This is a genomic window from Georgenia subflava (assembly GCF_009193155.1).
Taxonomy (GTDB): domain Bacteria; phylum Actinomycetota; class Actinomycetes; order Actinomycetales; family Actinomycetaceae; genus Georgenia; species Georgenia subflava.
This window is the reverse complement of record NZ_VUKD01000001.1, coordinates 858,752-1,089,437: the sequence shown is the minus strand read 5'-3', so window position 1 is coordinate 1,089,437 and position 230,686 is coordinate 858,752. Positions and strand designations below refer to the sequence as shown.

The 230,686-nt window shown below is 72.9% G+C and carries 193 protein-coding genes and 3 tRNA genes (2 of these 196 cut by a window edge); 110 read left to right on the top strand and 86 right to left on the bottom strand.

The features are described from left to right. Positions 1-39 carry the start of a CCA tRNA nucleotidyltransferase gene (locus GD748_RS04925; RefSeq protein ID WP_152194016.1) on the bottom strand. 1,479 nt of this gene lie to the left of the window's left edge, so only the first 39 of its 1,518 coding nucleotides appear in the window; its start codon is at positions 37-39; its stop codon lies off the left edge, out of view. A 12-nt stretch (positions 40-51) separates the two neighbouring features. On the opposite strand from GD748_RS04925, the gene GD748_RS04920 reads away from it, so the two are divergent. From GD748_RS04920 to GD748_RS04890, 7 genes are all read left to right on the top strand, one after another. After that, complete coding sequence (locus GD748_RS04920; RefSeq protein WP_152194015.1) at positions 52-576, top strand: NUDIX hydrolase; 525 nt, start codon at positions 52-54, stop codon at positions 574-576. Then, a complete protein-coding gene (locus tag GD748_RS04915) occupies positions 573-2,927 on the top strand; it encodes a DUF6049 family protein (protein ID WP_152194014.1) in 2,355 nt (784 codons plus the stop codon). The genes GD748_RS04920 and GD748_RS04915 overlap by 4 nt, the downstream gene beginning before the upstream one ends. Further along, positions 2,924-7,408, top strand: a complete 4,485-nt coding sequence (gene murJ, locus GD748_RS19810) for a murein biosynthesis integral membrane protein MurJ (protein ID WP_226920773.1) — start codon at positions 2,924-2,926, stop codon at positions 7,406-7,408. Before GD748_RS04915 ends, murJ begins: the two co-directional genes overlap by 4 nt. A gap of 89 nt (positions 7,409-7,497) precedes the next feature. Further along, positions 7,498-8,508 (top strand): thioredoxin-disulfide reductase, encoded by a 1,011-nt coding sequence (gene trxB / locus GD748_RS04905; RefSeq protein WP_152194013.1) that lies wholly within the window; start codon positions 7,498-7,500, stop codon positions 8,506-8,508. A gap of 23 nt (positions 8,509-8,531) precedes the next feature. Further along, complete coding sequence (gene trxA / locus GD748_RS04900; protein ID WP_152194012.1) at positions 8,532-8,858, top strand: thioredoxin; 327 nt, start codon at positions 8,532-8,534, stop codon at positions 8,856-8,858. Between the two features lie 389 nt (positions 8,859-9,247). After that, positions 9,248-10,606 (top strand): aminotransferase-like domain-containing protein, encoded by a 1,359-nt coding sequence (locus GD748_RS04895; RefSeq protein ID WP_319593297.1) that lies wholly within the window; start codon positions 9,248-9,250, stop codon positions 10,604-10,606. Positions 10,607-10,619: 13 nt separating this feature from the next. After that, complete coding sequence (locus GD748_RS04890) at positions 10,620-11,576, top strand: D-alanine--D-alanine ligase family protein (RefSeq protein WP_152194011.1); 957 nt, start codon at positions 10,620-10,622, stop codon at positions 11,574-11,576. 118 nt (positions 11,577-11,694) lie between these two features. Here the strand turns inward: GD748_RS04890 and GD748_RS04885 are convergent, their stop codons facing one another. The 8 genes from GD748_RS04885 to rpmH all read right to left on the bottom strand — a co-directional run bounded on the left by GD748_RS04885 (position 11,695) and on the right by rpmH (position 20,806). Continuing rightward, positions 11,695-13,167 carry a ParB/RepB/Spo0J family partition protein gene (locus GD748_RS04885; protein ID WP_152194010.1) on the bottom strand — a complete coding sequence of 491 codons (1,473 nt, stop codon included), beginning with the start codon at positions 13,165-13,167 and terminating at the stop codon, positions 11,695-11,697. After that, positions 13,167-14,204, bottom strand: a complete 1,038-nt coding sequence (locus tag GD748_RS04880) for a ParA family protein (RefSeq protein ID WP_319593296.1) — start codon at positions 14,202-14,204, stop codon at positions 13,167-13,169. Before GD748_RS04880 ends, GD748_RS04885 begins: the two co-directional genes overlap by 1 nt. A 3,174-nt stretch (positions 14,205-17,378) precedes the next feature. After that, positions 17,379-18,029, bottom strand: a complete 651-nt coding sequence (gene rsmG, locus GD748_RS04875; RefSeq protein WP_152194009.1) for a 16S rRNA (guanine(527)-N(7))-methyltransferase RsmG — start codon at positions 18,027-18,029, stop codon at positions 17,379-17,381. A gap of 21 nt (positions 18,030-18,050) precedes the next feature. Then, positions 18,051-18,590, bottom strand: a complete 540-nt coding sequence (locus GD748_RS04870) for a Jag family protein (RefSeq protein WP_193312814.1) — start codon at positions 18,588-18,590, stop codon at positions 18,051-18,053. A 66-nt stretch (positions 18,591-18,656) separates the two neighbouring features. After that, positions 18,657-19,829, bottom strand: a complete 1,173-nt coding sequence (gene yidC, locus GD748_RS04865) for a membrane protein insertase YidC (RefSeq protein WP_152194007.1) — start codon at positions 19,827-19,829, stop codon at positions 18,657-18,659. A gap of 12 nt (positions 19,830-19,841) precedes the next feature. After that, on the bottom strand, positions 19,842-20,192 hold the full coding sequence (gene yidD / locus GD748_RS04860) for a membrane protein insertion efficiency factor YidD (RefSeq protein WP_152194392.1): 351 nt from the start codon (positions 20,190-20,192) through the stop codon (positions 19,842-19,844). Positions 20,193-20,257: 65 nt separating this feature from the next. Next, the gene (rnpA, locus tag GD748_RS04855; protein ID WP_152194006.1) at positions 20,258-20,662 is read right to left on the bottom strand and encodes a ribonuclease P protein component; all 405 of its coding nucleotides are present in this window, start codon (positions 20,660-20,662) and stop codon (positions 20,258-20,260) included. A 6-nt stretch (positions 20,663-20,668) separates the two neighbouring features. Next, positions 20,669-20,806, bottom strand: coding sequence for a 50S ribosomal protein L34 (gene rpmH, locus GD748_RS04850; protein WP_098483823.1), 138 nt, complete (start codon positions 20,804-20,806; stop codon positions 20,669-20,671). A 372-nt stretch (positions 20,807-21,178) separates the two neighbouring features. Between rpmH and dnaA the strand changes: the two genes are divergently transcribed. The 11 genes from dnaA to GD748_RS04800 all read left to right on the top strand — a co-directional run bounded on the left by dnaA (position 21,179) and on the right by GD748_RS04800 (position 33,654). Continuing rightward, complete coding sequence (dnaA, locus tag GD748_RS04845; RefSeq protein ID WP_152194005.1) at positions 21,179-22,654, top strand: chromosomal replication initiator protein DnaA; 1,476 nt, start codon at positions 21,179-21,181, stop codon at positions 22,652-22,654. Positions 22,655-23,324: 670 nt separating this feature from the next. Beyond that, positions 23,325-24,455, top strand: coding sequence for a DNA polymerase III subunit beta (gene dnaN, locus GD748_RS04840; RefSeq protein WP_152194004.1), 1,131 nt, complete (start codon positions 23,325-23,327; stop codon positions 24,453-24,455). Between the two features lie 109 nt (positions 24,456-24,564). Further along, positions 24,565-25,476, top strand: coding sequence for a phosphogluconate dehydrogenase (NAD(+)-dependent, decarboxylating) (gene gnd / locus GD748_RS04835; RefSeq protein ID WP_152194003.1), 912 nt, complete (start codon positions 24,565-24,567; stop codon positions 25,474-25,476). A gap of 98 nt (positions 25,477-25,574) precedes the next feature. Next, positions 25,575-26,804 (top strand): DNA replication/repair protein RecF, encoded by a 1,230-nt coding sequence (gene recF / locus GD748_RS04830; protein WP_152194002.1) that lies wholly within the window; start codon positions 25,575-25,577, stop codon positions 26,802-26,804. Further along, positions 26,797-27,456 (top strand): DUF721 domain-containing protein, encoded by a 660-nt coding sequence (locus GD748_RS04825; protein ID WP_193312813.1) that lies wholly within the window; start codon positions 26,797-26,799, stop codon positions 27,454-27,456. Before recF ends, GD748_RS04825 begins: the two co-directional genes overlap by 8 nt. A gap of 369 nt (positions 27,457-27,825) precedes the next feature. After that, complete coding sequence (gene gyrB, locus GD748_RS04820) at positions 27,826-29,790, top strand: DNA topoisomerase (ATP-hydrolyzing) subunit B (protein WP_405002665.1); 1,965 nt, start codon at positions 27,826-27,828, stop codon at positions 29,788-29,790. 132 nt (positions 29,791-29,922) lie between these two features. Beyond that, positions 29,923-32,562 (top strand): DNA gyrase subunit A, encoded by a 2,640-nt coding sequence (gene gyrA / locus GD748_RS04815; protein WP_226920873.1) that lies wholly within the window; start codon positions 29,923-29,925, stop codon positions 32,560-32,562. Continuing rightward, on the top strand, positions 32,559-33,170 hold the full coding sequence (locus GD748_RS04810; protein WP_152194000.1) for a DUF3566 domain-containing protein: 612 nt from the start codon (positions 32,559-32,561) through the stop codon (positions 33,168-33,170). The genes gyrA and GD748_RS04810 overlap by 4 nt, the downstream gene beginning before the upstream one ends. A gap of 117 nt (positions 33,171-33,287) precedes the next feature. Then, a tRNA-Ile gene (locus GD748_RS04805) sits at positions 33,288-33,361 on the top strand. 50 nt (positions 33,362-33,411) lie between these two features. Then, positions 33,412-33,546, top strand: a complete 135-nt coding sequence (locus tag GD748_RS19805; protein ID WP_226920766.1) for a DLW-39 family protein — start codon at positions 33,412-33,414, stop codon at positions 33,544-33,546. Between the two features lie 32 nt (positions 33,547-33,578). Continuing rightward, a tRNA-Ala gene (locus tag GD748_RS04800) sits at positions 33,579-33,654 on the top strand. Between the two features lie 117 nt (positions 33,655-33,771). Here the strand turns inward: GD748_RS04800 and GD748_RS04795 are convergent. Next, on the bottom strand, positions 33,772-34,089 hold the full coding sequence (locus GD748_RS04795) for a nucleotidyltransferase family protein (RefSeq protein WP_152193999.1): 318 nt from the start codon (positions 34,087-34,089) through the stop codon (positions 33,772-33,774). Positions 34,090-34,296: 207 nt separating this feature from the next. Between GD748_RS04795 and GD748_RS04790 the strand changes: the two genes are divergently transcribed. Together GD748_RS04790 and GD748_RS19415 are read left to right on the top strand one after the other, a co-directional pair. Continuing rightward, on the top strand, positions 34,297-35,478 hold the full coding sequence (locus GD748_RS04790) for an epoxide hydrolase family protein (protein WP_152193998.1): 1,182 nt from the start codon (positions 34,297-34,299) through the stop codon (positions 35,476-35,478). Positions 35,479-35,503: 25 nt separating this feature from the next. After that, entirely contained in the window at positions 35,504-35,665 is a 162-nt protein-coding gene (locus GD748_RS19415) for a hypothetical protein (RefSeq protein ID WP_193312812.1), read from the top strand. A gap of 116 nt (positions 35,666-35,781) precedes the next feature. On the opposite strand, the gene GD748_RS04785 is transcribed toward GD748_RS19415, so the two are convergent. Next, a complete protein-coding gene (locus GD748_RS04785; RefSeq protein ID WP_152193997.1) occupies positions 35,782-36,594 on the bottom strand; it encodes a hypothetical protein in 813 nt (270 codons plus the stop codon). 244 nt (positions 36,595-36,838) lie between these two features. Here GD748_RS04785 and GD748_RS04780 point away from each other — a divergent pair, with 244 nt between their 5' ends. Both GD748_RS04780 and GD748_RS04775 read left to right on the top strand, forming a co-directional pair. Beyond that, complete coding sequence (locus GD748_RS04780; protein WP_152193996.1) at positions 36,839-37,360, top strand: peptidylprolyl isomerase; 522 nt, start codon at positions 36,839-36,841, stop codon at positions 37,358-37,360. Between the two features lie 4 nt (positions 37,361-37,364). Continuing rightward, the gene (locus tag GD748_RS04775; protein ID WP_152193995.1) at positions 37,365-38,216 is read left to right on the top strand and encodes a rhomboid family intramembrane serine protease; all 852 of its coding nucleotides are present in this window, start codon (positions 37,365-37,367) and stop codon (positions 38,214-38,216) included. A gap of 321 nt (positions 38,217-38,537) precedes the next feature. Here the strand turns inward: GD748_RS04775 and GD748_RS19410 are convergent, their stop codons facing one another. Beyond that, positions 38,538-38,696 (bottom strand): hypothetical protein, encoded by a 159-nt coding sequence (locus GD748_RS19410; RefSeq protein ID WP_193312811.1) that lies wholly within the window; start codon positions 38,694-38,696, stop codon positions 38,538-38,540. 44 nt (positions 38,697-38,740) lie between these two features. Beyond that, positions 38,741-38,995: a cell division protein CrgA gene (locus GD748_RS04770; RefSeq protein ID WP_152193994.1), complete on the bottom strand. Its 255-nt coding sequence runs from the start codon at positions 38,993-38,995 to the stop codon at positions 38,741-38,743. A 161-nt stretch (positions 38,996-39,156) separates the two neighbouring features. On the opposite strand from GD748_RS04770, the gene GD748_RS04765 reads away from it, so the two are divergent. Both GD748_RS04765 and GD748_RS04760 read left to right on the top strand, forming a co-directional pair. Continuing rightward, positions 39,157-39,999 carry a DUF881 domain-containing protein gene (locus GD748_RS04765; protein ID WP_152193993.1) on the top strand — a complete coding sequence of 281 codons (843 nt, stop codon included), beginning with the start codon at positions 39,157-39,159 and terminating at the stop codon, positions 39,997-39,999. A 67-nt stretch (positions 40,000-40,066) separates the two neighbouring features. Beyond that, positions 40,067-40,687 carry an aminodeoxychorismate/anthranilate synthase component II gene (locus tag GD748_RS04760; RefSeq protein ID WP_152193992.1) on the top strand — a complete coding sequence of 207 codons (621 nt, stop codon included), beginning with the start codon at positions 40,067-40,069 and terminating at the stop codon, positions 40,685-40,687. 181 nt (positions 40,688-40,868) lie between these two features. Here the strand turns inward: GD748_RS04760 and pknB are convergent, their stop codons facing one another. The 7 genes from pknB to GD748_RS04725 are packed head-to-tail and all read right to left on the bottom strand — an operon-like array spanning position 40,869 to position 49,536. After that, positions 40,869-42,692: a Stk1 family PASTA domain-containing Ser/Thr kinase gene (gene pknB, locus GD748_RS04755; protein WP_152193991.1), complete on the bottom strand. Its 1,824-nt coding sequence runs from the start codon at positions 42,690-42,692 to the stop codon at positions 40,869-40,871. Positions 42,693-42,694: 2 nt separating this feature from the next. Continuing rightward, positions 42,695-44,125 (bottom strand): serine/threonine-protein kinase, encoded by a 1,431-nt coding sequence (locus GD748_RS04750; protein WP_226920765.1) that lies wholly within the window; start codon positions 44,123-44,125, stop codon positions 42,695-42,697. Further along, on the bottom strand, positions 44,122-45,561 hold the full coding sequence (locus tag GD748_RS04745; protein ID WP_152193990.1) for a peptidoglycan D,D-transpeptidase FtsI family protein: 1,440 nt from the start codon (positions 45,559-45,561) through the stop codon (positions 44,122-44,124). The genes GD748_RS04750 and GD748_RS04745 overlap by 4 nt, the downstream gene beginning before the upstream one ends. Then, positions 45,558-47,018, bottom strand: coding sequence for an FtsW/RodA/SpoVE family cell cycle protein (locus tag GD748_RS04740; protein ID WP_152193989.1), 1,461 nt, complete (start codon positions 47,016-47,018; stop codon positions 45,558-45,560). The genes GD748_RS04745 and GD748_RS04740 overlap by 4 nt, the downstream gene beginning before the upstream one ends. Then, positions 47,018-48,316, bottom strand: a complete 1,299-nt coding sequence (locus tag GD748_RS04735; protein WP_152193988.1) for a PP2C family protein-serine/threonine phosphatase — start codon at positions 48,314-48,316, stop codon at positions 47,018-47,020. The genes GD748_RS04740 and GD748_RS04735 overlap by 1 nt, the downstream gene beginning before the upstream one ends. 13 nt (positions 48,317-48,329) lie before the next feature. After that, the gene (locus GD748_RS04730; protein ID WP_152193987.1) at positions 48,330-48,809 is read right to left on the bottom strand and encodes an FHA domain-containing protein FhaB/FipA; all 480 of its coding nucleotides are present in this window, start codon (positions 48,807-48,809) and stop codon (positions 48,330-48,332) included. A gap of 7 nt (positions 48,810-48,816) precedes the next feature. After that, a complete protein-coding gene (locus GD748_RS04725) occupies positions 48,817-49,536 on the bottom strand; it encodes an FhaA domain-containing protein (RefSeq protein WP_152193986.1) in 720 nt (239 codons plus the stop codon). A gap of 503 nt (positions 49,537-50,039) precedes the next feature. On the opposite strand from GD748_RS04725, the gene GD748_RS04720 reads away from it, so the two are divergent. After that, positions 50,040-50,123 (top strand) — tRNA-Leu (locus GD748_RS04720). A 157-nt stretch (positions 50,124-50,280) separates the two neighbouring features. Here GD748_RS04720 and GD748_RS04715 read toward each other — a convergent pair. Further along, a complete protein-coding gene (locus GD748_RS04715) occupies positions 50,281-51,432 on the bottom strand; it encodes a 3'-5' exonuclease (RefSeq protein ID WP_193312810.1) in 1,152 nt (383 codons plus the stop codon). A gap of 553 nt (positions 51,433-51,985) precedes the next feature. On the opposite strand from GD748_RS04715, the gene GD748_RS04710 reads away from it, so the two are divergent. After that, the gene (locus GD748_RS04710; protein WP_152193984.1) at positions 51,986-52,327 is read left to right on the top strand and encodes a WhiB family transcriptional regulator; all 342 of its coding nucleotides are present in this window, start codon (positions 51,986-51,988) and stop codon (positions 52,325-52,327) included. Between the two features lie 115 nt (positions 52,328-52,442). On the opposite strand, the gene GD748_RS04705 is transcribed toward GD748_RS04710, so the two are convergent. Further along, positions 52,443-53,615, bottom strand: coding sequence for an RtcB family protein (locus GD748_RS04705; protein WP_152193983.1), 1,173 nt, complete (start codon positions 53,613-53,615; stop codon positions 52,443-52,445). An 87-nt stretch (positions 53,616-53,702) separates the two neighbouring features. Further along, a complete protein-coding gene (locus GD748_RS04700) occupies positions 53,703-54,029 on the bottom strand; it encodes a hypothetical protein (RefSeq protein ID WP_152193982.1) in 327 nt (108 codons plus the stop codon). Between the two features lie 205 nt (positions 54,030-54,234). On the opposite strand from GD748_RS04700, the gene GD748_RS04695 reads away from it, so the two are divergent. After that, complete coding sequence (locus GD748_RS04695; protein WP_152193981.1) at positions 54,235-55,704, top strand: SPFH domain-containing protein; 1,470 nt, start codon at positions 54,235-54,237, stop codon at positions 55,702-55,704. An 89-nt stretch (positions 55,705-55,793) separates the two neighbouring features. Here GD748_RS04695 and GD748_RS04690 read toward each other — a convergent pair whose 3' ends face one another. Together GD748_RS04690 and GD748_RS04685 are read right to left on the bottom strand one after the other, a co-directional pair. Continuing rightward, positions 55,794-56,057 (bottom strand): hypothetical protein, encoded by a 264-nt coding sequence (locus tag GD748_RS04690; protein WP_152193980.1) that lies wholly within the window; start codon positions 56,055-56,057, stop codon positions 55,794-55,796. Positions 56,058-56,367: 310 nt separating this feature from the next. Then, on the bottom strand, positions 56,368-56,556 hold the full coding sequence (locus tag GD748_RS04685; RefSeq protein WP_226920763.1) for a hypothetical protein: 189 nt from the start codon (positions 56,554-56,556) through the stop codon (positions 56,368-56,370). Between the two features lie 270 nt (positions 56,557-56,826). On the opposite strand from GD748_RS04685, the gene GD748_RS04680 reads away from it, so the two are divergent. After that, complete coding sequence (locus GD748_RS04680) at positions 56,827-57,924, top strand: tellurite resistance/C4-dicarboxylate transporter family protein (protein WP_226920761.1); 1,098 nt, start codon at positions 56,827-56,829, stop codon at positions 57,922-57,924. A gap of 9 nt (positions 57,925-57,933) precedes the next feature. Here GD748_RS04680 and GD748_RS04675 read toward each other — a convergent pair whose 3' ends face one another. From GD748_RS04675 to GD748_RS04645, 7 genes are all read right to left on the bottom strand, one after another. Beyond that, a complete protein-coding gene (locus GD748_RS04675; RefSeq protein WP_152193978.1) occupies positions 57,934-58,422 on the bottom strand; it encodes a hypothetical protein in 489 nt (162 codons plus the stop codon). Between the two features lie 132 nt (positions 58,423-58,554). After that, entirely contained in the window at positions 58,555-60,003 is a 1,449-nt protein-coding gene (locus GD748_RS04670) for a SulP family inorganic anion transporter (protein WP_226920871.1), read from the bottom strand. A 221-nt stretch (positions 60,004-60,224) separates the two neighbouring features. Beyond that, entirely contained in the window at positions 60,225-60,971 is a 747-nt protein-coding gene (locus tag GD748_RS04665) for a Mut7-C RNAse domain-containing protein (RefSeq protein ID WP_452176681.1), read from the bottom strand. 106 nt (positions 60,972-61,077) lie between these two features. Then, entirely contained in the window at positions 61,078-61,830 is a 753-nt protein-coding gene (locus GD748_RS04660) for a 5'-methylthioadenosine/adenosylhomocysteine nucleosidase (RefSeq protein WP_226920759.1), read from the bottom strand. Continuing rightward, positions 61,827-62,279 carry an S-ribosylhomocysteine lyase gene (locus GD748_RS04655; protein ID WP_152194385.1) on the bottom strand — a complete coding sequence of 151 codons (453 nt, stop codon included), beginning with the start codon at positions 62,277-62,279 and terminating at the stop codon, positions 61,827-61,829. Before GD748_RS04655 ends, GD748_RS04660 begins: the two co-directional genes overlap by 4 nt. 154 nt (positions 62,280-62,433) lie before the next feature. Further along, positions 62,434-63,456, bottom strand: coding sequence for an enoyl-CoA hydratase/isomerase family protein (locus GD748_RS04650; protein ID WP_152193977.1), 1,023 nt, complete (start codon positions 63,454-63,456; stop codon positions 62,434-62,436). 69 nt (positions 63,457-63,525) lie between these two features. Further along, a complete protein-coding gene (locus tag GD748_RS04645; RefSeq protein ID WP_193312809.1) occupies positions 63,526-65,433 on the bottom strand; it encodes a patatin-like phospholipase family protein in 1,908 nt (635 codons plus the stop codon). 610 nt (positions 65,434-66,043) lie between these two features. Between GD748_RS04645 and nrdH the strand changes: the two genes are divergently transcribed. The 7 genes from nrdH (at position 66,044) to GD748_RS04605 (ending at position 72,717) form a co-directional block, all read left to right on the top strand. Next, the gene (gene nrdH / locus GD748_RS04640) at positions 66,044-66,292 is read left to right on the top strand and encodes a glutaredoxin-like protein NrdH (protein ID WP_152193975.1); all 249 of its coding nucleotides are present in this window, start codon (positions 66,044-66,046) and stop codon (positions 66,290-66,292) included. Between the two features lie 110 nt (positions 66,293-66,402). Then, positions 66,403-66,819 (top strand): class Ib ribonucleoside-diphosphate reductase assembly flavoprotein NrdI, encoded by a 417-nt coding sequence (gene nrdI, locus GD748_RS04635; RefSeq protein WP_152193974.1) that lies wholly within the window; start codon positions 66,403-66,405, stop codon positions 66,817-66,819. 44 nt (positions 66,820-66,863) lie between these two features. Then, positions 66,864-68,945: a class 1b ribonucleoside-diphosphate reductase subunit alpha gene (nrdE, locus tag GD748_RS04630; RefSeq protein WP_452176680.1), complete on the top strand. Its 2,082-nt coding sequence runs from the start codon at positions 66,864-66,866 to the stop codon at positions 68,943-68,945. A gap of 447 nt (positions 68,946-69,392) precedes the next feature. Continuing rightward, a complete protein-coding gene (gene nrdF, locus GD748_RS04620) occupies positions 69,393-70,367 on the top strand; it encodes a class 1b ribonucleoside-diphosphate reductase subunit beta (RefSeq protein ID WP_152193971.1) in 975 nt (324 codons plus the stop codon). 399 nt (positions 70,368-70,766) lie between these two features. Then, the gene (locus GD748_RS04615; RefSeq protein WP_152193970.1) at positions 70,767-71,285 is read left to right on the top strand and encodes a hypothetical protein; all 519 of its coding nucleotides are present in this window, start codon (positions 70,767-70,769) and stop codon (positions 71,283-71,285) included. Positions 71,286-71,462: 177 nt separating this feature from the next. Continuing rightward, positions 71,463-72,044, top strand: coding sequence for a dihydrofolate reductase family protein (locus GD748_RS04610; RefSeq protein ID WP_152193969.1), 582 nt, complete (start codon positions 71,463-71,465; stop codon positions 72,042-72,044). Between the two features lie 142 nt (positions 72,045-72,186). Next, positions 72,187-72,717, top strand: coding sequence for a hypothetical protein (locus tag GD748_RS04605; protein ID WP_152193968.1), 531 nt, complete (start codon positions 72,187-72,189; stop codon positions 72,715-72,717). A 4-nt stretch (positions 72,718-72,721) separates the two neighbouring features. On the opposite strand, the gene GD748_RS04600 is transcribed toward GD748_RS04605, so the two are convergent. Both GD748_RS04600 and GD748_RS04595 read right to left on the bottom strand, forming a co-directional pair. Beyond that, positions 72,722-73,924 carry an acyl-CoA dehydrogenase family protein gene (locus GD748_RS04600; protein ID WP_152194384.1) on the bottom strand — a complete coding sequence of 401 codons (1,203 nt, stop codon included), beginning with the start codon at positions 73,922-73,924 and terminating at the stop codon, positions 72,722-72,724. Positions 73,925-74,023: 99 nt separating this feature from the next. Continuing rightward, complete coding sequence (locus tag GD748_RS04595; protein WP_152193967.1) at positions 74,024-74,782, bottom strand: SDR family NAD(P)-dependent oxidoreductase; 759 nt, start codon at positions 74,780-74,782, stop codon at positions 74,024-74,026. 232 nt (positions 74,783-75,014) lie between these two features. On the opposite strand from GD748_RS04595, the gene GD748_RS04590 reads away from it, so the two are divergent. The 6 genes from GD748_RS04590 (at position 75,015) to GD748_RS04565 (ending at position 79,519) form a co-directional block, all read left to right on the top strand. Beyond that, the gene (locus tag GD748_RS04590; protein ID WP_152193966.1) at positions 75,015-75,914 is read left to right on the top strand and encodes a macrolide 2'-phosphotransferase; all 900 of its coding nucleotides are present in this window, start codon (positions 75,015-75,017) and stop codon (positions 75,912-75,914) included. A gap of 108 nt (positions 75,915-76,022) precedes the next feature. Then, positions 76,023-76,502, top strand: coding sequence for a transporter substrate-binding domain-containing protein (locus tag GD748_RS04585; protein WP_152193965.1), 480 nt, complete (start codon positions 76,023-76,025; stop codon positions 76,500-76,502). Further along, positions 76,499-77,506 (top strand): cation transporter, encoded by a 1,008-nt coding sequence (locus tag GD748_RS04580; protein WP_152193964.1) that lies wholly within the window; start codon positions 76,499-76,501, stop codon positions 77,504-77,506. Before GD748_RS04585 ends, GD748_RS04580 begins: the two co-directional genes overlap by 4 nt. Before the next feature lie 107 nt (positions 77,507-77,613). Continuing rightward, complete coding sequence (locus GD748_RS04575; protein ID WP_152193963.1) at positions 77,614-77,979, top strand: VOC family protein; 366 nt, start codon at positions 77,614-77,616, stop codon at positions 77,977-77,979. A 188-nt stretch (positions 77,980-78,167) separates the two neighbouring features. Then, a complete protein-coding gene (locus GD748_RS04570; RefSeq protein WP_152193962.1) occupies positions 78,168-78,854 on the top strand; it encodes a phosphoribosyltransferase in 687 nt (228 codons plus the stop codon). Beyond that, on the top strand, positions 78,851-79,519 hold the full coding sequence (locus GD748_RS04565; protein ID WP_152193961.1) for a dienelactone hydrolase family protein: 669 nt from the start codon (positions 78,851-78,853) through the stop codon (positions 79,517-79,519). Before GD748_RS04570 ends, GD748_RS04565 begins: the two co-directional genes overlap by 4 nt. Before the next feature lie 154 nt (positions 79,520-79,673). Here GD748_RS04565 and GD748_RS04560 read toward each other — a convergent pair whose 3' ends face one another. Beyond that, positions 79,674-80,150 (bottom strand): GyrI-like domain-containing protein, encoded by a 477-nt coding sequence (locus tag GD748_RS04560; protein ID WP_152193960.1) that lies wholly within the window; start codon positions 80,148-80,150, stop codon positions 79,674-79,676. 195 nt (positions 80,151-80,345) lie between these two features. Between GD748_RS04560 and GD748_RS04555 the strand changes: the two genes are divergently transcribed. Next, positions 80,346-80,849, top strand: coding sequence for an AAA family ATPase (locus GD748_RS04555; protein ID WP_152193959.1), 504 nt, complete (start codon positions 80,346-80,348; stop codon positions 80,847-80,849). Here the strand turns inward: GD748_RS04555 and GD748_RS04550 are convergent. Beyond that, positions 80,830-81,861 carry an LLM class F420-dependent oxidoreductase gene (locus tag GD748_RS04550; protein ID WP_152194383.1) on the bottom strand — a complete coding sequence of 344 codons (1,032 nt, stop codon included), beginning with the start codon at positions 81,859-81,861 and terminating at the stop codon, positions 80,830-80,832. The two genes, GD748_RS04555 and GD748_RS04550, sit on opposite strands and share 20 nt — an antisense overlap. A gap of 287 nt (positions 81,862-82,148) precedes the next feature. Then, a complete protein-coding gene (locus GD748_RS04545) occupies positions 82,149-83,072 on the bottom strand; it encodes an LLM class F420-dependent oxidoreductase (RefSeq protein ID WP_152193958.1) in 924 nt (307 codons plus the stop codon). A gap of 105 nt (positions 83,073-83,177) precedes the next feature. Here GD748_RS04545 and GD748_RS04540 point away from each other — a divergent pair, with 105 nt between their 5' ends. The 4 genes from GD748_RS04540 to GD748_RS04525 all read left to right on the top strand — a co-directional run bounded on the left by GD748_RS04540 (position 83,178) and on the right by GD748_RS04525 (position 88,682). Next, complete coding sequence (locus GD748_RS04540; protein WP_152193957.1) at positions 83,178-84,020, top strand: phosphotransferase; 843 nt, start codon at positions 83,178-83,180, stop codon at positions 84,018-84,020. Further along, the gene (locus tag GD748_RS04535) at positions 84,017-85,267 is read left to right on the top strand and encodes a winged helix DNA-binding domain-containing protein (RefSeq protein WP_226920755.1); all 1,251 of its coding nucleotides are present in this window, start codon (positions 84,017-84,019) and stop codon (positions 85,265-85,267) included. The genes GD748_RS04540 and GD748_RS04535 overlap by 4 nt, the downstream gene beginning before the upstream one ends. 80 nt (positions 85,268-85,347) lie before the next feature. Continuing rightward, complete coding sequence (locus GD748_RS04530) at positions 85,348-87,207, top strand: HNH endonuclease signature motif containing protein (RefSeq protein WP_152193956.1); 1,860 nt, start codon at positions 85,348-85,350, stop codon at positions 87,205-87,207. 230 nt (positions 87,208-87,437) lie between these two features. Beyond that, positions 87,438-88,682: a glycoside hydrolase family 3 protein gene (locus tag GD748_RS04525; RefSeq protein WP_319593295.1), complete on the top strand. Its 1,245-nt coding sequence runs from the start codon at positions 87,438-87,440 to the stop codon at positions 88,680-88,682. Between the two features lie 87 nt (positions 88,683-88,769). On the opposite strand, the gene GD748_RS04520 is transcribed toward GD748_RS04525, so the two are convergent. Beyond that, positions 88,770-89,609, bottom strand: coding sequence for an ABC transporter permease (locus GD748_RS04520; protein ID WP_152193955.1), 840 nt, complete (start codon positions 89,607-89,609; stop codon positions 88,770-88,772). Beyond that, the gene (locus tag GD748_RS04515; RefSeq protein ID WP_152816474.1) at positions 89,606-90,502 is read right to left on the bottom strand and encodes an ABC transporter ATP-binding protein; all 897 of its coding nucleotides are present in this window, start codon (positions 90,500-90,502) and stop codon (positions 89,606-89,608) included. Before GD748_RS04515 ends, GD748_RS04520 begins: the two co-directional genes overlap by 4 nt. A 130-nt stretch (positions 90,503-90,632) precedes the next feature. On the opposite strand from GD748_RS04515, the gene GD748_RS04510 reads away from it, so the two are divergent. The 3 genes from GD748_RS04510 to GD748_RS04500 all read left to right on the top strand — a co-directional run bounded on the left by GD748_RS04510 (position 90,633) and on the right by GD748_RS04500 (position 93,561). Then, entirely contained in the window at positions 90,633-91,985 is a 1,353-nt protein-coding gene (locus GD748_RS04510) for a sensor histidine kinase (RefSeq protein ID WP_152193953.1), read from the top strand. Then, the gene (locus GD748_RS04505) at positions 91,967-92,644 is read left to right on the top strand and encodes a response regulator (RefSeq protein WP_226920752.1); all 678 of its coding nucleotides are present in this window, start codon (positions 91,967-91,969) and stop codon (positions 92,642-92,644) included. The genes GD748_RS04510 and GD748_RS04505 overlap by 19 nt, the downstream gene beginning before the upstream one ends. 335 nt (positions 92,645-92,979) lie before the next feature. After that, entirely contained in the window at positions 92,980-93,561 is a 582-nt protein-coding gene (locus tag GD748_RS04500; protein WP_152193952.1) for a low molecular weight protein-tyrosine-phosphatase, read from the top strand. On the opposite strand, the gene GD748_RS04495 is transcribed toward GD748_RS04500, so the two are convergent. Then, positions 93,534-94,106, bottom strand: a complete 573-nt coding sequence (locus GD748_RS04495) for a phosphoribosyltransferase (protein WP_152193951.1) — start codon at positions 94,104-94,106, stop codon at positions 93,534-93,536. The two genes, GD748_RS04500 and GD748_RS04495, sit on opposite strands and share 28 nt — an antisense overlap. Positions 94,107-94,506: 400 nt before the next feature. Next, on the bottom strand, positions 94,507-95,073 hold the full coding sequence (locus GD748_RS04485; protein ID WP_193312808.1) for a hypothetical protein: 567 nt from the start codon (positions 95,071-95,073) through the stop codon (positions 94,507-94,509). Between the two features lie 385 nt (positions 95,074-95,458). Between GD748_RS04485 and GD748_RS04480 the strand changes: the two genes are divergently transcribed. The 6 genes from GD748_RS04480 (at position 95,459) to GD748_RS04455 (ending at position 101,015) form a co-directional block, all read left to right on the top strand. Then, positions 95,459-96,565 carry a YeiH family protein gene (locus tag GD748_RS04480; RefSeq protein ID WP_226920751.1) on the top strand — a complete coding sequence of 369 codons (1,107 nt, stop codon included), beginning with the start codon at positions 95,459-95,461 and terminating at the stop codon, positions 96,563-96,565. 167 nt (positions 96,566-96,732) lie between these two features. Next, positions 96,733-97,398 carry a nucleoside/nucleotide kinase family protein gene (locus GD748_RS04475; RefSeq protein ID WP_152193948.1) on the top strand — a complete coding sequence of 222 codons (666 nt, stop codon included), beginning with the start codon at positions 96,733-96,735 and terminating at the stop codon, positions 97,396-97,398. 82 nt (positions 97,399-97,480) lie between these two features. Next, positions 97,481-98,689 carry an NAD(P) transhydrogenase subunit alpha gene (locus tag GD748_RS04470; RefSeq protein ID WP_152193947.1) on the top strand — a complete coding sequence of 403 codons (1,209 nt, stop codon included), beginning with the start codon at positions 97,481-97,483 and terminating at the stop codon, positions 98,687-98,689. Further along, on the top strand, positions 98,686-99,006 hold the full coding sequence (locus tag GD748_RS04465; RefSeq protein WP_152193946.1) for an NAD(P) transhydrogenase subunit alpha: 321 nt from the start codon (positions 98,686-98,688) through the stop codon (positions 99,004-99,006). Before GD748_RS04470 ends, GD748_RS04465 begins: the two co-directional genes overlap by 4 nt. After that, positions 99,003-100,391, top strand: a complete 1,389-nt coding sequence (locus tag GD748_RS04460) for an NAD(P)(+) transhydrogenase (Re/Si-specific) subunit beta (RefSeq protein ID WP_152193945.1) — start codon at positions 99,003-99,005, stop codon at positions 100,389-100,391. Before GD748_RS04465 ends, GD748_RS04460 begins: the two co-directional genes overlap by 4 nt. Positions 100,392-100,454: 63 nt before the next feature. Beyond that, positions 100,455-101,015 carry a P-loop NTPase family protein gene (locus GD748_RS04455; RefSeq protein ID WP_152193944.1) on the top strand — a complete coding sequence of 187 codons (561 nt, stop codon included), beginning with the start codon at positions 100,455-100,457 and terminating at the stop codon, positions 101,013-101,015. 51 nt (positions 101,016-101,066) lie between these two features. Here GD748_RS04455 and GD748_RS04450 read toward each other — a convergent pair whose 3' ends face one another. Beyond that, positions 101,067-102,437, bottom strand: a complete 1,371-nt coding sequence (locus GD748_RS04450) for an ABC transporter substrate-binding protein (protein ID WP_152193943.1) — start codon at positions 102,435-102,437, stop codon at positions 101,067-101,069. A 249-nt stretch (positions 102,438-102,686) separates the two neighbouring features. Here GD748_RS04450 and GD748_RS04445 point away from each other — a divergent pair, with 249 nt between their 5' ends. From GD748_RS04445 to GD748_RS04410, 8 genes are all read left to right on the top strand, one after another. Continuing rightward, entirely contained in the window at positions 102,687-105,578 is a 2,892-nt protein-coding gene (locus tag GD748_RS04445; protein WP_152193942.1) for an FAD-binding and (Fe-S)-binding domain-containing protein, read from the top strand. 177 nt (positions 105,579-105,755) lie between these two features. Further along, positions 105,756-107,111 carry an adenylosuccinate lyase gene (gene purB, locus GD748_RS04440; protein ID WP_152193941.1) on the top strand — a complete coding sequence of 452 codons (1,356 nt, stop codon included), beginning with the start codon at positions 105,756-105,758 and terminating at the stop codon, positions 107,109-107,111. Position 107,112: 1 nt separating this feature from the next. After that, positions 107,113-107,634, top strand: a complete 522-nt coding sequence (locus GD748_RS04435) for a GNAT family N-acetyltransferase (RefSeq protein ID WP_152193940.1) — start codon at positions 107,113-107,115, stop codon at positions 107,632-107,634. Positions 107,635-107,650: 16 nt separating this feature from the next. Next, entirely contained in the window at positions 107,651-108,484 is an 834-nt protein-coding gene (locus GD748_RS04430) for a transporter substrate-binding domain-containing protein (RefSeq protein WP_152193939.1), read from the top strand. A 247-nt stretch (positions 108,485-108,731) separates the two neighbouring features. Next, positions 108,732-109,403: an amino acid ABC transporter permease gene (locus GD748_RS04425; protein ID WP_152193938.1), complete on the top strand. Its 672-nt coding sequence runs from the start codon at positions 108,732-108,734 to the stop codon at positions 109,401-109,403. A gap of 8 nt (positions 109,404-109,411) precedes the next feature. Further along, complete coding sequence (locus tag GD748_RS04420) at positions 109,412-110,224, top strand: amino acid ABC transporter ATP-binding protein (RefSeq protein ID WP_152193937.1); 813 nt, start codon at positions 109,412-109,414, stop codon at positions 110,222-110,224. Beyond that, positions 110,205-111,635: an MmgE/PrpD family protein gene (locus GD748_RS04415; RefSeq protein WP_152193936.1), complete on the top strand. Its 1,431-nt coding sequence runs from the start codon at positions 110,205-110,207 to the stop codon at positions 111,633-111,635. The genes GD748_RS04420 and GD748_RS04415 overlap by 20 nt, the downstream gene beginning before the upstream one ends. Continuing rightward, the gene (locus tag GD748_RS04410) at positions 111,632-112,972 is read left to right on the top strand and encodes a M20/M25/M40 family metallo-hydrolase (protein ID WP_152193935.1); all 1,341 of its coding nucleotides are present in this window, start codon (positions 111,632-111,634) and stop codon (positions 112,970-112,972) included. The genes GD748_RS04415 and GD748_RS04410 overlap by 4 nt, the downstream gene beginning before the upstream one ends. A 204-nt stretch (positions 112,973-113,176) precedes the next feature. Here the strand turns inward: GD748_RS04410 and GD748_RS19800 are convergent, their stop codons facing one another. Then, positions 113,177-114,124 (bottom strand): SprT-like domain-containing protein, encoded by a 948-nt coding sequence (locus tag GD748_RS19800; RefSeq protein WP_226920749.1) that lies wholly within the window; start codon positions 114,122-114,124, stop codon positions 113,177-113,179. 200 nt (positions 114,125-114,324) lie between these two features. On the opposite strand from GD748_RS19800, the gene GD748_RS04400 reads away from it, so the two are divergent. Next, positions 114,325-115,548: an NAD(P)-binding domain-containing protein gene (locus GD748_RS04400; RefSeq protein WP_152194379.1), complete on the top strand. Its 1,224-nt coding sequence runs from the start codon at positions 114,325-114,327 to the stop codon at positions 115,546-115,548. A 106-nt stretch (positions 115,549-115,654) separates the two neighbouring features. Here GD748_RS04400 and GD748_RS04395 read toward each other — a convergent pair whose 3' ends face one another. Together GD748_RS04395 and GD748_RS04390 are read right to left on the bottom strand one after the other, a co-directional pair. Further along, positions 115,655-116,389, bottom strand: coding sequence for a class I SAM-dependent methyltransferase (locus GD748_RS04395; RefSeq protein WP_152193934.1), 735 nt, complete (start codon positions 116,387-116,389; stop codon positions 115,655-115,657). Positions 116,390-116,570: 181 nt separating this feature from the next. After that, entirely contained in the window at positions 116,571-116,756 is a 186-nt protein-coding gene (locus tag GD748_RS04390; RefSeq protein WP_152193933.1) for a hypothetical protein, read from the bottom strand. A gap of 151 nt (positions 116,757-116,907) precedes the next feature. Between GD748_RS04390 and GD748_RS04385 the strand changes: the two genes are divergently transcribed. Continuing rightward, positions 116,908-117,879, top strand: coding sequence for a helix-turn-helix transcriptional regulator (locus GD748_RS04385; RefSeq protein ID WP_152193932.1), 972 nt, complete (start codon positions 116,908-116,910; stop codon positions 117,877-117,879). A gap of 25 nt (positions 117,880-117,904) precedes the next feature. Continuing rightward, positions 117,905-118,690 (top strand): enoyl-CoA hydratase-related protein, encoded by a 786-nt coding sequence (locus GD748_RS04380; protein WP_152193931.1) that lies wholly within the window; start codon positions 117,905-117,907, stop codon positions 118,688-118,690. 42 nt (positions 118,691-118,732) lie between these two features. Here GD748_RS04380 and GD748_RS04375 read toward each other — a convergent pair whose 3' ends face one another. Genes GD748_RS04375 through GD748_RS04360 form a run of 4 tightly spaced genes read right to left on the bottom strand, consistent with a single transcriptional unit; the run spans position 118,733 to position 126,445 of the window. Beyond that, entirely contained in the window at positions 118,733-119,410 is a 678-nt protein-coding gene (locus GD748_RS04375; RefSeq protein ID WP_152193930.1) for an ABC transporter ATP-binding protein, read from the bottom strand. Further along, on the bottom strand, positions 119,407-120,363 hold the full coding sequence (locus GD748_RS04370; protein WP_152193929.1) for an ABC transporter ATP-binding protein: 957 nt from the start codon (positions 120,361-120,363) through the stop codon (positions 119,407-119,409). The genes GD748_RS04375 and GD748_RS04370 overlap by 4 nt, the downstream gene beginning before the upstream one ends. After that, positions 120,363-123,218, bottom strand: a complete 2,856-nt coding sequence (locus GD748_RS04365) for an FtsX-like permease family protein (RefSeq protein WP_152193928.1) — start codon at positions 123,216-123,218, stop codon at positions 120,363-120,365. The genes GD748_RS04370 and GD748_RS04365 overlap by 1 nt, the downstream gene beginning before the upstream one ends. After that, the gene (locus GD748_RS04360; RefSeq protein ID WP_193312853.1) at positions 123,215-126,445 is read right to left on the bottom strand and encodes an FtsX-like permease family protein; all 3,231 of its coding nucleotides are present in this window, start codon (positions 126,443-126,445) and stop codon (positions 123,215-123,217) included. Before GD748_RS04360 ends, GD748_RS04365 begins: the two co-directional genes overlap by 4 nt. A gap of 205 nt (positions 126,446-126,650) precedes the next feature. On the opposite strand from GD748_RS04360, the gene GD748_RS04355 reads away from it, so the two are divergent. Together GD748_RS04355 and GD748_RS04350 are read left to right on the top strand one after the other, a co-directional pair. Beyond that, on the top strand, positions 126,651-127,400 hold the full coding sequence (locus tag GD748_RS04355; RefSeq protein ID WP_226920747.1) for a MerR family transcriptional regulator: 750 nt from the start codon (positions 126,651-126,653) through the stop codon (positions 127,398-127,400). 81 nt (positions 127,401-127,481) lie between these two features. Continuing rightward, on the top strand, positions 127,482-128,753 hold the full coding sequence (locus tag GD748_RS04350; RefSeq protein ID WP_226920745.1) for an MFS transporter: 1,272 nt from the start codon (positions 127,482-127,484) through the stop codon (positions 128,751-128,753). 26 nt (positions 128,754-128,779) lie between these two features. Here the strand turns inward: GD748_RS04350 and hrpA are convergent, their stop codons facing one another. After that, positions 128,780-133,342 (bottom strand): ATP-dependent RNA helicase HrpA, encoded by a 4,563-nt coding sequence (hrpA, locus tag GD748_RS04345; protein ID WP_152193925.1) that lies wholly within the window; start codon positions 133,340-133,342, stop codon positions 128,780-128,782. Positions 133,343-133,401: 59 nt separating this feature from the next. Beyond that, entirely contained in the window at positions 133,402-134,382 is a 981-nt protein-coding gene (locus tag GD748_RS04340) for a helix-turn-helix domain-containing protein (protein ID WP_152193924.1), read from the bottom strand. A 385-nt stretch (positions 134,383-134,767) separates the two neighbouring features. Here GD748_RS04340 and GD748_RS19405 point away from each other — a divergent pair, with 385 nt between their 5' ends. After that, positions 134,768-134,944, top strand: coding sequence for a hypothetical protein (locus GD748_RS19405; protein ID WP_193312807.1), 177 nt, complete (start codon positions 134,768-134,770; stop codon positions 134,942-134,944). A 3-nt stretch (positions 134,945-134,947) separates the two neighbouring features. Here GD748_RS19405 and GD748_RS04335 read toward each other — a convergent pair whose 3' ends face one another. Together GD748_RS04335 and GD748_RS04330 are read right to left on the bottom strand one after the other, a co-directional pair. Next, on the bottom strand, positions 134,948-136,105 hold the full coding sequence (locus GD748_RS04335) for a cation diffusion facilitator family transporter (RefSeq protein ID WP_152193923.1): 1,158 nt from the start codon (positions 136,103-136,105) through the stop codon (positions 134,948-134,950). Further along, complete coding sequence (locus GD748_RS04330) at positions 136,102-136,491, bottom strand: ArsR/SmtB family transcription factor (RefSeq protein WP_152193922.1); 390 nt, start codon at positions 136,489-136,491, stop codon at positions 136,102-136,104. Before GD748_RS04330 ends, GD748_RS04335 begins: the two co-directional genes overlap by 4 nt. 72 nt (positions 136,492-136,563) lie before the next feature. On the opposite strand from GD748_RS04330, the gene GD748_RS04325 reads away from it, so the two are divergent. The 5 genes from GD748_RS04325 (at position 136,564) to GD748_RS04305 (ending at position 141,800) form a co-directional block, all read left to right on the top strand. Further along, positions 136,564-137,784, top strand: a complete 1,221-nt coding sequence (locus GD748_RS04325; RefSeq protein ID WP_193312806.1) for a Bcr/CflA family efflux MFS transporter — start codon at positions 136,564-136,566, stop codon at positions 137,782-137,784. Between the two features lie 104 nt (positions 137,785-137,888). Beyond that, positions 137,889-138,557 carry an alpha/beta hydrolase gene (locus tag GD748_RS04320; protein ID WP_152193920.1) on the top strand — a complete coding sequence of 223 codons (669 nt, stop codon included), beginning with the start codon at positions 137,889-137,891 and terminating at the stop codon, positions 138,555-138,557. A gap of 20 nt (positions 138,558-138,577) precedes the next feature. Then, entirely contained in the window at positions 138,578-139,108 is a 531-nt protein-coding gene (locus GD748_RS04315; RefSeq protein ID WP_152193919.1) for an ASCH domain-containing protein, read from the top strand. Positions 139,109-139,234: 126 nt separating this feature from the next. Then, positions 139,235-140,287: an endonuclease/exonuclease/phosphatase family protein gene (locus GD748_RS04310; RefSeq protein ID WP_193312805.1), complete on the top strand. Its 1,053-nt coding sequence runs from the start codon at positions 139,235-139,237 to the stop codon at positions 140,285-140,287. Between the two features lie 205 nt (positions 140,288-140,492). After that, a complete protein-coding gene (locus tag GD748_RS04305; RefSeq protein ID WP_152193917.1) occupies positions 140,493-141,800 on the top strand; it encodes a GNAT family N-acetyltransferase in 1,308 nt (435 codons plus the stop codon). 5 nt (positions 141,801-141,805) lie between these two features. Here the strand turns inward: GD748_RS04305 and GD748_RS04300 are convergent, their stop codons facing one another. The 7 genes from GD748_RS04300 to GD748_RS04270 all read right to left on the bottom strand — a co-directional run bounded on the left by GD748_RS04300 (position 141,806) and on the right by GD748_RS04270 (position 146,830). Then, positions 141,806-142,576 carry an alpha/beta hydrolase family protein gene (locus tag GD748_RS04300; protein WP_152193916.1) on the bottom strand — a complete coding sequence of 257 codons (771 nt, stop codon included), beginning with the start codon at positions 142,574-142,576 and terminating at the stop codon, positions 141,806-141,808. Positions 142,577-142,722: 146 nt separating this feature from the next. Further along, a complete protein-coding gene (locus GD748_RS04295) occupies positions 142,723-143,289 on the bottom strand; it encodes a hypothetical protein (protein WP_152193915.1) in 567 nt (188 codons plus the stop codon). Between the two features lie 126 nt (positions 143,290-143,415). Next, positions 143,416-144,018 carry a PepSY domain-containing protein gene (locus GD748_RS04290; protein ID WP_152193914.1) on the bottom strand — a complete coding sequence of 201 codons (603 nt, stop codon included), beginning with the start codon at positions 144,016-144,018 and terminating at the stop codon, positions 143,416-143,418. Between the two features lie 156 nt (positions 144,019-144,174). Then, the gene (locus GD748_RS04285) at positions 144,175-144,888 is read right to left on the bottom strand and encodes an ABC transporter permease (protein ID WP_152193913.1); all 714 of its coding nucleotides are present in this window, start codon (positions 144,886-144,888) and stop codon (positions 144,175-144,177) included. Continuing rightward, positions 144,885-145,637, bottom strand: coding sequence for an ABC transporter ATP-binding protein (locus GD748_RS04280; protein WP_152193912.1), 753 nt, complete (start codon positions 145,635-145,637; stop codon positions 144,885-144,887). The genes GD748_RS04285 and GD748_RS04280 overlap by 4 nt, the downstream gene beginning before the upstream one ends. Before the next feature lie 198 nt (positions 145,638-145,835). Then, positions 145,836-146,432 carry a TetR/AcrR family transcriptional regulator gene (locus GD748_RS04275; protein ID WP_152193911.1) on the bottom strand — a complete coding sequence of 199 codons (597 nt, stop codon included), beginning with the start codon at positions 146,430-146,432 and terminating at the stop codon, positions 145,836-145,838. Between the two features lie 155 nt (positions 146,433-146,587). Beyond that, positions 146,588-146,830: a hypothetical protein gene (locus GD748_RS04270; RefSeq protein WP_152193910.1), complete on the bottom strand. Its 243-nt coding sequence runs from the start codon at positions 146,828-146,830 to the stop codon at positions 146,588-146,590. Positions 146,831-146,939: 109 nt separating this feature from the next. Between GD748_RS04270 and map the strand changes: the two genes are divergently transcribed. From map to metE, 3 genes are all read left to right on the top strand, one after another. Further along, positions 146,940-147,707, top strand: a complete 768-nt coding sequence (gene map / locus GD748_RS04265; RefSeq protein ID WP_152193909.1) for a type I methionyl aminopeptidase — start codon at positions 146,940-146,942, stop codon at positions 147,705-147,707. A 253-nt stretch (positions 147,708-147,960) separates the two neighbouring features. Further along, entirely contained in the window at positions 147,961-148,998 is a 1,038-nt protein-coding gene (locus tag GD748_RS04260) for a methylenetetrahydrofolate reductase (protein WP_193312804.1), read from the top strand. A gap of 10 nt (positions 148,999-149,008) precedes the next feature. Continuing rightward, entirely contained in the window at positions 149,009-151,369 is a 2,361-nt protein-coding gene (gene metE, locus GD748_RS04255) for a 5-methyltetrahydropteroyltriglutamate--homocysteine S-methyltransferase (RefSeq protein WP_152193907.1), read from the top strand. Between the two features lie 197 nt (positions 151,370-151,566). On the opposite strand, the gene GD748_RS04250 is transcribed toward metE, so the two are convergent. Further along, positions 151,567-152,022, bottom strand: a complete 456-nt coding sequence (locus GD748_RS04250; RefSeq protein ID WP_152194377.1) for an ASCH domain-containing protein — start codon at positions 152,020-152,022, stop codon at positions 151,567-151,569. Positions 152,023-152,269: 247 nt separating this feature from the next. Between GD748_RS04250 and GD748_RS04245 the strand changes: the two genes are divergently transcribed. Both GD748_RS04245 and GD748_RS04240 read left to right on the top strand, forming a co-directional pair. Continuing rightward, positions 152,270-152,653 carry a four-helix bundle copper-binding protein gene (locus GD748_RS04245; protein WP_152194376.1) on the top strand — a complete coding sequence of 128 codons (384 nt, stop codon included), beginning with the start codon at positions 152,270-152,272 and terminating at the stop codon, positions 152,651-152,653. A 189-nt stretch (positions 152,654-152,842) separates the two neighbouring features. Then, entirely contained in the window at positions 152,843-155,146 is a 2,304-nt protein-coding gene (locus GD748_RS04240; protein ID WP_226920743.1) for a heavy metal translocating P-type ATPase, read from the top strand. 24 nt (positions 155,147-155,170) lie between these two features. Here GD748_RS04240 and GD748_RS04235 read toward each other — a convergent pair whose 3' ends face one another. Both GD748_RS04235 and GD748_RS04230 read right to left on the bottom strand, forming a co-directional pair. Then, positions 155,171-156,073 carry a cation diffusion facilitator family transporter gene (locus tag GD748_RS04235; RefSeq protein ID WP_152193906.1) on the bottom strand — a complete coding sequence of 301 codons (903 nt, stop codon included), beginning with the start codon at positions 156,071-156,073 and terminating at the stop codon, positions 155,171-155,173. A gap of 55 nt (positions 156,074-156,128) precedes the next feature. Beyond that, positions 156,129-156,536 (bottom strand): ArsR/SmtB family transcription factor, encoded by a 408-nt coding sequence (locus GD748_RS04230; protein ID WP_152193905.1) that lies wholly within the window; start codon positions 156,534-156,536, stop codon positions 156,129-156,131. A gap of 88 nt (positions 156,537-156,624) precedes the next feature. Here GD748_RS04230 and GD748_RS04225 point away from each other — a divergent pair, with 88 nt between their 5' ends. Then, complete coding sequence (locus tag GD748_RS04225) at positions 156,625-157,959, top strand: APC family permease (protein ID WP_152193904.1); 1,335 nt, start codon at positions 156,625-156,627, stop codon at positions 157,957-157,959. A 236-nt stretch (positions 157,960-158,195) separates the two neighbouring features. Here the strand turns inward: GD748_RS04225 and GD748_RS04220 are convergent, their stop codons facing one another. Next, on the bottom strand, positions 158,196-159,485 hold the full coding sequence (locus tag GD748_RS04220) for an MFS transporter (RefSeq protein WP_152193903.1): 1,290 nt from the start codon (positions 159,483-159,485) through the stop codon (positions 158,196-158,198). Positions 159,486-159,703: 218 nt separating this feature from the next. On the opposite strand from GD748_RS04220, the gene GD748_RS04215 reads away from it, so the two are divergent. The 5 genes from GD748_RS04215 to GD748_RS04195 all read left to right on the top strand — a co-directional run bounded on the left by GD748_RS04215 (position 159,704) and on the right by GD748_RS04195 (position 164,727). Continuing rightward, positions 159,704-160,030, top strand: a complete 327-nt coding sequence (locus tag GD748_RS04215) for a YtxH domain-containing protein (RefSeq protein WP_193312803.1) — start codon at positions 159,704-159,706, stop codon at positions 160,028-160,030. 273 nt (positions 160,031-160,303) lie between these two features. Further along, positions 160,304-160,921 carry a GNAT family N-acetyltransferase gene (locus tag GD748_RS04210; RefSeq protein ID WP_152193902.1) on the top strand — a complete coding sequence of 206 codons (618 nt, stop codon included), beginning with the start codon at positions 160,304-160,306 and terminating at the stop codon, positions 160,919-160,921. A 331-nt stretch (positions 160,922-161,252) separates the two neighbouring features. Then, positions 161,253-162,338 (top strand): VIT1/CCC1 transporter family protein, encoded by a 1,086-nt coding sequence (locus tag GD748_RS04205; RefSeq protein ID WP_152193901.1) that lies wholly within the window; start codon positions 161,253-161,255, stop codon positions 162,336-162,338. Positions 162,339-162,347: 9 nt separating this feature from the next. Continuing rightward, positions 162,348-163,121 carry a trimeric intracellular cation channel family protein gene (locus tag GD748_RS04200; protein WP_152193900.1) on the top strand — a complete coding sequence of 258 codons (774 nt, stop codon included), beginning with the start codon at positions 162,348-162,350 and terminating at the stop codon, positions 163,119-163,121. 370 nt (positions 163,122-163,491) lie between these two features. Continuing rightward, complete coding sequence (locus GD748_RS04195) at positions 163,492-164,727, top strand: amidohydrolase (RefSeq protein WP_193312847.1); 1,236 nt, start codon at positions 163,492-163,494, stop codon at positions 164,725-164,727. A 15-nt stretch (positions 164,728-164,742) separates the two neighbouring features. Here GD748_RS04195 and GD748_RS04190 read toward each other — a convergent pair whose 3' ends face one another. Then, a complete protein-coding gene (locus tag GD748_RS04190; RefSeq protein WP_226920741.1) occupies positions 164,743-165,528 on the bottom strand; it encodes an IclR family transcriptional regulator in 786 nt (261 codons plus the stop codon). A gap of 52 nt (positions 165,529-165,580) precedes the next feature. Beyond that, positions 165,581-166,639, bottom strand: a complete 1,059-nt coding sequence (locus GD748_RS04185; RefSeq protein WP_226920739.1) for a D-2-hydroxyacid dehydrogenase — start codon at positions 166,637-166,639, stop codon at positions 165,581-165,583. A 159-nt stretch (positions 166,640-166,798) separates the two neighbouring features. Between GD748_RS04185 and GD748_RS04180 the strand changes: the two genes are divergently transcribed. Continuing rightward, positions 166,799-167,710, top strand: coding sequence for an NAD(P)-dependent oxidoreductase (locus tag GD748_RS04180; protein ID WP_152193899.1), 912 nt, complete (start codon positions 166,799-166,801; stop codon positions 167,708-167,710). Positions 167,711-167,849: 139 nt separating this feature from the next. On the opposite strand, the gene GD748_RS20190 is transcribed toward GD748_RS04180, so the two are convergent. Together GD748_RS20190 and GD748_RS04170 are read right to left on the bottom strand one after the other, a co-directional pair. Continuing rightward, complete coding sequence (locus GD748_RS20190) at positions 167,850-170,684, bottom strand: S8 family serine peptidase (protein WP_152193898.1); 2,835 nt, start codon at positions 170,682-170,684, stop codon at positions 167,850-167,852. A gap of 212 nt (positions 170,685-170,896) precedes the next feature. Then, on the bottom strand, positions 170,897-172,780 hold the full coding sequence (locus tag GD748_RS04170; protein WP_152193897.1) for a glycoside hydrolase family 15 protein: 1,884 nt from the start codon (positions 172,778-172,780) through the stop codon (positions 170,897-170,899). Between the two features lie 249 nt (positions 172,781-173,029). On the opposite strand from GD748_RS04170, the gene GD748_RS04165 reads away from it, so the two are divergent. Continuing rightward, positions 173,030-173,899 (top strand): hypothetical protein, encoded by an 870-nt coding sequence (locus tag GD748_RS04165; RefSeq protein WP_152193896.1) that lies wholly within the window; start codon positions 173,030-173,032, stop codon positions 173,897-173,899. On the opposite strand, the gene GD748_RS04160 is transcribed toward GD748_RS04165, so the two are convergent. Beyond that, positions 173,874-174,338 carry an SRPBCC family protein gene (locus GD748_RS04160; protein ID WP_152193895.1) on the bottom strand — a complete coding sequence of 155 codons (465 nt, stop codon included), beginning with the start codon at positions 174,336-174,338 and terminating at the stop codon, positions 173,874-173,876. The two genes, GD748_RS04165 and GD748_RS04160, sit on opposite strands and share 26 nt — an antisense overlap. Before the next feature lie 117 nt (positions 174,339-174,455). Between GD748_RS04160 and GD748_RS04155 the strand changes: the two genes are divergently transcribed. The 4 genes from GD748_RS04155 (at position 174,456) to GD748_RS04140 (ending at position 181,035) form a co-directional block, all read left to right on the top strand. After that, positions 174,456-176,180 carry an FAD-dependent oxidoreductase gene (locus GD748_RS04155; RefSeq protein WP_152193894.1) on the top strand — a complete coding sequence of 575 codons (1,725 nt, stop codon included), beginning with the start codon at positions 174,456-174,458 and terminating at the stop codon, positions 176,178-176,180. A 106-nt stretch (positions 176,181-176,286) separates the two neighbouring features. Continuing rightward, positions 176,287-176,892: a hypothetical protein gene (locus GD748_RS04150; RefSeq protein ID WP_152193893.1), complete on the top strand. Its 606-nt coding sequence runs from the start codon at positions 176,287-176,289 to the stop codon at positions 176,890-176,892. A 12-nt stretch (positions 176,893-176,904) separates the two neighbouring features. Then, positions 176,905-177,597 carry a PspA/IM30 family protein gene (locus GD748_RS04145; protein ID WP_152193892.1) on the top strand — a complete coding sequence of 231 codons (693 nt, stop codon included), beginning with the start codon at positions 176,905-176,907 and terminating at the stop codon, positions 177,595-177,597. Positions 177,598-177,639: 42 nt separating this feature from the next. After that, entirely contained in the window at positions 177,640-181,035 is a 3,396-nt protein-coding gene (locus tag GD748_RS04140; protein ID WP_152193891.1) for a DEAD/DEAH box helicase, read from the top strand. Between the two features lie 66 nt (positions 181,036-181,101). Here the strand turns inward: GD748_RS04140 and GD748_RS04135 are convergent, their stop codons facing one another. From GD748_RS04135 to GD748_RS04100, 8 genes are all read right to left on the bottom strand, one after another. Further along, entirely contained in the window at positions 181,102-181,899 is a 798-nt protein-coding gene (locus GD748_RS04135) for an anti-sigma factor (protein ID WP_152193890.1), read from the bottom strand. After that, the gene (gene sigK / locus GD748_RS04130) at positions 181,896-182,495 is read right to left on the bottom strand and encodes an ECF RNA polymerase sigma factor SigK (RefSeq protein WP_152193889.1); all 600 of its coding nucleotides are present in this window, start codon (positions 182,493-182,495) and stop codon (positions 181,896-181,898) included. Before sigK ends, GD748_RS04135 begins: the two co-directional genes overlap by 4 nt. Before the next feature lie 129 nt (positions 182,496-182,624). Further along, on the bottom strand, positions 182,625-183,941 hold the full coding sequence (locus GD748_RS04125; RefSeq protein ID WP_152193888.1) for a copper amine oxidase: 1,317 nt from the start codon (positions 183,939-183,941) through the stop codon (positions 182,625-182,627). Positions 183,942-183,971: 30 nt separating this feature from the next. Beyond that, a complete protein-coding gene (locus GD748_RS04120) occupies positions 183,972-184,844 on the bottom strand; it encodes a hypothetical protein (protein ID WP_152193887.1) in 873 nt (290 codons plus the stop codon). After that, positions 184,841-185,635: a ferritin-like domain-containing protein gene (locus GD748_RS04115; protein WP_152193886.1), complete on the bottom strand. Its 795-nt coding sequence runs from the start codon at positions 185,633-185,635 to the stop codon at positions 184,841-184,843. Before GD748_RS04115 ends, GD748_RS04120 begins: the two co-directional genes overlap by 4 nt. Before the next feature lie 106 nt (positions 185,636-185,741). After that, positions 185,742-186,650, bottom strand: a complete 909-nt coding sequence (locus GD748_RS04110; RefSeq protein ID WP_152193885.1) for a carbohydrate ABC transporter permease — start codon at positions 186,648-186,650, stop codon at positions 185,742-185,744. Continuing rightward, positions 186,650-187,600, bottom strand: a complete 951-nt coding sequence (locus GD748_RS04105) for a carbohydrate ABC transporter permease (RefSeq protein ID WP_226920737.1) — start codon at positions 187,598-187,600, stop codon at positions 186,650-186,652. Before GD748_RS04105 ends, GD748_RS04110 begins: the two co-directional genes overlap by 1 nt. Continuing rightward, entirely contained in the window at positions 187,597-188,913 is a 1,317-nt protein-coding gene (locus GD748_RS04100) for an ABC transporter substrate-binding protein (RefSeq protein ID WP_152193884.1), read from the bottom strand. The genes GD748_RS04105 and GD748_RS04100 overlap by 4 nt, the downstream gene beginning before the upstream one ends. Positions 188,914-189,209: 296 nt before the next feature. Between GD748_RS04100 and GD748_RS04095 the strand changes: the two genes are divergently transcribed. The 4 genes from GD748_RS04095 (at position 189,210) to GD748_RS04080 (ending at position 195,684) form a co-directional block, all read left to right on the top strand. After that, positions 189,210-190,160, top strand: a complete 951-nt coding sequence (locus tag GD748_RS04095) for a MurR/RpiR family transcriptional regulator (RefSeq protein ID WP_152193883.1) — start codon at positions 189,210-189,212, stop codon at positions 190,158-190,160. 294 nt (positions 190,161-190,454) lie between these two features. Continuing rightward, positions 190,455-193,946, top strand: coding sequence for a proline dehydrogenase family protein (locus tag GD748_RS04090; RefSeq protein ID WP_152193882.1), 3,492 nt, complete (start codon positions 190,455-190,457; stop codon positions 193,944-193,946). 34 nt (positions 193,947-193,980) lie between these two features. Further along, the gene (locus tag GD748_RS04085; RefSeq protein ID WP_152193881.1) at positions 193,981-194,634 is read left to right on the top strand and encodes a GntR family transcriptional regulator; all 654 of its coding nucleotides are present in this window, start codon (positions 193,981-193,983) and stop codon (positions 194,632-194,634) included. 57 nt (positions 194,635-194,691) lie between these two features. After that, on the top strand, positions 194,692-195,684 hold the full coding sequence (locus tag GD748_RS04080) for an ornithine cyclodeaminase family protein (protein WP_226920735.1): 993 nt from the start codon (positions 194,692-194,694) through the stop codon (positions 195,682-195,684). A 123-nt stretch (positions 195,685-195,807) separates the two neighbouring features. Here GD748_RS04080 and GD748_RS04075 read toward each other — a convergent pair whose 3' ends face one another. Together GD748_RS04075 and metH are read right to left on the bottom strand one after the other, a co-directional pair. Further along, positions 195,808-196,593, bottom strand: coding sequence for a DUF4870 domain-containing protein (locus GD748_RS04075; protein ID WP_152193880.1), 786 nt, complete (start codon positions 196,591-196,593; stop codon positions 195,808-195,810). Positions 196,594-196,682: 89 nt separating this feature from the next. Then, positions 196,683-200,315 (bottom strand): methionine synthase, encoded by a 3,633-nt coding sequence (metH, locus tag GD748_RS04070; RefSeq protein WP_152193879.1) that lies wholly within the window; start codon positions 200,313-200,315, stop codon positions 196,683-196,685. A 235-nt stretch (positions 200,316-200,550) separates the two neighbouring features. Between metH and GD748_RS04065 the strand changes: the two genes are divergently transcribed. Further along, a complete protein-coding gene (locus GD748_RS04065) occupies positions 200,551-201,471 on the top strand; it encodes a cytochrome b/b6 domain-containing protein (protein ID WP_152193878.1) in 921 nt (306 codons plus the stop codon). Positions 201,472-201,672: 201 nt separating this feature from the next. Here GD748_RS04065 and GD748_RS04060 read toward each other — a convergent pair whose 3' ends face one another. The 4 genes from GD748_RS04060 to GD748_RS04045 form a co-directional block, all read right to left on the bottom strand. Beyond that, positions 201,673-202,356, bottom strand: coding sequence for a hypothetical protein (locus GD748_RS04060; RefSeq protein ID WP_152193877.1), 684 nt, complete (start codon positions 202,354-202,356; stop codon positions 201,673-201,675). A 113-nt stretch (positions 202,357-202,469) separates the two neighbouring features. After that, the gene (locus GD748_RS04055) at positions 202,470-203,015 is read right to left on the bottom strand and encodes a TetR/AcrR family transcriptional regulator (protein ID WP_152193876.1); all 546 of its coding nucleotides are present in this window, start codon (positions 203,013-203,015) and stop codon (positions 202,470-202,472) included. A gap of 58 nt (positions 203,016-203,073) precedes the next feature. After that, entirely contained in the window at positions 203,074-204,099 is a 1,026-nt protein-coding gene (locus tag GD748_RS04050) for a formylglycine-generating enzyme family protein (protein WP_152193875.1), read from the bottom strand. 221 nt (positions 204,100-204,320) lie between these two features. Beyond that, complete coding sequence (locus tag GD748_RS04045; RefSeq protein ID WP_152193874.1) at positions 204,321-205,106, bottom strand: DeoR/GlpR family DNA-binding transcription regulator; 786 nt, start codon at positions 205,104-205,106, stop codon at positions 204,321-204,323. Between the two features lie 109 nt (positions 205,107-205,215). On the opposite strand from GD748_RS04045, the gene GD748_RS04040 reads away from it, so the two are divergent. The 4 genes from GD748_RS04040 to GD748_RS04025 are packed head-to-tail and all read left to right on the top strand — an operon-like array spanning position 205,216 to position 208,769. Further along, on the top strand, positions 205,216-206,094 hold the full coding sequence (locus GD748_RS04040; protein WP_152193873.1) for an SIS domain-containing protein: 879 nt from the start codon (positions 205,216-205,218) through the stop codon (positions 206,092-206,094). After that, positions 206,091-206,978 (top strand): ROK family protein, encoded by an 888-nt coding sequence (locus GD748_RS04035; protein ID WP_152193872.1) that lies wholly within the window; start codon positions 206,091-206,093, stop codon positions 206,976-206,978. Before GD748_RS04040 ends, GD748_RS04035 begins: the two co-directional genes overlap by 4 nt. After that, positions 206,975-207,931, top strand: coding sequence for a 1-phosphofructokinase family hexose kinase (locus tag GD748_RS04030; RefSeq protein WP_152193871.1), 957 nt, complete (start codon positions 206,975-206,977; stop codon positions 207,929-207,931). Before GD748_RS04035 ends, GD748_RS04030 begins: the two co-directional genes overlap by 4 nt. Further along, a complete protein-coding gene (locus tag GD748_RS04025) occupies positions 207,918-208,769 on the top strand; it encodes a class II fructose-bisphosphate aldolase (RefSeq protein ID WP_152193870.1) in 852 nt (283 codons plus the stop codon). The genes GD748_RS04030 and GD748_RS04025 overlap by 14 nt, the downstream gene beginning before the upstream one ends. Before the next feature lie 24 nt (positions 208,770-208,793). Here the strand turns inward: GD748_RS04025 and GD748_RS04020 are convergent, their stop codons facing one another. From GD748_RS04020 to GD748_RS04010, 3 genes are all read right to left on the bottom strand, one after another. Beyond that, positions 208,794-210,221, bottom strand: a complete 1,428-nt coding sequence (locus GD748_RS04020) for a sulfatase family protein (protein WP_152193869.1) — start codon at positions 210,219-210,221, stop codon at positions 208,794-208,796. 102 nt (positions 210,222-210,323) lie between these two features. Continuing rightward, positions 210,324-211,331, bottom strand: coding sequence for a Gfo/Idh/MocA family protein (locus tag GD748_RS04015; protein ID WP_152193868.1), 1,008 nt, complete (start codon positions 211,329-211,331; stop codon positions 210,324-210,326). Continuing rightward, complete coding sequence (locus GD748_RS04010; RefSeq protein ID WP_152193867.1) at positions 211,328-212,449, bottom strand: GntR family transcriptional regulator; 1,122 nt, start codon at positions 212,447-212,449, stop codon at positions 211,328-211,330. Before GD748_RS04010 ends, GD748_RS04015 begins: the two co-directional genes overlap by 4 nt. A 198-nt stretch (positions 212,450-212,647) precedes the next feature. Between GD748_RS04010 and GD748_RS04005 the strand changes: the two genes are divergently transcribed. The 10 genes from GD748_RS04005 to recD all read left to right on the top strand — a co-directional run. Beyond that, positions 212,648-213,958 carry an ABC transporter substrate-binding protein gene (locus GD748_RS04005; RefSeq protein ID WP_226920733.1) on the top strand — a complete coding sequence of 437 codons (1,311 nt, stop codon included), beginning with the start codon at positions 212,648-212,650 and terminating at the stop codon, positions 213,956-213,958. Next, the gene (locus GD748_RS04000; protein WP_152193866.1) at positions 213,958-214,899 is read left to right on the top strand and encodes a carbohydrate ABC transporter permease; all 942 of its coding nucleotides are present in this window, start codon (positions 213,958-213,960) and stop codon (positions 214,897-214,899) included. The genes GD748_RS04005 and GD748_RS04000 overlap by 1 nt, the downstream gene beginning before the upstream one ends. Positions 214,900-214,911: 12 nt before the next feature. Then, on the top strand, positions 214,912-215,841 hold the full coding sequence (locus GD748_RS03995) for a carbohydrate ABC transporter permease (protein WP_226920729.1): 930 nt from the start codon (positions 214,912-214,914) through the stop codon (positions 215,839-215,841). A 4-nt stretch (positions 215,842-215,845) separates the two neighbouring features. Continuing rightward, entirely contained in the window at positions 215,846-217,222 is a 1,377-nt protein-coding gene (locus GD748_RS03990; RefSeq protein ID WP_152193865.1) for a sulfatase family protein, read from the top strand. Next, the gene (locus tag GD748_RS03985; RefSeq protein WP_152193864.1) at positions 217,219-218,562 is read left to right on the top strand and encodes a sulfatase family protein; all 1,344 of its coding nucleotides are present in this window, start codon (positions 217,219-217,221) and stop codon (positions 218,560-218,562) included. The genes GD748_RS03990 and GD748_RS03985 overlap by 4 nt, the downstream gene beginning before the upstream one ends. Continuing rightward, complete coding sequence (locus GD748_RS03980) at positions 218,546-220,027, top strand: sulfatase-like hydrolase/transferase (RefSeq protein ID WP_152193863.1); 1,482 nt, start codon at positions 218,546-218,548, stop codon at positions 220,025-220,027. Before GD748_RS03985 ends, GD748_RS03980 begins: the two co-directional genes overlap by 17 nt. 114 nt (positions 220,028-220,141) lie before the next feature. Continuing rightward, entirely contained in the window at positions 220,142-222,484 is a 2,343-nt protein-coding gene (locus GD748_RS03975; RefSeq protein ID WP_152193862.1) for a polysaccharide lyase 8 family protein, read from the top strand. 164 nt (positions 222,485-222,648) lie between these two features. After that, complete coding sequence (gene recC, locus GD748_RS03970) at positions 222,649-226,032, top strand: exodeoxyribonuclease V subunit gamma (protein WP_152193861.1); 3,384 nt, start codon at positions 222,649-222,651, stop codon at positions 226,030-226,032. Next, positions 226,029-229,493, top strand: coding sequence for a UvrD-helicase domain-containing protein (locus GD748_RS03965; protein WP_226920727.1), 3,465 nt, complete (start codon positions 226,029-226,031; stop codon positions 229,491-229,493). Before recC ends, GD748_RS03965 begins: the two co-directional genes overlap by 4 nt. After that, positions 229,490-230,686, top strand: the 5' portion of a protein-coding gene (gene recD / locus GD748_RS03960; RefSeq protein WP_152193860.1) for an exodeoxyribonuclease V subunit alpha. It continues 786 nt past the right edge of the window; 1,197 of the gene's 1,983 nt are visible here — the first part of the coding sequence; its start codon is at positions 229,490-229,492; its stop codon lies beyond the right edge, outside the window. Before GD748_RS03965 ends, recD begins: the two co-directional genes overlap by 4 nt.

The following is a 230,686-nucleotide window of genomic DNA, read 5'->3' as shown; positions in this document are numbered from 1 at the left end:
CGAGCGCGGTACCCACACGCCGCCCTGCGCACGGATCATTACAGTGGCCACATGCCTACCGCCTTCCCCGTGCCGCGCCCCCGGGTGCCGCGGCCACCTCGGAGCCGGTTGGTGAACGCCCGTGCGAGCGCGCTCCCGGTGGTCGACGAGACCTCGGCCGGCGGCCTGGTCGTCAACGTGGTGGACGGACGCGCGTTCACCGCCGTCATCGCCCGCCGCAACCGGGCCGGGCGCCTGGAGTGGTGCCTGCCCAAGGGCCACCTGGAGGGCACCGAGACACCCGAGCAGGCGGCCGTGCGCGAGATCGCCGAGGAGACCGGGATCGACGGGCGCATCCTGCGCCACCTCGCGACCATCGACTACTGGTTCGCCGGCACCGACCGGCGGGTGCACAAGGTGGTCCACCACTACCTGCTCGAGGCCACCGGCGGCGAGCTCACGATCGAGAACGATCCCGACCACGAGGCCGAGGACGTCGCCTGGGTGGCACTCTCCGAGGTCGCCTCCCGGCTCGCCTACCCGAACGAGCGCCGGGTGGTCTCCACCGCGCGGGACGTGCTGGCCGGGCGCGCATGACTCCCCGACGGGCGTCCCTGCGCCCGGTCGCGGTCCTGACGGCCGCCCTGGCCGCCGTCGCCGGTGCCGTCGTGCCCGCAGGGCTCGCCGCGCCGGCCGCCGCCACGACCGACGACCCGACGGCGGAGGAGACCGGGCTCGAGGTGGAGATCACCGACGTCGGCTCGCCGGTGCTCGGGCCGGACCGGCCGCTCACGATCCGCGGCACGGTGACCAACCCCACCGACGAGGCCGTCGAGACGGCGGACCTGCGGCTGCGCATGCAGCGCTACACCCCGATCTCCCGCTCCGCCCTGCAGCGCTGGCTCGAGCCCGACAGCTACTCCACCACGGTGCTCCTCGCTCGCGAGGACCTGCCCGCTGCGCTGCCCGCCGGGGAGAGCACGACCTTCTCCGTCACGGTCGAGGACGTCCCGCTGGCGTCCGCGCACTACGCGTGGGGGCCCCACGGCGTCGAGGTCGAGATACGCGACGCCGCGGACGCCGAGGTCGAGGGCGCCGACCGCAGCATCCTCCTGTGGTACCCCGACCTGGAGGTCGAGCGCACGCCCGTCAGCCTCCTCGTGCCGCTCGCCCCGAACCTGGCCGAGCGCGCGACGTCGGTCGCCGACGGGCGGCCGGTCGCCGAGGTCGCCGCACCCCGCCTGCTCGAGCTGCTCTCGGCGACCGACCAGCCGGGCGTCACGACGGTCGTCGACGGCATGCTGCTCGCGCCGCCCGCCGGCAGGCCCGGCGCCGAGCTCGGCGCAGACGCGGCCACCGGGAGCGAGGCCGTCGAGGACCCGACCGATCCCACCGCGCCGACGGACGACACGAGCGACGGCGCCACCGACACGTCCACCGACGGCGCGGTGGACGAGGCGACGGCGGAGCCCGGGGCGACCGGGACGGCGGGGGCCGACGCGACCGCGACGGAGGACGGCACCGAGGCCGGCAGCGACCCGGCCGGCGGCGAGCCGACCGACGCCCCGGCGCCGGAACCGACCGACGAACCCCCGCCGTCGGGCGGCGCGGCGGACCTGGTCGCCAGTGTCACGGACCGGGCCGACGCCACCGACCGCGAGATCAGGCTCCTGCCCTGGGCCGACGCCGACGTCGCGGCGCTCGCGCACACCGGCGCCGACGTCCTGCTCGCGGAGCAGCGCGACCGCTCCACCGCTGCCGGCCACGCGCTCGGCCTGGCGAGCGGCACCGCACTGACCTGGCCCGACACCGACCGTCCCGACCAGGTCACGATGGAGGCGGTCGCCCGCGCCGGGGCCGACGCCGTGGTGCTGCCGGCGGGCGCGGCCACCCCGCTGCAGGAGCTCACCTACACGGCCGCCGGCCGGGCCGACCTCCAGCTCGCCGACGGGACCACGCTGCCCGCCGTGCTCGCCGACGAGCAGGCGTCGGCGGTCCTCTCGGGCAGGCTGCTGCCGCGCGCGGGCACCGACGGGGACGTCCTCGACCTCGACCCGCTCGACGCCCGTCAGCTCCTCCTCGCCGAGACCGCCGTGATCTCCCGCGAGCGCCCTGCCGACCCGCGGGCGGTGGTGCTGGCGCTGCCGCGCGACTTCGCCGGCGACCCCACGGCGCTCGCGGACATGCTCGCCGCACTCATGGCGGCGCCGTGGGTCACGCCCACCACGGTCTCCGACGTCCTCGCCACGGAGGCCCCCGCGCTCGAGCGGGGCACGCTGCCGGACATCGAGGTCGCGGCCGGCGAGCTGGACAACGCGGTGCTGCGGGCGATGGACGCCGTCGTTGCGGAGGCGGCCTCCTTCGCCTCCATCACCACGGTGCCGGACGAGATCGTCGAACCGGTCGAGCGGGCCGTGGAGCAGGTGCTCTCGTCCGCCTGGCGGGAGGACCCGGGCGCGCGCGAGGACCTCATCGCCGCGGTGCGCGCCGACGTCGAGGCCCTCGACACCCAGGTCACCGCGCTGCCGTCGTCCACCCTGAACCTCATCAACTCCTCCGCCGACCTGCCGGTGCACGTGCGCAACGACCTCGACACCGACGTCACCGTCCAGGTCCGGCTGGACCCCACCGACCAGCGCCTGCAGGCACCGGACGCCGTGACCCTGACGGTCCCGGCGGGCTCCCAGGCCACCGCGCAGGTGCCGGTGCGGGCCGTCGGCAGCGGCGACGTCCCCGTCGAGGTGGAGCTCCTCACCGCGGACGGGCGTGAGGTCGGCACCTCCACCGACCTCCAGGTCCGGGTGCGCGCGGACTGGGAGACGGTCGGCACCGCCGTCGCGGCGGGGCTGCTCGGCGTCCTGCTCGTCGTCGGCCTGGTCCGCACCGTGCGCCGGGGCCCGCGGATGGACCCGGACGAGGTCGTGCCCGACCCGGAAGAGGCGCCGTGAGCGCGCGCGCCCGCGGGGTCGCCGGCTCGTCGGCCCTGATGTTCTCCGGCACGCTCGTCTCGCGGCTGCTGGGGATGGTCCGCGACCCGCTGCTCGTCGGCGCCGCCATCGGCATCAACTACGGCGCTGCGAACGCCTTCGCGGTGGCCAACCGGCTGCCGAACATGATCTACATGCTCGTGGCGGGCGGCGTCCTCAACGCCGTCCTGGTCCCGCAGATCGTCCGGGCGATCAAGCAGCACGACGACGGCGGCCAGGCCTACGTCAACCGGCTGGTCACCGTGGCGATCCTCGGGCTCGGGGCGCTGACCGCGCTGCTGGCCGCGGGCTCGGCCGTGCTGGTCACGATCTTCGCCCGCGACCTGCCCCCGCAGTGGTACGACCTGGCGGTCACCTTCGGGTACTGGTGCATCCCGCAGGTCTTCTTCTACGGCATGTACACGGTGCTCGGCCAGATCCTCAACGCCCGCGGGATCTTCGGGCCGTACATGTGGGCCCCCGCCCTGAACAACGTCGTCGCCATCGCCGGGCTCGGGGTCTACCTCGGCGTCTTCGGCGGCGTGAACGCCGTCGACCCGGGCGACGCGAGCATCTGGACGACGCACCGCACGATGCTGCTCGCCGGCACCGCGACCCTCGGCGTCGCCGCCCAGGCCCTCGTCCTGGTGGTCCCGCTCGTGCGCTCGGGGTTCCGCTACCGGCCCCGGCTCGACCTGCGCGGCTCCGGGCTGGGCCGGGCGTCGAAGGTCGCCACCTGGGTGTTCGCCGCGCTCGCCGTCGGGATGATCTCGACCGTCGTCATCTCCAACGTCGCGGCCCGGGCCTCCCGCCTGGGCCAGGGCGACCTGTCGGTGGCCGGCAACTCGGCCTACAACGCGGCCTACCTCGTCTACTCGCTGCCGACCTCGCTGGTGGTCGTCTCCCTCGTCACCGCGCTGTTCACGCGGATGGCCGGCAGCGCCGCCACGGACGACCTGCGCGCCGTCCGCGCCGACCTTTCCCTGGGCCTGCGCACCGTCGGCGTCTTCACCGTGCTGGCCTCGGCGGTCCTCATGGTGCTCGCCCTGCCGGTGGTCCGGGTGGTCGCGGCGACCGTCTCCTACGTCGAGGCGCAGTCCATCGCCCGCGTGGCTGTCGCGATGCTCGCCGGGCTGGTCGGCGTGGGCGTGTTCACGGTGGTCCAGCGGGTGTACTACGCCTTCGAGGACGCCCGGGCCCTGTTCTTCCTGCAGCTGCCGATCACGGCGACGCTCGTCGTCGGGGCGCTGGTGTCCCAGCTCCTGCCGCCACGGTGGACGGTGGTGGGTGTCGGGGTGGCGATGGCCGTGTCGAACATCGGCGGTGCGGGCCTGACCTACCTGGGGCTGCGCCGGCACCTGCGCTCGGTCGACGGCGCTCGCGTGCTGCGCACGCACCTGCGGCTGGGGATGGCTGTCGTGCCGGCGACGGCGCTCGGCTGGGGGCTGCTGCGCCTCCTCGGGACCGGCTCGGCGGACCTGTCGGTGATCGGGGCGCTGTGGCGCATCCTCGTCGTCGGGGCACTGATGGTCGCGGTCTACGTCGCACTGCTGCGTGCCCTGCACGTCGACGAGCTGGGCGTGCTCGCCCGCCCCGTGGGGCGGATGGTCGCCATGCTCGGCCGGCGCGTGCCCGGCCCGGTCGGCACGCTCCTGGTGCGGGCCGGGGCGGCGACGGCGGGGCTCGTCGGTGCGGACAACCGCCCGGACAATCGCCCGGACGGCGACGGGCCGGCGGGTCCCGACGACGGGCCCGGTGGTCCGCCGGGGGCTGGCGACGGGCGCGGCAATCCTCCGGGGGCCGGGGGCGGGAGCGGTCCGACGGGGCGCGGGGACGACGACGGGGCGCCGGCTGCCGGCACGACCGACCGGCCGGTCGTGGGCACGGCGGGGGAGCCCGCCGGAGCCGCGCCGACCGGCGCGCGGGCCCCGCGCTGGACGAATGTCCGGGGCCGACCCGAACGGTTGCGTACACTCGGCGACGACGTCCGCCCTGCTGCGGACCACCTGGCAGGCGAGGGGGGCACGGCACTGGACGGGGGCAAGGAGCACGCCGGGAGCACCACCCGGAAGATGCTCGACGACCGCTACGAGCTCGGCCCGTCGCTCTCCGCGACGGTCGGTGGCGTCGAGCGTCGCCGTGCCCACGACACGATCCTCGCCCGGGACGTCGAGGCCCTCGTGCTGCCGGCGGTCGGCTCCGGCGTCGCCGACGTCCTCGACGCCGCCCGCCGTGCCGCCCTGGTCGAGGACCACCGGCTGCTCGCTGTCCACGACGTCGGCACCGACGCCGGCAGCGCCTTCGTGGTCACGGACGTCGTGACCGGCCGCGACCTGACCGAGCTCACCGTCGACGGCGCGCTGCCCCCCGAGCAGGCGCGGGCGATCGTCGGCGAGGCCACCAGCGCGATGGAGTCCGCGCGCCGGCACGGGGTGCACCATCTCGCGCTGCGGCCCGAGTGCGTCCACGTCACCGCGGACGGGCAGGTGGTGGTGACCGGCCTGGGTACCGACGCCGTGCTCCTCGGCGCGGGCGACCCCGACGGCTCGCCGCTGACAGCGACCCGCCGTGACGCCACCGACCTGGTTCGACTGCTCTATCTCGCCCTCACCGGCCTGTGGCCCGACCTCGACGACGAGAACGCGCCACCGCCGCGCGCGCTCGTCCCGGAGGTGCCGGGCGACCTCGACGCCCTGTGCACCCGTACCTTCGCCGGCGACGGCCCGCGCAGCACCGGTGAGCTCATCCGGCTGCTGGCGCCGTGGCCCGACGTCGACCCTGCCGCCCTGACCGGCCCCGGCACGGGCCGACCCACAGCGACCGAGGAGCACCTGGTGGCGGACGAGCCCACGCCGGCGACGGACGAGCCGACCCGCTCGGAGACCGGTGGTGCGGCGGGGCCCGCCGCGGCCGCGGGGGCGGCTGCCGGCGCGGCCGTCGGGGCCGGGGCCGCTGGTTCAGCGGGTGCTGCAGGGGCAGCCTGGGCCGGGACCGCTGGGTCCGCGGGTGCCGCCGTGGCAGCCGGGGCCGGTGCAGCGGCTGCCACGACCGGTGCCGTTGCTGCGGGTGCCCCCGCGGCCGCCGGCGCCACACCCCCGCCCGCGCATACGGTCCCCGCCTGGGTGCGGGTTCGCACCACCGACGAGTCCCCGGCGGTGGTGTACCCGGGAACCACCGGACCGGCCTCGGCCGACCAGCCGCACGTCGACGATCCCGCACTGGCGATCGGCCCCGCGCCGGCACCGCCGGACCCGGCCGACGTCGTCGGACCTGCGCCCGCCCCGCCGGCCCAGCCGGTCGCGGCGGCCGAGGGCGCCGCCGACGCGACAGCCGTCGACGAAGTCGGCGCTCCCGCCGACGCCACGCTCGCGCAGGACGGCGCCACCGGCGGGATCGTCACCGCCCCCCCGCCGGCCTGGTCGCCGCGGCTCCTCGAGCATCCCGTCGACGCGCCCCGGTTCAACGACATCCTGGACTCCGACGGTCCCCAGACGGCGGCGCGGCACACCCGGCGCCCCGGAGCCCTGGCCGCCCTGGGTGCGCTGGCCGGCTCCGCCGCCTCATCGCTCGGCGCCGGCGCACACCGAGCCGCGGAGGGCACCCGCACGGCCGCGGCGGCCGCCCAGAAGGGCCTTGGATCCGCCGTCGTCACCGGACGGGAGAAGGCCGCAGCCGGGCGCGAGAAGGCCGCCGAGGTCGCCGAGGCGCGCCGTGCCAGGGCGACCGAGCGGGCCGCCGCCGCGGCGGACCGACCAGCACCGGGCGGACCCGCGGACGCGGACGAGGACCTGCTCTCCGCCGTCGACGGCCCGGAGGTGCCGTTCGCCGAGCGGCGGATCAACCCCACGCCGGTGGTCCTGGTCGCCGTCGCCGTGCTGGTGCTCGTGCTGTTCCTGGTCGCGACCCGCACGCTCTTCGCGCCGCCGGAGCCGGTGACGCTGCCCGAGACCGGCCAGAGCACCTCCGTCGCGACCGAGGAGGCGACCCCCGGGCCGGCGGAGACGACGCCGCCCGAGGAGCCGGCCGAGCCCCCGGCACCGCCGGTGATCGCGTCCCTGGCGCCGCTGGACCCGCAGGGCGACGGCGGAGAGAACCCGGACCTGACCCCCCGGGCCCTGGACGGCGACCCCTCGACGTTCTGGCGCTCGCGCTCGTACGTCAACCCCGAGTACGGCATGAAGGAAGGCATCGGCCTGGCCATCACGCTGGAGCAGGCCACGACCGTCAGCCGGGTCGAGATCGACCTGATGGGCAGCGGCGGCCACGTGCAGGTGCGTGCCACCTCCCCGGGCACCCCGACCGAGGGGGAGATCCTTGCCGAGGGCGAGATGGGCCCGGGCTCGGTCCTCACCTTCGCGGAGCCGGTGGAGACCGACACGCTCGTCCTGTGGTTCCCCCGGCTGCCGGTGGCGGCGTCGGACGGGAAGAACCGTATCGAGATGGCGGAGCTGCGGGTCGGCTGAGACGAGCGCCGCAACTCGCGGCGGAACATCGGCCAACTACCATCTGTTACAGCGGTAGTACCTCAGCAGCCCCTCACGAAGGAAGACGGATGACGCAGGAGAGCACCAGCACGCCCGAGGTCCGCGACGTGATCATCATCGGGTCAGGTCCGGCCGGTTACACGGCGGCGGTGTACGCCGCACGGGCGAACCTGCGCCCGGTCGTCTTCGCCGGCTCCGTCACCGCCGGCGGGGCGCTGATGAACACCACCGAGGTCGAGAACTTCCCCGGGTTCAAGGACGGCATCCTCGGCCCGGAGCTCATGGAGAACATGCAGGCCCAGGCCGAGCGGTTCGGCGCCGAGGTGCGCTACGAGGACGTCGTGTCCGTCGACCTCGACGGCGACGTCAAGACCGTGACCACGGACGACGACGAGACCTTCGCGGCCCGCTCGATCGTCCTGGCCAACGGCTCCGCCTACAAGGAGCTCGGCATCGCTGACGAGAAGCGCCTCTCCGGGCGCGGGGTGTCCTGGTGCGCCACCTGTGACGGGTTCTTCTTCCGCAACCAGCACGTCCTGGTCGTCGGCGGCGGCGACTCGGCCATGGAGGAGGCGACCTTCCTCACCCGCTTCGTCGACAAGGTCACGGTCGTGCACCGCCGCGACGAGCTGCGCGCGTCGAAGATCATGGCCGAGCGGGCAATGAAGAACGAGAAGATCTCCTTCGCCTGGAACTCCGAGGTCGTGGCCATCCACGGCGACGAGAAGGTCTCGGGCGCCACCCTGCGCGACACCGTCACCGGCGAGGAGCGCGAGATCGACGCCACCGGCATCTTCGTGGCGATCGGGCACAACCCGCGCACCGAGATCCTGGCCGGACAGGTCGACCTCGACGCGGAGGGCTACATCACCGTCGCCCACCCCACCACGGCCACCAACATCCCCGGCGTCTTCGCCTGCGGCGACGCGGTGGACCACATCTACCGCCAGGCCATCACCGCGGCCGGCACCGGCTGCGCGGCGGCCCTGGACGCCGAGCGGTACCTGGCCGAGCTGGACGAGGCCGGCGAGCCCGCCTCCGACGCCTCCCAGACCCCCGAGGGCGCCGTCCTCGTCTGAGGCGGCCGTTGAGCAGGAGAAGAATGAGCACCGTCACCGACGTCACCGACGCCACCTTCGAGGACGAGGTCCTCGGCTCCGACAAGCCCGTGCTGGTGGACTTCTGGGCCACCTGGTGCGCCCCGTGCCGACAGATGTCCCCGATCGTCGAGGAGATCGCGGCCCAGCACGGCGAGAAGATGAAGTTCGTCAAGATCGACACGGACGCGAACCCGGCCATCGCGCAGAAGTACGGGATCGTCTCCATCCCGACCTTCAACGTGTACGTCGGCGGTGAGCTGGTGAAGTCGGTCGTCGGTGGACGCCCCAAGCGTGCCTTCGTCGGCGAGCTCGACGAGTTCCTGGCCTGACACCGCACCTCCGCCGATGCCTCCGAGGTCTCGCCATTGGCTTTGGCCTGAGCTTCAGGCCCTGAAGCCCTCGAACTGCCCCCGACGCCGCCCTGCAGCGAGCGCCGGGGGCGTCGTCGTGCCCGGGCCGATCCCGATGCGCGAAGGCGATCTGATCCCAGGGCGCACCCACGGGATCCCGCGCGCCACCTCGATCAGTCCGAACGTCTTGTACCGGTATGCGGTACGAAGTCTTCGGTTCAGCCGCGAGGTTGTCGCCGCTGCCCCGGATCGGGGGCCCGGCGCGCCCGCGTGGTGAGGCCCGACACGTCGGACGGCCGGGCAGTGGCAGACTGCACGGGACGGTCGCGGCAGTCGCGGCCGTCGTCACCGACCGAGGAGAACGAACGATGAACGAGGGTGCGCAGACAGGTCAGGGCGAGCACGGCAGGCACGACGCCGCCGCTGCTGCCGCCCGGGCCGGCACCCGGCTCGACCCCTGGTTCTCCAGCTACGCCGAGCGTGCCCACGGCATGCGCGCGTCGGAGGTGCGCTCGCTCTTCGCCGTCGCGAACCGGCCCGAGGTCGTCTCGCTCGCCGGCGGGATGCCCAACATCGACGGCCTGCCCCTGGACTTCCTCGCCGAGATGACGGCCAAGCTGCTGCGTGACCGCGGGGCACGAGCCCTGCAGTACGGCGGCGGCCAGGGCGAGTCCGAGCTCCGCGAGCAGATCGTGGAGGTCATGCGCTACGACCACGTGCACGCGCACCCGGACGACGTCGTCGTCACCACCGGGTCGCAGCAGGCCCTCGACCTCGTCACCGAGATCTTCATCGACCCGGGCGACGTCGTCGTGGCCGAGGCGCCGAGCTACGTCGGGGCGCTGGGGGTGTTCCGCGCGTACCAGGCCGACGTGGTGCACGTGCCCATGGACGACGACGGCCTCGTGCCGGAGGAGCTCGACCGTACGCTGACCGAGCTCAGGGCAGCCGGCCGGACCGTGAAGTTCCTCTACACGGTCCCGAACTTCCACAACCCGGCCGGCGTCAGCCTCTCGGCGGAACGCCGGCCACGGATCGTGGAGATCTGCCGCCGCCACCACGTCCTCATCTTGGAGGACAACCCCTACGGTCTGCTCGGGTTCGACGGCGACCCGCTGCCGGCGCTGAAGAGCTACGACTCCGACAGCGTCGTCTACCTCGGCTCCTTCTCCAAGACGTTCGCCCCCGGCTACCGGGTGGGCTGGGCGCTGGCACCGCACGCGGTGCGCGAGAAGCTCGTGCTCGCCAGCGAGTCCGCCATCCTGTCGCCAACGATGATGGGGCAGCTCTCGATCGCGACCTACCTCTCCACGTACGACTGGTACGGCCAGGTCAAGGAGTACCGCTCCATGTACCGCGAGCGGCGCGACGCCATGATGGCCGCGCTCGGCGAGTTCCTGCCGGACACCTCGTGGACGGTGCCGACGGGCGGCTTCTACACGTGGGTGACGCTGCCCGCCGGCCTGGACGCGCAGGCGATGCTCCCGCGCGCGGTCACGAACCTCGTCGCCTACGTCTCGGGCACGGCGTTCTACGCCGACGGCCAGGGCCGCGACCACATGCGGCTGTCGTTCTGCTACCCGACGCCGGAACGCATCCGGGAGGGAGTGCGTCGCCTGGCCACCGTGGTCCGGGCCGAGACCGATCTCGTCACGATGTTCGGCACCAGCCCGCACCGCGACCGCACCGGTCACACCGTCGAGATGCCGTCCCCCGACCAGGTCTGAGGAAGAGGAACCGATGCCCCAGCAGCCCAGCACCGACCTGACCGTCGCCATCCTGGCCGGCGGGCTCTCGCACGAGCGCGAGGTCTCGCTCCGGTCCGGCCGGCGCGTGGCCGGCGTCCTGCGCGACAAGGGCCTGAACGTGGAGGTCCTGGACGTCGACGCCGAGCTGCTGCCGCGCCTGCGTGAGGTCGCCCCCGACGTCGTGTGGCCGCTCCTGCACGGCTCGACCGGCGAGGACGGGTCCTTACAGAACCTGCTGGACCTGCTCGGTCTGCCCTACGTCGGCACCGGGGCGGCGAGCTGCCGGCTGGCGTCGCACAAGCCTGTCGCGAAGTCGTTGCTCCGGGCTGCGGGCCTGGCCACCCCGGACTACGCCGCGCTGCCGCAGTCGCTCTTCCGGGAGGTCGGTGCTCGGGCCGTTCTGGGTGCCATCGAGCACCGCCTCGGCATGCCGCTGGTGATCAAGCCGGCAAGCGGCGGGTCGGCGCTGGGCGTCACCGTGGTGCAGACCGCGGAGGAGCTGCCGGAGGCGATGGTGGCGTGCTTCGCCTACGGCGACCAGGCGCTCATCGAGAGCGCCGTGACAGGCACCGAGGTGGCCGTCTCCGTCGTCGACCTGGGGGACGGACCCAGGGCCCTGCCGCCGGTCGAGATCGTCACCGACGGACCGTACGACTACGACGCCCGGTACAACGCCGGACGGAGCGAGTACTTCGTCCCAGCCCGGCTGGACGAGGTGCAGATGCGAACGGTGAGCGACCTCGCCGTCGCCGTGCACACCACGCTGGGGCTCCGTCACCTCTCGCGCACGGACATCATCCTCGACGACGCTGGGACGGCCTGGTTCCTCGACGTCAACGTGGCGCCGGGGATGACCGAGACGTCGCTGTTCCCCCAGGCCGCCCAGGCGGACCAGACCGACGTCGACGAGCTCTACGTCGCCATCGTGCGGGCCGCCCTGGGCGACTGAGGAACCCGGAGGTCCTTCGGCAACCGATCATCGACCGGGCGGGGAGCTCGCGCCGGACGGTGGCTGCGCCGGCAGAGCAGAGCTGGCGCTCGCACCGCCCGGTGGCTGCGCCGGCCGGTCAGACCTGACGCTCGCTCGCGCCGACCGGCTCCCTCTCCCCGATGTGGTTCTCGCCCGGGGCCAAGACGTCGAGGATCCGGTTGAGGTCGTCCACGCTCGCGAAATCGATGGCGATCCGGCCCTTCCGCTGACCAAGGTTCACCTTGACGCGGGTGTCCAGCCGGTCGGCGAGGCGCGTTGCCAGGCGGTTCAGGTCCTCCGCGTGCTCCCCGGTGCGCGGCCGGCGGCGCATCTCGGGCGCCACGGGCTCGTCGCCGAGCGCGACGATCTCCTCGGTCGCGCGCACGCTGAGGCCCTCGGCCACGATCTTCTGCGCCAGACGCTCCATCGCTGCGCCGTCGGAGAGGCCGAGGAGGGCGCGTGCGTGCCCGGCGGAGAGTACGCCCGCGGCCACCCGGCGCTGCACGAGCGGGGGCAGCTTCATCAGGCGCAGGGTGTTGGAGATCTGCGGCCGGGACCGGGCGATGCGGGTGGCGAGCTCGTCGTGCGTGCAGCCGAAATCCTCGAGCAGCTGCTGGTACGCGGCCGCCTCCTCCAGGGGGTTGAGGTTGGCGCGGTGCAGGTTCTCGAGCAGCGCGTCGCGCAGCAGGTCACCATCACCGGTGTCGCGGATGATCGCGGGGACCGTCTCGTTCCCGGCCTGCTGGGAGGCGCGCCACCGGCGCTCGCCCATGATGAGCTCGTACCCGGGTTCACCGTCGCCGCCGCCGGTGATCCGGCGCACGACGATGGGCTGCAGGACACCGACCTCTCGGATCGATGCCGCCAGCTCGTCCAGGTCCTCCTCGTCGAACACCTGGCGGGGCTGGCGCCTGTTCGGCACGATCTCGTCGACCGGCAGCTCTGCGAAACTCGCGCCGGGAACGGGCACAAGTCCGTCGTCGCCGGCCGCGGCGTCGGCGTCGGGGCCCTCGGCGGAGCCCGTCGGAGCCGCGGCGCTCGATCCGGGCCTGGTGCGGGTTTCGTCGACTGCGCTGGTGGCGCCGGTGTCGTCTGCTTCACGGGCGACGCCGGCGCTGACGACGGCGTCGGACTGGTCCGCCGTGTGCTCAGCCTCGGTCGGGGCGGGCAGGTCGTCGGGTACCGCGACCGTGTCGGCGACCGGGCTGGCGGGCGTCACGACCGACTTGGCGTTCTTGTCCGACCGATCCGTCGTGGCGCGCGATGCCGCGGGCTTCGTCCTCGTGCTCGCACCCTTGGTGGTGCGGCTGCGTGGCTTGCCAGGCTCCATGAGCGATCGCGCGCTACCCCGTGCGGATGCCGACCGGTTCGTCTGCTTGCTGTCTCCGCCGCCCTGATCCGCTGATCCGTTGGTCGAAGCCTCGTCTCCGGAAGTGGCCGATGTGGAGGTGGACGGGAAGAACACGTCCATGGGCCTGGCCGACGTCTGGGTCTGCCCCGACTGGCCGGTCGGTGCCGAGGGGATCAGCGCGCCGATACCCCGGCCCAGCCCGCGACGCTTCTCGCTCATCAGTTCTCCTCCTCGGCCGCAGCCGCTGTCGTCTGGTCGTTGCTTGTCTGGGTGCCTCGAAGGGCGATCTCCTGCGCCGCCTCGCGGTAGGCAAGCGCCCCCGTCGATCCCGCGTCGTAGGTCAGGACGGTCTGCCCGTAGCTCGGCGCTTCAGAGATGCGCACCGAGCGCGGAATCGAGGCTTCGAGGGTCTGGTCGGGGAAGTGCTCGCGAACCTCGGCAGCGACCTCGTGCGCGAGGTTCGTCCGCTTGTCGAACATGGTGAGCATGATCGTCGACACGTGTAGATCAAAGTTCAGGTGCCCGCGGATGAGTTCGATGTTCTTCAGGAGCTGGCTCAGTCCCTCGAGGGCGTAGTACTCGCACTGGATCGGGATGAGCACCTCACGCGCCGCGACGAAGGCGTTGATCGTGAGGAGCCCCAAGCTCGGGGGGCAGTCGATCAGGATGTAGTCCATCGGCTCGAGCCCCTGCTCGGCACGCCAGTCGAGATAAGCCCGGATCGCGTTGTGGAGCCGGTTCTCACGCGCGACAAGCGACACGAGCTCGATCTCCGCACCGGACAGGTCGATGGTTGCCGGAGCGACGTTCAGGCCTTCGACGTCCTTGCACGGCTGGATGACGTCCTGGAGCGGGACGTCGTCGATGATGACGTCGTAGATGGACGGAACGCCTGCCTGATGGTCGATCCCGAGCGCGGTGGAGGCGTTCCCCTGCGGGTCGTTGTCGATCACTAGGACGTTGAGTCCGCCGGTCGCCAGCGCGGCGGCCACGTTGACCGTGGTGGTGGTCTTTCCCACTCCGCCCTTCTGGTTCGCGATGGTGAAGATCCGGGTCGTCGTGGGCTTGGGGAAGCGGACGCCGTGGAGCTTGATTCGACGCCGTGCGTCCTCCGCCAGCTGGGCCGCGAGCGGAGTGGTGTCGTCAGCTTCCGGGACACTCCGAATGAGTGCTGCTCGCCGGCGTTCATCAGGCGCAGCAGCCCTCTGACCTGCAGTGATACCCTGCGTCAAGCCGTTCTGGTCCTGCGGAGGCACGGCGTCCCCTTCACTCGGTGCGGTGGCCTTCCCACATCGTAATCTGCGCGCACGACAACGTTGGTATTCGTCCCAGTGAGTCGTGTTTCACGTGAAACCGGGCTCGAGGCACACCCGCCGAAGAGGCCGCGCCCCTGTCAACGACTCAGGGGCCCGCCGAGGTGTCTCGCGGAGAGCGCGAGGAGCTGTCGTTGATTGCCTGCTACGCCGACACTCGGCGGGACAGCCCCGCTCGAACCAAGACGCTAAGGCCGCCCCTGACCGATTCGCCTCCACAGATCCCTGCCGCACGAGTCTGGAGACTGAAGGGAAGCCGGGCATCGCCATCCGCTAGAGCGGGACCACCATGGTGCGTTCGCTGAAGGCGCATGTCCGCCGAACTGCACCGAGACAACCCGCGTCAGGGCGCCACAGCTTTCGGTCCAAACCGCCGCGGCCGCTCCCACGCCGGCGTCTGATGATTCATGTCGCGCCGCCATCGGCGCGCGCCCCATCTCCCCGGGGGATGCGGTGTCGCACGGGTCGAGCGTCGTTCCACGTGAAACGTTGGTCGGCGGGACCGCGCCGCGGAATCCAGCCCCGAACAGCCAGGGCACAACGTTGTCTCGTTGGGGCCCGCCTGCGACCGCGATTGGACGGCGGCGCGATCGTCGGATTTCGGGCGCCGCTCCTCGACACCTCTGCAACTTTGTCGCTCGGACGAACAGCCTCGGTTCTGACCGACAGCGTGAGCTCCGCGCGTCGATGCCTTCATCCGAGGACCGTGCGCTGAGGAGAACGTCCTAACCCGGGTGGTGCGGTGGCTGCGGTGACGTCAGCCGTGGGTGGTCCGCACTGGAACTCGCGCATAGACAGTCAAACGAGAGGCAGTTTGCCTGCGGCGCTTGAGTGCGCCTGCGGTCTCGAGCGGCTCCGCCGAGCGCCTGGTCGTGGAATCCGCCGGGGTGCAGCTCGCGGACGCCGAGCCACCGGCATCTCGTCTTCCCGAGTGTGGGCCATTCCCGGTATGCCGCGCGTAGCCGAGGAGGGAGGCGGTCTCCCGTTCGCCTCTTCAAACTGCTCAACCGGATCACTCAGAGGCACGTTTCACGTGGAACACGCGGCCACGGCTGGATCCTGGCACTTTCAGTCACACGCCACAGGTCGGCAGATACGGCTCGCCGGCGGTTAGTACCTGCCCGTTCCGGTCTGGCGTGCCGGACTTTGGCCGCAGCGATTGCCTACGCGCGCGGATTGAAACCGTGGTCGTCCGTGCTGAATCGCGGTACACCAGAGCCCCGAACTATGCGTGGGAAGGCTGGGCGTAGGCGTCCGCCCGACAGTCGAGCCTCCCGTACCGCTTTGTTCCACGTGAAACCGACGATCGCCGATGTCTGCGCAGTGAGCGAACGCCGCTTTTGACGGGGCCCAGCCCACGACGCAGGCGATGGGCCGGCCCAGTTCTATTGCGACCCGCTCGCAACGCTGCACGCGATTCGGCTCAGACGCAGAGCGTCGCCGACATGAGTGGACAGGAGTTCGGCGCCGCTCTGCTCGCCCACGGCGACCGTTCGAACGCACCTGTGACTGCGTCGGCCCCAGCGGTCCTGACAGGAGTGCGGAGTCGTCGTCGGCGCCGTTCCAGCCGCCCTTTCGGTACGTCCGTACCCTGGTGCGAACCGCGGCAGGTTCCACGTGAAACAACCCCAGACATGGCGGGTACTGGTCGGGCGCGGCGTTCGCGTACAGACGGCAGAGCTCCCAGAATCAAGCGAGGCGACACCGTGGGTGTTTCGCACTGCCCCGACCGCCGGCGAATCCTGGGGCCTGATGCCAGTCGGTTACCGCATTCTTTACGCCTGCAGGCCGCGCCGGAGGCTGGCCAATCCCAATTTCGGCAGAGTGACGAGGCAGCCCCCGTACTACTCACAGATCACAAGCTGGTTGATGGCGAGGTACCCGCCTCTTGTCGGCGGGCAGAGTTCCACGTGAAACGGCGCGCATCTCGTAACCAGCACTTGTGCGGCAGAGGCTCCACGAGGCGGCACGGGTAGTGATCTAGGGACTCGCCAGTGAGGAATCGACGTAGATGCCAGGGCCAAGGGGAGACACAGTCGCTCAAGCCATTCCGTATAGCACCTGGGCCGCGACCAAAGCCCTTTCCTCGACCGTACCTGCGCCCTGAGCGTAGCCTGCGCTCTAGGCCCAGACTGCCAGGATCCGAGGGCACCATTCACGCGCACCGTCGGCCAGGATCCGGCGTTGCAGTCAGCCGGCCCAGGGTTCGGCGTTGCAGTCAGAACCTTTGAACGCAGATGAAGGGCGGAGAGAGCGTGTCGACTGCGGCGGCGGAACCGGTCGGCCACACATATATTGATGCCTTCGGATTCGTTCCTCCCGACGTTTCACGTGGAACGCGAGCCAGCCATATCTGGAAACTCACCCCGCGTTCGACGTAGAGGAAGGGCCGGTTTCACGTGAAACGGTGAACGGCCCCTGCTCGAAGTGCGAGTCACCGATCCGGAACGTTCTGAGCGCCAATGGCGAACTGCCTGTGGCCAGCTCGAACGAGGCGCTACTGACATTCTTCAACGGCAACCAGGAGCTCAGAGGGCAACTGTCCGTGGTCACCGCTCCGGGTCGGGGGTCGCGCAGGTTCCGCCCAGATCACCGCACCGGTTGATCGATCTCATCCGCAAAGGCACCGGTTTGTCGACATCAACCGCAAAGCGGGATCGTTTCACGTGGAACCGCGATGCACCCTGCTATCGAGCACAGCTACTCAGACAACGGTCAACATTCGGAAGCGGTCCGTAGGCGACTTCACGTGGGACCCGGTGGATGGAGGGCCGCACACCGCCGGCATGGCGTCCACTCCACCCGCGGGAGCTTGGCGAGTGCCAGCGAGTATCGCCCCGTGCGGCACCCGGCGCCATCGAAGGAAGCTCCGAGTGCCCCATGACGCGTCCATGCCGGCCAGGAAGGTGTTGCGGTGCTGAGTGCAGCGAGCATCACGATCCCCGCGCCGGCGGGTCGCAGAACGCGCGGTCGCCACCCGACCTCGGTTCGGGACCGTCACAGAGGCGACAGCACGCAGTTGCGCGCTTGGCCGCCGACGTGGGGCCCTCCCGACCGCGTAATGATAACGGTTCTTAGTAGCGTCGGGGCCGCCCGTGCCGCGGCCCCCGTGTGCACCTACCTCTTGGTCACGACGACCACGACCGTCGACTCACCCTCACGCACCGGACGGACCTCCTCCACGGAGACGTCGCCCGCCCCCAGCTTCCGAAGGACGTACTTCGCCGCCTCGAGCTCCTCCTCCGCACGCCTGCCCTTCAGCGCGACCAGGCGCCCGCCCGGACGGACCAACGGGAGCGTCCACCGAGCGAGCTTGTCCATCGCGGCCACCGCGCGGGCCGTGACGACGTCGAAGCGCACCTTCTTGTGCAGCTCTTCGGCCCGTGCGTGGACAACCTCGACGTTGTCGAGCTCAAGCTCTCGCGCGACGTCGTCGAGCCACACGACTCGCCGCTCCATCGGCTCGATCAGGTGCACCGTCACGTCGGGCCGCATGATCGCCAGCACCATCCCGGGGAAGCCGGCGCCCGACCCGACGTCCGCGACCGCGGCCTCGTCGGGCACGAAAGGTGAGACCGCCGCCGAGTTCACAAGGTGCCGGCTCCACAGACGAGGCAGCTCACGCGGGCCGATCAGCCCCCGGAGCTCGCCCTCCTCGACCAGCATCTGCGCAAAGTGCTCCATCGCAGACCACGAAAGGCCGAACAGCTCCTGGACCTCCGCAGTGGGTCGCTCGACCTCGGTGAGCGCCTCCTCGTCCTTCTCCATCCCCGCCAACCCAGAACGGGATCAGGCGGGGCGGATCACGACGTGGCGGTTCGGCTCCACACCTTCGGAGTCGCTGACCAGACCAGCCGCCGCCACGACGTCGTGGACGACCTTGCGCTCGAACGGGTTCATCGGCTCGAGCGCGACGCGGCCGCCCGACGTCCGGGCCTTCGTGATGGCAGCCTCGGCGATCTTGGTGAGCTCGGCCTTCCGGTCCTTGCGGTAGCCGGCGATGTCGAGCATCAGACGGCTGCGCTCACCCGTCTTGGCCTGCACGGCCAGCCGGGTCAGCTCCTGGACGGCGTCCAGGACCTCGCCGTCCTCGCCGACGAGGCGCCGCAGCCACCGCGACCCGTCGTCCTCGGACACGATCTCCACAGCCGCGCGTCCGTGGTCGACGTCGATGTCGATGTCGCCGTCAAGGTCGGCGATGTCGAGCAGCTCCTCGAGGTAGTCGGCCGCGATCTCGCCCTCCTCCTCGAGCCGCTTGACTGTCTCTGAGCTCGCGGGGCGCGGGGTCTCGACGCCTGCCTTCTCGTCCTCGCTCACGGGTGTCCTCATCTCTTGCATGATCCGCCGACCGGCGGAGGGGTCATGGGCGTGTGGCCCGGTGTCCGGGCACGCATGCTACTTCTTCCTGCCCTGGTTCTTTCCCTGGGCCTTGCGCTTCGCCGCGGCCGCGCGCCGCTGGGCCGCACGCTCGTCGTACCGCTTCTGCGCGCGCTCCGCGGGGGTCAGGCCGTCCTTGCCGATCGGTGCGCCGCCGTCCGCGTCCTCGTCGTCCTCCGGCTCTGCGTCATCCGGGCTCGGCGCCGGGACCGACGCGGCAGTGGCGCCGGCCGGGCCGGCCTTCTTGGCGCGGTCCTTCCGCTTGGGCTGCACGCGCTGCCCCTTCGCCACCTCGACCTCCGTGGCGGCCTTCTGCTCTTCCTCCTCCACGGGGGGAAGACCCTTGCGCTCACGCTTCTTGGCGATCCGTTCCTGGCGAGCCTTGTACGCCTCGGAGCCGGGCGCCGGCTGCTGGCGGATCGTGTAGAACTGCTGGCCCATCGACCAGATGTTCGTCGTCGACCAGTAGATGAGCACACCGATCGGGAAGTTCACGCCTGAGAAGGCGAAGATCAGCGGCAGGACGTACATCATCATCCGCTGCTGACGCGCCATGGGGTTGTCGAGCGCGGCGGCCGGCATGTTCTTCATCGTCAGCTGCCGCTGGGTGAAGAACGTGGTGGCCGACATGATGATGATGAGGATGACCGTGACGACCTTGACGGTCGGGTCCTCCGACCGCAGGAAGGTCTCCGAGATGCGCGCGCCGAAGAGCGTCGAGCCCTCGGCCTGGATCGCGAGCTCCTGGGTCAGCGGGCCGATGCCCTCCCGGGCGCCCGTCGCGATGTCACCGAGGCTGACCAGCACCCGGAAGAGCGCGAAGAAGATCGGCATCTGCAGCAGGATCGGCAGGCAGGAGGCGAACGGGTTCGTCCCGTGCTCCCGATAGAGCGCCATCATCTCCTGCTGCATCTTCTGCCGGGACGCAGGATCGGTCTTGTTCTTGTACTTCTTCTGCAGCTTCTGCATCTCGGGCTGGACGAGCTGCATGCCGCGGGCGGCCTTGATCTGCTTGAAGAACAACGGGATCAGCACGATCCGGATGACGATCACGAGGCCGACGATGGACAGGATCCAGGCCAGCCCGGAACCTTCGGACATCCCGAGGAGCACGAGCAGCTCGTGCACCCGCACCATGATCCACGCGACCGCAACCATGATCGGGTACAGGATTGTGTCGAACCAGTCCATACGTCAGAACTCCTAGTGATCCTGCGGCGCGGTCGTCCGCGCCCCCCATGTACCTGCACCGAGGGTACGGGCATTCGGGACGTGGGTCTGACCCACGTTCTCGGTGCTCTCCGCCGTGCGGGCGGAGTCGTCGTCGTTCGACCAGCGTCCTGGCGGCGGGACATGGTCCACGCCCCCGAGGCTCCACGGGTTGCAGCGCAGCAGCCGCCAGACGGCGAGCGCGCTGCCCTTCAGGAACCCGTGCCGCCGCAACGCGGTCATCGCGTATGCCGAGCACGACGGGTAGTACTTACAGCTCGGCGGCAGCCAGGGCGAGACGACGAGCTGGTAGACCCGCACCAGCGCCAGGAGCAACCACGTCAGCGGGTTGCGGGGCCGCTCGACGCCGGAGCCTTCCGGGTCGGCAGTACCGTCCTGCCGGTCACCGTTCATCGCCGCCCCCTCGTTGCTGCGGTGGTTCGTTCCGCCCGACGCCGCGCTCCGGCGAGTGCCGCGTCGAGGTCGGCCGCCAGCTCCGTGCTCGTGGCACCCGCAGCGGCGGGAAGTGCACGCACCACGACGTGGGTGCCGGCCGGAAGGTCGCCAGCACGAGCTGCCATCAGATGGCGCAGCCGGCGCTTCACCTCGTTCCTCCGAACGGCGTTCCCTACGGCCTTGGGCACGACGAAGCCGACGAGAGCCGCGTCGTCGGTGCGGCTGCTCGTCGGCTCGAGGTCGTCGGTCCGCCCGGCCCCCAGGTGCACGACAAGGCGTCGCGCTCCGCTACGGGCACCCCGGCGGACTGCGTCGGAGAACTGGTCAGCGCGACGCATCCGGTGCCGGGGAGGCAGCACCGGCTCTCAGGCAGAGAGCTCGGAACGTCCCTTGCGACGGCGCGCGGAGAGAATGGCGCGGCCGGCACGGGTACGCATCCGCAGACGGAAGCCGTGCACCTTGGCCCGGCGCCGGTTGTTCGGCTGGAAAGTGCGCTTGCTCACGGCATGACTCCAAAACGCTCGGTGATTCTCTGAGGCCCCGCCACGGTTGTCGGCAGTGCACGATCGGTTGCGTCGACGTCCCCTGCCCGCTCCGCATTCCTGTACGCGGGCACACCTCAGGATCCGTCGAGACGGCCTGCTTACGGTACGCGAGCGCCGTCATGGCGGTCAATCCCAGGAAATGCCACAGTTGTGGACATCACACCGGACACACCAGGCCGGCCCTTCAGGTGCGCGGCGACCGCCGGCGGCACCATGGTGCCGATCGGTACGGCCGAGAGACTACCCACATCTGTGGATAACTGTGTGGACACCTAGACTCGCGTGACACACTCAGTCCTCAGTCACACACCGTCGCCAGGGAGTCCACAGTTGTCGGAGAACCAGACCATCACCGAGAGCTGGACCCAGGTAGTCGATCTGCTGACCTCCCGCGGGGAGATCGGCCGGGCGCAGCTGGCCTTCGTCAAGCTCACCAAGCCGCTGGGCGTCATCGACGGGACGATCCTGCTCGCAGTGCCGAGCGACTTCGCCAAGGAGTTCGTCGAGACCCGTGCCCGTGGAGCGATCACCGACGCCCTGGCCGAGGTCGTCGGCTCGAGCGTGCGGTTCGCGGTGACCGTCGACCCCACGCTGGAGGAGAGCGCACCCCCGCCCGAGCCCACGCCCATCGCGGCGCCGGCGACCGTCGTCGACCACCTGGCACCCCCGTCGGCACGGACGCCGGCGAGGAATGGTGAGGAGCGGCCCGGGGCCCCGCACCGCTCGACGGCGGACCGCGGCACCTCCGTGGACGGCAACTCCATGGAGTCGACCCGGCTGAACCCTAAGTACACCTTCGAAACCTTCGTCACCGGCTCCTCGAACCGGTTCGCCCACGCGGCGGCGACGGCGGTCGCCGAGGCACCGGCGAAGGCCTACAACCCGCTGTTCATCTACGGCGGCTCCGGACTCGGCAAGACGCACCTCCTCCACGCGATCGGCCACTACGCCCGCAACCTCTACCCCGGCATCCGCGTGCGCTACGTGAACTCGGAGGAGTTCACGAACGACTTCATCAACTCCATCCGCGACGACAAGGCGGAGAACTTCCAGCGCCGGTACCGCAACGTCGACGTCCTCCTCATCGACGACATCCAGTTCCTGGGCGGCAAGGAGCAGACCGTCGAGGAGTTCTTCCACACCTTCAACACCCTGCACAACGACAACAAGCAGGTCGTGATCACCTCGGACCTGCCGCCCAAGCAGCTCAACGGCTTCGAGGACCGGCTGCGCTCACGGTTCGAGTGGGGTCTGCTGACCGACGTGCAGCCGCCGGACCTCGAGACGCGCATCGCGATCCTGCGCAAGAAGGCCGTCAACGAGAACCTCCAGGCCTCCGACGACGTCCTCGAGTACATCGCGTCGCGGATCTCGACCAACATCCGCGAGCTCGAAGGTGCGCTCATCCGGGTCACCGCGTTCGCGAACCTCAACCGCCAGCCGGTCGAGCTCTCCCTCGCGGAGATGGTGCTCAAGGACCTCATCACGGACCCCGACGGCGAGGACATCACGCCGTCGCTGATCATGAGCCAGACCGCCAACTACTTCTCGGTCTCGATCGAGGCCCTGTGCTCCGCCGACCGCTCACGGGTGCTCGTCAACGCCCGTCAGATCGCCATGTACCTGTGCCGCGAGCTCACCGACCTGTCCCTGCCGAAGATCGGTCAGCTCTTCGGGGGCCGTGACCACACCACCGTCATGCACGCCAACCGCAAGATCCGCGAGCAGATGGCGGAGAAGCGATCGACCTTCAACCAGGTGACCGAGCTGACGAACCGCATCAAGCAGAAGGCACGGGGCGCCTGACCAGCTGCCGCCAAGCAGAAGGCACACGGCGCCTGACGGCCGCCGATCAGCACGCCCGTGGAGCCTGACCGGCCGACGCCGAACACGACGCCCGCGCCGGGACGCCGTCGGGCGGTCCGGGTAGGTCGCGTTCGTAGGTGGCGTTCGTCCCCCGTCTCGGGGTCGAGCCGCCAGTGCCCCGCGGGAGCCGCCCCCGCCTCGGGACCAACCGAGAACTTCATGCCAATCACGGCCTGACCCCTTGACCGTGACGCCGGTCACCCGATATGGAGATGCACAGCTGTGCACATTCCTGTGGATAGCCGTGGACAACTCCGTCGGTGCCGGTGGACGCGGCGGGGTGGATCCGTGGACGTCGTCTGAGGACGAATGACAGATCCACTGCCACCGGCGGCCGCGCACAGCCTGGGCCACTGGTCCACACACACCCTTCTTGTCATTCTGACCTGCAGGAACACCGGTTCTCCACAGTCTCCACAAGGGCTATGACGATGAAGACACCTATTGGATGAGAATGATGTGGAGAACCAACGTGACCGGGCCGGCACTGGTTCGGCGGGTAAATGACACCGGTGTCCTCATTCGGGTACCGAGGCGTTGACCACCTCGCGTAGGGTTGGCCTGCGCCGCGTGCACCCTCCGGCGAGACATCGAGAGAAGGTCAACAATCGTGAAGTTCAGGGTCGAACGTGACGTCCTGTCCGAGGCTGTCACCTGGACGGCGCGCTCCCTGCCCACGCGGCCGCCCGTCCCCGTGCTCGCCGGGGTTCGGCTGGAGGCCGACTCCGACGGCACCCTGACCCTCTCCAGCTTCGACTACGAGGTCTCGGCCCGCTCCGAGGTCCCGGCCGAGGTGGATTCGCCCGGTGTCGTCCTCGTCTCCGGCCGGCTCCTCGCCGACATCTGCAAGGCGCTGCCCGCCAAGCCGGTCGACGTCGACGTCGACGGCTCGAAGGTGGTCCTGACCTGCGGCGCCTCCCGCTTCACGCTCCTCACGATGCCTGTCGACGACTACCCCGCGCTGCCGACCATGCCGGAGACCAGCGGCAGCGTCGACGCCGGGGTGCTCACCGAGGCGGTCGCCCAGGTGACCATCGCTGCGAGCCGCGACGAGACCCTCCCGCTGCTCACCGGTGTGCGGGTGGAGATCGAGGGCGAGAAGATCACGCTCCTCGCGACCGACCGCTACCGCCTCGCCATGCGCGAGCTCACCTGGCACCCGGGCGCCCCGTCCCTGTCCGAGGTCGCCCTCGTGCGCGCCCGCACCCTCTCCGACGTCGCGAAGTCCATGACGAGCGCCGGCGCGCTGGACGTCGCCCTGTCCTCGGAGGGTCCTGCGGCGCTCGTCGGCTTCGAGGCGGGCGGCCGCCGCACCACCTCCCTCCTCGTCGAGGGTGACTACCCGCCGGTCCGTCGCCTCTTCCCGGAGACCACGACGACCCACGCCGTCGTCGGCACCCAGGTCCTGGTCGAGGCCGCGCGCCGCGTCAGCCTGGTCGCCGAGCGCAACACCCCGATCCGGCTCAGCTTCTCCGAGGGCCAGGTGGTCCTCGAGGCCGGGCAGGGCGACGACGCCCAGGCCTCGGAGGCGCTCGAGGCGGCGCTGACGGGCGAGGAGATCACCACCGCGTTCAACCCGCAGTACCTCCTCGACGGTCTGGGGGCACTGACGACGCCCTACGTGCGGATGTCGTTCACGCACCCGAGCAAGCCGGCGGTCATGACCGGCCAGGCCGAGCTCGAGGGCGACGACCAGCCGGAGTTCCGCTACCTGCTCATGCCCATCCGGTTCGCCGGCTGACCCCCGGCGCGGGAGACTGGCCGGACGCCCCGGACTCCACCAGGGCAGCCGCGCCGGTCACCCGACCGGCACAGACGGACGGGGCATCGGTCCCGGAGGGAGAGCTGAGATGCACATCGGAATGGTCGGCCTCGGCCGCATGGGCGGCAACATGGCCGAACGCCTGCGCGCCGCCGGCATCGACGTCACCGGGTACGACGCGAACCCCGAGAACTCCGAGGTCGCCTCGCTCGCCGAGCTCGTGGCGGCGCTGCCGCAGCCCAGGCGGGTCATCTGGGTGATGGTGCCGGCCGGCGCGCCGACCGCCGCGGTGCTGACGGAGCTCGAGGGCCTGCTCGACGACGGCGACGTGGTCGTCGAGGGCGGGAACTCCCACTTCGAGGACGACCGGACCAACGCCGACTCCCTCGCGGCGAAGGGCATCGGCTATGTCGACGTCGGCGTCTCCGGTGGCATCTGGGGCCGGGAGAACGGCTACGGGCTCATGGCCGGGGGCGCCCAGGACGACATCGAGCTCCTCATGCCGGTCTTCGACGCGCTGCGCCCGGAGGGACCCCGCAACGAGGGCTTCGTCCACGCCGGCCCGGTGGGCGCGGGCCACTACTCCAAGATGGTCCACAACGGCATCGAGTACGGCCTCATGCAGGCCTACGCCGAGGGGTACCAGCTCCTCGAGGCCCGCGACGACCTGATTCCCGACGTCGGAGCGGTCTTCGGCGCCTGGCGCCGCGGCACGGTCGTGCGCTCGTGGCTGCTGGACCTCATGGTCCGCGCGGTCGAGGAGGACCCCGGTCTGGACGACATCTCCGGCTGGGTGGACGACTCCGGCGAGGGCCGGTGGACGATCAACGAGGCGATCGAGAACGCCGTGCCGGTGCCGGTGATCTCCGCGGCGCTGTTCGCGCGCTTCGCATCCCGTCAGCCGAACTCCCCGGCGATGCGTGCGGTCGCCGCGCTCCGGCAGCAGTTCGGCGGACATGCCGTCAAGGCCGCCGAGACGGAGACGCCGGCCGCGGAGTAGGACGCGGCCGGCCGGGCGACGCCCCGGCCGGGACCGGCGGCGAGGAGGACCGGCGGAGGCGAGCAGGGCAGACGGACGGAGGAAGGAGGAGGGCGAGGATGTACGTCTCGGACCTCGCCCTCAACGACTTCCGCTCCTACCGCGAGCTCGTCCTCGGCCTCGAGCCGGGCGTTAGCGCGTTCGTCGGCCAGAACGGCCAGGGCAAGACCAACCTGGTGGAGGCGATCGCGTACCTCTCGACGTTCTCGAGCCACCGGGTCGCGGCCGACGCCGCGCTCGTGCGCCAGGGCACCGACGGCGCCGTGGTGCGCGCCAAGGTCGTCCACGGCGACAGGCCCACGATGGTCGAGCTCGAGATCGTCGCGGGCAAGGCCAACCGCGCGCGGCTGAACCGGGCACCCACCCGGACCCGAGAGGTCCTCGGCGTGGTGCGCTCGGTGCTCTTCGCCCCCGAGGACCTCGAGCTGGTCAAGGGCGACCCCACGCAGCGGCGGCGCTTCCTCGACGAGCTGGTGGTGCTGCTGTCGCCCCGTCTGGCCGGCGTCAAGGCGGAGTACGACAAGGTGGTGCGCCAGCGCGGCGCACTGCTGAAGTCCGCCGGCGCCGTCCGGCGTCGCGGGGGTCGGCCCGACCTGAGCACCCTGGACGTGTGGGACGGGCAGCTGGCGGCGGCCGGCGCCCAGCTGGTCACGGCGCGCACGCAGCTCGTGCGCCGCCTCCGCCCGCACGTGGCCGACGCCTACGAGCAGGTCAGCGCCGGGCAGGGCGCGGCCCGCATCGACTACCGCGCCAACATCGACGTCAGCGACTCCGTCCCGGACCCGACGGCGGAACAGCTCGCCGACGAGGGCGCCGCCGGGGCGGCCGCACGGGAGGGGGTCGAGGCCCGGGAGACCGCGCTGCTCGACACCGCGGCCGTGCAGGAACGGCTGGTCGCGGCGATGGGTCGGCTGCGGGAGAAGGAGATCGAGCGGGGTGTCTGCCTCGTCGGTCCGCACCGTGACGACCTGGTGCTCAGCCTCGGCACCTTCCCGGCGAAGGGCTTCGCCAGCCACGGCGAGTCCTGGTCCTACGCCCTCGCGCTGCGGCTCGCCTCCTACGAGGTGCTGCGCGAGGACGACGGCTCGCCCTGGGGCAGGGACGGCGAGCCCGTGCTCATCCTCGACGACGTCTTCGCCGAGCTCGACTCCCGACGCCGGCAGCGGCTGGCGGCCATGGTGGCAGGGGCGCAGCAGGTGCTCATCACCGCGGCCGTGCCCGAGGACGTCCCGGAGACGCTCGCCGGCGCACGCTTCGACGTCCACGACGGGGAGGTGACCCGTGCCTGAACGACCGGGAGCCGTGCCGGAGGGCGTCGTCCCCGGCAGCGCCGCGAGCGCCGACGAGGCCGAGGACCGCGACGCCGTCGCCCGCCTTGCTCTTGAACGGGCTCGGGAGGCGGCCCGGGCCAAGGGGCTCTACCGCAGCGGCGCCCCGCGACGGCGTGCCGGAGCGGCCGCGACGGACGCGCAGGCGGGCCCGGGTGACGGCGGCCCGGACGACGGCGACCAGGACTCCACCGGTACGCGGCGGTGGCGCCCCGGTCCCGGCCTCGGCTACGGCATCAGTGGTCCCGGCCCCTCCCGCCGGGACCCGCAGTCGCTCGGTGGGATCGCCGAGCGCATGCTCGCCCAGCGCGGGTGGCGCGTCCCATTGAGCGTCGGCGGCGTCGTCGGGCGGTGGCGCGAGGTCGTGGGCGACCAGATCGCCGACCACTGCCAGGTCGAGACGTTCGAGGAGGGTGCCCTGGTGCTCCGCACCTCCTCGACCGCCTGGGCGACCCAGGTACGTCTGCTCCTGCCCCAGCTCGAGCGGCGTCTGGCCGAGGAGGTCGGCGAGGGAACGGTGTCGTCGATCACCGTGCTGGGGCCGGGCGGGCCGTCGTGGAAGCACGGTTACCGTTCGGTGCGTGGTCGCGGGCCACGCGACACCTACGGCTGAGATCGGCCGGGGACTCGCGCCCCGAGGGCTGCGTCCACAGTGACGGACACCCTGTGGAAAACACCTGTGGATATTCGTGGTTTTCGGCTCAGGCACGGTAGAATCGAACGACCCACCCGACTGGCGCGCCAAGACGCCTGAGGGGATCAAGCGGCGGCCCCCGTACCCGGCTCACCAGGTGACGGCGGTGCGCTGCCCGCGAGACGAGGAGAGCCTGCGACCGTGGCTGACCACAGTGCTGACGCTGCCGAGAACGACCCCACCGAGAGCGTGCCACCGGCAGAGCAGGCACCGGCCGAGCAGAGCTCTACCAACGCCAGCTCCGGCACCGTACCGACCACCCAGGAGTACGGGGCCGGCAACATCACCGTGCTCGAGGGCCTCGAGGCGGTGCGCAAGCGCCCGGGCATGTACATCGGGTCCACCGGTGAGCGCGGGCTGCACCACCTCGTGTACGAGGTCGTGGACAACTCGGTCGACGAGGCGCTGGCCGGCTACGCCGACACCATCGAGGTCACTCTCCTCGCCGACGGCGGCGTGCGGGTGGTCGACAACGGCCGCGGCATCCCGGTGGACCTGCACCCCACCGAGGGCAAGCCGGCCGTCGAGGTGGTGTTGACGGTCCTGCACGCCGGCGGCAAGTTCGGCGGCGGCGGGTACGCGGTGTCCGGCGGCCTGCACGGCGTCGGCGTGTCCGTCGTCAACGCCCTCTCGAGCCGTCTCCAGGTCGAGGTCCACCGCCAGGGCAACGCCTGGCGCATGGGCTTCGTCGACGGCGTCCCCACCGGTCCGCTCGTGAAGGGCGACGCCACCGAGCAGACCGGCACCACCGTGACGTTCTGGGCGAACGACGACATCTTCGAGACGACCGACTACAACTTCGAGACCCTGCGGGCCCGCTTCCAGCAGATGGCGTTCCTCAACAAGGGCCTGCGGATCTCGCTGACCGACGAGCGGGCGGGCGTGACGGACGCCGGCGACGAGATCACCGGTGACGACGCCGGCACCGCCGACGACGCCCGCACCGGCCACCGCGAGGTCTCGTACATGTACGAGGGCGGCCTGCGGGACTACGTGGCGCACCTCAACGCCACCAAGAAGGTCGACCTCGTCCACCCCGAGATCATCGACTTCGAGGCCGAGGACACCGTCCGCCGGATCTCCGTCGAGATCGCGATGCAGTGGACCAACGGCTACTCCGAGGCCGTGCACACCTACGCGAACACCATCAACACCACCGAGGGCGGCACGCACGAGGAGGGCTTCCGTGCGGCGCTGACGTCGTTGATGAACAAGTACGCCCGCGACAAGGGCCTGCTCAAGGAGAAGGACGAGAACCTCACCGGCGAGGACATCCGGGAGGGCCTGACCGCCGTCATCTCCATCAAGCTCGGCGAGCCGCAGTTCGAGGGCCAGACGAAGACCAAGCTCGGCAACACCGAGGCGCGCACCTTCGTGCAGACCCAGCTGTACTCCTCCCTCGGGGACTGGCTCGACTCGCACCCGAACGAGGCGAAGGACGTCTTCCGCAAGTCCCAGCAGGCGGCGGCCGCGCGCATGGCGGCCCGCAAGGCCCGCGAGGCGACCCGGCGCAAGGGACTGCTCGAGTCCAACTCGATGCCCGGCAAGCTCAAGGACTGCTCGAGCCGCGACGCCACGAAGTCCGAGATCTTCATCGTCGAGGGCGACTCGGCCGGCGGCTCCGCCGTCCAGGGCCGCGACCCCGAGCACCAGGCGATCCTGCCGCTGCGGGGGAAGATCCTCAACGTCGAGAAGGCACGCCTCGACCGGGCCCTGGGCAACCAGGAGATCCAGGCGCTGATCACCGCGTTCGGCACGGGCATCGGCGAGGACTTCGACATCGCGAAGCTGCGGTACTACAAGATCGTGCTCATGGCCGACGCCGACGTCGACGGCCAGCACATCTCCACGCTGCTGCTCACTCTGCTGTTCCGGTACATGACCCCGCTCATCGAGGGCGGCCACGTCTACCTCGCGCAGCCGCCCCTGTACCGCCTGAAGTGGTCGAACGCCGCGCACCAGTACGTGTATTCCGACAAGGAGAAGGACGCCTTCCTCGCCGAGGGCGCCCGCGCCGGCAAGCGGCTGCCGAAGGAGAGCGGCATCCAGCGCTACAAGGGACTGGGCGAGATGAACGACCAGGAGCTCTGGGACACCACGATGAACCCCGAGACCCGCACCCTGCGCCAGGTCACGATCGAGGACGCGGCGGCCGCCGACGAGACGTTCTCCATCCTTATGGGCGAGGACGTGGAGTCCCGCCGGGGCTTCATCCAGCGCAACGCGCACGACGTGCGCTTCCTGGACATCTAGCACCCAGCGCACCCGACAGGGGGGTGACCGGCGTCCGCCGTCGCCCCGGAGCTTGAGACGAGAAGGACGAACGTGACCCAGCCACCCGAGGACCAGGGCACCACCGAGGGCACCGACGGCGTCGGCGAGGAGATCGCGGTCGCCGTGCGCGACCACATCGAGCAGGTGGACCTGCAGCTCGAGATGCAGCGGTCCTACCTCGACTACGCGATGAGCGTCATCGTCGGACGGGCCCTGCCGGACGTGCGCGACGGACTCAAGCCGGTGCACCGGCGTGTGCTCTACGCGATGTACGACGGCGGTTACCGGCCCGACTCCTCGTTCTCCAAGTGCTCGCGCGTCGTCGGCGAGGTGATGGGGCAGTACCACCCGCACGGTGACACCTCCATCTACGACGCGCTGGTGCGCCTCGTCCAGCCGTGGTCGATGCGCTACCCGCTCGTGGCCGGCCAGGGGAACTTCGGCTCGGCCGGCGACCTCGGGGCGGCGGCCCCGCGGTACACCGAGTGCAAGATGGCGCCGCTCGCCCTGGAGATGGTCCGCGACATCGACGCCGAGACCGTCGACTTCCAGGACAACTACGACGGGCGCAACCAGGAGCCCGTCGTCCTGCCCTCGCGGTTCCCGAACCTGCTGGTCAACGGCTCCGAGGGCATCGCCGTCGGCATGGCCACCCGCATCCCGCCGCACAACCTGCGCGAGGTCGCCGACGGCGTCCGGTGGTTCCTCGAGAACCCAGAAGCCACCAAGGAGGAGCTTCTCGGCGAGCTCATGCTGCGGATCAAGGGACCCGACTTCCCCACCGCCGCGCAGATCCTCGGCCGCAGGGGCATCGAGGACATGTACCGCACGGGCCGCGGGTCCATCACCCAGCGCGCCGTGGTGACGGTCGAGGAGCTCCAGGGCCGCCAGTGCCTGGTGGTCACCGAGCTGCCCTACCAGGTCAACCCCGACCGGCTGTCGCAGAAGATCGTCGACGGCGTCAAGGACGGCCGGATCACCGGCATCGCGGACATCCGCGACGAGTCCTCCGGCCGCGCCGGCCAGCGGCTGGTCATCGTGCTCAAGCGCGACGCCGTCGCCAAGGTCGTGCTCAACAACCTGTACAAGCACACCCAGCTGCAGGACAACTTCCCGGCGAACATGGTCGCCCTGGTCGACGGGGTGCCGCGCACCCTCAGCCTCGACGGGTTCGTGCGCCACTGGGTCAACCACCAGGTCGACGTCATCGTCCGCCGGACCCGGTTCCTGCTCCGCAAGGCCGAGGAGCGCATCCACATCCTGCGCGCGCTCCTCAAGGCGCTGGACGCGCTGGACGAGGTCATCGCCCTCATCCGCCGCTCGCCCACCGTGGAGGAGGCCCGCACCGGCCTGATGGAGCTCCTGGAGATCGACGAGGTCCAGGCCGAGGCGATCCTCACGATGCAGCTGCGCCGCCTCGCCGCGCTCGAGCGCCAGAAGATCATGGATCAGCACGCCGAGGAGGAGGCGAAGATCAAGAACTTCAAGGCGATCCTCGCGTCCCCGCAGCGTCAGCGCGAGATCGTCGGCGAGGAGCTGACCACGATCGTCGACAAGTACGGCGACGAGCGGCGCACCACGATCGTCCCCTTCGACGGCGAGATGTCCATCGAGGACCTCATTCCCGAGGAGGACGTGGTCGTCACGATCACCCGCGGCGGCTACGCCAAGCGCACCCGCACGGACAACTACCGCTCCCAGCGGCGTGGCGGCAAGGGCGTGCGCGGCGCCCAGCTGCGCGAGGACGACATCGTCGAGCACTTCGGCGTCACCACCACCCACCACTGGCTGCTGTTCTTCACCAACCTCGGCCGGGTGTACCGCGCGAAGGCCTACGAGCTGCCCGAGGGCGGTCGGGACGCCAAGGGGCAGCACGTGGCGAACCTGCTGGCGTTCCAGCCGGGCGAGAGCATCGCGCAGGTCATCTCGCTTCGCGACTACGAGCAGAACGAGTACCTCGTGCTCGCCACGCAGCGCGGGCTCGTCAAGAAGACCCGGCTGTCGGAGTACAACACCAACCGCACGGGCGGTGTCATCGGCATCAACCTGCGCGAGGACGAGGAGGGCAACCCCGACCGGGTGGTGGCGGCCCGCCTGGTCGACGCAGAGGACGACCTGCTGCTGGTCTCCCGCAAGGGGCAGTCGATCCGGTTCACGGCGACAGACGAGGCGCTGCGCCCCATGGGCCGCGCCACCTCCGGCGTGACCGGCATGAAGTTCCGCGGCGACGACGAGCTGCTCGCCATGGACGTCGTCCGGGACTGGTACGAGGACGCGGCCCTCTTCGTCGTCACCGAGGGCGGCTTCGCGAAGCGGACGGCCGTGAACCAGTACCGCGTCCAGGGGCGCGGCGGGCTCGGCATCAAGGTCGCCAACCTCGTCGAGGACCGCGGCGACCTCGTCGGCGCGCTGCTGACCGCACCAGACGACGAGGTGCTCGTCATCATGCAGGGCGGCAAGATCGTGCGCTCCGCCGTCGACGAGGTCTCGCTCACCGGGCGCAACACCCAGGGTGTGACCTTCGCCCGGCCGGACAAGGGCGACCGGATCATCGCCGTCGCCCGCAACGCCGACCGTCAGGTCGCCGAGGAGCTCGGCACCGCACCGACCCCGGACGGCACGGCCGCCTCGCCCGAGGAGGCTGCTGACGCGGCCGAGGCCGCCGGGACGGCGTCCGAGGGTGCCGACGCGGTAGCGTCGTCCCCTGACGGCGCGGCCACCGCGGACGGCCCTGACGGAGGAGACGCATGAGCACGACGACGCCCGGCACGGGTGGCGACACCCCGCCGCCCCCTCCTCCCGGCCCGGACGACACCTCCCGCACCACCACGCTGAGGCGCAGCCTCGCCGACCGCCTCCAGGGCGACGGCGGTGCCGGCCGGCCCGCCGGCACGGCGCCGTCGGCCTCCTCGGCCGCGCCGGCCCCCGCCCCGCCGCCGGAGCAGGCCCGACCGTCCGGTGACGAGCCCCGGCCGGCGTCGACGCAGCGGGTGGCCGGCGGTCCGCGCCGGGTCCGGCTGTCCATCTCGCGGATCGACCCGTGGTCGGCGATGAAGCTGTCGTTCCTGCTCTCCGTGGCGCTCGGGATCATGATCGTGATCGCCACCGCGGTGGTCTGGTTCGTGCTCGACTCGATGCACGTGTTCGCCGACATCGAGGAGCTGCTCGTCTCCATCGGCTCGGAGAACTTCCTTCAGCTCATGGACTACCTCGAGTTCGACCGGGTGATGTCCTTCGCGACCATCGTCGGCGTCGTCGACATCCTGCTGCTCACGGCGCTCGGCACGATCGGCTCGTTCCTGTACAACATCATCGCTGCGCTGGTCGGAGGCCTGCACCTCACCCTGACGGACGACTGACCGTGAGTCTGGTCACCCCGGGGTGCACCGGTTTGGGACGACCCCCGGCTCTGGGGTAATCTTGCTCGGCGCGCACAGCGCACGCTCCCCGCTGATCTTCGGATCGTCGGGGTGCGCGGGCCTATAGCTCAGTCGGTTAGAGCGCTTCCCTGATAAGGAAGAGGTCGCTGGTTCGAGTCCAGCTAGGCCCACCCCGTACCGCCCCTGCGGGCCCCGAGGGGCACGTTCCAGGAGGACCGCGATGAAGAAGGCACTGCTGATGGCCGCCGCCGCGATCGGTGGGTACGCCGCTTGGATCAAGGTGCGCCAGGACCGTGAGGAGCGGGACCTGTGGGCCGAGGTTACCGACAGCTTCGGCGAGGAGCCCCCTCGCTGATCGAATACGATGCACCCAGCCCCTCGGGGCAGGGGGCCATGGCGCAATTGGTAGCGCACCTGCTTTGCAAGCAGGGGGTTGCGGGTTCGAGTCCCGCTGGCTCCACCACGGCATGGGCCGCTCGGCTACTCATACCGGATCCCCGGCGTCTGCCGGTGGCCGGGACTCAAGCACTGCGGCGAGTCGTTCCAGGATGTCGGTGATGCGGCTCCTCCGCGGGTCGCGTCACAGTGCGACCGCATCGGCCAGGGCCGTCTCCGAGACTCGCGTTCGCAGGAGCGACGGCGTGACGACGTCGACGCGGGTGCCGAGCACCTGGCTGAACTCCTCGCCTAGGCCGGCGATGCGCAGGAGCTCGTTGCCGCCGTCGGGCTCCAGGTCGACGAGGATGTCGATGTCGCTCGCGGCGGTCGCTTCTCCGCGCGCGACCGAGCCGAACAGTCGTGGGTTGCGGGCGCGGTAGCGGCGCAGCACGCCGTCCAGCTCGTCGCGGTGTGCCGCGATGCTTTCGCGCAGATTGCGCGAGTCCCCGGTCACGGCCATGTATCCAGCCTAACGAAGGGCGGCGACCCTGGCCTGGACTGATGGCAGGGGCCGTGTCAGCGGATCCCTAGCGGTTGGAACCTTGACGCGAACACGACGCGGGTGGCTCGTCGACGCGCCTGCCCACACACTGGTGCGCCACCGACGCTGCGGCCACTCTTGATCGTGGCGTGGTCACTACCTCAGCTCACCCGGAGGGAACATCTCATGAACCACCGAGCCAGCGGTGTGGAGCCGTTCGAGGCCCACGCGGCCGACACTGACCTCGACGACCTGTGCGCACGGCTGGCCGCAGCGCGGCTGCCGGAAGCCGAGACGGTGTCGAACCCCGCGCCCGACCCTCACCGATGGGAACAGGGCGTTCCCCTTGCCGAACTCGTAGACGTCGTGAACTACTGGCGCACCGGGTACGACTGGCGGTCGTTCGAAACGCGCCTCAACGAGATCGGTCAGTTCCGCACGACCATCGACGACCTGGGAATCCACTTCCTGCACCGCCGATCCGCGCGCGCAGATGCAACTCCCCTGATCTTGTCGCATGGCTGGCCAGGCAGCATCGCCGAGTTCGTCGACGTCGTCGAGGAGCTGGCAGATCCGAAAGGGGCAGACGTTCCGGCGTTCCACGTCGTCGTCCCGTCGTTGCCAGGCTTTGGTTACAGCGACAAGCCGGTCACGACCGGGTGGGGAATCGAAAAGATCGCTGCCACATGGGTGGAGCTGATGCGAAGGCTCGGCTACAGCAGGTTCGTGGCCCACGGTGGTGACTGGGGAGGCGTGATCACGACGATCCTCGGCGGCAGGTTCCCGGAGCACGTCATCGGTATCCACACAACGGTCGCGCAGCCACCGCCCGGGCTGACCACCGCCGGGCTGACGGCGGCCGAGCTCAGATCGATCGAGGAGTCCCGTGACTTCTGGAGCCACCACGCGGCGTACGCGAAGCTGCAGGCGACCCAACCGCAGACCATCGGCTACTCGCTCGTCGACTCCCCAGTCGGGCTCCTTGCCTGGATCCTGGACAAGTTCGCTGAGTGGACCGATACCGAGGACAGCCCGTTCGAGAAGATCTCCAGAGACAGAGTCCTTGACAACGTCACCCTGTACTGGCTGACGCGGTCCGGCGCATCGTCCGCCCGGATCTACTACGAAAGCCACGACTCGCTCGATGCCGACCTCCGGGTCGACGTCCCGTCAGCGGTAAGCATCTATCCCCGGGACATCGAGAGGTGGCCTCGGGTGTGGGCACAGGAGCGGTACCGGCAGATCGTCCGATGGAGGTCGCCCGACACCGGCGGGCATTTCCCATCGCTGGAGGTGCCCGAGTACTTCGTCGAAGACCTACAAGAAGGACTTGCGGCGGTGCTTGCCACCAGCGGCAGTAGGTCATGAGGTTGTCGATGCTGGGCGTGTAGACGTGAGGGCTGGTCGCCAGGCGTTGTGGGCCGGCGCGACGACCCAGAACATCCTCGCGCGAGCCAGGGAGCTGGCGGCCGCCGGCACCGCCGAAGGTCTCGACATCGAGGACGTCGTACGCGTCCTGCGGGCAGTCTGGACCGATCACGCTGCCGACGCCTGAACGTGAGCAGCAGCTGAAGCCGTTGCCGGAGGTGCCGGGGACCATCATGGCCGACACAAGAAAGGGCCACCGGCGCACTGGGCACCGGTGGCCATTCCTGTCAGACGATCATGGGGTCACACCGTGCCGGTGGTCCCCTTGTCCTCGTCGGCCTTGGCGGCGGCCGAGTCCCCTGCCTGCTCGACGCTGTCGCCGGCGTTCTGCGCGGCGTCGTCGGCCTTGTGGCCAGCCTTCTTGATGGTGTCGGACGCCTTGGTCGCCGCTGACGACGTAGCCGTCGCCGCCTTGGACTTGGCGTCGGACGCCGCAGCGGACGACTTCTCGCCGATGGACGGCGAGCTGTCCGCGGGCTTCTCCGCGGGCGACGTCACGGTGGTGTCGTCCCAGTACTCCTCGGCCCACGGGTCGTCCACGGGCTGACTACGACGCCACAGCAGGTATCCGGTCCCGGCTGCGGCCGTCCCCACCAGGATCCAGCCGAACGTCTTGGCGACGCCGTGGCTCTTCTTGGGCGGCTCGCTGAGCGCCTTCCGGGCGGCCTTGCCCGCCTTGCCGGCCTTGGAGGTGATCCCGTCCGCACCCGCGGCGGCGTCGGCGGCGTCGTGCATCGCCTTGGACACCCGCGGCAGGTAGTCGTCGACGATCTTCTCGTACGCGTTGTCGACGGCCGGGCGGACGCGCTCGGTGGCGCTCTCGACCTTGGGGGCCGCGACCTTGACGGTCTCCCGCCAGGCCTTGTCGACCTTGGGGCCGGCCCACGCCGCGGCCGCCTCGACGCGGGGAGCGGCCCAGTCCCTGCTCTGCTCGGCGAGCAGCGCAGCCTGCTTGCCCGCGAGCGAGGCCTGAGCGCCGGCGAGGGCACCCAGCTCGGCGACCTGCTTGCGCACCCGCTCCGTGTCGATCTCGCTGGTCTTGCGCTTGCGCGACATCTGCTCTCCCTGGTCGTCTCGAAGGACTGGTCCTGCGGTCCGCGCGGTCCGGTAGGCCGCGCTTCACTGGCCTCCATCTTGCACTCTTTAGGTCCAACGCGCCCGTGCATGAATGGTTCCGTCCCGGGGAGCGGCCGCCTGGTGGCCACTGGTGCCCAGCACGTGCGCACACGCTACCGGCACCAGCCGGACCGCGCGCCGGTGCGCCGTGCCGCCGGGGCCCCCGTCGTGCGAGGATCGAGCCATGGAAGCAACTCTGCACACCTCTGCCGGCGACATCATTGTCGAGCTCTACCCGAACCACGCACCCAAGACGGTCGCGAACTTCACCGAGCTCGCGACGGGCAAGCGCGCCTGGACCGACCCCTCGACCGGTGAGGAGACAACCCGACCGCTGTACGACGGCGTGATCTTCCACCGCGTCATCCCGAACTTCATGATCCAGGGGGGTGACCCGCTCGGGAACGGCACCGGGGGCCCGGGCTACGAGTTCGACGACGAGATCCACCCCGAGCTGAACTTCACGGAGCCCTACGTCCTGGCCATGGCCAACGCCGGCAAGCGTGGCGGCCGCGGCACCAACGGCTCGCAGTTCTTCATCACCACTGCCGCCACCACGTGGCTGCAGGGCAAGCACACGATCTTCGGCAAGGTCGTCGACAACGCGTCGCGCAAGGTCGTCGACACCATCGGCACGACCGCCACCGGACGCAACGACCGCCCGGTCGAGGACATCACCATCAACTCGGTGACGGTCTCCGAGTAGCTCGATGACGGCGCAGCAGCCCGGGCAGACCGGCACCCCGCAGGTGCCGGTCTGCCCTCGTCATCCCGACACCGTCTCCTACGTGCGGTGCCAGCGCTGCGGCCGGCCCGCGTGCCCGCGCTGCCAACGGCCCGCCGCCGTCGGGGTGCAGTGCGTCGACTGCGTCCGCGAGGCCGAGGCCCGCAGGCCTGTCGCGCGGACCGTGCTGGGTGGGCGGGCGCGCGGGGACCGGCCGGTCGTCACCATCACGATCATCGCGCTGTGCGTGGTGCTCTACCTGGCTCAGCGAGTGCCCGGCCTGATGATCCTGCCCAACCTGATCTTCATGCCCGCCCTCGCCGAGGCAGAGCCCCACCGGTTCATCACGTCCGCGTTCCTGCACGGCGGCGCGCTGCACCTGGCGCTGAACATGTACGCGCTGTGGATCGTCGGCAGCATCCTCGAACCCGCCCTCGGGCGCTGGCGATTCCTCGCGCTGTACCTGCTCTCCGCGATCGGTGGGTCGGTCGGCGTCCTGCTCCTCGCCGACCCCACCGGCCCGTCCTGGGGCGTCACGGTGGTAGGCGCCTCGGGCGCCGTCTTCGGGCTGTTCGCGGCCGTGTTCTTCGTGCTGCGCCGGTTCGGCCGGGACACGACCCAGATCGTCGTGCTCATCGCCATCAACTTCTTCCTCGGATTCGTGATCGCCGGGATCGCCTGGCAGGCGCACCTCGGCGGGGCGATCACCGGCGCCGTCCTGGCTGCCGCGTACGTCTACGCGCCACGCGAGCGACGCACCCTCCTCGGCGTGCTGGCCACGGTCGCCGTCGCCGCGCTGCTCGTTGCGCTCGTCGTCGTGCGCTACACGACTGTCTGAGCACCGGTCGGACGGCCACGTCGCGTGCACCTGTCAGAGCGCCGAGTGGCGGCGAATCACATCGGTGTAGTTCTGTCCACACCCGTGTGCACAGGTGTGGATGACATGGGTGTAACCATCCCCAGAGATGTACACAGCGGTGGATAGTTACACCGGTGTGAGTATCCCCAGCTGGGGAGATCTCTGTGGGCAAAGTGGCGCGCTCGACGTCACGCAGCGCCAACCGCAAGCAGCGCCAACCGCCCGCAGCGCCAACCACCCGCAGCGGCAGCCGCGCGTTGCACCACCCGCGCGCAGTGCCGGCCGCACGCTCGGAAGGGACTACTCCGGCGCGGGGTGATCCGACGTCGAGGTCCCGTGCGTCTCTCGCGCACGGACCCGATCCGCATCCAGAATTCCGCCCTTCACCGCCGCGCGGGTGACGAAGTAGAAGACCAGCAGGCCGACGGCCCCGAGGACGATGCTGGTCAGTGCGCCCACGGTCGACTCCAGATGTTCGGGCTGCCCGGCCGGTCGGTGCGCTCTCAGCGCCAGCGCAGGGTCATGAAGAAGCCGACGATCATGACGCCGAAGCCGATCGCGAGGTTCCAGTTGCCCAGGCCGGGGACCGGCAGGTCACCCTGGGTGAGGTAGGTCAGCACCACCGCGACCAGGCCGATGACCATGAGGGTGACCATCGTCGGGGCCCACCACCGGGGGCTGGGTCGCTGCGACGCCGCAGCCGTGCCGCCCGCAGGCTGAGGGGTGGTGGGCTTCTTGCGCTTCTTCGACTCGGGCATGGCTCTCCTCACGGGTACTGCCCCGGAGGGGCACCGCTGTCGTCCGCGCCGGGAACCTCCGGCACGCTGTCACGGGCATCGCCCGCCGGGGCGTGCCGATCACCTAGCGTAGTCTCGCACGTACGATTCAGGGCGCGTTGCCGCCCCGCGGGAGGAGGACCATGAGCGCCCTTCCGCCCTCCTCCGACGCACGCCCGCCCGCCGTCCCCGACGACCAGCCGGCCGGGTCCGGCCACCGCGCGACCGGGGCGCGGCGCGGGCCCACCAGACGTCGCACGGGCTGGCGGCGCGGGTCGGTGGCGACCGCCGTCGTCGCCCTCGCCGCCGGTCTGCTCTTCGCCACCAACGCGTCGGTCTTCGCCGGCACCGACGCCCGGCACCCGCAGGACCTCGAGGGACTCGCCCGTGCCGAGACCGACCGTCTGGTCGCGCTCGAGGAGGAGAACGCCGAGCTGCGCGAGGCGATCCGGCCCTTCGTCGAGTCTCAGCCGCAGGGGAAGCAGGCGGTCGACGGTGTCTCCGGACCACCCAACGCCGTCGGACTGCAGGCAGTGAAGGGCCCGGGGCTGCGGGTGCAGCTGTGGGACGCCCCGCCCCGCGACGACGCCGACCCCGCCTTCGCACCGGACACCCTGGTGGTGCACCAGCAGGACCTCGAGGCCGTGATGAACGCGCTCTGGGCGGGTGGCGCGGAGGCGATGACCGTCCAGGGGCACCGCGTCATCTCCACCACCGGGGTGCGGTGCGTGGGCAACGTGCTGCACATCGCCGGACGCACCTACTCCCCGCCGTACGTCGTGGAGGCCATCGGCGACCCGGACGAGCTGGAGAGCTCCCTGCTGGCTGCCCCCGGGGTGCAGATCTACCTCCAGTACGTCGAGGCGGTGGGGCTAGGCTGGTCGATGAATGGCCTCACCGAGACCGAGATGCCCGCGTACTCAGGGACGCTCGCGCTCCGGCACGCCGAGGTCCTCGACGACATCGGTACCGGGAGTGAGTCATGACGCCGTCCACCTGGAGGCTCCCCGCGGTGGCAGAGCACCACTTCTTCGACACCACCGGGAGCCGGGGATGACACGAGTCCTCGTCGTGGACAACTACGACAGCTTCGTCTACACCATCGTCGGCTACCTGCAGCAGCTGGGCGCGGACACGACCGTGGTGCGCAACGACGCCGTGCCGGAGTCCCTGGACGGCTACGACGGCGTGCTCGTCTCGCCCGGTCCTGGCACGCCGAAGGACGCCGGCGCCTCGATGGCGGTGATCGAGGCGTGCGCCGCGCGCGAGCTGCCGATGCTCGGCGTGTGCCTGGGGCACCAGGCGCTCGGCGAGGTCTACGGCGGAGTGGTCACGCACGCCGCCGAGCTGATGCACGGCAAGACCTCGCGGGTCAGCCACGGCGGCTCCGGCGTCTTCGCCGGAGTACCCGCGCCGTTCACCGCCACCCGGTACCACTCCCTCGCCGTCGTCCGGGACACGGTCCCCGACGAGCTGGAGATCACCGCGGAGACCGACAACGGCATCGTCATGGGGCTGCAGCACCGGTCCCTGCCGCTGCACGGCGTGCAGTTCCACCCGGAGTCGGTGCTCACCGAGGGCGGGCACCGACTCCTCGCCAACTGGCTGGCCGTGACCGGCGACGACGGCGCGGTCGCGCGCTCCGAGGGACTCGCACCGCTCGTCCGGCACTGACCTCGACCTTGCCGGCCGGCGCGGACGTCGCGGAGCTCGCTGGCCGTCGCGGACCTCGCAGACGTTGCCGGACGTCGCTGACCCGCGGGACGACTACCCGACGCGCCCGACGACGGAAGAGCCCCTGAGCGGCCACCGTACGGTCGCCTGCTCAGGGGCCCCTCGACGTCCTCAGGAGCGGTCAGCCCTCCGGCGGCGCCTCGGTGGTCGCTCCGTCACCCGGCTCCGTCGGCTCCTCGGAGGCCTCCGGTGTGGTCGGCTCCGGGGTCGGCTCGGGCGGCGCGCCGCTGGAGACGGTCAGCGTGACGGTCGTACCCCGTGCCACCACACCCGCGGGGTGGGACTGCGAGATGACGTTGCCGGCCGGCACGTCCGCCGACTCCGCCTGCTCGATCCGCACACCAAGATCCAGGTCGTCGAGCACCTGCGACGCCTCTGCCTCCGGGCGCCCCTCCAGCGCCGGCAGGTCCACGTTCGCGCTGGCGATGACCAGGTCCACGGTGCTGCCCGGCTCCACCTGCTCGCCGGCGCCCGGCTCCGTCCGGATGACGTCGCCGACCCCGATCGCGGCGTTGTTCTCCTCGGTGGTCGCGCCGCCGCGCAGCTCCGACGCCTCCAGCTCGGCGCGTGCCTGCTCCTGGGTCATGCCGGCGACGTCGGGCACCTCGACGGCCTCCGGACCGGAGGAGAGGGCGACGTCGACCGCGGAGCCGATGTCGACGACAGTGCCGGGCGGGGGGCTGGACTGGACGAACAGCCCCACCTCGACGGTGTCCGAGGGCACGGGGTCGACGAAGTTCGGGACGAGCTCCGCCTCCGTGAGCTCCTGCCGGACGCCGACCTGGTCGAGCCCGCTCAGGTCCGGGATCTCCACGGTGGTGACCGGGGGCGGTTCGTCCTCGGCGGGGTTGAGGTACATGTAGACGATCCCGACGGCGGCCGCGACGCCGAGCAGCGCGAGCAGCCAGATCCACCAGCGCGACCTCCGGGGCTCGTCCTCCGGCGGGACGGTGGCGGTCGTGCCTGTGGCCGGGGCGGCGCCCATGGCGCGGGTGGCCTCGGCCGCCGCCAGCGGGGCGGTCGCGGCCGTCGCGCCGGTGAGCGAGCCGGCCGCGCCCCACACCGCGGTCGCCGGGGCGTGGACCCGACCGCCGCGCACGGCCGCGAGCAGGTCGGTGCGCATGTGCGGGGCGTCGGCGTAGCGGTCCTCGCGGTCCTTCGCGAGCGCCTTGAGCACCACCCGGTCGAGGACCTCGGGGATGTCCGGGGTCACCGAGGAGGGGCTGCGGGGGGTCTCGCGGACGTGCTGGTACGCGACGGCGACGGCGGAGTCGCCGGAGAACGGCGGCTGTCCGGTGAGCAGCTCGTAGAGCAGGCACCCGGTGGAGTACAGGTCCGAGCGGGCGTCGACGACCTCGCCGCGGGCCTGCTCGGGCGAGAGGTACTGCGCGGTCCCGACGACCGCGTGGGTCTGGGTCATCGTCGCGGCGGAGTCGGCCATCGCGCGGGCGATGCCGAAGTCCATCACCTTCACCGCGCCCGTGGGCGTGAGCATGATGTTCCCCGGCTTGATGTCCCGGTGCACGATGCCCTCGCGGTGTGAGTACTCCAGCGCGGAGAGGACCCCGACGACGATCTCCACGGCCTCGTCGATCGGCACCGGGTCCCCGCCGGAGAGCAGACCGCGGACGGTGTGGCCCTCCACGTACTCCATGACGATGAACGGCACCGTGACGTGCTGGCCGCCGGACGTGGCCACCTGCTCCTCGCCGGTGTCGTACACGGCGACGATCGACGGGTGGTTCAGTGCCGCCGAGGACTGCGCCTCCCGGCGGAACCGCGCCTGGAACGTCGCGTCCCGGGCGAGGTCGGAGCGCAGCACCTTGATCGCCACCGTGCGCGAGAGCCGGTTGTCGTAGCCGATGTGCACCTCGGCCATGCCGCCGCGCCCGATCAGCTCGCCCACCTCGTAGCGGCCGGCAAGAACGCGTGGGATCTCGTCCACCACTAGATGTCCTTCACTGTGTTCGAGGGATAGGGAACCGCCGGTACCCGGCCGGCAGCGGAGCCGTCGGCGCCACTCAGACTACCGAGGGCGGCGACGACCAGAATCACGAGGACCACCAGGACGACCGCCATGGCCGCCAGCCAGACCCGGTCCGCGGCCAGCTCGGCCCAGGTGGGCAGCGACCAGCGGTCGTGCCCGCCCGCGGTGGCCGGTCGCGGCCCCGGCCCGGCGTCGGTGCGCCCGCGGTCCGCGTCGGGGTCCCGGGCCGCCTCCCGTCGGGTGAGCGGGGCCGAGGTCGCCGTCGTCGGCGGACCCAGGGGTGCGTCGTCGGGTCCGGCACGGTGAGCACCGGACCGCCGTCGGGTCGCTGCCGGCACGGACCGCCGGGACGGTTCCGGTGAGGACCTGCGCGCGGGCGACGGCGGGGACTGGTCCCGTGCGACCGCCACCTCGTGGCGCCGCGGCGTGGGGGGCGGGCCCGGCTCGGCGACCGGGGTGAAGCCCGAGACCGGCCGGGCCGGCGAGACCGGTGACGGGGGCGGCTCGTGGTCGGCCGCCGGTCGTGGCGGCGCGGCGCGGGAGCCCGTCGCCGTGGCCGACCCGGTGGCCTCGAGCTCACGCGCGCACGCTAGCGCGCTCACCGGCCGGCTGCGGGGGTCCTTCGCGAGCATGCGCTCGACGGCGGCGCGGACGTCGGCGGGCACCGAGCCGGGCAGCGGCGGCAGCGGCTGGTTGACGTGGGCGAACGCGATGTCGACCTGGGTGGCACCGGTGAAGGGGCGCCGGCCGACCAGGCACTCGTAGGCCAGCACGCCGAGGGCGTACACGTCGCCCGCGGGGGTCGCCGCACGCCCCATCGCCTGCTCGGGCGGCAGGTACTGGGCGGTGCCCATGACCATGCCGGCGGACGTCATCGGCGCCTGGTTGATGCCGAGCGAGATCCCGAAGTCGGTGATCTTGACCGTGCCGTCGTCGGTGATGATCAGGTTGGTCGGCTTGACGTCGCGGTGGACGACGCCGGCCGTGTGCGCGGCGTGCAGCCCCCGGCAGGCCTGGACCAGCACCGGCACCAGCTCGACGGCGGGGATCGTGCCACGGCGCTCGAGCCGGTCGGCGAGGGTCTCGCCCTCCACCAGCTCCATGACGAGGTAGCCGGAGCCCTCCTGCTCACCGTGGTCGAGCAGCATCGCGACGTTGATGTGTCGCAGCCCCGCCGAGTTGCGGGCCTCGGTGCGCAGCCGGGCGAGGAACTGCTCGTCCCCCACCAGCTCGGTCCGCAGCACCTTCGCGGCCACGGTGCGGCCCAGGCGACGGTCGGTGGCCCGCCAGACCTCGCCCATGCCGCCGACGGCGATCCGCTCCGTCAGCTCGTACCGGCCGCCGAGGAGCAGCCCGGCGCGCGGGCGCATGGTGGCTCCGGAGATGATCACCGCAGGACCGCCTCCATCACTGCCTTGGCCACCGGACCGGCGTTGGCCCCGCCGTCGCCGCCGTTCTCGATGACGACGGCGACCGCGACCTCCGGGTCCTGCGCGGGCGCGAAGCCGATGAACCAGGCGTGGGGCGCCACGCCTGCGGAGATCTCCGCCGACCCCGTCTTCCCGGCGACCTGGACGCCCGGGATCTGTGCGGGGGTGCCGGTGCCGTTGTTCACGACGTCGAGCATCATCTGGGTGAGCTGGTCGGCAGTGCCCTCGGAGACCGACTCGCGCAGCTCGGTCGGCTCGGTCGTGCTCACCACCTCGAGGTCGGGGCTGAGCTCCCGCGCCACGAGGTACGGCTTCATCTGCGTCCCGTCGTTGGCGATCGCCGCGGCGATCATCGCCATCTGCATGGGCGTGGCCGCCACGCTGGACTGGCCGATGCCGCTCATCGCGACCTCGGGCGGCGTGGGGTCTGCCGGGAACCGCGACGGGGTGACGGTCAGCGGGACCTCGAGGGGCTCGCCGAAGCCGAACGCCTGCGCCTGGTCGCGCAGGGCGTCCGCGCCCATGTCCATGGCGAGCTGGGCGAACGTGGTGTTGCAGGACTGGCGCAGGGCCGCCTGCAGCGTGACCTCTCCGGAGCCGTCGCCGCACGCGCGCTCGCCGGGGTTGTGGATGACGTGGTCCGTCTGCGGCAGCGACAGCTCGGTCGGGCCGGGCACCATCGTCTCGGCGGTGTAGTCGCCCGTCTCCAGCGCGGCGGCCGCCGTGACGACCTTGAAGGCCGAGCCCGGGGCGTACTGGTCGCCCGCGATCGCCCGGTTGACCAGGGGCTCGTCCTCGTCAGCGGTCAGGGCGTCCCAGGCCGCCTGGGCGTCGGCGCGCGAGTGGGTGGCGAGGGCGTTCGGGTCGAAGCTGGGGCTCGAGACCATCGCCAGGACGGCGCCGGTGTCCGGCTCGAGGGCGACGACGGCGCCGCGCCGGCCGGCGAGGGCGTCCGTGGCGGCCTGCTGCGCGGCCGGGTCGAGGGTGAGGTCGACGGCGCCGCCCTGCGGCTGCTGGCCGGTGATCAGGTTCTGGATGCGCTGCAGCAGCAGGGAGCTGGACGTGCCGTTGAGCACGTCGTTCTCGGTCTTCTCCAGCCCGGTGAGGGAGTTGAACGCCGTCGAGAAGTAGCCGGTGACGTGCGCGTAGAGGGGCCCGGGCGTGTACGAGCGCTGGTAGCCGTAGACGTCGTCGACCGGGGCCGAGGACGCGATCGACTCGCCGGCCACCACGATCGGCCCGCGGTCGCGCCCGTACTCGCGGTAGATGACGCGGACGTTGCGCCCGTCGTTGTTGAGGGCGCCGGCCTGGAAGAACTGCACCGAGGTCGCCGAGATCATCAGGGCGAGGAACATCAGCGCCATCACGGTGGCCAGACGGCGGATCTGGGTGTTCACAGCCGCACCACCTCGGTCGCCTGCCCGTCGGCGTCGGGGCCCCGCTCGTCGTCGGGGCTCTCGGGACGCTCCGTGGCCGCGCGGGGACCGCGCTCCTCGGGGGCGGGCAGCGGGGCGGGCGGGGCCGGGCGGCGTGCGGCGTCGGAGATGCGCAGCAGGAGCGCCAAGATGATCCAGTTCGAGACCAGGGACGAGCCGCCGAGGGCGAGGAACGGCGTCGTCAGGCCGGTGAGCGGGATGAGGCGGGTGACCCCGCCGACGACCACGAAGACCTGCAGCGCGAGGGTGAAGGCGAGCCCGGACGCGAGCAGCTTGCCGAAGCCGTCCCGCACGCCGATCGCGGCGCGCATGCCGCGCTGCGCCAGCATCAGGTACAGCACGAGGATCGCCAGCAGGCCGGTCAGCCCGAGCTCCTCGCCGAGCGAGGCGATGATGAAGTCGGAGTTGGCGAAGGGGACGAGCTCGGGGTGGCCCTCGCCCCAGCCCGTGCCCATGAGCCCGCCGGACGCCATGCCGAACAGGCCCTGGACCACCTGGCCGGAGCCGCCCGGGTTGCGGTTGTAGATCTCCGGCTCCAGCGCGTGGAGCCAGACGTCGAACCGGGCGCCGACGTGCGGGAAGAGCGCCCCGGCGGCGACCGCGCCGCCGGCGAAGAGGAGCAGGCCGATGAGCACCCAGCTCAGCCGCTCGGTCGCCACGTACAGCATGGCGACGAAGAGCCCGAAGAACAGCAGCGACGTGCCGAGGTCCCGCTCGAGCACCAGGACGGCGAGCGAGACGCCCCAGGCCAGGAGGATCGGGCCGAGGTCGCGCGGGCGGGGCAGCTGCAGGCCGAGGAACTTCGGTCCCGCGAGGGCGAGGGTGTCCCGGTTCGTGACGAGGTATCCGGCGAAGAACACGCCGAGCACGATCTTGCCGAGCTCGGCCGGCTGGAAGGACATGCCGAGCAGGTTGATCCAGATGCGTGCGCCGTTGATGCTGACGCCCAGGCCGGGGACCAGGGGCAGCACGAGCAGCACGAGGCCGGCGACCATGGCGGTGTAGGTGTAGCGCCGCAGCACGCGGTGGTCGCGCAGGAACCACAGCACCGCCACGGCCGCGACGACGCCGACCAGCGTCCACAGCAGCTGCCGGTCCGCGTTCGCGGCGGTGCTCCCACGGGCGACGAGAGCCTGGTCGATGCGGTAGATCATCGTCAGGCCGATGCCGTTGAGGGCGACGACGATCGGCAGCAGGACGGGGTCGGCATAGGGCGCACGCCAGCGCACGAGCAGGTGCGCGATCAGCGCTAGGCCCGCCAGGCCGCCGCCGCGGGTGGCCAGGTTCGCCGGCAGGGAGCCGGTGGTCGCCAGGGCCACCTGGGCGTAGGCGGCCAGCACGATCACCAGCGCCAGGGCGAGCAGCCCCAGCTCGGCGAGGCGCCCGGTGCTGGCGCGCTGCTCGCTGACGATGGCCATCAGCCGGTCTCCGTCGGGGACGGGGCCGCGGTGGTGGCCTCCGGGGTCGGCTCCGCCGTCGCCTCGTCGTCGCGCCCGGCGCTCTCGTCGACGGAGTCGCGCAGGGTGTCGACGACGTCCTCGGCGGCCGCGAGCGACCCGCGGGTGATCGGGCTCTCGAGGCGGTCCTGGGCCACCGGCGTGAGGCTGTCCACCCGCAGGTCGGTGCGCTCGTGCAGGCTGGCGAGGCGGATCGGGCCGACCTCCTGCGGGATGCCCCGGTAGACCGCGACATAGTCGCCGTACGGCGAGACAAAGTACTGGGTCTGGGTCCAGGAGTAGCCCGCGTAGCCGAGGCCGAGCACGGTCCCCAGGATGAGCAGGGTCGCGACGAGCCGGCCCACCCAGCGACGTGCGGGCGAGGGCGCGGGGTCGTCGTCCTCGATCGCCGGGTCCGGCGAGGACGTCCGGGTGGCGCTCATCAGGGCAGCCGCGCGCGCGGCCGAGCCGTTGCCGCCACGAGTGGTCCGCAGCCTGTCGGTGGCAGCCGCCCCGACCACCTGCGGGGAGGTGGAGGGGGTTGCGGAGATGAGGGTGTCGTCGAGGACGTCGGCGATCACGCAGGTGACGTTGTCCGGACCCCCGGCGCGCAGGGCCAGGGTGATGAGGTCCTCCGCGCAGGCACCCGGGTCGTCCACCTCGGTGAGGGTCTCGGTGATCGTCTCGGCGGAGACGACGCCGAACAGGCCGTCGGAGGCGAGGAGCCAGCGGTCGCCCGGGACCGCCTCGCGGAGCGACTCGTCGAGCTGGACCTCGCTGTCGTTGTCGCCCAGGGCCCGCAGGATCACGTTGCGCTGCGGGTGGCGCTCCGCCTGCTCGGCGGTGAGGCGCCCGGTGGAGACGAGGTACTGCACGAAGGTGTGGTCGGTGGTGACCTGGGTGAGCTCGCCGTCGCGCAGGAGGTACGCCCGGGAGTCGCCGATGTGGACCATGGCGAGCTTGTTGCCCGACCGCAGGATCGCGATGCAGGTGGTGCCCAGCCCGGTGAGGTCCGGGTCGGCCTCGGAGCGTTCCATCAGCTCGGCGTGCGCGGCGTCGACGGCGGAGCGCAGCAGGTCCAGGAGGTCGTCGGCGCCGTGGGCGTCGTCGAGCACGGCCAGGTGCGCCACGGCCACGGACGACGCGATGTCCCCGCCGGCGGGCCCGCCCATGCCGTCGGCGAGCACGAGGAGATGGGGCCCGGCGTACCCAGAGTCCTGGTTGGACGCCCGGACCAGGCCCACGTCGGAGCGGGCCGCGAAGCGGAGCTGGATGCTCATCGGTGCGCCCCGTTCACCGGCGCAGCTCGATCAGGGTCTGGCCGATGCGCACCGGGGTGCCCGGGAGCACCTGGACCGGCTGGGAGATGCGCTCGCCGGCCACCACCGTGCCGTTGGTCGAGCCGAGGTCCTCGATCCACCAGGTGCCGTCCTTGGGGAAGAAGCGGGCGTGCCGGTTCGAGGAGTAGTCGTCGTCGAGCACGAGGGAGCAGCCGGGCGAGCGGCCCACGAGGATCGTCGACGGCCCCAGCGGGATGGTCGTGCCCGTCAGCGGTCCCTGGGTGACGACGAGGCGGGTGGCAGCGGAACGCGACGCCTGGCGGCCGCCACGGTCCGCCGTCGCCTCGGTGCGGGGCCGTTTGCGGCCGGGGCCGCGCGGGGTGACGCGGGTGCCGAAGACGTCCTTGCGCAGGACGTTGAGCGCCGCCAGCACGAAGAGCCACAGAAGAACGAGGAATCCGACGCGCAGGAGGGTGACGACCAGCTCACTCACCGACGGCTCACCTGCCGTCGTCGAGGTCGTCGCCCTCGTCCGCGCCGGTCCAGAACATGATGCGGGTGCGCCCCAGGGTGATGGTGTTGCCGTCCACGAGGGTGGCGGCGTCGATCCGGTGTCCCTCCACGAAGGTGCCGTTGGTCGAGCCGAGGTCGGTGGCGATCACGCCGCCGGGCGTCACCCGGATCTCGAGGTGGCGGCGCGAGACGCCGGAGTCGTCGACGATGATGTCGGCCTCGCTGCCCCGGCCGATCACGGTGACCGGGCCGGTGAGGAGGTAGCGCTGGCCGTCGATGTCGACGATGGGGTGGCGCGAGGAGGCGACCGAGGAGGTGGCCGGCGCGACGGCACCGCGGCGGGTGGCCGAGCGGACCTGGAAGCGGCCGGTGGTGAGTGACTCGTCCTCGGTGAAGCTGACGTCGACCGGGCCGACGAACGAGTAGCGCTGCGAGGAGGCGTGCTCGGTGGCTGCGCCGATCATCTCGTCGGCCAGGGCGTCGGCGCCCCACTGCTCGACCTGGTTCAGGTCGCTCGAGGAGAGCTCGACGACGAACTCGTTGGGCACCACCGTGCGGCCGCGGGAGACGGCGGCGGCCCGGTCGTCCATCTCGCGACGGACGGCGGAGGCGATCTCCACGGGCTTGACGTCGCTGCGGAACGCCTTGGCGAACGCGGCGCTGACGACGTGCTCGACACCCTTCTCGAAGCGGTCGAGGACACCCATCGTGCACCTCCTTCCCCGGCACGGCTCGCGGCCCGGTTCGTGTCCGGCTGTCGCCGGCTCCTGCCCGGGACGTGGCCCGGATGTCTCGTGCCCCGGGGTCGTGCCCGGCGCTGTTCCCGGACTGGTGCCCGGTGCCGGTGCACAGGTCCGGCATCACGATCGTAACGAGGCAGTGCTGAAATAGCGGCATCTGAGCGACTCCCGCGCCGGTCGGAATAAGCATCGAGGCTGGTCCGGGCGCCGTGGACGGCTCGGGACGTCCGCTCGGCGCCGCCCGCCACCGAGCGGTGCGTGGCGGTGGGATCCCAGCGCTCGGCGCGGTCCGGAAGGTCCAGCTCGACGGCAACTTCTCGGCGCGTGGCGTCCGCGGGTCGGGCACGTGTGTGCGGCGTGTCGCTCGACGGGACGCACCGGCTGCGGTGTCGAGGATCACGTGTGCGCTGCGACCCGGTGGTTCGGTGGTGAACCTGCTGCGTGCTAACGTTTCTCTCGCTGTTCACAGCGCGCGAGTGGCGGAATAGGCAGACGCGCACGGTTCAGGTCCGTGTGCCCGAAAGGGCGTGGGGGTTCAACTCCCCCCTCGCGCACCGCACGAAGACGGCCCCTGACCTGGGACTTTAGGTTCCAGGACAGGGGCCGTTTTCTGTCTATGTGCTGAGCGATGTGGCTAGGCCTCGTCGAGATGACGCCAGCAAGTGCTCAGCCCGTAAGTCCGGGGACGAAGGAACTTCGCCGGCTCTCGCGCTAGTTCAGCTCTGGACAGGTGGAGCGGTAGTGACCGGGGGTGCGGCAGTGCCCGCACCTTCTGGTGGCCTTTGGCGCACTGGTCGGTGCCGGTTTGGATGCAGTCGCCACGGCGCCCGATGCGGGGGCGGTGACCGGGGTTGGCGTGAGGTCGTCGAAGTAGTTCGACGTTCCCAGGAGCGAGGCGGCTCGCGTGAGCTCGCGCAGCTCTGTCTTGGTGAGGACCTGGTCGGCGAGAGCGGCTTCACGCATCATCTCGAGGAAGCGCTCGTTCAGGGCGGCGACCTGTGGCGCTCCCATGCCAGCGTTGCCGGCGATGCGGGCCAGGGCCTTGGCCTCCTCGCCGACGATCTTGCCGTCTTCGAGTGCCGCCGCCAGAGCGTCTAGATATACCGCTGCGGTGGCGTCGACGACCTCGCCGGCGCTGATGGGCAGGCGGGACATCAACGAGGCCATCCACCCGTCGTTGCCCTTGCGTAGGGAGCTTGCCCGGGTGACCGGGCTGACGGCACCCGCCCGGTGGTGGCCGCGCAGGCCGGAGGCTGGAGTGCAGCCGAATGCCAGTGGTGCACCGTAGCGCTCCAGCATCATCGGCAGCAGTGCCGCGGTCGCCCTGACATCGCCGAGGGCGGCGTGGGCGTCGACCAGGGGAATGCCGGCGTGCTGGGCGAGGGTGCCGAGCTTGTGGTTAGGGGTTTGGAAGGTTTGCTGGCCCAGCCACAGCGAGCACAGCGCCGGCAGGTGCGGCGTCGTGATCCCAGCGCGGGCGAGCTCGGCGGCGAGAAAGCGCTCCTCGAAGACGGCGTTGTGGGCTACGACGACGGTGCCCTCGAGGCGGGCCAGCACGTCACCGGCCACTTCGGAGAACCGTGGGGCGTCCCGCACGGCCTCGTTGCTGATGCCGTGCACGAAGACGGCACCCGTGTCGCGCCCCTCAGGGTTGAGCAAGGTGGCGTACTCGTCCTCGATCCGGCCCGTTCGGTCGACGCGTGCGATGGCGATCTCGATGACCCGGTCACCCTTGGCGGGTGAGAAGCCAGTGGTCTCGACGTCGATGACAGCGAAAGAGCCGTCGTGGACGTAGCCGGAGCCGTTACCCGGGCCGGCGTAGCTGAACAGCTGTCCCTTCCGCCCCGGCTCGGCGAACCGCATGCCCGTCTGTTGCCGCGGGCTCGCCCCGTCGGCACGCGGCCGAGTACGGGCCGGTGCGCGTGGGGCCGACGCCGGAGCTGACGCCGGAGCCGGCGGTGGGGCCGGCATCTGCTTGACGGGGCCCTTGGGCCGCCTCGACCGGCGAACCGCCAACCACACGACGACAGCGATGAGGAGCAGGATGACCAAGGCGTCCACGGGCGATTCCTTTTAGGAGGGGGCGCAGCCGATGGTATCGGCCAGATTTCCTCAAAATGCGGGTTTCGACTCAGCCGTAGCAGTGTGCGGTGAGCGTGGCGCCGCCTGTTCCGGGCGCTGAGCCAGAGCCACGACGGCCTCCGTCGAGGGTGAGATCGGGTCACCCGTCCGATTTCATCCTCCCATCACCCGGTCGAGACGTTACGGGCGTCCGCCGTCGCTGATGTTCTTGTCCTGCCGGTGATGCAGCCCATCCCCCTCGGGACGGTGGACAGGCTCACCGGCATCCAGATTCACAACGAGCGGGGACCCGGGCGGGGGCGCGGGGCAGGCGGCTCCCCCGAGGGAGCTCACTATGTCCGTCGCCGAGAACTACCAGACCTGGGCCGCCGAAGCCGCCTGCAGCCAGGTATCGCCCGACACGCTGTTCGTGCGTGGCGCCGCTCAGCGCACCGCCCGCGAGCTGTGCTTCGGCTGTCCCGTGCGGATGGCCTGCCTCGCCGAGGCGCTGCAGTCCCGGACCGAGTTCGGGGTCTGGGGCGGGCTGACCGAGCGGGAACGCCGGGCCCTGCTCAAGCGCCATCCGGACGTCACGGACTGGGCGGAGTGGCTCGCCGCGGCGGAGCACCGGGAGGAGATCCCGACGGGGCACGTCACCCGCCGCCGAGTCGCACCGGCCACGGTCGCCGCCGGCTGAGCGTCGTCGCCTGGCCGGCGACGACGGGTGCCAGGGCGTGGTGAGCACCACGGCCTGTCCGTCGGCCGCCGGACCGGGCGACGAAGGGCGCCGGGCGTCGAGTTGGCCGGTTCGCCTACTGCCCCTTGACGTTGACGATCTGTCGCAGGACGTGGTCGACGGAGACCAGGTCCGCGGCGTCGGCCATGACCACGTCGATGTCCTTGTAGGCGTCGGGGATCTCGTCGACGAAGTCGGGCAGGTCGCGGTACTCGATACCGGCCATGCGACGGCGCAGGTCGTCCTGCGTGAACGTCTTGCGCGCTCTCGAGCGCGAGTACGCCCGGCCGGCGCCGTGCGGGGCGGAGCACAGCGACATCGCGTTCCCCTTGCCGGTCACGACGTAGGAGGCAGTCCCCATCGAGCCGGGGATCAGCCCCCGTACGCCCTCGTGGGCGTCGATCGCACCCTTGCGCGAGACCAGCACTCGCTCGCCGAAGTGCTCCTCGACGGCCGTGTAGTTGTGATGGCAGTTGACCTCCTCGAGCCGCTGGACGTCCTCGCCCGTGAACCGGGCCAGCTGGTCGAGGAGGCGGTCCATCATCACCTCGCGGTTCAGTCGGGCGAACTCCTGCGCCCAGTGCAGGTGGTCGAGGTAGTCGCCGAAGGCCTCGTCGTCCTCGGTGAGGTACGCCAGGTCCCGGTCGGGCAGCTCGAGCGAGCGCTCGGCCGCCAGCCGGCGCGCCCGGTCGATGAAGTGCTGGGCGATCTTGTTCCCCACCCCGCGGCTGCCCGAGTGGAGGAAGGCCCAGACGTTGCCCTGCTCGTCGGCCGTCACCTCGATGAAGTGGTTCCCGCCGCCGAGGGAACCGAGCTGGAGCCGCCAACTGTCGGCGAAGCGGGCAGGCTCGACCCCGCGCCTGCCGGCCAGGTCCTCGAGCTCCGCGACGCGTCCCGGCGCCGTGCCCGAGACCTTGCGGTTGTACTTCCCCGGACTCAGGGGCACGGCACGCTCGATCTGCTCACGCAGGGTCGCCAACCGGCCGGCCTTGCGCAACCGGGCCCCGGTGAGCTGGGTGCGTACCGCCACCATGCCGCAGCCGATGTCGACGCCGACCGCTGCCGGCATGACCGCGCCGACCGTCGGGATCACCGAGCCCACGGTCGCACCCTTGCCGAGGTGCGCGTCCGGCATCAGCGCCATGTGCGGCGAGATGAACGGCATGGTGGCCGTGCGCCGCGCCTGCTGGAGGGTCTGGTCGTCCAGGACCGAGGCCCAGGAGTACAGCGACTCGGCGATCTGCTCCATGGCGCCAGACTGACAGTTCGGCGCCGCCGCGGCACGGGCTGGGAGGCTGGGCGCGACGTGCGCCCCTATGGTGCTCAGGCGGCAGGGTCAGGGGCGGGTGCCGACGTCGCGGGTGTTGACGTGCAGGGTCGCCTCCGAGGCCGCCATCCAGGCGGCGAAGACGGCCACGCCGACCTCGAACCACAGCAGTCGGCCGTCCCAGCGCGTCAGAGCCCGGTCGTGGGTGGCGGAGCGCAGGAGCGTCAGTCCGCCGACGAGATTGGCCAGACCCCAGACGGCGTTGACACCGGGGCCGGATCCCCGCCCGGTCAGGGGCGTCAGGTGCCGCCGTCCGGCTGCCGCGCTGGCCAGGTGCGGTGCGCTGTTGCCAACGAGGAGGCCGGCGGTGAGAGAGCGCCACTGAGAGTTCGCCACCCGTCGAGCCTGATCGCCGCAGCAGGCAGGTGTCAACGGCCAGGTCTGCGCCGTCCACCGCCGACGCGACGGGGGCGCGCGCAGGACAGCCCGGCCACTTCGCCCACCGGGCGGCCACTTCGCCCACCGGGCGCCGTCTATCCGACACAATCGGTCGTGTAAGTCCGCGCGCCCGTTCGGGCGCCCCCGAGCAAAGGAACGGTTCTTGGAGCTCATCCTCGGCAGCATCCCGGTGATCGCCGTCGCCCTCGTGGCCGTGATCGTCGTCTTCATCCTGGTCCGGAAGTCCATCAGGACCGTCGACCTGAACGAGGCCCTGGTCATCGTGGGCCGCAACGACGTCAAGGGCGGGCCCACCGGCAGCCTGGACGCACTGCCGACCGACGGCGTGGTCGACGGCCGGGGCCCGCGCGTCGTGATCGGTGGGCGGACCTTCGTCAAGCCGTTCTTCGAGTCCGTCACGAAGATCTCGCTCGAGCAGCGCCAGCTCTCGCTGACCGTCGAGGGTGTGGACAAGAACTTCATCGGCGTCGGCGTGCGTGCCTCGGTCCTCTTCAAGGTCCGCGGCGACGCCGACGGCGTGCGCCGCGCGGCCCAGCGGTTCACCAGCCAGCAGGCCAAGCTCGAGCAGCCGCTCCAGCAGGCCCTCGAGGGCGCGCTCCGGCCCGTGCTGGGGTCCATGACCGTCGAGCAGCTCATCTCGGACCGGGAGGCGCTGCAGAAGCAGGTGCTGGAGTCCATCCGCCCCGACCTGCACCAGCAGGGCTTCCACATCGACCTGGTCAACCTCTCCGACATCACCACCCCGGGCTCGGACTACCTGTCCAACCTCGGTCGCGCGCAGGCCGCCCAGGCCCGCCAGGTCGCCGAGGTGCGTGAGGCAGAGGCGCGACTGGCCTCGGAGGCGGCCCAGATCGAGACGCAGGAGCGGATCGCCGAGCGCCAGCGCGACCTCGCGCTGAAGCAGGCCGCCATCAAGGCTCAGACCGACCGCGCGGAGGCCGAGGCGCAGGCCGCCGGCCAGCTGGCCCGGGCCGAGCAGGACCGCGTCGTCGCCGCCCAGGAGCGCGAGGCCCTGCAGGAGAAGTCCAAGGTCGCCGAGCAGCAGCTCGACATCGACGTCCGCAAGCCCGCCGACGCCGCCGCGTACGCCGCGGCCAAGCAGGCCGAGGGTGAGCGCGACGCCCGCAACGCCGAGACCGAGGCGCAGGCCTTCGAGCGCCGCACCCTGGCCGACGCCGAGCTCGCCGCACAGCGCAACGAGGCCGACGCCATCACCGCGCTGGGCAACGCCCGTGCCGAGGCCGCCAAGGCCGAGGGGCTGGCGAAGGCCGCCGCCACCGAGGCGCAGGCCAACGCCCTCGCCGAGCAGGGTGACGTCGTCATCATGCAGCAGCTCGTCGGCGTCCTGCCGGAGATCGTGCGGGCGGCCGCCGAGCCGGTCGGACAGATCGACAACATCACGGTCGTCTCCACCGACGGCGCCGGTGCGGTCTCGAAGATCGCCGGCCAGGTCCTCGGCGAGGGCCGGGAGGTCGTCTCCGCGCTGACCGGGCTGGACCTGACCAAGATGTTCGCCGGTCTCGCCGTCGACGGGCCGAGCCCCGCCGTCGTCGGAGAGTCGAACGACCTCGTCGACCAGCCTCCCGCCACGGCGGAGGCGACCCAGAACTGACGGGGTGCGCGGGCCGGTACAAATGCCGGGGCCGGCCCGCCCACGCGATCACCCGGCCGGCGGCACCTGACGGGCGGCCGGCGGCGAGGTCAGCGCCCGAACGGCAGGGGCGCGATGCGGAAGTACGTCGCCCGCGCCACCGCCAGCTCGAGGGCGACGTCGCTCATCGCGGCCAGCGCGCGCACGGCCGCCGGGGCCGCGCCTCGCTCGAGGGCCAGCAGGATGGCGTGGTCGCGAGCCCGGACGGCCTCCTCGCTCTGCGGCAGCGAGGCGCGGAAGCGCTCGACGGCGTCCGCGAGCTCGTCGAGGGCGTGACGCTCTCGCGAGGTGGTGGACGCGTTCTGAGTGTGCACAGGCCGTCTCTCGGTTCGAGGCAGGACGGCCTGACGTTACGGCTGTACCGGCTCCCCGGCGAGCTTCGCGCCGTGAACGCTCCGCGCGGCGTCCCCGCGCAAGAACGCGCGATCCGACGTGGCCTCCCGGCGGGCCCCACGAAGGGCCTCCGGGCGAGAAGCACGGGCTTTCCGCCCGAGGGGCACGGGCCTTCCGCCTTGGGGTGAGGTGGCCTCGGACGTCAGGCTGCCGTGCGTGCTGCGCCGCTCAGGGCAGCGCCGGGTGGCCGCCGACGGGTGCGTGGACCCCAGGGGCTCGGGCCGACCCGGTTCAGACGTACTCGTGGTCGCACGCGCCGCAGTGGAGGCAGAAGCCACCCTGCGTGCGCGCGGAGCCGCTGGAGAACTCGCAGAAGACGAGGAGGCCGTCCGGGTCGACGTCGTCGGTGGCGACGACGAGGTCCGGCCCCCGGAGCTGCGGTGCGTCGAGGTCGACCTCGTGAGCTGTGGCTACGGCCATGGCGGCTTCTCCTCTCGGGGGCGGGCGGAGCAGCAGCTGCTCGCCGGCCTTCTCCGTCCCGATCACGATCGCACCCGCTACCGACATCGGTAGGACGCCACGCCGGTACCTGATCACACACCGCGTGCAGCCGGGCGCACCACCGGGCGGGCGCAGCCGAGAGCCCCGTGCGCCCGAGGGCGTCCGGGAGCTCACGTCGGGCGGCGAGGCGAGGTGGAGGACCCGTGCGCCCGGGGCGCACGGAACGCGCGGCGCGCTAACCTCGCCGAGATGGCGGCGATCACCGAGGACGCGGCGGGGACGGGCCCGATGCACCGGGTCCGCCGTGCGGTGCGCACCCTCGCCCCGGGCTACTTCGCCCTCGTCATGGGCAGCGGCATCATCTCGGTCGGGATGCGGCTCGAGGGCTTCGAGCTCCTCTCCCAGCTCCTCGCCTGGGTCTGCGGCATCGCCTACGCGCTGCTCCTGGTGCTCACCGTCTGGCGGCTGCTGCGCTACCGCTCGGACATCCTCGACGAGTTCACCGACGCCCGCCGCGCCTTCGGCTACTTCACGTTCGTCGCCGGCACCAACGTCCTGGGCGTGCGGCTGTCCATGGACGGCCACGTGTTCTGGACGGCGGCGCTCCTGGTGCTCTCGTTCGGGTCGTGGATCGTCCTGGGCTACGTGGTGCCCTGGACCGCCGTGCTGGGGCGGACCAACCGGCCCGTCGTGGCGACGGCGAACGGGACGTGGTTCATCTGGGTGGTGGCCAGCCAGTCCGTCGCGGTGGCCTCGGCGTCGCTGCAGCCCGGCTCGGACCAGGAGCTGAGCGGCTGGCTGGCCCTGCTCGCCGTCGTCTCCTGGTCGGTCGGGATCTTCCTCTACGCCTCTGCCGGCGTGATCGTCGCGATGCGCATGCTGCTGTACGAGCTGCGCGCGATCGACCTCAATCCGCCCTACTGGGTGGCGATGGGGGCGTGCGCCATCACCGTCCTCGCCGGCGCGCGCATCGTGGAGATGGCCGACGCCCCGATGGTCAACGCCACCCGCGGGCTCGTCGCCGGCCTGTCGGTGGTCTTCTGGGCGTTCGCCACCTGGCTGATCCCGCCGCTGATCGCCGCCGGGTGGTGGCGGCACTGGCGCCACCGGGTCCCGCTGACCTACGACGCCACCCTGTGGAGCATCGTCTTCCCGCTCGGGATGTACGCCGTCGCCGGGATCTACCTCGGCCAGGCGGACCAGCTCCCGGTGGTCGGCGTGATCGGCGCCGTCGAGCTGTGGTTCGCCTTCCTGGTGTGGACGCTGGTCTTCGTGGCGATGGTCGTCCACCTCTGGCGGACGGTCCTCACCGACCGGGCGTCGTCGATCCCGCCGCCCGGCCGGTGACAGGCCGGGTCAGGTGCGCGGGCGGTCCTCCGGCCGGACGTCGTCGTCGGAGGCGAGACCGCGCCGAGAGTCGTCGTCCGGCCCGGGCGAGGTGTCCTCGTGGCGGCCACGCTGGACGTCGTCGCTGCTGAAGTCGTCGCCGTCGGGGTCGAGCGCCGCGGCGTCCTGCCGGTGGGTGTCCGCCTCGTGCCGGACGCGTTCGGCGTCCTCGGACTGCTTGACGGAGTCGTGCTCGAGGCGGTCGGCCTGCACCCGGGCCTTCTCCGCCTCGGCGCGCGCCTGCTCGGCCTCCGCCCGCGCGGCGGTGGCGTCGGCCCGGCGCTCGCGGGCCGCGATGTCCTCTTCCTCGCTGCGGGCCCGCAGGTCCGCGGCGTGCGCACGGTTCTCGCGCCGCACCCGCTCCTCGCGCTCCTTCTTCTTCCTGCTCGTCGCCAGGACGGCGATGACGATGATCGCCAGCACGACGACGGCCAGCACGATCCAGATCCACGTATCCATCGGACGTTCCTCCTCGGTCGGCCCTGCGTTTCTCCAATAGAAGCGGAGGTGCAGGCGTCCGGCCACCCGAGACCGTGCCCGTGCCGCCGCGCCAGGTGCCCGGTGACCAGCGACGACGCGCCACCGTGGGGGTCAGTGACCGTCCCCGAGCCGGCCGGTCAGGGCGCTGTGGCGGGCGGCGGAGTGCGTGTCCAGCCCCACGATGTGCGCCCGCTTGCCCCGTTCGGCGTACTTGCGCACGATCGCGTCGAGGGTGGCCACGGTGGAGGCGTCCCAGACCTGGGCGGCCGAGAGGTCGATGACGACGTCGTCCGGGTCGTCGGCGTAGTCGAACTGGTAGACGAGGTCGTTGCTGGAGGCCCAGAACAGCGCACCGGTCACGAGGTAGACCCGCACCGACGCGTCCGGCTGCTCGAGCTCGGTGACCCGCGTCAGGTGGGCGACGCGGCGGGCGAAGAGCACCATCGCCGTCAGCACGCCCGAGACGACGCCGATCGCGAGGTTGTTGGTGACCACGGTGACGGCGACGGTCACCACCATCACGAGGGTCTCCGAGCGAGGCATGCGCCGCAGCGTCGAGGGCCGCACGGAGTGCCAGTCGAAGGTCCCGACGGAGACCATGACCATCACGGCCACCAGGGCGGCCATGGGGATCTGGCCGACGACGTCGCCCAGCACCACCACGAGGATCAGCAGGAACAACCCGGCGCAGAACGTGGAGATCCGGGTGCGGGCGCCCGAGGACTTCACGTTGATCATCGTCTGGCCGATCATGGCGCAGCCGCCCATGCCGCCGAAGAAGCCGGTGATGATGTTGGCCGCGCCCTGGCCCCACGCCTCGCGCGTCTTGACCGAGTGGGTGCCCGTGATGTCGTCGACGAGCTTCGCCGTCATCAGCGACTCCATGAGCCCCACCAGCGCCATGCCGACGGCGTACGGCGCGATGATCTGCAGGGTCTCCAGCGTCAGCGGGACGTCGGGGAGCAGGAGGGAGGGCAGGGAGTCGGGCAGCTCGCCCTCGTCGCTGACGGTCGGGACCGCGATCGCCGCGAGCACCGTGACGAGCGTCAGGGCGACGATCGCGACGAGCGGCGCGGGCACGACGGCCGTCAGCCGCGGCCAGAGGACAAGGATCGCGAGGCCGACGGCGACCATCGGGTAGACCATCCACGGCACGTCCACCAGGTGCGGGATCTGCGCCAGGAAGATGAGGATGGCGAGGGCGTTGACGAAGCCGATCATCACGCTGCGCGGGATGAACCGCATGAGCTTCGCGACGCCGAGGAGCCCCAGGACCACCTGGATCGTCCCGCCCAGGATGACCGTGGCGATGAGGTAGTCGAGCCCGTGCTCACGCACGACGGGCGCGACGACCAGCGCGATCGCCCCGGTCGCGGCGGAGATCATCGCGGGACGCCCGCCCAGGAACGCGATCGAGACGGCCATCGTGAAGGAGGCGAAGAGCCCGACGCGCGGGTCGACGCCGGCGATCACCGAGAACGAGATCGCCTCGGGGATCAGCGCCAGCGCGACGACCAGGCCGGCGACCAGCTCGGTGCGCAGGCGGCGCGGGGAGCGCAGCGCGGCCCGGACCGAGAAGTCCTCGTCGGCCTCGTGCGGGAAGTGCTGGCCGGTCGGCTCCTCGCCACGAAGCGTCAGGCCGTCCGGCTGGGGCGTGCTGGGGCTCGGTGTCACGATGGTCCGTCTCGGCTCGGTGGGACATCCCCGGGCGGGGCGATGAACCGGCACGTCCTCGGGCCGCGGCCTGGCCCGCCCACGGCGGCAACCGGCCGCCGCCAAGTCTAGGCCAGTGCCGAAGGTCCCAGAAGGGGCGTCGATGGGCCGCGCCGGTGATCCCGCCCACCCGGCGCGGCGTCGACGTCGGAGCGGACCATGGCCACCAGCCGTGCGGCGTGCGCGCCGTGCCAGTACGGCCGCCCGCAGCCCAGGCACCGCACGAACTCGTCGTAGGTGCGCAGGGTGCCGGGCTCGAGGAGGTGGGCGACCGAGTCCTTCGACGTCGGGACCAGCGCACCGCCGCAGGCCGTGCAGCGGGTGAACGGCGCGAGCGGAGGGGCGAACCGGTCGAGCACGTCGCGGATCTGCTCGGTGGCCGCGCTGCCGCGCACGTGCGCCGCCCGCGCGCGCCGGTCCTCGTCCGGGGCGAGCACCCGACGGCGGAGCAGCCCGTGGTCCTGCGTGAGCAGCACTCGGGTCTCGTCCACCGCGCGGGCGGCGAGCGCGTCGTCCTCGGCGTCGGCGGACCAGGCGACGTCGAGGCCGAGCAGCCGCATCCGCCGGGCGAGGGCACCGAGGTGCACGTCGAGGATGAACCGCCAGGCCGCCACGGGCTGCGGCCGGACGACGTCCGCCACGTCGACAACCGCCCCGGGGCGGGGACGGTGGTCCGCGCCGACCGATTCTCCGTCGGCGCGCAGGATCCCCACCTCGGTCAGCGGGACCCCGGCCGCGGGGACGACGTGCCGCAGCGGCGTGCCCGGCTCGTGGTCGACGTCGACCATGCCGGCGGCCCGGAGCCGGGCGGGCAGGAAGAGCCGCAGCGGCTCGGCGAAGCGGAGGCGGACGGTGCCGATGATCGTGGCCTCCTTCCGTCGTCGGGATGTCGTCGGACGTCGGCCGCCACGACGGGCGACGTCAGGCGCCCAGGACCGCCAGCACCACCGCCGCGGCTCGCTCGGCGGCCTCGTCCACGCCGAGGTGGAAGTCCTGCCCGGCCTCGGGACCGCACAGGTCGGAGATGCCGCGCACCGAGAGGAACGGCAGCTCGTAGGAGTAGCTGACCTGTGCCAGCGCCGTCGTCTCCATGTCCGTGCTCAGCGCGTCGGGGAACGCCTCACGCACCTCGGCGACGTTGACGTCGGTGATGAAGGAGTCGCCGGAGACCATCTGCCCGGTCCGGACCATCCCCGCCGGGGCGGTCGCGCGGGCGGCCGCCGCGAGCAGGTCGGGGTCGGCGTCGTAGCCCACCGGCATGCCCGGGACCTGCCCACGCACGTAGTCGAACGCCGTCGCGTCGGCCCCCGCATAGGTGTAGGAGTCGCCGACCACGATGTCACCGACCTCGATCGTGGCGGCCAGGCCGCCGGCCGAGCCGGTGGAGATGACGGCGCGGGGGTGGGACTCGGACAGCGCGGCGACCAGGGCGGCCGCGGCGTTGACCAGGCCGATGCCGCTGCGCACGAGCAGCACGCGCGCACCGCCGATGGTCACCACCTGCCCGCGGGCACGACCGCGCTGGCGCAGCGGGCCGGCGTCCGTGGCGCGTCGGGAGAAGGGTCGGACCTCCTCGTCCATCGCGCCGAGGACGACGGCGTCCACCTCGGGACCCCGCCGGGCAGGGGTGGCGATGCCCGACGGGTCCCCGGTGGTCCCGTGGAGGGTCGTCACGCCATGACCTGCGACCACTCGTCCCGGCGGGCCAGGAAGGTGCGAGCGGCGTCCTGCGCACCGCTCAGCGTGTGGTTGGCTGCCCACCCGCACTGCTGGATGTTCGACGCCGGGACCTCGGTTGCGTCGACGACGTCCTGCATCCCGGCGGCGATGAGGTCGCGGACGTCCTCAAGCGGGTGCTCGCCGGCGAGGATGAAGTAGAAGCCGGTCTGGCAGCCCATCGGCGAGAAGTCGATGACGTCGTCGGAGTGGTTCCGCACGGCCTCGGAGAAGGTGTGCTCCAGGGAGTGCATGACGTCGGACTCGAGGTGGTCGACGTTGGGCTGGCAGAAGCGCACGTCGTACTTCTTCACGACCACCGTGTCCGACAGCCGCTTGGTGTCGGCGATCCGAACGTAGGGCGCGGCGACCGCCCGGTGGTCGAGGTTGAAGCTCTCAGTGTTCATCTGCTTCATGGCGAACTCCCTGTGTGCCGGTCGGATGGTGCAGCTCCCCATCATTCCTCACGGCGCTCTCAGGATCTCGAGATCAGCGGCCCTGGATGACCGGCCCGGGGTGGAAGCACACCGGCCCGGCGACGCCGTGCGCGTCGGCGAGGTCTCACCCTCCGAGCACCGCACGGATCTCGCCGACGTCGACGGCGCCGGGTGCGGAGGGGTCCCAGCGGGGGCGGCGGTCCTTGTCGACGAGGACGGCGCGGACCCCCTCGACGAAGTCGGGGCGGCCGGTGAGCCAGGTGGCCAGGCGGAGCTCGTTGCCCAGGCACGCGGCCAGGGTCGCGCCGGTCCCCGCCCGGAGCAGCTCCAGGGTGGCGACGAGGCTGGTGGGCGACATCTGCTCCAGGGTCGTCCGAGCCTGCGCCGCCCACTCGTCGTCGGCCGCGGTGAGGCGCTCGAGGATCTCGGGCACCGTGGTGGGGGCGAAGTGTCGGTCGATCTCCGTGTGCGCGGCCAGGACGGGTGCGCCTGCCTCGCGGACGTCGGTGACGTGGTGTGCCAGGGCGGCGGCGACGCCCTCGTGCTCGGCCTGCGCCACGAGGTCCGCGACGGCGGCCGACGGCACGAGGTGGGTGGCCAGACCGGTGGCGAGCGCGTCCGCGGGGCCGACGCGGGTGCCGGTCAGGGCGAGGTAGGTGCCCAGCGCGCCGGTCGGGTCGCCGCTGAGGCGGGTGAGGAAGTGGCTGGCGCCGACGTCGGGGGCGAACCCGATCGCCGTCTCCGGCATCGCCATCACGACGCGCTCGGTGACGACCCGCTGCCGGGCGTGCACCGAGATGCCGAGGCCGCCACCCATCGCGGCCCCGTCGATCACGGCGACGTACGGCTTGGGGTACTCGGCGATGGCGCGGTTCAACGCGTACTCCTCCGCGAAGAACTCCCCGGCCGCGCCGCCGCGGCCGGCCAGGATCTCCTCGCGCACGGCCCGGACGTCGCCGCCGGCGCAGAAGGCGCGGTCCGAGGCGCTGGTGACGAGCACCTCGGTGACCTGCTCGTCGTCGCGCCACGCCTCGAGCGTGGCGCGCATGTCACGGATCATCTCCAGGTCGAGCGCGTTGAGGGCGCGGGGCCGGTTCAGCTCGATCCGGGCGGTGCCGCCGGTCCGCCAGGTGTTCACGGTCGCCATGGCGCCACCTTCTCACCTGTCGGCGTGCAGCCCTGCCGACAGGCCAGGCAGGTTACCCGACCGGGACGCCTACCGGCCGCCGGGGTCGTCGTCGGCGACCAGCCGCAGCCGCGGGCGGGGCCTGGGCGCTCCTTCGGTGAAGGCGTCCTCCGGCGGCTGCGCCCATCGCTGGGCGAGCTCCAGCAGGCCGCCGGTGCGGGTGTTGACCGCCTCGCGCCGACCCGCCCCGAGCGGGTAGGACGGTAGCGGTGCGGCGGCGCCAGGACCTGCCAGGTCGCGGTACGGCGTCGTGCCCCGAACGTCAGCGGCGTACTTGGTGGCGAGCTCGCCCACCCACTCGTCGAGGCCCGCGGTGGCCGTGCGGAAGCGGATCCACCGGTGGTTCTCCCAGCCCGGGCCCGGCGTGCTGCCCGGCACCGGTCCCGCGAAGCGCTCGACCACCTTGGCGGCGCCACCGCGTCCCCGGGCGGCCAGCCCCGCGACGACGTCGGGCGGCATGGCCAGGTTCATCCCGCCCTCGGCCTCGTCGTGCCAGATGGTCACCACCCGGTCCCGGTAGCCGGGCATCACCAGCTGGGCCTCGTCGACCCACCCGCGGGCGGTCTCCACGACCGAGAAGAGGAACGCGCCCAGGGAGCCGAGCCCCGTCGTCGGGATGCGGTACCAGCGCCGCAGGAGGCCGCCGAGGTTGGTGGTCGGCAGGTAGCTGTTCTCCCGCTCGTCGGCGCTCTTCGTGCGCCCGGCGGGGAAGGGGGCCAGGTCCACGGCGAAGGTGGGGCGGGTGGGCAGGGGCGCGTCGAAGAAGTGCACGGGCAGGTTCGAGCAGATGCCGCCGTCGGAGAACCAGTTGACGTCGAACCGCCGGGCGGCCACTGCTGCGGCCGCCTCCTCCACCGTGGCGTCGGGGTGCGTGCGCCGGTAGTCGTCGGCGGCGTCGGCAGCGCCCCGGTTGACCGGGTCGGCGTAGTCGACGGCGTGCAGCGGCACCGCTGTGATGAGCAGCGGGAAGCTGAGCGACATCCGGGTGGCGACAAGCACGGGCAGATCAGGCCCGGCCGGGAGAGGCCGCAGCGGCAGCGCCTGGCGCCGCAGCAGATCCGTGTCCCAGGACGGCCGGCCGGGCGGCGGGTGCTCCTCCATCCAGGCGACGACGTCCTCGGGGAAGAGCGCACGCATCTCGGCGGGGTCGAAGAAGTACTCACGCTCCTCCCACGGCATGGCCATCGGCTGGTGCCGCGTGAGGTTCGTGGTCATCGTGCGCAGCTCGACGCCGGCGCCGGCCAGGTCGCCGAAGGTCACCGGCGCCTGTCCCGTCCGTCCGGCCATGGTCTGCAGCCGCTCGTGCAGCCACGGCGTCAGTGCCGGGGCGCCGCCGGACCCTGCGCCGGGCATGCCCGTGCAGATGCCGAACCCCGCACGGGGAACCGGACCACCGAGCACCCGCAGGACACCGGCGCCGATGCCCACCGCCGCGCCGAGCAGCGCGAGCACCACCCCGGCGACGACGCCCGCCCAGCGTGCGGCGCCCTCACCCGTAGCGGCCAGGACCACCACGACGACGCCGGGCAGCATGCCCAGCAGCGTCCACGCCCAGAAGCCGGTCACGAGGGCGACGCCGGTGCGGAGCGTGCCCGCCGGCCCGTGGTGGCCCATGCCTGCGGTGAAGGCGCGGAACAACGGGGCGCTCTTCCGGCTCGGCTGGAAGAGCCGGAACAGGGTCGAGCCGCCCGCGGGTGACTCGGCAGTGATGTCGTGGGGCAGGCGCTCGAGCTCGTCGAACCCGCCGGCGTCACGGCCGAGCTCGGCGGCCGCCGCGGCCGCTGCCGCGATCGCGCCGGCGGAGGTGCCGCCGACCGAGCGCAGGCGGTAGGTCTTCGCGAGCTCGCACACCGCACGTGGGTAGATGACGCCGCTGGTGATGCCGCCCTTCATGATGACGTCGCACTCCAGGGCGGGGTCCGCGGGGTAGGTGGTCATGGCGCTCTCCTCGTGCGGCGGGCGGACCGGCGGCGTCGTTGCCACCGGTCCACAGCCCGGTGCCGCTGATCCTGGCACCACCGTCCCGCTACCGGAAGGGAACAAGGCCGGCGCCACCGTCCTGCTTCCGGGCGCGAAGTCCGACACGCCGAACGGGCTCGACACGCCGCAGGTTCTCGTCCTCGGAACGGATCGGCCAGCGCGGCCGCGGCGCGCTCGTGCACAACCTGTGGACAAGGGTGGTGACAACCGTCCACAAGTGGCCGCCCGGTCCACCGGGAAGCGCACGGACACCGCCGATGTCAGTGGTCGGTGGCAACGTGTGACGCGGGTCGGCCGGGCGGCCGGATCGGCGTCCGGCAGATGTCCACACGGCGTCCCCATGATGACCGGACGGGGTCCACAGAGGGGAGGAGGCACCTGTGGAAGGCACTCCCGCGACACGACGCGCCGACACAGCATGTTGGGGTGCTGTCTCCCGGGCACCCCCAGGTGTAGTGTTCGGAGAACCAAGGAACGCCATACCCGTTGGCGAACCACACAGTTGTTGTTACAGCCGTGTCACGCCATTGACCTGTGGTGACGCACCGAGACAAGGAGATCGGCTCAGATGAGCATCACCGTCTACAGCAAGCCGTCCTGCGTCCAGTGCGACGCCACGTACCGCGCGCTGAACAAGCAGGGGCTCGAGTACGAGGTGGTCGACATCAGCGTCGACGCCGAGGCGCTCGAGAACGTCAAGGCTCTCGGCTACCAGCAGGCGCCGGTCGTCTTCGCGGACGGCGACCACTGGTCCGGTTTCCGTCCGGACAAGATCAAGGCGCTCGCGGCCCAGCAGGCCGCCGTCGTCAGCGCCTGAGGGACCTCACAGACTTCAGCCGGACCACCGTGACCCGGTGGTCCGGCTGAACACCAAGCCACGCGGCCGCCGGGCCGGCCCGCGGTAGCAGTCGTCCAGGGAGGGCAGTGATGGCCACCATCGTCTACTTCTCCTCAGCCACGAACAACACCCACCGCTTCGTCGAGAAGGTAGGCCTGCCGGCTCACCGGATCCCGTTGCGGCCGGCCGACCCGTTCCTGACCGTCGACGACGAGTACGTGCTGGTCCTGCCCACCTACGGCGGGGGCAACGGACGCGGCGCCGTGCCCAAGCAGGTCATCAAGTTCCTCAACGACCCGCACAACCGCTCGCTGATCCGTGGCGTCATCGCCGCGGGCAACCTGAACTTCGGTGCGGCCTACTGCCTCGCCGGCGAGATCATCGCCGCGAAGTGCGACGTCCCGTACCTGTACCGATTCGAACTACTAGGAACGACTGAGGACGTCTCGCGCGTCCGAGAGGGATTGGGGCAGTTTTGGCAGCAACGCTCACAGATACCGGCGTAGAGGTCGCCAGCGCGCCGGAGCTCGACTACCACGCGCTGAATGCGATGCTCAACCTGTACGACGCGGACGGGAACATCCAGTTCGACGCCGACCGGCAGGCTGCCCGCCAGTACTTCCTCCAGCACGTCAACCAGAACACGGTCTTCTTCCACAACCTGAAGGAGAAGCTCGAGTACCTGGTCGAGGAGGGCTACTACGAGGGCCAGGTGCTCGAGCAGTACTCGTTCGAGTTCCTCACCAAGATCTGGGACTTCGCGTGGTCGAAGAAGTTCCGGTTCGAGACGTTCCTCGGCGCGTTCAAGTACTACACGTCGTACACGCTCAAGACGTTCGACGGGAAGCGCTACCTCGAGCGGTTCGAGGACCGCGTGGTCATGGTCTCCCTCGCGCTGGCCGCCGGTGACGAGCAGTTCGCGCTGAACATGGTCGAGGAGATCATCTCCGGCCGGTTCCAGCCGGCGACGCCGACCTTCCTCAACGCGGGCAAGGCGCAGCGCGGCGAGCTCGTCAGCTGCTTCCTGCTGCGCATCGAGGACAACATGGAGTCGATCGCGCGCGGCATCAACTCCGCCCTCCAGCTCTCCAAGCGTGGCGGCGGCGTCGCGCTGTCGCTGACCAACGTCCGCGAGGCCGGCGCGCCGATCAAGAAGATCGAGAACCAGTCCTCCGGCGTCATCCCGGTGATGAAGCTCCTCGAGGACTCCTTCTCCTACGCGAACCAGCTCGGTGCGCGCCAGGGCGCGGGCGCGGTGTACCTGCACGCCCACCACCCGGACATCATGAAGTTCCTCGACACCAAGCGGGAGAACGCGGACGAGAAGATCCGCATCAAGACGCTCTCGCTCGGCGTCGTCATCCCGGACATCACGTTCGAGCTGGCGCGGAACAACGAGGACATGTACCTGTTCTCGCCCTACGACGTCGAGCGCGTGTACGGCGTGCCGTTCTCCGAGGTCAACGTCTCGGAGAAGTACCACGAGATGGTCGACGACGGACGGATCAAGAAGACCAAGCTGTCGGCCCGCGGGTTCTTCCAGACCCTCGCCGAGCTGCAGTTCGAGTCGGGCTACCCCTACATCGTGTTCGAGGACACGGTGAACCGGGCGAACCCGATCAAGGGCAAGATCACGATGTCGAACCTGTGCTCGGAGATCCTCCAGGTCTCCACGCCGTCGACCTACAACGACGACCTGTCCTACAGCTCGGTCGGCAAGGACATCTCCTGCAACCTGGGTTCGCTGAACATCGCCAAGACGATGGACTCCCCGGACCTGGGCAAGACCGTGGGCACCGCGATCCGCTCCCTGACCGCCGTCGCCGACCAGACCCACATCTGGTCCGTGCCGTCGATCGAGCAGGGCAACAACGACTCGCACGCCATCGGCCTCGGGCAGATGAACCTGCACGGGTACCTCGCCCGCGAGCGGATCCACTACGGCTCCGACGAGGGCCTCGACTTCACGAACATGTACTTCTACACGGTGGCCTTCCACGCCGTGACGGAGTCCAACAAGATCGCCATCGAGAAGGGTGAGACCTTCAAGGGCTTCGAGGACTCCAAGTACGCCACCGGCGAGTACTTCGAGAAGTACATCGACGGCACGTGGGAGCCCCGCACCGAGCGGGTGCGCCGGCTCTTCGCCGACGCCGGGGTGCACATCCCCACCCAGGAGGACTGGAAGCAGCTCGCCGCGTCGGTCAAGGCGCACGGCATCTACAACCAGAACCTCCAGGCCGTGCCGCCGACCGGGTCGATCTCCTACATCAACAACTCGACCTCCTCGATCCACCCGATCGTCTCCAAGGTGGAGATCCGCAAGGAGGGCAAGATCGGGCGCGTGTACTACCCGGCGCCGTACATGACGAACGACAACCTCGAGTACTACGAGGACGCGTACGAGATCGGCCCCGAGAAGATCATCGACACCTACGCCGAGGCCACCCAGCACGTGGACCAGGGGCTGTCGCTGACGCTGTTCTTCAAGGACACGGTCACCACCCGCGACGTCAACAAGGCGCAGATCTACGCCTGGCGCAAGGGCATCAAGACGCTGTACTACATCCGCCTGCGGCAGCTCGCGCTCGAGGGCACCGAGGTGGAGGGCTGCGTCAGCTGCATGCTCTGACCCAAAAGCCTTGAGGGCCGGACTCAGCAAAGTCCGACCCTCATTGCCCCAGAGAGGCTCACCAAGTGAATGGTGTGTTGAGCCTACACGAGTTGTCTCCCGTTAACGGACGGGACTCACTCTGGGGAGACACCAATGAGGTGATGAATTTGGCAACATCGGCAGCACGAAGCGCTCGCACGGGGCGATTCGTCACGAAGGAGTGGGCGGCACGATCCCCTCGCACGACGACTATCGAGCGAATCGGGACGGGGACGTCGAATAAGACAGCCGTAAACCGATCTGCTGCGACTGGTCGCTTCGTGACAGCTCAGACCGCCCGTCGGAACCCGGGCGGCACCATCACTCAGATGGTGTGAGTGTGGGCTGGCGGGGGGCATGCCCCCCCGCCAGCCTGTCGACGTACTCACCCATCAACGATCGCGATCAACTAGTCAAGGATTGAATGTGTCGGAGAAACTGAAGCTGGTCAGCCGCGTCCAGGCCATCAACTGGAACCGCGTCCAGGACGACAAGGACGTCGAGGTCTGGGACCGCCTGACCGGAAACTTCTGGCTGCCCGAGAAGGTGCCGCTGTCCAACGACATCCAGTCCTGGGCGACGCTGAACGACGACGAGAAGCTGATGACCAGCCGGGTGTTCACCGGTCTGACGCTGCTGGACACCATCCAGGGCACGGTTGGTGCCGTGAGCCTCATCCCGGACGCGGTGACCCCGCACGAGGAGGCTGTCTACACGAACATCGCGTTCATGGAGTCGGTGCACGCGAAGTCCTACTCCTCCATCTTCTCCACGCTCATCTCCACCAGGGAGATCGACGAGGCGTTCCGCTGGTCGGAGGAGAACGAGAACCTCCAGCGCAAGGCCGCCATCGTCATGGAGTACTACCGCGGTGACGACCCGGAGAAGCGCAAGGTCGCCTCGACGATGCTTGAGTCGTTCCTCTTCTACTCCGGCTTCTACGCGCCGATGTATTGGTCGTCGCGCGCGAAGCTCACCAACACCGCGGACCTGATCCGGCTGATCATCCGCGACGAGGCCGTGCACGGGTATTACATCGGGTACAAGTTCCAGAAGGCCATGGAGAAGGCGTCGCCGGAGCGCCGGCAGGAGATGAAGGACTACACCTTCGAGCTCCTCCTCGAGCTGTACGAGAACGAGGAGCAGTACACCGAGGACCTCTACGACCCGCTCGGCCTGACCGAGGACGTCAAGGCGTTCCTGCGCTACAACGCTAACAAGGCGTTGAACAACCTCGGTTACGAGGCGCTGTTTCCCAAGGACCAGACCAACGTCAACCCCGCGATCCTGTCCTCGCTGAGCCCCAACGCCGACGAGAACCACGACTTCTTCTCCGGCTCCGGGTCCAGCTACGTCATGGGCAAGGCCGTGAACACCGAGGACGACGACTGGGACTTCTGAGACTTCTCAGTAGCCCGCTAGCCCGAACAGGCTGACCAGGGGCCCGGAGCCGCAAGATTCTGCGGCTCCGGGCCTTTTGCGTGCCGACTCTCCACGAACGCAGGAGGTCGGAAATGGACAGGAGTACCCACCCGTGGGGGCACGCGCACACCTTACAGATGGGAGTGGGGGCGCCCGCCTGCTGGAATATGGCTCTGGCGTGCCTCTGAGGTAGTGCCCCTTCATGTGCTCCAGTGCGTCCGACTGGGCGCAGCAACCGGAGAATCAGGCGGATGCAGCCGTGGACTGCACCCTCGATCTTCAAGAACCATTAGGGACCCTGGGCTGGATCACCCATACGAGACGCAAGATAGAGTTGTGAGGAAGCGCCCAATTGGCAACGGTGCCCAGGAGGAGAACATGAGCGAGACGCAGAGCGACTCCGCCGAGGTCGAGTTGATGAAGCGACTCGGCATCGAGTCGTGGAGGAACCTTTCAAAGGACAAGTTCATGACCTTTGTCTCCGACCTCCCGAACATGGACAGGGAGGTCGCATTAAAAGTCGTCGCTCAGTTTCCCAACTTCAAGGATCTAGTCCTCGACACGTTCAAGCAGGTCGAGGAAGAGGCAACCCGAGCTCGCACCTTTAATTGGAAAAGCCAAAAGAAGGTACACAAGGCGTTTGAGCAGTATCGACAGATCCTCAGCCGTGAGCTTGAGCGAGAAGACAGCTCATCTGAAGACCGCTTTGTGATTCTCGGCTTACTCAAGGACGCGATTGACGCAGAAGCCACAAAGGATAGCGAGAACAAGAAGTTCCAACTCATCGTCACTGGGATGCTCACCACGGCGGCGTTGGCGCTCGCGGGCACCGCGCTCGCTGCGCTTGGGGGGAGAGCGCAGATCGGCGGGGGCGGGGATGTGAACCCGTCGGCGTAACTGCGCCATGTAACCCCTCGCGGGTGGTGCGGTGCTGGGCGTCCTGTCTGCTGACCCTGCCACGATCTCGAGCTGGAGCGCGAGGATGATCTCGGGAGTAGTAGCGGGTCAAGGGATGCCGTCCCCGCTCCTGAGAGTGAGGCCGCTGACGGGATTACGGACCGACGAGGAGGAGACATGGGCAAGGTCACCTGGGGATTCACGTGCTCGATCGACGGCTTCATCGCTGGACCGGGCCACGACATGAGCTGGCTCTCCGCCGCGGAGCCGCTGGCCGAAGGCACCGAGGAACGGATGGCGGCAGCCGCCGCGGTGATCATCTCGGGCCGCGCCGGTTATGACGCGGCCAAGGCGCAGCAGGACGAGCGGGACGAGCAGACGTCCGCAGCATATGGCGGCGCCTGGTCCGGCACCGAGATCATCCTGACCCACCGACCGGAGGAGCTCGCCGACGACCCGACGGTCGTGGCGCTGAACTGCGACATCACCGAGGCGATCCGTCGCGCTCAGGAGATCGCCGGCGACCGAGACGTGCAGATCATCAGCGCCGACATCGCGCGGCAGGCGCTCGAGCACGACCTCATCGACGAGCTGCAGGTCTTCGTCGCTCCGGTGTTCCTCGGCGACGGCGTTCGCATCTTCGACGTCCCCGGCGGGCAACGTGTCGACTGGGAGCTGGCCGAGATCTACGAGGACAGTCCACGTTCTTTCGGCCGGACCTACCGTCCGAAACGGCGCGCACCGAGCCGGAGCGCGTGACCGCGCGATCCCTGTAGCGCGGCGGGTGCGCCGTTCACCGGGCGTCGGCCGGCCCATAAACCCACGGCCATGTGCGCGCCATGGGGAGTTCTCCCCATGGGCCGTGCTTCAAGAGAGCTTCGCGACGGTCGATGCTGTAGGTATGCGTGACCACAGCAGCGCCCGAGGCAACCGATCGGTGCACGGACCCGACGCGTCCGTGCAGCGGTCGGGCACGACCACCGAGGCGGAGTTCACCCCCGTCGAGGAGCTCGTCCTCGACACGCTCGCGGCACGGCTCCGGCTCGGCGAGGCGGTGTGGACCTTCGACGTCAGGCTCGAGGCCACGCTCGAGAGCCTGGCCGCCCGGCGGCTCATCGACGTCGTCGGTGTGCCCGTCGGCCCCACCGTGCGAGCCCGGCTCACGACGGCGGGCATGGCCGTGACCATGGACGAGACCTACGCGAGCCCGATCGAGCGTCCCGACGTCGACAGCTCCGTCGAGGCCGAGGACCTCGCCGACCTGACGATCGTGCGGTGCGCGGGCGGCGTGGCCTGGCAGAAGCTCATGACCATCGACGGCCCCCGCTGGTTCTCCACCATCCCGGACAGCTCCCACGGCCCGTTCACGTCGGCCGAGCTCGTCGCCCGCCGCGGTCCCGTCACCGTGGTGAGCGTGCCCGCGCTCCACTGACGGCTCACCCCACGAACGCCGAGACCCCGGTCAGCGCCCGCCCGACGATGAGCTGGTTGATCTCGTAGGTGCCCTCGTAGGTGTGCATCGCCTCGGCGTCGCCGAAGAGCTTCGCCATCTCGCCGTCGGTGGTCATCCCGTTCCCGCCGAGGAGGTTCCGCCCCAGGGAGACGGACTCGCGCGCCTGGGTCGTGCACGTCGCCTTGACCATCGCGGAGTGCGCCATCTCCAGGATCCCCGCGTCCTGCAGCCGGGCCACCTGCATCATCAGCGCCAGCGAGGACGCGGTGTTGCCCGCCATCCGCGCCAGCGTCAGCTGGACCAGCTGGAACGAGGCCAGCGGACGGCCGAACTGCTCACGCCGTGCGGCATACGCGCGGGCGACGTCGAGGGCGGCGAGCTGGAGCCCGACCGCCTGCCACCCGACCCAGGCGCGCGAGTGCCGCAGCACGGTGTTGACCGAGTCGAACCCGACGGCGCCCGGCACGAGGCTGGTGACAGGCACGCGCACGTCGTCGAGGGTGACGTCCGCGTTCTGCATGATCCGCAGCCCGATCTTGTTGCGGATCGGGACGGCTCGGAATCCGGGCCGGTCGGTCTCGATGACGAACGCCTTGACCGTCGCGTCGGTGACGTCGCGCGCCCACACGACGGCGAAGTCGGCGACCGTCGCCAGGCCGATCCACCGCTTCGCACCGTCGATGACCCACTCGTCGCCGTCCAGCCGTGCGGTGGTGGCGAGGCCGCCGGCGACGTCGGAGCCGTGGTCGGGCTCGGTGAGCGCGAAGGCGCCGATCGTGCGCATCGTCGCCAGCCCGGGCAGCAGCTCGCGGCGCTGCTCGGGGGAGCCGAGCGCGTCGATCAGGCCGACGACGAGCTCGTTGTGGACACCGACGACCGTGGACAGCGAGAGGTCGGCGCGCGCGACCTCGGCGTGGACGAGCCCGCGGAACAGGGCGCTGGTGGGCTCGAGCTGGAGCGCGCCGAGACCGGCCTCGGCCAGCACGGCCACGAGGTCGCCGGCGAACTCCTCCCTGTTCCAGCAGTCGATCGACTGGCGACGCACCGCGCTCTGGAGCAGGTGGTGCAGCTCGGTCAGCCGGGTGCGTTCGTCGTCGGGGAGCGCCTCGGCGGCACGGAGCAGATCCAGGCCCGCGAAGGTGTCCGGTGCGGGGCCCGCGGCCCGCGGGACCGGTGTGGTGCGCATGCCGGACGGGTCCGCCGTCGTGAACCTCTCGGCAGGGGCGGCGTGCGGGGTCCGGTGCGGAGCCGCCTGACGCGGTGTCGTGTCGGTCATCGTCGGCCCTCAGCGCGGCGCCATGCGCAGGGCGCCGTCCATGCGGACGGTCTCGCCGTTGAGGTAGTCGTGGTCGATGATCGCGAGCACGAGCTTCGCGTACTCCTCGGGCCGGGCGAGCCGGTGGGGGAACGGCACTCCCGCGGCCAGGCGCTCGCGGAACTCCTCGTCGATCTGTCCCATCATCGGGGTGTCGACGATCCCCGGGGCGACGGTGTTGACCCGGATGCCGTGCTGGGCGAGGTCTCGCGCGGCGGGGAGCGTGAGGCTGACGACGCCGCCCTTGGACGCGGCGTACGCGGCCTGGCCCACCTGGCCCTCGTAGGCGGCGACGGAGGCCGTGCTCACGATGACGCCGCGCTGGCCGTCGGCGTCAGGCTCGGTGGCGGCGATCTGCTCGGCGGCCAGGGCGAGGAGATGGAACGTGCCGACGAGGTTGACGTCGACGACCTTGGCGAAGAGCGCCAGGTCGTGCACCCCCTGCTTTCCGAGGATCCGCGCGCCGGGCGCGATGCCGGCGCACGCCACGGCGATGCGCAGAGGCACCCCTGAGCCGGCCGCGGTGGCGACGGCGGCATGCACCTGGTCGGCGTCGGTCACGTCTGCGGCGAGGTACTCCGCGCCGTCGACGCGGGCGACCTTATCGAGCGCCGCCGGCAGGTCGACGGCGAACACCCTTGCCCCGCCGTCGACCAGGGCGGCCGTGGTGGCCGCTCCCAGCCCCGAGGCGCCACCGGTGACGACGGCCGTGCTGCCCTGAAGTTTCATCCGTCCAGCTCCTTCGCGTGGTCTGGACGCGCCGGGGGGTCGCCCCGCACGTCCGGATGGCCAGGCGACGGCCGGGACCGGGTCCCGCGGCTCGTGACCGGCTCCGTCGCCGCCCTCACGGTACCGGGGCGAGCCGGCCGGCGGGCGGCGTGCGGGCCCGGGACGTCGGCGGGCGCGCCGGTCGGCCGTATTCCGCTTCACGGCCGGAGCGCCCGTGTGGGACGTTGCCCTTGTGACTGCCGAGACAGTGCCCGAGATCGTCGCGCTCGCCCGGACCCACGGCCTGCGGATCGAGCCCGGGTCGGTCCGGGTCGACGAGACCGGGCTGGACTACCGGGTGGCGATGGCGAGGACCGTCGACGGCGAGTCGTGGGTCCTGCGGATCCCGCGCCGCCCCGACGTCGCGGACGGCGTCGACGCCGAGGGGGCGATCCTCGACCTCGTCGGCCCGGCGCTGTCGGTGGCGGTGCCGGACTGGCAGGTGCGCGCACGCGACCTGCTCGCCTACCCGCTCCTGCCGGGCGAACCAGGTCTGACCTTCGACGCCGCGACGGGCGAGCTCACGTGGCGCCTGGACATGACCTCCGCCCGGTACTCGGCGGCGTTCGGCGAGCTGCTCGCGCAGCTGCACGGCATCGACGTCGAGGTCGCCCGGGCCGCCGGCGTCACGGTCGAGGGGCCCGCCGAGGTGCGCGAACGCTGGCGCGCGGACGTCGCCACCGTCCGCGCCGAGCTGGATGTCGCCGAGCACCTGGTCGACCGGTGGACCGCGTGGCTCGACGACGACAGCTACTGGCCGGACTGGTCGGTCATGACCCACGGCGAGCTGTACCCGGTGCACGTCCTCGTGGCAGAGGACGACTCCGTCACCGGCGTGCTGGACTGGACGACGGCCAAGGTCTCCGACCCCGGGCGGGACTTCGCCCTGCACCACTCGATCACGACGCCGGAGGCCTTCGCCGTGACCGTCGAGGCGTACACGCGGGCCGGCGGCCGGGTCTGGCCGCGCCTCGCCGAGCACTGCGCGGAGCTCATGGCGGCAGGCCCTGTCGCCTACGGTCTCTACGCGATCCGGACCGGGGAGGCGGAGCACCGGGAGGCCGCTCTGGCCCAGCTGAACCCGCCCTCCTGAGCGCGGTCCCGGTCGGCAGCCGACCGGGCCGCCCGCTGCACGGCGGGCTCCGGGCACGGCTGGCCTCGCCCGAGATGCGCGCCTCCGGTTCTGGGGTTGACTGGCCCTGTGACCAGGAGATTCGTCGCCGCAGCCGGGCTGCTGCTCGCCCTCGGCGGCTGCTCGGCGACCATCCCGACCGACCCGGACGGCACGCTCGACCACGTCACGGGCGGCAGTCTCCGGGTCGGTGTCTCGCCCAACCCGCCGTGGACGTCCCTGCCGGACGGTCCGGAGGGGGAGCCCGCCGGCACCGAGGTGGAGCTCGTCCAGGACTTCGCGCGGTCGATCGACGCGGAGATCGTCTGGGTGCCGGGCGGGGAGGAGGACCTCGTCGGCCAGCTCGAGCACGACGGGCTCGACCTGATCATCGGTGGCCTGACGGCGAAGTCGCCCTGGTCGAGCAAGGTCGCGCTGACCTACCGCTACACCGTCACCACCGGACCGCACGGCGAGGACGAGCTGCACGTCATGGCCACGCCGATGGGCGAGAACGCGTTCCTCGTGGAGCTGGAGCGCTTCCTCCTCGACCAGGACCTGCCGGTATGAGCGCGAGGTTCGGGCACACCGAGCTCCCCGAGGAGCAGGAGCGGGCGCTGCGGCGCGCCGTCCGGCTGTCGTGGCTGACGATCGCGTTCCTGATCACCGCGGTCACCGGGGTCTACCTGGCGATGGGCAGCTCGCAGGCGATGAAGGCCGCCTGGATGGAGGACATGCTGTCCTTCATCCCGCCGATCGCGTTCCTCGTCGCCGTCCACCGCACCAAGCGCCGCCCCAGCCCCCAGCACCCCTACGGCTATCACCGGGCGGTCGGCGTCGGGCACCTGGTGGCCGCCACGGCACTGTGCGCGATGGGTTCGTTCATGGTCTGGGACTCCGCCTCGGGGCTCGTCAAGGCGGAGCACCCGCCCGTCGGTCTCATGGAGCTCGGTGGCCAGGCGTTCTGGTCCGGCTGGCTCATGATCGCGGTGCTCGCCTACACCGCGGTGCCGCCGGTGCTGCTCGGCCGGGCCAAGATGCCGCTGGCGGAGAAGCTGCACGACCGCGTGCTGTTCGCCGACGCGGACATGAACAAGGCGGACTGGATGACCGCCGTGGGCGGGATCCTCGGCATCCTCGGGATCGGCCTGGGGCTGTGGTGGGCGGACGCGGCCGCCGCGCTCTTCATCTCCGGCAGCATCCTGCACGACGGCGTGAGGAACCTCCGCGTCGCGGTCGGCGCCCTGATGGACGCCCGCGCCGAGACCTACGACGGCCAGGACCCGCACCCGCTGGTGCCGGCCATCGACGACCGTCTCGGTGACCTCTCCTGGGTCGCGGACGTCCGCTCGCGGGTGCGCGACCAGGGTCACGTCTTCCACGTCGAGTCGTTCGTGGTGCCGGTGGAGGGCCACAACCCGACCATGGAGGACCTCCGGCTGGCCCGCGAGGCCGCGATCGACCTGGACTGGAAGATCGACGACATGGTCGTCATCCCGGTCGAGGACCTGCCCCACCAGATGCTGCCCGGCCTCGAGAAGGAGGCTGGCGGCGGCGGTCACGACGCGGCCTGAGTCGCTCGTAGCCGGACGTGCCCCTTCTCCTACCGGTCCGCACAGGGGGCTTGCCGCGAGCTCCGGCCGGGCCGTAGCGTCGGGCGCACCGACGAACGGAGACGACGATGTCCGGTGAGCTGGCGTTCTTCGAGCTCGGCGTGGCCGACGCCGCCCGCGGGCGGGCGTTCTACGAGGCACTCTTCGGCTGGAGCTTCGCCCCCGGACCCGCCGGCGGCGACGGTGCGATGATCACGACCCCGAACGTCCCCGGCGGGATCCACGGCGGCGACGCCGGCTCGTCCCCGTACCTCTTCTTCCGGGTGGACGACATCGACGGCGCGGTCGCACGGGTCCACGAGCTCGGTGGCTCGGTGGAGGGCACCGACGTCGACGGCGACGAGGAGTCCCAGGCCACGTACGGGCGGTTCAAGCTGTGCCGCGACGACCAGGGCTCGCCGTTCGGGCTCTTCCAGGCGCCCGGCGGGCCGTAGCGCTGCAGCTGAGCCGCCGACCAGACGCCGTGCCGAGCCGACCGACCCCCTGCGTGGCGAGCCGGCCGCTCACACGCAGGGTGCGGGTGCGGCCGAGAGCCTCGAGCCGAGGCCGACCATGGCCAGGGTGCGACGGCGGACAGGCGTGCCTACGCTCGACGCGTCAGCGCGGACTGACGGGGGAGACGATGAGGCGCGACGAGCCGTACGCCGACCGGTCCGAGGCCGGTCGGGTGTTGGCCCACGAGCTCACCGCGTACGCGGGGCGGGACGACGTCGTCGTGCTCGGCCTGCCGCGCGGCGGCGTCCCGGTGGCCGCCGAGGTCGCGGCAACCCTCGGTGCGCCGCTGGACGTCGTCGTGGTCCGCAAGCTCGGCGTGCCGGGGCAGCCGGAGCTGGCCATGGGCGCCATCACCGCCGTGGGCGAGACGGTCACGGTGGTGCGCAACGAACGGGTGCTCGACCGTGCCGCCGTCGGCCGGGAGGCGTTCGACGGGGTGCTGGCGGCCGAGACCGCCGAGCTGCGCCGTCGGGAGGAGCTCTACCGGGGTGACCGTCCCCGAGAACCGCTGAGCGGCAGGGTGGCGGTCGTCGTCGACGATGGGCTGGCCACCGGCTCGTCCGTGCGGGCCGCCCTGGCCGCGCTGAGGCAGCAGGCGCCGAGCCGGCTCGTCGTGGCGGTACCGGTCGGCTCCGCCCCCAGCTGCCTTGCCGTCGGGGCCGAGGCCGACGAGGTGGTGTGCCCGTGGATGCCCGAGCCCTTCTACGGCGTCGGCCAGGGCTATCTCGACTTCTCCCAGACCAGCGACGACGAGGTGCGCGCGGCGCTCGCCGGCACCGGCAGGACCCGTCGGGGGAGCCCTCCGGGACGATGAGCGACGCGGACGAGCGGTCGGTGCGTATCCAGGTCGGCGACGTCGCGCTCGACGCCGACCTCGGCACCCCTGCCGGTGCGCGCGCCCTGGTCGTCTTCGCGCACGGCTCCGGCAGCGGGCGCCGCAGCCCGCGGAACCGGCACGTGGCCGCATCGCTGCGGGCGGCCGGCTACGCGACGCTGCTGATGGACCTCCTCACCCCGGCGGAGGCGCAGGTCGACGCGACGACGCGGCACCTGCGCTTCGACATCGAGATGCTCGCCACCCGGCTCACCGGTGCCGTGGACTGGTGGACGGGGGAGGGCCGACGGACGGCGACAGCGGGGCTGCCGGTCGTCACCTTCGGGGCGAGCACCGGCGCCGCCGCGGCGCTGATCACCGCGGCCGACCGGCCCGAGCGCGTCGCCGGAGTGGTCTCACGGGGCGGGCGGCCGGACCTCGCCGGCGAGGCCCTGTCGAGGGTGCGGGTCCCCACCCTGCTCGTCGTGGGCGGTGCGGACACCCAGGTGCTCGAGCTCAACCGGGAGGCGGCCCGGGCGCTCGCGGGCGAGGTGGAGATCGCCGTCGTCCCCGGTGCGACCCACCTCTTCAAGGAGCCGGGCACGCTCGACGAGGTGGTTCGGCTGACCGTCGACGCGCTCGACCGCTGGTCGGCGCCCGCCTGAGCCGAGGCTCCGAGCTCCTCGGCGTCCGCCTGGGGCCGCCGGGCTCCCAGCTCCTCCGCGCCCGCCGGTGGTGCGCCGTTGACGCGTCCGGGTGCCGCTACGCACCGACCTGCGGCCCGGTCAGCGGTGCGTCAAGGACGCGTCCGGGTGCCGCTTACGCACCCACCTGAGGCCCGGTCAGCGGGAAGACGACCCGCGTGCGCCACGTGCTGGGGTCCGGGTCGGACTCCGGTCCGGACTCGTACACCTCCCACGACTCCTCCAGCGTCTGCAAGTCGTTCTCGGCGACCCACCGCTCCACCGCGGCGTACGTCTCGGGCAGCGTGTCGTAGCTCCCGGGATGGACCGCCTCCGCGGCGCGCACGGCCGGCAGGGTCCCGCCGCGCACCTCGCCGGTGCCCTGGAACGGCGCGGTGACCGGGAAGCCGACCTCGACGTCGACCGTGTCGGTCGGTCTGCCGCGGTACCGCGCGTAGGGTGCGCCCGCCGGCTGGGCGCCCGCGGCCGTCAGCGCGTCGAGGACCTCGGTGAACCGAGTGTCAAAGATCGTGGTGATCTCGTCCATGCGGACCCGCAGGCGCACGCCTGCGACCTGCTGCTCCTGGAGCTCGATGATGTGGATGTCGGTCATCGCCCTCTCCTCTCTCCCGATCCGATCGTCCCGCCGCGGACCGGATCGGTCCAGGCCGACCGCGCCGGTGGGCAGGATCGGTTCGGCCGACCGCGTCCCGGTGGGTCGGATCGGTCCAGGCTCGACCGCGCACCGGTGGGCCGGATCGGTCCAGGCCGATCGTCCGCCGTCGGTACCGTGCGGCAGGCTGGGCACATGGCGGAGAGAAGGCCGACGGCGGTGCTGACCTGCGGACCGGCGGGCGCGGGCAAGTCCACCTACGCGCGCGGGCTCGAGCGGCAGGGCTACGTGCGGCTGTCGCACGACGTCGAGGTGCGCCGTCGCTTCGGGCGTTACGGCGTCGACATCCCGGTCGAGCGCTTCGAGGAGTACAACGACGCCGTGCGCCCGCTCGTGAAGGAGCGGCTGGTCGAGCTGCTGCGCGAGGGGCGCGACGTCGTCGTCGACCTCTCGTTCTGGCGACGCGCGGACCGCGACGAGTACAAGGCGCTGGTCGAGGCGGGCGGCGGGCGGTGGCGGCTGGTGTACTTCGACGTCCCGCCCGACGTCCTGCGCGCCCGGCTCGACGCACGGCTCGAGCGCGACGACGCCGACGCCTTCCCCGTGCCGCCCGAGCTTCTCGAGCGGTTCCTCGCCGGCTTCGAGGTGCCGTCCGGGGAAGGTGAGGAGGTCGTGCGGGTCAGGGACGCAGAGCGCTGACGACGGCGGGCAGGATCCGGGGGTCGGTCTGGACGATCAGCGTGGTCACCACGCTGCGCTGCCAGGCGAGCATCTGCTCGCGCAGCTGGGCGGGGTTGCCCGCGAGGGCGACGTCGAGCACGAGCTCGGTGGGCACGGCCGCGGCGGCGCCGGCCCGGTCGCCGTCGGTCCAGCGCCGCGCGATCTCCGCGCACGCGGCCTCGTGGCCGAGGCGCTCCACGGCGTCGCGGTGGAAGTTGGTCGAGGCGGAGCCCATCCCGCCGACGTAGAGGGCGAAGTGCGGGCGCAGCGCGTCGGCGGCCTGCTCGACGTCGTCGCCGAGGGACACCGGGACGGCGGCGGAGACCTCGAAGGCGGACGATGGCGTGCGGTCGGGTGAGCGGCGGGCGAACCCGGCCGCGAGGTGCTCGGCGTAGGTGTCCGAGAGGCGGGGGGAGAACAGGAACGGCAGCCAGCCGTCGGCGATCTCCGCGGCCAGGGCGGTGTTCTTCGGCCCCTGCGCGGCGAGGTGGATCGGCAGATCGGTGCGCAGCGGGTGCACCGTGGGCCGCAGCGCCTTGCCCTGGCCCGTCCCGCCGCGGAACGGCAGCTGGTAGTGCGCACCGTCGAGCCGGACCGGCGCCTCACGACGCAGGACCTGGCGGACGACGTCGACGTACTCACGCGTGCGCTCGAGCGGGCGGGGGTAGGGCTGGCCGTACCAGCCCTCCACCACCTGCGGGCCGGACGCACCGAGGCCGAGGACGAACCGGCCGCCGGAGAGGTGGTCGAGGGTCATCGCCGCCATCGCGGCAGCAGTCGGGGTTCGGGCGGCCATCTGGGCGATCGCCGTGCCGAGCCGGACCGTGCGGGTGCTCGCGCCCCACCAGGCCAGCGGGGTCAGCGCGTCGGAGCCGTACGCCTCGGCCGTCCACACGGAGTCCAGGCCGAGGTCGTCGGCGGCAGCGACAGCCTCGGCGGTGCCCGGCGGCGGCCCCGCCGACCAGTAGCCGGTGGAGAAGCCGAGGCGCAGGTCGGTGGCGTCGTCGTCCATGCCGACGATCATGCCCGACGACCGGAGCCCGGCCGATCGCCTGACACGCTCGCCCGGTGGTGCCGTGGACGTTCGCAGCCGCCCGTCTGCGCGTCGTGATGGCCGGCGTCCGCACTGCCGCCGTGGTGCGGACGCCGGACCGCCCCCGTGGTTCAGGAGCCGGACTGCCCCGTGGTTCGGGAGCCGGACCGCCCTGTGGTGGAGAGCCGCCCGCCCCGCGTGGTGCGAGAGCCGAACCCGCCCCCGTCGGTGCGAGCGCCGGTCGCTCAGCCGGCGTTCGGCATCACGGCAGCGGCGATGAGGTCCAGGTGCTCCAGGTCCGTGAGGTCGAGGCACTGGAGGTAGACCCGCGAGACGCCCGTCTCGGCCAGCGCGCCGAGACCGTCCAGCACCTCCTGCGGCGTGCCGGCGAGCCCGTGCTCCCGCAGCTCGGCGGGTTCGCGTCCGATGGCATCGGCCCGACGGCGCACCTCGGCCTCGTCGGCGCCGACGCAGGCGACGAACGCGACGGAGAACGTCAGCTCGTCCGGGTCACGCCCGGCGTCCTCGCAGGCCGCGCGAACGCGGGCGACCTGAGCGGCGACGTCGGCCTTCTCGGGGAACGACTGGTTGTACTCGGTGGCGAACCGCGCGGCCAGGCGAGGGGTGCGGCGCGGTCCGTTGCCGCCCACGATGATCGGGACTCGGCGCTGGACGGGCTTGGGCAGCGCGGGGTTGTCGGTGAGCCGGTAGTGCTCGCCGTCGAAGTCGTAGGACTCGCCGTCCGGCGTGGACCACAGGCCCGTGACGATCTCGAGCTGCTCCTCGAGGAGGCCGAAGCGCCGCTCCGGGAACGGCACCCCGAGCGCAACGTGCTCCTCGGCCATCCAGCCGGTGCCCAGCCCGAGCTCGACGCGTCCGCCCGACATGGCGTCGACCTGCGCGACCTGCACGGCCAGGATCCCGGGGTGGCGGAACGTCGCCGACGTGACGAGCGTGCCGAGCCGGATGCTGGAGGTCTCGCGAGCGAGGCCGGCGAGCGTGGTCCAGGCGTCCGTCGGACCGGGCAGGGCGTCGCCGTCGCCCATGCGCAGGAAGTGGTCGGAGCGGAAGAAGGCGTCGAAGCCGAGCTGCTCGGCGCGCTGCGCCATGGCGAGCTGGTCGTCGTAGGAGGCGCCCTGCTGCGGCTCGGTGAAGATTCGGAGGTCCATGTGCATCACCCTGCCAGCCGCCGGCCCTCCACGTCCTGCCGGTCCGGGTGGGCACCGGCGCGCACCCACGCGGGATGTCTACGCTGGTACCGGAGGGGAGCGACCATGCGGGTACCGCCACCGCCCGACGTGCTGCGTGCGTTCGGCGTCGACGCTGAGGTCGTGCCGCTCCCCGGCGGCGGGGACCGAGCGTGGCGTGGCGGTCGGGTCATGCTCAAGCCCTTGGACATGTCGGTCGAGGCGCTGGAGTGGCAGGCCTCGGTCCTCGGTGGGCTCGACGGGGCCACGGACATCCGGGTCTCCCCGCCGCAGCGTGCGACGGACGGCCGGCTGGCCGTGGCCGGCTGGTCCGCGTGGCGGTTCGAGCCCGGCCGGCCGGCCACCGGGCGGTGGACCGACGTCCTGGCGGCCGGGAGGACCTTCCACCACCACCTGCGCCACTTTCCTCAGCCGTCGTGGTTCGAGGATCGTGACGACGTCTGGGCGCGCGCGGACCGTATCGCCTGGGGCGATGAGCCTCCCGGCGTCACCGCCCGGTACGAACCGGTCGACGCGTTGCTCGGTGCACGTCGGCCGGCCGAGGCCGATCGGCAGCTGGTCCACGGTGACCTGACGGAGAACGTGCTCCTGGAGCCGGGACGGGCGCCGCTCGTCATCGATCTCTCGCCGTGCTGGCGTCCCGTCGCCTATGCCTCGGCGATCGTGGTCGTGGACGCCGTCGTCTTCCACGCGGCCGGCACCGGTCTGATCGATCGCACCCTGGCCGAGGACGACACCGACTTCCCCCAGCTGCTGCTGCGCGCGTTGCTGTTCCGGGCGATCGGCGACCATCTGCTCGCGCCGGAGAAGGCACCGGTCTGGTCGGAGCTGTTCGCTCCCGCTGTCCGCGCCATCCTGGACGAGGTCGCGCGTCAGCCCGCAGGCCATGGACCGGGAGGCTCCCAATGACAACCGGCAAAGACCTCTCGTTCCTCCGGCTCGTCGCGCAGCGCCTGGTCGGGCCCGGCCTGCCGACCGCGACCGAGGTGGTCCGACACCTCACCTGCATGCAGGCGCAGGACCTCCCGGGTGCTCTCGCCTCGGTCATGCTCCGCACCACTGCCACTGAGGATGCCGCCACCACCGCCACCGCCGCTGCCGACGGTGGCGCTATCACCAGCACCGCCGCTGTGGCCGACGGCGGCGCCGCTGCCGTCGCTGCGGCCGATGGCGTCACCGCCACCACCACCGCGACCGCCGCCGATACCACCACCCCTATCGCCTCCGACGCCGACGCCGCCGACGGCGGGATCGTGGGCGCTCTCGCCGTCGGCGAGGTGGTCCGCTCCTGGCCCATGCGAGGCACCCTGCACCTGGTGCCGGCCGAGGATCTGGGCTGGATGCTGTCGCTGACGTCCGAGCGGCTGATCGCCGGCGCTGCACGTCGCCGGCAGCAGCTCGGGATCGACGAGCCGATGCTTCACCGGGCCGCCGAGGTCGTGCAGGAAGCGTTGCGGGGAGGAGGTTCGCTGAGTCGGACGGAGCTGATGGCGCTGTGGGAGAGGGCGGGCCTCCTCGAAGCCGGCCAGAGGGGCTACCACCTGCTGTGGAATCTCTCGCAGCGGGGACTGACGTGCTTCGGCCCCTTGGTCGGTGGCGAGCAGCGGATCGTCCTGCTCGACGAGTGGGTGCCGCGGCCGCGGGCGCTCGAGCGGGACGAGGCGTTGGGGGAGTGGGCACTGCGTTACTTCCGCGGGCACGGCCCCGCGACTCGTAAGGACTTCATGTGGTGGACGAAGCTCACCGGCAAGGAGGTGACCGCTGCGCTCGCCGTCGCCCGCCCCCAGCTCGAGGTGATCGACGTCGACGGCGCGGATCATTTCCTGGACCCCGCCACCCCTCAGCTGCTCGAGGAGAACCGCCGCGCCGCTCGCGGGGTGTTGCTGCTTCCGGGCTTCGACGAGCTGATCCTCGGTTACCAGGACCGCTCCGCAACGCTCCCGGCCGAGCATGCCGACCGGATCGTCCCGGGTGGCAACGGGATGTTCCGGCCGACGGTCGTCGCCGGTGGGCGCGTCGTCGGAACCTGGCGGCGGACGGGAAGCGGCACCAGGCGACGGATCGAGGCAGAGCCGTTCACGACGTTCACCCAGGCGGTCGAGCGGGCGGTCGCGCGCCGGGCGGGGACGTTCCCGGCACCCGTCGGGCCGAGCTGAGCCGGTGGCAGGTCCGCGCCGCTGAGCGGCCTCCACCCCCTCTGGGTCGGATGTCGGTGGCTCGAAATAGTGTTTGAGACATGCTCGAGGACGAGGTGTCGGGGTCGGCCGGTGGTGCACCGGTCGGGCCGGGCGGCGTGCCGGTCGACGGGCCGAGCGCAGCGCCGGTCGACCGGCCGGGCGCCGCGCCGGTCGACGGCGGCGTGCCGGACGCCGTACCGGCTGATGTGCCGGGCGCTGCGTCGGTCGACACACCGGACGATGCCATGGAGTTCTCGCCGCTCGAGGCGCATGTGCGCGGGCGGGTCTCGTCTTATCGCCGGGCGGCCGGCGTGGTGTGCGTGGACGCACGTCGTGTGACGGTGACCGGCTGCGCCGCCGGCGGTTCCGGGGTGGACTTCGCTCGGCCGCCGGGGGTGTGGGAGCTGGAGTCGATGGTCCTGGACCCTGACGAGGTCGATGCACGGAGGTCGCCGCACGGGCTTGTCTCGGTCGCCGCCCGGTTCTTGGAGGATCAGCCCGGGGGTCCGGTCCTGGCACACGTGCTGGACGCGCTCGAGCCCGCCGGGGTCGGCGAGCAAGAACTTGTGGAGGCGATCGCGGGGTTCGAGCGTCTGGCGTCGTGGGCGATGTCGGCCCAGGCCAGGTTCGTCGCGGAGCTGACCGACCGGCGCGGGAGCGGCTCGAACGCGTTGACCGAGGCCGGTGCGGAGATCGGCGCCCGCCTGGGGACCACGACCAAGGCGGGGGAGGCGAAGGTCCACTTCGCTTCCGGGCTGTGCCTGTTCCCCAGGGTCGCCGACGCGTTGACGACCGGGACCATCGACACCAAGAAGGCCGGGATCCTGTCCTCGCGGGAGCCGGGGATGAGCATCGAGGACCACCGTCGGGCGGTGGACGAGCTGCTGGATGAGGCCGGTGAGCTGTCCGGGACCGCGCTCAAGGCGAGGCTGCGCAAGGCCGCGCTGACCATCGACCCCGACGCGGGAGCGAAACGGCGGGTTAAGGAGCACGCGGACCGGCGGGTGGTCTTCGACCCGGCCCCGGACGCGATGGCCTGGATCAGCGCGTACGTGCGCGCGGACGACGCCGCCCGGGTCCGCACCATCTTGGACGCGGTCGCCAAGGCCGCGAAAGGTGGCAAGGACACCGATCCCAGGTCCCTGGACCAGGTGCGGGCGGACGCGTTTGTGGACGTCTTCACCACCCTGGCCGACAGGGGCGTCGACCTCACCGGCCAGCCTCTGCCCACCCGCACCGGCACCGCGGGTGGGGGTGTGTCGGTGCAGGTCACCGTCGGGGCCGGGACCCTGCTGGGTGTCGATGACGAGCCGGGCATGCTGGGTGGGTACGGGCCGATCCCGGCCGACCTGGCCCGCCAGATCGCGCAGGACGGGACGTGGCGGGCGTTGTTCACCGATGCCGATGGCCAGTTCCGTGCCCTGGGGACGAAGAAGTACCGCCCCGGCGCGGACCTGACCCGCACGATCGTCGCGCGGGATGTGACGTGTACTTTCCCGGGGTGTCGCCAGCCGGCGGTGTGCTGCGACCTGGACCACATCGTCGCTTATGACCCGGCGTGTGCGGCGCGGATCGCGCAGACCACCGAGGTCAACCTCCACCCGCTGTGTAGGCGGCATCACAACCTCAAGACGAACAAGAAGTGGGGCGCCAGGCGGACTGCGGACGGGTCGATCGTCTGGACCGCACCCACCGGGCACACCTACCGACGCCGACCCGAACCCATCCCCGGCACACCCACCAGCCGTAGTGCCGGCGGGGGCGGTCCAGGTGGCGGTGGAGCCGGCGGCCGAGGCAGCGGCGGCGCCGGGAGCCGCCGGAACGGTGCCGGCGGGACCAGCGGCACCGGCGGCGGAAACAGCGGTGGCGCCAGCCCACCCGACCCCCAGCAGAGCGCTGACGACACCCCGCCGTTCTAGCCCACGTCGAACGTCGACCGCGGGCACCCGGCCGCAGCCCGGGCACTCAGCCGCGGCTCGGCAGGGGATTCGGCCGCAGCCCGCGCGGGCACTCGGCCGCAGCGCGCCCGCCCGAAGGCACCTCGCGCACTGATGTGACTTCCGGTGCCGAGGGCGCGAGGGCTGACCCCGGTGCGTCCTCGCCGAGCGTTCAAGGATGGTCTCGAGTGCACTTTCCGTGGGATGGCAGCATGGGCTCGATGACCGCTCCAGAGCAGCGACGCTACGGCCGCCGTCACGTGCTTGCCGGTGCAGGTGGACTGCTCGCCGGTGCCCTCCTTGCGGCATGCCGGGCGGACTCCCCGGCGCCATCGCCAGGAACCGCCAGCCCGTCGCCCGGGAAGACGTCCGGTCATACCTCGCCACCGCCCGCGACTGAACCGTCGCCGTCGGCCACATCCGTGCCGGTGGAGGTGATGGTCGGCCAGATGCTCATGGTCGGATTCCGCGGCACCAGCCTCGCACCCGACAACCCGATCGTCGCGGACCTGCGCGACCGGCACCTGGGCGCCGTCGTGCTCTTCGCGCACGACGTCCCGTCTGGCGACCCGGTACGCAATATCGACTCACCACAGCAGCTGTCCGAGCTGACCGCCGCCCTCCAGGCGGAGGCGCACAGCCCGCTGCTCGTCGCCACGGACCAGGAAGGTGGCCGCGTCGCCCGCCTCGGTCCGGAGCACGGCTTTCCAGCCACGGCCTCGGCCGCCGAGCTCGGCGCCGCCGACGACCCGGCAGCCACCCGGCAAGCGGCAGCTGCGATCGCCAGGACGCTGCGTGACGCCGGAATCAACCTGAACCTCGCGCCCGTCGTGGACGTCAACCTCAACCCGGCCAACCCCGTGATCGGAGCCCTGGACCGCAGCTTCTCAGCCGACCCGGCGGTCGTCGCGGAGCAGGCCGCCGCCTTCGTCCAGGGTCACCACGACGAGGGAGTCCTGACCTCGCTGAAGCACTTCCCCGGCCACGGCAGCTCTCGAGGTGACTCCCACGCCGGGTTCGTCGACGTCACCGACGTATGGTCACCGGTTGAGCTCGAGCCGTATCGTGAGCTGATCCACGGCGGCCTCGCCGATTCCGTGATGGTCGCCCATGTCTTCAACGCCGAGCTCGATCCTGACCTGCCCGCCTCGCTCTCCCACCGGACCATCACAGGCCTGCTGCGCGACGAGCTGGGTTACGACGGCGTGGTCGTCAGCGACGACCTGCAGATGCGCGCGATCACCGACGGCTGGAGCCTCGAGGAGGCCATCCGACTCGCCGTGCTCGCCGGCACCGACCTTCTCGCGTTCTCCAACAACATCGACTTTTTCACGCCCGACCTCGGTGCCCGCGCCTACGACGCCCTGATGGCGTTGGTCGCATCCGGCGAGGTCAGCGAGGAACGGCTGGCGCAGTCCTACGAGCGACTCGCACGGCTCAAGGCGCGGGCTGGCTGAGTAGGCGTACCTGCCCCGAGTCGCCAGCTCGACCAACGGGCAGGCCGGGTGGACGACCCGACCTGCCCGCCGCGGAGCAGAGCTCGGTCAGGCCACGTCACGCCTGGCGGTACGCCACACCCCGAAGACGAGCGGCGCGAGGATCCAGACCGCCACCGACGTCCCCAGATGCGCCCACGCCGTGCCGGTCATCTGGCCGGTCATCAGCGGCATCATCGTGGTGTTGATGTCGAGCCACTTCGCCGGATCCTGCAGCCCGGAGACCAGCATCGTCAGCACGGACCACGCCGTCGGCAGCGCGAGGTAGGCCACGATCGCGATCGGCGTGCTCAGCAGAGCCAGACCGAATGCGACTCCCTGCGTCACCAGGAGGAGCAGCGCCAGCACCATGCCGGCCAGCAGCTCCCACTGCATCGTCCACGAGCCGTCGCCGTCGAACCACACCTGGCCGACGACGTTGAAGACGGCCGCCACCAGCAGCGTCACGGCCATGAGCACGAGGCCGAGCAGCCACGCGGACACCAGCTTGGCGGCGTTGACCCGGGTGCGGCGAGGCTCGAGCGCAAGCGTCGTCAGCGCGGTGCGCTGGGACCACTCGCTGGTCGCCGCCAAGATGCCGATGAGCGGCAGTAGCAGGACCTGGGCCATCGACGTCATGCCCGTGAGGTTGTTCCAGGTGAGGTCGGCCGGCGCGCCGGTGAAGAGCACCAGGGCGATGATGCCCGCGGTGATCAGGGCGATCACGGCGAGCAGCCACACACCGGCGCGGGTGTCGAGCTGCTTGCGCAGCTCCACGGACGCCAGGCGCGTGAACGGGATCGGCCGCACGGCTCGGTCGGGGCCTCGTCTCGACGATCGGCTCCCGTGGACGGCATCTCCGGCAGCCGAGCGGGCCGGGTCCAGGACGGATGCGGTGAAGGTGCTCATGCGGAGATCTCCTCTCGCCCGTGCTGGGCGGTGGTGTCGAAGAACAGCTCTTCCAGACCGGTCGAGGCGGCAGGTCGAAGATCGGTGAGGACGACGGCGGCCGCCAGGGCGAGGCCACCGACCTCCTCGGTGGTCGCGGACGTGGACAGGCCCGCACCGGTACGGACGACGTCGTGGCCGGCGCCGGTCAGCGCGCCGGCGAGGGCGCCGTCGTCGGTGCTGCGCACCTGGGTGCCGGGGGTGGCGAGGAGCTCCTCCGTGCTGCCCCGCGCGAGGATGCGTCCGTTGCCGATGATGACGAGATCGTCCGCGACGGCCTCCACCTCCAGCAGCAGGTGAGAGGACAGCAGCACGGTGCCCCCGCCGTCGGCGAAGGAACGCAGGAGGTTGCGCATCCAGCGGATCCCGGCCGGGTCGAGGCCGTTGGCGGGCTCGTCGAGGATCAGCACCTCGGGCTCGCCGAGGAGGGCGTGCGCGAGGCCGAGGCGCTGCCGCATGCCGAGCGAGTACGTGCGGGTCCGTGCCGAGGCCTCTCGCGCGGTCAGACCCACGACGTCGAGGACCTCGTCGACGCGATGCGGCCCCGTGCCCATCAGCTGTGCCGAGAGCAGGAGGGTCTCGCGCCCCGTGCGGCCCACGTGCTGCGCCGAGGCGTCGAGCAGCACACCGACGTGCCGGCCGGGGTTCGGCAGGTCGCGGAACGTGCGGCCGAGGATGGTGCCGCGCCCGGCGGTGGGGGTGGTCAGCGCCGTCAGCATGCGCATGGTGGTCGACTTGCCGGCTCCGTTGGGGCCGAGGAAGCCCGTGACCCGGCCGGGCCGGGCGGTGAAGGAGACGTCATCGACCACGGCGCGGTTGCCGTAGCGCTTGGTCAGGTTCTCTGCGGTGATCATGGCGTCCACTCTCCCGGCGAGACGGCGCCCGCGGATCAGCGCGCGGTCTCACCCCGATCCACCTTTGGTCGGAGCGGCCCGAGCCGGGCGGTGGAGCCGGGCAGAGCCGCCGCTGCCTACTCTGGAGGCCATGACACCGCCCCGGTCCGCCGACCCCTATGCCGCCCCGCGCGGCGTCCCGACCACCGCGGTCCGGGTCCCGACGGCGGGCCGCGCCGACCCGCCACCGCTGCGGCCGTGGTCACGGATCTGGCGGTACCTGGCGGCAGCGGGCATCGGACTGATGCTCTGGCTCGCCGTGTCGGTCGACCTGCTGCCCGAGGGCGCCGAGGACGGCCCCGGCGGCGCCACCGATGCGGTCGGCGCCCTGCTCTTCCTCGACCTCGTCTTCGGCGCGATCGGGCTGTGCCTGCTCCCGCTGCGTCGCCGGTGGCCGGTTCTGACGGCGGCCGTCACCGTGTCCTTCTCGGCGGTGTCCGCCTCGTCCGTCGGGGCCGCCGCCGTCGCCACCGTCTCGATGAGCACACGTCGACGGTGGCGTGGCGTCGCCGTCGTCGCGGTCGTGTGGCTGGTGGCCACCCTCGTCTACGAGGGCATCGTGCGCCCCGGCGTGCTCGACGAGAGCCTCAACGTGCCCTACGCGATGGCATCGGGCGGGCTGAGCGTCGCAGCCTGCGCCGTCTTCGTGGTGACCGGCTACTACATCGGCGCCCGCCGTGAGCTGCTGGCCTCCCTGCACGAGCGCGCCGAGACCGCCGAGCGCGAGCAGGCCCTCAAGGCGGAGGCCGCCCGTGAGGCCGAGCGCACCCGCATCGCCCGCGAGATGCACGACGTCCTCGCCCACCGCATCTCCTTGGTCGCCATGCACGCCGGCGCCCTCGCCTACCGCCGCGACCTCACCCCGCAGGAGACCGCCGAGGCGGCCGGCGTCATCCAGGACAACGCCCATCTCGCGCTCACCGAACTGCGCCAGGTGCTCGGGGTGCTGCGTGTCGGCACCGACGTCGAGCCCGGCGGCCGGGCGACCGGCAGCGGCCAGAGCAGCGCCGGGCGGGCCGAGCCGCCCCAGCCCACGCTCGACAACCTCGACGCGCTCCTGGCCGACGCCGCCGCCGGACGGACCGAGGTGCGGCTGGACACCACCGGGCTTCCGGCGGGCGACAGGTCCGCACTCGGCGGCCTGCCCGCCACCACCTCGCGCACCGTCTACCGGATCGTCCAGGAGGCACTGACCAACGCCCGCAAGCACGCACCCGGCGCACCGGTGGACATCCGCCTCGGCGGCCGACCGGGCGGCGTGCTCACCCTCGAGGTGCACAACCCGCCCGCCGTCGCGCAGCGCCCGGCGGCCCCCGGGGCGGGGATGGGCCTGACGGGGCTGACCGAGCGCGCCGAGCTGGCCGGGGGCACGCTCGAGCACGGCCTCGAGCCGGACGGTCGCTTCGCCGTGAGAGCGTGGCTGCCGTGGGAGACGAACGAGTGAGCCCGACGGCGGTACGGGTGGTCGTCGTCGACGACGACCCGCTGGTGCGGGCCGGCCTGCGCATGATCGTCGGCGGCGACCCGGCGATCGACCTCGTCGGCGAGGCGTCCGACGGGCAGGAGGCGCTGGACGTCGTCGAGCGGGAGCGTCCCGACGTCGTCCTCATGGACATCCGGATGCCGCGGCTCGACGGGCTCGCCGCCACCCGCCGTCTCACGGAGCGCGGCTCGACGACGCGGGTCATCGTGCTGACGACCTTCGACGCGGACGAGATGGTGCTGACCGCGCTGCGGCACGGCGCCGCCGGCTTCCTGCTCAAGGACACCCCGCCGCCCGACCTCGTCGACGCCGTGCGCCGGGTCGCCCGCGGTGAGCCGATGCTCTCGCCGAGCGTCACCGCCCAGCTCATCGCTGCCGTGGCCCAGCCGCAGGACGACTCCCGGGAGCGTTCGGCCCGTGAGCGGCTCGACCGGCTCACCGAGCGGGAGCGGGAGGTCGCGGTCGCCATCGCGCGCGGCCTGTCCAACGCCGAGATCGCCCGCGAGCTCTACATGGGCGTCGCCACGGTCAAGACCCACGTGGGGCACCTGTTCGCCAAGCTCGAGGTGGCGAACCGGGTGCAGATCGCCCGTTGCGTGCACGACGCCGGCCTGGCCTGAGCCACGAGGGGACGCCGGCCTTTCTTGAGCCACGTGGGTCCCGTCCCGCAAGCGGGCATGGAAGAGCCCGCGGGTTCCCGACCGTCCTGGTCAGGTGCCGTGGTGGACGATGTCCACGGCCCCGCGGGCTCCGGTGACCACCTGGTTCTCGCCGCCGTCGGCGGGAGGACCTCAGGTCCGTCCGCTTGACGGGCTAGCGGGTAGCCACCTCACGCGTCCGAAGAATATTCACCTCTGGACCACCTCCTTCCTCGTGTACGACCCACGCTAAGTCGGTCCGCCCCGGCCTGTCCACACGTTTCTTTGCCCATGTCCGGCGCTGGCACCATGGGGTCATGCCAGACCTCCCCGCCGACCGTCCCTTCCGCGTGCTCGTCGTGTGCACCGGGAACATCTGCCGCTCGCCCATGGGCGAGATCGTCCTGCGCGAGCGCCTCGCCGACGCCGGCCTGGACGCCGCCGTCGAGGTCGCCTCCGCCGGCATCAGCGACGAGGAGCACGGCAACCCGATCGACCGCCGTGCCCGCGCCGTGCTGACCGAGCACGGCTACCCGATCCACGACCACCGTGCCCACCAGGTCGGGCCGGGCGAGCTCGCCGACTACGACCTCGTGCTGGCCATGACGAACCAGCACGTGCGGGCGCTGCAGCGTCGCGCCGAGATCGACGCCCGCGCCGAGACGGCGTCCGGCGACCCCACAGCGAGCGCCGAGGTGCGGCTCTGGCGCGAGTTCGACGCGACTGCCGAGGCACCCGGTCCGGCCACGGGGGAGTACGACCTCGACGTGCCGGACCCCTGGTACGGCGACCACTCCGGCTTCTACGACACCCTCGAGGTCGTCGAGCGCGGCGCGGAGGGGATCGTCGAGTACCTGCAGGAGCGGCTGGCTCAGACCTCCTCGGTCACCGGCGGCTGAGAGGACCAGGGGAACATGATCCACCGGTCGGTCCGGCGCCAGACGTAGTCGGCGTCGATGATCGACCGCGGCTTGGCGTAGACGACGGCGGAACGCGCGTCCACGGCCAGCGTCTCCTGAGCCACGCCGTCGGCGTCGACGTCCGCAGGCAGGCCCTTGGAGCGGATGAGATCCATGACCAGGGCAAGGGTCTTGCCGGAGTCGGCGACGTCGTCGACCACCAGGACCTTGCGGCCGGGCAGCTCGGAGGTGTCCATCAGCGGCGGCAGCACGACCGGTTCGGGCAGCGTCTCCGCGACGCCGGTGTAGAACTCCACGTTGAGGGTGCCCATCGCCTTGGTCCCGAGCGCGTAGGCGACCGCACCCGCCGGCACCAGGCCGCCACGGGCGACGGCGATGACGAGGTCCGGCATCCACCCCGAGCGGACCACCTGACGAGCCAGCTCGCGGGCGGCCTCGCCGAACTCCGCCCAGCCGAGCATCTCCCGCTCGTCGGACTCACCGGTCAGGGTCGCGCCGTCGTCGAAGGCGGTCTGCTCGCTCATCCGGCAAGACTAGACACACGGCACGCGCCGGACCACGCCGCGGGACTGGCCGCGCCGGTTAGGACCATCCGTGCCGAGCGGCCTGACCAGTACCTCAGCGCCCGGTGCGGCCGGGGCTACCTGTGCCTGTGCCTGTGCCTGTGCCTGTGCCTGTGCCTGTGCCTCGGCCTGGGTCTGTGCTCGCCGAGGTGCCACGGCTGGCCCGTGCCCGACGCCAACTTCACTGCCGATGCGGTCGCTATAGCAACCACATCGGCAGTGAAACTGACCGACCCCCCGTGCCCGACCAGCCGGGGAGGACCAGCCGGGCCCGACCAGCCGGGCGGGACCACCGGCCACGACCAGCCGGGGACGCCCAGCCGGCCACGACCGGCCGGGTCCGACCAGAGCGACGACCGCCTCATCCGCGCAGGGAGACGTGGATGTGGTCGTAGTGGCCGCCCGTGGCGTCCTGCGCGTCGTACACGCCGCCGCCGGTGTACGGCCGCCAGCCCTCGACGGCCCGGTCGTGCGTCCAGATCCGGCCCTGCCAGATCACGTAGCTGACACGCAGGTCCGCGGCGTGCACCCGCAGCCACTCCGCGACGGTCCACCCGAGCGACAGCTCCGCACCCGTCGGGAACTCACCGGTCGCGCCGAAGAAGAAGTCGCAACCCAGGCCGGCGGGGTGGTCCGAGGCCGGGTTCCAGGCGTGCTCGCTCCAGCAGGTGGTGGGCAGCTCTCCGAAACCGCTGCGCAGCTGGTCGATCATCCAGGCGGTCGAGCCGGCGACGCACCCACCGGTGCCGGTCGGGTCGGGCACAACGCAGCCCGTGTCATCGCCGGTCCACGCCGCCGGTGCGGCCGGCAACGCCGCGACCGGCGCCACGTTCATGGTCAGGGCGGGCGCGGCCGGCCGCGACGGCCACATCACCATCGCGGCGACGGACAGCAGGAGCAGGGCGACGGCGGCCCGCATGATCCGCACACGCCGTCGGACCATCCGACGGCGCACGGCCGACGACCCCGACGGCCGCTGCGCTGCCGACCGCCGCCGCGCAGCCGCCGGCCCCCGCCGTGCCGCCGCAGCCGCCGACGGGCGCCGCGGCGCGGACCGTTGCGTCGTCACCCCCACGGCTCTACTCCAGCACGGCGCGATGTCGCCCGCACCGAGCGACCCGCTGGTGGGACGGCGGCCGACTCAGCCGCTGTGTGGCCCGCGGACAACTCACCGGCCGCCGACGGCCCGCGCGCCAGTCGCTCGGCGGGACCGCCAACCCGCCCGCCGCCGACGGACAACTCACCCGCTGCCGGCGGCCAGATCGTGGCACGCGCGAGCCGGCACAGGCGGTCGCGGTGCCATGCTGTCACCCGTGCCTGCCTCCCTCGCCACCTGGCGCCGTCGCGCCCCGGGGCTCCTGCTCGCGACGGCGGTCGCGCTGCTGGCCTACGCGGTCAACCGTGCCGTCCCGGTGGTCTCCGCCCTGCTGGTCGCCATCGCCGTCGGGGTGCTCGTCCGCAACCTGCGGCTCGTGCCGGCCGGCGCCGAGGAGGGGCTCCGCTTCAGCGCCCGCACGGTGCTGCGCCTCGGCGTCGTCCTGCTCGGGCTCCAGCTGTCGGTGCCCGAGGTGGTCGGCCTGGGCTGGGGCGCCGTCGCCGTCATCGCGATCACCGTCACCGGAACCTGGACCCTGACCCTGCTGCTCGGGCGGCTCATGCGCGTGCCCGCGGCCCTGCGCATGCTGCTGGCCACCGGCACCGCCATCTGCGGGGCCTCCGCCGTCGCTGCCATGGCGGCCGTGGTGGACACCCGGGGCACCCCAGGCGCCCGCGCCCCGGCCGAGGCCGACGACGAGGACGTCGAGGACGCCGCGGCGACCGCCGTCGCCGCGGTGACGATCTTCGGCACCCTCTCGATGCTCCTGCTCCCCGGGCTCGCCGGCGCCCTCGACCTGGGCGCGCACGGCACCGGGGTCTTCCTCGGCGCCAGCATCCACGAGGTCGGGCAGGTCGTGGCCGCCGGCGGGCTGGTGGGCGAGGCCGTGCTGGCCACCGCGGTGGTCACCAAGCTGGGCCGGGTGGTGCTGCTGGCCCCGCTGGTCGCCGGCGTCGGCTACGCACGGAGCCGACGTGCCCGCGCCGAGGTCGAGCACCTGGTCGCCGTCGAGTCCGCGAGCGTCGTCACCGGTGCGCCGCACCCTGCCGTCGTCCCGACCTCCCGGCCGCCGATCGTGCCCGGCTTCGTCCTGGGCTTCCTGGTGCTCGTGGCCGTGCGGTCGCTGCTGCCGGTGCCGGCGGTCGTCCAGGACGCCGTCCAGACGGCCTCCACCCTGCTGATCACCGTCGCGATGGTGGCGCTCGGCACCGGGGTGAACGTGCGCACCCTGATCAGCCGCGGCGGACCGGCGCTGCTCCTCGGGCTGCTGGCCACGGTGATCTCGGCCGGCCTCGCGCTCGGCGGGGTGCTGCTGCTGGTGTGACAGCGGGCTCCGCGCCCGGCGACCTTTCGGAGCCGTCGGGCCCGCGGGCGTCCGGATGGTGGTCGCCGATGCCCGGAAATGTCCGCTTCCCCGCCCGATCCGTGAGACGGCCGGACCGTGCGGCCCGTTTCGGCACGGACCACGGGACTCGTACCTACGATCAGGCCATGACGGCGACGGGGGTACGCCAGGAGGTTCTCGGACGGATCGCCCGAGGACTGGCGGAGAGAGCACGTTCCGTCCCGGTGCTCCGGGTCGCCGTCGACGGTCTCGACGGGGCCGGCAAGGCGACCTTCGCCCGTGAGCTCGACGACCTCCTCCGGCCGCTGCTGACCGACGGCGCCGAGGTGCGCCGCTTCACCTCCGACGAGTTCATGGTCCCGTCCCACGTCCGACGCTCCGACGTGGCTGCCGATCCGGCCTGGCTCTACGAGAACGCCTTCGACCTCGCCCGGATCCGCGAGATCACCGAGGGGGATCCCGACGCCGACCCGCCGGGGACCGTGGTGCTCGTGAACGGGATGGGGCTGCAGCGGCCCGAGCTCGTGGACCTGTGGGACCTGACGATCTACCTCTCCGTCCCCGAGGAGGTCTCCCTCACGCGGTACCTGGAGCGCTACCGCGCCGAGGCCGACGGCGTCGTGGACGGGATGTCCGCGGACACGGCCGCGGTGGAGGCGGACATCCAGCTCGTCGCCAGGCTGCTGCGCGAGCGGTACCTGCCCGCCCTGCGCCTCTACCGGGACCGGGTGGACCCGGTCGCGTGCGCCGACGTGCTCATCGACATGCACGACTACCACCGGCCGGTGGCGCTCCGCTGGGGATCGCTGTAGGCGGGGCGTCACCTCCGCGTTCCTCGCGTGCGAGGGGACGAAGTCCCAGAATTCGCCTGCCGACGCGCCTACGCTCGTCTGCGTGATCACCGTCGCAGCGCCGCGAGAACCCGCACCCGAGACCCGGGTGGCCCTGGTCCCCGAGGTGGTGGCAGCGCTGGTGCGGGCCGGGTACCGGGTCCTGGTCGAGGCCGGGGCCGGCGTCGCGGCCCACTACGACGACGACTCCTACCGCGCAGCCGGCGCCGACGTCGTCCCCGCCGTCGACCTCGCCGAGGTGGACGTCCTCGCCCACGTGAGCCCGCTGCCCGCCGCAGCCCTGGCCCGGCTGAGGGAGGGCGCGGTGACGGTCGGCCTCGACGCCCCGCTGGACGACGAGGAGCGGCTCCGTGCCGCGAACGGGCGGCGGGTCACGATGCTCGCCTTCGAACGGCTGCCCCGCACCTCCCGCGCCCAGGCCATGGACGTCCTGTCCTCGCAGGCACTCGCCGCCGGCTACCGCGCCGTGCTCGAGGCGGCCGTGCGCCTGCCCCGCTTCTTCCCCCTGGCGATGACCGCCGCGGGCACCGTGCCGCCGGCCAAGGTCGTCGTGCTCGGCGTCGGGGTGGCGGGGCTGCAGGCCATCGCGACCGCGAGGCGTCTGGGTGCGAAGGTGGCGGCCAACGACATCCGCCCGGACTCCGCCGAGGAGGTCCGCTCGGTCGGCGCCACCTTCATCGACGTGGGCATCGACCCCGCCGCCGGCAGCGGCGCCGGCGGTTACGCCCGCGAGCTCGCCGCGACCGCCGGCGAGCGGCAGCAGGCCGCGCTCGCCCCGCACGTCGCCGACGCGGACGTGCTCATCACCACCGCCGCGGTCCCCGGCCGGCGCGCGCCGCTCCTGGTGACCGGCGACATGGTGGCCGCCATGCGCCCGGGGTCGGTCGTCGTCGACCTCGCCGCCGCGTCCGGCGGCAACGTGGAGGGCTCGACGCCCGGGACGGACGTCACGGTGCCGAGCTCGCGCGGCGGCGGGCCGGTGACGATCGTCGGCCTCGGGTCCGCGCCGTCCGACCTGCCCACCGACTCCTCGCGGCTCTTCGCCAAGAACGTCGCCAACGTCGTCGCGCTGCTGACCGACGCCGACGGCGCCCTGTCCGTGCCGCTCGACGACGACATCGTGGCGGGCATGGCGCTGACCCACGACGGCACCACCCGCGGGGCGGACGGCGCGGCCGTGCCGGCCCCCACCATCGACGACGACGCCGGCGAGGACACCGTCCGCGTCGGCCACGCGGAGGAGTCCCGATGACCGGCCTGACGATCCTGACGCTGTTCGTCCTCGCCGCCTTCGTCGGCGTCGAGGTCATCTCGAAGGTCTCCACGACCCTGCACACCCCGTTGATGTCCGGCGCCAACGCCATCCACGGCATCATCCTGGTCGGCGCGATCGTGGTGACGGCCCACGCCACCTCGCCGGTGCTCCTCGCCCTCGGCGCGCTCGCGACCTTCCTGGCCACCGTCAACCTCGTGGGCGGCTTCGTCGTGACCGACCGGATGCTCGAGATGTTCTCCGGCCGGCCCCGGCGGCGGAGCACGGACGAGCCGGTGGGGAGCGACCACCGATGAACGTCCTGCCCGGCACGGTCGCGGAGCTGCTCTACCTGGTGGCCGCCGTCTGCTTCGTCCTCGCCCTCAAGGGGCTGTCGTCGCCGCGCGGTGCCCGCCGCGGGAACCTGATCGGTGCGGCCGGTGCCACCCTGGCCGTCGCCACGGTGCTGCTGTCCACGGAGTTCGAGGGCGCCAACCTCGCCGTGGTGCTGGGTGCGGTCGGCGTCGGTTCCGTCGTCGCCGTCCCCGCGGCGCGCCGCGTCAAGATGACGGAGATCCCGCAGCTCGTGGCCGTCTTCAACGGTGTGGGCGGCGGCGCGGCGGCTCTGGTGGGCGTCGTCGAGCTGGCCGAGTGGTCCGGCACCGGCGGGCACGTCGCCACCACCGCGACGGCGTTCGCGATCTTCGTGGGGTCGACGTCGCTGCTCGGCTCGCTGCTGACCTTCGGCAAGCTCCAGGGCACCGTCAGCGCCCGCCCCATCGTCGTACCCGGCGCCGGACCGGTGCTCGTCCTCGCGCTCCTGGCCGGGCTCGCCCTCGCCGTCGGCGTCGCGCTGACCGGTCAGGTGTGGCTCGGCGTCGCCCTCCTCGCGCTCGGTCTCGCCTTCGGGGCCCTCCTCGTCCTGCCCGTCGGCGGCGCGGACGTCCCCATCGTCATCTCGCTGCTCAACGCCTTCACCGGACTGGCCGTCGCCGCCTCCGGCTGGGCGATGGGGAGCACGATGCTGCTCGTCGCCGGCACGCTCGTCGGCGCGGCCGGCACCATCCTCACCATCGCCATGGCGACGGCGATGGGCCGCTCCGTCACCGGCATCCTGTTCGGGGCCCTCCGGGGCGGCTCCACCGCCGGCTCCACCCAGGCCTCCGACCGGCCGGTACGCCGCGCGCAGGCCGAGGACGTCGCCATCACCCTCGCCTACGCCTCCCGCGTGGTCGTGGTGCCGGGCTACGGCCTGGCGGTCGCCCAGGCGCAGCACACCGTCGCCGAGCTCGTCACCGCCCTGCGCGCACGGGGCGTGGACGCCGTCTACGGCATCCACCCGGTCGCCGGCCGGATGCCGGGCCACATGAACGTCCTGCTGGCCGAGGCGAACGTGCCCTACGAGCTGCTCGTCGAGGCCGACGACGTCAACGCCGCCATGCCGGCCACCGACGTCGTCGTCGTGGTCGGCGCCAACGACGTGGTCAACCCCGCCGCGCGCACCGACCCCGCCGCCCCGATCTACGGCATGCCGATCATCAACGCCGACGAGGCCGGGCAGACCATCTTCCTCAAGCGCTCCATGCGGCCGGGCTTCGCCGGCATCGAGAACGAGCTGCTCTTCGCCGAGCGCACGCAGGTGCTCTTCGGTGACGCGAAGGAGTCCCTCGCCGCCGTCGTCGGCGCCCTCAAGGAGGTCTGAGCGAGCCCGGCAATTCCCGGCTCGGTCCGAACCGGCGCGCGCCCGCTCCGTTAGGCTCCCGCGGTGCGCACCCTCGGCCCGACGGACCCGCTGCCCATCGTGCCGCGACGGATCGCCGTCGTCGGCACCGCCGGGGTCGGCAAGACCACGCTCGCCGAGCGGCTGGCCACCCGGCTCCAGCTGCCGCACGTCGAGATCGACGGCCTGCACTGGGGGCCCGCCTGGACACCGCGCCCCGACTTCCTGGCCGACGTCGAGGCGTTCGTCCGGACCGAGCGCTGGGTGACCGAGTGGCAGTACACGGCGGCGCGACCGCTCATCGCCGACCGTGCCGAGCTCATGGTCTGGTTGGACCTGCCGGTGCCCGTGCGGATGGTACGGGTGCTGCGCCGCACGGTCCGGCGCCGCCTGCGCCGGGAGTCGTTGTGGGCGGCGGGCAACATCGAGCCGCCGCTGCGCACCGTGCTGCACGACCGCGAGCACATCGTGCGCTGGGCGTGGGACACCCGGCACAAGTTCGACGACCTACCCGCCCGGCTGGCCGCACGCTCCCCCCACGTCGTGCTCGTGCGGCTGCGCAGCCAGGCGGACGTCGATGCCTGGCTCACCGGTCTGCGCACCTGAGCGGACCGACCCACCGGCGGGTGGGCCCGGGCAGCGCCGGGACGAGGACGGCTACTCCCGCAGCGCCTCGTTGCCCGCCTTCTGCGCCTGCTCCAGCGCCTCGGGCACGGGGACGGCGCCGCGGAACATCTCGTGCAGGACCGGGGCGAGCGCGTCGATCGCCGCCTCGACGTCGGGGCCGACCGGCGCCGGGACGACGGGTTCTTGGGCGGCGTCGACGAAAGCCTCCACGTCGACGTCGCGCTCGGCCCAGTACTCCACGAAGGTGCCCTGCGCGTCGACGACGCCGGGGAAGCCCACCCCCTGGCTGGCGAGCGCCGCCTGGCCGTCGGCGGAACCGAGCCACCTCAGCACCTCGACGGTGGCGTCCTCGTGCTCGGTGTGCGCGTTGCCCACGGCGGCGACCCCGTTCACGACGCCGATGCGGCCCTCCGGCCCGGCGACCATCGGGGCGACGCCCCACTCGAGCTGAGCGTCGTCGGAGATCGTGCGCAGGTCGTCGGGGCCGGACAGGAAGAGGCCGAGCCTGCCCTGCAGGAACAGGTCGCGCGCGGGGTCGCCGTCGGCGTCCGGGGCCGCGGCGGACGGGGCGACGCGGTGGACGCGGACGAGGTCGACCAGGTACTGGAAGGCCGCCGCACCCTCGGGTGTGGCGAAGGCGAGCTCGCCGCCCTTCAGGAACCGAGCCCCGTTCTGCGCGAGGAACGGCACGTAGACCGCCTGCGGGTCGCCCTGGGCGTTGATCCCGAACGTCTGGATCGCGCCGGCGTCGAAGCCGTCCGCGCCGGCGTGCACCCCGGCGGCGTCGGTGGTCAGCGCCCGGGCGGCGGCGAGCAGCGTGTCCGCCTCGCCGACCGGCGCGTCGGAGTCCTCGGCCGGCGGTGCCCAGACGAGCTCCGTCGGGTCGACGCCGGCCTCCTCCACGAGGCTCTTGTTGTAGTACAGCGCGACGGACTCCCAGAGCTGCGGCACGCCCCAGAGCGAGCCGTCGCGCGTGAACAGGTCGACCACCGACTCCTCCCACTCGTCGTGCTCGTCGCCGAGGGCGTCGGAGACGTCGATGAGGTCGCCGCTCTCGGCGTAGGGGCCGAAGGTGGAGGTGTTCGTCCAGTAGATGTCCGACATCTCGCCGGCGGAGACGTCCTGCGGCAGGCGCTCCCAGTACTCCGCCCAGGGCACCACCTCGACCTCCACCCGGATGTCGGGGTGCGCGGCGGCGAACGCGTCGAAGGACTCCTCGTAGGCGGGGGCGGCCACCTCGTCCCACAGCCGGAAGGTCACCGTCGTCATGCCCGAGGCGTCCGTGGCCCCCGAGCTCCCTGCCTCCACGTCCTGCGCGCCGGGGGAGCAGGCCGCCAGCGCCAGCGCGACCGCGGCGCCTGCACCTCCGAGGAGCGTGCGACGGCGCGACGCGGATCTCATGAGCCCTCCTCGGGCAGTCGCCCCCCGGCGGACGAAGGGGTGTGGGTACCTGCAACGCTATCGCTGACCACGCCCCCGGTCAGGGGGATGACCGTCTGGCGGAACCGGAACGGGACCTGGATCGTTTGACACGACGCAGGGACGCTCCAGGAGCGGTTCACGGGCGCTCGCACGGCGCTCACCGACCGCCACCCGGGGCGGGCGGTGGCAGAGTGGTGGCGCACGCACCCAGCCAGGAAGGGCCCCTGCATGACCGTCGCCGACGACGCCCCGGCACCTCCCCTCGCGCCGGCGGAGGCCGGCCTCGCCGTGATCGCTCGTGCGGCCGGCAGCGGCAACGTCTCCACCGCCGTCGCCGACCGTGCCCGGCTCGCCCACGACGCGTCGCACTACCTGCTCACCCCGGCGGCCGTGGTGACCGCCACCTCCACCGAGCAGGTCGCCGCCGTGCTGGCCGAGGCCACCCGCACCGGCACCGCGCTGACGTTCCGTGCCGGCGGCACGTCGTTGTCCGGGCAGGGCGTCACCGAAGGTGTGCTCGTGGACGTGCGTCGTCACCTCGCCGAGGTCGAGGTCCTCGACGACGGCGCGCGGGTCCGCTGCCAGCCCGGCGCGGTGCTCCGGCGGGTCAACGCCGCCCTGACCCGGTACGGTCGCCGGCTCGGGCCGGACCCCGCGAGCGAGATCGCCTGCACGATCGGCGGGGTCGTCGCGAACAACTCCTCGGGGATGACGTCGGGCACCTCCGCCACCGCCTACCGCACGCTCGAGTCGATGGTGCTCGTGCTGCCCTCCGGCACGGTGATCGACACCGCCCGCCCGGACGCCGACGCCCTGCTGCGCGGCCTCGAGCCCGAGCTCCACGCCGGGCTGCTGGGGCTGCGCGACCGGGTGCGCTCCGACGCGCGGCTGCGCGCGCGCATCGAGCACCAGTTCTCGATGAAGAACACGATGGGCTACGGCCTCAACGCGCTCCTCGACCACGACTCCGCCGTCGACATCCTCGCGCACCTGGTCATCGGCTCCGAGGGCACCCTGGCCTACGTCGCCGAGGTCACGCTGCGGACCGTGCCCGCGCTGCCGCACGCGGCGACGGCGCTGTGCGTCTTCGACTCCATCGACCGCGCGACCGACGCGATCATCCCGCTCACCGAGGCCGGGGCCGTCGCCGTCGAGCTGCTCGACGCCTCCTCCCTGCGGGTCTCCCAACGGGACCCGAAGTCGCCCGAGACCATGCGGGCCCTGACGGTCCAGGAGCACACCGCGCTGCTGGTGGAGGTCCAGGACGCCACCGCGGACGGCCTGTCCGCGGCCACCGAGCGGATCCGGCCGGTCGTCGCGGGCCTGGACCTGAGCGCCCCGGCCGACCTGACGACCGATCCCACCGCGCGGGCCCGCATGTGGGTCACCCGCAAGGTGCTCTACGCCGCCGTCGCCGGGGCACGCCCGCAGGGCACCACCGCCCTGCTGGAGGACATCGTGGTCCCGCCGCCGGCGCTGCCTCGCGCCGTGAAGGACCTCGGCGTCCTGCTGGAGAGGTACGGCTACGACGACGCTGTCATCTTCGGGCACGCCAAGGACGCCAACCTGCACTTCCAGATCAACCCGCGCCTGGACGTGCGTGCCGAGCTCGACGCCTACGCCGCCTTCACCGAGGACCTGGTGGACCTCATCCTCGGCGCGGACGGCTCGCTCAAGGCCGAGCACGGCACCGGGCGCATCATGGCCCCGTACGTGCGCCGGCAGTACGGCGACGAGCTCTACGACGTGATGCGCGAGGTCAAGCGGCTGTGCGACCCCGCCGGCGTGCTGAGCCCCGGGGTCGTGCTGGACGAGGACCCTCGCGCGCACCTGAAGAACATCAAGACCTTCCCGGCCGCGCACCCGGACGTGGACCGGTGCGTCGAGTGCGGCTACTGCGAGCCGGTGTGCCCGTCGCGCAGCACCACGACCACGCCGCGCCAGCGCATCGTGCTGCTGCGCGAGATGGCCGTCGCCGCCCCCGAGCGGCGGGCCGAGCTCGAGCGCGACTACACCTACTCGGCCGTGCAGACCTGTGCCGCCGACTCGCTGTGCTCTCTCGCGTGCCCGGTGGGGATCGACACCGGCAAGGTGATGAAGGAGCTCCGGGCCGCCGCCAACCCCGCGCCGGTGCGCGCGGCGGGCGACCTCCTCGCGAAGTCGTGGGGGCCCACGACGGCGGCGCTGCGCGGGGCGCTGAGCGTCGCCGACGCCGTCCCGGGACCGGTGCTGCGCGCCACGACCAGGGCGCTGCGCGCCGTCGCCGGCGAGACGCTGCGCGACTGGGTCCCGGAGCTCGGCGACGACCTGCCCGGCCCCGGGGGCTCGCGCGCGGAGGCGGCCGCCGCCTCGGCCGCCGTCGGGCAGACGGCACCGCCGGACCTGGTGTTCTTCCCCGCCTGCATCGGCTCGATCTTCGCCGCCGAGGGCGACGGGCTCGGCGCCGGCGCGGCGTTCCTGCGGCTGTGCGAGCGGGCCGGCCTCGCGGTCGCGGTGCCGCCCGGGATCGACTCGCTGTGCTGCGGCACCGTGTGGGAGTCCAAGGGACTCGTCGACGGCGCCGCGACCATGGCCCGCAACGTCGCCGAGGTCGTGTGGGACCTGACCGACGGCGGCCGGGTGCCGCTGGTGTGCGACGCGTCGAGCTGCACCCACGGTCTGGACGGCATCGGCGGGCGGCTCGAGGGCGAGCTCGCCGAGCGGTGGGCGAGCCTGCAGCTGGTGGACGCGGTCACCTACGCACGCACGCACCTGCTGCCCGCGCTCGACGTCGACCCGGGCCGGCGCCTGGCGACGATGGCGGTGCACCCGACCTGCTCGGCGGTGCACCTCGGCATGGTCGAGGACCTCGTGGAGGTCGCCGCCGCGGTGGCGGAGGACGTGACCGTGCCGGCGACCTGGGGCTGCTGCGGCACCGCCGGCGACCGCGGCATGCTGCACCCCGAGCTCCCGGCGGGCGCGAACGAGGCGGAGGCGGCGGAGCTCGCCGCCGTCGAGCGCGAGCGCGGAGCCTTCGAGGCCTACGCCTCCTGCAACCGCACCTGCGAGATGGGCATGACGTCGGCGACGTCGCGGCCGTACCGACACGTGCTCGAGCTGCTGGAGGAGATCACCCGCTGACGTCGCGGGCCCGGCTCGTCTCAGGTCGCGGGACGTGGCTGGTCCCGGGAATGAAACAGCGCGGCCCGGCCGTTAGCCTCGCTCGAGGCAGGCTGTCGCCCACAGGGCGAGCCGTCGCGTCCGCTTGCTGGACGCAGGTGGTGCCTCCAGTCGCCGGTACCGACAGAGAGGGACCCCATGCCATCGCACGTCGTCGACATGCTCACCATCGGCAACAGCTTCGGCACGCCCGAGATGCGCGCCGTGTGGGACGAGCGGAACCGGCTGCAGAAGCAGCTCGACGTCGAGGGCGCGCTCGCCCGGGCCGAGGCAGCCCTGGGCATCATCCCGGCCGAGGCCGCCGACGCCATCAGCGGCGCGGCCGACGCCGGTCGGCTGGACGTCGAGGCGCTCGCCGCGGAGGGGGCGCGGACCATGCACTCCCTCAACGCCACCGTCAGCGCGCTCCAGCGCGCCGCCGGCGAGCACGGGGAGTGGGTGCACTACGGCGTCACCACGCAGGACGTCGTCGACACCGCCACGGTGCTGCAGGTCCGCGAGGGCCTCGACCTCGTCCAGCGCGACGCACTCGCCGTCGCCCGTGCCCTCAAGGCCCTCGCCGTCGAGCACCGCGACACCCCGATGACCGCCCGCACCCATGCCGTCCAGGCGCTGCCGACCACCTTCGGCTTCAAGGTCGCCGTCTGGCTCGACGAGTTCGTCCGGCACCTCGAACGGCTCGCAGCCGTGCGGGACCGGGTGCTGACCGGGAACGTCAACGGCGCCGTGGGCACCTACTCCGCCTTCGGCGAGACCGGGCCCGAGGTCGAGCGCGCCACCCTCGAGCTCCTGGGCCTGAACGTCCCGAACATCTCCTGGCAGTCGGCCCGGGACCGCATCTCCGAGTACGCCGCCGTGCTCACGCTCGTCTCCGGGAGCCTCGGCAAGATCGCCGGTGAGCTCACCAACCTCATGCGGACCGAGATCGGCGAGACCGAGGAGCCCTTCGCGGCCGGCAAGATCGGCTCGACGACGATGCCCCACAAGCGCAACCCCGCGCTGCTCGAGGGGGTCGCCGCCCTGACGAACCCCATGAAGCACGCGATGGGGCTGACGTTCGACTCGATGAACACGGTGCACGAGCGGGACGCCATCAGCTGGCGCGCCGAGTGGATCTCGCTGCCGGAGCTGCACCTCTACCTCTCGGCCCAGCTGGGCACCATGGCCAGGGTGCTGCCCGGCCTGGTCGTCAACAAGGACGCCATGGCGCGCAACCTGCACCTGCAGGGCGGGCTGCTGCTCTCCGAGAAGGTCATGTTCGAGGTGGGCCGCGTCCTCGGCAAGCAGACGGCGCACCAGGTGGTGTACGACGCCTCCATGACCGCCGTCGAGACCGGCCGGCCGCTGCTCGACGTGCTGCGCGAGGATCCCCGCCTCGACGGCAGGGTCTCCGCCGAGGCCATCGCCGAGTGGCTCGACCCGCTCCAGTACCTCGGCGCCGCCGGGACGACCGTCGACCGCGTCGTCGCCGCGGCCGAGCAGGCAGGCATCTGACTTGTCCGACATCCGCATCGCGACCACCGAGGACCTGCCGGCCTACGCCGAGCTCGTCGCCGGGGCCTACGGCGAGATCCGCGACCTCGGGATCAACTTCGCCGCCGCGAGCGCCGGCCCGGAGCAGGTCGCGGTGCACCTCACCGAGAACGTCGTCTACGTGCTCGAGGACGCGGGGCGGCTCGTGAGCTCGGTCTCGGTGCGGTACCCCTGGGGACCCAACCCCGGGCCGTACGGCCTCCCGCACCTCGGCTGGATCGCCACGGCGCCGGACCGCAAGCGCGAGGGCCACGCCCAGCGCCTCGTCGCGCACGTCGAGGACGAGGTCCTGCGCAAGCGGCTCCACGCCCCTGCGGTGAGCCTGGGCACCGCGGAGCACCACCCCTGGCTCACCGCCATGTACACCCGCCTGGGCTACCGGGAGACCGGGCGCACGGACCTCGGCCGGGGACACATCACCGTCTACCTCACGAAAGTGCTCGACGCAGCAGCGTACGAGCGATTCCAGCAGCAGCACCCATGAGCACGGAGGAACACCCATGAACCGCAAGACCACCGTCGCCGTCGCGGCAGCAGCCCTCGCCACCGTCCTTGCCGCGTGCTCCGGCACCGCGACCGACGACGAGACCACCGCGGCCGCCGGGGGCGAGGAGAGCCGCACCCTGCGTGTGGGGTCCACCGGGCAGAGCTACCCGAACAGCTTCCAGGAGGACGGCGAGCTGATCGGCTTCGACGTCGAGGTCATCGAGACGGCCGCCGCCAACCTCGGCTGGGACGTCGAGTGGACCAACACCGACTTCGCCGGGCTGATGGGCCAGCTCGAGGCCGGCCGGCTCGACACCGTCGCCAACGCCGTCGCGATCACCGAGGAGCGCTCGGAGATCTACGACTTCACCGAGCCCTACGCCTACTACGGCGCCCAGATCGTCACCAACGAGGCCAACGACGACATCAACGAGCTCGAGGACCTCGCCGGCCGCACCGTCGCCGGTGTCCTCGGCTCGAACAACACCGCGCACCTCGAGCGCTGGGCGGAGGAGTCGGGCACGGGGGTCGAGGTGCGCACCTACGAGACCCGCGACGGCGCCACGCAGGACGTGATCAACAACCGCGTCGACGGCTACATCAACTCGCGCCCCGTGCTGCTCGCGGAGATCGAGCGCACCGACGCGCCCCTGAAGATGGTCGGCGACCCCATCGCCTACGAGGGGGTCGGCTTCCCGCTGGCGAAGACCGACGAGGGGGCCGAGCTCCACGCGGCGCTGACCGAGCAGGTCGGCGTGCTGCGCGAGGACGGCACCCTGGCCGAGCTGAGCGAGAAGTACTTCGGCGAGGACATCACGTCCGAGCCGGCCGAGCTCACGGAGCAGTGACCGGCGCGTGGCGCCGTCCGGCCGGGCGGTGCCACGCGGCAGGCCGCCGCGTGCGGCCGGCCGCCGGGCGGCGCCGACGCGCCGCGCGAACGGTGCCACGCCGTCGGTGCCGCGCGGTGGGTGCCAGGCGGTCGAACGGTGCCGCGCGGCCGTAGACGGCATGATCGGACGGGCCGCGAGCCGGGACCGCCCCGGCGGACGCACGACCACGGTCCACCAGAACGCATCGCAGAGGAAGAGGTGAGGGATGGACATCAGCCTGACGTACATGCTCGAGGTCCTGCCGCAGGTCCTGCTGTACCTGCCGATCACCCTCGTCCTCGCGGTGGTGTCCATGGCGTTCGCCCTGGTCATCGCGCTGGTCCTGGCGATCATCAGGTTCACCGAGGTGCCGGTGCTCAACCAGCTCGCGATGGCGTACATCTCGCTGTTCCGCGGCATCCCGACGCTGGTCCAGCTCTTCATCATCTACTACGGGCTGCCGCAGATCTTCCCGGTGATGTCGACCATGGACGCCATGACGGCGGCCATCATCGGCTTCAGCCTGAAGGAGGCGTCCTACCTCGCCGAGATCTTCCGCGCCGCGCTGACGTCGGTCGACCAGGGCCAGTACGAGGCGGGCCTCGCCGTCGGCATGACGAAGTCCCAGATCTACCGGCGGCTGATCCTCCCGCAGGCCGCGTACAACGCGCTGCCGGCGACCGGCAACATCTTCATCTCCCTCATCAAGGAGACGTCGCTCGCCTTCACGCTCGGCCTGACCGAGATGTTCGCGGAGGCGAAGATCATCGCCTCCTCCACGTTCCGCTTCTTCGAGACCTACCTTGTGGTGGGCCTGATCTACTGGGCTCTGGTGGTGGTCTACTCCTGGCTGCAGCAGCGGCTGGAGACCTTCCTCGGCCGGGCCTACCGGAGGTGAGTGCCTTGATGATCGACGTCCGCGGGCTGCGGAAGAGCTTCGGGAAGAACCTCGTGCTCGACGGCGTGGACCTGCAGGTGGAGCAGGGCGACGTCGTCGCCGTCATCGGGCCCTCGGGCTCCGGCAAGTCGACCCTCCTGCGCTGCCTGAACCTCCTCGAGGAGCCCGACGGCGGCACCATCACGATCAACGACGTCACCGTGAACCCGCCGCGCTACACCGCCAAGGAGGCGCACGCCCTGCGCCAGCAGACGGCGATGGTCTTCCAGAGCTACAACCTGTTCCGGAACAAGACGGCGCTGCAGAACGTCACCGAGGCGCTGGTCGTCGGCAAGAAGATGCCCCGGAAGGAGGCCGACGAGACGGGCCGGCGCCTGCTCACCCGGGTGGGGCTCAGCGAGGACACGATCCAGCAGTACCCGATCACCCTCTCCGGCGGGCAGCAGCAGCGCGTGTCCATCGCCCGCGCGCTCGCCGTGCGGCCCAAGGCGATCCTGCTCGACGAGCCGACCTCGGCGCTCGACCCCGAGCTCGTCAACGAGGTGCTCGCCGTGATCCGCACCCTCGCGCAGGAGCACACGACGATGGTCATCGTCACCCATGAGATGGCGTTCGCCGCCGAGGTGGCGGACCGGGTCGTCTTCATGGACGGCGGGTCCGTCGTGGAGGCGGGACCGCCCTCGCAGGTGCTCGCCGCCCCGCGTCACGAACGCACGAGGCGGTTCCTGCGCGAGCTCGGCTCCGGCTCCGAGCGCCCGCGGCGGCCCGAGCCGCCCGAGGACGACGGCGGAGAACGGGCCCTTGAGATCCCCCTCGGCTGACTGGCGCACGCTCACCACCGAGCTGCTGACGGCCCGCCCGTCGCCCGCGGCGCGCGCGGCGGCCGTGACCGCGCTCGAGGACGTCGTCGCGTCGTCGTTGATGGCGCGCCACGACCCCGCCGTCGGTCGTCTCGTGCGGTACGCGCGGGCGCAGGGCGTGCCCGCGCGGCCGAGACCCGTCCTCGGCCGTCGCGACGGCGTCGCGGCCGGCGCAGCCGCCCTCGTCGGCGGCTTCCAGGCACATCTGCTCGACGTGGACGACACGCACGAGCACGTGCGCGGGCACCCGTCGGCGGTGCTGGTGCCCACCCTCCTCGCGCTCGCCGAGCCCGACTCCGCCGGCGCGGACGTCCTCGACGCCTACGTCGTCGGCCTGGAGCTCATGGCCCGTCTCGGGCGGGTCCTCGGCCCGCGCCACTACGAGGCCGGCTGGCACCCGACCGGCACCGCCGGTGCGCTCGCAGGCGCGGTCGCGGGCAGCCGGCTGCTCGGCCTCGACGCGGCGACGACCGCCACGGCGGTCAGCCTCGCGGCGTCGCAGGCCGGCGGGCTGCGCGCGCAGTTCGGCACCTCCGCCAAGCCCCTGCAGGCCGGCCTGGCCGCCCAGTCCGCCGTCCAGGCCGTGCAGCTCGCGCTCGCCGGCGCCGAGGCGAACCCGGACTTCCTCGACTCCCGCGCCGGGTTCCTCGCGGCCCACGGCGCCGCCGGTGACCTCGACGAGCTCCACGCGGGCTGGGGCCGCTCCTGGCGGATCCTCGAGCCCGGGCTGTGGTTCAAGCAGCACCCGTTCTGCTCGGCCGCCATGTCCGCCTCCGACGCCGCCGCGAGCCTCGCCGGCGGAGCGCTCGCCGAGGTCGTCAGGACCGGACGGGTCGACGAGATCAGGGACGTCGTCGTCACGGTGCCCCGCGGCGGCGACACCGCGCTGCGGCACACCAGGCCGCGCACCGGCGAGGAGGGGCGGTTCAGCGTCGAGTACGTCGTCGCCCTCCAGCTGACCGGTCGCCGTCCGGACCTCGAGCACCTCGGGACCGCGCCGGTCGAGCCGGAGGTCGACGCCCTGGTCTCGCGCACCGCCCGCGAGCACGTCGACCGCGGCCCGGCGGCGGACGGCGGGCGCAGCTTCTGGTCGCGGGTGTCGGTGACGCGCGCCGACGGGCGCACGCTCGCCGCCGAGGTCGAGAACCCGCGCGGCAGCCCCCGCAACCCCCTCGGCCCCGACGACCACCGCGCCAAGCTCGTCGCCGCCACCGGGAGCGCGAGCGCCGCGGCAGCCGTCCACGAGGCGGTGGTTCGGGTGATCGACGGAGACGTGGGTAGCCTCGTCGAGGCGCTGCACGCCGCCGTCCCGACCGTCCCGTCCACCGACCGACAGCAGACCGCACCGCCGAGGCAGGGGAGCACAGCATGACCGACGAGAGCCACGAGACCATCAGCCTCATCGAGGACGAGGCGGTGCGGATCACCCAGGAGCTGATCCGCATCGACTCCACCAACTTCGGCGACGGCACGGGGCCCGGCGAGCGGGCCGCCGCCGATCACGTCATGACGCTGCTGCAGGAGGTCGGGCTTTCGCCCACGCTCATCGAGAGCGAGCCCGGGCGCGCCAACGTCATCGTCCGGCTCGAGGGCGCCGACCGCTCGCGGCCCGGCCTCGTGGTCCACGGCCACCTCGACGTCGTCCCCGCCAACGCCGCTGACTGGTCCGTCGACCCGTTCTCCGGCGAGATCCGCGACGGCATGATCTGGGGGCGCGGCGCGGTGGACATGAAGGACATGAACGGCATGATCCTCGCCAACGTCCGCCACATGGCGCGGACGGGCACCAGGCCGCCGCGCGACCTGGTGATCGCGTTCTTCGCTGACGAGGAGGCCGGCGGCACGTACGGCGCGCAGTGGCTCGTCACCCACCACCCGGAGCTCTTCGAGGGCTGCGACCAGGCCATCAGCGAGGTCGGCGGCTACTCGATCACGGTGCCGGAAAAGACCACCGGCGACCCGGTCCGCGCCTACCTCCTCCAGACGGCCGAGAAGGGCTTCGCCTGGATCCGCATCCGGGCGACGGGGCGGGCCGGCCACGGCTCGGTGCCCAACGACGAGAACGCCATCGTGCGTCTCGCGCGTGCCATCGACCGGATCGACGCCCACGAGTGGCCGCGCGAGTTCGTCGCCTCGGTCACGAAGCTCTTCGACGGCGTCACCGAGCTGACCGGCGTGGAGCGCGACGACGAGCGGATCGAGGAGTTCCTGCCGCTCATGGGCGGGGCGCGGGCCTTCGTCGCCGGGACCCTCCAGGACAGCGCCAACCTCACCATGCTCGACGCCGGCTACAAGAACAACGTCATCCCGGGAAGCGCCGAGGCGGCCATCGACTGCCGCTTCCTGCCGGGCCACCAGGACCTCATGCTCGACACGATCCGGGAGCTGGCCGGCGAGCACGTCGAGCTCATCGTGGACAAGCTGGGCATCGCCCTGGACGCCCCCACGGAGAGCGCGTTCGTCGACACGATGCGCGAGGCGATCCTCGCCGAGGACCCGGGGGCGCACCTGCTCCCGTACTGCCTCTCCGCCGGGACGGACAACAAGGCGCTGCGGCGCCTCGACATCGACGGCTACGGCTTCGCCCCGCTGCGGCTGCCCGCCGACCTCGACTTCGCCCCGCTCTTCCACGGCGTCGACGAGCGGGTGCCGGTCGACGGCGTGAAGTTCGGTGCCCGGGTGCTCAAGCGGCTGCTCGAGACCTGCTGACCGGGGCCGTCAGGCGGCGCGGACCGGCCTGACGGGCGCGCCGCACCTGGTACATCCGTACGGACATGCCTGACGGATGTTCCACGGGCACCGGCCCGGCCCGTCACGCGACGCGGACCGGCACCGGCCCGACCGGGCGACGCACCTGGTACATCCGTACGGACATGCCTGACGGATCTTCCACGGGCAGCCGGGCTTGGGCCGTCACGCGGCGCGGACCGGCTCGACCAGCTCGAACGGCACGGTCAGCACGTCCTTCCCGCGACGCACGTGGTACCGGGTCCGGGCCCGCTTGACGATCGTGGCCTCGACGCCGAGGTACTTGCCCTGCGCCGTGATCCGCACGACCCAGCCGGGCGTCAGGTGACCGCGCGCCGCCGCCTCGCGCAGCTGCATCCGGGGCGTCAGCGGCGGGTCCTCGATCTCGGGCGGCGGCTCCTCGACCCGCCAGCGGCGGCCGTCGTCGTCGAGGACCCAGTCGTCGGGCGCCCGCTCGTCGGCGCCCCACGCGGCTGCGCCGGGCGGGCCGTCGTCGAGCTCACGCTCCCACCACAGGGCGGGCTGCTCGGTGACCGGCTCGTCCTCGAGCAGCGCGTTGGCGCCCACCAGGCGGGAGTCGGCGAGGACCTCGGCCGCCCGGCGCCGCTCGTGGCCGGCGAGGAGCCGCAGCACCTCACGCTCGTACCGGGCGCCCATCGGCACCTGGCGGCCGTGGAAGGTCCAGCGCAGCAGGAAGTCGGGGTTGAAGCCCGGGTCGCAGCGCGCACAGCTCGCCGGTCGGGCGGGTCGGCGGTGGCGGTCGTAGGAGTGGCCGCGCGGGCAGGTGCCCTGCCACGGTGCCGGCGCCCGCGGCGCGTCGGGCGCGACCAGCCGGGAGCCGGAGCAGCCGATGGCCAGCGCCTTGGCCCGCCAGACGTCGTCGTGCCCGTGCGCCGACCCCACCAGCGCGTGGGCGACCTCGTGCAGCACCGTGTCACGCACCTGGTCCTCGTCGTACAGCGACATCAGGTGCCGCGAGACAGAGATGGTGCGCGCCTGGAACTTGCACGCACCGGCCCGGCGCTTGGCGTTGTCGAAGGCGAAGCGCCAGGACCGCAGGCCGTGCTCGGCCAGGAGCGACTCGCCCAGGGCGCGTACCGCCGTCAGCTCCATGCCCCACCTCCGCGCGCCAGCGGGCCCCGCCGGTCGGAACCCGTCGGCACCGAGGGTACGGGGCGGTGCCGACAGACCGCGGGCGGCCTGTGCACGCGCGCCCGGCTCCGCCGAGTGGCACGCCTGGCGGCCGGCCGGGACGTGGTCGATACCACCGCCGACGGCGGAAGGTCGCGGGCCCGGCGTGCGTTGCCATGGACATGACCACCGTGACCACGCCCGCCGACCGCGGCACCGCCGTCGTGACGGCAGAGTGGTCGACGACCGGCGCATCGGGTCTGACCGCCGACGTCGTCGTCATCGGCGCCGGCCAGGCCGGGCTATCGGCCGCGTTCCACCTGCGCCGGCGCGGGTTCGTCCCGGCCGCCGACATCCGCGACGGTGGGCTGCTGGGTCCCGCCGAGCCGGCCCCGGACGCGGTCGGCACCTATCTCGTCCTCGACGCCGAGTCCGGTCCGGGCGGCGCCTGGCGCCACCGCTGGCGCTCGCTTCGCATGGCCACCGTCAACGGCATCCACGACCTGCCGGGCATGGCCCAGCCCGACGTCGATCCGGGGGAGCCGAGCGCCGAGGCGCTGCCCCGCTACTTCGCCGAGTACGAGCGCGAGCTCGAGCTGGCGATCCTGCGCCCGGTGCGCGTCAGCGCCGTCCGCCGCGTCGACGCCGAGCCCGGCGGCCGGCTCCTCGTCGAGTCCGACGCCGGCCCCGTCACCGCCCGGGCCGTCATCAACGCCACCGGCACCTGGAGCAAGCCCTTCTGGCCGCGCTACCCCGGCCAGCTCGACTTCGCCGGCCGGCAGCTGCACGTGGCCGACTACGTCCGGGCCGAGGAGTTCGCCGGTCAGCACGTGGTCGTCGTCGGCGGCGGCATCTCCGCCGTCCAGCTCCTCGACGAGATCTCGAAGGTCACGACCACCACGTGGGTCACCCGCCGCGAGCCCGTCTGGCGGGACACCGAGTTCGACCCCGACGCCGGCCGCCGCGCCGTCGCCATGGTCGAGGAACGGGTGCGCCAGGGTCTGCCGCCGCGCAGCGTCGTCTCCGTCACCGGGCTCATCTGGACCCCGACGCTGCGGGCCGCGGCCGCCCGCGGCGCGCTCGCCCGCCACCCGATGTTCACCCGGATCGAGCCCGACGGCGTCCGCATGGCCGACGGCACCCTCCAGCCCGCCGACGTCATCCTGTGGGCCACGGGCTTCCGGGCCGCGCTCGACCACCTCAGCCCGCTGCACCTGCGCGGCCAGGGGGGTGGCATCACGATGGACGGCACCCAGGTGGCGGGCGAGCCGCGGCTGCACCTGATCGGCTACGGCCCGTCGTCGTCGACCGTGGGCGCCAACCGGGCCGGCCGGGAGGCCGTCACCCGGATCCTGGACCACCTCGGTGACCGGCCCACGCGGTCCGTCGGCTCTGCGGACGCCTGATCATCCCGACCAGCCGAGGCGACCGGTCCGTCCGTCCCCGCAGGGTCCGAGGGACCAGCGGGTTGCGTGCACCGCTGAAGACTCTCCTCCACGGCACCCCAGGAGCTCAGGACCGACGAGCGTGGAACACGAGGACGCGGGATGTTGGTGTGATGTCCTCGCCGTTCCACCCGCCGGCGACATCGACCTGACCGAAGCCCGCGTCCTGGAGTGCCGTCCGGAAGGCCTCGGCACGACGGAAGTACAGGGTGCTGGTGTATATGCGGTCCTCGCCGTCGAGCAGGACGTTGTGGGCGTCGAAAGTCACCCGATCACCGGTGATGTCGGTGACCTCGAGCCATTCGGTCAGTCGTCCGAGGTCGGTGTCGCGCTCACCGAGGGTGGCTTCGCGGGTCCACCGTTCCCATTCTCGTGCGGACGGGTTACGAGACTCGAAGGCCAGGACGCCGCCGGGGCGAAGTGCGCCGCTGATCCGGCGTAGCGCTCGTCGGAGGTCGTCGGCGTTCAGGTGCATGATCGCGTTGCCAGTACAGAGAACCAGGTCGACGGCGCCGGTCGCCACGATCGAGCCGGCATCACCGAGGATCCACGTGACGTTCTCGGCTCCGGGCTGCCGTCGTGCCCAGTCGAGCATGACGCTGCTCGGATCGATACCCGACACCGACCGACCTGATGTGGCCAGGCTGCGCGTGAGGAGTCCTGTGCCGCAGCCGAGGTCGATGATCGTCCGCGCATCCAGCGCCTCCGCCAGTGCCCGGTAGTGGTCGTGATCGATGCCGCCTGGGTTGTCGACGTCATAGAGCGCCACGAGATCAGGGTCGCCGTACGGATCAGTCGTCATTGGGCGGATCCTAGGGGGAGCGACTGCTCGGGGACGCTGAGGACGACCGTGAGCGGAGGTGGTCGCGACCCGGGGCCAAGGGCACCAGGGTCAGCACCACCTACGCCATTGCCGACGGCCGCACCGACGACGAGGGAGTCGTTGCCGGGTTACGCAGCGCGGTTCGCACTTGGAGTCATCGTCAAGGTCCTCCTGGTGCGGGTGGTCGGCGCGGTGTGAACCACCGGCGCGGCGCGAGACGGTCCGGTTCGTAGGAGCGGACCAGGCGGGCGTGCTCCGCCTTCGCCAGGCGCTCCTCGTGCAGGATGTTCACCATCTGCTCGGATATGTGCGTCATCGTGTGCCCCTCGTCCTCGTTTCCCTCCATGCCCGGCCGGTGCCGGGCAGTCCGTCGGTGGCCTGTCGGGCGGGGCCGGTGACGATGCCGGACGAGCTCCCCGCGCCGCATCGAGCGCATACGAGAACGCTAGGAAGAGATGCGGAATGTGCGGTTCCTCATCGTCGACGATGATGGACCGATGCTGGAGACCTCCGTCCGTCTGCTGCGGCTCCTCGCACTCCTCCAGACCGGCCGGACCTGGACGGGCGCCGAGCTCGCCGAACGTCTCGCCGTCACCACCCGCACGGTGCGCAACGATCTCGGGCGGCTGCGGCTCCTCGGCTACGAGGTCACCTCGCGGACCGGCCCCGCCGGTGGGTACAAGCTGGACGCCGGCACGGCCGTCCCGCCGCTGCTCCTGGACGACGACGAGGCGGTCGCCATCGCCGTCGCCCTGCGTGCCGCGGCCTCCGGCTCCGTCACCGGGATCGAGGAGACCGCGACGCGTGCGCTCGTCAAGCTCGAGCGGACCCTGCCGGCCCGGCTCCGGCCGACGCTCGAGGTGGTGCGGTCCGCGACGGACACGGCACCGTCGGAGGGGCCGACCGTCGCCCCGGACGTGCTGAGCGCGGTCGCCACCGCGATCCACCGGCACGAGCGGCTGCGGTTCGACTACACGAGCCACGGCGGGACCGAGAGCCGGCGCGACGTCGAGCCCCACCGCCTGGTGTACACCGGGCGGCGGTGGTACCTGCTGGCGTGGGACGTCGGCAGGACCGACTGGCGCACCTTCCGTGCGGACCGGCTGCAGCCGAAGGTCCCCACCGGGCCCCGGTTCACCCCCCGGGACGCGGGTGACGCCGTCGCCCGTGTCCTGCACGGCACCAGCACGGCGGTGTGGCCGTTCCGGGCGAGGGCCCGGCTGCACGCGAGCACCGAGGTCATGGCCCGGCGCCTGGACTGGAACGACGGCGCGGTGACGGCCGAGGGGCCCACGACCTGTGTGATCGAGACCGGTGGGCCGTCGTTGATGCATCTCGCGGGCTTCCTCGTGGACCTCGACGTGGACTTCGAGATCCTCGAGCCCCCCGAGCTGCGGCCGGTGGTCCGACGGCTCGCCGACCGCCTGCGCGCCGCCGTCGCCGACGGGAACGCCGTCCGGGGCGGATAGCCTGGCGGCGGGACGAGGAGGGCCGATGGTGGCTTCGGAGCATGTCAGGGTCGACCGCGACGGGCACGTGCTCGTGCTCACCCTGGACCGGCCGGCGAAGAAGAACGCGCTGACGGCGCCGATGTACGAAGTGCTGGCCGAGGCCGTGACCTCCGCCGGGGACGACCCGCAGGTGCGGTGCGTGCTGCTGCGCGCGGAGGGCGACAGCTTCTGTGCGGGCAACGACATCGCCGACTTCCTCACGGTCCGTGACCGCGCGGAGGAGGGTGGTGACGCCCAGCAGCTGTGGGCGACGGTGTCGGCCTTCCTTACCGCCCTCGCGCGGACCCGTGTGCCGGTGGTGGCGGCGGTGCAGCGCCGGGCGGTCGGCGTCGGCCTGACCATGCTGCTGCACTGCGACCTGGTCTACCTGGCCGAGGACGCGCGCCTGTCCGCGCCGTTCGTCGACCTCGGCCTGGTGCCGGAGGCCGCCTCCTCGCTCACGCTCCCCGCACGGATCGGGCACGCCCGGGCGTTCGCCGTGCTCGTGCTCGGCGAGACCGTCGACGCCGCGCAGGCACTCGGGTGGGGTCTCGCCAACGCCGTCGTGCCCCCGGACGAGCTGGACGACCGCGCGCGGAGGGCGGCCGGGCAGGTCGCCGCCCGGGCACCCGAGGCGGTGGGTCTGACCAAGAGCCTCATGCGGGACTCCGACGCGCTCGAGGAACGCATCGCGAAGGAGGGGAAGCTGTTCATGGAGCGGCTGCGCTCGCCCGACGTCGCGCACATCCTCACGGCTCGTATGCGGGGGCTGGGCAGCGCACGAGGCTGACGAGCGGGTTGCGCGTGCCGGCGGATCGGGCGCCCGCAGCGGTCAGGCCTCGGTGAGCTGGCCGTCGCGCAGCCGGACCACGCGGTCGGCCACCTTCAGCAGCACCGGGTCGTGGGTGGCGACGATCGCTGTCATCCGTTCCTCGCGCACCAGGCGCTGGATCAGGTCCATGATGTCGCGGCCCGTGTGGGAGTCGAGCTGCCCGGTCGGCTCGTCCGCGAGCAGCAGCCTCGGCCCCGGCGCCAGAGCGCGAGCGAGCGCCACCCGCTGCTGCTGACCGCCCGAGAGCTCGCCGGGGCGCTGGTTGCGGTGGGCGGACAGCCCCACCAGCTCCAGCAGGTGCGCCACCCGCTCCTCCCGCTCTGCCGGCGGGCGGTGCTGCAGCCGCAGCGGCACGCCGACGTTCTCGCGGGCGGTGAGGATCGGCACCAGCCCGAAGGACTGGAACACGTAGGCCAGCGTGCCGCGGCGCAGCGCGAGCAGCTCCTCCTCGTCCATCGCGGTGACCTCGGCCCCGTCCAGGAGCACGCGGCCGCCGTCGGCGCAGTCCAGACCGCCGATCAGGTTGAGCAGCGTCGTCTTGCCCGACCCGGAGCGGCCGACGACGGCGAGCAGCTGGCCGCGCGGGACCCGCAGGTGCAGCCCGCGCAGCGCGTGCACCGCCGTCGCCCCGGTGCCGTACGTGCGGTGCAGGTCCTCGACGACCACGTGCTCGTTCATCGCGGCTCCCGCCCGTCGGGTGTGGGGCCGCCGTCATCGGGGCCGTCGTCGGGACTCGCGGGACTCGCGGCGGGCCAGACCCCGATGTGGTCGGCCTCGAGATCCAGCCGCACCCGGTCACGCATGTCCAGCGCCGTGGTGAAGTCCCGGGGCAGCTGCAGACGCCCGGCCCGGTCCAGCACCGCGTACTCCTCCGCCACCAGCGACTCGCGGCCGTGCTCGTCGACCTCGGTGCGCCGCAGCACCTCCGAGCTCGTACGCCCGTCCCGGATGCCCACGGTGCGCTGGACCTGCTCGGACACCAGGTCGTCGTGCGTGACCACGACGACTGTCACGCCGAGCTCGGCGTTGACGGTGCGCAGCGCGGCGAAGACCTGGTCCGAGCTCTCGGTGTCGAGCTCACCGGTCGGCTCGTCGGCCAGCAGCACCTGGGGCTGGTTCGCCAGGGCGACCCCGAGGGCCACGCGCTGCTGCTGACCGCCCGAGAGCTCGTCCAGGCGGTTCCCCCGCACGTCGGTCAGGTCCAGCATGTCGAGCAGCTCCGCGACCCGGGCGGACCGGTCGGCACGGTCCACGCCGGTCAGCAGCATCGGCAGCGCGAGGTTCTCGGCGGCATCGAGGTAGGGCAGCAGGTTCTGGTTCGCCTGCTGGTACAGGAACCCGACCACCTCGCGGCGGTAGCGCAGCCGGTCCCGGGCGGACATGGTCAGCAGGTCCTGCCCGGCCACCCGCGCGAGCCCCGCCGTGGGACGGTCGAGGCCGGAGAGGATGTGCAGCAGCGTGGACTTCCCGGAACCCGAGGCGCCGATGACGGCGACGAGCTCGCCGTCGTCGACCAGCAGGTCCAGACCCTGCAGCGCGACGACCTCCACCCCCTCGGCACGGTAGATCCGCAGGAGGTTGTCGCACACGATCTGCGCGGCATGCCCGTAGTCGGGGACGGTCGCGGTCATCACTCTCCGATCCGCAGGGACGAGGACAGACTGGCACGGACGTCCCGCGCCGCGTCGACCAGCACGGCGACGGCGACCACCGCCACCAGCCCGACGCCCAGTCCCAGCACGGCCGCGGCACCCGGCCGCAGCGGCGGAGCAGCGGGTCCGCCGGTGAAGGGACCGAGATCCAGCGCGGGCCCGAGCAGGAGCGGCAGAGCGAGTCCGACGGCGATCCCCGGCAGCAGGGCCGCCACGGCCAGCGGCACCAGCTCCCATGCCACCAGGCCGCGGACCTGCGGCGGGCGCATGCCCATGGTGCGCAGCCGGGCGACGGTGGCCTGCCGGTCCGCGGCGCCCAGCGCCAGCAGCAGCACGACGGCGACCACGGAGTACGCGGCCGCGAGCACCATGGTGCTGAGGAACGCGGCCCGCAGGAACGACGGCAGCGGCGCATCGGCGACGGCGGCCCGCACCTCGACCCGGTCGGCCACGTCGCGGCTCGGCGAGCGCTCGAGCACGTCGTCGACCGCGAAGGCGTCGGTGGCACGAAGGAGCGCGGTGGTGGGCTCGACCGCGCCGTTGGTGGCGCTCTCGAGATCGCCGAGGCGGACGAGCACGACGACGTCCTCGGCGTCCGCCCCACGCTGCAGCGCCGGCACCACTGCCCGCACGTCGAGCGGGAGCTGCCGGCCGAGCGTGCCGACGGTGACCGGGCCGCCCGCGGCGGCGGCGTCGTCGAGCGGGGCGGAGACCAGTGCCGGCAGCGGTGTGCCGGCGTCGCCGACCGGTGGCTGCGCGTCGAGGTCGGCCAGCTCCTCGTCGGCGGCGAGCGGCGTGCCGACGAGGAGCGCGGCGTACTCCGCGGGCGGGACGGCGAGCAGCGTGACCCGACCCCCGTCGGCGACGGCGGCCTCGGTGTCGCGGTGGGCGGCGACCAGACCGGTGACGCCGGGTGCGTCGGCGAGGGCGGTGACCTCCGCCGTCGTCAGGGCCGGGTCGTCGACGCGGACGTCGGCGCCGACCTCGCGCCACGCCGCCCGGTCCTGCTCGCCGCCGACGGTGGTCTGCACGGTCGAGGCGAAGACGGAGACGGCGACCGCCAGGAGCAGGACCACCAGCGGCAGCACCGAGGACATCCGCTCCCGTGACGCGCGGGCCAGCCCCAGGAACGCGACCGCGCCGGACCGGCGGGCGATGCGGTGCGCCGCCCGATGCACGGGGAAGGGGTAGGCGCGCAGCACCACCACGGCCACCGCCAGCACCACCAATGTTGGCACCAGCGCGGCGTACGGGTCGATGGATCCGGCGTCGGTGATCAGGCCGCGACGGCGCAGCGAGTAGGCGCCGAGCCCGGCCAGGAGAACCAGGGCGACCTCCGGGCCGAGCCGGGCCAGCGGATGGGTGCGACGCGTGTCCCCGGCGCCGTGCAGCACGCGGGTGGCGGCCCGGACCGCCCACGGCAGCACCGCCAGCGGCAGGACGAGAACGGCGGCGGCGAGCAGGTACGGCGCCGCGGAGTGGCCGGCCGGGGTGAGCAGCCGGCCCGCCACGGTGCCGACCACGGCGGCCGGGCCGACCCAGAGCAGGGCCTGGGCGTCGACGAGGCCGACGAGCTGGGGGATGGAGGAGCCGCGCGAGCGCAGCAGCCGCAGCTCGTCGCGGCGCCGGTCGACGGCCACCAGCGCGGTGAGCACGACGGAGATCCCGGCGATCGCCAGGACCGCGGCGAACGCCACCGACACCAGGGTCCGGGTCACCCCGACACCGTGCTCGTACCGCTCGAGCAGCTGCGGCAGGCCGGTCTGCCCGCGCACGGGGAACGGGGCGACCGACTCCGCCGGTGTGAGCACCCGGCCGACCGCGGCGGTCAGCACCTCCACGTCGGCTGCGTCGAGGGCATCGGCGTCGAACACGAAGCGCCAGGCGTGGGTGAGCGACGGCGGCACCTGGGTGCCGCCCTGCGGGAACCCCGGCAGGCCGTCGAACCGGCCGTCGGGCAGGGTGATCGCGCTCGCCAGACCGCGGTAGTCGTCCTCGGCGAGCAGGCCGGTCAGCAGCCAGCCCAGGCCGCCGTCGGCAGTGGGGAACCGGCCCGGCTCCAGCGCCAGCGGGTCGGCGCCCCAGTAGCCGCCGGCCGGGTCACCGGCCCGGAAGACGCCGACCACCCGGACCACCACCGGCGTCGGCGCCCCGCCGGGGAGGCTGTCGAGCAGGAGCGCGTCGCCCACCGTCAGCTCCAGGGTCTGGGCCGCGGCGTCCGAGACGGCCAGCTCGAGGGTGGGGACGTCGACCGGTTCGCCGGGGAGCAGGAGGTCGGGGTCGACAGCCGTCGTGCCGGCGTCGGGGAGGGGCGCCCGGCCGTCGACGAGCTCTGCGTGCTCGGTCCAGCGCTCCTGCTGGCGCAGGACCAGCCGGACCGGCTCGCCCGCCGGCTGGGTGCCGCCGGGCAGGAGGAGCGCCTCCGCCGGCTGCGTGTACGCGGCGAACGTGGTGTCGGCGAGCAGGTTCGTGGCGGCCGGGCCGAGCTGGTCGCGGACGGCCCGCTCGGTGCTCTCGACGAGGTCGTCGGTGAACGGGACCGGGTAGAAGCGGGCGGCCCCGCCCAGCACCGTGAGGTCACGCTGGACGGGCAGCGCACGCTCGAGCTGTTCGGTCAGGGCGGCGTCGTAGGCGGCATCGGCGGCCCGCGGGGCGGCGACGGCGACGAACGTCGTCAGCAGCACGAGCAGCGCCAGCACCGTGTGCACCCCGCGCCCCGTGCGCAGCTGGCGGCGCAGCAGGAGCAGCCAGGCGGCGCTGCGGGTGCGTCCGGGGCGCACGCCGTCCGGGAGCGCCGTGCCGGGGTGCGCGCCCCGGCGTCCCCGGGCCGTCATGTCGTCTCTCCGCGGCGGAGCTCGCCGACCACCTGGGCCGGCGGCAACGGGCGGACCACCGTCAGCGTGACGGCGGCGAGGAGGCCGACCACCAGCGCGCCGAGGCCGGCGAGCGCCGCCCAGGGCACGGCCACGAGGACGGGCGGGACGGGCGTCGTCGGGTCGGTGGACAGGACGGTCAGCGGTGCCACCGCGACCGCGGCGAGGGTGCCGAGGACGAGGCCCAGGGCCGTCGTGATGGCCACGAGGACGACCCGTTCGAGCAGCAGGGCGACCCGGACCGAGCGCGGCCGGGCTCCGAGGGAGTGCAGGACCGCGAGCTCGCCGCGCTGGCGCCGGGTGTGGACCACCGCCGTCGCGGCGTACCCCAGGCCGGCGAGGACCAGCGCGGCGAACGTGACCAGGACCAGGGCGCTGGACATCCCCACGCTCAGCGGGTCCCGCGCTCGGTCCTCGACGATCGAGGCACGGTCCAGCACCCGGGTGCCCGGCGGGAGCTCGGCCAGCAGCGCGTCGTCGAGGCCACCGGCCGCGTCCGCGGGCAGGTCCATCCACCACTGCACGATCCGTTCGGGCGAGCGCAGACCCTCGGCACCGATCCCGTCGGTACCGACGGTGGCGCCGAGGGCGACGACGGAGCGCAGGTCCACGAGAACGCCGTCCTGGCCCGCCGCCAGCGTGGGCAGGGAGTCCACGGTGGCGCTGAGCCGCACCGGCAGCCGGCCGCCGCGCCAGGGCAGCCGGACCGTCTCGCCGAGCCCGACGCCGGCGGCGGTGAGGACCCCCGGGGTCACCACGGCCGGGATCGGCTCGACGTCCCCGGCGTCGACCACCTCGCGCAGGCCGATCCGCACGGCCGCGTCGCCCGGTACGCGCGCGTCGCCCGCGACCCAGGTCCAGTCGGTGCCGCCGCCGACCGGCACCGGGTCCCCGCCGTCGGTGCTCGCACCGAACGCCCGGACCGCGATCGACGGCTGCGGGGCACCCGGGAGGACGGCCGGGACCCGGCCGACCAGGCCGACGACCGCGAGCGGGCCGGTGACCTCGCCGGGCCGGGCGCCGACCGCGGCCCGCAGCCGGTGGTCGCCCGGTCCCGGCAGGGTGCCGAGCTCCACCCGGTGCCACAGGCCCGAGCCGTCCTGGAGCACCACGGCGAGGTCCGCGACGCCGATCGCCTCCGCCGGGTCGCCCGGCAGCTCGAGGGTGACGTCGAGGACGATCTCGTCCGGGACGCCGGGCAGGGGCAGCACGGCGGCCTCCGGACGGGCGTCGCGCAGCGGGGCGAGGAGCTCCGCGGGGCTCGCCGCACCGAGCTGGTCCGGCCTCATCAGCATCACGTCGGCCCGGTCCGCGTCGACGGCGAGCACCTCGACGTCGTCCAGGGGGCCGACGCGGGTGCCGCCGCGCAGCACCGGCAGCAGGTTCTCGCCGCCCACGCCCGTCGCCAGGGCGTGCTCGACCGTCAGGGAGTCGGCGGCGGGCGCCGTCGGGAGGTCGACGCGGAGGTCGGCCCCCACCTGGTGCGCGGCCCGGTCCTGCCGGGCCTGGGCGCTCGTGGCGCGGTGCACCAGCGCGAGCGAGCCCATCGAGACGGCCAGCACCAGCAGGATCACGAGGCCGCTCTGCCGGGGCAGGTGCCGGTCGGCCTGCCAGCCCGCCCAGGCGGCCGGCAGGCCCGGGCTCCGGGCGGCGAGCCGCCGGCCGAGGCGGGTGGCGAGCGGCAGCAGCCGCAGGCACAGCACGCTCGCGGCCAGCACCACCAGGGCCGGGGCCACCACGAGCAGCGGGTCGGTCCCGGACGTCTCGGAGCCGGCGTGCCGGCGCAGCTGGAGGTAGCCGACGGCCCCGAGCGCGACGAGCACGAGGTCGAGGCCGGAGCGGCGCACCACGGCCAGCCGCGGGCGTGCGGCCCGGACGGTGCCGGCCGGGGGACCGAGCGCGGTGCGTGCGCCGGTGAGGACGAGGAGGACGCCGAGGCCGGCAGCTGTCGCCGTCGCCGTGAGCCAGACCGGTGCGTCGACGAGCTCGGCGTGGATCGGCTCCGTGGTGCCGGCCGCCGCCAGTCGCGCGGCGAGCGGCGGGGCCGTCAGGCCGGCGACGAGGGCGGCGAGCACCGCGACCGTGCCGGACTCGCGCAGGCTCAGGGCGAGCAGCTGCCCGCGCGAGGCGCCGCGGGCGACCAGCAGCCGGTCCTCGTTCTCGCGCAGGGTCCCGAGCAGCGTGCCGGTGAGCGCGACCGCCGCGCCGGCGAGCAGCGCCAGGAGGACCGCCGGGGTGAGCAGTGCGGTGGCCGCCCGGTCGCGGGTGCTCGCCGCGGTGGCGAGCAGCTCCGGGATCGGCGAGTGCACGCGCGCCTCCGGCAGGGCCGGGTCGTCGGCCAGGCCGGCGAGCAGCGTCCGGGTCTCCCGGCGGAGCTCCGGCAGCTGCGCCGAGGTCAGCTCGGACACGTCCGGGTAGAGCCGCCAGGTCGCGCTCGAGCTTGCCGTCTGGTGGGCGGAGAAGTCCTCGGCCGTCGTCACCAACGGCCCGTAGGTGGTGAACTCCTCCTGCTGCACGCCGGTGTTGGCGAAGGCGTCCCCGAGCCAGAACGGGTCCGCCGGGTCGTCGGGCAGGTAGATCCCGGACACCGTCACCGACACGCCGGACGGGCCGGTGGGGAGCCGGTTGGCCAGGGTCACGGTCGTGCCGACCTGCCAGTCCAGCGGCTCTGCGACCGCCTGCGGCACGGCCACCTCGACGGCGGGGACGACGGCGTCGTCGCTCGTGCCGCCGTCGCCGTCCCCGCCGTCGTCCGAGGAAGCGCCCGTCCCGGTGGCCGGCCAGGCGCCGTCGACGAGGGTCGCGTGCCCCTCGATACCGGCCAGGTGGGCGAGCCGGGCCAGATCCGGGTGCTCCTCCGTGGCCCCTGCGCGGCCGGGCAGGCCGTAGGAGACCGACCGGGTCGACAGGTGCACCGTGACGTCCCGGGAGAGCTGCTCGGCCAGCGTGGCGACGGCGTCGTCCATGGCGGTGAGCTCGTCCGGACCGAGACTGGTGACGACCTCGACGGCCCGCTGCTCCGGTGCGGCAGCGCCGACCACCTGCGTCACGGTCCGCTGGGCGAGCGTCACGGAGAAGGTCTGCAGGGTGGTCAGCACCAGGACCGCGAAGAGCATGGTCGCCAGTGCGGCGATCGCGGCCGCGGGGTGCCCGGCCAGGCGGCGTCTGGTGAGGCCGGTCAAGGACACGGCCGGACCCCCGGGCGGCCGGGCGGCGCCGCCCCGGCCGACGGTGACGTCATGGCGGGAGCATAGTGGCTGCGCCTCCGCCGCCGACCGGCAGCCGGCAAGGACGAGGGGCTACGTCTGGCCGGCGCTTGAACCTCACGTAGCGTCAGGACCTACCGTCCACATCACCGGCGCGAAAGGTGCCGGTGGAAGTCGGAGGAGCACGGTGGAGCAGGACAGCTGGAAGGTCGGGGAGCTCGCCCGGGCGACTGGTCTCACGGTGCGCACGTTGCACCACTGGGACAAGGTCGGCCTGGTCGTGCCCTCGGGCCGCACGGCATCGGGGCACCGGCTCTACGCCCGCGCCGACGTCGAGCGGATCTACCAGGTGATCGCCCTGCGTCAGCTCGGTGTCCCGCTGCCCACGATCGGCTCGCTGCTGGAGGGTTCGTCGCTCCTCGAGGACGTTCTCGAGCAGCACCGGCGTGTCATAGACGACCAGCTCGCCGCCCTGCGTCGCCTGCGGGCCGAGCTGGGCGCGATGATCGCCGCGGCCGGGTCTACCGAGCACCGCCGGAGCGCTGACTTCCTCGCACTGATCAGGAAAGTGATCGTCGTGGACGAGACAGTCAAGAAGTACTTCACCAAGCAGCAGCTCGCCGATCTCGCCGAGCGGCGCGAGCACGAGGGTGAGCAGATCGCCGCCGTGCAGGCGGCCTGGCCCGAGCTCATCGCCCGCGTACAGCGCGCCGTCGACGACGGCGTGGACCCGGCGAGCGCGGAGGGACGAGGCCTGGGGCGGGAGTGGCTCGCGCTGCTGGAGCAGTTCCACCGCGGTGACGAGCAGATGCGCGACTCGCTCTACGCGATGCATGCCGAGAACTCCGAGTCCATCGAGCGCGAGCACGGCGGCCCCACCCAGGCGCAGATGGAGTTCATCACGCGGGCCACCGCAGGTCCAGGAGGTGGGTCATGATCTCCGCGCCCTGGTCCCGTGGGCACCGACAGCCGGCCTGCAGGTGGATCTCGCGACCTCGCGGACGACATCATGGGGTCCGTGACGGAGCACGGGGGTCGTGAGTCCGAACCCCGTGACGTCTTCCGGCTCCCCGGCTTCCTGGCCTTCTGGACGGCCGAGAGCGTCTCCGGCCTCGGCAACCAGATCACCACCCTCGCCCTGCAGGTCCTGGTCGTCGTCACGCTGAGCGGCTCGGCGACCGACGTCGGCCTCGTGAACGCGGCACGCTGGCTGCCGTACCTCGTCCTGGGGCTCGTGATCGGGGCGCTGGTGGACCGCCGTCGCCGCAAGCCGATCATGGTGGTCACCGACCTCGGCCGTGCGCTGCTGCTCGGCCTGATCCCGCTGCTCTGGGCGCTCGACCGGCTCTCCGTACCGGTCGTCGTGGCCTTCGTCGCCGCCTTCGGGCTGCTGTCCCTGCTGAACGACGCGGCGTCCCAGTCGTTCCTGCCGCGGCTGGTGCCCCGCTCGTCGCTGCTCGCGGCCAATGCCCGGCTCGACCAGGTCGGCGCGGTGGTCCAGACCTCCGGGCCGGCCGTCGCCGGCGGGCTGGTCACAGTGCTCGGGGCCCCGCTCGCCGTCCTGGTGGACGCCGGCAGCTACTTGTTCTCGGCCGTGACGCTCACCAGGATCCGGCTCGAGGAGTCAACGACGCAGGTCCGCCGCGCGTCGGTGAACCTCTGGGCCGAGGTCGCCGAAGGTGTGCGGTGGGTCTACCGGCACCGCACTCTTGCGCCGCAGGCGCTGAGCACCCACGGCTGGTTCCTGTTCAACAGCATGCTCGTGACGGTGTTCGTCCCGTTCGTGCTCGTCGGTCTCGGCCTCACCGCGACCGAGCTCGGGATCGCCCTCGCCGGCGCGGGCGTCGGGGCGCTCGTCGGGAGCCTGCTCTCCACCAGGATCGGGATGCGCTGGGGAGCCGGTCGGGCGGTCATCGCCGCCCGCCTGGTGATGCCGCTGGGCTGGGTGGTGATCGCGCTGGCCCCGGCCGACGGCGACCGCTGGACGACGGTGGCGGTCCTGGCCGCCGGCCAGCTCGTCTACGGCTTCACGATGGGCGCCGAGAACGCGAACGAGATGGGCTACCGGCAGGCCGTCACGCCGGACGAGCTGCAGGGCCGGATGAACACCACCATGCGTTCGGTCAACCGCGCCATGATCGTGGTCGGGGCACCGGTCGGAGGTCTGCTCGCCGACACCCTCGGCTACCGCCCGACCATGTGGATCGCCCTCGCCGGCTTCGTCGTCGTGGCGCTCCTGCTGGCCGCGTCGCCGTTCCGTCACGCCCGGCACGACGACGGGACGCCGTAGCGCTGCCGACGACGGGGCGCCGTCGCTCAGACCTCGGCGAGCGCCTTGCGGATGCGCTTCTCCGAGACCTTCACCGGGGTGCCGAGCTGCTGGGCGAACAGGCTCACCCGCAGCTCCTCGATCATCCAGCGCACGTGCTCGAGCGCGGCGTCGCGGGCCGGGTCCGGGCTGAGCCGGTCGGCGGCGTCGACCGCCGCCTGGTAGGTGTCCTCGAGCTCGCCGACGGTCCACGCGAGGTTGGCGTCCTGGTGCACGTTGACCTGCGCGCGCTCGACCCGGCGCTGCGCGGCCCGCAGGTAGCGGGGGAGGTGCACGAGCTGTCCGGGCGGGGTCGCGGAGACGAAGCCGTCGAACACCAGGCGGGCCGTCTGGTCGCGCACCTCGGTGAGCGTGTTGAGCAGGAACATCGAGGTGGCGTCCTTGATCGCCGCCTCGAGCTCTCGCCACGCGTCAAGCGTCGCGACCACCTGTCCGACGACCCGGTGCACGCGGTCCTCGAGGGCCCCGCGCACGTGGGCGAGGAGCCGGCCGTAGGTCTCGACGTCGCGCACCTGGCCACCGCCACGTTCCGCCGTCCACTCGTCGACCAGCGCCCCGACCGCGGCGAGCTGCACGTCCGCGACCAGCGCCTCGGTGCTCGGGTAGGGGCTCGCCGCCAGGGTGAGCGCCTGCTTCCCGGTCCACCGGGTGGTGACCCGCTGGACGTTCAGGGCGGCCTCGGTCAGCACCAGGCGGCGCAGCCCGAGCCGGTGCGCGCGGGCCTGCTCCGCCGCGTCGGCGAGCACCCGCAGCGCGACGCTCGCCGTCGGCGCGCCGGCCTTGGCGCCGCCGCGCGGCCCGGGAACCTCCATGAGGGCCGGGTAGCCGCGCACCACCAGGCCGTGCGGCCCGGGGGACTCCACCTGACGCGGGATCGCCCCCTCCGGGAGCTCCGGCCACGTGGTGAGGTCGTGCTGCTCGGGGATGACCGGAGCTGCCGCCGCGCCGGCCTGCACCACGGCGTCGCCGTCGCCCGGCGTGTCCGGGCCGCCGCGGCCGCCGGTCGCGCGGTCGGTGCCAGGCCCCGCCAGGTCTCTCCCGGATCGTGCCGCGGCCTCCTCCATGGCCACCTGCACCGCCCCGCGCACCGCCGAGCGCACCGCCTGCTGGGTCTGCGGGGCCAGCTCACGCTGCAGCGCCACGAGGTTCTTGCCCTCGGAGAGCACCGCGCCACGCTCGGAGAGCACGCGGAAGGTCATCCGCAGGTGGTCCGGCAGCCGCTCCTCGTCCCAGGCCTCGTCCGGGATGTCGACGTCCCGGAGGCGACGGACGGCGTCGCCGAACGCCTGCTGGTAGGTCGGTGCGTCGGGACCGACCCCGGGGGCGCCGGCGACGTCGGACCACGGCGGGAGCAGGTCGACCACTCCACGCGCCACGTCCGGGGCCGGCACGAGCTGCACGCGGGTCTTCTTGGGCAGCGCCTTGATGGTCGCCGTGGCGAGCTCGGTGGCCAGACCCGGCACCATCCAGTCGAAGCCGTCCGGCCGCAGCCGGCCGAGCACCTCCACCGGCACGTGCACGGTCACGCCGTCCGCGTAGCTGCCCGGCTCGAACTGGTAGGTCAGCGGCAGCGTGAGGTCGCCCTGGTGCCACGTGTCGGGGAAGTCCGCGCCGGTGACGGCGCCGGCGTCCGGCACCAGCAGGTCCATCGTGAAGGTGAGCTGCTCGGGGTCCTGCCGTCGCGCCTTCTTCCACCAGGAGTCGAAGTGCCGGGCGGAGACCACGTACTCGGGGACGCGTTCGTCGTAGAAGTCGAACAGCCCGTCCTCGTCGAGCACCAGGCCGCGCCGGCGTGCCCGGGCCTCGTACTCCTCGGCCTCGGCGAGCAGCTCGCGGTTGCGGGCGTAGAACTGGTGATGGGTGCGCCACTGCCCGCCGACCAGCGCCTCGCGGACGAACATCTCCCGGGCCAGCTCGCCGGCGGTGACGTCCCCCATCGGCAGGTCCCCGAGCCGGCCGAGCAGCACGTTGCGGTCGGCCACCAGGGTCATGCCGTAGAGCAGCACCTTCTCCTTGACCATGGCGGCGCCCTGCTTGGTGGACCAGTACGGCTCCGAGTAGGTGCGTCTCACCAGGTGCTCCGCGAGCGGCTCGACCCACTCCGGCTGGATGCGCGCGACCGTGCGGGCGAAGAGCCGCGATGTCTCCACCAGCTCGGCGGCCATCACCCACGCCGGGGTCTTCTTCGCCAGCCCGGAGCCCGGCCAGATGACGAACCGGGTGCCACGCGCTCCGGCGTAGTCGCGCTTGCGCTCGTCGTAGGAGCCGACGTTGGACAGCAGCCCGACGAGCAGGGACTGGTGGAGGGCGTCCGCGCTGACCGCCTCGCCCGAGCGGCCGACGGCGACGGCGGCCCTGGCCGAGTCCGGCCGGGCGTCGTGGGTGCTCTCCGCCGTCGCGGCGATCTCGCCCTCGTGCGGCAGGGCGATCGGCTTCATCGTCAGGCCGAGCGGCTTGGCGAGCTGGCGCAGCTGGGCGACGACGTCCTGCCACTCGCGCACCCGCAGGTAGTTGAGGAACTCGGCGCGGCACAGGCGCCGGAACGCCGAGCCGGTGAGGTCGCGCTGCTGGGTGCGCAGGTAGCGCCAGAGGTTGAGGTAGGCGAGGAAGTCCGAGGTGGGGTCGGTGAACCGGCGGTGCTTCTCGTCCGCGGCCTGCTGGTGCTCGGCCGGGCGCTCGCGGACGTCCTGCACGCTCAGCGCGGCGACGATGACCATGACCTCGGCGGCGCACCCGTTGCGCTGCGCCTCGAGGAGCATCCGGCCCAGGCGCGGGTCGATCGGCAGCTGGGCGAGCTGGCGCCCGACGTCGGTGAGCCGGCGGCGGGGGTCCTCGGCGGTCGGGTCGAGGGCGCCGATCTCGTGCAGGAGCTGGACGCCGTCGCGCACGGCACGGGTGTCGGGCGGGTCGACGAACGGGAACCGGGCGACGTCGCCGAGGCCGAGCGCGGCCATCTGCAGGATCACCGAGGCCAGCGAGGTGCGCAGGATCTCCGGCTCGGTGAACTCCGGCCGGGCGGCGTAGTCGGACTCGGAGTACAGCCGGATCGCGATGCCGTCGGCCACGCGGCCGCAGCGGCCCGAGCGCTGGTTGGCGCTGGCCTGGGACACCGGCTCGATCGGCAGCCGCTGGACCTTGGTGCGGGTGGAGTAGCGCGAGATGCGTGCGGTGCCGGGGTCGATGACGTACCGGATGCCCGGCACGGTCAGGGACGTCTCGGCGACGTTCGTGGCGAGCACGATGCGCCGGGTGGTGTGCGCCTCGAACACCCGGTGCTGCTCGGCGGAGGACAGCCGCGCGTACAGCGGCACGACCTCGACGGCGCCCACGGCGTGCGCGGACTGCCGCGCGGTCCCGGGTGCGACGTAGCGCGGTCCCAGGTGCTCGGCGAGGGCGACGTGGGTGTCGCGGATCTCCCGCTCGCCGGAGAGGAACACGAGGATGTCGCCCGGACCTTCGGCCATGAGCTCGTCGGCGGCCTGGGTGATCGCGGTGGTCTGGTCCAGCGGCTCCTCGCGCGGCGGCTGCTTCCCGCCGGCGGGTCCTGGGCCGGAGCGCCGGGGCCCGGCGGTGTCCTTGCCGTCGCCGCCTCCGTCGTCGTCCCCGTCGCCGTCCTCGTCGGGGACGAGCGGGCGGTAGCGGATCTCGACGGGGTAGGTGCGTCCGGTGACCTCCACGACCGGCGCGGGCCGGACCGGCTCGCCGTCGACGCGGCCGGCCTCGCGCTCGCCGAAGTGGGCGGCGAAGCGCTCGGAGTCGATGGTGGCGGAGGTGATGACCACCTTGAGGTCGGGGCGCCGTGGCAGCAGCTGGGCGAGGTAGCCCAGGATGAAGTCGATGTTCAGGCTCCGCTCGTGCGCCTCGTCCACGATGATCGTGTCGTAGCGGCGCAGCTGCGGGTCGCGCTGGATCTCGGCGAGCAGGATGCCGTCGGTCATGAGCTTGACCAGTGTGGTCGGTGAGACCTGGTCGGTGAAGCGGACCTGGTATCCGACGGCCCCGCCCATCTCCACGCCGAGCTCCTCGGCGATCCGCTCGGCGACCGTGCGGGCGGCGATGCGGCGCGGCTGCGTGTGGCCGATCGTGCCGGTGATGCCGCGGCCGAGCTCGAGGCAGATCTTGGGGATCTGGGTGGTCTTGCCCGAGCCGGTCTCACCGGCGACGATCACCACCTGGTGGTCGCGGATCGCCTCGGCGATCTCCTCGCGGCGGGCGGAGACGGGCAGCTGCTCCGGGTAGGTGATGCGGGGGAGCGCCGCCTGGCGGGCCTCGAGCTGCTCGGGCGACCAGGGCCGGAAGCCGCCGCGGGAGGTTGCTCGCCGACGACCATCGGCCCGACCGTCGGACCGGCCCTGGCGCGGTGCGTCGCGTCCCTCGGTGGGTGCGCGCCTCTCCGGCTCGGCGGTCCTCGTCGCGTCGGTGGCTCCGGCTTCCGCGGCTCGAACGTTGCCGGTGGAACGTCCGCGGCCGCCGCGTCGACGGCGAGGGGTGCGCGGACCGGCGGGGGACGGCTGCGCCGCCCGCTCCTCGTTGCTCTGGTCCTCGCTCACGGTGACCCATTGTCACCGATGGACGCCGCGTCGGTCGTCCGCAATAGCGGCCTCGCCACTCAGGCCCGGGCCGTAGCCCCGACGGCCAGGGGCTCGGTGCGACGGAAGCGGCGGCGGTACTGCTGCGGGCTCAGGCCACGCACCCGGCCCAGGTGGTGGCGGAGCGCTGCCGCGTTGCCGAAGCCGACGTCGGCGGCGATCTGGTCCACCGACCGGTCTGTCTCCTCCAGGAGCTGCTCGGCTCGGTGCACGCGCTGGGCGACAATCCACGCGTGCGGCGTCGTCCCGGTCTCGGCCCGGAACCGGCGCGCGAAGGTGCGCGGCGACATCGTCGAGCGGGCAGCCAGCTGCTCCACCGCGAGCTCGGAGTCGAGGTGCTCGACGATCCACGTCAGGACGGGCCCGAGAGTCTCGGTGTCGCAGCTGGGCACCGCGCTCTGGATGAACTGTGCCTGCCCGCCCTCGCGCTGCGGCGGGACGACCATGCGGCGGGCGACCAGGTTGGCCGCGGCGGCGCCGAACTCCTCGCGCCACAGGTACAGGCTGGCGTCGATGCCGGCGGCCGTTCCCGCGCTGGTGAGCACCAGGTCGTCGTCGACGTAGAGCACCTCCGGGACCACCTCGGCGGCCGGGTAGGCGGCGGCGAGCTCGTCGGTGTACATCCAGTGGGTGGTGCAGCGGCGTCCGTCGAGCAGTCCGGCCGCGGCGAGGGCGAAGGCGCCGGTGCAGACCGACATCACCCGTGCCCCGCGCGAGTGTGCGGCCCGCAGCGCGTCGAGCACGTCGGCCGGCGGGTCGGGGTGGCCCTTGACCGCAGGCACCACCACGAGGTCCGCGGCGGCCACGCGCTCGAGCCCGTGCTCGACCTGGATGCCGAAGCCGGCACCCGTGCGCACCGTTCCGGGACGTGCGGCGCAGACCGCGAGGTCGAAGGTCGGCAGGCCCATCTCAGAACGGTCGACGGCCCACGCCTCGCACGCGACGCCGAGCTCGAAGGGCTCGACCCCGTCCATGACGATGACGGCCACGTTGCTGATCATGGCCCCATCCTCCCACGGTCATGGCAGGAAATCGATGGGTAACGGCATCTCTGCCACTGGTGGCAGAGATCATGTGGGCGAAGAATTCCTGCCATGAGTATTTCACTGGTCATCTGGTCGATCGCCGCGCTCTCCTGGTTGGGGTACGCGCTCTTCGTGATCCGGGCCGTCCGCAGGGACGACGTGGACCACTCCGCCATCCGGCGGTCGGTAGTCAGCGCCGGAGCGGGCGAGGAGATTCTCGGTCGCCCGCGCGCCGTGCGGCAGCCGGACCGCACGGCCGGGCGACCTCACACCGACGCCGTCAGGACCGTCTCAGAGGATGACGGACCCGTAACGGGACGTCGCCACTCCCACGCACCGGCAGCCTGAGGGGAACACGACCATGGATCCGTACATCGGTCATCCGCACGACATCATCGCGCGCGTCCGTCTCGAGGAGGCTGCAGGCGCAGCAGAGCGGGCCCGGCTGCGACACGAGCAGCCGGACCGGTGGGTCCGCCGCCCCTTCGGCGGCCGGGCCGGCGACGCGCTCCGCGACCTGATCGGCCGCCCGCGCTGATACTCACGCCGTCGACGGTGCGACGACCACCGATCCGACGCCCGGCAGCTCGTGGCGCACGGCGTGCTCGACGTCGCGGGCGAGGGTGGCGAAGCCGTGCAGCGTCATACCCGAGGCCGCCCGCACCTCGGTGACGACGTCGAGGCGGTGCCCGGTCCAGCGGAGCCGGAGAACGTCCACCGCGGCCACTCCGGGCACGCGTGCGAGGGACCGCTCGGCGCGCTCGGTCAGGCCCGGGTCGACGCCGTCGAGCAGGCGACGGCCGACGTCGCGCGCGGTGCCCCAGAGCAGGACGGCGATCATGGCGGAGATCAGAAGGCCGACGACCGGGTCGGCGACGGGGAATCCCAGCCACACCCCGATGACGCCGAGCACCACCGCCAGCGAGGTGAAGCCGTCGGTGCGGGCGTGCACGCCGTCGGCCACCAGCGCCGCCGAGCCGATGCGGCGACCGACGCGGATCCGGTAGACGGCGACCGCCTCGTTGCCGGCGAAGCCGATGATGCCTGCGGCGAGCACCCAGCCCAGGTTCTGCAGCGGCTGCGGCTCGATCAGACGACGGACGGACTCGACGGCGGCGATGATCGCCGAGAGGGCGATCATGGCGACGATGAAGAGGCCGGCGAGGTCCTCGGCGCGACCCAGGCCGTAGGTGTACCGGCGCGTGGGCCGGCGGCGGCCGAGCACGAACGCGATCCACAGCGGCACGGCGGTCAGCGCGTCGGAGAAGTTGTGGACCGTGTCCGCGGCCAGCGCGACGGAGCCGCTGACGGCGACGATGACGAGCTGGAGCCCGGCCGTCAGCGCGAGCGCGACCAGGCTGAACTTGACTGCCCTGATGCCCAGCTCGCTCGCCTCGAGCGCGTCGTCGATGGAGTCGGCAGCGTCGTGGCTGTGTGGGACGAACAGGTGCTGGACGAAGCCCCGCAGCCCGGTCGGATGGTCGTGATCGTCGGCATGGCCATGGCCATGCGCGTGGCCGTCACCGTGGTCGTGGTCGTGGTCGTGGTCGTGGTCGTGGTCGTTCGCGTGACCGTGGTCATGTGCAGGGCCGTGGTCGTGGTCGGGGCTGTGGTCGTGCTGGCCGTCGCGCGAGCCGGCGTCCGTGCTCCGCAGGAGCGCTGCGCGGGTCTCGTGCGAGTGGCGCTCGCCGGTGGTCATGCGTCGGCCCGGTCGGTGAGTGCGCGGGCGTCGGCCGGCGCGGCCTGGTGGTGCCGCGGCGTGCCGCCGACGGCGTGCTCGGCCTGGAAGATCGCCTCGGTGACGAGCTTGCGTGCGTGCTCGTCGACGAGGCGGTAGAACACCCGCGTGCCGTCCTGGCGGGTGGAGACGATGCGTGCGAGCCGGAGCTTGGCCAGGTGCTGGGACACCGCGGCGGGGGACTTCCCGACGGTGGCGGCCAGGTCGGACACCGACAGCTCACGGTCGGCGAGGGCGAGCACGACGCGCACCCGGGTCGCGTCCGCGAGCATCGAGAAGATCTCCACGGCGAGGTCGACGAGCTCTCCGCCGGGGAGGTCGTCAGGCGTCTGCGTATCTGCGTGCATACGCAGATAATGAGGCATGCAGGTGTGATGCGCAAGAAGGGAGTGCGCCTCGCACGGGCCTACGCTCGGGCGATGACCAGCGACGGGCAGCGCCTCCGGGCCGGCCTCCTCGTCCTGCTCGGCGCGCTCACCGCGCTCGCGCCCCTCACCATCAACCTCTACCTCCCTGCCTTCCCCGTCATCGCCGCAGAGCTCGGGGTCGGCAAGGGGCAGGTCCAGCTGACGATGACGGCGACGCTCGTCGGGCTCGCCCTGGGCCAGCTGCTGGTCGGCTCGGTCTCCGACGCTGTCGGGCGTCGGCGGCCCCTCCTGGCGGCGTTCGCCGTCTACGTCGTCGTCTCCCTCGGCATCGCCGTCGCGAGCGGCATCGAGCTGCTCCTCGTGCTCCGTCTGGCCCAGGGGCTGGTCGGCTCGGCCGGACTCGTCATCTCCATGGCCGTCGTGCGCGACACCTACGACGGCTACGTCGTGGGCCGTGCGCTCTCCCGGCTGATGCTCGTCGTCGGCGTCGCGCCGGTGCTGGCCCCCGCGCTGGGCTCGCAGCTGCTCCTCGTCGGCTCCTGGCGCCTGCTCTTCGTGGTGCTCGCCGTGCTCGGGCTCGTCCTGCTCCTCCTCGTGGCACTGGTGATGACCGAGTCGCTCCCGCCCGAGCTGCGCCGGACAGGTGGGACGGCAGCGGCCACCCGCTCGTACGTGGCGCTGCTGCGCGACCCGACCTTTTTCGGGCTGGTGCTCGTCGCGGGCATCACCATGGCCGGGCAGTTCACCTACATCTCCGCGTCGACGTTCTTCTTCCAGCAGACCTACGGACTGAGCGCCCAGCAGTACGGCCTCGTGTTCGGGGCCGGCGCGGTCATGGTCACCCTCGGCACGCAGGTCACGGGCGTCCTGCTCGGTCGTGTCCGCCCGCTGCGCATCGTCGGCGGCGCGCTCGTCGCGGCACTGCTGGGAGCGACGGCGATCGCGGTCGTCGCTGTGGGGGTCGGCACCGGGCCGGGCCGGCTCGTTCCCCTGCTCCTCGTCATCCTGCCGACCGTCGGCGCCGTCGGCATGATGCTTCCCGCCGTGCCCGCCATCGCGCTGGCACGCCTGTCCCACGACGCCGGCAGCGCCGCAGCCCTCGTGGGGGCAGCCCAGTTCGGCATGGCCGCAGTCGGTGCGCCGCTCTCCGGACTGCTCGGCGGGTCCGTGCTCACCATGGCGCTGGTGATGATGGTGGCGTTCGCGCTCGCCGGCCTGATCATGATCGGCGTCGCGCGCCGCGAGGCCGGCCTGCGCGGCGCCCCGCCGTGAGCAGCGCCACCTCGAGGCGGGATGGATCGGCCTCCCTACGCGGTTGACCAGGTGTGCCCCGGGGCCGGCACCCTCGAGCCCCTTCCCCACCACCCAGGAGAGTCATGCCCCTCGTCGTCGATCCCGCCGCCGTCCGCTGGTCAGCCGCCGAGGGCGAGCGGGCGGACCGCCCGCTGCTGGTGCTCCTGCACGGCTACGGCTCGAACGAGCAGGACCTCTTCGCCCTCGTCCCTCACCTGCCCGCCGACCTGGTCGTCGCCTCCCTGCGCGCACCCGGCGCCAACGCCATGGGCTACGAGTGGTTCTCCCTCGACGGCGAGCTCGCCGGCGCGGCGGGGCACCGGCAGACGGAGACGACGGACCGGCTGCGCGAGGACGGCACCAATGCCGCCGCGCTCGCGGTCCTGGACTGGGTCGACGGGCTCGCCGAGGCCCCGTCCGCCGTCGGCCTCCTCGGGTTCTCCCAGGGCGGTGCCGTGGCGATGCAGGTCATGCGCCACCGGCCGGCCGCCGTCGACCACGTGGTGATCCTCTCCGGCTTCGTCGCCCCCGGCGAGGTCGACGGCGACGCCGAGCTGGCCGACCGGCGCCCGCCGGTGCTCTACGCCCGCGGCGCCGCCGACCCCGTGATCGCCCCGTTCCTCGTCGAGCGGGCCGACACGTGGCTGCCCGCCCACACCTCCCTCACGGCGCTCGTCCAGCCGGGTCTGGGGCACGGCATCTCGATGGAGATCCTCGCCGAGGTGCGGACGTTCCTCGCAGACCGCCGCTGAGCCCCTGCCACACTCGGTCCATGGAGATCACGCCGCCGGAGGACGAGGCGCTCGAGCTGTTCTGGGCCGAGGCCCGCAAGATCGCCGGCCTCACCCACCTGGACGGCATCGTCGGGATGGACACGACCGCCTCGCTCGTGCCGCCGGCCTGGTCGTTCGGGTCCACGGCCGAGATGGCCGACGAGCTCCTCGACCTCGTGCTGGCCGGCGAGAAGACGGCGACGGCGAGCGCACGGTGGGAGTGGGAGGCCGACCACGAGGAGCCGCCCACCCCGGGAGACCTGGCGATCCTGTGCGACGGCGCCGGCGAGCCGCGCGCCCTGATCCGCACCGACGACGTCGAGATCGTGCCGTTCGACCAGGTCGGCGAGGAGCACGCCACCGCCGAGGGGGAGGGCGACCGGTCGCTGGCGCACTGGCGCAGCGGCCACCAGGAGTACTTCACCGAGTCCCTCGCCGCTGTCGGCCGCACCTTTGCCCCGGACATGCCGGTGGTGCTGGAGACGTTCACCCTGCTGCACCCCAGACCGCGCCGGCGCCGTCCGCGGTAGGTGCCATCGTCCGGACGCCCTCTCGGTCCTCGGGATCCCGGCCGGCCTCCGGTGGCGGCCGGGCGCCGACCTCGGCGGGCCGCCGAAGTCCCGGGACGAGCCGCCCGCTGATGATTGGATGGCGGCGTGCGCGTGATCGGGTGGGTCCTCGTCCTGGTGCTGGCCGCCGTCGCCGCGCTCACGCTCGACCCCGAGTGGCTCGGCCGCGTCAACGACGACTGGGCCGGCCTGACCACCACCTACCCCGTCAACCAGGTCATCGCCCTGCGGCCGCTGCTCGCCGGGGTCTTCGCGGTGAGCGCGATCATCGTGCTGGTCGTCGGCGTCGTCCGGAAGGTCGGGTTCCACGGCGGCAACCGCACGCTCGTCCTCGGCCTGGTCCTCGCCGCCGTCGCGGTCGGCCACGGCTGGTTCCTGTGGGACCGCGGCCTGGACAACCGGGCCGAGCTGACCGCCGACCCGGGGCTGCGCCCGGACGACCCGGGTGACGGCTCGCTGACGGTGCTGAGCTACAACACCCGCGACGGCGACACCGGGGTGGACGACATCGCCGCGGCGGCGGAGACGAACGGCGTCGACGTCCTCGTCCTCACCGAGACGAGCGCCGAGCTGGCCGACCAGGTCGCCGCGTTCCTCGCCGGCGGCGGGGAGTCGTTCCAGGTGTTCACCGCCGCGGCCGGGGAGGACGTCACCGGGGCGACGGCGGTGCTCGTCTCCTCCTCCCTCGGCGAGTACGTCCAGACCACCGGCCCGGCCACCGAGCTCGGCGCGGTGCGCGTCGAGCCGGCCACCGGGGTCGGGCCCGTCGTCGTCGGCGTCCACGTGGTGCCGCCGGCCTCGGACAACACCGACCGGTGGCTCAGGGACCTGCGGGCCGTGCGGGGACTCTGCACCGACCGGGGACCTGCCGGTCTGGTCCTCGCCGGCGACCTCAACGCCACCCTGGACCACGCGCCGCTGCAGGACCTCGGCCGGTGCACCGCTGCGGCCGTCGACGGCGGCGTCGGCGGCATCGCCACCTGGCCGGCCCGCCTGCCGTCCCTGATCGGCTCCACGATCGACCACGTCCTCGTCGACGGCGACAGCTTCGAGACGACCGAGGCGCTCGTCGTCGACCGCGGGGACAGCGACCACCGCGGCCTGGTCGTACGCGTGCGCCCGGTGGACCAGACCTCCTGACCAGCGCCTGACGGAGGGACTCCGGCCGCCTCAGCCCGAGGGACGCTGGCCGCCCTGTCGAGGAACGCCGGCCGCCTCAGCCGAGGGGACGCCCCGACAGCCGGCGAAGGGTCTCCGGGGTGCGGTCGTGACGCAGTCACCGGCGGCCCGTGACGGCGCACAAAATCAGTGGCCCGCCGGCGTGCCCCGGTGCCATTCTCGCGCCATGGACACCATCCGCATCGTCGAGCTCCCGGTGCCGGCGCCGGGCACGTCGATCCCGGCGGGCACCCGGCCCCCGGCGGTCTACCAGGCGTGGCACGACATCTTCGCCGAGTCGATGGTGGAGATCCTCGGGCACGACGACTTCGCCGACCCGCCGGCGGCACTCGCCGCGGGCTACGCCGACCAGAAGCACACCCGCAAGACCCTGCTCCTGGCCGTGACCACCACGGCACGAGACCGTGCGGTGGCCGCGGGCGTCGAGGCCGCCGCCGCGGTCACCGACCCGGCGGACGCGATCACGGACCCGGCGGACGCGATCACCGACCCGGCGACCGTCCTCGGGTACGCCGCGGTGTCGATGCCCCTCACCGACAACACCCACCTCGCCCACGTCGACCTCGCGGTCCGGCCGGCCGCCCGGCGTCGCGGCATCGGCGGCGCGCTGTGGCGCGAGGTCGAGCGGCGTGCGCGCGCCGCCGGCCGGAGCGCGGTGACGACCTGGAGCTCCCACGCCTCCGAGGCGCCCGAGGGAGCCGGCGCACTCGTCCCGCCGACCGGTGCGGGACGCATCGCGACCGACGACCCCGCGACCCGCTTCGCCCTCGCGCACGGCTTCTCGCTCGAGCAGGGCGAGCGGCAGTCCACCCTCCGGCTGCCCGTCGACCCCAGCCTGCTCGCCGGCTGGCGGGCGGAGGCGGAGGCGGCCGCCGGAGGGGACTACCGCGTGGTGCAATGGCAGGACCGGACGCCGGAGCGGTGGCTCGACGCCCTCGCCGAGCTCCAGCGTCGGATGAGCGTCGACGTCCCCGTGGCCGGCCTGGACTTCCAGGAGGAGGTGTGGGACGCCGCGCGCGTGCGGGACATGGACGAGGACATCGCCCGTGCCGGGCAGCGTTACGTCCTCACCGCCGTCGAGCACGTCCCGACCGGGTCGCTGGTGGCCTTCACCCACCTGGTAATGCCGCAGGCCCAGCCCGAGGTGGTGTTCCAGTACAACACCCTCGTCCACGGCGACCACCGGGGCCGGCGCCTCGGGCTGCTCGTCAAGGCTGCCAACCTCCAGCTGCTGGCGGCGGCCCAGCCCGCCGCACGGCGCGTGCACACCTGGAACGCGGGCGAGAACGCGCACATGCTCGCCATCAACGTCCGGATGGGCTTCGTGCTCGCGAGCATCGAGGGGGCGTGGCAGCGCCGCCTCGACGTGGCCGGGGCGACGTCGGCCCCGGCCGAGATCACGTCGCACGTCGGCACCGACGGCGCGACGGCGGACGGCCCGCTGGCCGCAGCACCCACCGGCACCGCGGCCTGAGCCCGCTACGCCGGTGCGGGCAGGTGCTCGGCCAGCCAGGCGAGCGCGAGCTCGGCGACGACGTCGATCCGGTCCCGCATGCCGTGCGCTGCGCCGTCGATGATCTCCAGGCGCGACCCGTCGGGCAGCAGCGGCAGACCCTCGCGGCTCAGCGTGACCAGCTCGGTCTCGTTCGCGTCGGACTCGCCGTGCACGAGCAGGACCGGCACGCGGGCCGCACCGAGCAGCTCGGCCTGGTCGATGAGGGAGTAGTCGGCGAGCGTCTGCCGGGAGATCACCGAGTACTCGCGGGCCGCCGCCTCGTTGTCGTCCGGGATGCGGGCGTGCCCGACGGCCTCGAGGTCGTCGAGCTGGGCGGGGGAGAAGATCTCCTCCCACGGGTAGGACATCGGACCGGTCAGCGGGCCGGTGAGCACCATCGTCACCACGTCCGTCGGCTGCGCCCGCAGTGCCGCGAGGGTGCCGAACGAGTGCGCGTGGATCGCCTGGACCCCGAACCCCTGCTCGGTGAGCCACGCCGAGGCCGAGCGGAGATCCTCCACCTCGCCGGCGACGGTGACAACATCGTCGTCGCTCGCCCCGCAGCCGGAGAAGTCGATCTGCAGGGTGGCGTGCCCCGCAGTGCGGTACGCCGAGGCGAGGATGTCGAAGCGGAGCGAGGAGTGCCGGTCCGAGAGGAAGCCGTGCGCGAAGAGGACCGCCGTCGAGCCGGTGCCCGGTTCGAAGGTGCCGGCCAACGTCACCCCGCGCGGGGTGGTGATCGCGACCTCTGCCATGCCTCCACGGTAAAGGTTTCGTACAAGAACCGTCAGGGACGGCCGGTGCGTCTCGTGATCCGGTCGGGCTTCCGGTGGACCCGCCGCCCGGCGCGCGGCGTGGCGCGCTTTGTGTCACTCGGCGTCGGGGGCGGGCGGAACGGCGGTCAGGGGTTGAGGAGCGCGGCGAGCTTCGCGAGGGCGTCGCGCCAGAACTTCTTGGTCTCCCCGACGGCGTCGGCGCCGGGCAGCCGGGAGTGGGCCGCCCCCACACGGGCCTTGGTGCGTCCGTCCTTGCCGGGGGCGAGAGGGTCGAGCGAGAGCAGCACCCGGGAGTCGTCGTCGGCGACCAGACGCACGGTCTTGGGCTCGGTGGTGCCCACCAGCTTCCAGTCGACGTCCAGCCAGTCCCGGCGCAGCTCGTCGTCGGCCAGGTAGGGCCAGATGTCGGCGACCGCGCCGTAGATCGTCTTGGTGGCGCTCACCTCGAAGGTGCCGTCCGGGCGCTGGCCGGGCTCGCGCAGCCCGCGGGACTGCTCGTAGCCGACCGTGACGCCCTGCGCCCACCAGCCGTCGACGTCGTGCTCGCCGCCGAGCCAGCGCGCGATCCGGGTGTGGTCCCACTCGCGCGCGCCGGCCTCGTCCAGCAGCGCGTACCACTCGACGCGGGACCGGCCGGTGGCCTCGCGGAGCCGCTCGTCGCCGATCTGCTGCTCATGGCTTCGGGTCGACATGGCGCACAGCCTACGCGCGGTGCCAAGCCCGGTTCGCGGTCGCTGACGCAGGCGGTGGAGTCAGGCCCGCGCGCAGTCGCGCCGGCGCCCGGTCTCGGCCCCGGTGACCGGTCACCCGTGCTCCGCTCAGGTCTCCGTGCCGAGGACCGTTCCGTCGGCGGCGTCGACGTGGACCTCGACGTCGTCGTCGCCGCCGTCGAACTCCACGGTCCACACCAGCGTGCCGTCGTCCTCGTCCAAGGAGGCGCCCTCGAGCGGCTCGGTGCGCTCGGCCGCGGCCGCCTCGATGGCCTCGGTGATCGTGATGCCGGCGGCGTCGTGCTCGGCGAGGTCGTCTGCATCCACCTCGCCGGTGTCGATCTCGTCCAGCACGCTCGCACCGTCGGGCGAGACCGTGACGTCGTGCTCGACGCCGTCGCGCACCACCTCCAGCTCCCAGGCGCTCTCGTCGTCCGAGCGGTCGAGGTCGTGGACGACGCCGCCGTCGGACTCGACGGTCGCGATCGCCGCGACGGCGTTCTCCGCGGTGAGCTCGCCGCCGGGCGCGGCGTCCGACCCTGCCGTCGGGCTCTCGGCCCCGGTGGGTGTCTCCGTCGTCCCGCCGGGCGCGTTCGCACCGGGGACAGACGGGTCGTCCTCGTCCGTCCCGCCGCACGCGGCCAGCGTCAGCGACAGGGCGGCGACGCCGCTCCAGGTCGCGATCCTGCGGGTCACGGTCTGGGTGAGCATCACGACGCCCCTCTCCACTGCTGGACAGGTCCTCAGTATCGGCCAGGTCCCGCGGTGTCGCGACACGCGCCCCGTGCAGGACGGCGGGCGGGCTCGCCGGCAGCCCTTACACGACACGGCACGACTGCCGAGACCGTGAGCGGCGCGGCGCGGCGGTTACGGCGTGCGGCGGCGAAGCGTCGCGGCGCCGAGCAGCAGTACCCCCACGATGAAGGCGACGAGCACGGTGAGCTCGAGCGTGAGGTCCGGCGAGGACTCGGTGGACACTGCGGTCATCGCGTCGACCGCGTAGGACAGCGGCAGGACGTTCGAGACGTACTCCAGGGCGCGGGGCATCTCGTCGCGCGGCACCAGCAGCCCGCACAGCAGGAACTGCGGCAGCACGACCGCCGGCATGAACTGCACCGCCTGGAACTCGGTGTGCGCGAAGGCCGAGACGAACAGCCCGAGCGCGACGCCGAGGAGCGAGTCCAGCAGCGCCACCAGGATGAGCAGCTGCCACGGCCCGGCCGGCTCCAGCCCGAGCGGTCCGAGCATGAGCGCGGAGGTGACCAGCGCCTGCACGACCGCCACCGCACCGAACGCGAGCGCGTAGCCGAGGATGAACGAGACCTTGCCCAGCGGCAGGGTGAGCAGCCGCTCGAGCGTTCCCGAGCGGCGCTCGCGCAGCGTGGTGATCGAGGTGATCAGGAACATGATGATGACCGGGAAGAGCGCCAGCAGCGCCGGGCCGATCCGCTGGAAGATCGGGCCGCCGTCGTAGATCCACCACAGCAGGGTCAGCAGCACGCCGGGGACCACGACGATCATCGCGATGGTCCGGGGGTCGTGCCGCAGCTGGGCCAGGACGCGCAGGGCGGTGGCGATCATCGGTCGTCCTCGGTCCCGGCGTCGGCGACCAGGGCGAGGAACGCCGCCTCCGCGGTGGGGGCGCCGGTCCGCCCGAGCAGCTCGTCCGGGGTGGTCTGCGTGAGCACCCGGCCGTCGCGCAGCAGGACGAGGCCGTCGCAGCGGTTGGCCTCGTCCATCACGTGCGAGGAGACGAGCAGGGTGGTGCCAGCGGCCGCCAGCTCGCGGAAGGTCGACCACAGCGCCTCCCGCAGCACCGGGTCGAGCCCCACGGTCGGCTCGTCGAGGACGAGCAGCTCGGGGCTGCCGAGCAGGGCCGCGGCGAGGGACACCCGGGAGAGCTGACCGCCGGAGAGGGACCCGACGAGCTGGTCACGCTGTCCGCGGAGCCCGACCGTCGTGACCACCTCGTCGACACCGCGACCGCCGCCGTGCCGGCCGCCGCGCCCGTTCACGCCGAGCACGCGGGCGAAGTAGCGCAGGTTCTCCGCCACCGTCAGGTCCTCGTAGACGCTGGGCGCCTGGGTGACGTACCCGATGCGACGGCGCAGGCCGCGGCTTCCGGCGTCCTCGCCGAGCACCGTGACGGACCCACCGGTCACCACCTGCACGCCGAGGATCGCGCGCATCAGCGTGGTCTTGCCGGAGCCGGACGGTCCCAGCAGCCCGGTGACCCGGCCGGCCGGGACGGTGAGTGTGACGTCGTCCAGCGCCGTCGTGGACCCACGGACGACCCGCAGGTCCCGCACCACGACCGCCGAATTCATCATGTCGTGAATTATGCGCGCGGAAGGTGCACCGCGTCAACGAATCAGTCGTCCTGCCCCTGGCGGGTGCGCCCTTCACTGCGATTCACTCTCGGAGTCGGGGGGGCCGGGGACAAGCCGTGCGCGACAGCTCGGCGCCACGCAAGCACACCGGCCGCTCTCAGCAGGCTGGCGGCAGGAGCCTGAGGCGTCGGGTACGCGTCATCGGGGGGTGAGGTAGCCCTGGACGGTGGGCGAGAGATATGCGGTCACCTCGTCGACGCCGGCCGAGGCGAGCGGCTGCGCACCGACGACGTTGCGCAGCAGCGCGGCGCCGATGAGGTGGGAGACGGCGAGCTGCAGGCGCAGGTCGACGTCCGGTCCGGGCGGGACGAGCGGCCGGACGGCGGGCAGCATGACCTGCTCGATGAACTGGCGCAGCATCCGCGCGGCCTGCGGGTCGGAGGTGGCGGAACGGATGAGCGCGACGAACGGCGCCCGTCGTGCGGCGTCGTCCCAGACGGAGAAGAACGTCCGCACGAGCACGGTGCCACGCTGCTCCACCGGTACGGCTTCGAGGTTCTCGACCACCTCGGCCGGGTCGAGCCGGAGCTCCAGCGACGCCACGAAGAGGTCGCGCTTGGTGCCGAAGTAGTGGTGGACGAGCGCGGGGTCGACCCCGGCGCGTGCGGCAACCGCACGCACGGTGGTGCCGGCGTAGGAGCGCTCGGCGAACTCGGTGCGCGCGGCGTCGAGGATCTCGGTGCGGGTGTCGGGCCCGCCCGGCCGGCGGCCCCGGCCGCGCGGCGCGGTGGGCATGGCGTCACTGTAGGGCCGCACGCCGGGACGGTCCGGGCGTCGGCCGCGCACGGGCGGCGGTCGGTCCGCAGCCTGCCCGAGCGCGCGAAGGCTACCGCCGTCGGCGCCCCGCGAGCAGGGGGCTGGTCGGTGACCGGGCCGAGCGCGCGCGGGGGCTACCGCCGTCGGCGCCCCGGGAGGTGCCGCCGTCCCCTCGTGAAGTACAGGACGGGACCGACGAAGTCGATGGCGATCACGGCCGCCCACTTCAGCTTCGACCCCTCGACCTGCTCGGCGGGCCGGGTCGCGAGGTCCGCCCACGCGGACACAGCGAACCCCAGCTGCGCCGACCCGATCACCACCACGACCGCCTTCTGCCCCGTGCTCAGGTCGCTCCAGGACCTCTTCTTCGCGGCCACATGACCTCCCTCGCTCGTGGGTACAGCATCACCCCCCGGCCGCTCGACCGCCAGGGTCCTTCGCCCCAGCCGGGCGGGCGGTGCGCGCGCGTCGTCATACCCTGGAGGCGTGATCGAACTCAAGACCCCCGCCGAGATCGAGGCCATGCGGCCCGCCGGACAGTTCGTCGCCGAGGTGCTCCAGGCGCTCCGCGCGGCGGCCGACGTCGGGGTCAACCTCCTCGACCTCGACGCCCTCGCGCACCGGATGATCCGCGAGGCCGGGGCGGAGTCTTGCTACATCGACTACCACCCCTCCTTCGGGGCGAGCCCGTTCGGGCACACGCTGTGCACGTCGGTCAACGACGCGGTCCTCCACGGCCTGCCCCACGACTACTCGCTCCGCGACGGTGACCTGCTGTCCGTCGACTTCGCCGCCAGCGTCGACGGCTGGGTCTCCGACTCCGCCCTGAGCGTCGTCGTCGGCACACCGCGCGAGGAGGACCTGCGGGTCATCGAGGCGACCGAGACGGCCCTCGCCGCCGCGGTCGATACCGCTGTCGTCGGCAAGAAGATCGGCGACATCTCCGCCGCCGTCGGCGAGGTCGCCGCCTCCTACGGGTACCGGGTCAACACCGACTTCGGTGGCCACGGGGTCGGCCGGACGATGCACGGCGAGCCGCACGTGCCCAACGACGGGCGCGCCGGCCGCGGCTGGCCGCTGCGCCCCGGCCTCGTCATCGCCATCGAGCCGTGGTTCCTCATCGGCACCGACGAGATCTACACCGACGACGACGGGTGGACCCTGCGCAGCTCGGACGGCTCGCGCGGCGCGCACAGCGAGCACACCGTCGCGATCACCGAGGACGGCCCGGTGGTCCTGACGGCCCGGTCGTAGTCGACGCTTCGTCGCTCGCGACCGTCCGACGACGGCGCCGCTCTGAGACGACGGCACCGCTGCGTCTCACGCGCTGGGAACGCCCCGCTCCGCCCGACGGGCCGGCCGCTCTCCCGCCAGGATCGAGCCGTCCATCCTCGAGCGGCCGAGAGTCCTGGCTCCACGACGCCGCAGCCGCCGCCGACATCCGGTGTGCGGTGCTCACGCCAGGTGGAGTGTGATCTGCACCATGTCCACGTCTAGCCTCTTGAGTGTGCCCACCACACACCCGACCGTCTCCTTCGAGCTCTTCCCGCCGCGGCGGCCCGAGCTCGACGAGACGATCTGGCAGCGGGTGCTGCGCATGGCCGAGGCCGGGCCCGACTTCTTCTCGGTCACCTACGGCGCCTCCGGGTCCTCCCGGAGCGCCTCGGCCGAGCTGGTGCGTCGCGTGCTCGCCGAGACCGCCGTGCCGCCCATCGCCCACCTGACGTGCGTCGGCGCCACCCGCGAGGAGCTCGCCGACCACGTCCGCACCCTGCTGGACCACGGCGTGCGCGACTTCCTCGCCCTGCGCGGCGACCCGCCGGCCGGGCAACGCGACTGGGCGCCGCCCGAGGGTGGCCTGTCCCGCTCCAGCGAGCTCGTCGCCCTGATCCGCGACGTCGAGACCGAGCGCCTCGGCGCGGCGAGCCCCGACGGCGGACGGGAGGCGACGTCGGAGCCGCCGTCCGTCGTCGCCCAGGAGCTGGGCGTCTCGCCCGCCGACGTCGTGTCGGTCGCCGTCGCCGCCTACCCCGCCGGCCGCAGCCACACGCGCGAGGCCGAGCTCGCGGCACTGCGGGAGAAGCAGGACGCCGGCGCCGACTTCGCCATCACCCAGGTCTTCTTCGACGCCGAGGCCTACGCCTCGCTCGTCACCGACGCCCGCGCCGTCGGGGTCCACATCCCGATCCTGCCGGGCATCATCCCGCTGACCGACCGGGGCCGGCTGCACAGGCTGTCGGACCTGACCGGGGTGCCGGTGCCCACCACCATCGACGCGCTGCTCGCCGTCGACGACGAGGCCGAGCGGCTGCGGCGTGGCATCGACGCGACCCTGGCGCTGATCGACCGGGTGCTCGCCGTCGGCGCCCCCGGCCTGCACCTGTACACGTTCAACCACGACCGCCCGGCGCTGGACGTGCTCGACCACCTGCGCGCCCGCGGGATCCGCAACCCCGCCATCGTCGACGGTGCCGCCACCCGGCCGGTCACCCACGCCGCCCGCTACGACGCCGCCCGCGCCGCCTCCGACGCGCGCACCCACTGAGGAGCCCACCATGACCCAGCCGCCCGCCGTCGACCGCACGGTTCCGTACTTCCCCGGCGCGACGGTGCTCGGCTACCCCCGCATCGGGCCCGCCCGCGAGCTCAAGCGCGCCCTCGAGGCGTACTGGGGCGGGCACAGCGAGCTGGACGACCTGCAGGCCAGCCTCGCCGGCCTGCGCGCCGACACCCGCAGGCGCCTCGGCCGGCTCGGCCTCAACGTCGACGACGCCGCCATCCCGTCTGACTTCTCCGCGTACGACCACGTGCTCGACGTCGCCACCACCCTCGGTGCGATCCCCGAGCGGTTCGCCTCCCGGGTGCCCGAGGGGGGCGTGCTCGACCTGCCCGGCTACTTCACCCTCGCACGCGGCGAGGGTGACCTGGCCCCGCTCGAGATGACCAAGTGGTTCGACTCGAACTACCACTACCTCGTCCCCGAGATCGGCCCGGACACCCCGATCCGCTACGCCGACGACCGGGTGGTGCACCAGTTCCTCGAGGCGGCCGGCGACGGCGCGACCACCCGGCCCGTCGTCGTCGGGCCCGTCACCTTCCTGCTGCTGAGCAAGCCGGCCGACGGCGCCCCCGAGGGCTTCCACCCCCTCGACCGTCTCGACGACGTCCTGGCGGCCTACACCGAGCTGCTCCACGGGCTCGGCGAGGCCGGCGCCCCCTGGGTGCAGATCGACGAGCCGGCCCTGGTGTCGGACACGTGGGAGGTGCCGCGGGAGCGGGTGCTGGCGGCACTGACCCGCAGCCTCGAGGCACTAGCCGGCGCGGTCGCCCGCCCGGCCCGGCCGGCGATCTTCCTCGCCGCGCCGTACGGCTCGCTCGGCGACGCGCTCCCGGTGCTCGCCGGCAGCCACGTCGAGGCCGTCGGCCTGGACCTTGTCCGCGGAGCCGTCCCCGGCCGCGATGCGCTGGCGGCACTGCGGGAGAAGGTCGTCGTCGCGGGCGTGGTCGACGGGCACAACGTGTGGCGCACCGATCTCGACCGCGCGCTCGGCGTGCTCGAGCAGGTGCGCGACGGCCTCGGCGAGGGCGCGCGGATCGCCGTCGCGACGTCGTGCTCGCTCCTGCACGTCCCGCACGACGTCGAGCGGGAGAAGCACCTCGGACGCGAGCTGAGCACCTGGCTGGCGTTCGCCGACCAGAAGGTCGGTGAGGTGCAGGTGCTGGCGCAGGCGCTGCTAGAGGGCCGCGACCCCGTCGCCGGCGAGCTGGGCGAGGCGGCCGAGGCACGGGCGTCCCGCGCCGCCCATGCGGGCGTCGAGCGGGAAGAGGTGCGCTCGCGGGTGGCCGGCCTGAAGGACGCCGACTTCCACCGGGTGGCGTACGGCGAGCGGGCCGGGGCGCAGGCCGAGGTGCTGGACCTGCCGGTCCTCCCGACGACGACGATCGGGTCGTTCCCGCAGACCACCGAGCTGCGCCGGGCCCGGGCGGCGCTGCGGAAGCACGAGATCGACCGGGACACCTACGAGGCCGCCATGCGCGCCGAGATCGAGAAGGTGGTGCGGCTGCAGGAGGAGCTGGGGCTGGACGTGCTCGTGCACGGTGAGCCCGAGCGCAACGACATGGTGCAGTACTTCGCGGAGCTGCTCGACGGGTTCGCGGTGACGCAGCACGGGTGGGTGCAGTCCTACGGTTCGCGGTGCACGCGTCCGTCGATCCTGTGGGGCGATGTCTCCCGGCCGGCGCCGATGACTGTGGCGTGGGCGAGCTATGCCGCGTCGCTGACGGACCGGCCGGTCAAGGGGATGCTCACCGGGCCGGTGACGATCCTGGCGTGGTCCTTCGTGCGCGACGACCAGCCGCTGGCCGAGACCGCGAACCAGGTGGCGCTCGCCCTGCGCGACGAGCTCGCCGACCTCGAGGCGGCGGGGATCGGCATCGTCCAGGTGGACGAGCCGGCCCTGCGTGAGCTGCTGCCGCTGCGCCGCACGGACCACGCCGCCTACCTGGACTGGTCCGTGCGGGCCTTCCGGCTGGCCACCTCAGGCGTGGCGCCGACGACCCAGGTGCACACGCACCTGTGCTACTCCGAGTTCGGTGAGGTGATCGGCGCCATCGACGGCCTGGACGCGGACGTGACCAGCATCGAGGCCGCCCGCTCGAAGATGGAGATCCTGCCGGCGATCCACTCCTCGGGGTTCGAGCGGGGCATCGGACCGGGGGTGTACGACATCCACTCCCCGCGTGTGCCCTCGGTCGAGGAGATCACCGAGCTGCTCACCGCCGCGGTGGACGCCGTCCCGGCGCGGCAGCTGTGGGTCAACCCTGACTGCGGGCTGAAGACCCGGCGCTACGAGGAGACGACGGCGGCCCTGGAGAACCTGGTCGCCGCCACCCGGACGGTGCGCGCGAACCTCTGACCCGCACGCCAGCCCGCCAGCCCGCCAGGCCGCCTGCCCGCCAGCCCGTGCGCCGAGAACGTCGGCTGCAGATCACTGCCTCGGCCACGACGCACGTGCTCGGCCCGTGTGGGGACCGGGCCCGGGCGAGGACCGGGCCTGAGTGGTGAACCGGCCCGGGCGGGGACCCGGGAGCGATGGGACTCGTCCCGGTGCGGTCAGTCGGCGAGCTCGGGCGGCCACACCACCCGGAAGCGTTCGAAGACGATCTCGTCTGTGTCGGTGAAGGTCGCCCCGCGGGCCGCGCAGGTGCGCGTCCAGTACCGGCGGTGCTCGGTGAGCCAGGACGCGAGCGTGCGGTCGTCCTCGCCCTCGTCCCGCGCGAAGGCCTCGTCGGCGCTCGAGATCGTCCCGACCCGCAGCTCCACGCTGCGGAGCACCACGCGCGGGACGCCGGAGCCGTCGCACGCGATCCAGTGCGAGCCGAGGCGGGGGAGCTCCTCGCCGCGCGCCGCGAACTCGTCGACCAGGTCCGCGGTGGCCCGCTTCGACCCGTGCACGACCAGACCGAGGAGCGCGTCGGAGAGCTCCACGGAGTCGCCGAACCGGTCGATCGTGTACTCGGGCGACGACCGCACGACGTCGGGTCGGGCGGCCGAGTACTGCGCCCACATCGCCGTCGCGGCCGCGGTGTCCAGGGCGGCGGGCGGTGTCCGGTCTGTGCTCACCGTGGGATTGTGACACCGCTGCGGTGGCGGCTGAGGCCGCCGTTCTGGAGCGTGCGCCCGTCCGGGCGTGCTCCGCACCGGCAGGTGTGCCCCGCCACCCGGATGCGCCGTCGCACTGCGCTGCCTACCGTCGAGAGCGCGCACCGTTCGGTGCGTCCTGGAACCGACGGAGGACCTCGTGCGAACCGACGACATGCTTGCCAGCCACCCCGGCGCAGCCGGGGACACCGCACTCCTCGCCCGGGCGATCGACGCGCTGGCCGAGTGCGCACAGGCCTGCACCACCTGCGCTGACGCCTGTCTCGCCGAGGAGATGGTCGCCGAGCTGCGCCGATGTATCCGTACCGACCTGGACTGTGCGGACGTGTGTGCCACCACGTTGCGGCTGCTCTCACGTCAGACCGGAACGGACGACGCCCTCGTCCGGGCGCAGCTCCAGGCGTGCGTCGTGGCGTGCCGGACCTGCGGCGACGAGTGTGAGTCGCACGCCGAGATGCATGAGCACTGCCGGGTGTGCGCGGAGGCGTGCCGGGCGTGCGAGAAGGTCTGCACGGAGCTGCTGACCACCATGGCGTGACCGGCTCGGCGCCGCGGTCGCGGGTACTGCTCCGACCGCCGGCGTCGACGTAGCGTCCGACGGACCCGTCGATGCCGGCTTGACGCGAGACTGCAGGTCGCGGGAATAGCCATCTTCGGTGACGGCGTTTGCTTGCATACCCCAGGGGGGTATGGTTGAGGTTGGAGCGAACGGAAGCGGTGAGGGCTTATGCGTCACGAGCTCGATGATCAGCACGACTCGGCGCCCGCGGAGCACGACCGGCACGGCGGCATCGACGCCGAGGCGATGCACGAGGCGGACGGGGCCGACGGCGGTCACGATGCGCACGCCGGCCACGACTCGCACGGCGGTCACGACGCGCATGCCGGCCACGGCGGTCACGATGCGCACGCCGGCCACGACTCGCACGGCGGTCACGATGCGCACGCCGGTCACGACGCGCATGCCGGCCATGACGCGCACGGCGGTCACGGCGGGCATGGCGGGCACGGCGACCACGTCGGCCAGTTCCGACGGCTGTTCTGGATCATGCTCGTGATCGCTGTCCCGACGGTCCTGCTCAGCCCGATGTTCGCCGAGATCCTGGGCTACCAGCTCCCCGACGTCGCGGGAGTCACCTGGGTCGCCCCGATCCTGGGCACGGTCATCTATGTCTGGGGCGGTCAGCCTTTCCTGACCGGTGCCGTCAGCGAGCTGCGGGCCCGCAAGCCCGGGATGATGCTGCTGATCGGCATGGCGATCACCGTCGCCTTCGTCGCCTCCTGGGGCGCGCGGCTCGGGCTGCTCTCCCACGAGCTCGAGTTCTGGTGGGAGCTCGCCCTCCTGGTCGTGATCATGCTGCTCGGCCACTGGATCGAGATGCGCTCGCTCGCGCAGACGTCCTCCGCGCTGGACTCGCTGGCGGCCCTTCTCCCGGACGAGGTCGAGAAGATCGACGGGGACGACGTCGTCACGGTCTCACCGGCCGACCTCCGGCTCGGTGAGGTCGTCATCGTCCGGCCCGGCGGCCGCGTCCCTGCGGACGGCGAGGTGGTCGACGGCGGGGCCGACGTCGACGAGTCGATGATCACCGGGGAGTCCGCCCCCGTGCGTCGCGGGGTCGGTGACCGGGTGGTCGCCGGCACGGTCGCCACCGACAACGCCCTCCGGGTGCGTGTCACAGCTGTCGGTGACGACACCGCTCTGGCCGGGATCGGCCGCCTCGTCGCCGAGGCGCAGTCCTCTGGCAGCCGGGCCCAGCGGCTCGCCGACCGAGCCGCCGGCTGGCTCTTCTGGTTCGCCCTCGGCGCGGCTGCGATCACCCTGGTCGTGTGGTTGCTCGTCGGGACGCCGGAGCAGGCCTGGATACGCGTCATCACGGTGCTCGTCATCGCGTGCCCGCACGCTCTCGGCCTGGCGATCCCGCTCGTGGTGTCCATCGCCACCGAGCGCGCTGCGCGCGGCGGGGTGCTGGTCAAGGACCGCATGGCGCTCGAACGCATGCGGACGGTCGACGCGGCGCTCTTCGACAAGACCGGCACCCTCACCAGGGGTGAGCCCGTCGTCACCCACGTGACCGGCGCCGACGGCGCGGATCATGACGAGGTCGTCGCGCTCGCTGCCGCGGTGGAGGCAGACAGCGAGCACCCGCTCGCCCGGGCGATCGTCGCCGCCGCGGCACAGCGCGGTCTCGTCGTCCCCCGCGCCGAGGACATCAGGTCCCGGACCGGCGTCGGCGTCACTGGCGCAGTCGGTGGTCGCACCGTTCACGTCGGCGGCCCCGCGCTGCTGCACGAGCAGGACCGGTCCGCGCTCCAGGCCACCGACTCGTGGGCCGCGGACGGTGCGACGGTGCTCCACGTCCTGGTGGACGGCGCGGTCGCCGGCGCCCTCGCGCTCGCGGACGACGTGCGACCCGAGTCTCGGCAGGCCGTGGACGCCTTGCACGCCCTCGGCCTCCACGTCGTGATGATCACCGGCGACGCCGAACCGGTCGCCCGGGCCGTCGCCGCCGACCTCGGGATCGACCAGGTCTTCGCCGGGGTGCGTCCCGAGCACAAGAGCGAGAAGGTCGCCGAGCTCCAGCGCGACGGTCGGACCGTCGCGATGGTCGGCGACGGCGTCAACGACGCTCCCGCGCTCGCCCAGGCGGACGTGGGGATCGCCATCGGGGCCGGCACCGACGTGGCCATCGCCTCTGCCGGTGTCGTGCTCGCCTCCGACGACCCTCGCTCGGTGCTCTCGGTCATCCAGCTCTCGCGTGCCGCTTACCGCAAGATGAAGCAGAACCTCTGGTGGGCCGCCGGGTACAACCTCGCGGCGGTGCCTCTGGCGGCCGGCGTGCTCGCGCCCGTCGGGTTCGTCATGCCGATGGCGGTCGGTGCGCTGCTGATGTCCTTGTCCACCGTGGTGGTGGCGCTGAACGCCCAGCTGCTCCGGCGGCTGGACCTGAGCCCCGACGCCGGTACGGCGGCCGCGCTCGGCACCGAGGTGGCGGCAACGGAACCGGCTCCGGCGGCCGTGCGGAGCTAGCGCGGCGTCGGCGAACGTCCGGGCTCAGTGCGCGCCCGGCTCGTGCGTGCCGTGTGCGGCGGGCTCGAGCTGGAACGTGGAGTGCTCCACGCTGACGGCGAAGTGCTGGGCGACGCACGCCTGGAGCTGGTCGAGCACCCGGGGGGCGTGCCCGTCGTGGAAGCAGGAGTCGTCCAGCACCACGTGCGCGCTGAGCACGGGCAGCCCCGTGGCGATCTGCGAGGCGTGCAGGTCGTGCACGTCCACCACGTGCTCCAGACCGAGGATGTGCCGGCGCACGTCGTCCAGGTCCAGCCCGCGCGGCGTCGCCTCCAGCAGCACGTGGGTGCTCTCGCGCAGCAGCATCACCGTGCGCGGGACGATGAGGACGCTGATGAACATCCCGGCGAGGGCGTCGGCCCGCAGATAGCCCGTGGCGGCGATGACCACGGCGCTGACGATGACGGCGACCGAGCCGAGCGCGTCGTTGACGACCTCCAGGAAGGCCGCGCGCATGTTGAGGTTCGTCGACCGTCCGGCGCTGAGCACCACGATGGCGGCGACGTTGCCGGCCAGGCCGAGGACGCCGAAGAGCAGCAGGCCGTCGGCGGGCACCTCGGGTGGCGCGACCAGTCGCCGCACACCTTCGACGAAGGCGTAGATCCCGACGCCGAAGAGCACCAGGGCCTGCGCGGCGGCGGCCAGCACCTCGGCCCGCCGGTAGCCCCAGGTCCGCTGCGCCGTCGCCGGCCGCAGGGCGAGCGTCGCCGCCGTCAGGGCCATGACGAGCCCACCGGTGTCGGTGAGCATGTGCCCGGCGTCCACCAGCAGCGCGAGGCTCCCCGTCCACCAGGCACCCACGACCTCGACGAGCAGGATCGTCGCCGTGATCGTCAGGGCGATCGCGAGGCGTCGCCGGTTCGCTGCGTGATGGTGGTCGTGGCTCACAGCCGGCCGCCGCCGTCGTGGTCGTCGACCGTGTGTGCGTCGGTCGGTGTCGTGGTCATGCGTCGGCCTGCGCCAAGCCGTTGGTCGAGCACAGCGTGACGGCGTAGCCGGTGGCGCCCAGGAGCGTCTCGGCGGCGCGGAGGACCGCCAGCAGCTCCGGCTCGGTGGTCAGGGAGAACAGCGACGCGCGGCCTACCGGGCGGGAGGTCACCAGGCCGCAGTCCCTGAGGCAGCTCAGGTGCGTGCTGACCGTGGACTGCGCCAGGCCCAGATGCTCTGTGAGGTCGCGGACCCGGTGCTCCCCGGCGGTCAGGTGCTGGAGGATCCGCAGCCGCGTGGGGTCCGACAGGCTGTGGAACAACGCCGCCGCGGGGTCGAGCGAGGCCGGACCCGCTACCGCCTCCGGCGCGTCCGTCGAATCTTGCGTCGCTCGGCTATCGCGCACGGTCGTTGTCATCGCCATACGACGATGCTAGCCGATATCGCGGCGGCGGAGGCCGGGCAAGGTGCCTCAGGTTGCCGCACCCAACGGCAGGCCCGAACGTTGGCCCGTGACCACCGACACCCGTCCCGAGCAGACCTCACGGCTGAAGAAGGGCATCACCGGCCCGTTGCTGTTCCTGTTCATCCTGGGCGACGTGCTCGGTGCGGGGGTCTACGCCCTGGCGGGTGAGCTCGCCGCCGAGTCCGGCGGGATGATGTGGGCGCCGCTCATGCTCGCGCTGGCGATGGCGCTGCTCACCGCCTCGAGCTACGCCGAGCTGGTCACCAAGTATCCGCGGGCCGGCGGGGCGGCCGTCTTCGCCCAGCGGGCGTTCGGCCGCCCGGTCGTGTCCTTCCTCGTCGGCTTCTCGATGCTCGCCGCCGGCGTGACCAGCGCCGCCGGCCTGTCGATCGCCTTCGCGGGTGACTACCTGGCCACGTTCATCGACGTCCCGACGGCGCTCGCGGCGCCGGTCTTCCTGGTCCTGCTCGCGCTGGTCAACGCACGCGGCATCAAGGAGTCGGTGCGCTCGAACGTGGCGATGACCGTCATCGAGGTGTCCGGCCTCGTGCTCGTGATCGTGGTTGTCGCCGTAGCCTTCGGTGGCGGTGCCGGCGACGCGGGCCGGGTGCTCGAGGTGCCGGACGGCGTCGGGGTGCCGGCCGCGGTCCTCGGCGGGGCGCTGATCGCGTTCTACTCCTTCGTGGGCTTCGAGGTGTCCGCCAACGTGGCCGAGGAGGTCCAGGACGTCAGCCGTGTCTACCCGCGAGCCCTGTTCGGTGCACTGGCGGTGGCCGGCGTCGTGTACGCACTCATCGGTGTGGCGTCCGCGGTGATCATGCCGCCGGCCGACCTGGCCGGGTCGTCGAGCCCGTTGCTGGACGTCGTCGAGGCCAGCGGCGTCGCCGTGCCGGGGTGGGCGTTCAGCGCGATCGCCCTGGTCGCCGTCGCCAACGGTGCGCTGCTGACCATGATCATGGCCAGCCGCCTCGCCTACGGCATGGCCGAGGAAGGACTTCTGCCCGCCCCGCTCGCCCGGGTGCTGCCCAGCCGCCGGACGCCGTGGGTGGCGATCGTGGTGACGACCGCCGTGGCCGTGGCCCTCACGCTGGTCGGTGATCTCGCGGTGCTGGCCGAGACCGTGGTGCTGCTGCTGCTCGTGGTGTTCGTCAGTACCAACCTCGCGGTGCTGGTCCTGCGTCGCGACCGGGTCGAGCACGACCACTTCCGCACGCCCGTGGTCCTGCCCGTGCTTGCGCTGGTGTCGTGCGGGGTGCTGCTCAGCCAGCAGTCCGTGCAGGTCTGGGTCTACGGCGGCCTGCTCCTCGCGGCCGGTGCGGTCGTCCATCTGCTCACCCGACGGTTCTCACCGAGGCGGATCGAGTCGCCCCCTCGACGGTGATCCTCCCCGTCGCCCTCCCGACGGTGACCTTTCGCTTCGCCCTCCCGACGGCGATCCTCCCGGTCGCGCTCCCGACGGGGATTCTCCCCGGGCGCCGTCCCGACGGTAATCCTCCGGGTCGCCCTCCCGACGGCGATCCCTCCCGGTCGCCCTCTCGACGGTTGTCCCCCCTGTTTCGCTGATCGTCAGAACTCGGCGACGGGCTGGCCGGTCCGAGCGCATCGGCGGCGCCGCGGTCAGCTGCTCACCTCGGGGAGTGACCGTGCGGCGACGACCCCGGCCAGACCCAGCGCCGCCAGGAAGAGGAGCGCCACCTCGGTGCCGAGGAGCGCGAGCCCGCTCGAGACGGCCCCGGCCACCAGCAGCAGCACTCCCATGGCGGTGTTGGCGACCGCCACGTACTCCGTGCGCCGGTCACCCTCCGCCATGTCGACGACGTAGGTCTTTCGGGCCACCCGCACTCCGGTGTGCGTCAGCGCCAGCAGCAGGTAGCCGAGGGGGAAGATCCAGGCCGCACCTGCGCCGTCGCCGATCGTGTACAGCGCCAGCAGGGCGAGGACGACGACGGACGCGGTGGCAGCGCCCCAGATCATCACGCGGCGGCTCGAGCGGTCGGCGAGGCGGCCGAACAGGCGGCCGCCGACGAGGCTCGCGACGCCGGAGGCGATGACGAACGGGCCGAGGCCGGCGAGCCCGCCCCCGCCCCGCGCCGCGAGTGCCACGATGAACGGCGGGCTCAGCGCCGAGACGAGCAGCAGGGTGCGAACCACGACGAAGCGCCGGAACGTCACGTCCGAGCGCAGCAGCGCCCACGATCTCCCCAGCCAGCCGACGTCGTCGGGCCCGGGGTCGACCGGTTCGTCGGCCGGCTCACGGATGCCCGCGTAGACAGCCGTGGCCGCCACCCAGGCCAGCGCGGCGGCACCGAGCAGGACGGCCAGGGGTGTGACGTCGTCGCCTCCGAGCAGGCGGATGCCCAGGCCCGCGGTGATGGCGACGACGCCGGACAGCACCGTGGCGAGCCCCGTGATCTGGCCGCGCTGACCCTTCGGCACCGTGCGGCCCAGGACGTCCTTGCCGGCCAGGGAGGTCAGCGCCCGGGCGAGCGCGAAGACGGCGAGGGCCACCAGCACGACGGCGCCGGCGGCGGTCCCGCTCGCGGTCGCCGCCGCACCGGCCATCACCGCCGTCGCCGCGGCCTGCCCCGCCGCACCGGCCACCCAAGCCCACTTGCGCACCCGGCGGCCCTGCACCCATGGCAGGAGCGCCGCCTGGGGCAGCATCGACCCGGACTCCCGGACGGGAACCAGCAGCCCCACGAGGGCACCGGGTGCGCCGAGCGCGCTGAGGAGCCAGGGCAGGACCGTCTTGGCGTTGACGATCTCGTCGCCGATGCTCTGCAGCCCGTTCGCCGCCACCTGGCGCAGCCCGTTGCGGGGCAGGTCTCGGGCCGCCTCGGACGCCAGGTCGTCGGTGGCGTCGCCCTGGGGACGGACGAGGCGGGCGTAGAGCTCCTGCGCCCTCACCGGCTGGGCCGGGTCTGGGCGATGGTCGTCGGCACATCCCCGGTTGTACGCCGGGTGGTGCCGAACCGCCAGCGACGGTGCCGGGCAGCCAGCGACGGCGCCGGGCCGCCAACGGCGGTGCCGGGCCGTCAACGACGGTGCCGAGCGCGCGCACGACCGACAGATGCGCCCTAGGCTCGTGGACCAGCACCGCACCACTCACCGCACGGAGGTCATCCATGGGCAAGCTCTCGTTCGTACTCGGCGCCGGTCTCGGCTACGTGCTCGGCGCCCGCGCCGGCCGCGGCCAGTACGAGAAGATCAAGAAGGCGAGCTCGAAGGTCTGGGAGAACCCGCGCGTCCAGGCGAACGTCCAGAAGGTCGAGACCAAGGTGACCGACGTAGCCAAGGAGCGCGGCTCTGCGGTGACCGACAAGGTCGCCGCGACGGTCAAGGAGAAGCTGTCCGGCTCGGGCGGCGCGCACTCCAGCGACATCCCGGCCGGCAACACCGGCCGCGGCACGGACGGCCCGCTGGAGCCGACCCCGCCGCAGCCACAGGTCTGACCGGCACACCACGGGTTGCTCGCGGTCACCTGTCGGTCGCGAGCGCGTTAAGCACACCTGCAACGGCGCCGAGGGTTCGCTGCACCCACCGCGGCGGCGTCCCTCGGACGCCGACCGGCACACGGCCGTCGGCTCGCGGAGCGCCTGGAAGGTCCGTACGGATAATCCGTACGGAGTTTCCACGCGCCGCCTGCATCTGAGGGCCGCCGCAGCGCCTGTCGTTCGCCGCACCGCAGCATCGGCCGGCGCGCGACGCGAGCTACTGTGCGGATCGTGCCCGCGATTGCTCCGGACGGCCGAGTCCTCACCAACGATGTCGTCACACTGCGCCCGCTGGTGCTCGACGACGCCGCCGAACTGTTCGCCGTCCTCGACGACGAGCGCGTCTGGGCCTCGGGATACGGCGCGGGCCCGTCCGCGCGGCCGCGGGACCTGGCCGGTGCCCGGGCGTTCGTGGCGGGCAACATGCGCGCCGGCACGGGCGGTGTCGCCTACGCCGTCACGATGACCGGCACGGGTGAGCTCGTGGGGACCACGACCCTCGGCGACGTCGACCTCGTCAACGAGGGCGCCCATCTTGGTTGGACGGCCTACGCCCCGCGCGTGTGGGGCACGTCCGTGAACCCGGCTGCCAAGCTGGCGCTGCTCGGCCACGCCTTCGAGGACTGCGGCCTGGGGCGGGTCAAGCTCCAGACCGACGCCGTCAACGCGCGCTCCCAGGCCGCCATCGCCAAGCTCGGCGCGGTGCGTGAGGGCGTGGCCCGGCACCATCGCCGGCGCGCCGACGGAGCGTGGCGGGACTCGGTGATCTTCTCGATCCTCGCCGAGGAGTGGCCGGCCGTCCGAGCCGGGCTCCAGGCACGTCTCGGAACGCCCGAGGGTGGGATCTGACCGAAGGGTTCGTACCGACAGTCGGTACGAACCCTTCGGCGTGGACACGACCCGAGCTCCCGGCGTGGGCGCGACCCGACGCCCCAGGGGCTGACCGAAGGGTTCGTACCGATAGTCGGTACAGATCCTTCGGCGTGGACACGACCCGACCTCCCAGGTGCTTCGTGCTTCCCGCCAGCACCGTCCCGGGGTTGTCGACGGGGCGGCGACGGGTCACCCGGGACACCGAGTTTCTGGCGTCCTGGTGCCGTTTCTTCGGTGCGGCGAACAGTGGGTGATCCCACTCGCGAGGCACTGGGCCGCGGTCCGTGCGGCTGCCACGATGGCACGTATGTCCGCTTCCTCCGGCCCCGAGAGCCGCCCGAGTCCCGCCCAGGTGCGCCGCTGGCGCCAGTACCTGGCCGACGAGCGGGCCGAGGGCGCCGTCTACCGGCAGCTCGCCTCGCGCCGCACCGGCGAGGAGCGCGAGATCCTCCTCGGTCTGGCCGACGCCGAGTCCCGTCACGAGCAGCACTGGCGCACCCTGCTCGGGGACCAGGTGGGCAAGCCGCGACGCGGCGACCTGCGCACCCGCGTCCTCGGCCGGCTCGCCCGCACGTTCGGCGGCGTCTTCGTCCTCGCCCTCGCCCAGAACGCCGAGGCCCGCTCCGCCTACGCCCACGACGCCGATGCCACCGACGCGATGGCCGCCGACGAGCGCGTGCACGGCGAGGTGGTCCGCGCCCTGGCCACGCGGGGCCGTGCCCGCATGTCCGGCACCTTCCGTGCCGCCGTCTTCGGCGCCAACGACGGCCTCGTCTCCAACCTCGCGCTCGTCCTCGGCGTGGGGGCAACCGGTATCTCGGCGGGTGCCGTGCTCGTCACCGGCATCGCCGGCCTGCTGGCCGGCGCCCTGTCCATGGGGGCGGGGGAGTACGTCTCGGTGCGTTCCCAGCGCGAGCTGCTCGAGGCGTCGACGCCGGACGCGCGCGCCGACGAGATCATCCCGGACCTCGACGTCGGCGCCAACGAGCTCGCCCTCGTCTACCGCGCCCGGGGCATGGAGGCGGCCGAGGCCCAGGAGCACGCCGCCGGGGTCATCGCCCGCGTCACCGCCGGGCAGGGCGTGCCCGACCGTGAGGTGCAGAGCTTCGAGGAGATCGGCAACGGGTGGGCGGCCGCGATCTCCAGCTTCTGCTTCTTCGCCTCCGGTGCGCTCGTGCCGATCCTGCCCTACCTGTTCGGCATGTCCGGCCTCCCGGCCATCCTCCTGGCCGCCGGCCTGGTCGGCGTCGTGCTGCTCGGCACCGGCGCCGTCGTCGGCGTGCTCTCCGGGGCGCCGCCGCTGCGCCGGGCGCTGCGCCAGCTCGGTATCGGCATCGGCGCCGCGGCCGTCACCTACGTCCTCGGTCTCGCCTTCGGGACGACCGTGGTGTAGGCAGGCGCTGTGGCTGCAGCGGAGATCGAGTCGGTCCTGCCCGAGCTCTTCCGCGGCATCGACCTCGCCGGGGTGTTCCTCAACGGCGTCCTCGGCGGGATCATCGCCCGGCGGCGGCGGTTCGACGCCGTCGGCTTCGCGCTGCTGGCGATCGTCTCCGCCCTCGGCGGCGGCATGCTGCGCGACACCCTGCTGCAGGCCGGCACGCCGGTCGCCCTGACCGACCCGTACTACCTCGGCACCGCGCTCGCCGGAGCCGCCGTCGCGTTCGTGATCCGGCTCGACGGCACGTGGTGGAACCGCTTCTTCATCCTCGCCGACGGCATGGTGCTCGGCTGCTGGGCGGCCACCGGCGCGGCCAAGACGCTCTCGCTCGGGCTCGGGGTGCTGCCGGCGGTCCTGCTCGGGGTCACCACCGCCGTCGGCGGCGGCATGATCCGGGACGTCGCCGTCGGCCAGGTCCCGGCCGTCTTCGGCGGGAACACGCTGTACGCGACGAGCGCCATCTTCGCGTCCGGGGCGCTGATCGCCGTGGACGCCGCCGGCGAGCCCGAGCTGGGCATGCTCGCCGCCATCGTGGTGGGTGCCGGGCTGAGCGTGCTCGCCCGCTGGCGCAACTGGCGCCTGCCCGAGCACGGCGACTGGAGCCTGAGGCTGAGCCCGACCCAGCTGCGCGCCCTGACCAGGCATCGACGGGAACGGGGCGACGACGTGCACTCCCTGCGTCCGCGCCGCGGCGAGGGGCGACGACGGCGGCGCCGGATGCCCGGCGAGCCTCGCTGAGCACCAACCGTCCGACACGGCGTGAGTGGTCCTCCGCGGGACGACCTGCCGCGCGCAGGCGGGTGACGAGCACCGTGTCGCACCCGTGCAGCTGCAGCGCGGTGGCCCGCGCGTCGGTCGCCCGGCACGTCAGACGGCACGGTCTCTCCGCACGGCAGCTGGCGGCACACCACGTTCGTGGACTGCCGGCTCGACGGCGCCGACCTGGCCACTGCGACGAGTACCCCGGTGTGCGCATCCCGTGGCTGTGGAGGATGGTGAGCGACGAACGCCCGCAGCCGGCCACGCCGATGGTGCGGACCACGGATCGAGGGGAATCTCCGGGATGGACGGGTCGAGGAAGATGGACGGACGCTCCGCGGTCGAGGCCGTGCTCGCCGGCGAGCCCGAGATGCGCGCGTGGCAGGAAGACCTCTACCGGGATCTGCACGCCCACCCCGAGCTCGGGCACCAGGAGACCAGGACGGCAGGGGTGGCCGCCGAGGAGCTGAGGCGGCACGGCCTCACGGTGCACGAGGGCGTCGGCGGGACCGGCGTCGTCGGCGTCCTGAGCAACGGGCCCGGGCGGGTGGTGCTGATGCGTGCCGACATGGACGGGCTCCCCGTCAAGGAGGCGACCGGGCTGCCGTACGCGTCCGAGGCCACGACCACCGACGCCGCGGGCAAGGAGGTGCCGCTGATGCATGCGTGCGGCCACGACGTGCACGTGGCCAGCCTGCTAGGGGCGGTGCGGCTCCTCGCCGGGGCGCAGGAGGCGTGGTCGGGCACCTTCGTCGCGCTGCTCCAGCCCGCCGAGGAGCTCGCGAACGGCGCGAGCCGCATGGTCGACGCCGGGCTCGACACGCTCCTGCCCACGCCCGACGTCGCCTTCGCCCAGCACGTCCTCGCCTACCCGGCCGGGACCGTCGGGACGCACGAGGGGCCGTTCCTGTCGCTGGCGGAGAGCGTGCGGGTCACCGTCTTCGGCCGGGGCAGCCACGGCTCCATGCCGCACCTGGCGGTTGACCCGGCGGTCCTGGCGGCGATGATCGTGGTCCGGCTGCAGTCGGTGGTCTCCCGCGAGATCGCGCCGGGGGAGTTCGCGGTGCTGACGGTGGGGCGGATGGTGGTGGGCGCCAAGAGCAACATCATCGACGACCACGCGGTGCTCGAGCTGAACCTGCGCGCCTACAGCGAAGAGGTGCGCGACCAGATGCTCAGCGCCGTGGAGCGGATCGTGCGGGCCGAGTGCGCGGCGTCCGGGTCACCCCGCGAGCCCGAGCTCGAGAGCTACGACCGCTACCCGCTGACCTCCAACGACCCCGCCGTCACCGCCCGGGTGGGGAAGGCGTTCGCGTCCTACTTCGGCGACTCGGCCACGGACTTCGGGCGGCAGACCGCCAGCGAGGACTTCTCGACCGTCCCGGACGCGCTCGGCGTGCCCTACACCTACTGGGGCATCGGCGGCATCGACCCGGAGCTGTACCGGTCCGCGGCCGAGCGGGGCACCGTCACGCAGGACGTCCCGGGCAACCACTCGCCCGGGTTCGCGCCCGTCGTCCAGCCGACCCTGCGGACCGGCACCGCGGCCGTCGTCGTCGCCGCGCTGGCCTGGCTGGCGGGCTAGCACCGCACCGCCCCGTCAGTCCGCCGCACGCATCGGGTCGGCCAGCTCCTCGCGTGCCGACCGCAGCGCGTCGACGACCGTGTCGCGGTGCTCGGCGGTCATCGACGCCTTCATCATCGAGCACCCCAGCGCGACCGGTTCACCCCCCGCCGTGGCCGCGGGCAGCAGGACGGCAACGCCGTACACCCCAGGGTGCGTCTCGCCGTCGTCGACGGCGAAGCCCCGTTCGGCGGTGGCCGCGAGCTTGGCCAGCAGGTCCTCCACCGTCCGGACCGAGCTGTCGGTCCACACCGGGAGCGTCACCGGGTCGGCGAAGCGCTCGCGCACCTCGGCGGGGTCGAGCCGGCTGAGCAGCGCGGTGCCGACGGCGGTGATCGGCGCCGGGAAGCGGTCGCCGACCGTGGCGGACAGGCGCAGCGGCGCCCGGCCCTCGTGCCGCGCCAGGTACAGGACCTGCGTGCCGTCGAGCAGGGCGAGCTGCAGCAGCTCCCGGGAGAGGACCTGCGAGGCCTCGCACACCCGGTAGAACTCGCGGACGAGGTCGAAGCCGCGCAGGTACGCCCCGCCCAGGCGGGCCACCTGGCGGCCCAGCACGTACCCGGTCTCCCGGCGGGCGATCAGGCCCGCCTGCTCCAGGGCGACGCAGATGTTCGACGTCGAGGACTTCGCCAGGCCCAGCGCACGCGCGATCTCGGTCAGGCCGAGGCCGCCGTGCGCCTGCGCGAGCAGGTCCAGCAGCGCGGCCGCCCGGGTGACGGCGGGCGCGGGGCTCTTCTCGACCAGGTGCCCGATCTCGGTCACTGCGCCGCCTCTCGTGACGTCTCCCGGCGGACGCGCGCCGCCGCGGCGGGGATCAGTAGAACTCGACGGTGTCCACGACGTTGAGCAGCGGCCGGCCGTCGAGGAGGCGGCCCGCGTTCTCGACGAACAGCTCGGCGATGAGTCGGTCCTCGGCGTCGTTCAGCGCTGCCGTGTGCGGGGCGACGACGACGTTCGGCAGCTGCCAGAGCGGGCTGTCGGAGGGCAGCGGCTCGGTGTAGAAGACGTCCAGCGCGGCGAACCCGATGCGCCCGTCCTCGAGCGCGGACACCAGGGCCTGCTCGTCCACCACGGTGCCGCGGCCGACGCTGACGAAGATCGTCCCCGGCCGCACGGCGGCGAGGACGTCGGCGCTGATCATCTGGTGCGTGGCGTCCGTGCCCGGCAGGGTGGAGACGATGGCGTCGGCCTCCGCGGCGGCCGCGGCGAGGTCGTCGGGATGCACGACGGCGGACAGGCCGGGGACGTCGACGTCGCGGCGGGACGTGCCGACCACCTTGGCACCGAGCGCGCTGAGCTTCGCCACGGTGGCGCGACCGATGCTGCCCAGCCCGACCACGAGCACCGTCATCTCCGAGAGCTGGCGCATCGCCCACCGGGGGGCCCACTCCTTGCGCGCCTGGTGGGCCTGCAGCTTCGGCAGGTCCTTGGCGCCGGCGAGGACCCCGAACAGCGCGAACTCCGCCAGCGTCGCGGCGTGCGCGCCGGCCGAGGTGGAGAAGACGACCCGGTCGAGCTCCGCCGACGTGAGCCCGGCGGCCTTGACCTGCCCGCCGCCGCCGGCGGCCATCGTGTGCACCCAGCGCAGCCGCGGGTTGGCGCGAACGGTCCGGGTGAGGTCTGCCGGGTTGGTGTCCGGGATGCCGTAGAGGACGTCGGCGGAGTCCACGAGCTCCTCGAAACGTGCCTGCTGCTCCGGGGAACGGGTGAAGGCCGGGTCGCCGTCGTGGTCGCCGGGGAAGCGCATGGGAGGGAGGAGGTCCTGGTCCACGACGAGGTCGATGCGCGGCTCCGCGCGGGTGATGTACTCGCAGAGCTCGTCGGGCAGCGGGGTGGCGACGACCACGCGCAGGCGGTCGGGGCTCGTGCTCACGGGTGGGTCCTCCGGTGTCGCGGGGCGGTCTGCCCGGTGTCGTGGGGCGTCTGCCCGGTGTCGTGGGGCGGTCTGCGACCACGATAACCCACGATCAGTCCAGTGAACCCCGTTCGCTATGCTGGCCTCACAGACAGGGCGAGGGGCACGGAGGGCGGAATGGTGGAGGAGCGACGCGGCGACGTCGGGCTGGTCGGGCTCGGGGCGATGGGCCGGCCGATGGCGTCCCACCTGCTGCGGGCCGCGCGCGGGCGGGGGCGGGACCTGATCCTCCACAGCCGCCGCGAGATCAGCGCCGCGGACCTGGTCGGCGCCGGCGCCACCTGGGCCACGACGCCGCGCGAGCTGGCCGCACGCTGCGCCGTCGTGATCTCGATGGTCCAGGACCTGCCGCAGGTGGCCGACCTCCTCGAGGGCGACGACGGCCTGCTCGCCGGCCTCACCGGTCCCACCGTGCTGGTGATCTCCTCCACGAGCTCGCCCGACGGTGTGCGTGAGCTGGCCGAGGACCTCGCCGTGCGCACCGACGGGCTCCTCGCAGTCGTCGACGCGCCGGTCTCCGGCGGCGTCGAGGGCGCGGGCGAGGGCACGCTGTCGATCATGGTCGGCGGTGCGCCGGCCGACGTGGACCGCGTGATGCCGTGGCTGGGCGCCATGGGCACCGCCGTACACCTGGGTCCGATCGGCGCCGGCCAGGTCGCCAAGGCCTGCAACCAGCTGATCGTCGCCGCCACGACCGTGGCGCTGGGCGAGGCCACCGTCATCGCCGAGCGCGCCGGCCTCGACCTGGCCGGGCTGCTCGACCTGCTCGGCGGCGGCTACGCCGGCTCGCGGGTCCTCGACGTCAAGAAGTCCCGGCTCGTCTCCCACGACCACAGCCCGGCCGGCCCGGCGAAGTTCATGATCAAGGACCTCTCCTTCGCCGCCGCCGAGGCGGAGCGGACCGGCGTGGCGGTGGAGCAGCTCCCCGTCCTCCAGCACATCTTCGCGACCCTCACCGAGCGGGGGCTCGGCGACCAGGACGTCTCGGTCGTCCAGCAGTACGTCGCCGACCGGTCCGCCAGGTCCTGACCGCCGGCCGTGCTGGCTGCACCCGTGACCCGGCCGTGCTGGGTCAGCTGCGCACGTACCGCCGGCCGTGCCGGGGCAGCTCCGCCCGTACCGCCGGCCGTGCTGGGTCAGCTGCGCCCGTACCGCCGGCCGTGCTGGGTCAGCTGCGCCCGTGACCCGGTCCTTCGTCGGCCCGGTCGATCGTGAACGCCGGTGACGTCCACGTCTCGAGGTGGTCACGGTTGCGCGGGTCGCCGAGGGCCTTGAGGGCCGTGATCTCGACGACGTAGCTGCCGTCGCGCACCGTGCGGACCTTGTCGTGGCCACGGCGTTCCTGCGTCAGGGTGCCGTCCCAGGAGACGAAGTCGAGCATGGCGCTGCGCCCGAGCTCACCGGTGGTGAGGAACGTGTTGTACCTGTGCACGGCGCGGCCCTTGGACCCGTCCGCGCGGGCGTGGAAGACGCTGAGGCGCAGGTCGCTCACCGGGTACTCCAGGCGGTAGACGAAGTACGGGACGTCATCGCCCGCCATCGTGTAGGTCGCCCCCGGCCCCGCCAGGACGAGGGCGCCGTCGACCGCCCGGCCGAGGCTCGGCAGCGCTGTCCCGACATAGTCGGTGAACACCGGCACGTCCTGGTAGTCCCCGGCCAGCCCGGCGAACGGCACCACCAGCCGGTCGTCCTCGGCGGTGAGCGTGATCCAGCCGCCGTAGACGAGGCCGACCAGGCTCTCCGGCTCGGGCGCGGTGATCTCGACCTCTACGCGTGCCGTGCGACCGGCGCGCACGGTCACCGACCCGGGCGCCTCGACGGTGGCCTCGGCGCCGAAGAACTCCGGCACCAGGGTGGAGCCGGCCGTCGCGACGCCGTGCGAGGCGGAGATCTCGTACGTCACGTCGGCGTCGGAGTGGTTCGTGACGCGCAGCGTCGTCCGTCCGTCGCGCCCGTCCCGGTCCCGGTCGTCCCGGTCGCGCTCCCACCCGCGACCCCGGTCGTCGCGGTCCCGGCCGCGGTCGCGGTCGTTGTCCCGGTCGTCCCGGTCGCGCCGCCGCTCCTCCTCGCTCTCGCCGAGGGAGATCTTCCCCGGCGTCACGGTGGTCCGCGCGAGGATCGCGTCGTCGATGTCCAGCAGCCCGGCACCCTGGCGGTGGACCGGCTCCAGGAGACCGGCGTCCGGGATCCCGGACCAGGTCTGCGGGTCCGCCGAGTTCTGCAGCAGGTCCCGCACCTCGAGCGGCTCCAGGTCCGGACGCGCCTCGAGCAGGAGCGCGACGGCGCCGGCGACGTGCGGGGCGGCCATGGACGTGCCGGAGACGGACCGGTGCCCGCCCTCCTCGATCGGGTACGTCGAGTAGATCTGGCCCCCGGGTGCGCCCAGGTCGGGCTTGAGGGTCAGGTCCGCGGCCAGGCCGTAGGAGCTGAACCCCGAGACAAGCCCGCCGTTCGGGTTCACGGTCTGCACGGTCTCCGGGGTCCACGTCATCGTCGCCGAGCCGTCGGCCAGCGCGCCCTGGAGCACGAGCCCGTCCTCCAGGGAGACGGTGACCACCGGGATGGTGATCTCGACCGCGCCCTCGACGGTGGCGCTGATCGCACCGGGCACGTTGTTGTAGATGATCAGCGCCGCCGCGCCGGACTCCTGGGCGGCGACGGCCTTCTCGTGGAAGGAGCAGACGCCTCGGCTGACGAGCAGCGCGGAGCCCTCGGCACCCTCCGTCGGCGTGCACCCGAGCACCGGCGAGCCTTCCGGGATCGGCGACTCCTCCGGGTGCGGGCCGGCAGCCGTCACCGGCAGGGTGCCCTCGGTCGGCGCCAGCGGTGCGCCGGTGGCGTTCGCGTAGCCGATGCGCTCGCCGGAGTCGAGGACGAAGGCCGGCGCCGTGATCGTGGTGTTCTCGAACGACGCGACCGAGATCGTCTTGCTGCCCACCGCCGGGGCACCGCCGGAGAAGGTACCGGCCTCGCCCTCGTTGCCCTGGGAGACGACCACGACGACGCCGTCGTCGACCATCGCGTCCGCGGCGAGCGCCGTCGGGTAGGTGGGCCAGGTCATGAACGCGGCACCGAGGGACATGTTGACCACGTCCATGCCGTCGTCGGCGGCCATCTCCATCGCGGCCAGGATGACCTCGGTGTCGGAGGAGCCGTCGCACCCGAACACCCGGTACGCGCCGAGCGTGGCCTCGGGCGCCACGCCCACCACGCCGTTCTCGGCGGGGTTCCCGGCGGCGCCCACGATGCCGGCCACGTGCGTGCCGTGCCCGCCGCAGTCGTCCGGGAGCGGGTCGGGCTGCGGGGTCGCGGCCGGGCCGGTGGCGCCGGCGTCGTAGTCGTCGCCGACGAAGTCGTACCCGTAGCCGACCCTGGCGGTGGGGAACTCGCCGTCGTCGTCGGTCCCGCCGCCGCCGAGGTCGACGTGGTTGTAGTCGATGCCGGAGTCGATGACACCGACCTTGACGCCCGCGCCGGTGAAGCCCAGCTCGCTCTGGGCGACGTCCGCACCGGTCATCGCCAGCGCCGAGGACAGCTCGGGGGCGGCGACCGGCTCGTCCGGCATGGGCACGGCGAAGACGGGATGGACCTCGACGACGCCGGGCAGCTCGCGCAGCGTGTCGACGTCCTCGTCGGCGACCTCCACGGACAGCCCGTTCCAGGTGGTGGTGAACGACTCGCGCACCTCGAGCTCGACCCCGGCGTCCGCCGCCTCGGCCACCACGGCGTCCTGCGTCGTGGCTGCCGTCGCGACGCTGCCGCCCTGCGCGGCCGGGTCGCCCTCGACCTCGACGAACCACCGCCCCGAGATCGCCGGTCGTGGCTCGGTCTCGGTGGGTGCGGCGACCCCCAGGTCGGCGGCGCTGCCGAGGTGCTCGGGATCAGCTCCCGCGGCGGACGCGGGCAGGGCGGCCACCGCCCCGACGAGTGCGGCGGCACCGACGCAGGCGCCCAGGCGGGTGGTCAGGCGGCTGACGGGCAGGCGCCGGGACGTCGTGGTCATCTCGCTCCCTCGGTCGATGGCCGGGCACGCCTGCCGACGTGCCACGCTCGGGGCGCGATGCCTCCGCGTCCCGGTCGGTGCAGGGGGCGTCCGTCGCCCCCGGCAAGAGCGAAGGTAGCGCTGCGAGACGTCGCGGAGAAGCGGCAGCGTCGCGCAGGACCTGCCATGGCCGCTCCTGGCCAGGCATCGTGGCCCGCGTCGCCGTCCGGCGGTTACGTCTCGGCGGTGGCGCGCCGGGCGCCCATGATGGCGTCGGCGGCGCGGATGAGCCCGAGATGGCTGAAGGCCTGAGGAAAGTTGCCGACGAGGCGATCGGTTGCGGGGTCGTACTCCTCGCTGAGGAGGCCGAGGTCGTTTGCGTAGCCGACGAGCTGCTCCATGAGGTTCTTGGCGTCCTCCAGCCGGTCGCTGCAGGCGTACTGCTCGACGAGCCAGAAGTTGCAGATGAGGAACGGGTGCTCCGCCCCCTCCAGCCCGTCCATGGCGGCGGCGGTGCGGTAGCGGTGGAGCAGGCCGTGCTCGTCGCGAAGGTCGCCCTCGATGCGCTCGACGGTACCGAGCATCCGGGGGTCGTCGTAGGGGAGGTAGCCGGTGTGCGGAAGCTGCAGGAGGGAGGCGTCGACCTCGGTGCTGTCGTAGGTCTGGGTGAAGGAGCCCAGGTCGGTGCTGAACCCGTGGGTGTCGATCTCCTCGCGGAGCCTGTCGCGCAGCTCGCGCCAGCGCCCGACCGGTCCGTCCAGTCCGTGCCGCTCCACGGCGCGGATGCCCTGGTCGTAGGCCGCCCACATCATGGCCCGACCGTGGGTGAAGTAGTGCAGGTCGCCACGCATCTCCCAGATGCCGTGGTCCTTGCGGTCGAAGTTGGTCTCGCAGTAGTCCAGCAGGCTCTTCTGCAGGCCCCACGAGTACTCGTCCTCCGCGACTCCCGCGTCGCGGAGCTGGCCCAGGGCGATCATCACCTCGCCGACGACGTCGGCCTGGTACTGGTCCGCGGCGCCGTTGCCGACGCGTACGGGTCGGGAGGCCTCGTAGCCGGCGAGATGACCGAGCTCGAGCTCGGTGAGGTCTCGCTCGCCGGCGACGCCGTACATGATCCTGATGTCGTGGGCGTCACCCGCGACCGCGCGCAGCAACCAGTCGCGCCAGAGCTCGGCGCCGTTGGTGAGGCCGTGGGTGATCATGACCTCGATCGTCAGGGCGGCGTCGCGGAGCCAGACGTAGCGGTAGTCCCAGTTGCGGCCACCGCCGAAGTACTCCGGCAGGGAGGCGGTCGGGGCGGCCACGATGCCGCCGGTCTCGGTGTGGGTCAGGGCTCGCAGCACGAGCAGCGAGCGGAGCACCACCGGGTCGTGGTCGGTGTGGACGGTGAGATCGGAGGACCACTCGGTCCAGAAGTGCACGGCCTCGGCGAGCGCCTGGTCCGGGTCAGCCCGTGTCGGCTTCTCCTCGTAGGACGGGAACCAGGTGAGGTCCCAGTCGAGGCTCTCCCCGGCGTCGAGGGAAAAGGTGCCGGCGAGCCGCGGGGCGCGTGCTCCGGCCTCGTCCTGCCGGGCGGGCCGGTAGGCGCCCGGCTGGGCCGCCGCGCCGGTGGGGGAGTCGGTGCCGTCGGAGTCGGTGTGCGACCACTGGAGCAGCGGACCGGAGATCAGCACACCGTCCGGTCCGGCGAGGGACAGCAGTGCGGGCTCGTCGTGGTCGTCGATGATCCGGATCCAGGGCGTGGCGCGGGCGTAGTCGAACCGGAGCCGCAGGTCGTGCTCGATCTCCACCCTGCCCTCCAGGCACACGACCCGGCGCACGAGGTCAGCCCGCGAGGAGCCGGGTGGCAGGAAGTCGGTGAGCCGCACCTTCCCCGTCGGTGTCTGCCACGTGGTCTCCAGGACGAAGGTCTGAGGGAGGTAGCGGCGCTCGACGACCTCGCCGTCGACGGCGGCGAGCCGCCAGCGGCCGTCGTCGGGGTCACCGAGGATGGCGGAGAAGACCGCCGGGGAGTCGAACCGGGGCAGGCACAGCCAGTCGATGCTCCCCTCCCGGGAGACCAGCGGTCCGGTGTGCAGGTCGGACAGCAGGGCGTAGTCCTCCAGCGGGGTGCTCATCTGACCCTTATACGTCGTCGCCCCACGAGTCGCAGGTCGGCAGACGACGGCGCGCACGTCGGGGACGCCGGCATCCCGGGTGCCGTGCCGTCACAGACGAGGGAGTCCGCCTACAGGTCGGAGTGGGGACGCGAAGCGGGGATGGACAGCGGGCGTACGCTCGTGCGTGACGGCGGTGACGAGGCCGCCGCGGGGGATGACACGCCACCTCGGCGCACCACACGCAGACCGCCACGGCGGAGAACGCAGATGGACAGGTCCCGCAGGGGCAGCGGCGACCGGCTGCTGCCGGCCACACGAGCGCTGCTCGTCCTCTTCGCCGCGCTCACGCTGCTCGCCGTCGCCGTGCTGCTCGTGCGGGCCGAGGAGACCGCCACCACCTTCGCGTGGACGATCGAGCCGCCCGCCACCGCGGGGTTCATGGGCGCCGGCTACGCCTCCGGGACGGTGCTCGTGGTGCTGTCGCTGGCCGGCCGGAGCTGGACGCGCACCCGGGTCCCGCTCGTGACGATCCTGGCCTTCACGGCCCTGACGCTGGTGGCGACGGTCGTCCACCTCGACAAGTTCCATCTCCGGGCCGCCGACCCGCTGCCCCGCCTCGCCGCCTGGTTCTGGCTCGCCGTCTACGTCATCGTGCCGGTCGGCCTGGCCGTCGTGCTGATCCTCCAGCGACGCGTCTCACCGGTGCGCCGGTCCGCCCTGCGCGCCGCCGTGCCGATGTGGCTGAAGGCTCTGCTCCTGGTCGAGGGGGCGGTGCTGCTCGTCGTCGGCACCGCGATCTACCTGGCGCCGACGACGGCGGAGGTGCTCTGGCCCTGGACGCTGACGCCCCTGACAGCCCGCTCGGTCGGGGCGTGGCTGGTGGCGTACGGCGTGGCCGCCGGGATGCTCGTGCGCGCGGACGACCTCGCCCTCCTGCGCACGCCGGCCGTGGCGTACACCGTCTTCGGGACGCTGCAGCTGGTGGTCCTCGGCAGGTTCGCCCCCGACGTCAGCTGGGACGCGCCGTCGGCCCTGGTCGTCATGGGCATGGCGACGGCGGTGGCCGCGACCGGGATCGCCGCCTTCGTCACCGCCGATGCCCGGGTGCCGTTCACCCGCGGGGCGCTGAGGTCATGAGCGCGACGAGCCCGCGCTCGCCCGCGCGCATCGCCGCCGCGTGCGCCCACCGGAACACCGGGGCCGCGACCGGAGCGATCGCACGGATCCAGGAGCGGCGCACCGTCACGTCCCAGGTGATCTCCATACGCGTGCCGTCGGGCACGTCGTGGAGCACCCAGGTGCCGGTGCCCGTCAGCTGCCCGACCACCCGGGCGCGCGCCAGGCGCGGCGGCTCGACCTGGGTCGTCTCGATGCCGAAGGTGAGCCGGTACCCCACCGGGCTGCGCAGGGCCAGCACGGTCCGCAGCCCGGTGCCGTCTGGGCCGGCGGGCCGCACCACCTGCGCCGCGGACATCTGTGGCCACCACCGCGGCCAGTCGTCGACGTCCCACAGGAGCGGCCACACCTCGTCGGAGGGCGCCGGAAGGTGCCAGACCGAGACGAGCCGGTACCGCATGGGCCACCTCCCGCACCGCCACGGTCCCCGGGCGCCCGGCCGTGGACCCTGTACGTACCAGCGTGGGTCAGCCGGCCACCTCCCGCAAGCGTGGGACCGGCAGGAAGGACGGCCGACATGACCGGTACCGACAGCGCGTCGCGAGCGGGGGCGGACGGGGAGCCCCGGCCGCCGGCGATCGTCCTGCTGAGCCGCAACCCCGGCATGCGCCGGCTCGTCGACCGCGCGCTGCGGCGCCGCTACGCCGCCGACTACCAGGTGCTGACCTGCGAGACCGTCGCGGACGCGACGGAGGCGCTGGCCGCGCTCGCGCGCGACGGCGTGCCGCCGGCCGTGGTGCTGGCCGGCTTCGGCGAGGCGGAGGCCGACGGGCTGGAGGTCCTGACGGACCTCCCGGTGGCGCGGACCGCGCTGCGGGTCGCCGTCGTGCGCTGGGGCGACTGGGGCACCGCCCGGCCCATCTTCGACGCCATCGGGATGGGCCGGGTCGACCGGTGGGTCACCTGTCCCGAGCTCCCCACCGACGAGGAGTTCCACCTCGCCATGACCGAGTTCCTCCACGAGGCGGCGGCCCGGCGCGGCACCGCGTTCGAGGCGGTACGGCTGGTCGGCCAGCGCTGGGACCCGCGCGCCCAGCAGCTGCGCGACATCTTCGACCGCAACCGTGTCCCGACCGGCTTCTACGACGCCGACTCCGAGGCCGGGCGCGCGGTCCTCGACGGGGCCGGCCTGACGGACCCGGCGCTGCCGGTGGTCATCCTGCCCTTCCGGCCCGGGCACCCCGTCCTGCAGAACCCCACAGCGATCCAGATCGCCGACGCCTTCGGGCTCTTCGAGCCGGTGGCCGACGACGAGGAGTTCGACGTCGCGATCGTCGGTGCCGGCCCGGCCGGGCTCGGTGCGGCGGTGTACGCGGCGAGCGAGGGGCTGCGCACCATCGTGCTGGAGACCGAGGCGATGGGCGGGCAGGCCGGGACGTCGTCGCTGATCCGCAACTACCTGGGCTTCCCGGCGGGGATCTCGGGCAGCCGGCTGGCGGCCTCGGCCTACCAGCAGGCCTGGACCTTCGGAGCACGCTTCCACTTCAGCCGCGCCGCCACCGGGCTCAGCTCCGAGGGCGGTCGCCACGCCGTCCACCTCAGCGACGGGACGGCGGTGCGGACAGCTGCCGTCATCGTCGCCACGGGGGCCGCCTACCGGCGCCTCGGCGTGCCGGAGATCGACGCGCTCCAGGGCCGCGGCGTGTTCTACGGCGCCACCGTCTCCGAGGGCGCGGCGATGCACGACCAGGAGGTCTTCGTCGCCGGCGGCGCCAACTCCGCCGGGCAGGCCGCCGCGCACCTGGCCCGCTACGCCGCCCGGGTGACGCTGCTCGTGCGGCGCGCGACCCTGGCCGAGACCATGTCGGAGTACCTCATCCGCGCGATCGGCTCCGCGCCGAACATCGAGGTGCGCTACCGCACCGAGATCGTCGGTGCCACCGGCACCGAGTTCCTCGAGTCCCTCCGGCTGCGCGACCTCGACACCGGCACCGAGGAGACCGTCCACGGGGTGCTGTTCCTCCTCATCGGTGCCGAGCCGCACTCGCAGTGGCTGGGGGAGGCGGTCGCGAAGGACAGGCGCGGCTACGTCCTCACGGGCAACGACGTCGCCGGCGGCAGCGCACACGCCGACGCCCTGGGGCAGGGCCCGGCGATGCTCGAGACCTCGGTCCCCGGGGTCTTCGCCGTCGGCGACGTGCGCCGCGGGTCGGTCAAGCGCGTCGCCTCCGCGGTGGGGGAGGGTGCGCTCGCCGTCGGGCTCGTGCACAGCTACCTGCGCCGGGTGCGGGCGGCGCGGTGACGGCGACGGTGACGGCGGCTGGAACCCTGGCAGGCCGCCGTTCGTCAGACGTAGGGTGAGGGGGTGGGCCCATGGCGCCCACCGCCGTTCGAGAGGTGAGGTAGACATGGCTCCCGTTGCCGCCGAGGCCAGTGCGGCTGCCGACGTCGTCGACGCGGTGGCCCAGGTCGTGCTCGTCGGCGGCGCCGTCCTGCTCGGCCTCGGGCTCGCGACCGTGCTGGGCACGTGGCTCCTGGTGCGCCGGGTGCGACGCTCCCGACGGGTGCGCCGCGGCATCGAGCGTGGCCGCCTGACGGTGCGCGCGGTCGCCAACGACGACCCCGGCCGCCGGCTCGCCCGGATGCGGCTCGACCTGCGCCGGTCGATCCAGGCCACCGAACGTTCCGTCGGCGGCGCCCGCGCGCAGGGGGCACCGGTCGGTGAGCTGTCCTCGATCGCGGCGAACCTCGTGCGCGCCGGCGAGCAGCTCGACGCCGAGCTCGCCCTCGCCGAGACCGAGCCCGACGCCGAGCTCCGGCGCGTGTGGACCACCTGGCTCGCCGACCAGGTCCACGAGCACGCCCGCCTCGCCGCCGACCTGCGCCGCTCCGTGCTGAGCATCGAGATGGCCGCCGCCCCGAACCACCTGGCCCGGGTGAGCGACCATCTGGCGCTCGAGGTCGAGGCCATGCAGGCCTGGGGCACCTCCTACCGCTCGCGTCGCACCGCCTGAGCGTCGCAGGCCATGTCGATCAGAGCACGTCTGAGCCGTATCGTCCGCGCGAACCGGGCCGCCCGGAAGAGCGCGCCCGCCGACCCCGTCCAGACCGTCGAGGCCGCCCACGCCCAGCAGGTCGAGCACCTCGACCGGGCCCGCCGCAGCGTCGCTGACCTCGCCGCCCAGCGCAGGCGCGTGGAGGTGCTGACGCACCGGGCCCGCGCGGACGAGCAGTCCTGGAACCGGCAGGCCGAGGCGGCCGTGGCCATGAGGCACGACGACGGCGCCCGGGAGTACCTGCGGCGCGCCATCGAGGCGGGCCGGCGGGCGGAGACGCTCACCGCCCAGCACCGCACGCTCGACTCCCAGGTGCGCCAGCTCGAGGACAGCCTCGGCCGGCTCGAGCGCCGGGTCGAGGACTCGCGCCTGCACCTGCAGTCGCTGCGCGCCGCCCACGGTGCCGCCCGGGCGAGCCTCGAGATGCGCGAGGCCGCCACCGCCGCGGGCCGCGAGGCGGTCGGTGCGGAGGCCGCGGCGCTCGCGGCCGAGCGGGAGGTGCGGCGTCTCGAGGCGCGTGCCGCCGCCTACGACGAGCTGGCGGGCACCGACCCGGACTCGGTGCAGGTCCGCGAGGCGTTCGAGCAGCTGGAGACCGGCACCGCCGCGGACGCCCGGCTCGAGCAGCTCAAGCGACGGCAGGGCATCGAACCGCCACGGTGAGCGGTGCGGGGGGATGTGGGCGGCGCGACTTACGCTGGACCGGTGACCGTCACCCGCCGCGAGGACCTGCGCCCGTGGTCGGACCTGCCGGGCGAGGACCAGATCCTCGCCGTCGTCGGGGCCCCGACCTTCGCGCGCGGCATGGCCTACGCCAAGTCCGGCCGGGTCAGCTGGTTGACGTCGGACCCGGACCGCCGGGTCCTCTTCGCCGCCGTCGAGGGCACCGACAGCCGGCCGTACCAGACCATCGTCCAGGTCGGTGACGCCCGCGGTGACCGGCTCAGCGAGGGCCGCTGCACCTGCCCGGTGGCGGTGGACTGCAAGCACGTGGCCGCCGTCCTCCTGGCTGCGCGCGACGACCTGACGCCGCTGAGCCGGACGGCCAGGTCCTGGGAGCGCCAGCTCGCCGACGTCGTCGAGGAGGAGACCGAGTCCGAGCAGGTGCCCATCGGCCTCCAGCTCGAGCCGGTGGTCGAGCCGGGCTGGCGCGGCGCCCCGGACCGGGTGCGCGTGCGGCTGCGGCCGGTGGTGCCCGGAAAGAAGAGTCCCTGGGTGCGCAGCGGGATCGGGTGGCGCGACCTGTCCTTCCGCTGGGGCGCGTACGGCCGGGTCGACGCGCACCGCGAGGCGCTGCACGCGCTCCACCAGGCGCACCAGCCGAGCGCGTACACCTACTCGGACCCGGCCGTCTTCCTCGACGAGTTCGGGCCGGCGCTCTGGCCGCTGCTGCGGGCCGTCGCGGACGCGGGCGTGCCGTTCGTCCACAGCCGCGCCGCCGCCGGCGCGGTGGTGCTGGCAGACGGCCCCGCCACCGTCTCCCTCGAGCTGAGCCGGGACGACGACGGGCTGCTGGCCGTCCCCGTGGTCGACGTCCCCGGCTTCGAGCTCCCCGAGACCGACGACGACGGCCGCCCCGGCGGCGTCATGCTGGTCGGCCGGCCGTCCCACGGGGTCGTCCTCGATCTGGTCGGCGCCGCCGCGCTGGGGCCGAGCAGTGCCGGCAGGTCGACCTGGCGTGCCCGTGCCGAGGTCGCGGGGCCCGGTGCGGACGCCCGCGTCGGCAGGAGCGGGCACCAGGGCACCAACGGTCCGCGACGACCCGGCGCAGCGAGCGGGCGCTCGGACGTCGGCCTCGTCCTGGCCCCGCTCGAGCGGCCCCTCACCGCCCGGGCCACGAGCCTCGTCGCGGCGGGCGAGCTCGACGTGCCCGCCGAGGACGTCGACCGCTTCCTCGCCGAGTACTACCCGACGCTGCGCCAGCTGGTGACCGTGCGCTCCTCCGACGGCTCGGTCGAGCTGCCGACGATCGTCCCGCCGCGGCTCGGCCTGACGCTGACCTACGAGCCGGACCACCACCTCACCCTGGAGTGGGCGTTCTGCTACGACGTCGCCGGCACCGCCCGCCGGGTGCCGCTCGACGCCACCCGCGGACCGGGCCGCGACAGCACCACCGAGCAGCGTCTGCTCCGGGAGCTGGACCTGCCGGCCGCGCTGCAGGACGGCCCTGGTCGGTCCGGCCCCGCGCCGACCCTGCAGCTGCGCGGGCTGGATGCCGCCGTCTTCGTCGAGGAGACGCTGCCGGGGCTGCGGGAGCAGGGGGTCGTGGTCGAGGAGGTCGGCACCCCGGTGGAGTACCGCCGCTCGGACTCCGCACCGGTCATCAAGGTCTCGGCGACCGACGCCGAGGAGGGCGACTGGTTCGACCTCGGTGTTCTCGTCGAGATCGACGGCGAGCGGATCCCCTTCGAGAGCCTGTTCGTCGCGCTCGCGCGCGGGGACAGCCACCTCGTCCTGCTCTCGGGCACGTACTTCGGCCTCGACCGGCCCGAGCTCGACCAGCTGCGCCACCTGATCGAGGAGGCGAGCCACCTGCAGGACCGCCCGGCGAACAGCCTGCGGCTGACGAGCTACCAGGCAGGGCTGTGGGAAGAGCTCGCCGCCCTCGGCGTGGTGGAGGAGGAGAGCGCACGGTGGACCGGGTCGGTGCGCCGGCTCCTCGCCGGCGAGGGGGCCGACCCGCCCGCCGCCCCGGCAGGGCTGACCGCGACCCTGCGGCCCTACCAGCTCGAGGGCTTCCGGTGGCTCAGCTACCTGTGGGAGGCCGGCCTCGGCGGGATCCTCGCCGACGACATGGGGCTCGGCAAGACCGTGCAGACCCTGGCGACCCTGCTGCGGGCGAAGGCCACCGGGACGCTGACCGCACCGGCCCTCGTGGTCGCGCCCACCTCGGTGGTCGCCGGCTGGGCGGAGGAGGCGCGGCGCTTCGCCCCGGACCTGGAGGTCGTCGCCGTCGGCGAGACCCAGAAGAAGTCCGGACGGGCCCTGGCCGACGACGTCGCCGGTGCCGACCTCGTGGTCACCTCCTACGCGCTGTTCCGCATCGACGAGGCGGCCTACCGCGAGCTGACGTGGAGCGGGCTGATCCTCGACGAGGCGCAGTTCGTCAAGAACCACCAGGCCAAGACCTACCAGGTCGCGCGTCGGCTCCGTGCCCCGTTCAAGCTGGCCATCACCGGCACCCCGCTGGAGAACAGCCTGATGGACCTGTGGTCGCTGCTCTCCATCGTCGCGCCGGGCATGTACCCCGACCCGAAGGTCTTCACCGAGCTCTACCGCAAGCCCATCGAGCGCGGGACCCGGCCGGGCCAGCTCGAGACGCTGCGACGCCGGATCCGCCCGTTCATCCGACGTCGCACGAAGGAGCAGGTGGCCACGGACCTGCCGCCGAAGCAGGAGCAGGTGCTCCACGTCCAGCTCAACCCGCGGCACCGCAAGATCTACGACACCCACCTCCAGCGCGAGCGACGCAAGATCCTCAGCCTCCTCGACGACGTCGAGAAGAACCGCTTCACGATCCTGCGGTCGCTGACACTGCTCCGCCAGCTCAGCCTCGACGCCGCCCTGGTCGACGAGAAGTACGCCGGCGTGCGCTCGAGCAAGGTCGACGTCCTCTTCGAACAGCTCGAGGAGGTCGTCGCCGGCGGGCACCGCGCGCTCGTGTTCAGCCAGTTCACCGGCTTTCTCGCCACGGTGCGCGACCGGCTCGACGCCGACGGGACCGACTACTGCTACCTCGACGGCCGCACCCGCAACCGGGCCCGGCGGATCGAGGAGTTCAAGACGGGCGACGCACCGGTTTTCCTCATCAGCCTCAAGGCCGGCGGCTTCGGGCTGAACCTCACCGAGGCCGACTACTGCTTCATCCTGGACCCGTGGTGGAACCCCGCGGCCGAGGCGCAGGCCGTCGACCGCACCCACCGGATCGGCCAGGACAAGACGGTCATGGTCTACCGGATGGTCGCGGAGGAGACCATCGAGGAGAAGGTCGTCGAGCTCCAGCAGCGCAAGCGCGACCTCTTCGACAAGGTGGTCGACGACGGCGGCAGCCTCGCCGCACCGCTCAGCGCGGCGGACATCAAGGAGCTGCTGGCGCCGTAGGACTGAGGTTGGCGCACGCCGGTGACCCCGAGCGGGCTCGGCGGGGCAGTGCGGCGGTGCGAGGCGTCATGCCGTGGGCAGCGCGACCACCGGCTCGGACGTGGGCTGGGTCGACCCGCCGTCGGGCTCGACCGTCATCGCCAGGACGGCCTCGTCGGGCAGGTCGGGCACCCGGGCGGTCACCAGCCCGTCCTCGAGCCGCAGGACGCCGGCCGACTCCGGCCGGCCGTCGGCAATCACCCACAGCTGGTAGACCTGCCGGCCGCCGGGGTCGGGCAGGTCCCGAGCGGTGAAGAGGGCGCCGGCCCCAGTGACGACCGCCACCGCGCGTCCGCCCCCGGCGACGTCCGCGCCGAGGAGCCGGGCGTCCGGCTCGGCGAGCGCCTCCGCGACGGTGGCGAGCTGCTCCTCGGCCTGCTCCGCCCGCTGGTGCTGCTGGACGGCGAGCGTGCCGGGGACGGCGGCGGCCAGCACGACCGCAGCGGCGGCGAGCCAGCGCTGCGGGTGGCGGACGCGCCGACCGCGCCCGGCGCCACGGCCGACGACGCGGACGCCCTCGTCGCCGGACAGGTGACCCGGGTCCTCGCGGGCGTCGTCGCCGCTGCCCGGTGACGGCGTCGCGACGGCGCCACCGTCCTGCGGAGTCGTCGTCACTGTGGTCAGCACCTCGCCGCGGAGCGACGGCGGCGGGGCGACGGCGTCGGCCTCGGCGATCCGGGCGACCGTCTCGCGCAGCGCCCGCGCCTCCGCGGCGACCTCGGGGTCCTCGCGGATCGCCCGCTCGACGGCGGCGCGCTCCACGTCGTCGACGGCATCGAGCGCCCAGGCGCCCAGGAGCTCTCGCTCGGCGCGGTGGTCGGTCATCGGTCCACCCCCAGACAGGTGCGAAGGCGGTGCAGGCCGTCCCGGATGCGGGACTTCACTGTCGGCAGCGTGGCCGCCACGTCCTCGGCCACCTCACGGTAGGTCCGTCCACCGAAGTAGGCGCGCACGACCGCCTCGCGCTGGAGGTCGGTGAGCGTGCCCAGGCAGTTCCGGACCCGGTCGCGCTCCTCCGACCTGGTCACCGTCTCGGCGACGTCGTCGAACGGGCGGTCGTAGTCGCGCACCGAGGCGAGCTCGTCCCGGTCACGCTGCGCCTGGACCGAGCGGACCCGGTCGACGGCCCGACGCCGGGCCACGGTGACGATCCAGGACAGGGCACTGCCCCGGGCCGGGTCGAACCGTGCCGCACCGCGCCACACCTCGACCATGACCTCCTGGGTGACCTCGGCGGCCAGCTCCCGGTCCCGCAGCACGCGCAGCGCGGCACCGTGGACCATGGGTGCCGTCTCGTCGTACAGCAGCTCGAAGGCGTGGCGGTCGCCGTCGGCCACCTCCACGAGGAGGCGGCTCACCAGGTCCGCGCGGCCGCCGTGGTCGGTCGACCCCTCGCTCGGCGCGCGTCCGGGAGATGTCACCGTGCCATTGTGCCGTGATCTCGACCTCCCGCCCGACGTGCGCACCGGCAGGGCCGAGACGTCGGGGCGTGAGCCGGAGGCGACGGGCCGCCGTGGCAGGGGGCCGCGGCCCGTCGCCGGTTCGGGGACTCAGCCGGCCTGGACCAGCGCCGCGCCGAGCGAGTCGATCGCACCGGCCAGCGTCTGGACGTGCATGGCCAGGCCCTCGGCGACGGCGTCGGCAGGAAGCTCGCCGGCGGAGATCTCCTCGAAGAACGCCCCGGCCTCGCCGCGATACCCGTCGAGCTCGGTCAGCGCGGTCTGCGCCGCCTCGTCGTCTCCCGCGGCGCCCGCGTAGTCGACGAAGTAGCCGATGTGCTCGCGCCACAGCGCCATGAACGCATCGCCCTGCTCCTCGCCGGCCAGGGCGCCGACGGCCTCGGACAGGGCCACCGTGTTGGCGTCGAGAGTGGCCGCCGCGGCCTGGAACGCCTCGGAGTCGGTGCCCCCCTCGGCGGTGTAGGCGGTGAAGACGGCGACGCTCGCGAGGTAGACGTGCTCCTGCAGCGCGGCCGTCAGCTCGGCACGCAGGGTGGCGGCCTCGTCGTTCGGGTCGCCCTCCGTCCCGGTCGCGGTGGCCAGGCCCGTGGCGAGGACACCGGCGGCCTCGACCACGTGGCCCGCGGCAGCCCGCAGCGCGTCGTAGGCCTCCGGGCTGCCGGCCGCGAGGCCGTCGATCGCCGCGGTCAGGGTGGTCACGTGCATCTGCAGGGACGAGGCGATGTCGGCGGCCGGCAGCTCGCCACCGCTGACCTGCTCGAAGAAGGCGCCCGCCTCGCCGGTGTAGCCGTCGAGGTCGGCCAGCGCCTCGTCCCGGGCAGCGGTGTCCCCACCCTGGACCGCGACGGCGTAGTCGACGAAGTAGCCGATGTGCTCGCGCCACAGCTCGAGGAAGGCGGCGCCCTGCTCCTCGCCGGCGAGCGAGCCGACCGCCTCGGACAGCGCCACCGAGTTCTCGTCGAGAGTCGCCGCGGCCGCCTCGAACTCGGCGGAGTCGGGACCGGCCGCGTACGCCGTCGCGACGGCGATCCCGGCCAGGTAGACGTGCTCCTGCAGCAGCGCTGTCAGGTTCGCGCGCAGGACCGCGGCGTCGGAGTCGACCGAACCGGGGATCTCCAGGGCGGTGACGAATCCGGTGGCCAGGGTCGCCGCCGTCTCGGGCATGTGCTGGGCGGCCGTGCGGGCATCTGCGAACGGGTCGCCGGTGCTGACCGGCTCGACGGCGGAGTGCTCCGCCATGTCCATGCCCTCCTGGGTGGGCGCCGCGCTCTCGGAGGTGGTCGCCTCGCCCTGCGGCGACGTGGTCGTCGCCTCCTCGGCGGAGCCGCTGCAGGCAGCGAGCCCCAGGGTCAGTGCGAGGGCCGCGGCCAGCGTCGCGGTGGGACGGATCGGACGGATGGTGCTCATGATGGGCTCCTCGGTGGGCGTCCTGCTCTGTCACCAAGGGTTCGGAGCCGTGGGCCGGCCGGATGGGTCGGTGCGCGGGGCGAAGACCGAGCACCTGCCGGCGAGCCGGTCGAGCGCGGCGTGCACCGGGCGCGCGCCGGCCAGACCGGGGAACGTGGCGACGCTGTCGTCGATCGCGTCGATCGCGTCGATCGTGTCGATCGTGTCGTCCGCCGGGCGGCTGCGCGGACCGGCGAGGAGGTCCGTGACCACGGGCCGGACGGCGCCGGTGCCGGCGCGCCGCGCCCCGGGCCAGCGCCACCGTGCCACTGCGGCACCGGCGATGCGACGGGCCGACGAGCTGCGCGCCAGCCGCGTGACTGCCTCGTCGGCGTAGAACGCCAGGTGCCGTCCCTTGATCCGGTCGACGGCGGCCGCCACCGCGGCGAGGGAGGGTTCGAGGTCGGCCAGACGACGGTAGGCCAGGGCGAGCGCGGCGGTGTCGAGCCAGCCGGTCACCATCTGCGCCGCGGTGACGTCGGCTCCCAGGAGGTTCGTGCCGACCGCGGCGACCACGGGTCTGCCCCGCTCGTCCCAGGTGCGCCGCGCCCGTCCCAGGGCGGTGTCCCGGGCACCCACCGGGGCGTGGCCGTTCGCCGCGAGGATGCTCCGGAGCGACTCGGCGAGCCAGTGCTGCTCGTACGACCGCGTGATCAGGAAGGCCGTCACCCGCGGGTCGGCGTGGGTGGGGGTCACGAGCACGTCCCGCAGGCCGTCGAGGTCGCCGCCCTCCGTGCGCCACAGGTACGTCAGCACCGCGAGGGACGGGCCGCCGAGGTTGCGCAGGGTGTCCAGGTCGAGGTCGGTGGGTCGGAGCTCGTCGGGCGCTCGTGCGTATGCGCGCACGTCGAACGCGGGGCTCACGCCGCCACCCCGCGGGCGTCCATGGCGTCGGCGACCACACGCAGACCGCTCATCCCCGGCAGCCTGGCGATGTGGCGGTCGATCGCGTCGATCTCCTTGCGCCCCTCACGCCCGGAGAAGAGGTGGTTCATGACGTGCGTGACCTCGGACTCGCTGGAGATCCCGGACCCGACCGGCTGCCACGCGGTGCGCAGAGCGAGTCGGGCGAGGCGCTGCGCCTTGGGGTTGTCCGCCAGCCGGGCGCGGGCCTGGGTGGTGTAGAACGCGACGTGCCGGGCCTCCTGGGCGACGATCCGGCGCAGGAGCCCACCGAGCGCCGGGTGCGGCTCCAGCACGCCGAGTCGCTTGTAGGCCGCGGACGCGGACCACTCGTTCACGGCGCCCCAGAGCATGTGCACGGCGACGAAGTCCTTGCCGACGATGTTCGACAGCACCGACTGCCGCACCGGCGCGATCCGGTCCCGCCAGCCGAGCTTCACCCGCCGGGCCTTGAGGTCGTCGTAGGTGACGGTGATCCCGTGCAGCTCGAGCACGTGCGCCAGCGCCTCGCCGTGCCAGAACTCCTCGCGGTTCCACATGGTCATGAAGGTGCCGACCTCCGGGTCGGCCCGTGACGGCGTCACGAGCATGTCCCGCAGGTAGCACACCGTGTGGTACTCGACGTCGCACATGTACCGCAGCGTGCGCAGAGTCCGCGGGGGCAGCGGGTCGTCACGGAACACGTCGAGGTCCAGGTCGTCCCAGGTCACCCCCTCGGAGTCGCGTGCGAACCTGTCGATGTCGAAGGCCATCGTCTTCCTCCCCGTGTCGGCGGTGCGGCGACGTGGTCTCGGGGACCTCGGTGCGCACCGGTTCTCCTGAGAGGTTCGGAGCCGGAGGAGGAGCGGATGGGTAGGGCTACTTGCCCATGCCCGACGTCAGGCCGGAGATGATCTGCCGCGTCGCCACCAGGAAGAGCAGCACCAGCGGGATCGTCGCGATGACGAGGCCGGCGAACAGGGTCGACCAGCTCGTCTGGTACTCCCCGAAGAATGTCGTCAGACCCACCGGCAGGGTGTATCGGGTGCGGTCGCGGATGAGGATGAGGGGGTAGAAGAAGTCGTTCCACACTGGCACGAAGCGGAAGACCACCACCGTCGCCACCGCCGGGCGCACCAGCGGCAGCATCACCGACCAGAACATCCGGAGCGGTCCGGCCCCGTCGATCCGCGCGGCCTCCTCGAGCTCGCCGGGCAGCTGGCGGAAGAACGTGGTCAGCACGAACACCGAGAACGGGATCGACACCGCCGCGTAGACCAGGATCAGCCCGGTCCTCGTCGAGGTGAGCGACATCGTGTCCAGCAGGTAGAAGATCGGCACGATCATGAGGAACACCGGCATCATCAGGCCGGAGACGAAGACCTGCTCGATCGCCGTCATGAGCCGGGACCTGCTGCGTGCCAGCGCGTACGCGGCCAGCAGCGAGACCGCCGTCGAGAGCACCACCGAGGTCACCGTGACCACGATCGAGTTGACGAAGTACGTGGAGAACGACGCCTCGATCCACGCCTCCTGGTAGGCGGCGAGGTTGAGCTCGGCGGGCAGCCCGAGCGGCTCGGCCGCCAGCTCCTGGTCGGTGCGGAACGAGTTCAGCACCATCATCGCCAGCGGCACGACCGCCACCGCGGCGTAGAGCCACAGCAGCCCGGAGGTGAGCAGCGCGGCGACGCCGCGGGGACGACGGCGGGAGGAGCCGCCGTCGGGGACGGCGCCGGGCGTGGCGGCCCGGGTGCGGACCACGGGGACGGTAGGGGCGTCGGCCGCCATCAGAACAGCCTCCGCTCGGTCCGCCGGAACCACCTGGTGAAGAGGACCGACAGCCCGAAGATCACGACGAACAGCAGGATCGCGATCGCCGAGGAGGTGCCGATGGCGTTGGAGGAGCCGGACTGGAACGCCGTCCGGTAGAAGAGCAGGGACATCACGTCGGTCGCGCCCGCCGGGCTGCCGGTCGAGCCGCCGAGGGCGTAGGGGATCGGGAAGGACTCCATCGCGCCGATGAACGTCAGCACGCTGACCGTGCCGATGACCGGCGTCAGCAGCGGGAGGGTGATGCGGAAGAAGCGTTGGCGCACGGTGGCGCCGTCGAGCTCGGCCGCCTCGTCCAGGCTCGGGTCGAGACCGCCGAGGGCCGCGCCGTAGAGGAGCAGCGGGAAGCCGACCCACTGCCACGCGGTCACCATGACCACCACCCACAGGGCGGTCGACGGGTCGCCGAGCCACGGCAGCGCCAGCGCGTCGAGCCCCACGGCCTCCAGGGCCGCGTTCACCGGACCGAACAGCGGCGACAGCAGCAGGGACCAGAGGTAGCCGATCACCAGCGGCGAGACCAGGTACGGCATCGTGTACAGCACCTGGAAGAGCCGCCGGAAGCGTTCCCGCCGCTGCAGCACGACGGCGAGGAACAGGCCGAGGGAGTTCTGCACCACCATCGCCCCGGCGAACAGCAGCAGGTTGTGACCGAACGCCCGCGGCACCTGGGAGGCGTAGGGCTCGGCGGTGAACAGGGCGACGAAGTTGCCGAGCCCCACGAACTCGTCCTGGGAGGTCCCGCGCCAGGAGAACAGCGAGTAGGTGAAGGCCGTGACCATCGGGTACAGCACGAAGACCGCGAACAGGATCGCTGCCGGGGCGAGGAAGACCAGCGCGGTCGAGGTGGGCAGGGCCGAGCGCACCCGGCCCTGCCGCCTCGTCCGTGCGGACGCCGAGGTGCTCACTGACCCGGCGTCCACCAGGCCGAGAGCCCGTCCTGGATCCTGGCCGCCACCCCGGCGGCGTCGAGCTCGTCGAGGAAGAGCTGCTGCCCGCCCTCACCCATGAGGTCGGTGCCTACCGGGTCGCCGTAGCGGTAGTCCACCAGCAGCAGGTAAGGGGCCGGGTTCTCCTGGTACAGGTTCCACATCTCCTGCATCAGCGGCTCGTCGAAACTGACGCCGGGCACCGGGGAGAACTGCTTGAGGTCGTTGGCGACCATCTGCCCGAACTCGCTCCCGGCCAGCCAGCTCAGCAGGGTCTCGGCCTCCTCGGTGGAGTCCGAGGCGGCGGACAGGCCCCAGTTCCCGTCGGCGTAGCCGGCGCTGACCGGGTGGTCCAGCGCGGAGTTCGGCGGCGGCGGTACCTGGAAGACGCCGAGCTCGAGGTCGGGGTTGGTGGACTGGAAGAACGCCAGCTCGTAGGAGCCGCCGGCGAACATGGCCGCCTGCTCAGCGGTGAACAGCACCTGCGCGTCGGTGTAGCCGACCGCGACGACGTCCTCGGGCATGTACTGCTCGAGGTCCTTGAAGGTCTCGATGGAGGCGACGTAGGCCGGGTCGGTGAAGTCCGTCGCACCCTCGCGCAGCGCCTGCTGGAACTCGGCGCCGCCGTACTGCGCCGCGGTCAGCGCGTCGTGCACGGTCGGCACGAACCAGGCGTCCTTGGCACCGACGGCGAGCGGTGTGACGCCGGCGGCCTCGAGCGTGTCGTTGAGCTGGATGAACTCCTCCCACGTCTCCGGCTCGGAGAGCCCGTGCTCGGAGAAGATCGCGGTGTTGTAGTAGACCTGGATGGTCTGGCTGGCGAACGGGACGCCGTAGATCGCGCCGTCCTCCTGGCCGCGGGCACCGTCGAGGATGGCGTCGTCGAACTCGGCCAGCGCCGGCACGACGTCGTCCAGCGCCACCAGGTTCCCGCCGTCGACGAGCGGCTGGAGCAGGCCGTAGGAGCGCACCTGCGCCACGTCCGGGCCGTCCGAGCCGGTCAGTCCGGTCTGCAGGATCTGGTTGTACTCGGTGTTCTTGAACGCCTGGAAGGCCACGGTGATGCAGGGGTTCGCCTCCTCGAACACGTCGAAGATCTGCTCGTAGGCGTCGGCGTCCTCGGTGCGCCACGACCACACGTCGAGCGTGGTCCGGTCGGCGCACTCCTCGCCGCCCCCGCCGGCGCTGGTGCCGGCGTCCCCGGTCTCCGGGGCGTCCTCGCCCGGCGCGCACGCCGCCAGGGCGAGGACGGCGGCCACGGCCGTCGCGGTCAGGACTCTCCTGCGGTGCATCGCGGGTTCCTCTCGTCGGTGCTGATCATGTGCGCCACGCCGCGGACGCGCCGCCGGGTGCGGCCCGAGACCCCACGGGCTGCCTTGCCCGCGTCGTCGTCGGACCGTGGATGCTCTCGGCCGTGGCGCCGACCGGACGTCGGCCCTGACTTCCAGGAGGAGGGTCGCGTGTCCCCACCGGTGTGTCAAGAGTTTCCAAGTTTGTCGCCACGGCGATAGTGTTGTTTCACAATTCTCCGCGCGATATGCGCTCGTGCCCCGCGGCGGGACGAAAGGGTGGCGACATGGACGAGCGGATGGCATCACCGCGGACGACCGCCACCACGGCGCACCCCGGCACCGACGAGACGGCGACGGGCGACGGATCCCGCCGGGACGGCCGGCCGCGGCAGGACGGCGCGAGCCTGGTCAGCCGGGTCCGGGCGCTGCTGCCGGAGCTACGGCCGGCCGAGCGGCGGGTCGGCGAGGCCGTCGTGGCGGACCCGCACCTGGTGGCGCGCGAGTCGGTCACCGCGCTCGCCGAGCGGTGCCGGACGTCGGCGCCCACGGTGGTGCGCTTCGCCAAGAGAGCGGGGTTCTCGGGCTTCCCCGAGCTCAAGCTCGCGCTGGCGACCGCGGCCGGCATCGAGGAGGGCCGCAGCTCCCGGACGCCGCTCTCGGGCACGCTGGACCCCTCCGACACCCTCGCGGACATCGTGGCGAAGATCGGCTACGCCGACGCCCGCGCCGTGGAGGACACCGTCGCGGGCGTCGACGTCGACGTGCTGGAGCAGGTGGTCGACGCGCTCGTCGGCGCCCGGCGCATCGACCTCGTCGGGATCGGCGCCTCCGGGGTCTCGGCGACCGACCTGTACCAGAAGCTCGTCCGGCTGGGTCTGCCGGTCGGGGTCTTCGTCGAGCGGCACTCCGCGATGACGGCGCTGTCGCTGCGGGGGCCCGGGGACGTCGTCGTCGCGATCTCGCACTCGGGTGCGACCTCGGACGTGCTCGAGCCGGTGCGGCTGGCGCGCGAGGTGGGGGCGCGCACGGTCGCCGTGACCAACCATCCCGGCTCGCCGCTGGCCCGGGCGACCGACCTCGTGCTGACGACGGCGTCCCACGAGACGACCTTCCGCTCCGGCGCGATGGCCAGCCGGATCGCCCAGCTCACCCTCGTGGACTGTGTGTTCGTCGGCGTCGCGGCCCGTGACTTCGCGGCGACGCGGCGTGCGCTCGACGCCAGCTTCAAGGCGGTCGGTGGCCTGTAGAGCCGCGTCGCTCAGGCCGCGTCCGCTCCGCCGTCGGTGCTGACGGAGCGGTCGTCGGTCGTCCGTCGAGGCGACGAGCCCCGGCGCGACGCCGGGGCTGCCGACGTCGTCGTCACCGAGCGCGGCGAGTGGCGTGCCGGCGCGCCATCGCGTCGGGCGGCTCGGCACCGTCGCCCGGTGCGTCCGCCCGCCTTGACTGAGCGCGACGCCGCCCATACGGTCCGAGTAGTAGTAGCCGGTAATCAATCACTCACCACCTGGCGCCGTAGCCAGTCCTCGTTCAGGAGGTCTTCGATGGCCGTTCGCACCACGCAGCACGCCGATGAGCAGGCGCCGCAGGGCACACCGGTGCCCGCGGACCTGAGCGCCCTGGTGGAGGACGCCGTCGTCCTCGCGGACTCGTGGTTGGCGGCCACCGAGGCCGGGCAGTCGGACAAGGAGCGGGCGACGTCGCAGCAGCTCGCCGGTCTGGTCGGGGACCCGAAGGGGCTGGACCTCGCGGTCCGCTTCGTGGACCGCGTCGCGCGGCCCGAGGACTCACGCGTCGCCGCGCACGAGCTGGCCGGCCTGTCGGCCGGGGCGGCCGGGTTCCTCTCCGCCACCGACCGGGCGCTGCTGGCGGTGGGGGCCAAGGTCGCCCCTCTCGCCCCCGGCGTCGTGGTGCCGCTCGCCCGCAAGCGGCTGCGCCAGCTCGTCGGCCACCTCGTGGTCGACGCCCACGACCCCGCGCTGGCCGAGCACCTGGCGCGTGCGCGGGCCGAGGGGTTCCGGCTGAACATCAACCTCCTCGGCGAGGCGGTCCTCGGCGAGGCCGAGGCGGCCTCGCGCGCGGCGCGCACCCAGGCGCTGCTCGAGCGCGACGACGTCGACTACGTCTCGATCAAGGTCTCCTCCCTCGTCTCGCAGATCTCCACCTGGGACACCGCCGGCACGGTGGAGCGGGTCATCGAGCGGCTGCGGCCTGTCTACCGGGCCGCGAAGGCGCGCTCGCCGCACGCGTTCGTGAACATGGACATGGAGGAGTACCGCGACCTCGACCTCACGATCGAGGTCTTCACCGCGCTGCTCTCCGAGCCGGAGTTCCACGACCTCGAGGCCGGCATCGTGCTCCAGGCCTACCTGCCCGACTCCCACGCCGCGATGGAGAAGCTCGTCGCCTTCGCCACCGAGCGGGTGGCGGCCGGCCGGGCGCCGATCAAGATCCGCCTGGTCAAGGGTGCGAACCTGTCCATGGAGCGGGTCGAGGCCGAGCTCCACGGCTGGGAGCAGGCGCCCTACGGCACCAAGGCCGGCGTGGACGCCAACTACCTGCGGCTGGTCGAGCGTGCGCTGCGTCCCGAGCTCGCCGGCGCCGTGCGCCTCGGCGTGGCCTCGCACAACCTCTACGACGTCGCCCTCGCCCACCTGCTCGCGGAGAGGCGTGGCGTCTCCGCCGCGCTCGACGTCGAGATGCTGCAGGGGATGGCGCCGTCGCAGGCCCGCGCCGTGCGCGACACCGTCGGCACGGTCATCCTCTACACCCCGGTCGTCGCGCCGGAGGACTTCGACGTGGCGGTGTCGTACCTGATCCGCCGCCTGGAGGAGAACGCCCAGTCGCAGAACTTCCTCCACGGCCTCTTCGCCGGCGGTGAGAGCGCGATGGCCGACCAGGAGTCGCGCTTCCGGGCCTCCGTGGACGACATCGCGACCACCTCGACCGCCCCGCGCCGCTCGCCCGACCGCGAGCCCGCCGGACAGACCTTCACCAACGCCACCGACTCCGACGCGGCCCTGCCGTCGGTCCGCGAGTGGGCCCGCGACGTGGTCACCGCCGAGCCCGCCCCGCTGACCTCCCCGGTGCTCGGGTCGCCCGCCGAGGTGGACGACGTCGTCGCCACCGGCCGCGGCGCGCAGCCCGGCTGGGCCGCCCGCCCGGCCGCGGAGCGCGCCGCGCTGCTGCGCCGTGCCGCCGACGAGCTCGAGGCCCGCCGCGGCGAGCTCGTGACCCAGATGGTCCACGAGGGCGGCAAGACGATCGACCAGGCCGACCCCGAGGTCTCCGAGGCCATCGACTTCGCCCGCTACTACGCCGACCGCGCCCTCGAGCTCGAGCCCGGAGCGTCGCTGCACACCGACGGCGCCGCCTTCACCCCGGACGTCCTGACGCTCGTCACGCCGCCGTGGAACTTCCCGGTCGCCATCCCGATCGGGGGAGTACTCGCCGCCCTCGCCGCCGGCTCCGCCGTCGTCATCAAGCCGGCACCCCCGGTCCCCGGCTGCACCGAGATCGCCGTGGCCGCCCTCCACGCCGCGGGGATCCCCGGCGACGTGCTGCAGGTGGTGCGCACCGACGAGGACGAGACCGGCAAGGCTCTCGTGGCCCACGAGGGCGTCGACACCGTCATCCTCACCGGCGCCGCGGAGACCGCCGAGCTGTTCACCTCCTGGCGGGCCGGGCGCCCCGGCGGCGCCCGCGTGCTCGGCGAGACCTCCGGCAAGAACTCCTTGATCATCACCCCGGCCGCGGACTACGATCTCGCCGTCGCCGACCTCGTCAAGAGCGCGTTCGGCCACGCCGGCCAGAAGTGCTCCGCCGCCTCCCTGGTGATCCTCGTCGGCTCCGCCGGGCGTTCCGAGCGGCTGCGCCGCCAGCTGGTCGACGCCGTCGGATCCGTCCGCGTGGGCCGGCCCGACGACCTGTCCACCACCATGGGGCCGGTCATCGAGCCGCCGGCCGGCAAGCTGCGCCGTGCCCTGACCACGCTCGAGCCGGGCGAGGAGTGGCTCGTCGAGCCCCGCCGGCTCGACGACACCGACCGGCTGTGGTCTCCCGGGCTCAAGGACGGCGTCGCCCCCGGCTCCTTCTTCCACCAGACCGAGGCCTTCGGACCGGTGCTCGGCATCATGTACGCCAAGAACCTGGACGAGGCCATCGCCCTGCAGAACGCGACCGCGTTCGGTCTCACCGGCGGCCTGCACTCCCTGGACGAGGCCGAGATCGACCACTGGCTCAGCCACGTCGAGGTCGGCAACGGCTATGTCAACCGGCACATCACCGGTGCGATCGTGCGCCGCCAGTCCTTCGGCGGCTGGAAGTCCTCCTCCGTCGGACCGGGCGCCAAGGCCGGCGGTCCCAACTACGTCGCTCAGCTCGGGACGTGGGCGCCGGACGGCACCCCGGCGCAGCAGGCCGCGGTGCCGGCCCGGGTGCGCACCGCCCAGGACGACTACACCGGCCTGGTCTCCTCGCAGGCCGACCGGTCCTGGCTGCGCTCCGCCGTCGCCTCCGACGCCCACGCCTGGGCCACCGAGCTCGGGCTCGAGCACGACGAGTCCGGGCTCGACGTCGAGGCGAACGTCTTCCGCTACCGGCCCGCCCCGCTGACGCTGCGCACCGTCCCGGGCGTCTCCGTCGTCGAGCTCGTCCGCGTGCTGCTGGCCGCCGAGCTGGCCGGCGCCGAGGTGCGCGTCAGCCTCGACCCGAGCACCAGCGCCGCGCTCAAGGCGCTGGACGCCGCCGGCGACGCGGCCCGCGCCGGTCTGCGGCGCCTGTCGCAGATCGTCAGCCGCGGCGAGACTCTCGAGCAGTTCCTGGGTCAGGTCCGCGCCGAGCCCGTCGAGCGCATCCGCGTGGTCGGGACCGGCGCGGAGGCCGACCGCATCGTCGACGAGCTCTCCTCGCCGGCCGTCACCGTCCTGGCCGGACCGGTGCTCGCCACCGGACGCCGGGAGCTGCTCACCGTCCTGCGCGAGCAGGCCGTCTCCCGCACCCTGCACCGCTTCGGGCACCTGCCCGCCGGGCGATGAGCGCGGCGCGCCAGGGACGAGGGAGGCGATCACGATGCTGAACAGGTCCAGCCTCAAGGACCAGGCGCTCGCGGTGATCCGTCAGCGCATGGTGTCGGGCGAGATCAGGCCCGGGGAGATCCAGTCGGCCGCCTCCATGGCTGCCCGGCTCGGCACGTCCAACGGCCCCGTCCGCGAGGCGATGCTCACCCTGGTCGAGCAGGGGATCATGGAGGTCGTCCCGAACCGCGGCTTCCGGGTGGTCCCGTTCAGCGAGGAGGACCTCAGGGAGGTCGTCGAGCTGCGCGTCATGCTCGAGGTCCCGGCGATGGGCCGGCTGGCCCGCGTCGGCCTCGGGGACGCGGCCGACCTGGTGCGCGAGCACGCCCGGCGGTGCGACGCCGCGGCCCGGCGGCTGGACCTGACCGAGTTCCTCGCCGCCGACCGTGACTTCCACCTGTCCCTGCTGCAGGCGCTGGGGAACACGCGCCTGCTCCGCATCGTCGGGCAGCTGCGTGACCAGACCCGCCTGTCCGGCCTGCACTCGGTCACCGTGGACCGGCTCCACGCCTCTGCCGGCGAGCTCGTCGAGCTCCTCGACGCCATCGTCGCCGGGGACGCGGAGGCCGCGGAGCGGGTGATGGCGCTGCACCTCGGGCACGTCCGCGGCAACTGGGCCCAGCCTGCTCCCGCGCACGCCGCCCGGTAGGTACCGTCCAGGAGAACCCACTGTCCGCGCGATCGCGCGCACCTACCGGAAGGCGCCATGACCCTCGAGACCATCACCCCGACCGAGTTCGGCGGCATGCGCCTGATCTCCGCCGCGGACGTCGCCGCCCGGACGTCGACGACCGACGCCGTCGACGCGCTCGAGGCTGCGCTGCGCAGCGGGCTCGACCCCGAGCACGACGTCCCACGCTCACGGGTGACGACGCAGACCGGTGAGCTGCTCATCATGCCCTCGACCCTCGCGGGCCTCTCCGGCGTCAAGCTGCTCTCGTCCACCCCCGACAACGCCGTGCGCGACCAGCCCGCCATCCAGGGCGCGTACCTGCTGTTCGAGGGACCCGGGCAGCGGCCGGCAGCGCTGATCGACGGCATCGCGCTCACCAACCTGCGCACCCCGGCGGTCTCGGCGCTGGCGGTGCGCCACCTGGCGCCGCCCGCCGCCCGGCAGGAGCGCGTCGCCATCTTCGGCACCGGCCCGCAGGCCCGCGCCCACGCCCTGGCGCTGCTGGAGGAGCGCGACGTCGCCTCGATCGACGTCGTGGGCCGCAAGCCGGACGCGGTGCGGGAGCTGGCCGACGAGCTCGGCGCCGCCGGCGTCGAGGTCAGCACCCACCCGGTCGAGGACTGCGCGGCGGCGGTGCGCGAGGCCGACATCATCTGCCTGTGCACGGGAGCCCGCACCGCACTGTTCGACGGCGCCCTCGTGAAGGACTCGGCCGTCGTCGTCGCGATCGGCTCGCACTTCACCGACACCCGCGAGACCGACGACACGCTCGTCGGCCGGGCCACCGTCGTCGTCGAGTCACGCGCCACCACCCTGCGCGAGGGCGGCGACGTCGTGATCCCGCTCGGGTCCGGGGTGCTGCGCGAGGAGGACGTCGTCACGCTGGCCGACGTCGTGACCGGGCGCCACGCCGTCGACCCCGCTCGTCCCCGGTTCTTCAAGACCACCGGCATGCCGTGGGAGGACCTGGTCGTCGCGGCCGAGGTCTACCGCGCGGCCGACCCGGACGGTGCGGACGCTCGCTGATCGGCGGCCCGGACGGCGCGGGTCGCTTATCAGCGACCCGGACGGCGGAGGCGCTCGCTGATCAGCGACCCGGACGGTGCGGGTGCCCGCTGGTCGCCGGCACTCACCGCGTGGACGGGCGGCTCACCTGATCAGGCGGATCGTCAGCGGGTAGCGGTACCGCTCGCCGCGGTTCGCCGCGATCGCGGCGAGGATCGCGAACACCACCGCAGCGATGTAGAACAGGTACAGGATCGAGCCGAGACCCAGGGTGAGAACCGTGACGACGGTGAAGACGAATCCCAGGATCACCAGCGTGATGTGGAAGTTCGTCGCCTCCTTGCCCTGGTCGTCGACGAAGGCGCCACGCTCCTTGAGCACCAGCCAGATCACCAGCGGACCGAAGAGGGGGAAGATCAGACCGCTCAGGTGCGCCAGCGTCGCCCAGAGCCGCTGGTCCGCCTCGTTCATGACCGGCGGGCGGTACTGGTAGCCGCCCTGGTAGCCCGGCCCGCCGGCCGGTGGCGGACCGTACTGGGCACCCGGACCGCCGTGCGGCGGCTGGCCCCAGGGCGCGTCCTGGCCCCCCTGGCCCTGCTGGCCCCACTGAGGACCTGGACCCGCCTGGCACTGCTGGCCCCACTGAGGTGCCGGACCTGCCTGGCCCGGCTGGCCCCACTGAGGTGCCGGACCGGCCTGGCCGTGGGGGTCGTGGTCCCACGGTGCGTTCTGCCCGGCCTGCCCCGGCGGTGGTCCGTAGCTCGACCCGTACGGCGCGGCGGGCGGCGGGTGTGCGCTCGATCCAGGCGTACCCGCGCCCGTCTGGGTGTACCCGGGCTGCGCAGGGCCCGGCGTCGCGGGACCCGCGCCACCGGCCTGGTCGGGGGAGGTTCCCGGGCTCGGCGCCGGCTCGTCGGGGTTGGTCGTCATGTCGGTCACCACTTCACGAAAGGCGTGGCCGGGTGCTTCCCGGTGCTCCCAGGATCGCAGGCCGGCGTGCCGGCGTACAGGACCGTCGCCTACGGCGCGTACCCGAGGTTCGGCGCCAACCACCGCTCCGCCTCGCTCAGGCTCCAGCCCTTGCGGTCGGCGTACTCCGCCACCTGGTCCCGGCCGAGCTTGCCGACGGCGAAGTAGGTCGCCTCCGGGTGGCCGAAGATCAGGCCGGACACCGCGGACGTCGGGGTCATCGCGCAGGACTCGGTCAGCTCCAGGCCGGCCTTGCCGGCGTCGAGCAGGGTGAAGAGCGTGCGCTTCTCGGTGTGGTCCGGCTGCGCGGGATACCCGGGCGCCGGGCGGATGCCGGCGTAGCGCTCGCGGATGAGGTCGGTGACCGCGAGCTGCTCGTCGGGTGCGTAGCCCCAGAGGTCGGTGCGCACGAGCCGGTGCGCCCACTCGGCGAAGGCCTCGGCCAGCCGGTCGGCCAGGGACTGCGCCAGGATCGCGTTGTAGTCGTCGTGGTCGGCCTTGAAGCGCCGCGCCAGCTCGTCGCCGCCGTGCACGGCGACGGCGAACCCGCCCAGGTGGTCACCCGCGGGGGCGACGAAGTCCGCCAGTGCGGCGTAGCGGTTGGCGCGCTGCTTCTGCTGGCGCAGGGTGTGGAACCGGGTCTCGTCCGCGCTCGTCGGGCCCGGCCCGACGACGATGTCGTCACCGTCGCGGTGGGCCGGCCACAGGGCGACGACGCCGCGAGCCACGTACAGCCGCTCGTCGACGATGCGCTCGAGCAGCGCGCGGCCGTCGGCGAGCAGCTGGCGGGCCTGCTCGCCCTGCCGGGGGTCGTCGAGGATGCCCGGGTACGTGCCGCGCAGCTCCCAGGCGGAGAAGAACGGGGTCCAGTCGATGATCCGCACGAGCTCGGCGAGGTCCGGCTCGAGCACCTGGCGGCCGAGCACCCGCGGCGCGGGCTGCCCGGGTGCGTCGACGGCGCGGCTGTCCGCCCGGGCCGTCGCGAGGTCCACCAGCGTGACCTTCTTCGTGCCGTGGCGCTCGCGCAGCTCGGCGTACTCGCCGCCCACCCGTGCCGCGATCTCGGCCTCCCGGCCGATGACGTCCGCCGCCACCCCGACCGCCCGGCTGGCGTCGACGACGTGGACCACGGTTCCCGGGTACGCCGGGTCGATCTTGACCGCCGTGTGCGCGGCGGACGTGGTGGCCCCGCCGATCAGCAGCGGCGTGCTCAGCCCACGGCGGCTCATCTCGGTGGCCACGGCGACCATCTCGTCCAGGCTCGGGGTGATCAGCCCGGACAGGCCGATGATGTCCGCGTCGATGTCCCGGGCGGTGTCGAGGATCTTCTCCGCGGGCACCATCACCCCGAGGTCCCGGACGTCGTAGCCGTTGCACGCCAGCACCACGCCGACGATGTTCTTGCCGATGTCGTGGACGTCGCCCTTGACAGTGGCCATGACCACCCGGCCCTTGGTGCGCCCGCCGGTCTCGGTGGCCGCGGCCTCGAGGTAGGGGGTCAGGTGGGCGACGGCCCGCTTCATCACCCTGGCGGACTTCACCACCTGGGGCAGGAACATCTTGCCGGCGCCGAAGAGGTCGCCGACGACGTCCATGCCGTCCATCAGCGGGCCCTCGATGACCGCCAGCGCGGAGCCGAGCTCCTGGTAGGCCTCCTCGGCGTCGTCGACCGCGTGGTCGGAGATGCCGTGGACGAGGGCGTGCCGGAGGCGGTCGGAGACGGGCGCCTCGCGCCAGGCGTTGCGGGCCTCCGCGCCGTCGCCGGCCGCACGGGCCTGGTCGCGGTAGGCCTCGGCCAGGGTGATGAGCCGGTCCGTGGCGTCCTCGCGACGGGCGAGGATCACGTCCTCGACGGCGTCGCGCAGCTCGGGCTCGATGTCCTCGTAGACGCCGAGCATGCCGGCGTTGACGATGCCCATGTCCAGCCCGGCGCGGATCGCGTGGAGCAGGAAGACCGCGTGCATCGCCTCGCGGACGGTGTTGTTGCCCCGGAAGCTGAACGAGACGTTGCTGATCCCGCCGCTGACCAGGGCTCCCGGCAGGTTCGCCTTGATCCAGCGGGTGGCCTCGATGAAGTCGATCGCGTAGCGGTCGTGCTCGCTCATCCCGGTCGCGACCGTGAGCACGTTCGGGTCGAAGATGATGTCCTGCGGGGCGACTCCCGCCCGCTCGGTGAGCAGCCGGTAGGCGCGCGCGCAGACCTCGATCCGTCGCTCGAGGGTGTCGGCCTGGCCGCGCTCGTCGAAGGCCATCACCACCATGGCCGCCCCGTGCCGGCGCACGACCCCGGCCCGCCTGAGGAACTCCGCCTCGCCGTCCTTGAGGGAGATGGAGTTGACGACGCCGCGCCCCTGGAGGCAGCGCAGCCCGGCCTCGAGGACCTCCCAGCGTGAGGAGTCGACCATGACCGGGATCCGGGAGATGTCGGGCTCGCCGGCGAGCAGGTTGAGGAAGTGCGTCATGGCCTCGACGCCGTCGAGCATGCCCTCGTCGAGGTTGACGTCGATGAGCTGGGCGCCGGCCTCTACCTGTTGCCGGGCGATCTGGACCGCCACGTCCCAGTCGCCCGCCAGCACGGCCCTGCTGAACCGCGGGGAGCCGGTGACGTTGGTGCGCTCGCCGACGTTGACGAAGTTCTTCTCCGGGGTGAGGAGGAACGGCTCCAGCCCGGACAGGCGCAGGTGGTGCGGCCGCTCGGCGGGGGTGCGTGGCGTTGTGCTCGCCACGGCGGAGGCGATGGCGGCGATGTGCTCCGGCGTCGTGCCGCAGCATCCACCGACGATGTTGACCAGGCCGTCGCGGGCGAAAGTGCCCAACGTGGTCGCCATCTCCTCGGGCGTCTCGTCGTAGCCGCCGAAGGCGTTGGGGAGCCCGGCGTTGGGGTGGACGGACACGAGCCGGTCCGTGGTGCCGGCGATCTCGCGCAGGTGCGGCCGCATCGCCTCGGGGCCGAGGGCGCAGTTGAGGCCGACGGAGACGAGGTCGGCGTGCTCGGTGGAGATGACGAACGCCTCGGGGGTCTGACCGGACAGCGTGCGCCCGGACGCGTCGGTGATCGTGCCCGACAGCATCACCGGGATGCGCCGGCCGAGCTCGGCACCGACCTGCTCGACGGCGTGCAGGGCGGCCTTGGCGTTGAGGGTGTCGAAGACCGTCTCGACGAGGAGCAGGTCCGCCCCGCCGTCGAGCAGCGCGCGCGCCTGCTCGGCGTACGCCGTCAGCAGGTCGGTGTAGGTGACCGCCCGGTGCTCGGGACGCTCGACGTCGGGGGAGAGCGACGCGGTCCGGTTGGTCGGGCCCATGGCGCCGGCCACCCAGCGCGGTCTGCCGTCCCCGGCGGTGAGCTCGTCGGCGACCTCCCGTGCCAGGGCCGCGGCTGCCCGGTTGAGCTCGGGCACCAGCGACTGCGTGCCGTAGTCGGCCTGGGCGATCGCGGTCGAGGTGAACGTGTTGGTGGTCGCGATGTCGGCGCCGGCCGCGAAGTAGCGACGGTGGATGTCGCGGATGAGGTCGGGACGGGTGAGCTGGAGGAGGTCGAAGTTGCCCTGGTGGCTGCGGCCGTCCTCGGTGCCGTCGAGGCGGAAGTCGGCCTCGGTGAGCTGCTCCTGCTGCAGCAGCGAGCCCCAGGCGCCGTCGAGGACGAGGATGCGCTCGCGGGCGACTGTCGCCAGGTCGGGGGCCATGTCGGATCACCTCAGGGTCGGCCCCGGTCGGGGCACAGCACGGAATTGCACCAGAGTAGGTCCGGCGTCACCGTGGCAGTGCCGCTTTCCCGGCGGTCTCACAGGTCAGACACCGCGGCGGGACCACGTCGCCGCGCCGCCCCTCGATCCGCCGTCGTGGGAGAGTCTTCCCGCAGGACGGCGTGCGCACCCGCGCGACAGCCGGGACCGAAGGATGCGACGAGGTGCGAGAGCGATGTCGAAGGTGCGTGCGGACAGCCGGGCGGTCCAGCTGGCGGTGCTCGTCCCCGCAGCGCTGGTCGCGCTCGCCGTGCTCGTGCTCGCCGCGCGCTGGCTCCTTGGCGTCCCCGCGGTCGAGGCGTTCGTCGATCGCTACCCGGGCGTCGCGACGGCACCGGAGACGACGCCCGTCGGCCTGCCCGCCTGGCTCGGGTGGCAGCACTTCCTCAACTTCTTCTTCCTCGTCCTGATCGTCCGCACCGGCTGGCAGATCAGGACGACGCGGCGCCCGGCCGCCTACTGGACGAGGGACAACCGGCGGTTCGTCCGCACGAGGGGCAAGCCGACGAAGATCAGCCTCGACGCGTGGCTGCACCTGTCGCTCGACGTCCTCTGGCTGCTCAACGGCCTCGTGTTCGCCGTCCTCGTCTTCGCCACCGGCCACTGGGTGCGGCTCGTCCCGACGAGCTGGGACGTCTTTCCCAACGCCGTGTCGGTAGCACTGCAGTACCTGTCGCTGGACTGGCCGACGGAGAACGGCTGGGTGCACTACAACGCGCTGCAGCTGCTGACGTACTTCGTGACGGTCTTCGTCGCGGCGCCGCTCGCCGCCGTCTCGGGGTTCCGCATGTCGGGGGCGTGGTCGAAGCGCTGGAAGCGGGCGAGCAGCGCCTTCCCGATGGAGGTCGCCCGCAAGATCCACTTCCCGGTGATGATCTACTTCGTCCTCTTCGTCGTCGTCCACGTCACCCTCGTCCTCGCCACCGGCGCGCTGCGCAACCTCAACCACATCTACGCCGCGCGCGACGACGGCAGCTGGGTCGGCTTCTGGATCTTCGCCGGGTCCCTCGTGGTCGTCGTCGCCGCGTGGGTGCTCGCCCGGCCGGCGTTCCTCCAGCCCGTCGCGTCGCTGACCGGCAAGGTCACCCGGCGCTGACCGGCGGGGTTCGAGCGGTATCCCGGGGGCTGGGTGGCTCGCGTCAGCCCGTGCGTCGGCAGACGGGACTGCAGCCACGCGCGAGATGCTGACCTCACAGGCCGACAGACCGAAGGGTTCGTACCGATAGTCGGTACGAACCCTTCGGCGAGAGCTGGGCGCCAGCCGCGGCCTCGGTTCTCTCCTCGTACGCCCGCCACGTCAGACTGCGACGGCGCGCGCCTCCACGTCGTCCGCGACGGCGCGCGCCTCGACGTCGTCCGCGACGTTGCGCAGGTGCCGCGCGGCGAGGTGGAACCAGATGGGCCAGGCCAGCCACACGATGCCGCCCGGGACCGCCGCGACGGTCAGTGCGGCCGTGCGGGCAGAGCCCTCCGGCAGCGTGAGGCCCACGCCGACGGCGACCAGGCTGCCGAGCACGAGGCCGCCGATGCGCCGGGCCCACCGCGCCGTGCGCTCGGGGAACCCGCGACGGCGCAGCAGCTGGTTGCCGGCGGTGAGCATCCAGCCGGCCTGCACGACGACGGCGCCGATCGAGACAGCCGTCGACGGGCCGAACGGCAGCACCTGCGCGACGAGCAGCACTCCCGACGTCGCTGCCACGACGGCCGAGCCGACGGTGACCGGATGCAGCACCTGACGGACCTTGGTGTCCGGCAGCTCCCGGCCGAGCTCGAGGAGCACCGGCACGGTGAGGAGCTGGTACGCGGCACCGAGGACGTCGTTGGTCGTGCCGAAGACGTACGGGCCGCCGCGGGGCACCTCGACCGCGAACATCACGACCAGGGCGGCTCCGGAGGCCACGCCGACGACCGTCGCCGTGTCACCGCACGACGCGGCCCGGCGACGGCGGAGCGCGACGGCGTGGACGAAGGTCTGCGCCATGCAGAGAGTGTGCCCCTGCGCCGCCCGGCCGTCCACGGTCCGGCAGACCGGGACGGACCACTATGTCGATAGTGGTGGCATCAAGGTCGACGTAGTGAGTCGTGTCCCACCGGTCACCGGAGCGCGCCTCTGACCACCAGATCGAGGACGGGGCGCGGGTCGGAGTAGTCGTGGCGCCCGATGCGGTGCAGGAGCAGGCCCTCGAGGCAGGCGGCGAGCGCAGCGGTCGCAGCTGCCGGATCGCGGGCGCCGAGGTTGGCGAGCGCCAGCACGAGGGTCGCCTCCAGGGTCGCCCGTCCGCGGGACAGCACCTCGCGCAGCTCGGCGTCGTGGCTGGCCTCCATGAACAGCACCAGACGGGCGGTCGTCTCCGTACGCCGGTCTCGGGAGATGAAGTCCAAGATGCCGGCGAGCCGCTCGACGAACTCGTCCGCCGTCGCCGGCGGGGAGAAGGTGGCACCGATCTGCGGCCGCTCACGTTCGAGGACACGGTCGACGACGCCCGCGACCAGGGCCTGCCGCGTGCGGAAGTAGTTGGAGGTCGATCCCTTCGGGAGTCCGGCCCGCTCGTCGACCCGGGCGTGGGTCAGGGCCCGGATCCCCTCGGTCCCGACCAGCTCGACCGCCGCGTCGAGGGCGCGGTCCCTGCGTTTCGTCACCTCGGCAGACTACTTCAGTAGTGCGAACGGAGGTACATATGCTGCGAGGGTCCGCCGGTCACGGCCGCAGTGCCGCCTCGGGGCGCGGAGCGGGGTCGAACGCGATCCGGAAACCCTGGTTCCCCGCGGCGCTGTCCGGTGCGTTCTTCGTCCGAGCGGCAACCCGGTAGCGGTTGCAGTACGAGGCGTGGCACAGGTAGGAACCGCCGCGCATCACCCGCTCGGACCCGCCTGCCGGGCCGACCGGGTCGAGCACCGGGCGGTCGTCGGCACCCGCCCAGCGGGTCGCCGTCCAGCCGTCGGCACACATCTCCCACACGTTGCCGGACATCTGGAAGAGGCCGAACCCGTTCGGTGCGAACGTCTCCACCGGGGCCGTCCCGAGGTGGCCGTCCTCGCCGGTGTTGCGCACTGGGAACCTGCCCTGCCAGATGTTGCAGCGGTGCTCGCCACCGGGCGTGAGCTCGTCGCCCCACGGGTAGCGCGCCTGCTCGAGCCCGCCGCGGGCCGCGTACTCCCACTCCGCCTCGGTCGGCAGGCGTCCGCCGCGCCACGCGGCATAGGCCTCGGCGTCGCGCCAGCTGACGTGGACGACGGGGTGGTCGCCCCGGCCCGCCACGCCCGACCCGGGGCCCTCGGGGGCGAACCACGTCGCGCCCGCGACCGCGCACCACCACGGAGCGTCCGGCACCCGCCGCGCGGTGGCCCGCGCCTCCCGGCTCAGGAAGCGAGCGAAGACGAAGCTCCAGCCGAAGTCCTCGGACTCGGTGCGGTAGCCCGTGGCCGCCACGAACTCACCGAAAGCATCGTTCGTCACCGCGTGCGCCTCGATGCCGAACGGGGAGACCTCGACCCGACGGGGCGGACCCTCGCCGTCCATGGGGTTGGCGTCCGGGTCGTCCCCGCCCATGAGGAACGCGCCGCCCGGCAGGTCGACGACGTGCCGGTGACCGTCCGAGGCCTCGGCTCGCCCGACCGGTCGGGAGGCGGGGGCCTGGATCGCCTGGATCGCCGGGATCGCCGGGATCGCCGGGGTAGCACCGAGGGCGATGTCGGAGCGGCCAGTACCCGCGCAGCAGCTCATCTCGTGACCTCCGGGGCGTGGGGCCGGAACCTCCGTCGAGGTCCCGGCTGCGACCGTCGTGGGATCTCGCACCGGGACCTCCTCACCTCTCGGCCCCGGAACGGGTGAGGCTGGGGACCACTGCGAGGCGGAGACTTCACTGTGCCATGACCGCGGGTGCTCGTACGAGTGGACCGCGGGTGCTCGTACGAGCGCGTGCCCGTCCGGGTGGACCCGCCCGCTCATACGAGGGTGACCTCGAGCCCGGCGGCTCGGAACGCCTCGACCTGGGCGCCCTCTGCCCCGGAGTCGGTGATGAGCGCGTCGACGTTCTCGAGCGGGCAGATCCGTGCGAAGGAGCTCTTGCCGAGCTTGCCGGAGTCGGCGACGATCACCGTCCGTCGGGCGGCGCGGACGAGCGCGGCGTTCACCGCCGCCTCGCTCTCGTCCGTGGCGGTGGCACCTCGGTCGAGGTCGAGGCCGTCGACCCCGAGGAACAGGGTGTCGACGGTGATCTGGTCGAGGATGAGGCCGGCCAGCGGGCCGGTGAGCTCGTAGCTCTGCGGGCGCGCCACGCCACCGGTGACGACCACGCGGACGTGCGGGCGAACGGTGAGCTCGCCGGCGATGTTGACCGCGTTGGTCACGACGGTGATGCCGTTGCCGCCGCGACCGGGCTGGAGGTCGGGTCGGGTGGCGATCTCGCGAGCCACCTCGGTCGTCGTCGTGCCGCCGTTGAGGGCGACCACCTCGCCGAGGCCCACGGTCGCGGCCGCGGCGCGAGCGATCCGCGCCTTCTCCGACGCCTTGCGCCCGCCCCGGTAGCGCAGCGGCAGGTCCGAGGAACCCGGGTGGGTGGCCGCCCCGCCGCGCGTGCGGGTGAGGAGCTGCTGGTCGGCCAGGGCGTCGAGGTCGCGGCGGGCGGTCGCCGCGGAGACACCGAGCTCGCTGACGATCTCGTCGACCCGGACCGCCTCGCGCTCGAGGAGGAGCGCGAGGATCGCGTTGAGCCGGTCGTGCCGGTCCATCCGTCCCCTCTCTTATGTCCCGACGATCACCTGCCGGACATCTCGTTGACTGAAGATGATCGATCTGTGATGATTCTAATCAGAAAAACGCACACACCATGGAGATGACGTGACTCAGAACACCACCCGTGAGATCGCCAGCCAGCCTGAGGTGTGGCGTCGCGCGCTGGACCTGGAGGTCGCCGGCCTCCCCGCTCCCGGTGAGCGTGTCGCCGTCGTCGGGTGCGGCACCTCGTGGTTCATGGCCCAGAGCTACGCGGTCCTGCGCGAGCGGGCCGGGCACGGCCTGACCGACGCGTTCACCGCGACGGAGTTCCCCGCCGGCCGCGACTACGACCGCATCGTCACGATCTCGCGGTCCGGGACGACGACCGAGATCATCGACCTCCTCGCCGCCACGACCACGCCCTCGCTGCTGATCACCGCCGTCGGCGGCGGCCCCGCCGCCGCGCACGCCGACGCGGAGATCGTCCTCGACTTCGCCGACGAGGAGTCGGTGGTCCAGACCCGGTTCGCCACCACCGCCCTGCTCGTGCTCCGCGCCAGCATCGAGGGTGACCTCGGCGCCGTCGTCGCCGACGCCGAGGCCGCGCTGACCGCGCCGGTGAAGGACTCGTGGGTGGCGGCCGACCAGATCACCTTCCTCGGTACCGGCTGGACCATCGGGCTCGCGCACGAGGCCGCGCTGAAGCTGCGCGAGTCCTCCCAGTCCTGGACCGAGTCCTACCCGGCGATGGAGTACCGGCACGGTCCCGTCGCGATCGCGCAGCCGGGCCGCGTGGTGTGGGTCTTCGGCGAGGTCCCCTCGGGGCTGGCGGACGACGTCGCCGCGACGGGCGCCGAGCTCGTGACCTCCGACCTCGACCCGATGGCGCACCTCGTCCTGCTGCACCGGCTCGCGGTGGCCCGGGCCGAGGCCCGCGGGCTCGACCCGGACCGGCCGCGCTCCCTGTCCCGCTCGGTCATCCTCTCCGCCACGGACGGATGACTTCCGCACCACGGGCGATCGGCGTCGACGTCGGTGGCACGGCGGTCAAGGCCGGGGTCGTCGACGCCGGCGGCACCCTGACCGAGCGCCGGGACCTGCCGACGCCGCGCGAGCCCGACGCCCTCGTGGCCGCCGTCGCCACCCTGGTGCGCGACCTGCGTCGCGCGGCCGGCGCGGACCTGCCCGTCGGCGTGGCCGTGCCGGGCATCGTCGACGACGACGCCGGGACCGTCGCGCTCTCGGCCAACCTGGGCTGGCGCGACGTCCCGGTGCGCGACCTGCTCGCCGCCGCCCTCGCGGAGCCGGTCGCGGTCGGCCACGACGTCCGCGCCGGGGCCCTGGCCGAGTCCCGCTGGGGCGCCGGGGCGGACGCCATGCTCTTCGTCCCCATCGGCACCGGCATCGCGGCGGCCCTCGTCCTGGACGGACGGCCCTGGGGCACCGGGTTCGCCGGGGAGATCGGCCACGTCCTCGTCACGGACCCGGACGGCGGGCCGGACCTCCCGCTCGAGCGCGTCGCGTCGGCCGCTGCGCTGGCACGGCGCTGTGCGGCCGGCGGCGAGGTGACCGACGGCGCCCGGGAGGTGTTCCGTCGTCTCGCCGACCGTGACCCGCGGGCCCGAACCGTGGTCGCCGACGCGCTGGACCGCCTCGCCGACGTCCTGGCGGGCGCCGTCTGTCTCCTCGGGCCCGTCCGGATCGTCATCGGCGGCGGGCTCGCCGGGGCCGGTGAGGACCTGCTCGGACCGCTGCGCGAGCGGCTCGCCGAGCGGCTGGTCCTGGGGAACGTCCCGGAGGTCGTGCCCGCCGCGCTGGGCCCGTGGGCCGGCTGCATGGGCGCGGCCGCACTCGCCCTGCCCCACCCCGACGGAGGTGTCCAGTGATCCGCACCGTCACTCCCAACCCGGCGGTCGACGTCACCTACACGCTGCCCAGCGTCCGCCTGGGCGAGGTCAACCGCGTCCGTGAGGTGGCCGAGGCGGCCGGCGGCAAGGGCGTCAACGTGGCCCGCGTGCTCGCCAAGCTCGGCCGGCCCGTCACCGTCACCGGCTTCCTCGGCGGCGCGACCGGCGAGCGCCTCTCCGCCCTGCTCGCCACCACCGACGGAGTCGCGCAGGAGTGGCTCGAGGTCGCGGCCGAGACCCGCCGGACCACGACCGTCGTCGACACCCACGGTGCGACGGTCCTCAACGAGCCCGGTCCCCGCCTCGCGGAGGACGCGTGGGTCGCCCTCGCCGACCACCTCGCCAGCCTGGTCCGGGCCGGGGACGTCGTCGTCGTCGCGGGCTCGACGCCGCCCGGCACCGGCGCGGACGAGCTTCCGCGGCTCCTGCGCCGGCTCCACGAGAGCGGAGCGCGCACGGTCGTCGACACGTCCGGGCCGGGCCTCCTCGCCGCCGCCGCCGCGGGGGCGCACCTGCTCAAGCCCAACCACCACGAGCTCCTGGAGGCCACCGGGGCGACCGACGTGCGCACCGGCGCCGAGCTCCTCCTGGGGCACGGGGCCGGCGGCGTCGCCGTCTCCAGCGGTGAGGAGGGGATGCTCCTGGTCCTGCCGGACCCGGCCGGGGCACGGGTGTGGCGCGCGCGGCCCGCCGAGGTCCTCTCCGGCAACCCGACCGGGGCCGGCGACGCCGCCGTCGCCGCACTCGCCGACGCCCTCGCGGCGGGCACGCCGGACGCCCCGCTCCGGCAGCAGCTGCCGGACCGGCTGCCCGACGTCGTCGCGCTCTCGGGGTCCGCCGTGCTCGCGCCGCTCGCCGGCGACGTCGACCTGCCCGCCTACCAGCGCATGCGCGCTGCCGTCACCGTGGAGGAGCTCCATGCCGCTCGCTGACCTGGCCCAGCTCGCCCGGGAGTGCCGCGCCGCCGGCACCGGGCTCGGTGCCTTCAACGTCGTCCACCTCGAGCACGCCGAGGTCTTCGCCGCCGCCGCCGAGCGTGCGGGCCGGCCGGTGGTCCTCCAGATCAGCCAGAACGCGGTCGCCTACCACGGCAGCCTCGCCCCGCTCGCCGCGGGCGTCCTCGCGGTCGCCCGGTCGGCCGCGGTGCCGGTCGTCGTCCATCTCGACCACGCCGAGGACGTCGGCCTCATCGACGAGGCCCTCGAGCTGGGCATCGCCTCGGTGATGTACGACGGCTCGCGGCTGCCCGACGACGCCAACCGGGCGACGACGGCCCAGGTCGTGGCGCGTGCGCACGCCGCGGGCGCGACCGTCGAGGCGGAGCTCGGCGAGGTCGGCGGGAAGAACGGCGTGCACGACCCGTCCGCACGCACCGACCCCGGCGACGCCGCCCGGTTCGTCGAGGAGACGGGCGTGGACCTCCTCGCTGTCGCCGTCGGCTCCTCGCACGCCATGACGACGCGGGACGCGAGCATCGACACCGAGCTCGTCGCGGCCCTCGCGGCGGCCCTTCCCGTGCCCCTCGTCCTCCACGGCTCCTCGGGGGTCAGCGACGCGGGCATGCGCGCCGCGATCACCGCGGGCATGACGAAGATCAACGTCTCGACGCACCTGAACAAGCTCGTCACCGGCGCGGTCCGCAAGCTCCTGAGCGACCGGCCCGACGTCGTGGACACCCGCGCGTGGTTCCGGGCCGGCAACGAGGCCGTCGGCCCCGAGGTCGAGCGGCTGCTGCGCTGGTACGCCGGCGAGGTGAACGCCACCGCGTGAGCGCCGGCGGCGGTCGAGGCCCGTTCAGTAGCGGGGCACGGCCCGGAACTGCGCCGCCTCGCGGAACGCGCCCGTGCCCTCGCTCAGCGGTGCCACCTGCCCTGCGCCGGTGACCGGCAGCACGCGCCCGTCGGCGTCGCGGCTCGTGTGCCGCCGGAACCAGGCGTCCAGCTCGGCGGCGAGCTCGGCACGCAGCCCCGCATGGTCCGGGTCGTCGACCAGGTTGGTGCGCTCGGCGGGGTCGGCCACGAGGTCGTACAGCTCGTGCGGCCCGAGCGGGTAGCGGTGGACGTACTTGTGGCTGCGGGTGCGCAGCATCCGGACCGGTCCGTACTCGTCGAACACGACGACGCGGTCGTGGCCCTCGTCGGCGTCGCCGCGGAGCAGGCCCGCGAAGGAGCGCCCCGGGCCGGAGCCGGGCCCGGCGCCGAGCCCGCACAGCTCGCGCAGGGTCGGCGCGAGGTCGTAGGCGGAGAGCAGGGAGTCGCTCACCTGTCCCGCCGGCACCCGCCCGGGCAGGCGCGCGACGAACGGGACGAGCACCGACTCGTCATACATGTTCTGCGGGAAGGTGGCGTTGCCCTTCCCCCAGATCCCGTGCTGGCCGCAGCTGAAGCCGTTGTCGCTCGTGAAGATCACCAGCGTGCTCTCCTCGAGCTCCTGGGCCGCCACCTCGGCGAGGAGGCCGCCCACGCCGGCGTCCATGGCGCTGACCGCCGCGAAGTAGCCCTCCAGCGCGGCCCGGGTGTCTGCCTCGCCCCCGATCGGGTGACCGTCGACGAGCGGCACCCACGGGTGCGTCGGTTCCTGCGGCACCGAGTCGAACGCGCAGTCCGCGTACAGGTCGGTGTACTCGGCCGGGTGGTGCCCCTTCCACGGGCTGTGCGGGGCCGTGTAGTGCAGCGAGAGGTAGAAGGGCTCGGGCCGGTCCGCCTCCGCCGCGACGAACTGCCGCGCCGCGTCCGTCAGCACGTCCGTGACGTAGCCGGGCGCGTCCACGGGCCCGTGCTCGTCGTGCAGGGGTGCGCCGTGGTAGGGCCCGCCACCGCCTGCGTGGGCGAGCCACCGGACGAAGCCCGGCCGCGGCCGGTCGTTCGCGCCGAGGTGCCACTTGCCGACCAGGCCGAGACGGTACCCGGCGTCGGCGAGGTCGTCCGTGTAGCTGCGGCGGCCGGCGAGGAAGTCGGTGCCGTCGGGGCCGACGTGGCGGGCGTCGAGGTAGTCGTGGACGCCGTGGACGGACGGCATCTCGCCGGTGAGCAGGCTCGCCCGGGCGGGCGAGCACACCGGCGACGTGCAGAAGAACCGGCTCAGCCGGGTGCCCTCGGCGGCGAGGCCGTCGATGTGGGGCGTCCTGATCTCCGGGTTGCCGGCGCAGCCGAGCGCCCAGGGCCCCAGGTCGTCCGCGAGGACGAGGACGACGTTGGGTCGCTCGGGGTCACGGCTCGCCATCGCGGCGCCCTCCGGACGGGGCGAGCACCACACCCAAGGCGGGCCGCGCGCCCGCCGCTCCGGCGTCCCGGGCGGCGTCCTCCGAGGGCGTGCCGACTTGGCTCATGCAGCCGGGACCGGGTCCATCTCGGGCGACTCGACGCGCACCTGGTGGCCGGCGGACGCACTGCGGTAGATCGCGCGGACCGTCGCCACGACGGACCTGCCGAGCTCGAGGCTCACCGGGAAGGTGGCGCCGTCGTCGACGTGGCGGACGAACGCCTCGAGCTGGTGGCGGAACGCCACGGGGATGTCGTCGCTCGACGGCTCGTGCAGGACGCGCACGTCGCCGTCCCGGCGCAGCACCGTCCCGACCCGCGGGTCGGCGACCACCGTGCCGTGCTCGCCGACGACCACGATCTCGTCGAGGTGCCGCGGCGTCGTCGAGGTGATGGTCAGGGACGCGACCACCCCGTTAGCCATCGTCAGCGTGGCGACGGCGTCCGTCTCCACGCCGACGCCGAAGCGCGACCAGGTGTGCGCCCGGACCTCGTCCGGGAGCGAGCCGGCCAGCCAGCTCATCCGGTCGATGCAGTGCCCGCCGATGTTCATCACGGCCCCGCCCCCGGCGACCGCGGGGTCGAAGAACCATCCCGGCCGGCTGCCGGCCCGGTAGTCGGTGCTGCGGTAGTCGTGGACGAGGAGGACGTCGCCGATCTCCCCCGCGGCGATCGCGGCGGCGGCAGCCACCTTGTCGGGAAGAAAGTGCTGGATGTGGCCGACCGCGAGCCGGACGCCCGCCTCGGAGCACGCCGTCACCATGGCGTCGCAGTCCTGCTCCGTCGTCGCCATCGGCTTCTCGACGAGCACGTGCACGCCCGCGGCGGCGGCGTCGAGAACCATCTGGGTGTGCAGGGCGTGCGGGGTGCTGACGACGACGGCGTCCACGCCGGCGACGGCGAGCAGCTCCCGGTAGTCGGTGTGCACGCCCGCGCCGAGCGGCCCGGCGAGCTCGGCGGCCTCCGCGCGCTCGCGGGCGCACACCGCCACGACCGAGACCCCCTCGACCTCCTGGGCCGCGCGCGCGTGCAGCACGCCGACGGCGCCTGCCCCGATCAGTCCGAGTCTCATCGTGCTCCTCGCAGGCGGGCGCCGCACGAGTCGCGGATGACGACCCGGGGACGCAGGTTGATCTGGTGCACCGGGGCGGCGTCGCCGTCGCTGAGCCGGGTCAGCAGGACCTGGGCCCCGAGGCGACCCAGCGTGTGCTTGGGCGGTGACACCGCCGTGAGCGGGATCTCCGCGACGTCGGCGCTCTCGTCGTCGTAGGCGACGAGCGCCAGGTCCTCCGGGACCCGCACTCCCGCCCGGCGTGCGGCGCCCTCGAGCAGGGCGGCCTCCCGGTCGCCGAAGACGACCGCGGCGGTCGCGCGGCTGCGGAGCAGCTCGGCGAGGGCCTCGTCGGCCCGACCGGGCGACCAGTCGTCGCTGGCTGCCAGCACGGGGTCGATCCGGGCGAGGTCGAGGTCCGTCACGGCCGCGTTGTAGCCACGCACCACCCAGTTGCCGGTCGGGTTGGGGTGACGGCAGATGAGGGCGACCCGCTCGTGCCCGAGCGTGGCCAGGTGGGAGACGGCGTCGAAGGCACCGGCCTCGTGATCGGTGCGCACGTACTCGGCCCGGTCCGCCGGGCCGGCGTCGAACAGCCGCCGCTCGAGCAGGACGACGGGCACGGGCAGCCGGAGGAGCTCCTCGAGGCGTGCCGCCGGGTCGGCGGGGGTCGTGAGGTCGGGTGCGAGGAGCAGGCCGTCGACGCCCCCGTCGACGAGCGAGGCGATGTCACGGTCCTCCTCGCTCGAGTCGTAGTGGTAGCACGCCAGCATCATCCGCGCCGAGGCGCCGGACAGCGTGGTCTCGATGCCGGCGAGGACCTGCGGGTAGTACTGGGTCGTGCTCGGGACGAGGACGCCGACGGACAGGGTGTCGCGCGAGCGCGGCGGGGTCTTGGCCACGAAGGTGCCGGAGCCCTGCCGGCGCACCACCAGGCGTTGCTCGACGAGCTCGTCGAGCGCGCGCCGGACCGTGGTCATGGACAGGTCGTGGTCGACCGAGAGCTGCTTCTCCGTGGGCAGCTTCGCCCCCGGCTCCCAGACACCCCTGACGATCCGTGCGCGCAGGTCGTTGGCGAGGGCACGGAACTTCAGCTCCCGCCCGTCCTCCGGCCTGGCATCAGCTTCGATGCTTGTCATGCAGGTTCCTTTCGTCGGGGACAACGTAGCAGCCGACGAACCCATTTGGGAATGACTTAGGTAGTACTGATCGCCAATCGGGGGGTGCATTGCACCAAAGTCATCTCGAAGTACACCTTGACGGAGGGGGTGACTTGGGTCATGCTGACGGTGCACAGGGCCCCGGACGACCGGGGCTGTCCACCACGGAAGGTTGCAATGATGCATATCCGACCCGGGCGGCGAGCTGCCGCCCTCGCCGCGATCGGCGCCGCTTCCCTCGTCCTTGCCGCCTGCTCCGACAGTGGTGCGGACTCCGGCAGCGGTGAGGAGTCGACGGAGTTCACCTACTGGTCCATGTGGAAGGAGGGTGAACCCATGCAGGTGGTCATGGCCCAGGCGATCGAGGACTTCGAGGCCGAGACCGGCATCACCGTCGACGCGCAGTGGCAGGGGCGCGACAACGTCCAGCGCACCGTGCCGACCCTCAGCACCCGCACCGGCCCGGACCTGGTCGACGGCTCCTACGTCAAGCTCTTCCCCGCCATCGTCGCCTCCGGGCAGGCCCTCGGCCTCGACGAGGCCTGGACGGCGGAGTCCGAGGGCGGGACCCTCGAGGAGGTCGTCCCGGCGCGGTACCTCGAGACCATCGACATCGAGCTCGAGGACGGCCAGCCCTGGATGGTCCCCTACACGATCACCTCCGACGCGGTCTGGTTCGACGCCGCCAGCCACCCGGACCTCGTCGAGAGCCCCCCGCAGACGTGGGACGACTTCATCGGGCTGCTCGACAGCCTCGAGGCCGACGGGCAGACCCCGATCGCGCTCGACGGCGACATCCCCGGGTACAACGCCTACTGGTTCACCACGCTCCTGCTGCGCAACTCCGGGCCGGGCTCGCTCCACGCCATCGCGGCGGACGAGACGGGCGAGAGCTGGAAGGACCCGGCCGTCCTCGACGCCGCCGAGAAGGTCCAGCAGCTCGTCGACGGCGGATACTTCGTCGACGGCTACGACGCCAGCAAGTTCCCCACGCACCAGCAGGAGTGGGCCGCCGGGGACGCCGCGCTGCTCTTCATGGGCACGTGGGCCCCGATGGAGACCCAGACCTACGCGAGCGAGGGCTTCGACTTCGCGTCGATGCCGTTCCCGCTGACGTCCGGGGACCACAACAGCGCCCGCGCCGACTTCAACGGCTTCGTCGTGCCGCGCAACGCGGACAACGCCGACGCCGCCCAGAAGTTCGCCGCCTTCTACCTCCAGGAGAAGTACCAGGCCCTGGCCGCCGAGGGCGGCCAGCTGCCCGTCCGCGAGGACGTCGAGCCGCCGGCCGAGCAGGCGGGCGTGTGGGCCCACCTGCAGGAGGCCGACTCCTTCCACCAGCAGAACGACGGCGTCGCCTTCCCCGGCTACAACGACAAGGTCTTCTGGGCCATCAACGACGAGCTCGTGCTCGGCAAGATCGACGCGCAGGAGTTCGTTGACAAGATGGCAGCGGCGACCGCCGAGTACTGGGCAGAGCAGGGCTGATGTCCGCGCTCCTCAGCTCGCCGGCCACGAAGGCGCCGGGACAGGCGGGCTCGCCGCTGGCACGTCAGCGTCGCCGCCTGTTCTGGCCCTTCGTCGGCCCCGCGCTCGTCCTGTACACCGCTCTCTTCGTCGTGCCGGTCGGCGCGACGATCTGGATCAGCCTCAACAAGTGGCCCGGCGCGGGGCCGATGGAGTTCCGCGGGCTGGGCAACTACACCCGGCTGCTCACCGACGACCTGTTCCTGACGTCGTTCGGCAACACCCTGCTCCTGCTCTTCGTCGTCGGCGGCGCCATCTTCGTCCTCGCCTTCGCGATGAGCCTCTTCCTGCGGGACATGGCCGGCAAGTCGTTCGCGCGCTCGGTCATCTTCATCCCGCACCTCATCAACGCCCTGGTCTTCGGGGTGCTCGCGGGCTTCATCTTCAACCCCGACGGGCTCCTGAACTCCCTCCTCGGCTTCATCGGGGTCGAGGCGCCCCTGGCCTGGCTCGCGCGGGAGAACCTCTTCCCGCTGATCATGATCACGATGCTGTGGATGACGGTCGGCTACTACACGACGATCCTCATGTCCGGCGTCGACCGCATCCCGCCGTACTTCTTCGAGGACGCCGCGCTGGCCGGCGCCAACGCCTTCCAGCGGCTGCGCCACGTCATCCTGCCGCTCACCTGGGACGTCTTCGCGGTCTGCGCCGTGCTGTGGACGATCTCGGCGGTGAAGATCTTCGAGATCGTCTGGATCTTCGGCGGCGGGACGACCGTCGGCTCCCCGCCGCACGAGACCTGGACCGCCGCCGTCTACACCTACGCGACCGCGTTCGGGGGCGAGTCGATCCCCTCGTTCGGGGCCGCCGCGGCAGCAGCCGTCCTCTCCCTCCTGCTCGTCAGCGTCCTCGTCGTCCTCCTCCGCCGCGTGACGCGCCGCGAGGCCATCGAGTTCTGATCGGACCGCCCAGTGACCACATCCACCGCCATGCCCGAGACCACCCCGGCGCCCCTCCCACCTGCTGCGCCACGGCCACGCAACCGCCGCCGGAACACCCGCCCGAAGCTCTCGGGGGACGGCCCCGTCCGCCGCATCGGGATCACCCTGATCTGGGGGCTCGTCGGCTTCAACGTGCTGCTCCTGCTCTGGGTCGTCCTGCAGTCTCTGCGGGGGACCCGGGAGATCTTCGACAACCCGTGGGGGCTGCCGACCAGCCTGAGGTTCGAGAACTTCGTCGACGCCTGGACGGCGAGCAACTTCGGCACCGCCGCGCTGAACAGCCTCAACGTCACGATCGTCTCCTCGGTGCTCACCGTGGCGATCGCCGCGCCGGCGGCGTACTACCTCAGCCGGCAGGAGAGCCGCCTGACCAACGTCCTGACGATGTACTTCATCCTCGGCCTCGGCGTGCCCGTGCAGGTCATCCTCCTGCCCCTGTTCGTGATGATGAGCCGGCTCTACCTCACGGACAGCCTGATCGGGCTCAACCTGGTCTACATCGGGACCTCGATGCCGTTCACCGTCTTCCTGCTCACGGCCTTCTTCCGCTCGCTGCCGAGCGAGCTCGAGGAGGCGGCGGCCCTGGACGGCACCAGCCCGTTCCAGACGTTCTGGCGGATCATGCTCCCGCTCGCCAAGGGCGGCCTGCTCACCGCGTTCGTCCTGCAGGTCATCTCGCACTGGAACGAGACGCTGCTCGCGCTGACGCTGCTGCAGTCCACGGACAAGTTCACCCTGCCGGTCGCGCTGATCTCGTTCGTCCAGCAGCAGACGTACAGCGGCGCCGACTGGGGTGGGCTCTTCGCGGGGCTCTGCATCGTCATCCTCCCGATGGTCGTCGTGTTCGTGTGGCTCGGGCGCAGGCTCACGGAGGGCCTGACCCTGGGCATGGGGAAGTAGGGGCGTGGCGGGCACGAACCTGCTCTTCGTCCTCGCCGACCAGTGGCGCGCCGGTGCGCTCGGCGTCGCCGGCGCGGACCCCGTCCACACCCCCGTCCTCGACCGTCTCGCGGCCGAGGGGGCGTGGTTCACCCGCGCGGTGAGCAACTACCCCGTGTGCAGCCCGTACCGGGCCATGCTCATGACCGGGCAGTACCCGCACCGCAACGGGGTCACCTCGAACCTCAGCTCCGGCGCGGCAGGCCTGACGGCCCCCCTTCCTACGGATGCGGTCTGCCTCTCCGACGTGCTGGACGCCGCCGGCTACGACACCGCCTACGTCGGGAAGTGGCACCTGGACCTGCCCGCCCCGGCGGACGAGCACCACGGCGAGGGCCGGCGCGACGACGGGCGGGTGTGGGACGCCTACACCCCGCCCGGCCCACGGCGCCACGGCTTTCGCCGGTGGTACTCCCACGGGTGCAGCGACAACCACCTCACGCCCCACTACTGGGTCGACGAGGCGCCGCGCGAGGCTCCGCACCGGATCCACCAGTGGTCCGCCGAGCACGAGACGGACGTGGCCTGCGAGCTGCTGCGCGAGCTGGGCGGGCGCGCCGCCGCCGGAGGCGACCCGTTCGCCGTCGTCATGTCCTACAACCCGCCGCACCCGCCGTTCGACGAGGTCCCCGACCGCTACGTCGCGCGCTACCGCGACGTCCCGGAGCTGCTCACGCGGCCGAACGTCGACACCACCACCACCGAGGGTCGCCAGGCCGCCGCCGTGGCGGCTGACTACTTCGCCGCCGTCACCGGCGTCGACGAGCAGATCGGGCGGCTGCTGAGGACCCTGGAGGAGACCGGGGCCGCCGGCGACACGCTCGTCGTCTTCACGTCCGACCACGGGATGCAGCTCGGCAGCCACGGCCTCCTCGCCAAGAACGTCTGGTACGACGAGTCCCTCCTGGTCCCGCTCGTCCTCCGCCTGCCCGGGCGCATCGAGCCCGGTCGGCGCGACGCGCTCGTCAGCACCCCGGACCTGCCGGTCACCGTGCTGTCCCTCCTCGGGCTGGGCGACCGGGTGCCCGCCGCCATGCAGGGCCGCGACCTCGCGGACGCGGCACGCAGCGCCACGGCGCCGGGTCCCGGCGCCGCCCTGTACCTGCGGATGCCGAGCACCGCCGGACCGGAGGACATCCGAGGCCTGCGGACGCCCGAGCGCCTCCTCGTGGCCGCCCGGGACGGTACTGACCTCCGACCCGTCCACCTGTACGACCTCGAGGCGGACCCGTACCAGCGCACCGACGTGCTGGCCGGGCGCCCCGACGAGGCCCGCGAGCTCCTGGCCGAGCTGCGCGCCGAGCTCGAGCGCGTGCAAGACCCCTGGGCGGTGCCGGCATGAGACCGAACATCCTGCTCGTCACGACCGACCAGCACTCCGGCCACATGCTCTCCTGCGCCGGTGCGACCCACGTCGCGACCCCGAACCTGGACCGGCTCGCCGCCGAGGGGGCCCGGTTCGACCGCGCCTACGTGACCTTCCCGCTGTGCGTGCCCTCCCGGATCTCGATGGCCACCGGCATGCACCCGCACGAGCTCGGCGTGCACTCCAACTCCCCGGCGCGCGAGCCCGAGCGCGTCCGCGGGCCGCAGTCCCTGGCCCACCTGCTCGGCGCCGCCGGATACCGGACCGGGCATGCCGGCAAGTGGCACGCCACCCGGCCGGACGCGGACACGGGCGACGGGTTCGAGTGGCTGCGCGAGTTCGGCGACGCCGGGCTCGTGGAGGCCGCCGGGGAGTTCCTGGCCGACCAGGTCGGTGCCGAGCGCCCGTTCTTCCTGGTCGTCTCCTTCGACGACCCGCACACCATCTGCGAGGTCGCCCGGAACCAGCCCTCGTACTACGGCCCGGTGCCGTCCGCCGACCTGGCGGACGCGCCGAACCTGCCGGCGAGCTTCGGCAGGCAACCCTTCGAGCCGGAGGCCCTGCGGACCGAGCAGGCGGCCGCGCCGTTCGTGTACGGCACGGCCGCGTACACCCCGGAGGACTGGCGCCGCTACCGCCACCACTACGCCCGGCTCGTCGAGCGGGCCGACGACCGCGTCGGACGGCTCCTGGCCGAGCTGGACCGGACCGGCCTGGCCGAGAGCACCGTCGTGGTCTTCACCAGCGACCACGGCGACGGCGACGCGGCCCACGCGTGGAACCAGAAGACCGCCCTGTACGAGGAGGTCGTGCGGGTCCCGCTCCTGGTGCGCTGGCCCGGCCAGGTGCCGGCCGGGACCGTCGCACCGACGCCGGTGAGCGTCGGTCTCGACCTCCTGCCCACCCTCTGCGACGCCGCCGGCGTGGGTCCGCCGTCGGGGCTGGCCGGCTCCTCCCTGCTCGGCACGCTCGCCGACGGCGCCCGGGCCGGCGGGGACCACGTCGTCGTCGAGACGACGTTCGTCGGCAGCGACCGGCCGAGCACCCACGGCCGGGCTCTCGTCGGCAGCCGGTACAAGTACGTCGTCTACGGCTGGGGCCGGTACCGGGAGCAGCTGTTCGACCTGGTCGAGGACCCGGGGGAGATGGTCAACCTCGCCGTGGAGTCACGGCACGCGGGCCTTCTCGAGGACTGCCGGCGCCGACTGCTCGACTGGTGCCTGGCCACCGGCGACCGGCTCATGCTCAAGCGGCTCGTCCTGCCCGCCGACGTCTCGCCGGACGTCGTGGAGGAGATCTATGCCGTCCCCTACTGACAACGCCGGACGCCGCAACGTCCTGCTCCTGATGACCGACCAGCACCGGGTCGACACCCTCGGCTGCTACGGCGGCCGGCCCACCCGCACCCCGGTGCTCGACGGGCTCGCCGCCCGCGGCACCGTCTTCGACGCCGCCTACACCCCCAGCGCCATCTGCACACCTGCCCGGGCCAGCCTCCTCACCGGCCGCTACCCGTTCGAGCACGGCATGATCGGCAACTTCGAGTGGAGCGCGGGCCTGCGGGAGGAGCTCGAGCCGGGCACCCGCACCCTGGCGGACGACCTGGCCGCGCAGGGCTACACCGCCGGGCACGTCGGCAAGTGGCACGTCGGCCGCCGGCTGGGACCCGACCACTACGGATTCGACGGCGAGCACATCCCGGGCGCCCTCAACGACTACACCTACCCCGGCTACCTGGCCTGGCTCGACGAGCACGGCCACCCGCCGGTCGACGTGCACGACCAGATCCGCACCACGCTGCCCGACGGCAGCCGGGGGCACCTCCTCGCCGGCCGCCTCGCGCAGCCCACCGAGGCCACCTTCGAGGCCTACCTCGCCGACCTCGCGATCGAGAAGATCCGCAGCTACGCCGACGCCGGGCCCTTCTTCCTCACCTGCAACTTCTTCGGGCCGCACCTGCCGTACCTCCTCCCGTCGGAGTGGTTCGACCTGTTCGACCCGGCCGACGTGCCGCTGCCGGCGTCGATGGCCGAGACCTTCGTCGGCAAGCCGGACGTCCAGCGCACCTACTCCCGTTACTGGGGCGCCGATCGTCTCGACGAGCAGACCTGGCGGGTCCTGCACGCCGCCTACCGCGGCTACGTCGCGATGATCGACCACCAGATCGGCCGCGTCCTCACCGCACTCGAGGAGTGCGGGCTCACCGACTCGACGGTCCTCGCCTTCACGGCCGACCACGGGGAGTTCACCGGCGCGCACCGGCTCAACGACAAGGGCCCGGCGATGTACGAGGACATCTACCGCATCCCCCTGGTCCTCGCCGCACCCGGGCAGCAGCCGACCCGCTCGGACGAGCTCGTGACGCTCATCGACCTGCACGCCACGGTCCTCGACGTCGCCGGCTCGCCGCGCTCGCACAGCCGCGGGCGGAGCCTGCTGCGGCCGGCGGAGCACGCCGGGTCCGACGTCGTCGTCGCCGAGTTCCACGGCCACCACTTCCAGTACTCCCAGCGGATGGTGCGCGACCGCCGGTACAAGCTCGTCGTCAACCCCGGCGGCACCGACGAGCTCTACGACCTGCACGAGGACCCGCACGAGCTGCGCAACGTCATCGCGGCGCCGGTCTACGGCGCCGTGCACACGGCGCTGCGCCGCCGCCTCTACCGCGAGCTCGTCGACCGGGGCGACCGGTTCGCCCAGTGGCTCGCGATGAGCGGAGACATCCCCGAGGACGACCGCGTGCGGCCGGAGACCGCCGTCGAGAACTCCGTGGGCCTGTAGGGGCACCACGGCCGCCGGACGAGACCTGATCGACCGGCGCAGCACCGTCAGTGGCTGCGCGCACCCCGTCCGGCACCCGCAAGCGCAACACCCATCCAACGAAGGAGAAGTGCGATGCAGCTGTCCCGACGTCAGATGTTCCAGGGCATGGGCGCCGTCGGAATCGCCGCGCTCGTCGGCGACGCGATGACCGGGGTCGCCCACGCGGCTCCCCAGCTCGGTGACCAGGAGCTTCAGACCCTGCGCCTGCGCTGGGTCGACCAGCTCACCGGCCGAGACCTCCTCGTGCCGGGCGACCCCGACTTCGCGGCGCGGATCGCGTCCGCCGACGACCAGGTCGCGGGCCATCGCGCCCAGCTCGCCGCCGTCGGCAGCGACCTGACGTTCGTCGACCTGCCCTTCACGGCCGAGAACAACATTCGCACGACCTACCTGCGGATCGCGGCGATGGCGACGCAGTGGGCGACACCCGGGTCCGCCTTCTACGGCTCCGAGGCCCTCCTCGACGAGTGCCTCGTGGCCCTGCGGGAGACCAACCGGCTCGTCTACAACCCCGGCCAGCCGGAGTTCGGCAACTGGTGGGCGTGGGAGATCGGCGCGACCCGTTCCCTGGCGGACACGATGGCGCTGCTCCGCGACCACATCGACCAGGCCGACCTCGACTCGTACTGCGCCGCCATCGACTTCTACGTGCCCGACCCCTGGTACCAGTTCCCGGACAGCCGCGGCAAGCAGCTCTCCGAGGGCGCCAACCGGGTCGACCTGTGCCAGGCCGTCATCGTGCGCTCGATCGTCGGGGGCGACACCGAGCGTCTGGCGCACGCCGTCGCCGGCCTCAGCGCGACGTGGCAGTACGTGAGCAGCGGGAACGGCTTCTACCGCGACGGCTCGTTCGTCCAGCACTCGACCATCGGGTACACCGGTACCTACGGTCTTGTCCTCCTGCGCGGGCTGGCGCGGCTCTTCGCGCTGCTGGCCGCCACGTCGCACGACGTCGACGACCCGTCGCGGGTCATCCTCACCGACTCCGTCGAGGAGTCGTTCGCCCCGCTGGTCTACCAGGGGCAGATGATGGACGCGGTCCGTGGCCGTGCCGTCTCCCGGGAGAAGGAGCGCAGCTACGACAACGGCTTCATGGCGGTCGAGGCGATCCTCATGCTCGCCCGCGCCGTGGACGCGCAGACCGCCGAGCGGTGGCGGGGGCGGTGCCGGCACTGGCTCGAGTCCAACGACTACACCTCGATCCTCGACGGCGCCTCCGTCGGGCGGCTGGCGCTGGCCAAGGAGCTCCTGGCCTCGTCGGTGGCGCCGGTCGACGACGACCCGACGCCCTGGTTCTTCCCGGCGATGGACCGGATGGTCTACCGCGGTGAGGGCTGGGGCATGGCCCTGGCCATGTGCAGCAACCGGATCGCCTGGTACGAGTGCGGCAACGGCGAGAACGAGAAGGGGTACCAGACCAGCCAGGGGATGACCTACCTCTACCTCGCCGACGACGACCGCCACTTCGACGACGAGTTCTGGTCGACGAGCGACCTCGCCGCACCGCCCGGGACGACCGTCGACACCACTGCGCTGCCGGACGGGGTCGAGGGGCAGTGGGGGGAGGCGACGCCGCCCAACGAGTGGACCGGAGGGGCGGTCCTGGACGGCTCCGCCCTGGCCGGGCAGCACCTGATCGGCCCGGGCGGCACCGGCCTGCAGGCCCGCAAGACCTGGTGGTTCGTCGAGGACATGGTCGTGGCCCTCGGCTCCGACATCACCACCGGCTCCGGCGCCGAGGTCAAGACGGTGCTCGAGCACCGCAACCTCGGGACCGCACCGCGCCGGCTGCTCGTCGACGGCGGCGAGGTCACCGGTCCGACGACCCTGACGGACGCCCGCTGGGCGCACGTCGAGGGCGTCGGGGGCTACGTCCTGCTCGACGTGCCCGCGCTGCGCGCGAGCGTCCGGACGCTCCAGGGGTCGTGGAGCCGCAACAACAAGGGCGGCAGCACGGGTGTCCACGAGCGGGTGTACGCCACGCTCGAGGCGGTGCACGAGGGGACCGATACCTACGCGTACGTCGTCCTCCCGACGGCGGACGCCGCGACCACGCGGGCACGGTCCGGCCGACCCCCCGTGGAGGTGCTGCGCAACGACGCCGCCGCCCAGGCCGTGCGCCTGGGCCGCCGCACCGCGGTGAACTTCTGGCAGGCGGGCACCGTCGGCGACTACACGGTCTCCGCGCCGGCGAGCGTGATCGTGCACCGGACGGCGGGCACGATCGCCGCGGCGATCAGCGACCCGACGCACCAGGCGCACTCACTTGAGCTCGTCGTAAAGGGCGTGTCGTTCGCGAAGGTCCACGGCGAGGGGGTCCAGCTGGTCGAGGAGGAGGGGGGCGTGCGTGTCGTCGTCGACGTCGCCGGACGCGACGGCGTGCCGGTGGAGCTGCGCCTGACCACGCCCCGATAGGGCGGCCGGCCGAGCTGACCTGCCCAGGTAGGTAGTGCTGGCCCGTCGTCCGGTGAGTCCGTCGCCGGGCGGCGGGCACTGACGCGCTCCGGGCCACGGAGCGACCGCGGATGTCGGTGGAGCGACATAGTCTTGGCCCAGAAGCCAACGGGGGAGTCGAGGTAGTGCTGCACCTGCACCGGTCGGAGCGCGCGGACGCGCTCGTCGCACCGCTCGCCGCCCTGCTCGCGGACCCGCCCGAGGACCCGTTCACCCCCGACGTCGTCGCCGTGCCCACGCGCGGCGTGGAGCGCTGGCTCGCCCAGCGCCTGTCCCACCTCCTCGGCGCCGGCCCCGACGGCGAACCGGGCGTGTGCGCCAACGTCACGTTCGGCTCCCCGGCCCGGCTCGTCGCCGACGTCCTCGCCACCGTCACCGGCGTCCCCGACGACGACCCGTGGCAGACCGACCGGCTCACCTGGCCGCTGCTCGAGGTCATCGACGCCCATGCCGCCGAGCCGTGGTGCGCCCCGCTCGGCCGGTACCTCGGCGCCGCCGACGCCGACGACCTGCGCCGTGGCCGCCGGCTCGGCGCCGCCCGGCACCTCGCCCGCCTCTTCGCCTCCTACGCCGCCCAGCGTCCGGACATGGTCCGCGCCTGGGCCGAGGGCCGCGACGACGACGGCGCCGGCGCACCCGTCCCCGGCGACCTCGTCTGGCAGGTCGAGCTCTGGCGCCGCCTCCGCGACCACGTCGGCGAGCCCAGCCCCGCCGAGCGGCTCGACGACGCCCTGCGTGCCGTCAGCGAGACCCCCGCCGCCGTCGACCTGCCCGACCGGATCAGCGTCTTCGGGCCCACCCGGCTGCCCGAGGACCAGCTCCGGGTCCTGCGGGCGCTCGCCGTCCACCGGGACGTGCACCTGTGGCTGCCCCACCCGTCCCCGGCCCTCTGGGACCGGGTCGCGGCGGCCGGGGCACCCGTCTCGCCGCGCCGACGCGAGCAGGACCACCACGCCGAGCACCCGCTGCTGGCTTCCATGGCCAGGGACGCGACCGAGCTCGAGACCCGCCTGACGGCGGCGGAGGACGACGGCGGCGTGACCGTCGCCCACCACCGGCCACCCGCCCGGGCCGGCAACCTGCTCGGCGCCCTGCAGGAACGCCTCGCCGCCGACGACCCCGAGGCGGAGCCGCACACCCTCGCGACCGGCGACGGCAGCGTCCAGGTCCACTCCTGCCACGGCCTCGCCCGCCAGGTCGACGTCCTGCGCGAGGTCCTCGCCGCGCTCTTCGCCGACGACCCCACCCTCGAGCCGCGCGACGTCATCGTCATGTGCCCCGACGTCGAGGCGGTCGCGCCGCTGATCACCGCCAGCTTCGGCCTCGCCCCCGACGGCGCCACCGACGTCCACCCCGGCCACACGATGCGCGTACGCCTCGCCGACCGGGCCCCGGGCCGCACCAACCCCGTCCTGACCCTCCTCGCCACGCTGCTGAACCTCGCCGACGGCCGGGTCACCGCGTCCGAGGTCCTCGACCTCGCCGCCGCCGAGCCCGTCCGCCGCCGCTTCCGGTTCTCCGACGACGACCTCGACCGCATCCGCGACTGGTCCGTCACCGCCGGCGTCCGCTGGGGCGAGGACGGCGGACGTCGCGCCCGGTTCGACCTGCCGGGCGTCCTGCAGGGTACCTGGCAGGTCGCCCTGGACCGCATCCTCCTCGGCGCCGCCATGGCCGAGGAGGACCACCGCTACGTCGGCCACGCACTCCCGCTCGACGACGTCGACAGCACCGACATCGACCTCGCCGGCCGCCTGGCCGAGCACGTCGACCGGCTCACCGCCACCCTCGCCGACCTCGACGGCGCCCACCCGCTCGACCACTGGCTCGACGTCCTCGACCGGGCCGTCACCCACCTCGCCGACACCGCGCCCGCCGACAGCTGGCAGGTGGTCCAGGCGCGCCGCGTCCTCGGCGACGTCCGCCTCCACGCAGCCGGTGAGCACCCGGGCAGCGAGCTGCGCCTGCCCGACCTGCGCGCCCTCCTGGCCGACCGGCTCGCCGGCCGCCCCAGCCGCGCCGGCTTCCGCACCGGGGCGCTGACGGTCTGCTCGCTCGAGCCCATGCGCGCCGTCCCGCACCGGGTCGTCTGCCTCCTCGGCGTCGACGACGGCGCCTTCCCCCGCGGAACCCGCCAGGACGGCGACGACATCCTCCTGCGTGACCCCTGCATCGGTGAGCGCGACCGCCGCAGCGAGGACAGGCAGCTCTTCCTCGACGCCGTCACCGCCGCCGAGGACCACCTGGTCGTCCTGTACTCCGGCGCCCACGAGCGCACCGGGGCCGACCGCCCGCCCGCCGTCCCCGTCGGCGAGCTGCTCGACGCGCTCGACCGGGCGGCCACCACCGCCGACGGCGCCTCCGTCCGGGAGCACGTCCTGCGTCGCCACCCGCTCCAGGTCGTCGACGAGCGCAACTTCGTCCCCGGTGCCCTCGGGCGGGACGACCAGCCCTTCAGCTTCGACGCCGTCTCGCACCGCGCGGCCGTGGCCGGCCGGGGCGAGCGGGTCGACCGGCCGCCGTTCCTCACCGAGCCCCTCCCGGCCCCGGCCGCCGACCTCGACGGCGCAGCCGGGACCGTCGACCTCACCGACCTGATCGCGATGCTCGAGCACCCGGTGAAGTTCTTCCTCCGCCACCGGCTCGGCCTGTCCGTCGCGGGTGAGGTCGCCGAGGTCGACGACCGGCTCCCCCTCACCCTCGACCCCCTCGACGCGTGGGCCACCGGCGAACGCTTCCTCCAGGCCCGCCTCGAGGGCGTCCCCGACAGCCGGGCCATCAACGCCGAGTGGCGCCGGGGGACCGCCCCGCCCAAGGAGCTCGGCCGCACCGCCCTCCTCGACGTCGGCAACCGCGTCGTGCCCATCGCCGACGCCGCCCGGGCCGAACGCAGCGACGGCGCCGAGGCCGTCGACGTCGTCGTCGACCTGCCCTCCGGCGTCACGCTCGCCGGGACCGTGCCCGGCGTCCACGGCACCACAGTCCTGCGGGCGACCTACTCCCGCCTCGCCCCCAAGCACCGGCTCCGAGCGTGGGTCCAGCTCCTCGCGCTCGCGGCCGCGCACCCGGGACGGCCGTGGCGCACAGCGACCGTCGGGCGGCCCACCCACAACCGGCCCGGGGTCTACGTCGCGCGGCTCACCGCCCCCGGCCAGGCGGAGGCGCTCGACCTCCTCGACCGGCTCGTCAGCCTGCGCTCCCTCGCGCTGCGCGAGCCGCTGCCCGTCCCGGTCCCCGTCGCCTGCACGTACGCCACGGCCCGCTACGGCGGCGACTCGGTCGACATGGCCCTCGTCGACGCCCACCGTGCCTGGTCGGGCGACCAGTTCCTCCGCGAGGACGAGCACCACGTCATCTGCTGGGGCCCGGGCGCCGGCCTGGACGACATCCTCGGCGTGCCCACCGAGGCCGAGCAGGCCTGGTTCCCCGACGACCGCACCCGCCTCGGCGTCCTCGCCCGCCGAGTCTGGCAACCGCTCCTCGCGCACGAGCAGGTGGACAAGCCGTGACCGGAACCAGCACCCGCGACACCACCCGCCCGGGGGCCGCCCTCGCCACCGACCTGCCGGTCTTCGACGTGTGCGGACCGCTGCCCACCGGCACGACCGTGCTGGAGGCCAGCGCCGGCACCGGCAAGACCTTCACCATCGCGGCGCTGGCCACCCGGTACGTCGCCGAGCAGGAGATCGACCTCGCCGACCTCCTGCTCGTCACCTTCGGCCGTGCGGCCACCTCCGAGCTGCGCGACCGGGTCCGCGACCGCCTCCTCAGCACCGAACGAGCTCTGCGCGACCCGGCGACCGCCCGCACCAGCGCCGACGCCGTCGTCGCCCACCTCGCCGCCGTCGACGACGCCGAGCTCGACCGTCGGCGCCGCCGTCTCACCCGGGCGCTGTCCCAGTTCGACGCCGCCACCATCACGACGACGCACGGCTTCTGCCAGCAGATGCTCACCTCCCTCGGGGTCGCCGCCGACGTCGACCCGGACCTGACCTTCGTGCCCGACATCGCCGACCTGCGCGAGGAGGTCGTCGACGACGTCTACCTCGGCCGCTACGCCTCCTCCCGCGCCCCCGAGCTCGGCCCGTCCGAGGCGCGCGACATCGCCAAGGACGCCGTCAGCGACCACCAGGCCGCCCTGCGGCCCACCGACGCCCCGCCCGAGTCGCTCCCGGGGCACCGGTACGCCCTCGCCCGCGCCGTCCGCGCCGAGGTCCTGCGGCGCAAGCGCGCCCGCCGCCTGCTCGACTACGACGACCTCCTCACGCTCCTGCGCGACGCCCTCACCCACCCGGTCCACGGCGAGGCCGCCGCCCGCCGGGTGCGCGAGCGCTACGCCGTCGTCCTCGTCGACGAGTTCCAGGACACCGACCCGGTGCAGTGGGAGATCCTGCGCACCGCCTTCCACGGTCACCGCACCCTGGTCCTCATCGGCGACCCGAAGCAGGCCATCTACGCCTTCCGCGGCGGCGACGTCGTCACCTACCTCCAGGCACGCGAGGTCGCCACCCACACGGCGACCCTCGGCCGGAACTGGCGCAGCGACCAGGCCCTCCTGACGGGCCTCGACGCGATCTTCGACCGCGCCGCCCTCGGCGACGAGGCCATCGTCGTCCGTCCCGTCGACGCCTCCCACACCGGTGCCCGGCGCCTCGACGGCGGGGCGCCCGTGCGGCTGCGTCAGGTCACGCGCGACCCGTTCCGGCTCAAGGGTGTGAAGAACCCGCGGGTGGGTGAGGTCCGCCGGCTCATCGCCGACGACGTCGCCGCCGACATCGTCGGCCAGCTCGGCACCACCCGGCTCGCCACCACCGCACCCGACGGCACCACGCCCGACACCACCGCACCCCACGGCACCACGCCCGACGGCACCACGCCCGACGGCGCCGCGCCCGACGGCGCCGGCACGTGGCGTCCGCTGCGGCCCGGCGACGTCGCGGTCCTGGCCCGTCGCAACGCCGACGCCGAGTCGGTTCGCGACGCCCTGGCCGCCGTCGGGGTGCCCGCCGTCGTCTCCGGGCTCTTCAGCGTGTTCGGCACCGACGCCGCGAAGCAGTGGCTCACCCTCCTCACCGCGTTGGAGCAGCCTGGCCACGCCGGCCGTACCGCTGCCCTGGCGCTCACCCCGTTCGTCGGCTGGGACGCCGCCCGCCTCGGCACCGCGGACGACGTCGACCGCGAGGAGCTCACCGACACCGTGCGCGCCTGGTCCCGCTTCCTCGCCGAGGGCGGGGTCGCCGCCCTGCTCGAGGCCGTCGCCACCGAGGGCGTCGCCGAGCGGCTCATGGCCACCACCACCGGCGAACGCGTCCTCACCGACGTCCGGCACGTCGGCGAGGCCCTGCACCTGGCCGCCGTCGAGGACAACCTCGGCGTCGCCGCTCTCACCGACTGGCTGCGCACCCGCATCGCCGAGGCCGACAAGGACTACGCGGAGGAGCGCAGCCGGCGCCTGGAGACCGACGCCGACGCCGTCCAGGTCGTCACCGTCCACTCCTCCAAGGGGCTGGAGTTCCCGGTCGTCTACGTCCCGTTCGGCTGGGACCGCTTCGAGTCGAAGAACCCGGCGATCCTGCGGTACCACGACGACGCCGGGACGCGGCTCATCCACGTCGGCGGGACCGAGGACGACTGGTACGCCGACGCCCGGGCCCGGCACCTCGCCGAGGAGCGCGGCGAGGACCTGCGCCTGCTCTACGTGGCGCTGACCCGCGCCGCCACCCAGGTCGTCGTCCACTGGGCGCCGTCGTCGAACTCCCCGGCGGGCCCCCTCACCCGCCTCCTCCTCGGCGGCCACGCACCGGGCGAGGAACCCCCCGAGCGGGTCTCGCCCGGCACGGACGACAAGGTCGCCGCAGCCCTGACCGCCGTCGCCGAGCGGGCCGGAGGCGCCATCGCCGTCGAGCCCGTCACCGAGCATCCCCCCACCGTCGCCTGGGCCGCGCCCGCCCAGGACCGGCCCGACCTGGCGGTCGCGCGGCTCGGCCGCACCCTCGACCACACGTGGCGGCGCACCTCCTACACCGGCCTCACCGCTGCCGCGCACGCCGAGGCGGTGAGCAGCGAGCCGGAGACCACCGGCGTCGAGGACGAGACCGACATGGCCGTGAGCGCCTCGGTGGAGACCGCGGACGCCACCCGTGCGCTGCCCTCGCCCATGGCCGACCTGCCCGGCGGGGCGGCGTTCGGCACGATCGTCCACGAGGTCTTCGAGCAGGTCGACACGGCCGCGCCCGACCTGGCCGCCGAGCTGTTGGCCCGCTGCGGGGAGGCGGGCACCGCCCGCGTGCCCGGTCTCGACCCGGACGCGCTCGCCGTTGCCCTGGAGCAGGTCATGACCACGCCGCTCGGACCGCTGGCCGACGACGTCGCCCTCGCCGACGTCGACCCGGCGGACCGGCTCGCCGAGCTCGAGTTCGAGCTGCCGCTCGCCGGTGGTGACACCCCGTCCCGGGTCGCGGCCACGGTGGTCGACCTCGCCGACCTGCTGCGCCGGCACATCCCCGCGGACGACGTCTTCGCCCCGTACGCCGACCAGCTCGCGGCGCTCGGCCCCGAGCGGCTGCAGGGCTACCTCACCGGCAGCATCGACGCCGTGCTGCGACGGGGCAGGTCCGACGACGCCCGGTACGTCGTCGTCGACTACAAGACCAACCGCCTCGCCCCGGTCGACGAGCCGCTGACCCTCTGGCACTACCGGCCGGGCGCGGTCGCCGAGGCGATGATGCGCTCGCACTACCCGCTCCAGCTCCTCCTCTACCTGGCCGCCCTCCACCGCTACCTGCGCTGGCGCCACCGCGGCTACGACCCGGGGCGGCACCTCGGCGGCGGGCTCTACCTCTTCGTCCGTGGCATGGCCGGGCCGGGCACCCCGGTCGACGGCGGCACGCCCTACGGCGTCATGGCGTGGCGCCCGCCCGCCGCGCTCGTCGTCGAGCTGTCGGCGCTGCTCGAGGGGAGGCGGTCATGACCGAGACGCCACGCCCTGCGGTGGCCGACACGGTCCCCGAAGACCGCGCGGCCGCGGGGGGCCCGGGGGCGCCAGGTGCCGCACGCGCTCTCGCCCTGCTCGAGGACGGTGACGTCCGGCTCGCGCTCGACGCCCCGCCGCTCCTCGCCCGGTTCAACGCCGCCGGGGTGATCAGCTCGGCCGACGTCCAGGTCGCCAGGCATCTCGGCGCCCTCGCCCGGGAACCCGACGAAGGTGTGCTGCTCGCCGTCGCCCTCACGACCCGCGCGGTGCGAGCCGGCTCGGTGTGCCTCTACCTCGACGACGTCGCGACCTTCGCTGCCGACACCGAGGAGGCCCTGCCGGTGGACGACCTGCCCTGGCCGGCGCCGGGGGAGTGGACCACCGCGATCACCGCGAGCCCGCTCGTGTCCGTCGGCGTCGACGGACCGGCCGACCGGCCGGTGCGCTGGGTCGACGGCCGCCTCTACCTCGACCGGTACTGGCGGGACGAGATGGTCGTGCGCCGGCAGGTCGACGCCCGGCTCGCCGACCCGGTCGAAGCGATCGACGCGGGGCGGCTCACCGAGTCGCTCGCGCGCCTCTTCCCCGCCTCCGCCGACTCCCGGCAGCGGCTCGCCGCGGCGATGGCGGTCACCGGCCGGCTCACCGTCCTCACGGGCGGGCCGGGCACCGGCAAGACGACGACCGTCGCGAGGCTGCTCGCCGTCCTCCGGGACGTCGTCGGGCCGGTGCGCATCGCCCTCGCGGCTCCGACCGGCAAGGCCGCGGCCCGGCTGCAGGAGGCGGTGCACGAGGTGGTGGCGACGCTCGACCCGGTGGACCGCGAGCGCGTCGGCACGCTGACCGCCTCCACCATCCACCGGCTCCTGGGCTGGCGGCCCGGCAGCTCCACCCGGTTCCGCCACGGCCCGGGGCAGCACCTGCCCTACGACGTGGTCGTGGTCGACGAGACCTCGATGGTGTCGCTGCCGCTCATGGCCCGGCTGCTCGAGGCGCTGCGCCCGGACAGCCGACTCGTCCTGGTGGGTGACCCCGACCAGCTCGCCTCGGTCGAGGCCGGGGCGGTCCTCGGCGACCTCGTCGGACGTCCGCCCGTCTCCACGGCCGTGCCGCGCACCCTCGACGGCGAGCTCCTGACGAACCTCTCCGACGCCGAGCAGCAGCAGCTGGCGAACGGTGTCGTCCGGCTG

Coding starts and splice junctions, on each gene's coding strand:
- GD748_RS04920 (WP_152194015.1), top strand. CDS start 52: ATGCCTACCGCCTTCCCCGTGCCGCGCCCCCGGGTGCCGCGGCCACCT.
- GD748_RS04915 (WP_152194014.1), top strand. CDS start 573: ATGACTCCCCGACGGGCGTCCCTGCGCCCGGTCGCGGTCCTGACGGCC.
- trxB (WP_152194013.1), top strand. CDS start 7,498: ATGACGCAGGAGAGCACCAGCACGCCCGAGGTCCGCGACGTGATCATC.
- trxA (WP_152194012.1), top strand. CDS start 8,532: ATGAGCACCGTCACCGACGTCACCGACGCCACCTTCGAGGACGAGGTC.
- GD748_RS04895 (WP_319593297.1), top strand. CDS start 9,248: ATGAACGAGGGTGCGCAGACAGGTCAGGGCGAGCACGGCAGGCACGAC.
- GD748_RS04890 (WP_152194011.1), top strand. CDS start 10,620: ATGCCCCAGCAGCCCAGCACCGACCTGACCGTCGCCATCCTGGCCGGC.
- GD748_RS04885 (WP_152194010.1), bottom strand. CDS start 13,167: ATGAGCGAGAAGCGTCGCGGGCTGGGCCGGGGTATCGGCGCGCTGATC.
- rsmG (WP_152194009.1), bottom strand. CDS start 18,029: ATGGAGAAGGACGAGGAGGCGCTCACCGAGGTCGAGCGACCCACTGCG.
- GD748_RS04870 (WP_193312814.1), bottom strand. CDS start 18,590: ATGAGGACACCCGTGAGCGAGGACGAGAAGGCAGGCGTCGAGACCCCG.
- yidC (WP_152194007.1), bottom strand. CDS start 19,829: ATGGACTGGTTCGACACAATCCTGTACCCGATCATGGTTGCGGTCGCG.
- gnd (WP_152194003.1), top strand. CDS start 24,565: ATGCACATCGGAATGGTCGGCCTCGGCCGCATGGGCGGCAACATGGCC.
- recF (WP_152194002.1), top strand. CDS start 25,575: ATGTACGTCTCGGACCTCGCCCTCAACGACTTCCGCTCCTACCGCGAG.
- GD748_RS04810 (WP_152194000.1), top strand. CDS start 32,559: ATGAGCACGACGACGCCCGGCACGGGTGGCGACACCCCGCCGCCCCCT.
- GD748_RS19805 (WP_226920766.1), top strand. CDS start 33,412: ATGAAGAAGGCACTGCTGATGGCCGCCGCCGCGATCGGTGGGTACGCC.
- GD748_RS04795 (WP_152193999.1), bottom strand. CDS start 34,089: ATGGCCGTGACCGGGGACTCGCGCAATCTGCGCGAAAGCATCGCGGCA.
- GD748_RS04790 (WP_152193998.1), top strand. CDS start 34,297: ATGAACCACCGAGCCAGCGGTGTGGAGCCGTTCGAGGCCCACGCGGCC.
- GD748_RS04785 (WP_152193997.1), bottom strand. CDS start 36,594: ATGTCGCGCAAGCGCAAGACCAGCGAGATCGACACGGAGCGGGTGCGC.
- GD748_RS04780 (WP_152193996.1), top strand. CDS start 36,839: ATGGAAGCAACTCTGCACACCTCTGCCGGCGACATCATTGTCGAGCTC.
- GD748_RS04775 (WP_152193995.1), top strand. CDS start 37,365: ATGACGGCGCAGCAGCCCGGGCAGACCGGCACCCCGCAGGTGCCGGTC.
- GD748_RS04770 (WP_152193994.1), bottom strand. CDS start 38,995: ATGCCCGAGTCGAAGAAGCGCAAGAAGCCCACCACCCCTCAGCCTGCG.
- GD748_RS04765 (WP_152193993.1), top strand. CDS start 39,157: ATGAGCGCCCTTCCGCCCTCCTCCGACGCACGCCCGCCCGCCGTCCCC.
- GD748_RS04760 (WP_152193992.1), top strand. CDS start 40,067: ATGACACGAGTCCTCGTCGTGGACAACTACGACAGCTTCGTCTACACC.
- GD748_RS04740 (WP_152193989.1), bottom strand. CDS start 47,018: ATGGCCATCGTCAGCGAGCAGCGCGCCAGCACCGGGCGCCTCGCCGAG.
- GD748_RS04735 (WP_152193988.1), bottom strand. CDS start 48,316: ATGAGCATCCAGCTCCGCTTCGCGGCCCGCTCCGACGTGGGCCTGGTC.
- GD748_RS04725 (WP_152193986.1), bottom strand. CDS start 49,536: ATGGGTGTCCTCGACCGCTTCGAGAAGGGTGTCGAGCACGTCGTCAGC.
- GD748_RS04715 (WP_193312810.1), bottom strand. CDS start 51,432: ATGCGGTTCGCCGAGCCGGGGCGGAAGGGACAGCTGTTCAGCTACGCC.
- GD748_RS04710 (WP_152193984.1), top strand. CDS start 51,986: ATGTCCGTCGCCGAGAACTACCAGACCTGGGCCGCCGAAGCCGCCTGC.
- GD748_RS04705 (WP_152193983.1), bottom strand. CDS start 53,615: ATGGAGCAGATCGCCGAGTCGCTGTACTCCTGGGCCTCGGTCCTGGAC.
- GD748_RS04685 (WP_226920763.1), bottom strand. CDS start 56,556: ATGGCCGTAGCCACAGCTCACGAGGTCGACCTCGACGCACCGCAGCTC.
- GD748_RS04680 (WP_226920761.1), top strand. CDS start 56,827: ATGGCGGCGATCACCGAGGACGCGGCGGGGACGGGCCCGATGCACCGG.
- GD748_RS04675 (WP_152193978.1), bottom strand. CDS start 58,422: ATGGATACGTGGATCTGGATCGTGCTGGCCGTCGTCGTGCTGGCGATC.
- GD748_RS04655 (WP_152194385.1), bottom strand. CDS start 62,279: ATGAACACTGAGAGCTTCAACCTCGACCACCGGGCGGTCGCCGCGCCC.
- GD748_RS04650 (WP_152193977.1), bottom strand. CDS start 63,456: ATGGCGACCGTGAACACCTGGCGGACCGGCGGCACCGCCCGGATCGAG.
- GD748_RS04645 (WP_193312809.1), bottom strand. CDS start 65,433: ATGACCACCTACCCCGCGGACCCCGCCCTGGAGTGCGACGTCATCATG.
- nrdH (WP_152193975.1), top strand. CDS start 66,044: ATGAGCATCACCGTCTACAGCAAGCCGTCCTGCGTCCAGTGCGACGCC.
- nrdI (WP_152193974.1), top strand. CDS start 66,403: ATGGCCACCATCGTCTACTTCTCCTCAGCCACGAACAACACCCACCGC.
- nrdE (WP_452176680.1), top strand. CDS start 66,864: ATGCTCAACCTGTACGACGCGGACGGGAACATCCAGTTCGACGCCGAC.
- GD748_RS04615 (WP_152193970.1), top strand. CDS start 70,767: ATGAGCGAGACGCAGAGCGACTCCGCCGAGGTCGAGTTGATGAAGCGA.
- GD748_RS04610 (WP_152193969.1), top strand. CDS start 71,463: ATGGGCAAGGTCACCTGGGGATTCACGTGCTCGATCGACGGCTTCATC.
- GD748_RS04605 (WP_152193968.1), top strand. CDS start 72,187: ATGCGTGACCACAGCAGCGCCCGAGGCAACCGATCGGTGCACGGACCC.
- GD748_RS04600 (WP_152194384.1), bottom strand. CDS start 73,924: ATGCGCACCACACCGGTCCCGCGGGCCGCGGGCCCCGCACCGGACACC.
- GD748_RS04595 (WP_152193967.1), bottom strand. CDS start 74,782: ATGAAACTTCAGGGCAGCACGGCCGTCGTCACCGGTGGCGCCTCGGGG.
- GD748_RS04580 (WP_152193964.1), top strand. CDS start 76,499: ATGAGCGCGAGGTTCGGGCACACCGAGCTCCCCGAGGAGCAGGAGCGG.
- GD748_RS04575 (WP_152193963.1), top strand. CDS start 77,614: ATGTCCGGTGAGCTGGCGTTCTTCGAGCTCGGCGTGGCCGACGCCGCC.
- GD748_RS04570 (WP_152193962.1), top strand. CDS start 78,168: ATGAGGCGCGACGAGCCGTACGCCGACCGGTCCGAGGCCGGTCGGGTG.
- GD748_RS04565 (WP_152193961.1), top strand. CDS start 78,851: ATGAGCGACGCGGACGAGCGGTCGGTGCGTATCCAGGTCGGCGACGTC.
- GD748_RS04560 (WP_152193960.1), bottom strand. CDS start 80,150: ATGACCGACATCCACATCATCGAGCTCCAGGAGCAGCAGGTCGCAGGC.
- GD748_RS04555 (WP_152193959.1), top strand. CDS start 80,346: ATGGCGGAGAGAAGGCCGACGGCGGTGCTGACCTGCGGACCGGCGGGC.
- GD748_RS04545 (WP_152193958.1), bottom strand. CDS start 83,072: ATGGACCTCCGAATCTTCACCGAGCCGCAGCAGGGCGCCTCCTACGAC.
- GD748_RS04540 (WP_152193957.1), top strand. CDS start 83,178: ATGCGGGTACCGCCACCGCCCGACGTGCTGCGTGCGTTCGGCGTCGAC.
- GD748_RS04535 (WP_226920755.1), top strand. CDS start 84,017: ATGACAACCGGCAAAGACCTCTCGTTCCTCCGGCTCGTCGCGCAGCGC.
- GD748_RS04530 (WP_152193956.1), top strand. CDS start 85,348: ATGCTCGAGGACGAGGTGTCGGGGTCGGCCGGTGGTGCACCGGTCGGG.
- GD748_RS04525 (WP_319593295.1), top strand. CDS start 87,438: ATGGGCTCGATGACCGCTCCAGAGCAGCGACGCTACGGCCGCCGTCAC.
- GD748_RS04520 (WP_152193955.1), bottom strand. CDS start 89,609: ATGAGCACCTTCACCGCATCCGTCCTGGACCCGGCCCGCTCGGCTGCC.
- GD748_RS04515 (WP_152816474.1), bottom strand. CDS start 90,502: ATGATCACCGCAGAGAACCTGACCAAGCGCTACGGCAACCGCGCCGTG.
- GD748_RS04510 (WP_152193953.1), top strand. CDS start 90,633: ATGACACCGCCCCGGTCCGCCGACCCCTATGCCGCCCCGCGCGGCGTC.
- GD748_RS04500 (WP_152193952.1), top strand. CDS start 92,980: ATGCCAGACCTCCCCGCCGACCGTCCCTTCCGCGTGCTCGTCGTGTGC.
- GD748_RS04495 (WP_152193951.1), bottom strand. CDS start 94,106: ATGAGCGAGCAGACCGCCTTCGACGACGGCGCGACCCTGACCGGTGAG.
- GD748_RS04475 (WP_152193948.1), top strand. CDS start 96,733: ATGACGGCGACGGGGGTACGCCAGGAGGTTCTCGGACGGATCGCCCGA.
- GD748_RS04465 (WP_152193946.1), top strand. CDS start 98,686: ATGACCGGCCTGACGATCCTGACGCTGTTCGTCCTCGCCGCCTTCGTC.
- GD748_RS04460 (WP_152193945.1), top strand. CDS start 99,003: ATGAACGTCCTGCCCGGCACGGTCGCGGAGCTGCTCTACCTGGTGGCC.
- GD748_RS04450 (WP_152193943.1), bottom strand. CDS start 102,437: ATGAGATCCGCGTCGCGCCGTCGCACGCTCCTCGGAGGTGCAGGCGCC.
- GD748_RS04445 (WP_152193942.1), top strand. CDS start 102,687: ATGACCGTCGCCGACGACGCCCCGGCACCTCCCCTCGCGCCGGCGGAG.
- purB (WP_152193941.1), top strand. CDS start 105,756: ATGCCATCGCACGTCGTCGACATGCTCACCATCGGCAACAGCTTCGGC.
- GD748_RS04430 (WP_152193939.1), top strand. CDS start 107,651: ATGAACCGCAAGACCACCGTCGCCGTCGCGGCAGCAGCCCTCGCCACC.
- GD748_RS04425 (WP_152193938.1), top strand. CDS start 108,732: ATGGACATCAGCCTGACGTACATGCTCGAGGTCCTGCCGCAGGTCCTG.
- GD748_RS04420 (WP_152193937.1), top strand. CDS start 109,412: ATGATCGACGTCCGCGGGCTGCGGAAGAGCTTCGGGAAGAACCTCGTG.
- GD748_RS04410 (WP_152193935.1), top strand. CDS start 111,632: ATGACCGACGAGAGCCACGAGACCATCAGCCTCATCGAGGACGAGGCG.
- GD748_RS19800 (WP_226920749.1), bottom strand. CDS start 114,124: ATGGAGCTGACGGCGGTACGCGCCCTGGGCGAGTCGCTCCTGGCCGAG.
- GD748_RS04400 (WP_152194379.1), top strand. CDS start 114,325: ATGACCACCGTGACCACGCCCGCCGACCGCGGCACCGCCGTCGTGACG.
- GD748_RS04395 (WP_152193934.1), bottom strand. CDS start 116,389: ATGACGACTGATCCGTACGGCGACCCTGATCTCGTGGCGCTCTATGAC.
- GD748_RS04390 (WP_152193933.1), bottom strand. CDS start 116,756: ATGGAGGGAAACGAGGACGAGGGGCACACGATGACGCACATATCCGAG.
- GD748_RS04385 (WP_152193932.1), top strand. CDS start 116,908: ATGCTGGAGACCTCCGTCCGTCTGCTGCGGCTCCTCGCACTCCTCCAG.
- GD748_RS04380 (WP_152193931.1), top strand. CDS start 117,905: ATGGTGGCTTCGGAGCATGTCAGGGTCGACCGCGACGGGCACGTGCTC.
- GD748_RS04375 (WP_152193930.1), bottom strand. CDS start 119,410: ATGAACGAGCACGTGGTCGTCGAGGACCTGCACCGCACGTACGGCACC.
- GD748_RS04370 (WP_152193929.1), bottom strand. CDS start 120,363: ATGACCGCGACCGTCCCCGACTACGGGCATGCCGCGCAGATCGTGTGC.
- GD748_RS04365 (WP_152193928.1), bottom strand. CDS start 123,218: ATGACGGCCCGGGGACGCCGGGGCGCGCACCCCGGCACGGCGCTCCCG.
- GD748_RS04340 (WP_152193924.1), bottom strand. CDS start 134,382: ATGATCAGCAACGTGGCCGTCATCGTCATGGACGGGGTCGAGCCCTTC.
- GD748_RS19405 (WP_193312807.1), top strand. CDS start 134,768: ATGGATCCGTACATCGGTCATCCGCACGACATCATCGCGCGCGTCCGT.
- GD748_RS04335 (WP_152193923.1), bottom strand. CDS start 136,105: ATGACCACCGGCGAGCGCCACTCGCACGAGACCCGCGCAGCGCTCCTG.
- GD748_RS04330 (WP_152193922.1), bottom strand. CDS start 136,491: ATGCACGCAGATACGCAGACGCCTGACGACCTCCCCGGCGGAGAGCTC.
- GD748_RS04325 (WP_193312806.1), top strand. CDS start 136,564: ATGACCAGCGACGGGCAGCGCCTCCGGGCCGGCCTCCTCGTCCTGCTC.
- GD748_RS04320 (WP_152193920.1), top strand. CDS start 137,889: ATGCCCCTCGTCGTCGATCCCGCCGCCGTCCGCTGGTCAGCCGCCGAG.
- GD748_RS04315 (WP_152193919.1), top strand. CDS start 138,578: ATGGAGATCACGCCGCCGGAGGACGAGGCGCTCGAGCTGTTCTGGGCC.
- GD748_RS04305 (WP_152193917.1), top strand. CDS start 140,493: ATGGACACCATCCGCATCGTCGAGCTCCCGGTGCCGGCGCCGGGCACG.
- GD748_RS04300 (WP_152193916.1), bottom strand. CDS start 142,576: ATGGCAGAGGTCGCGATCACCACCCCGCGCGGGGTGACGTTGGCCGGC.
- GD748_RS04295 (WP_152193915.1), bottom strand. CDS start 143,289: ATGTCGACCCGAAGCCATGAGCAGCAGATCGGCGACGAGCGGCTCCGC.
- GD748_RS04290 (WP_152193914.1), bottom strand. CDS start 144,018: ATGCTCACCCAGACCGTGACCCGCAGGATCGCGACCTGGAGCGGCGTC.
- GD748_RS04285 (WP_152193913.1), bottom strand. CDS start 144,888: ATGATCGCCACCGCCCTGCGCGTCCTGGCCCAGCTGCGGCACGACCCC.
- GD748_RS04280 (WP_152193912.1), bottom strand. CDS start 145,637: ATGATGAATTCGGCGGTCGTGGTGCGGGACCTGCGGGTCGTCCGTGGG.
- GD748_RS04275 (WP_152193911.1), bottom strand. CDS start 146,432: ATGCCCACCGCGCCGCGCGGCCGGGGCCGCCGGCCGGGCGGGCCCGAC.
- metE (WP_152193907.1), top strand. CDS start 149,009: ATGACCCAGCCGCCCGCCGTCGACCGCACGGTTCCGTACTTCCCCGGC.
- GD748_RS04250 (WP_152194377.1), bottom strand. CDS start 152,022: ATGTGGGCGCAGTACTCGGCCGCCCGACCCGACGTCGTGCGGTCGTCG.
- GD748_RS04245 (WP_152194376.1), top strand. CDS start 152,270: ATGCTTGCCAGCCACCCCGGCGCAGCCGGGGACACCGCACTCCTCGCC.
- GD748_RS04240 (WP_226920743.1), top strand. CDS start 152,843: ATGCGTCACGAGCTCGATGATCAGCACGACTCGGCGCCCGCGGAGCAC.
- GD748_RS04230 (WP_152193905.1), bottom strand. CDS start 156,536: ATGGCGATGACAACGACCGTGCGCGATAGCCGAGCGACGCAAGATTCG.
- GD748_RS04215 (WP_193312803.1), top strand. CDS start 159,704: ATGGGCAAGCTCTCGTTCGTACTCGGCGCCGGTCTCGGCTACGTGCTC.
- GD748_RS04205 (WP_152193901.1), top strand. CDS start 161,253: ATGTCCGCTTCCTCCGGCCCCGAGAGCCGCCCGAGTCCCGCCCAGGTG.
- GD748_RS04180 (WP_152193899.1), top strand. CDS start 166,799: ATGGTGGAGGAGCGACGCGGCGACGTCGGGCTGGTCGGGCTCGGGGCG.
- GD748_RS20190 (WP_152193898.1), bottom strand. CDS start 170,684: ATGACCACGACGTCCCGGCGCCTGCCCGTCAGCCGCCTGACCACCCGC.
- GD748_RS04170 (WP_152193897.1), bottom strand. CDS start 172,780: ATGAGCACCCCGCTGGAGGACTACGCCCTGCTGTCCGACCTGCACACC.
- GD748_RS04165 (WP_152193896.1), top strand. CDS start 173,030: ATGGACAGGTCCCGCAGGGGCAGCGGCGACCGGCTGCTGCCGGCCACA.
- GD748_RS04160 (WP_152193895.1), bottom strand. CDS start 174,338: ATGCGGTACCGGCTCGTCTCGGTCTGGCACCTTCCGGCGCCCTCCGAC.
- GD748_RS04155 (WP_152193894.1), top strand. CDS start 174,456: ATGACCGGTACCGACAGCGCGTCGCGAGCGGGGGCGGACGGGGAGCCC.
- GD748_RS04150 (WP_152193893.1), top strand. CDS start 176,287: ATGGCTCCCGTTGCCGCCGAGGCCAGTGCGGCTGCCGACGTCGTCGAC.
- GD748_RS04145 (WP_152193892.1), top strand. CDS start 176,905: ATGTCGATCAGAGCACGTCTGAGCCGTATCGTCCGCGCGAACCGGGCC.
- GD748_RS04135 (WP_152193890.1), bottom strand. CDS start 181,899: ATGACCGACCACCGCGCCGAGCGAGAGCTCCTGGGCGCCTGGGCGCTC.
- GD748_RS04125 (WP_152193888.1), bottom strand. CDS start 183,941: ATGAGCACCATCCGTCCGATCCGTCCCACCGCGACGCTGGCCGCGGCC.
- GD748_RS04115 (WP_152193886.1), bottom strand. CDS start 185,635: ATGGCCTTCGACATCGACAGGTTCGCACGCGACTCCGAGGGGGTGACC.
- GD748_RS04110 (WP_152193885.1), bottom strand. CDS start 186,650: ATGGCGGCCGACGCCCCTACCGTCCCCGTGGTCCGCACCCGGGCCGCC.
- GD748_RS04100 (WP_152193884.1), bottom strand. CDS start 188,913: ATGCACCGCAGGAGAGTCCTGACCGCGACGGCCGTGGCCGCCGTCCTC.
- GD748_RS04095 (WP_152193883.1), top strand. CDS start 189,210: ATGGCATCACCGCGGACGACCGCCACCACGGCGCACCCCGGCACCGAC.
- GD748_RS04090 (WP_152193882.1), top strand. CDS start 190,455: ATGGCCGTTCGCACCACGCAGCACGCCGATGAGCAGGCGCCGCAGGGC.
- GD748_RS04085 (WP_152193881.1), top strand. CDS start 193,981: ATGCTGAACAGGTCCAGCCTCAAGGACCAGGCGCTCGCGGTGATCCGT.
- GD748_RS04080 (WP_226920735.1), top strand. CDS start 194,692: ATGACCCTCGAGACCATCACCCCGACCGAGTTCGGCGGCATGCGCCTG.
- GD748_RS04075 (WP_152193880.1), bottom strand. CDS start 196,593: ATGACGACCAACCCCGACGAGCCGGCGCCGAGCCCGGGAACCTCCCCC.
- metH (WP_152193879.1), bottom strand. CDS start 200,315: ATGGCCCCCGACCTGGCGACAGTCGCCCGCGAGCGCATCCTCGTCCTC.
- GD748_RS04065 (WP_152193878.1), top strand. CDS start 200,551: ATGTCGAAGGTGCGTGCGGACAGCCGGGCGGTCCAGCTGGCGGTGCTC.
- GD748_RS04060 (WP_152193877.1), bottom strand. CDS start 202,356: ATGGCGCAGACCTTCGTCCACGCCGTCGCGCTCCGCCGTCGCCGGGCC.
- GD748_RS04050 (WP_152193875.1), bottom strand. CDS start 204,099: ATGAGCTGCTGCGCGGGTACTGGCCGCTCCGACATCGCCCTCGGTGCT.
- GD748_RS04045 (WP_152193874.1), bottom strand. CDS start 205,106: ATGGACCGGCACGACCGGCTCAACGCGATCCTCGCGCTCCTCCTCGAG.
- GD748_RS04035 (WP_152193872.1), top strand. CDS start 206,091: ATGACTTCCGCACCACGGGCGATCGGCGTCGACGTCGGTGGCACGGCG.
- GD748_RS04025 (WP_152193870.1), top strand. CDS start 207,918: ATGCCGCTCGCTGACCTGGCCCAGCTCGCCCGGGAGTGCCGCGCCGCC.
- GD748_RS04020 (WP_152193869.1), bottom strand. CDS start 210,221: ATGGCGAGCCGTGACCCCGAGCGACCCAACGTCGTCCTCGTCCTCGCG.
- GD748_RS04015 (WP_152193868.1), bottom strand. CDS start 211,331: ATGAGACTCGGACTGATCGGGGCAGGCGCCGTCGGCGTGCTGCACGCG.
- GD748_RS04010 (WP_152193867.1), bottom strand. CDS start 212,449: ATGACAAGCATCGAAGCTGATGCCAGGCCGGAGGACGGGCGGGAGCTG.
- GD748_RS04005 (WP_226920733.1), top strand. CDS start 212,648: ATGATGCATATCCGACCCGGGCGGCGAGCTGCCGCCCTCGCCGCGATC.
- GD748_RS04000 (WP_152193866.1), top strand. CDS start 213,958: ATGTCCGCGCTCCTCAGCTCGCCGGCCACGAAGGCGCCGGGACAGGCG.
- GD748_RS03985 (WP_152193864.1), top strand. CDS start 217,219: ATGAGACCGAACATCCTGCTCGTCACGACCGACCAGCACTCCGGCCAC.
- GD748_RS03980 (WP_152193863.1), top strand. CDS start 218,546: ATGCCGTCCCCTACTGACAACGCCGGACGCCGCAACGTCCTGCTCCTG.
- GD748_RS03975 (WP_152193862.1), top strand. CDS start 220,142: ATGCAGCTGTCCCGACGTCAGATGTTCCAGGGCATGGGCGCCGTCGGA.